Origin of the sequence: Micromonospora sp. NPDC005979 (genome assembly GCF_040614415.1) — a bacterium.
Lineage (GTDB): Bacteria > Actinomycetota > Actinomycetes > Mycobacteriales > Micromonosporaceae > Micromonospora.
In genome coordinates this window covers 1-228,282 of sequence record NZ_JBEXUR010000005.1, presented here as the reverse complement: position 1 = coordinate 228,282, position 228,282 = coordinate 1, and the positions used below count along the sequence as shown (strand labels likewise).

Sequence of the window (228,282 nt, the reverse complement as noted above, 5' to 3'; positions counted from 1 at the left end):
ATTCTCAACTAACGAGCGCGCCGCCCTGTACCTGGCAGCTGACGGACGATGCGTCCGCTGCGGTACGAATCTGCCGGCCGGCTGGCACGCCGATCACACGGATCCGCATTCAAAAGGTGGCGTCACGGACGTCATGAACGGGCAAGCGCTCTGCCCTACCTGCAACCTTAGTAAGGGAGACAGCTTGACCACTCTGCGCACATGGCAACAAGAGGCCCTCCGGGTCATCAGTAACGGTTCCAAGCCCGACCATCTGATCACCGCTACTCCTGGAGCTGGAAAGACTACCTTCGCGTTAGCCCTTGCGGCACGGCTACTTGAGGAAGGCTCGGTACGCCGCGTCGCTGTCGTCGTGCCGACCGACTCGCTTCGAGAGCAGTGGGCCGACGCGGCTGGGCGGCTGGGGCTCAATCTCATGCCGGTGTCAGCACCGGAGGATTATGAAAAGCCGGGCTACCGGGGTTGCGTGGTCACTTACGCACAACTAGCGACTGGTGCTGGCCGCGAGTTGCTGCGCAGGACCACGCGGGTGCCGACGCTGGCCGTGCTCGATGAGATTCACCACGCGGGAGAGTCCCGATCTTGGGGCGACGGCCTTCGCTATGCCGTCGAGAATGCGGTGATGAGGGTCGCTCTTACCGGCACACCGTGGCGGCGCGATAATCAGTCACCGATCCCGTTCGTCATGTACGACTCCGATGGTCAAGTGCTGGTCGACTACGCCTACGAGTATGGGACCGCTGTAGCTGACGGTGTGTGCCGTCGCATCGAGTTTCATGCTTACGACGGCGAGGCAAGGTGGATCGACTGCGGTGTTGTAGGGCAGGCCAGCCTCGGCGCCCAACTGAGAGACGAGGACGTGTCTACCGTCCTGGACGGCGTCTTCCACCCGGAGCATGCATGGATGCCGGTGCTGCTCAGGCAGGCGGATGACGCCCTAACTGAGATCCGGCAAGAGATCCCAGATGCTGGCGGACTGGTTGTTGCCGAACGACAGTGGCATGCACAGCAATACGCGGCATTGTTAAGAGAGATCTCGGGTACAGAGCCGACCGTGGTGGTGTCGGACGACCCAACTGCCAAGGAAGCCATCGATAGGTTCCGGCGCTCCACAAGTAGATGGATCATCGCCGTGAAGATGGTATCCGAGGGCGTTGACATCCCCCGTCTCGCGGTTGGTGTGTACGCGTCCAAGACACGCACTCCACTTTTTTTCCGACAGGTGGTGGGGCGCTTTGTTCGCACCCGACCCAGCGAAGAGTTCAACGCTCGGTTGTATATACCCGCCGTACCCGCGCTGATGGAACACGCGCTGCAGATCGAGCAAGAGTTGCGTCATCAACTTGATGTCGAGACAGGCGGCGATGGCCCCGACGGCGAACGGGGGAGCACCCACGAGCAGCCGCTTCTTCCCACGCGGGAGTTGGTCTCCGCCACTGAAGCGGCGTTCGACCGGGCGATTCTTGCAGGTGAGGAGGTATCTCCGACGGATCTCGTTGCCGCGCAGGCCACGGCCCGGCAACTCGGCATTCCAACTCAATATGCCCTGAACCTGCTTCCGCTGATGCGTCAGCAAGCCCCAGAGGCTGCCCCTGTTCATCCACCCGCAACGGAGGTAGTGACACCTAGGCACCGTCAGGAGAGGATGCTGCGCGCTGAGGTTGAGACGCTCGCGCGGAAATATGCGTTTAAGGCCAAGCTGGAGCCTCGGCAGGTTAATACGGAGTTGCGTCGCGCCGGATTCCCGCCCCGAGCCAAGGCATCGATAAGTGAGCTTAGGGGCATGCTAAATATGCTTGCCCGCTGGCATGGTGGCCAATGACAGACGGGGTTGACCATTTGGTGCGCAACCGCCACCTAGTTGAGGATCTCGGTGGTGCCTTGCGTAGCGGACAGCATGGGCTCGACAACGCGCCTGGCCTCCTGAAGCGGGTCCTGAATGAAGAATCTTGGAGAGAGTTCAGGACTCAGCGAGGCGAACTCGTCCAGCACGATCGCCTTATGGACTTTGTGACCGCTCCACCTCTGAGAGGGCTCGGTGCGAGCCTCGATCTGATTCGGCGCCTCGTTGGCGACGATACCGAAGCCCTGGACCTTCTCAATCAGGCCCTTAACGAGCAGGAGGACGGCCCGGGAGACGGCAACGGCACCGCCAATAGAGCACGAGCGACCGCCAAGGAGTATGCATTACGTAAGCTCCGAAAGGATGCCCCTGCTCTTCACGCCGAGGTGCTGGAGGGTCGCCTCTCCGCTAATGCTGCAATGATCAAAGCGGGCTACCGGCCACCAACGTTCACCGTTCGAGCCGACTCAGCAGACTCGATCGCCTCCGCCCTACGTCGTCGCTTGCCACCGGAGGTTCTTAGCGAGGTGTTGAACAAGTTGAAGGGCTGAAGTCGACGGCAGGATTCGAGCGTCTCGACGCAAGAGAGCCTCGCGCCGTCGTAGCCCTCCTAGCCTGAGGCCAACGTTGCTTCGCCTACCACGTTGCTGCTCGTGCTTCCAGCGGCTACGGGATGGGCTCCTCGCGACGCAAGCGGAACGAACGGAACATCGCACGGACCCGCTTGAGGATCATGAAGATTGTGAGAAGTAGGTGCGCGCAGGCAAACACCACCATCATCGTCGCAAGCCGATTCAGCGGCTTGTCGACGTCGGTGAACATAACGAGGCCCCCGAGCAGGCCGGTCAGGAGGATTCCTACTAGGACGGCGTAGCTGACGTTGGCTCGCAGCTCGTCCGCTAGCTGATCGACGAACTCACGCACGCCCAGCGGCAAGGTGTCGGCCGCGCGGGCGGTGAGGTCGAAGATCAACACGAAGACGTTGAAGATCAGTCCAGTAAGGATGGCGACGGCCGCGAGCACATCGGGAACGTTGCGAGCCCTGCCGTCCAAGTACCACACCAAGCCTGCGAGCAGCGCCGGTAAGCCTAGGTAGATCAAGTAGTCAGCGGGACGGCTTCGCTTGGTGCTGTAGTTGCGCAGAGTGTTGTAGTGGTCCTGCACCAGGACAAGGGCTGAGAATTTACTGCTCTCCGTCCGTCGCATGGGTCAGCTCCTCCTGCGGCAGTGTGAGCCGGGTATCGAGCGCCTCCCCCGACCACTTGCCAGTGTCCCACCCCGGTCTGACATGAACACCGACAGCAGCCGATATATCGTTGATCGTCCTAGTCACCTCGTCATAGAAGCGTGAATCGTCGGGCCTGTCCCGGCCGGGCAGGTCGTAGACGAAAGATGGCACCCTCTCCGCGGTCACTGTCAGCGTCGTCTGCCGTTCACCGACTGCCATGACGACGCTCAGCTCATCGAAGTCGATGCCTGTCACGTGCAGTAGATTCCGCCGGACACGGTCGTCCTCGCCGCGTAGCTTTGCCACCAAGCTCCGCTTGAACTGTCGGATCTTTCCCGGCGTAATCTTCATCTCGAGCCTGCCGAGTTCCGCGTCCTGCGCGGACATCTCGACTGCATCGGCGACGTCTTGGGGCAGGCCGCTCTTGCGCAAGGTGATCTGGTGCGCCTCTGCCTCGGCGAGAAGCTTCGCCAGACCTTCTTCGTCCATGACAGATGAGATGTTGAGGATGTGGCCGGTGTGATAGCTAAAACCCCTCGACAGCGCGGGTCCCAGTAGGCTCTTTGCGCCCACCCGGCCGTGGACCTCCAGCGCGACCAAACCAGTCGTCGAATCAGCAGGAGCCATCAGCAGCCCGCGCAGCGTGGTGTGCTCGATGTGCCGGCCGTCGCGGAGAAAAACTACGGTCTGATCGTCGTCGCGGTCATAGAACTCGGACTGCTGACCGCTGTTACCGACCTTGACAGAGAATCGCACACTGCGTCCGACGGGCTCGACTGTCTTAGCACTCAAGTGTCGCTGGCGCTGTGTCACGGGCTCCGCCGTTAGACCGGAAAGAAGTCCATACAGGATCGGTAGGGAATCGGACTTGCCGTCAAATTTTCCCAATGGCTGAGGGTCGCCTCGATGGGGCCGCACTCGGAAGGCGGACAGGACGTAGCCGTACTTCATGCTGAGATTAATCTCCTCAATCATCGTGAGGTCGACGGCGCGACCCGAGACAAGGTCCCGGGAGTGGCTGAGGCACCACCTGCAGCGGCGACGTCCCATCCGCGCCCACGGCGTAGTGCCCGGTGATCGATAGTCAACGTATGAGCACCCGGTGCCCTACGTCAAGCAACACACTCACGTTCGGCGCGCTGGTGCTCGCCTTGCTGCATCATCTGTCGCGTCCGGTTCCCGCCGCTCCGCTAGAACGGCCCGGGAACTGCCACGGCGAACTGGAAGGTGGAGCTCGAACACGACCCGACAGTAGGAGCTTAAAAGAGATGATCGGCGGTGCAGGGTTCGACAGGAGCCTTCTTCGCGATGTTACCGATTTCTCCTGTACTGAATCACCGCGCTCGGCGCCGTGGGGGGGCCAGCCGGGCCGATGGCTCACCGCCCGGCCGCCTCTGGCGCCAGGTGGGCGAGCCACCGCGACCGCATGGCGTTGGCAGTACTCATGGCTGTTGCCATCGACCCTGATTGGCGCACCATCGGACCGATGGCCTGGGGACGCGACAGGCTCCAGCGCTAGTCATTGGACCCAGTCCTCAGGGCACCTCCGCGGCCTTGGGGGCGTCCTCAGGGCGTCAAACGCCGAGGGATCTTTACCATGAACGACCGCCGAAGCCCCGACCATGCAACCGATCAAAGCCTTGGTCGGGCTTCAGAGTTGGTGGGCGACGAGTAAATCGACCTGTACGGCGGGACCATGAACGCGAGCCTTGGCCCAAAAAGAAGCCTTCGACCCAAGCCGTAGCGACTCGGTGTGTGTTTCCCATGGCTTGGGCGGCGGCGACGGAGGTACTGTCCGAAGTGGCAGTTGCCAGGATCGGCGCTGCCAGGGCAGCTCAGCCGGGAGCAGTGATGTCGGAATCCGCCTCGCCCTTCGCCGATCGACTCCGCGCTCTGATCATGAATCGTGGCGTCAGCTACCGGGCGCTGGCAGGACAGACGTTCTACAGCAAGAGCTACCTGCATGACCTGGCTTGCGGTCGAAAGACGCCGACACTGAACACTGCCGAGCGCTTGGACACTGCCTTGGGGGCGGACGGCGCGCTAGTTGCAATCCTTACGGTCGCTGGTATCGAGGAGCATGCGGCGGGCACGGGTGGGACCGAATGGTCATCATGCGATGCGGAACAGCTCGCCGAACTGCTCGTAGGGCAGACGCCCACGTCTGAGAATGCTGCCGCGCTGGCTCATCAGTGGCTGATCGCCGAGCCGCCACAGCGATATGAGCTGAGTGCGGGCCGGCGGGTCGGGGACGAGACGGTGGCTCGGATTGAAGACCGGGTTCGTCAGCTGCGACGGCTGGACGACCACGTGGGTGGTGCCGAGACCTACGCGATGGTTTCCGCCGAGTTGACCGCCACCGCCGACCTGCTTCGTGAGGGTAGCTATCGAGAAGCTGTGAGCCGGAGGCTGCTCGTCGTCATCGCCGACCTGTGTCAGTTGGCGGGCTTCGTCGCCGAGGACGCTGGTCGGCTCGCCGAGGCACGCCATTACTACTTGACCGGGATGCGGGCTGCACATGCTGGTGGCGACACTGCGAGCGCGGCCAACTGCCTCAGCAGTCTCTCCTACCTTGAGGCGAATCTGGGCGACCGACGTGAGGCGGTAACCCTGGCTCGATCGGCCTACGTGGGAGGCAGGTATGCCGCTGAGGCCACTGGCCAAGCTCTGCTGCTTGAGCGCGTGGCCTGGGCGCACGCACGTATGGGAGATGCGAGTCTCGCCGAGCGAGCCTTGGGCGATGTCGCGGAGATCTATCAGCACGTCGACCTGGGCGATGCGCCTTCTTGGGCGTACTGGCTGACCCAGGACGAGGTCCAGGTCATGGCGGGGCGTGTGTGGACTGAATTGCGGCGACCGCTCAGAGCGGTGCCCATCTTGGAGGACGCCGTCAATCGCTACGGCGACGACTCGCCTCGCGAAACCTCCTTGTACCTCGGTTGGCTCACCCAAGCACTGCTGCAAGCCGGAGAAGTTGAGCAGGCCATCGCCGTGGCGGGACGTTCTGTGGCCTTGGCGCGCTCGGCGCGTTCGCAACGTGCCGTTGACCGTGTCGCCGAGCTGCGTCACATGATCGCCGCCGTCGGCGGCAGGACGAGCGCCGCTGACGAGTTCCTAGAGCTGTCCACTGGCCTGTCCGCCGACCCAGGCGGACACCTCGAAGGACAGTAGCGGACGCGATCCGTCTGGATCGCAAGCAATGATCGTCACAGGCTGTCACCTAGGCATCGCTGAATAGTCGCCCGATGGGGCGCGGCGAGCCGGGCGCGGCGGCCAACTGGTCATGTGCACGTCGCGCCCCGATCCGTGAGGTGAGGGAATGAGCGGCAGGCACCATGGGCGCGGCGACGAGACGGCGAGCAAGGGTGAACAGGCTGAGGCGGCCGAGCGGGAGGCTGCCAAGCAGCGCATTCTGGCTCAGGCCGAGGCGGAGCGCGTACCCGTGGACGACACGACCCGTGCGGTCCCGGACCGGCGGTGGCGGCGTGAGCAGCGATGACCTCCCGATCGGACGTCGGGTGGCCGGCTGGCGGGTGCGGCGGTCGATGACGCAGCAGATGCTGGCGGATCGCCTGCGCAGGTCGAAGAGCTGGGTGGACAAGATCGAGCGCGGCGTCCGCCCCCTGGACCGGTACTCGGTCATCCAGGAACTCTCCCGCGTCCTGCGAGTCGACCCAGAGGTACTGCTCGGCCAGCCGCCCAGCACCCCAGCGAGCACCCCGGCCGGGGTGGACGACATCCGAGCCGCGCTCGCCCGCTACGACACCCCGCCGACTCCGCCCCACCTGCACGAGCTGCGGCGGCAGGTGGGGCACGCCTGGTTGGCCTACCAGCACGCGCACTACCCGCAGTTGGTGCGCGCGGTGCCGAGCCTGCTCGACGCCGCCCAGGGCGCGCGGTCGCCCGAGCTGCTGGCGCAGGCATACCGGATCACCGCGCTGCTGCTGGTCAAGCTCGGCGAGGCCGACCTCGCCTGGCTGGCCGCCGACCGCGCCATGGGCGCTGCCCAGGACGACCCGGTCCTCGCGGCGACAGCGGCAATCGCGGTGGCCCAGGCGCTGCGCGCGTCGGGCCGGGACCGCCTGGCTCTGTCGGCGATCCTCACCGCTGCACACCGTGTCCTCCCACCGTCAGCCGACGACGGTGATCAAGAGGTTTGCGGCGCATTTGGAGATCAAAGCCGACGCAAACCTCTTGATCACCGGGGACAGGGCGAACACGCAGGGCTGGGCGACCGTCGAGCGTGGGCGGTGGGTGGGGCGGTGCTGGTGCAGGGCGCGCTGGCTGCTGCTGGCTGCGGTGAGCACCGCCGCGCCACCGAGCTGATCGACCGGGCCGCGGGCGTCGCCGCGAACCTGCGGGGGTACGACGACCCGCACGGCACCAGCTTCGGAACGGTCACCGTGGAGATGGCGCGGGTGCTCCTCGCGGCGCAGCGGGGTGACGTCGACGGCGCACTGGCGCGGCATGTGGGCGTCGTTCGGCGGGAGGTGTGGCGGCGGTTGCCGGCCGAGTATCGGGGTGCCTACCTGCTCGACGCCGCGCGGATCTACGTGCACGCCGGGGACCTGCGCGGGGCGGCGCGGGCGCTTGTCGACGCGGACAGTGTCGCGCCGGCTGAGGTTCGGGGGCGGCCTCTGGCGCGTACCCTCATCGCTGATGTTGCCCGTGCCAAGCCGGCGCCGGCCGGCGTGGCGCGACTGGCGACGGTGGTCGGGCTTACCCGGTGATGGACTCGCGGCGGCGTACGTCGTCGGCGGGGTTGATGGTGCGGACCGGGTTCGGGACCGGGCCGCGTCGCCGCCACTCGCGGGGGTAGCCGAGCGAGACCTCCTCGAAGCGGACGCCGTCGTAGAAGGTCGTGCGGGGGATGTGCAGGTGCCCGTAGACCATCGTGGACGCGCCGAAGCGCAGGTGCCAGTCGCGGGTGCGGACCGTGCCGCACCACTGGGCGAACTCCGGGAACCAGAGGATGTCAGTGGGCTCGCGCACCAGCGGGTAGTGGTTGACCAGCACGGTCGGCAGGTCCGGGTCGCGTTCGGTGAGTCGGCGCTCGGTCTCGGTGACGCGGGCGTCGCACCAGGCCTCGCGGCTCGGGTACGGGTCGGGGTGCAACAGCGCCTCGTCGGTGCAGACCACGCCGGCCGCGTACGCGATGTCGAGGGACTCCTGTTTGGTGCTCGCCTGGGGCACCCGGAACGTGTAGTCGTAGAGCACGAACAGCGGGGCGATGGTGGCGGGGCCGCCCTCGCCGTCCCAGACCGCGTACGGGTCCTCGGGCGTGACGACGCCCAGGCGGCGGCACATCGCCACCAGCTCGCGGTAGCGGGTCTCGCCGCGCAGGTGCTCCGGGTCGCCCGGCGGGGTCCACAGCTCGTGGTTGCCGGGCGCCCAGACGACCTTGGCGAAGCGGTTGCTCAGCAGCTCAAGCGCCCACTCGATGTCGGCGAGCTTTTCGCCCACGTCGCCGGCCACGAGCAGCCAGTCGCCGGGGTGGTCCGGGCGTAGGTCTTCGACGAACGCCCGGTTCTCGGCGTAGCTGATGTGCAGGTCGCTGACGGCCCGCAGCCGGGGGGAAGCGCTCACGCCTTGAGGCTAGGCGGCGCTGGCCCGATCGGCACACCCCGATCTGGCCGTGTCCTCCTCCGCTCGCCGTGGGCTACCACGGGACGTACTCGCCGGCCGGCATATCCGGTGACCCGGCGGGAAAGCGCGGGGCGTCCGAGAGCCCGAAACCGGAGCAGGAGACGAAACATGCCTTTCATCACCGTGGGGACGGAAAACTCCGCACCCATCGACCTGTACTACGAGGACCACGGTTCCGGTAAGCCCGTGGTGCTTATCCACGGCTTCCCGTTCAACGGGGCAACGTGGGAGAAGGAGACCAGGGCGCTGCTGAACGCCGGATACCGGACGATCACCTATGACCGCCGCGGTTACGGTAACTCGGCGCAGCCGGCGTTCGGGTACGACTACAACACGTTCGCGGCCGACCTGGACGTGCTGATGACCGAGCTGGACCTGAGTGACGTCACCCTGGTGGGTCACTCGATGGGCACCGGCGAGGTCGTCCGCTACCTGGGCAACTACGGCTCGCAACGGGTCAGCAAGGCGGTGCTGCTCAGCCCGCTGCAGCCGATGTTGGCCAAGGCGAACGACAACCCCGAGGGTGTCGACCTGAACCTCTTCAAGGGCTTCCAGGACGCCATCATCAAGGACCGGTTCGCCTACCTGACGTCGTTCTGCGACGCGTTCTTCAATCCGGACCAGAACATGGGTAAGCGGGTGAGCGAAGAGGCGTACCGGGCGCACTGGCAGATCGGTGCGATGGCCTCCGGCAAGGCCACCCACGACAGTGTGGACGCCTGGCAGGAGGACTTCCGGCCGGACCTGCCGAAGATCAACATTCCGGTGTTGATCGTGCAGGGTGACCAGGACCGGGTGCTGCCGTACCCGGTGACCGGCCAGCGGCTCGGCCCGATGATGCCGACCGGCACGCTCGTCACGCTCAAGGGCGCGCCGCACGGTATCCCGTGGACGCACGCCGACGAGGTCAACAAGGCGATCATGGACTTCATGAAGCAGCCTGCGAAGGCGCGCGCCTGACCCGTATCGGTAGCCGATCGGACGCCAGCGCCGTAACGGCGCTGCGGCACCCGGCCCCAGGGTTTCGCACCGGGGCCGGGTGTCGGCGCGCGTCACGCCCGGATCAGCGTCACCAGCCCCGCCGCCACCAGCACGCCGGCCCAGAGTCGGTCGACGTTGAACCACGCCTTGCGCAGCACCCCCACCCCGAGCACCTCGTAGACCAGCACCGCCACGACCAGGGCGGTGCCGAACATCGCCACGGTGTGCACGCCCGCCGCGGCCAACCCGGGCAGCGCGCCCACCGGCGCCGCCGCCAGGTGTCCGGAGTGACCTCCGGACACCGGCTCGGCCACCAGCACCGGCAGCAGCATCAGCCCCGCGCCGTGCGCCGACGACATGAGGAACGACCAGCCGGCGAGCTGTGCCGCCGACAGGCGCATGCCCGCCCAGCGGAAGTGCCGCTCGGAGAGCAGCCGCCACAGTCCGAAGCCGACCAGCAGCAGCCCGCCGACCACCGCCAGGACGGTGCTCGCCGTCACCGATCGGGTCGCCGTGACCAGGGCGGCGACGATCGCCACCGAGGCCAGGTGCCCCGCCGCGATCGGTGGCAGGGCCCGCAGCAGCGCCGAACGGCTGCGCTCCTGAAGGCCCCGGGCCACCGCGAACAGCCAGCCCATCGCCGGGTTCAGGCCGTGGAACGCGCCGAGCGCCGCGAGCGTCGCCAGGGTCCCGAGGGTCACGGGAAGCAGTACGAGTCGGAGGACGCGTCCCCACCCTGGAGGCGCGTCTGGTGCACGCGCAGCCCCCGGAACTCGTCCCCGTGCGGGAAGAACCGCTCGTCCGGGGTGAGCCCGCCGGCCTCGACGTCCACGTCGAGCTTGGCGAGCCACGCGCCCACCCCGTCGGGATAGAACTGGTCGTCCCACGCGCCGTAGAGCGAGTTGCTGACGTAGACCCGCCGGCCGTCCCGGCTCACCTCCACCATCTGCGGGCCGCCCGCCAATGCCTCGTCCGGGGCGGACGGGTGCGCGGTGCGACGGACGATTCCGCCGAGGTGCACCGAGCCGGTCTGCACCGGGTGCAGCGGGTCGCTGACGTCGTACTGGCGCAGCTCCCCGGTGCCCCAGCACGACACGTACAGGAAACGGTCGTCGACGGACAGGTCGATGTCGGTCACCAGTGGCGGCACCGCGCCGAATGGCTTGAGCAGGTCGGGCAGGTGCTCCGGGTCGGCCGGCTCGGCCGGGATGTCGATCACCTTGGTGACCGCCCAGGCGTCGCCGTCGCGGTGCCACAGCCACACCGAGGCGGACAGGTCCTCGACGCTGATCACCACCCCGACGAACCCGTACGACTTCGTCGGATCGTGCGCCGGGCGCAGCTCCAGCGGCATCTGGTACTGATCGCCCAGGTCGACCCGCTGCACGTGCCGGCGCTTCGCGAGATCCCAGAAGTGGATCGCGTGACCGTACCGGCGGCCCAGCAGCAGCTCCCCGATGATGCCGTCCTCGATCATCGACGGGGTGCCCCACTCGCTGGTCACCAGCACGTCCTGGTTGAGGTGCCACCACACGTCGTACGCGAGGAACTGCGGCCCCCGGTCGGCCTCCCACGCCCCGCGTACCTCGAAGGTGGTGTGGTCGAGGATCGCGATACCTCCCGGGCCCTCCTCGCCGTCCGCGCCGCCGAGCGCGGACAGGTAGATGCCGTCCGGGCCACAGTGCACGGTGTGCGGGCGGGAGTAGCCGGCCCGCTTCGCCAGCTCCTCCGGGCCGATCACCTTGACGACCTGCGGCTGGCGCGGATCGGGCTGGGTGTCGACGACGTGGATACGCGAGGAACGCAGGCCCGGCACGATCAGGTAGCGCCGCTCGACGTGCGGGTGCGGGGCGGTCGGGCAGAGCGCGCTGCTGCACGCGTTCCAGCCGAAGTGGTGCAGCTCGTCGCCGAGGTGCGGCAGGTCGGTCCAGCCGACCACCCGGCCGTAGTCTGGGGAGTCCGGGTCGGTGTCGAGCACCACGATGGCGTCCGGGCGGCTGGCCGTACGGTCGAAGGCCGCCACGTAGGCGAGCTTCTCGGCCGGCGCGGTGGCCGCCTCGCGGGGTGACGGGTAGAAGGTGGGGTCGGGTGTCCAGCGGGTCATCGCATCTCCGCTTCGTCAGGTGGTGGTCAGGTGGTGGGCCTCAGGTGGTGGGAACGCCGAGTCGGTCGAGCAGGAGGCGGCGCAACGCGCCGAAGCCCGGCTCGTCGGGCGTGCGGGTGGGTGGCAGGTCGACGGGCAGGTCCGCGGCGATGCGGCCCTCGTCGAGGAGCAGGATCCGGTCGGCGAGCAGCAGCGCCTCCTCCACGTCGTGGGTGACGAGCAGGGCGGCGAAGCCGTGTTCGGCGCGGAGCCGGCGCAGCAGCACCTGCATCCGCAGCCGGGTGAGCGCGTCGAGGGCGCCGAACGGCTCGTCGAGCAGCAGCAGGTCCGGTTCGCGGACCAGCGCCCGGGCGACGGCCACCCGCTGCGCCTGCCCGCCGGACAGCTCGGCCGGCCAGGCCCGGTGCCGCTCGGCCAACCCGACCTCGGTCAACGCCCGCTCGATCCGGCCGGCGGTGTCCGGGCCGGTCAGGCCGAGCCCGACGTTCGCCGCCACCCGCTTCCAGGGCAGGAGCCGGTGCTCCTGGAAGACCACGGCGGCGGTGCCGTGCACGACGGTCTCACCGGTCGCCGCACCGTCCAGGCCGGCGAGGATGCGCAGGAGAGTGCTCTTGCCCGAACCGCTGCCGCCGAGCAGGGCCACGACCTCGCCCCGGGCGATGCTGAGGTCGACCCCGGCCAGCACGGCCGTCGGCCCGAAGGACCGGCGGATCGCGTGGGCGGTCAGCACCGGGGTCGCGCCGATCAGGTGGCTCGCAGTCCGCGTCGCCATGTCAACATCCTCCTCTCCGCCACGCGTAGGGCAAGGTCGGATATCAGCCCGAGCAGCGCGTAGACGAGCAGGCCGAGGACCACCACGTCGGTCTGGCTGAACTCGCGGGCCTCCATCATCAGGAAGCCGATGCCGGTCTGGGCGTTGACCTGTTCGCCGACCACGAGGCTGAGCCAGGCCGCGCCGATCGCGAGGCGCAGACCGAGAAAGAGCGACGGCAGCGCCCCGGGCAGCACCACGTGACGCAGCCGGGCGGCCGGCCCGAGCCCGCAGGCCCGGGCCGCCTCCACCAGCCGCTCGTCGATGTCCCGGATGCCGGCGTAGGTGTTGAAGTAGACCGGGAAGAACGCGCCGAGCGCCACCAGGCTGATCTTCAGCGACTCGCCGATGCCGACCCAGATGATCAGCAGGGGCACCAGGCCCAGGTGCGGCAACATGCGGGCCATCTGCACCGGAGGGTCGACGAGGTCGTCGCCGAGTCGCAACAGCCCGGCCACCGTACCCAGCACGAGCGCCAGCACGCCGCCGATGAGCAGCCCCGCGCCGGCCCGGGTCAGGGAGTCCACCAGGTGCACGGCGAGCGTGCCGTCGCGGGACAGTCGCCAGCCGGTCGCGAGGACGTCGCTGGGCGCGGGTAGCTTCTCCGGCGCCAGCACGCCGGTCCGGGCCGCCAGCTCCCAGCCCAGCACCAGCACGACCGGACTGACGATCCGCCGCCACCGCCGGGTCCGCCGTGGGCGCGCTTGCGGCGTCGCTTCCGCCGCCACCTCCGGCGGCGTGTCGAGCAGCGGGGTACGACTCACTGGAACACCGCGCTGAAACGGTCGTCCACCCGGCTCCTAATGTCGACCGGGCCCGGGATGAGCTCCAGCTTGACGAAGCTGTCGGTGATCGCCTGGAGTTCGTCGCCGATGGCCGGGGTGACCGGGGCGAGCGGCTTGGCGCTGCGGCTCAGGGCGCGGCTGGTGACGTCCTCCGAAATCTTCAACTCCGGCGCGAGGACGCGGGCCCGCTCCTGCGGGTTGGCGATGCCCCAGTCGGTCACCTCGCGGTACTTCTGGAGGAACGCCCGGACGTCGTCCGTGCGCTTGGTGACCGCGTCCGGGGCGGCGAGCACGTACTCGCGGTTGCTGGCCAGGCCGGTCGCGTCGGCGAGCACCCGCACGCCCGGCTGCTCGGCCAGGGCGAAGTACGGATCCCAGATCACCCAGGCGTCGACCTGACCGCTGTCGAAGGCGGGGCGTCCCTCGGCCGGCTTGAGGTACTTGACGTTGATGTCGCGCAGCGTCATCTTGTTTGCCTCCAGCAGCCGCACCAGCAGCCAGTGCACGTTGGAGCCCTTGTTGAGGGCGACCGTCTTACCCTTCAGGTCGGCGAAGCTGCGGTAGCCGCTGGCGGCCTTGACGAGCACGGCCTCACCCTGCGGGATCGGCGCCGAGGTGCCGACGATGGAGAACGGGATCTTGCCGGCGGCGGCGAAGACCGGCGGGGCCTCGCCCACCTGTCCGATGTCGATCGACCCGGCCTTGAGCGCCTCGGTGAGCGCCGGCCCGCTCTCGAACAGCGACCACTCGACGTCCGGGGCCGCGTCGCGCGCCTTGACCAGGCTCAGCCCGCCGAAGCGCTGGTAGCCGATCCGCAACTTGCCCTTGCCACCGCCGCCGCCGGCGTCGGCCGGTCCGCCGCAGGCGCTCACGCCGGCCGCGGCGACGAGGACGAGGGCGGTGATCGCGGCCGTGAAAAGGCGGCGGCGCGGGGGATTACGCATGACGGCTCCTTGGGCGAGCGGGTGGGCCGGGCCGCGTCGACCGGCGTGGGATGGCGTGGGCGGTAGCCTACTAACCCGATAGGTTTTATGGGTAGGCTGTCGGCGGGTTCGTCCCACCCCTCAGGAGCGCCACGCACACACGGAAAGAGTCCCGATGACCCTCACCTTCCACTGGTTCCTGCCCACCAACGGCGACAGCCGGGACGTCGTCGGCGGTGGACACGGCGTACCCACCGGCACGGCCGGGGGCGCCCGCCCGCCGAGCGTGGCCTACCTGGGTCAGATCGCCCGCACCGCCGAGCAACTCGGCTTCGTCGGCGCGCTCACCCCGACCGGCGCGTGGTGCGAGGACGCCTGGCTCAGCACCGCGATGCTCACCGAGGTCACCGAACGTCTCAAGTTCCTGGTGGCGTTCCGGCCCGGCCTGACCTCACCCACCCTCGCCGCGCAGATGGCCTCCACCTTCCAACGGCTGTCCCGGGGCCGACTGCTGCTCAACGTGGTCACCGGCGGCGAGTCGACCGAGCAGCGGGCGTACGGCGACTTCCTGGACAAGGACGCCCGGTACGCGCGCACGGACGAGTTCCTGCACGTCGTCCGCGCGCTGTGGCGGGGGGAGACCGTCGACCACGCGGGCGACCACCTGCGTGTCGAGCAGGCGCGACTGCACCGGCTGCCCGACCCCACGCCGCCGGTCTACTTCGGTGGCTCGTCCGCCGCCGCCCTACCCGTGGCCGTGCGGCACAGCGACGTCTACCTCACCTGGGGCGAGCCACCGGCCCAGGTCGCCGAGAAGATTGACCGGGTACGGGCCCTGGCCGCCGACGCCGGCCGGGAGCTGCGCTTCGGCATCCGGCTGCACGTCATCGCCCGCGACACCGCCGACGAGGCGTGGGCGCAGGCTCGCCGGCTGCTCGACGGCATCGCCGAGGCCGACATCAAGGCGGTGCAGGTGGGGCTGCGCCGCAGCGAGTCGGAGGGGCAGCGCCGGATGCTCGACCTGCACGGCGGCTCCCGCGACAGCCTGGAGGTCGCACCCAACCTGTGGGCCGGCGTCGGCCTGGTCCGGGGTGGGGCGGGCACCGCCCTGGTGGGCAGCCACCGCGAGATCGCCGACCGGATCGCCGAGTACCACGCGCTCGGCATCGACGAGTTCATCCTCTCCGGCTACCCCCACCTGGAGGAGGCGTACTGGTTCGGCGAGGGCGTGCTACCGATCCTGCGCGAGCGCGGCCTGTGGCAACACCCCGACGCCCAGCCCGTGGATCTCCCGGATATCCCCTTCGCCGGCACGACGACACTCCGCCCGACGCCGGAGCCCGCGATCGTTGGTCGTTGAGCGACACGACACGCCGTGCGGTTCGCCGCTCAGCGACCAACGATGATCACGTCATGCGCCCGTGGTCGTCCCACTGACCGGCCCGCGGACGGGTAGGTAGGCGGCGCGCCAGCACCCAGCGACGCGCCGCCGCCTATCTGCCCGTTCCCTCCGTGCCGGTAGTCTCGCCGCGTGAATCCGAAGGTGATCGAGGGCCGGTTGACCGAGACGCAGGCCGGCTCGGGTGTGGAACGGCGCGCTTTCGGCGAGTTCGTCGGGCCCCGTGGTGAGCTCGCGTCGTACGCGTTCGGCTGGACGACCAACTCCGAGCACCACGTCGCCCGGCTCACGGTAGGGATCGGAGCCGGAAACCCCGGCGGCGCCAGCATCCACGCGATCATCTTCAACAGCGAGAACAGCTATGCCTGCTCGCTCGTCGACGAGCCGTTCGAGCGAGTCCCCGAGGGCGGGCCGGACCTCACGGCGACCGAGGCCCGCGCGCACGAGGATCTGCCGTTCATCTGGTGGGTGGTGGACCTCGTCATGGAGCGTGACCGGCGCGCGCGGTGGATGAAACACTGGCTGCTGGGGACCAGCAGCATCCAGACCGGCGAGGTCTTCGACCAGAAAGAGCCGATCCTGTACGTCAGCCACGACGCCGACGACGGACTCTGGCAACTCGTCGGCGCGAGCGATGCCGACCCCGCGACGGGCAAGCTCAGCCACCTCCACCACGCCGTGGAAAACGACCGCACGCTGCTCGACGTTCTCGACCTCGGTCCCGGCGAGAGCGCGTACCGCACCGGTCCGGACGCGCCCTGGACCGCCGGCCCGTCCTGAGACGAGCGGGGGCCTGATTAGCGCCGTGGCATCCCGCCATGAGGACTGTTGACGATGAGCGGCACGCTGTCCGGTGCCAGGAAATAGTGGCCCTCGAAGTACTCGAGGTGAACGTGGCCGCCGTCGTCCATGCTGGCTACCTGCCGTAGCAGGTCGGCGAGGAGCGACCGGCTTTCCGCGCCACCGTGGATGCTGAGATAGTGGCGATCGTCGACACCAATGACGACGGGCCCCTGCGTCACTTCGATGAGAACACCCCGTAGGTGCCGAGAGTGAGCCGACGGCGCAAGGCTCAACTCGCCTCCGCCTGCTACCAGCTCAGCGAGGTGACAAAGCTCAGCACGGGCACCCACGATGTCGACGCCTTCGGCTGCTGAGTAGTAGTCAAGGTTCATCCCGCAACCGTAGGCTCCCGCCTCTGACCAGCAACTTTCAGCTCTGATCGCCGAGGGTCTTGTCGTTCCTCCGGCAGACCGCCAATCCGTGGCGCGATCGGCGATCCCGTCGGCTCACGGCTCAGCGCAATTCGATCTCGACCTGGTGCTCCGTGAGCATGCGCAGCAGATAGTCCAAGGTGGTCGCCGAACGCAGCAAACGCCGGTCGTAGCCGGCGACGAGGTGTTCGCGGGCGATGGCAGAGTTGTGCCACACCAGCCGAAATGGTGTACGCGCGCCGAACCCTCCGGCGAGGCAGTCGTCGAGGGCGTCGAGGTTCCAACCGAAGTATCCGCCCGGGCCGTTGATCGCCTCGCCGATCGCGCAGTAGAACCCTTCAACGTCGGTGACGAACCGGCCGTCGAGTTCGTACGTGCTGCCGGCCGGCCGGTCCGGCGCACCGGATTGGTGGGCGAGTGCTGCTCCTGCCCAACGTTGACGCAGCTCTCGGTCGTAGCCGGCCCACAGGTTCTTCTCGATGGGCCGTCCGGTCCACCAGTGCCTGAGGACGCCGAGGACGCCGGTCGGCATCGGCTCCTGCGGGTCGCTGTCGATGATCACGTCGAGGAGTCCGGGACCGAGCCGCGACGGCTCGCCGGCCTGGACGGTTCCGGACACCACGGCGGCGATGACCGGGCTGATCGAACCGTCGGCGGCGACCATGTAGACCTCGGCGCGGATCCGGCGGTGGCGCAGGCCGCCCTTGGTCGACTGCCCGACCGCGCCCAGCGCATTCAGCAACAGTGGTTCCGGTCGGCAGCCGAGCAACCGGACCTGTGGCACCGGCGGTGCGGTTTGCTCGCGGAATACGCCGATGACGTCCCGACAGGTACCGTAGGGAGCCTCGTCCAGGCCCAGGAGTACGAATTCGGTGACGTCGTCGCTAGGACGTTCGACGGCGTCCGTGCGGTCATAGACGTGGACGAACCCCTTGAGGTCGATGTCCACGGTTTCCGGCATCGTCGCGCTTGGCCGTTGCGCGAGGACGACGACGTCGGCGAGATCCTCGCCCCACCAGGACGGCGGCGTGCCCGGTGGTGGGGGAGGTGCCGTTACGGAGACGTTCCCCAGCCAGGCTCTTTCGGTGCCGAGTGCCTCGGCGGGCAGCCGGTCGAGCAGGTCGGCGAGGGCGCCGGCCGGAGCGCAACCGACGAGCGTGAACCGCTCCCGTGGCCGGGGCGGCAGGTCGACGAACACTCCTTCGATCTCCGCGCACAGCGCCAGCGGGATGTCGATCTCGTAGGAGCACTCGAAGCCGACGTCGCCGAGGAGCAGCCAGCGCGGGCTGACCGGATGCTCCCACGTCCACCGCCGCAGCTCCGGCGGAACGCCAGCATCAAGGCCCGCGCTCGTCGTCACGCCGCGACCCTACCAACTGGAAATGCCACGGCGGAGAGCTCGTTCGCGGACGACGGAGCACGGCATCCGCAACCTCAATGCGTCCGCTCATCCGCAGAATCGGGCTCCGCGACGCAAGGCGGCGCACGTGGCAACCGATGCAGGTTGGGCTGCCTGACGCGCGACCAGCGGCATGAGCGGGGACGTCGCCTGAGGTAGCTTCTGCGGATGCCTCATGATCCGTTGCAGGACATGCCCGCCGAATCTCGCGCGGAGCTGACGGCAACTGTCTGCGCTGCCATCGACACTGATCCGGCTACGGCGGAGGACGTCATCCGCTCGACTGAGCCATTTTGGGATGCGATGGAACGAGCCGGTGGCCTCGTGGACGCGTAAGGTGGCGGCGAGTTCTGTTACGTCCTGCCGAGGGCCTTGTCGTTCATCCGGCCGACCGCCAATCCCTAGCGCAATCGGCGATCCCTCTTGCCCCTGACCGGCGGGACCGGACGGCACCTGACACAAGCGATCGTGACGCTGCGCGGCGCGCGAACAGCGGCAGATCCGGATACCGGATTTGGTCCGGAATGCTGGAGAAGGGCCAATCGGGGTTGTTTAGCTCAACGATGTCAGGCGCGGCTTTATCGATATCGGGTGACCTGGGTGGTGTCAGCTTGGGACGCTGCCTGAGGTGGTGTTTGCGGGTCGGTCAGGGTGGATGCGCAACTAGCCGGCGGTGAGGCGGCTGAGGAACGCAGATGTGTTCAATGGTTGCTCTGGGAGCGACGTCGGCGCGTCCGCACGTAGGCCATCAAGGAGAATCGGGAGAAAGCGGCGCCAGAGCCGTGGGTTCGCGTCGCCGAAGGTCTCGATGAGGTGAGCCATCAGGGACATCAGGACACCGACGTCGGTGGTTGCGACGTCGGCCCGGATCACCCGCTGCTCGCGACCGCGTTGTAACAGTTGGTCGATGCAGCGCTTGACGCGCGCCTGGACGTTACCGGCTCCAGGGTCCTCGGTCGGTGTGCCTCTCAGAAGCTTCCCGAGGGCGCGCTTGTTCGCCTGCGGTTCGAGCACCGCCTCGAAGAAGGCCGCGAGTCCGTCGGCCGCGTCCTCCATCTTTGCCGCGCATTCTGCGGCCTCGAGCATTGTCTCGACTGTCTCGGCGAAGACTGCTTGCGCGAGCGCGTACTTGTTGGGGAAGTGACGATAGGCGGTGCCAACACCGACTCCGGCTCGTCGCGCGACGTCGTCAAGCGTCGGCAGCAGCCCTGCCGCGTCGAACAGCTCGCTTCCGGCGGCGATGAGCGCAGAGCGGTTCCGCTCCGCGTCCTTGCGTCGCGTCCGTCGGTCGGGCTGCGGCTGGGCTGGGCCTGCGCTCTCGTCCATGCGTCCTCTCCTCAAGCGATCACCGGAATCGGAGACGCGTCTCCGTTATGATAGCTTGGCCGTATCGGAGACGTGTCTCCGCTTTGGTGAAGCGGTCGGTCCACGTGATGAGGAGGTCTTCTGTGCCTGTCGAGCGGATCATCTTCGGCACCATGACACTCGGCTACCACGGCAGAGGAGCGCGTGTCCGCGACGTCCCCACAGCGAGGCGGATGCTCGACCAGTTCCGTAGCCGCGGCTACCGCGAGATCGACACCTGCTACGTCTATGGCGCCCCGCTTCCTGCCGAGTTGCTCATCGCGATCGACGAGGCAAGCGAGACCACTCGCCCGGCCTGGCCGTCGACGCGCCGAGCCTGACACCCACGGATAGTGAAAGTGATAAGGAGTTCTTTAGCATGACGACAAACACCCCTAGAGCCTGGTTCATCACGGGAGCATCGCGAGGCCTGGGCGTCCGGTGGGCGGAAGCCGCGCTATCCCGCGGCGACCGTGTCGCTGCGACCGCACGATCTGCCGACGCGTTGCGCCCTCTCGTTGAGAAATACGGCGACCTGGTTCTTCCGCTCGAACTCGATGTCACGAATGAGGCGGCCGTGCATCAGGCGATCGAGACTGCCGAAGATCGACTCGGCGGTATCGACATCCTGGTCAACAACGCGGGGCAGGCGGTGATGGGCGCCATCGAAGAGGTCAGCGCGGCGCAGGCACGAGCGCAGATGGAGGTCAACTACTTCGGCGCTCTGTACGCGACTCAGGCAGTTCTGCCGCACATGAGGGAGCGTCGCAACGGCCGCATCATCCAGATCTCGTCCATGGGCGGGGTCATCGCCACCCCCGTCATGGGGACCTACCATGCAACAAAGTGGGCGCTGGAGGCGTTGAGCCAGGCGCTGGCGGCAGAGGTCTCGGAGTACGGCATTCACGTGACACTCATCGAGCCACTCACGTTCCCGAGCGAACTCGGTACTCCCGCTCCGCAGATGCCCGAGTACGACCATGCCCGCAAGGCGCTGATGGCTGGCTTCGAGGGCACCGGAATCGCTCCGGGTGATCCGGCTGCGGCCGCACAGGCGATCCTCGCCGTCGCTGATGACCCCAGTCCGCCGTTGCGAGTGTTGTTCGGCGCGAATGGCCTGAAACTGCTCCGTCCGGAGTACGCGCGCCGGATTGCCCTGTGGGAGGAGTGGGATCACCTCGCCCGGCTCGCACAAGGCACCTCACCAACATGAGGTTGGACCCCGCCCCGGGTTCGGTTCGACGACGGTGTCGGGCATTCCTCAGGAGGCGCCCGACACCGTCGGACGGGGTCGCCACGGCACGCGAGAGAGCCAGCCACGCCTGGACCTGATCGGCCTGCTCGTCAATCTCGGGCGCGACGACCAGAAAGTGCCACGGCGAGACTGCTTCAACTCGCGAACCTGGTCGGGAGCTTGCGAAGCAGCGTCCGGCAGTGGTGGCGAATCGCGACCAGTCGAACGACACGACGCGACCCGTGGTGGCGGTCAATGCGGCCGCAGTCTCGAACGAGGTCTGCGCGTCCACCTGGTCGAGACCGGCCTCGGCGGACGCGGCGGCGGCGATGCCGGCCTCGCCCAAGGTAGCCAGGGCGGGGTACGGCCGGAACAGGGCGTCGATTTGGTACGGGAGCTTACAGGCGGCAGCAACGGACCCGAGTGATCATGACCGCTGAGGAGCGGACAGCCTGTCGGCGGACATGCCACCTCTCGTCTCTGCCGTGTACTACCACTCCACCGGAGTGTCCCGCCGGGTCGGCGGTGAAACCGGCCTCGCGCGCCGCCTCGAACACCCCGAGCACCGCAGCGGCTGGACGCTGGGCGGCGCGTACATGACGGGGCTCGACCGGCTCTCTGTACGTCCCTCCTGGTCGGCGCCCGTATGTGCGGCGGGCCGGAGTCGACAGGGCCCGCGCCAGGATCCTCACACGATGGTGCGGCCGCCGTTCACGTCCAACACTGTGCCGGTGACGAACCGTGCCTCGTCGCTGACGAGGAACGCGATCGCTGCGGCGATGTCTTCCGGATTGGCGACGAAGCCCAGCGGGGCCTGCGCTGCGAGCAGCTGCAGGTACTCTCCCAAGGCTTCGGATCCCGGAGTACGGGTCGGACCGGGGCTGACGGAGTTCACCCGCACTCCGGCAGGGCCGAACTCGGCTGCCCAGCTCTTGGTCAGCAGGTCCAGGGCGGCCTTGCTCGCCCCATAGACCGACAGACCGGGGAGCGCGACTCCGGCGGCGAGGGTGGACACGTTGACGATCGCTCCACTGCCCCGTGCCGCCATCGTGGGCGCGATAGTCGCGACCAGATAGAACGGGGCCTTCAGGTTGGTGCCGAGCACCGCGTCGAAGGTCGACTCCTCGGTGCCCGCAGTCGGGCCACCGGCCCCGGTCGCCGCATTGTTCACCAGGATGTCGAGGGCTCCGCCGGCGACCTCGGTGGCCTTGGTCGCGAGTTCGACAGCGGACTGTGCGTCACGCAGGTCCGCGCGGACGAAGTGAGCCTCGTTTCCTTCGGAGCGGATCTGCTCCACTACTTCTTGCCCTCGTTGCGTATCGCGGCCGGAGACGACGACACGGATGCTGTTGCGGGCGAGCTTGAGCGCGGTGGCGCGGCCGATTCCGCTCGTCGAACCGGTGATGAGGGCGGTCTTGGTACTCACGGGATCTCCTTGCTGGTGGTTCTGACGGTCAGGGGAGTTGACATGTGGGCCAGCGAGCGGTCGGTGTTAAAGGCCCTGAAGGAAGGCGACACGGTCCGCGAACGTGCTCTGTGCGATGCGGGAGTTGGGCGCGAGCTGGTCGAAACCGTGGAATGCGCCGGGGCGCACCGACAGGTGCACGGGCACACCGTGTTCCATGAGCCGCGTGGCGTAGGCGACCGTCTCCGCGCAGAAGAGATCCAGTTGGCCGACTTCGAGGTATGCCGTCGGCAGATCGTGGAGTGAGTCTGCGCGGGCGGCGGAAGCGGAGGCCGGCACGTCGTCCGTGCCGTACGTGTCGCCCAGGTAGGCCCGCCAACCGGTGATGTTGTCGGCCACCGACCAGGCAAGAAACGGCTCGACCGCCGGGTCGGCGACTGCGGTGCGATCATCGAGCATCGGGTAGATCAGGATTTGCGCGGCCAGGGGCCCGATCTGACGGTCGCGACACACCAGCGCGGTCGCTGCGGCGAGACCGCCTCCGGCGGAGTCGCCCATGAGCGCGACGCGGGCCCCGGGTACCCGCTCCGCGGCGTGCGCGATCGCCCACTGGACCGCGGTGACACAGTCCTCGACCGCGGCTGGGAACGGCGCTTCGGGTGCCAGGCGGTAGTCGACCGCGATCATCGCTACCCCGGCCTCCGAGGCGTAGCGGCGGCAAACGTGGTCGTAGCCGTCGAGGCTACCGGCGATGAGACCGCCTCCATGGGCATAAACAACAAGTGCGTTCGGCGGGTTCTCCGGCTTGTACAGGCGTAGCGGAAGAGCGTGCCCGTCCGAAGACGGCACGGTGAAGTCCACGATCTCAATACTGTCGTCGGGTGTGGCGACGGCAGCCAGTCCGTTGTAGAGGGCGTCGATGTTCGCCCGCCGCGTCTTCCAGTCATCGACGACCGGCGGCGTGGGTGGGGCGGCTGCTGCGATCGCGTTTGCGGCTTCGAAAAGTTCCTTGTCGATACTGAACATGCAGTCCTCTGAAGGAGAGTGAAATTGCCCCGGCCCCGCTGTGCTCTTGAATGGGCCAGCCGGCCGGGATCCGTCTGTCGATTGCGTGGGGCGGCACTTCGTGCGCCCCGAACAAGACACGTACAACGTACGTAAGCCTGTCTCGCGTACGCCGTACGTGTCAAGTGATCTGGGACACCTCGCGCCGAGGGCTGGGCCCGGCGCGAGGCAACTGGGCCACATGAGGCCGGTCCCGTCTCAGAGTCGGCTTGTCAGGGTGGCGACACCGCTGCCGGTCAGGTCGGGGATGGCGTGGTGTCGGCCGGCGAGGACGGAGATGATGTTTTCGGCGGTGCCGAGCACTTCGAGGTCCCGCCCCGACGAACGTGACCAGTTGGTGTCGGTGGCGCGGAACGCGATGCCCCGGGCTCGCGCGGCCGCCGGAATGAACGGGTTGGGCACGCGCGTCTCGACGGCGAGGACCGCGTCGGTCACCTGCGGCGACAGGACGCCGGACCGGCCGAGCGCGAGCGCGATATCGAGGTGGTGGACGGCGTGGTCACCGAGCATCAGCGGCGCCGGCAGTAGGCGTCCGATACCTTTCGGGCGCGCCCGCGCGCGGTCGAACGCGTCAATCAACTCCCGAGCGGTGCACCCGCTGGCGTACTCGCGACTGAGGACGTCGTTTGCCGCGTCGAACGACCAGTGCCGCCGCGCCATCGCGAGCAGCAGTCGGGGCGGCGGTAGGCGCAGGCCGAGCACGAGGTGGGCGAGTACGTCTTTGTTCGTCCAGCCCGCACAGAGGCTGGGTCGCTCCCACTCTTCGTCGGTCAGGGTGCAGGCGAAAGCAACGAACGCGTCGTCCTGGTGTCGAACAAGGTCGCGGAAGTCGGTTCCGCCCCTGTGGCCGGTTTGGGACGGCAGGCCCCTCGTTCTCGTGATGGTCACCGAACTCTCCTCTACTTACGTACGTTGTACGTATAGTAGCCTGAGATACGTACGCCGTACCTAAGCCGGGAGTAGCCAGCATGAGAGCCCGTTTCACCCTCGTGGATATCCAGCAACACGCGCTGGCGATCGTCGACCGGGACGGTCTCGTCGGGCTCACCATGCGCTCTCTCGCGGCGTCCCTGCAGACGGGAGCCATGACCCTCTACAACTACGTCGACAGCCGTGAAGCCCTCGAGGAACTCGTGGTCGACGCCGTCTCCGCCCTCGTCGAGATACCGGAGCCAACCGACGACTGGGTGGCCGACACGCGCGCGGTGGCCACGGCCCTGTGGCGAACGTTCCGCGCGCATCCCGCAGTCATCCCGCTCGTACTCACCCGCCGCACCTCCTCCCGCGCCAGTCTCGCGCCAGCCGAGGCCCTCGCGGCAGCGCTGGCACGCGGAGGCATGGACGGCGTCGACCTGTTCGTCGCATTCCGGACCGTCTCTGCCTTCGTCATGGGCATCGCGCAGAACGAACTAGCTGGCCGGCTATCGCGCGAGAAGGATGCCGGCGACGCCGCCCAACGTGTGGCAGCGCTCGCACCCGACGCACTCCCTACCCTCTCGAAACTGGCCCCAGTCGGCGCCGAGTTCACCGGCCAGGAATTCGAGCGAGGATTGACGGTTGTGCTCAGCGGCCTCGTGCACACGCCCCGTCCGTTCGATTCCAGCGACCAGGCATCTGGTCTTTCGTAATTGATACCTGTAGCTGGCATTGATCACGCGTAACTCCTGCTGAGTCGCAACGAGTCCGGCGACACCTGCTCCCGCGCCGCGCCAGTTCACGATGCTGCTCGGCCGCAGTGTGCAGGCCATCGCGGTGCCGGCCGTACTGCTCGTAGACAGCCTGCGGGTGCAGGCGGAGCAGGTCGCCCAGTCGCACCAATTCACGTCGGCACCAAGCATGCCGCACACCACCGCAGCCTCGAAGCGACGAGGTGTGTTCGTCGGCATGATCAGGGTTTCCTTGTTCGCCTCGCGGGGCGCGTGTCCACACGGGCGCCGACCAACGAGCCGGTGCGAGGTCGTCGGGATGCGTCCTAGGCGGGACGGCCAACCCGGCCACCGGCAACCTGCCGGACGGCGAGGCTCACCGCCGTACTGCCCACCGCCATCCCGACCAGCACCAGGACCGCTCCCACAACCCACAGCCCGCTGTCGTCGCGCGACGCCGCCTGGCGGGACCAGGCAGCGGTGAAGGCGACAGTCATCACGGGCGCCACCAGCCACGGGCTGAGTCGCCACCCGGCCAACGCGGCCAGCAGCACGAGCGTCAGCACGCAGCCGATCACCTGCCACGCTTCGTACGGACCGCTGGTCGTCCCGGTCCGCGCGTCGACCGTGTAACCGGTGTCCCAGCCCAGCCAGAGCAGCCATACCCCGACGGTGGTCACCGCCAGGAGCAGTGCGCCGATCAGTGCGCCCGTACGCCTCGTCGCGGTCATCGAGCGATCATCCCCCGCAGTGACGTCTCGCGGAAACGACTACCCGGCGCAGCGTCAACTGCCCGTGGCGTCCCACACCACGACGTGGACCACGAACGCCTTGTCGGCACGGCTGTCGTTGGTGATGGTGGCGAACCCGAGGTGCCCCTCCGAGGTGCGGAAGCACCAGTCGGCGCCGGGCGTGAACAAGGCCCGCGCCGAGCCGGTGGCGGACGCGACGCAGCCCGCGTACGCCTGGCCGGGGTTGCCGCCGGAGTACTGGTACACGCTCGGCGTGTTGGCGACCTGGATGTTGTCCGAACGGAGATCGCCCCAGTCGTGGTAGAGGTCGAGCCCGTCCGTCGCGCCGTCGGAGTGGTTCGGGACGACCGGCTGATCCGGTTGGTCGACGTCGACGGCGGCCGACCGGGGCAGCACCACGTTCCGGTCGACGAGGGTGCGGGGCGCGTCGGGGTCCGTCGTACCCCCGGGGGTCGGGGTGGTCTGGCCGGTGGGCGGTGCGGCCGGGCTGGCGCTCGGCGTCGCGGCCCCCGTTGGCCCTCCGGCGGCGGGCGGTGACGTCGACGGTGCGCCAGCGGTGGGTGGCGGCGTCGACGGGTGGCGGAGCTGGGTCGCCAGGACACCGCCGAGCAGCAGGCAGCCCAGCGCCAGCAGGGCGATCGCGACGCGGGTCCGCCGACGCCACAGCCAGAACCCGCCGAGGACCAGGACCGCCGTCAGGGTGAGGGCGAACAGCAGCACGTCCCGCTTGAGCCAGCTCTCGACGGCGGTCACCACACCGAGGACGTTGGCCGCCACACCGATCACGGCGAGGGTCCGGAGCCGGCGGTCGTCGCTGTTGCCGGTCGTCGGCGCGGGGGGCGGGGACTCGCCCAACGGTTGCCTCCACTGTGGATAGATGCGCGGCACTGGGCGGGCCGCACCCGTCATGATTCCATCGACGCGCTCGTGGGGGGAGGCACTGCGAAACGTGGGGCGGCGTGCGGGCGAGTCGACTTTCCGACGCCGGGGCCGCCCACGGCGTGATCTCTCATCCCGGGCACACTGTTGCCCCGCCCGACGGCGATCCTCTACGGTCTGCTGAAGCGGTGGGCGGTGCGGTCCGCATCCGACCGACACCGCCGGGTGTCCGTCGTGCGGGCCGGGATGGTGGAGTCCCGGGCCACCCCGTCGACGGTCGTCACGGCGGTCGTGTGATCCCAGCTCGTACCCCGGGTGGTGCTGCCCGGGCGTGGCTCAGCGCGGAGCCGACGGCGAGCCGACCACGCCGATCCCCACCGGAGAATCCCGTGTTTCTCAGCCCGCACGAGCAGGACCGCCTGCTCGTCCACGTCGCGGCCGATGTCGCCCGGCGCCGCCGCGAGCGCGGCCTGCGACTCAACTATCCCGAAGCCGTCGCGATCATCACCGCCTTCCTGCTCGAAGGGGCCCGGGACGGGCGGTCGGTGGTCGACCTCATGTCGGCCGGCCGGACCGTGCTCGGCCGCGACGACGTCCAGGACGGCATCCCCGAGCTGCTGAGGGAGGTGCAGGTGGAGGCCACGTTCCCGGACGGCACCAAGCTCGTGACGGTGCACCACCCGATCCCGTGATCCCCGGGGAGATCCTGCCGGCGGCCAGCCCGGTGGAGATCAACGTGGGCCGACCGGTGACCACCCTGGTCGTGGTCAACACCGCCGACCGTCCGGTGCAGGTCGGCTCGCACTACCACTTCGCCGAGGCCAACCCGGCCCTGGCCTTCGACCGCGACGTCGCCTGGGGGCAGCGTCTCGCCGTCCCGGCGGGTACCTCGGTCCGGTTCGAGCCGGGCGTGAGCCGCAGCGTCGACCTGGTGCCGCTCGGCGGCGCGCGCGTCGTGCCGGGCCTACGGGGCGAGTGCGCCGGCCCACTGGACACCGCGTCACCGGCCGCGAAGACGACCGACGCGCCGACGACCGACGGGTCGGCGCGGTGAGCGCCGTGCGGCGGGACCGCTACATCGATTTGTACGGGCCCACCACCGGCGACCGCATCCGGCTGGCCGACACGAGCCTGCTGATCGAGGTCGAGACGGACCACTGCGTGGGCGGCGACGAGGCGGTCTTCGGCGGCGGCAAGGTGATCCGCGAGTCGATGGGCCAGTCGCGGGCCACCCGCGCCGAGGGCGCCCTCGACACCGTCATCACCGGCGCGGTGGTGCTCGACCACTGGGGGATCGTCAAGGCCGATGTGGGCCTGCGGGACGGGCGGATCGTCGCCCTCGGCCGGGCCGGCAACCCGGACACCATGCCCGGTGTCCACCCCGACCTGGTCATCGGCCCGGCCACCGAGGTGATCGCCGGCAACGGCCGCATCCTCACCGCCGGCGCCGTCGACACCCACGTGCACTTCATCTGCCCGGAGATCGTCACCGAGGCGCTCGCCAGCGGCGTCACCACCCTCGTCGGTGGTGGCACCGGCCCCGCCGAGGGCACCCGGGCCACCACCGTCACCCCGAACGCCTGGCACCTGGCCCGCATGCACGAGGCGCTGGACACGATGCCGGTCAACGTGCTGCTGCTCGGCAAGGGCAACACCGTCTCGGAAGAGGCGCTGTGGGAGCAGTTGCGTGCCGGCGCGGGCGGTTTCAAGCTGCACGAGGACTGGGGCACCACCCCGGCGGCGATCGACGCCTGTCTGCGGGTGGCGGACGCCTCCGGGGTGCAGGTGTCGATCCACACCGACACCCTCAACGAGGCCGGGTTCGTGGCCGACACGCTGCGGGCGATCGGCGGTCGGGCCATCCACTCGTACCACACCGAGGGCGCGGGAGGCGGGCACGCGCCGGACATCATCACGGTGGCCAGCGAGCCCAACGTGCTGCCGTCGTCGACCAACCCGACCCGGCCGTACACCGCCAACACCCTCGCCGAGCACCTGGACATGCTGATGGTCTGCCACCATCTCAACCCGTCCGTGCCGGAGGACCTGGCCTTCGCCGAGAGTCGCATCCGACCGTCCACGATGGCCGCCGAGGACCTGCTGCACGACCTCGGCGCGATCTCCATCATCGGCTCCGACGCGCAGGCGATGGGCCGGGTGGGCGAGGTGATTTTGCGGACCTGGCAGAGCGCGCACGTCATGAAGGAGCGGGTGGGCGCGCTGCCCGGCGACGGGGCGGCCGACAACCACCGGGCCCGGCGGTACGTGGCGAAGTACACCATCTGCGCGGCCATGGCCAATGGGCTGGACGGCGAGATCGGCTCGGTCGAGCCGGGCAAACTCGCCGACCTGGTGCTGTGGGACCCGGCGTTCTTCGGCGTACGACCACACCTGGTGATCAAGGGCGGCATGATCGCGTACGCCCAGATGGGTGACGCCAACGCCTCCATCCCCACGCCGCAGCCGATGCTGCCGCGACCGATGTTCGGGGCCTACGGCGTCGCGGCGGCGGCCACCAGCCTGGCGTTCGTCGCGCCGGCCGCCCTCGACGCCGGGCTGCGCCTGGACGTGCGGCGACGGGTGGTGCCGGTCGCGGACGTGCGCTCGCGGGGCAAGGCCGACCTGCCGGAGAACGACGCGATGCCCCGGATCGAGGTGGACCCGGACACCTTCACCGTGCGGATCGACGGGGAGGTGGTGGAGCCGGATCCGGTGCCCCGCCTGCCGATGGCCCAGCGGTACTTCCTGTTCTGATGCCGACGCCGAGCCTGCTCCTGCTGCTCGCCGACGGTCGCTTCCCGGCCGGCGCGCACGCGCACTCCGGCGGTCTGGAGGCCGCCGTCGCCGCCGGCCGGGTCACCGACCTGGCCTCGTTGGAGGCGTTCCTCGTCGGCCGGCTGGCCACCGCCGGGCTGGTTGGCGCGGCGTTCGCGGCGGCGGCGCACCGGACGGTGACGCCGGCCAGCGTCGGCCCCACCGTGCGCTCGGTCGGCCTCGGCCATCCCGCGCGGCGCGCGACCACGCCGACCGGTCCCGGCGTACGCGGGGCGGTGGCGGCTGATTCCGCCGTACGCGGGGAAGCGCCGGCCGACGACAGCCCGCGCCGGAACGCGCTGGCGCGGCTCGACGCGGAGTTGGACGCCCGGACCGCGTCGCCGGCGCTGCGGGGGGTGTCCCGCCGCCAGGGCCGGGCCCTGCTGCGCGCCGGCCGGGCCATCTGGCCGGATGGCCCGTTCGACGACCTGCCCGCGACACCGCAGGGAGCGCACCAGCCGTTGGTGCTCGGGCTGCTCTGCGCCGCCGCCGGCCTGAGCCGCGCCGAGACCGCCACGGTCGCCGCCTACGGGACGGTGACCGGCGCGGCCAGTGCGGGCGTACGCCTGCTCGGCCTCGACCCGTACCAGGTGCAGGCCCTGCTGGTCGGTCTCACCGACCTCTGCGACGGCACCGCCGCCGACGCGGCGCGGGCCGCCGACGATCCACCCGAGCGGCTGCCCGCGGCGGCCGCGCCCCTTGCCGACATCTACGCCGAAGCTCATGCCACCTGGGAGGTGCGTCTCTTTGCGTCCTGACACCGTTTCGCCGACCGTTGCGCCCACTGCCGATCCGCACGACGAGACCGTTCCGCACACCCACCCCGAGCCGGGGGTGGACCCGCATCCGCCGCTCGCGCGGGCCGGCCGGGCGCTGCGCGTCGGCATCGGCGGGCCGGTCGGGTCCGGCAAGACCGCCCTGGTGGCGGCGCTGTGCCGGGCGTTCGCCGAGGAACTGCGACTCGGCGTGGTCACCAACGACATCTACACGACCGAGGACGCCGACTTCCTCAAGCGGGCCGGCGTGCTGGACCCGATCCGGATCCGCGCGGTGGAGACCGGGTGCTGCCCGCACACCGCCATCCGCGACGACATCGGGGCCAACCTCGACGCCGTGGACGAGCTGGCCGAGGCGGTCGGCCCGTTGGACCTGGTGCTGGTCGAGAGCGGCGGGGACAACCTGACCGCCACGTTCAGCCGGGGCCTGGTGGACCGGCAGATCTTCGTGGTCGACGTGGCCGGCGGGGACAAGGTGCCCCGCAAGGGCGGCCCCGGGGTCACGTCCGCCGACCTTCTCGTGATCAACAAGACCGACCTGGCGCCCATGGTCGGCGCGGACCTGGCCGTGATGGACCGGGACGCGCGGGCCCGGCGCGGCGACCTGCCGACCGTGTTCCTGTCGATCGTCGGGGACCCGACGGCCGGTCGGGTCGCCGACTGGATCCGCCACGAGCTGGCGCACCACGCGGCCCTGCACCCGATCGCCGCGCAGGCCGGCCCGGCCTGATGCGCGCGTTCGCCCGGGTGGTGGCCCGCGCCGACGGTCGGGGCGGGACGACCCTGACCGAGCTGCGCGGCGAGACGCCGCTGCTGCTGCGGCAGACGCCCGGGGACGGTCGCGTGGTGACCGTGTACGTGGTGGGCGGGGCGGCCGGCCCGCTCGCCGGCGACGACCTGCGGCTGGAGATCGACGTGGGGCCGGGGGCGGCGGTGCGGGTGCACAGCGTCGCCGCCTCGGTCGCCCTGCCCGGCCGGCCCGGCGCCGTGTCGCGGATGGCGGTACGCGCCGTGGTGCACGACGGCGGCGCACTGCACTGGCTGCCCGAGCAACTGGTCGCGGCGGCCGGCTGCGCGCACCTCGCCGAGTCCCGCATCGAGCTGGCCCCGGGCGCGCGGCTGAGCTGGCGGGACGAGGTGATCTGCGGCCGGTACGGCGAGACGCCCGGCGCCGCCGTCGTGCACACCCGGGTCGACTACGACGGCCGGCCGTTGCTGCGCCAGTCGCTGGCGGTGGGGCCCGGCGCGCCCGGCTGGGCCGGCCCGGCGGTGCTCGGCGGCGCGGCGGCCACCGGGTCGCTGCTGGTGGTGGACCCGTCGCGCCCCGCCGAGCCCGCGATGGTCGACGGCACGCTCGCGCGGCTGCCCCTGGCCGGTGGTCCGGCGACGCTGTGGAGCGCCACCGCGCCCGACGCGCACACGCTGCGCGCCCACCTCGGCGACGCGGGTGGGCGCGAGCGTCCAGGGCTGATCCCGTTAGGAAGGGCCCCTTCTTATACACCAGGCGTTAGGAAGGGGCCCTTCCTTGCACGCTCTGGTCATGGCCTGAACCCCGACGCCGTTATGCGGCATCTCGGCCCCGCCGGATCGGAATGCTCCTAGTCTTCGAAGGTGCGATCGTCGGTTGCCGGAGGGCTCACAGGAGGCCGTGATGGGTGGCAAGGCTCGACCCGAGGGCATCAGTCCGACAGCCGTGGAGGGCGCTCCCGGGCTGTGGCGCGTCGATCTTCAGCGGCACGATCTCAGCATCGAGGGCCGGGAGGTCGTGCAGAGTCGGGTCGAGTTCACGCCGGACTCGCCGCCGTTCAAGCACTTCCACCCCGGTGAGGAGATCATCTGCGTGCTCCAGGGGTCACTGGAGTACACCCTCGACGGTCAGCCGCCGGTGGTGTGCAACGTCGGTGACGCCCTGACCGTGCCGTACGGGGTCCACCACCAGGCCCGCAACGTCGGCGACGGGGTGGCCGTGGAGTTGGCCACGTACGTCGTCGAGAAGGGCAAGCCGCTGCTCACCAAGGTGGAGTGAGCCCGACGTCAGCGGCGCGGGCCGGCCGCCTCGGCGTGGTCGCGGCGACCGGCCGGGTCGAGGCGGGCGATCAGTTCGGCGAGGTCGTCGAGCAGGGCGGTGTCGGCCGGTACGCCCACCTCGGCGAGGCTGGCCCGGACCCGCTCGTCGATGCGGGCGTGCTCGCGTCGGCCGCGGGCAGTCAGGTAGGCCCGGATCCGTCGGCGGTCCAGCACGTCGATCCGGCGGAACACGAGGTTGCGGTCGACAAGTTGGTCGACCAGCTTGGTGAGGGTGCCCGGTGGCAGCGAGGCCTCGGCGGACACCTCGCTCATCGGGTGGCCCTGACCGTCGGCGAGCAGGCAGAGCACCCGCCACGCCTCGGTGGTCAGCTCGTCGTCGGCCAGGACGGCGGCCAACCGGCGGGAGAGCAGCCGTTCGGCGCGGGTGAGCGAGCGCAGCAGGTCGGCTGGCGCCCCGGGCACGTCTGACATGGAACTCCCTGGGCCGGTGGCCCTGTCATCGTAGCGAGTCGTCCCGGTCCGTGGTGAGGTCTGGTTTTGCGTCGTTGTCCGGGCAATCATGTGCTCATGTCCGCGCCGGCACCGCCGTGGCTCACCGTCGATCGGGCCGTGGTCAGCATCGCGCTGGTGTACCCGATGCGCGGTCCGGCGGGAATGTTCGGCCCGACCTGCGAACTCTGCGCCCAACTCGCGGTCGAGGAGATCAACGCCTGCGGCGGGGTGCTGGGCCGGGAGGTACGGCTGGTGCCGGTCGACGGTGGCGCCCCGCCCGCCGAGGTGGCCGCCGAGGTCGAGGCGCTGGTGTCGGTGGGCGCCGTGCAGGGCGTGACCGGTTGGCACATCTCCTCGGTGCGGCAGGCGCTCGCGCCCCGGGTCGCCCACCGCGTGCCGTACGTCTACACCGCCCTGTACGAGGGCGGTGAGCGTACCGAGGGGGTCTATCTGACCAGCGAGACGCCGGACGCCCAGTTGTGGCCCGCCATGCGGCTGCTCGCGGGCGAGCAGGGCGTCCGCCGTTGGTTCGTGGTCGGCAACGACTACGTGTGGCCCCGGCGCACCGCGCGGGCGGCCCAGCGGTACGCGCTGCGCGGCGGTGGTCGGGTGGTGGGGCAGGCGTTCCTGCCGTTGGAGACGCACGACTTCGACGAGGTGCTGCGCCAGATCGAGCGCAGCGAGGCCGACGCGGTGGTGATGCTGCTCGTCGGCGCGGACGCGGTGCGGTTCAACCGGGCGTTCGGGCGGGCCGGGATGGACCAGCGCTGCCTGCGGCTGAGCACCCTGATGGACGAGAACATGCTGCTGGCCAGCGGTGTGGGCGCGACGCGGCGGCTCTACAGCACGGCGGGCTTCTTCGCTGGTCTGGTGACGCAGGAGAACCTGGACTTCCACGGCGAGTTCGCCCGCCGGTTCGGGGTGGAGGCGCCGCCGCTGGGCAGTCTGGGGGAGTCCTGCTACGAGGGTGTGATGCTGCTCGCCGCCCTGATCGCGCAGGCCCGCACTCTCGACGTACGGGCGATCGAGACGGCTGCCGACTCGGTGGCGTACCACGGGCCGCGCGGTCGGCTGCGGCTGCGTCGGCGGCACGTGCGCCAGCGGATCTACCTCGCCGAGGCCGACGGTCTGGACTTCACCGTGCTCGCCCAGCTCTGACCGCCCGTCCGGACGCTTGACAGGTCCACCCGGCTCGGCCCTAAGATACTTCCTGCGTGAAGTATCTGGCTCGGGGGCCGGATACCGCGATTGTGTCCACCGTCGGCGGAAATCTGTCCGCCGACCATTGTGGTGGCCCTTTCCTCACCCGAATTAATCACTGCCGGCATCGTCGTGCGAACGCGATGTCGGCCATTGTGGCGTGCGCCCTCTCCAGGCGTCGGGGAAACAGTCAATTAAGGACTGGGAAACACTCACGCAATCATGTCGGTCGACGCTTTGCGTGCCCGTACCCGATGCGATGACCACCGGCGACGTCCACCCGTCGACCTCGGCATCGCCAACGTCAGCTCCACCGGACCGCACCGACCGTCCTTTCGCTACTTGAGTGCACCGCAGGGAGATTAGATGTCACTTCTTTGGAGCCGCCGCATCCTGGCGGGTGCCATGACCCTCGTCGCCGCGGCAGCCATGACCGCGTGCGGCAGCAAGACCAATGACGAGGGCGGCACGGCCGGCGTCACCGCCGACGTCTCCGGCGACACCGTCAAGGTGGGCCTGCTCAACTCACTCTCCGGCACCATGGCGATCAGCGAGGTCACCGTCCGCGACTCGATCATGCTCGCCGTCGAGGAGATCAACGCGGCTGGTGGGGTCCTCGGCAAGAAGATCCAGCCGGTCGGCGAGGATGGCGCGTCGGACTGGCCCACCTTCGCCGAGAAGGCCGAGAAGCTCATCTCCGAGGACCGGGTCGCCGCTGTCTTCGGCTGCTGGACGTCGGCCAGCCGCAAGGCGGTCAAGCCGGTGTTCGAGAAGAACAAGGCGCTGCTGTTCTATCCGGTGCAGTACGAGGGCCTGGAACAGTCGCCCTACATCTTCTACACGGGCGCGACGACCAACCAGCAGATCGTCCCCGGGCTCGACTACCTCAAGTCCCAGGGAACGAAGTCGGTCTACCTGGTCGGCAGCGACTACGTGTTCCCCCGAACGGCCAACAAAATCATCAAGGCGTACGCGGCGGCGAACGGGATGACCGTGGTCGGCGAGGATTACGCGCCGCTCGGGTCCACCGAATTCGGCACGATCGTCAACAAGGTCAAGTCGTCCGGCGCGAAGGCGGTCTTCAACACCCTCAACGGTGACAGCAACGTGGCCTTCTTCAAGGAGTACAAGTCGGCCGGGCTGACCGCCGCCGCCATGCCGGTGGTGTCGGTGTCCATCGCCGAGGAGGAGGTCAAGGGCATCGGCACCCAGTACCTGGAGGGTCAGCTCACCGCCTGGAACTACTACCAGACCACGCCCGGCGCGGCGAACAGCAAGTTCGTGGCCGCGTACAAGGCGAAGTACGGCGCGGACAAGCCGACGAGCGACCCGATGGAAGCCGCCTACGTCAGCGTCTACCTGTGGAAGGCGATGGTCGAGAAGGCCGGCGCGTTCGACGTCGAGAAGGTCCGCGGCGCGTCCGACGGGATCACCTTCGACGCGCCGGAGGGCCTGGTCACCGTCGACGGCAAGACCCAGCACATCGCCAAGACCGCCCGCATCGGCAAGATCGGCGCGGACGGTCTGATCACCGAGGTGTGGAACTCCGGCAAGCCGGTCGCGCCGGACCCGTACCTCAAGACCTACCCGTGGGCGAGCGGCCTGAGCTGACGACGCCGGCCCGGGCGGGTGGCGCGACGACGCGCCTCCGCTCGGGCCCCCCGACCAGCAGTACGGAGTACCCACCGTGACAGTCCTCTTCGGTCAACTCTTCACCGGCATCAGCATCGGCGCGGTGCTGCTGCTCATCGCGCTCGGGCTGGCGCTGACCTTCGGCCAGATGAACGTCATCAACATGGCCCACGGCGAGTTCATCATGGCCGGCGCCTACACCACGTACGTGCTGCAACAGAGCATCAGCGGGGCCGGTGTGTCGCTGCTGGTGGCGTTGCCGGTGGCGTTCGTGGTCGCCGGCACGATGGGTGTGCTGCTGGAGATCCTGCTGATCCGTCGGCTCTACGCCCGCCCGCTGGACACCCTGCTGGTCACCTGGGGCGTGTCCCTGATGCTGCAACAGCTCGCCCGGGACGTCTTCGGCAGCCCGAACGTGCAGACCCGCGCGCCGGACCTGCTCACCGGCAACGTGGCGCTGCCCGGCGGGCTGACCGTCGCCAACAACCGGCTGTTCATCCTGGCCCTGGCGCTGGCCGCCGTCGCCGCGCTCACCCTGGCGCTGCGGCTCACCCCGTTGGGACGTCGGGTCCGCGCGGTGGTGCAGAACCGCGACCTCGCCGCGGTGTCCGGTATCCCCACCGCCCGGGTCGACCGGACGACGTTCTTCATCGGCTCCGGCCTGGCCGGGCTCGCCGGGGTGGCGCTCACCCTCCTCGGCCCGATCGGCCCGACCATGGGCACCAACCTGATCATCGACGCCTTCCTGGTCGTCGTCGTCGGCGGGATCGGCCAGCTCAAGGGCAGCGTGATCGTCGCCTTCGCCCTCGGCGTGCTCCAGGCCACCGGGGAGTACCTCACCACCCTCAGCGTCGCCAAGGTGATCGTCTTCGTGGCGATCGTCGCGTTCCTCCAGTGGCGACCACAGGGCCTGTTCACCCTGCGGACCAGGAGCCTCGCATGACCGCCGTGACACCCGCGCCGCCGAGCACCGCCAGCACACCGGCTCCGGCCGACGCCGTGCCACCGAGACGGCCCGGTGGCCGCTCGCGGCTGCGTACGCTGGCCGGGTTCGCGTTCGGCGCGGCGCTGCTGTTCGCCGTCGCGCCGCTGGCGCTGTCGGACTTCCGGCTGGCCCTGCTCGCCAAGTACCTCTGCGTCGCCATGGTGGCCGTCGGCATCGGCATCGCCTGGGGCCGGGGCGGCATGCTCACCCTCGGCCAGGGCGTCTTCTTCGGCCTCGGCGGCTACGCGATGGCCATGCACCTCAAGCTCGCCGACGCGGGTCCCGGTGGGATGCCCGACTTCATGCAGCTGTACGGGCAGCTCGACGAACTGCCCGTGTGGTGGCGGCCGTTCGCCAGCCCGTGGTTCGCGCTGCCCGCCACGGTGCTGCTGCCGATGGCCGTCGCGTTCGGGCTCGGCTCGCTGGTGTTCCGCCGCCGCGTGCGGGGCGCGTACTTCGCCATCCTCAGCCAGGCCCTCGCCGCCGCCATGGTGATCCTGCTGATCGGTCAGCAGGGGACCACGGGCGGCACCAACGGGCTCACCGACATCCAGGGCTTCTTCGGTTACGACCTGGACGACCCGGTCAACCAGCGGATGGTCTACTTCATCATCGCCGGCGTCCTGTTGGCGCTGCTCGCCCTGGCCCGCCAGCTCATGCACAGCCGCTACGGCGAGCTGCTGGTGGCGGTGCGCGACGGCGAGGAGCGGGTCCGTTTCCTCGGCTACGACCCGGCGTCGGTCAAGCTCGTCGCCTACGTGGTGGCGGCGGGTATGGCGGGCCTCGCCGGCGCGCTGTTCGTGCCGGCGGTGGGCATCATCTCGCCCGCCCTGATCGGCATCGTCCCGTCGATCGAGTTCGTCATCGGGGTCGCGGTGGGCGGTCGGGCCACGCTGCTCGGGCCGGTGCTCGGCGCGGTCGCGGTGGCCTGGGCGCGTACCGCCCTCTCCGAACGCTTCCCGGGCACCTGGACGTACCTGCAGGGTCTGCTCTTCGTGGTGGTGGTGGCGTTCCTGCCCGGCGGCCTGGCGTCGCTGTGGGCGCTGGCCCGCCGCCGCGACGCGGACCCCGCGTCGAGCCGGCGCGGGTGGTTCCCGCTGGCCCGGCGACGCGCCGACCGAGCGGAGGTGGAGGTGGCATGAGCGAACGCACCGAGCGCAGCGAGGGCCATGAGCGCATGCCCAGCCAGCCCGGCATGAGCGAACGCACCGAGCGCAGCGAGGGCCATGAGCGCATGCCCAGCCAGCCCGGCATGAGCGAGGAGCGACTGGACGGGTTGTCCGTCCGTGACGTGCGGGTCAGCTTCGACGGTTTCACCGCGGTCGACGGCGTCTCGCTGGAGGTGCCCGCCGGGGACATCCGGTTCCTGATCGGGCCGAACGGCGCGGGCAAGACCACCCTCGTGGACGCGATCACCGGCCTGGTGCGGGCGACCGGCTCGGTCCGCTTCGGCGACCAGGAGCTGCTGGGTCGCCCGGTGCACCGGATCAGCCGCCTCGGGGTCGGACGGACGTTCCAGACGTCGACGATCTTCGAGGAGCTGTCGGTCGTGCAGAACCTCGACATCGCGGCCGGCGCGCGCCGGAGCTGGGTCACCCTGGCCCGGCGACGGCGGGGCATCCCCGACGAGGTGGCCGCCGCGCTGGACACCATCGGGCTGACCGGCCGGGCCGACCAGCTCGCCGGCACGCTCGCGCACGGCCAGAAGCAGTGGTTGGAGATCGGCATGCTGCTGGTGCAGGACGCCCGGCTGCTGCTGCTCGACGAGCCGGTCGCCGGGATGAGCCACGAGGAGCGCGACGCCACCGGCACCCTGTTGGAGACGGTGAGCCGCGACCGCACGGTCGTGGTGATCGAGCACGACATGGACTTCCTGCGTCGCTTCGCGCGCAGCGTCACCGTCCTGCACGCGGGCAAGGTGCTCAGTGAGGGCACGGTGGCGCAGGTCCAGGCGGACCCGCGCGTGCAGGAGGTCTACCTTGGCCACCCGGTCGACGCCGGGTCGGTCCCCAGTCCTCTGGAGGCATGATGCTGACCCTGCGTGGGGTGCACGCCGGTTACGGACGGTCCCGGGTGCTGCACGGGGTGGACCTCGCCGTCCCGCCGGACGGGGTGGCCGCGGTGCTCGGGCACAACGGCGCCGGCAAGAGCACCCTGTTGCGGCTCGCGGCGGGCCTGCTGCGCCCGACCGCCGGCACGGTCGAGCTGGACGGTGAGGACGTCACCCGGCTCGCGCCGCACGAGCGGGTGGCACGCGGGATGGCGTACGTGCCGCAGGGCCAGCAGTGCTTCCCGCACCTCACGGCGGCGGAGAACCTGCGCCTGGTCGCCGACGGCCGGCGGGACGGCGCGGTGGCCACGGCGGAGGTGCTGGACCTGTTTCCGGCGCTGCGCCCGCTGCTGCGGCGGCGGGCGGGGCTGCTCTCCGGCGGTCAACGTCAGCAGCTCGCCATCGCCCGTGCGTTGATCACCCGGCCGCGGCTGCTCATGCTCGACGAGCCGACCGAGGGCATCCAGCCGTCGGTGGTCGCCGAGATCCAGGAGCGGATCGTCGAGCTGACCCGGCAGTCCGGGTTCAGCGTGCTGCTCGTCGAGCAGCACCTCGGGTTCGCGCTGCGGGTGGCGAACCGTTACCACGTCCTCGAATCCGGCCGGGTCACCTCGCACGGCGACGGGGGAGTCACGGCGGAGCGGGACGTACGCGCGGCCCTGGCGGTCTGAGCCGGGTCGGGCCGGAGCGTGCCCCGGCGGCACCTTCCGGTTCGTAGAATCCCTGCCATGGCGCAGATCGTCGAGTTGCTGGCCTCGCCCGTGCACCGCTTCCTGGGCCGGCCCAGCGACGGTCCGGCACCCGCGCCACCCGGCGAGCTGGTCGACGCCGTCCAGATCCGGGCCGGCCTCGGCATCGTCGGCGACCGCTACTTCGCCAAAGCGGCACACCGCGACGCCAGCGTCACGGTGATCGCCCAGGAGTCGTTGCCGGCCGGCATCGGGCTGGCGCAGGTCCGCCGCAACATCCTCACCACCGGCCTCGCCGTGGACGAGCTGATCGGCCGGGTGCTCGTGCTCGACTCCGGCGACGGCCCCGTGGGCCTGCGGGTGAACCGCGCCGCGCGCCCCTGCGCCTGGATGGACGTCACGGTCGGCCCGGGCGCCTGGAAGGCGCTGCGCACCACGGGCGGCGTCCGTTGCACGCCCCTGCACGACGGTGTGCTGCGCGTCGGCCCGGTCACCGCCACCGTGAGCTGACCGGCGCTCAGACCTGGCTGATGTGCGCGGCGAGCACCCGCCACCCGTGGAGGTCGTCGTGCACCCAGGTGCGGGTGTAGCGCAGGCGCGCGCTGAACGGGGCGCCGTCGAACGTCCCGGCGACCCGGGCCAGGCAGAACGTCACACCGGTCGACCCGACGACGAGCAGGTCCAACTCCTCCTCGGTCAGCTCCTCGACGACCGAGGTCCGGTCCCGGTGCGCGGCGAGATCCTCCGCCTTGGTGTGCTTACGGCCGTCGGGACCGATCGCGATCAGTTGGTCGACAAGCAACTGGTCGAGGGCGTCCGCGTCACCGGCCCGCTGCACGGCCTGCAGGGTGCGTTCGGCGTCGAGCAACTCCGCCTCGCGTGCGCTGTCCGGCATGGCGCCGTCCTCCCGGTCTCCCGCTCCCGGCGTCACCGTCCGGACTGACCGCATTGTGGCAGGCCGCACCGCCCGGACGCGGGCGCATCGGCGCGGCGGCGCGCCCGCCCGTCTCAGGAAACCGCCGGCAGGAGTCTGATTGATCCCGAATACTGGCTCTATGCCACGAAAGGTGATGCCGTATGAGTGCCTCTGACGCGTCCGGCCAGCAGGCGGGGCTGCCCACCATCGTGCTCGTGCACGGGGCCTTCGCCGACTCGTCGAGCTGGAACGGGGTGATCGCGAACCTCAAGCGCCGGGGCTATCCGGCCATCGCCGTGGCCAACCCGCTGCGCGATGTGCAGGGGGACGCGGCGTACGCCCGCTCCGTCGTGGACAGCGTCGACGGTCCGGTCGTGATGGTCGCGCACTCGTACGGCGGGCTGGTGATCACCGAGGCCGCGGACGGCGCCGCGAACGTGAAGGCCCTGGTGTACGTCGCCAGCATCAGCCCGGACGTCGGCGAGAGCGTGGTCGACCTGGTCATGAAGTACCCGGGCAGTCAGCTCGTCACGTCCATCGAGATGGTTCCCTTCCCGCTGCCCGACGGCGGGACGGCCATGGACCAGTACATCAAGCAGGACATGTTCCCGGCCGTGTTCGCGGCCGACGTCGACCCCGAGCTCGCCGAGCTGATGGCGGTCACCCAGCGACCGGCCTCCGCGATGGCCCAGACCGGGTCCGTGAAGAAGGCGGCCTGGAAGACCATCCCGTCGTGGACCCTGATCAGCACCCAGGACCAGGGCATCCCGCCGGACCTGCAACGCTTCCTGGCGCAGCGGGCCGGGTCCACCGTGGTCGAGGTCGAGGGGTCGCACGCGGTGGCGGTCTCGCAACCGGGCCCGGTCGCCGACCTCATCGACACCGCTGCCCGCGCCACCATGGGGTAGCTCGGACAGCGGTGCGTACTAGGCTTCGTGCCATGGCGGACCAGGACGGTCCGGGCGCGCCCGCCGGAGCGACGCGGCCGGTCGAGGCGGTCGTCCGGGAGATCCTCGCGGTGGTCCCGGCCGGGTGCACCTGGCTGGTGCCGGTGCCCGACGACCACCGGGCCTTCGCCGACTGGCGGATCGAGGCCACCAGTGGGCAGAGCCCGGACATCTACGGTCGGGGCGTCGACCGCGTCGGCGCCTGCCTCAGCGAGCTGTACCCCAGCATGGTCGACGGGCCGCTCTGGCAGCTCTACGAACGGGTGTTCACCTCCGGGTCGTCCGGCCGCCTGGCCGACTTCCGGTACGTCCAGAGGCGTGCCGGCGTCGTCGCCGACTCGCTGTTCGACATCGAGGTGCACCGCGTCCTCGACGGCCTGCTGGTGTCCTGGCAGCGGCTCGACGAGGACCGCCGTCGCCTGGATCGCACCGAGCTGCTGGGCAGCCTCGGCTGGGCCGAGTACGACCTGGCCAGCGGGGTCAGTCAGTGGTCACCCGGCATGTACCGCATCTTCGAGCGGGATCCCGCCCTCGGGCCGCTGTCGCGCGCCGAGCAGACAGCCGCCCTGCTACCCGACGACTACCTGCTGCGCGAGGCGGCGTGGCAGACGTTGGAGGGTGGGGAGTCCTCCGACGTGACGGTCCGGTTCCGGACGACCGGCGGGGTGCGGCATCTGCGGATCCTCTCCGACGTGTCGCGGGACGCGGACGGCGTACCGCTGAAGATCCACGCCGTGGTGCAGGACGTGACCGCGCGGGTGGACTCGCGTACCGCCATCGAACGGCTCAACGACCAGTTGCGGACGCGGGAGCTGACCGCGCTGGCCGAGCACCGGCTCGCCGGGCAGTTGCAGAACCTCATCCAGCCCGTGCCCCGCGAGACGTTCGCCCTGCCCGGCATCGAGGCGGTGGTCAACTACCTGCCGGCCGAGCACACGGCGCAGGTTGGCGGTGACTGGTACCACGCGCAGGCCCTGCCGGACGGCACGGTCGTGCTCGCCGTCGGCGACGTCGCCGGTCACGGACTGGACGCGGCGAGCGGAATGGCGCACCTGCGCTTCGCCCTGGTGTCCTGGCTGTCGATCGGCATCGGGGACCCGTCGGTGCTGCTCGGGCACCTCAACCGACTCTGCGGTCAGCTCTCGATCACCGGCACGGCGGTGGTCGCCGTGTACGACCCGGCCACCCGGTCGCTCTGCTGGGGCCGGGCCGGGCACATGGCGCCGCTGCTGTCCCGTGCCGGTCGGACCGACCCGCTCGAAAGCCCTCCGGGTCTGCTGCTGGGCGCCATGGTCGACTCGACGTACCCGGTGCTCACCGCGCGACTGCGCCCCGACGACCTCGTGCTGTTCTACACCGACGGCCTGGTCGAGCGCCGGGCGCCCGAGCAGGACCGGTTGCGGCAGGTGAGCGCCACCCTGTCCGCGCTCAGCGCGACGCCGGGGGAGCAGACCCTCGCGCGGCTGCGGAATCTGCTGCACCACCCCAGCCCGGACGACGACACGTGCACCCTGGCCGTCCGCGTGCTGCCCTGATCAGCGCCCGGCTCACCGCGACAGTCGGATCCGGACCACCGTGCCCTCACCGGCGGTGAACACCCGTACCTCGTCGCAGATCTGCTCGACGATGGCCAACCCGCGACCGCGTACCGCGTTGGCGGCGGGCATCTCCCGGCCGAGCGTCCGCGCCGGGCCCTGGTCGACGACGTCGCAGAAGACCTGGTCACCCTCGGCCCAGAGCCGAACCCGGCCGCCGCCGGTGGTGTGCTGCAACGTGTTGGTCGCCAGCTCGCTGACCGCGAGCGCCAGCAACTCCACGCGCTCGGCCGACAGGCCCCGCGCCGTGGCGCCCTGGCAGACGAACGTGCGCAGCGCCCGCAGGTCGGCCGCCACCTCGTACGCCATCGCGTCGGTGCGCGGGGCGGACGGCGGCTCCTCGGCCACGGTGTGCGCGTTGGGTCGGTCGGCCGCCATCAGCCCCCCAGCCGCGGGTCGTCGGTGGGCGGACGCAGCAGGTTGCCCACGCCGGTGATGTCGAGGACCGTCGCGACCGGGCCGGAGGCGTTGACCGCGTACAGGTGCCGGCCGTCGGCGCGCGCCGCCTGGTGGGCGGTCACCAGGCCGTGCAGGCCCGTGGAGTCGAGGAACCGCAGCCCGCCGACGTCGACCACCACCACCGCGGCGGCCCGTACCGCCGCGGACAGCACGGTCGTCAGCTCGGGCTGGGCCGCCAGGTCGCACTCACCGGTCAGCGTGACGACGATCCGCCCGGGTGCCGTGGACGTGCGGGCCTCGAAGTGCGCCATCGGACAGCAGCACCCTTTCTCGTCGCGTCGGCCGTTGTCGGAACATCATGTCATCCGATGGCCGGTCCGCCGTGTCCTCCGTTCGGCGGTTGATCAAGAAGGTGCGGCCACTGTGCGACGGCGGACAGGTCACGACCCCGGGTCGAACGCGACGGACTCGCTCAGCTCGCGCCACCGCGCGTCCGACGCGGCGAGTGCCTGGCCGACCGTCGCGGCGGCCGCCACGGCGTCGGTGCCGAGGAGCAGACGTGCGGGTGGGTCGTCGGCGAGGGTGATCTCGATGATCGCCCGCGCCGCCTTCGCGGGATCGCCCGGCTGGTTCCCGCTGGTGCGGCGCATCCGCTCGACGACCGGCTCGATCACCGGCCGGTACGGCTCGCTGGTCGGCAACATGCTCATCGACGCGCCCGCCCAGTCGGTGCGCAGCGCGCCGGGCTCGACCGTGGTGATCCGAATGCCGAACGGGGCGACCTCGGTGGCGAGCACCGCCGAGAAGCCGGCTACCGCCCACTTGGCGGACTGGTACGCGCCCAGGCCGGTGCTGGCGACCCGGTCGCCGACGCTGGAGATCTGCACGACGTGCCCGCGCCCCTGCTCCCGCAGCACCGGCAGGGCGGCGCGGGTCAGGTTGACCACCCCGAAGAAGTTGGCCTCGATCTGCGCCCGGAAGGCGTCGTCGGACATGTCCTCGATCGCGCCGACGTCGGCGTACCCGGCGTTGTTGACCAGGACGTCCAGCGCGCCGAAAGCGTCCACCGTCGCGCGTACGGCCGCCCGGGCGGCGGCCGGATCGGTGACGTCGAGCGCGATCGCCCGGACCTGGTCGCCGTACCGGGCGGCGAGGTCGGCGAGCTGCGCGGGATTGCGGGCGGTCGCGACGAGCTGGTCCCCGTCGGCCAGCACCGCTTCGGCGAGCGCCCGGCCGAGCCCTCGCGAGCACCCGGTGACGAGCCAGACTCGTGGCACGGCATCTCCTCCTGACAGATGGCGCGCGGTCGCTACGGGCGGATGTCCAGGGCGCCGATCAGGCCGTCGCGCAGCGTGAACCGGTACCGCAGCTCGACCGGGCTGCCCGGGAAGTCGCCCGACACCCGCGTGAGAACGAGGTAGGAGTCGCCGGCCTGGGGCGTGACCCGCACCGGCTCGGCGGTGTACGAGTACTGCGCCATCGATCGCTCCCGCCAGGAGCGGATGGACGGACGGCCGTCGTACAGCCGGTCCTCGTCGGCCACGCTCGCCGTGTCCGCGAAGCAGGCGACGAAGGCGTCCACGTCCCGTTCGCCGACGGCCCGGAAGTACCGGTCGATCACGTCGGGCAGGTCGACCGCCATCTGCTCCTCCTGCGGCCCGGGCCGCCCGTCGGGGCGGCCACCATGGTCCCGGTCCGACCTCACGGTACGAGACGCGGCGGGTGGGGCGCGGCGCAACCGGCAGAACCGCCGGGCCGGCACCTCGCGGGGTTTGCCGCCGGGCCGGCGCCTCCCGGGTTTGTCGCCGTCCGGCCCGGGTAGCCACGCGTTCCGGCGACGGAAGGGGCGGGTCCATGGCCGAACTGGCGTTCGTCGACAAGGTGGCGGCACGGGCGGGTATTCCGCCGGCCGAGGCACGCCCGCTGACCGAGGCCGTGCTGCGGACGCTCACCGAGCGTCTCAGCGGGGGAGAGGCCACCGCCCTCGCCCCGCACGTGGCCGACGAGCTGGGTCCGCTGCTGGTCAAGGCCGCCGAACCGCCCGAGACATTCGGGTACGACGAGTTCCTGCGCCGCGTCGCCGATCGCGCCGGCACGGACCGGGCCGGGGCCGAGCGGGGCGTGCGGGCGGTGCTGGAGACGATGCACCGGGTGGTCGGGCACCGGGAATTCTCCGATGCCCTGGCCCAACTCCCGGCGGATCTGCGGGCACTGGCGCAGCCCCTGCCGCACGGCCCCTGACCGACGCGCGCCTGATGCGTCGGTGACCGTTCGGTCCCTGGCGTGCCGCCACGACACCGGATCTACTGTGCGTAACCGATCGAACGCGCAGTGGCGGTTGTCCCGCGCCCGCCCGCCGGGTCGTCGCCGCTCCGATCCGAGGAGCGTCGCCTTGGCGTCCATGGTGTCCCCGCGTCCCCTGCTGACCGCAGCGACGACCGTCGTCGCGCTGATCACCCTCGCTCCCGCTCCCGCCGTCGCGTCCCCGCACAGCTATCGGGTCGTCGACCTCGGCACCCTGAGCGGAGGTGACGGCGCTGCGACGGCGATGAACGATCGCGGCGACATCGTCGGCTGGAGCACGGTCGCGGGCGGCGCCCGGCACGCCGTGCTCTGGCGACACGGCGTCATCACCGACCTGGGCGTGCTGCCGGGTGACACCGATTCCTCCGCCGTGGACGTCAACGAGTTCGGTGACGTGGCGATCACCTCGTTCGGCTCGGACTACCTGACCCGCGCGGTGCTGTGGCGCGACGGCCACCTCCGTGACCTGGGCACCCTGGGCGGGGAGAACAGTGTGGCGATCGGCGTCAACGACCGGCGGCAGGTGCTCGGCACCAGCGATCCGGCCGACGACATGCGGCACCGTTTCCTGTGGCGCGACGGGGTCTTCACCGACCTGGGTCGGGAGTACTTCTACGAGTTCACCGCCGACTTCAACAACGCGGGCGACGTGGTGGGCGGGTTCAACGTGCCGCCGCAGGACTACCCGTGCACCTGCGTCGGTGGCCGGTTGCGCGACGGCGTCTTGACCCAGATCGGTAGCGAGGCCCTCGGGGTCAACAACCGGGGCCAGGTGGTGGGGGCGGCGAACGGCCGAGCGTTCCGCTGGCAGAACGGGACACTGACCGACCTCGGCACGCTCGGCGGCGAATGGAGCCGCGCCACCGCGATCAACGACCGCGGTGAGGTGGTGGGCCAGAGCGCCACCACCACCGCCGCGTGGCACCCGTTCCGCTGGCGCAACGGTGTGCTGACCGACCTGACCACCCGAGGCGTGGGGGAGACCGACTCGATCGAGGACATCAACATCCGGGGCCACCTCGTGGGCGCCCGGGGGAACCGGCCGGTGCTGTTCCGCTGAGCATCAATCCCCATCCGGCTCACGAGACGGGGCGTGACCTGACCCGCCGGTCAGACCACGCCCCTTCGTCCGAGGTCAGCCGGTTACCCCGCTACTGACCACCCACTTCTGGTGGGCGCTGCCCGCGTACGTGCCGAGCTGGATCTGGGTGCCGTCGCCGGTGTTGCCGCCAGCGGCCTCCATGATCTTGCCGGACTGCGGGTTGCGGATCGACCCGTCGCTCTGCGGCTGCCAGACCTGCGCGCCGGTGCCGTTGCAGGTCCACAGCTGGATCTTCGTGCCGTTCGCGGTGCCCGCGTTGTCCACGTCCAGGCACTTGCCCAGCACCCGGTACGTGTCACCGACCCGGGTCCAGGACTGGGCGGCGGTGCCGTTGCAGGTCCAGAGCTGGATCTTCGTGCCGTCGGCGAAACCGGAGTTGTCGACGTCCAGGCACTTGCCGCCGACGCCGGTGATGGTGCCGCCGATCGGTGGCGGCGGGCTGCCCGGGATGGAGTTGAGCGTGTACCACGCCTCGGTGCTCCACAGTGACTGGCCGCTGGTGGAGGTGAACGGGCGCGGCGAGCGCAGGTACACCACCCGACCGGCCTTACGACCCGCCACCACGAGGCTGACCTTCTTCCCGTCCGCCGACAGGGTGGCCGAGGTGACGGTCAACGTCTCCTCATCGACCTTCGGCCCGCCGTAGGCCGACGTCGCCACGTACCGCCACTGCTTGATCCTGTAGTGGGACGCGAGGTTGGCGGCGGTCTCCGCCGAGACCGGCTGGGTGTACTCCACCTCGAAACCGGTGCTGGTGGCGCGCATGGCCAGCATCTCGAAGGTGCTGGCGCTGTTCGGGGTGAGCTTCTGCAACCCGTACGTCAGCTTGCCGGTCTGCCCCCAGTTGCCGCCCGCGCCGAGCCCGCCGACGTAGATCGCGCCGTCCGGGCCGAGGTTGACCTCGGAGACGCCCGCCTCCAGGCCCTGGGTGAGCCGGAACAGCGCACCCTGGTACTCGCCGTTGACCTTCTCCACGTTCGCGCGCTGGAGACCGCCGTAGGTGACGTCGCCGATGACGAACTGGCCGGCGTACCGCCCGCTGGTGAGGTAGAGCGGTGTGCTGGGCGAGTTGGCGATCTCGTTCTGCGGCATCCACAGCACCGGCGGGGTGACCAGCTTGGCGTCGAACGGGCCGGCCGGGGTCGTGTAGTGGTTGAAGAAACGGCCCTGCTTGATGTGCACCAGCTTCGACGACGGCAGCCAGCCGCCCTGGTTGTCGGTGACGAAGATGCCGCCCTCCGGGCCCCACCCGATGCCGTGCGGGGTGCGCAGGCCGCCCGCGACGTAGCTGACCGCACCGGTGTCCTTGCTGACCTTGATGGTGGTGCCCCGGTTGGCGGCGGGCTGCGGCACGGTGGTCGCGCCGCCGTAGTCGATCGACACCGACAGGTTCACGTAGAAGAACCCGTCCTGGTAGAGCAGACCGAAGGCGAACTCGTGGAACTTGCCGCCGTACGGCCAGGTCGCGACGGTGTCGAGACGGTCGGCCACCTCGTCGCCGGTCGTGTCCACGAGCCGGGTCAACCGCTGCTTCTCCGACACGTACACCACCCCGTCGACGACCTTGAGCCCCATCGGCTCCTTGAGCCCGCCGGCGATCTTCTTGGTGGTCACCGCCCCGGGACTCGTCGCGCCGCCGGTGCCGCCCATGATGTACACCTCGCCGTCCTGGGAGGTGCCGGACTGGTCGCTGCCACCCCAGGTGCTGATGACGAGCCGCCCGTCGGGCAGCCAGTCCATCCCGGTGACCTTCGGCTGGAAGCCGCTGGGCCGCAGGTTCGTGAGCGTGTAACCGGGGTGCACGCCGGTCAGCGGCAGGCCGTCCCCGGGGGTGTCGCTGACACCCTCGCACTCCTTGCGTCCGGGCGCGGTGACCCGGACGACACCGGCGTCGGTGCTCAACGCCGAGTTCGGTACGACCACGAAGGACGACGAGCCGGGCGTCCGCCACTCCAGCGTGATCTGCTGGTCACCACCGCGCTCGAAGTGGTCGATGCGCAGCGGGTGCAGGCCGGCGGCGAGGGTGACCGTGCCCTCCTTGGGCGGGGTGGCGCCGTGCAGGCCGTCGTGGTTGACGACGACCGTGTTGTCGATCGTGAGCCTGGACCCGTCATCGCTGCTGAGCCGGAAGGTGTAGCTACCGGCCTGGGTGACGGTGATGTTGCCGAGCACCTGCGAGACGAAGTTGTCGTCGAAGCCGAAGTCGGCCGCCGACGTCCAGTTGATCGTGGACATGAGCTTGTCCACGTTGGGGGTCTGCGCCGGCTTGAGCGTACAGATCTCCGAGAGCGGCACCTGGACGTCGTAGACGCGCAGGGTGACGCCCGGTTCCTGCTCGGCGGCGGCGTCGGCCGGATCGGCCCAGAAGCCGACGGTGAGGACGAGCGCGAGCGCGCCCAGGACGGGACTGCGGAATCGGCGAGGCAGCCGTGTACCCATCGTTCCTCCAACGAGGATGAGGAGTGACCGACGGCCGGCGTGCAGCGATGGTGAGGCGGTGGCCGCCGGCCCCGGTCCGTAACGTCCTCGACGCCGACGAGTGACGATCCGGAAACACCGGGTTGATGGGTCGAGACATTAAGGGGTTTCGATTGAGGTGTCCATGCCTTTGCATCGATACATCAAAAGTTCTCGATGTCTGTGCGAAAGCTCGCGGCACTGATCCCGGAATGTCCGGGGATGTGACCGGCTAACCGGGCCTCAGCGGCGGCCGCGACGAGCCGGCCGGCGGTTCGTGCCGCTTCGCTGACGCGGGACGCCGCCGCCTTGTGCACGTGAAGCGCCGCCGCGCGGGCGGGCCGCTTTACCGGTCGGCCGGGACGCGGGGCGACGACGGGCCGCCACGACGATGAGCGTGCCCACGACGGCGACGATGACGACGGGGATCACCCAGGACGGGAGCCCGCGTTCCTTCGACGAAGACGGCGGCGCGGCGGCGCCGGTGACGGCCGGGTCGAGTGTCGCGGCCGGCACGGCGGACGCCGATCCGGTGCCCTCGGCCTGGGCCAGCAGGGCGGGATCGGGGCCGTTCGTCGGCGCCGTCCAACCGGCCGGAGCCGCCGTGCTCGGCCCTTGGTAGTCGAAGGTGACGGTGCCCTTCACGGCCTCACCGTCGGACGCGACCGTGAGGTAACTGGCGGTGTAGCGGCCCTTCGCCGGCCAGTGCGCGACGGTCACCATCGCGGGAAAGCCGGTGTGGTACAGCCGCGGCTCGAAGGTGCCGTTGACCATGAAGTACTCCTGGACCGGCTTGTCCAACCGCTTCGGCTCGCCGTACGACCAGCCGCTGTCCACCCGTGACCCGTTCGGGCCGGTGAGGGTGAAGTGCGCGTTGGCGGCCGGCTTCTCCGTGAAGTACAGCCCGACCCTCTCGAGGGGCTGGCGCACCACGGTGCCGGTCAGCGGAGTGGAGGTCGCCAACTGGCCGTGCGCGGACGCCGGGGCGGCGGGCAGCGCCAGCGACGCGACCACGAGCACGGCCAGCACCGCCAGGGCGCGACGTACGACATTACCGACAGTGACCAGCCTCGATCGCATTCGTTCATCATGGTCATTTCGCCGCCGCCGAACAAGACGTAGAGTTCACCCTCCGACGATCACCTCGACACCCCGTCCCCTCGCGTCGTTCGGAGTACACCCGTGCCCGTCCCCGGTTCGCGCCCCACCGCCCGCCCCACCGCCCGCTCCGCCGCCCTGCTGATCACCGGTCTGCTCACCGCCGTGCTCGCCACGGGCTGCGGGCAGGACGACGACCCGTCCGTGGCCGCCCCCTCGGCGGCCCCGACCTCCGCCGCCGTGCCGACGACCTCCGCCGCGCCGAGCCCGACGGGCGGCCCCGCCCCTGCCACCTCGCCCAGCACGGCGGCGGTGGACCGGGAGATCACCGTGACCATCGCCAAGCGAAAGGTCACCCCGCCGACCGGCCGGGTGACCGTGACCAAGGGTCAGTCGGTCCGGATCACGGTCACCTCGGACGTGGCCGACGAACTGCACGTGCACGGCTACGACCTGGGCGCCCGCCTGCCCGCCGGCACACCGGGCTCGGTGGAGTTCCGGGCCGACAAGACCGGGTTGTTCGAGGTGGAGACGCACGAGACCGAGCTGGTGCTGTTCCAGCTCGTCGTCCGCTGATCTCTGATGTCCGCCGCACCCACGCTGCTGGCGCACGGCGTCGGCGGCCGTCAGGACCTCCCGATCACGCTGCCCGAGCTCGTCGTGGCCGCCGCCCTGACTCTCGTCGTCACGTTCGTCGCGCTGGGCGTGCTCTGGCGTGAGCCACGCCTGGACCGGGACGCCTCAGGTGGTCGGCCGGTGCCGGACCGGCTGGCCCGCCTCGTCGACGCCCCCGCGTTCCGGTGGGCGCTGCGCGCACTGGGCCTGCTCGCCGCCGGCTGGTTCTGCGTGGGCCTGCTCGCCGGGCCGGACACCCCGGAGAACCCGACGGCCGGAGTGCTCTACGTGCTCCTCTGGGTCGGCCTGGTGCCCGTCTCGCTGCTGTTCGGCCCGGTGTGGAGGGCGGTCAACCCACTGCGTACCGTGCATCTGCTCGGCGCGCTGGCGGCCCGTCGCGACCCGGCGCGCGGCGTCCGTGAACTGCCGGCCGGTCTGGGCCTCTGGCCCGCCGCGCTCACCCTCTTCGGGTTCGTCTGGCTCGAACTGGTCGCGCCGGACCGGGCCACGCTGCCGGTCATCACCGCGTGGCTGGCCGGGTACGCCGTGGTGATGCTGGCCGGCGCCGTGGTGTTCGGCGCGGCCTGGTTCGACCGGGCCGACCCGTTCGAGGTCTACAGCGCGCTCGTCGGCCAGCTCGCCCCGATCGGCCGGGCCGCCGACGGTGTGCTGGTGTGGCGCAACCCGCTCGACGGGATCGCCGGGCTGCGGCCCCGCCCCGGGCTGGTCGCCGTGGTCGTCGTGCTGCTCGGCTCGACGATGTTCGACAGTCTCTCCAACGCGCCGGTCTGGCTGCGCTTCGCGCAGGAGAACGGGCTGCCCCCGGTGGTCACCGGCAGCGCGGGACTGGTCCTGGTGATCGGGGCGGTCGCCGTGGCGTACCTCGCCGCCACGGGCGTCGCGGCCCGCGTCGGCCGCACCGAGCACACGGACGCCGGCGCGGTCGGGGCGCGGCGCGTGCCGGGCGAGATCGCGCACTCGATCGTGCCCATCGCGGTGGGTTACGTGGTGGCGCACTACTACTCGCTGCTGATCCTGGAGGGTCAACGCACCCTCGCCCTGCTGTCCGACCCCCGCCACACCGGCGCGGACGTCTTCGGCACCGCCGGGTGGGAACCGCACACCGCGCTGGTGACCCCGTCCGGGGTGGCCAACCTCCAGATCACCGTCATCGTCGTCGGGCACCTGCTCGGCACGCTGCTCGCCCACGACCGCGCCCTGTACCTGTTCCCCCGGGCCCGGGCGGTCGCCGGTCAGCTTCCGCTGCTCGCGCTGATGGTCGCCTACACCGTCGCCGGCCTGCTGCTGCTCTACGCCGGTTAGGCCGAGTGTCAAAGCCCCTGGCCGGCCGGCCGAGGGCCCGGACGGCGACCGTCCGCGCCGTCCGCCGCCGGTCTGCCGCCTGGACTCCGCCTCGGCTCGACCGAGGACCTTGACCACCCGGCCTGGGCGCGTCCGCGCCCGCAGACGAGGATGGGCGCGTGGACTCCGCTCTGACGCGCTACCTCGACGATCTCGTGGCCACCGCCCGCGAGGTGCTCGGCGACGACCTCGTGGGCGCGTACGCGGCCGGTTCGGTGGGGCTCGGCGCGTACCAGGCGGGCCGCAGCGACGTGGACGTCGCGCTGGTCTGTGCCGGCCCGCTCACCGGCACCGTCAAGCGGACGCTGGTGGCGCGACTGCGACACGAGGCTCTGCCCTGTCCGGCGCGCGGGCTGGAACTGGTCGTCTACCGGCGGGCCGTGGCGGCGGCCGGCAGCCCCGAACCCGGCTTCGAGGTCGAGCTGAATACCGGGCGCGCCATGCCGTTCCGCCGCACCCTCGACCCGGCCGACCGCCCGAGCGCCGACGGCCGGTTCTGGTACGGGCTGGACCGCAGCATCCTGCGCCAGAGCGGACTGGCGTTGCTCGGTCCGCCGGCGGCCGAGGTCTTCGCCGACCTCGCCCCGGCCGACCTGCGTCGCCTGTTGGTCGACGCGTTGAGCTGGTGGCTGGCCCTGCCGACGCCGCCGGACGACCGACCCGCGCCCGGCACCGAGGACGCCGTGCTCGGCGCCTGCCGCTCGCTCGTGCGGCACCGCGACGGCGTGTGGCTGTCCAAGGTGGACGCCGGCCGGCGGCTCGTCGACACCGACGGGTCCGCCGAGATGATCCGTCGGGCGATCGCCGCCCGGCACGGCGGTCCACCGCCCACCGGCGCCGAGGCCCGCGCCTTCCAGCGACGGGTACGCGCCGAGATCGCCGGCTGACCGGGGCCTCAGCGCACCGGTCGGCTCTGCAACGAGGCGAAGAGCAGGTTGAGGCCCTCGGCCATGGTCGGATGCGTGATGATCGCGTCCCGCAGCGCGGTCCACGGCATCCGCGCGAGCATGGCCAACTGCACCGAGGTGATCACCTCACCCGACTCCGGGCCGAGCAGCGCCGCGCCCAGGATCAGGTCGGTGCGGGTGTCGAGCACCGCCTTCCACATGCCCCGGGTCTCGCGCAGGGTGCGGGCGCGGGGGATCGCGGCGACCGGCAGGTGGGCCACCTCGACGTCGTACCCGGCGCGGCGCGCTTCGCTCTCGCTCAGACCGACCCGCGCCAGCTCCGGAGTGGTGAAGACGGTGTACGGGACGAGCCGCCCGGCCGTACTGCGCCGCTCGCCGGCCAGGTTCGCCCGGATGACCCGGTAGTCGTCGAGCGACACGTGCGTGAACTGCGGACTGCCCGCGACGTCCCCGGCCGCCCAGGTCCGCTCGGCGCTGGTGCGTAGGTACTCGTCGACCAGCACGAAGCCACGCTCGTCGAGCCGGACACCGGCCGCGTCCAGCCCGAGCCCGTCGCTGACCGGCGCCCGTCCGGCCGCCACCAGGACCTCGTCACCGGTCACCACGCTGCCGTCGTCGAGGGCGACCCGGAGCGTCCCGTCGGTGTCCCGGTCCACCCGGGCGACGGCCACGCCGACGCGGACGTCGATGCCGTCGGCGAGGAAGACCCGCATCAGCGCGTCGGCGACATCGGGGTCCTCGCGGCCGAGTAGTTGCGGGCCGCCCTCGATCACCGTCACCGCGCTGCCGAACGAGGCGAACATCTGCGCGAACTCGACCCCGACGGTCCCGCCGCCGAGCACCACCAGCCGTGCCGGCAGCCGATCCAGCCGGAGAAGGTCGTTGCTGGTCAGCACTCCGGCCTCGGCCATCCCGGGCACGGACGGCAGATGCGGGCGGGTGCCCGTGTTGATGACCACGTCGGCGCCCCGCAGCAGTCGTTCACCCCCGTCGGCAAGCTGCACCCGAACGGTCCGCGCGGCGACGAACCGGGCCGCACCGATCACCAGGTGCAGACCCGAGTCGAGGAACTGCTGCCGGTTGGCGGCGACCATCTGCTCGACGACGTCCTGCTTGTGCGCCCGCAGCAGGTCGACGTCGACCCGGCCACCCTCGACGGCGAGGCCGAGCGCGGCGGCGTGCCGTAGCTGGTGGGCCGCCCGCGCGCTCGTCACCAGCGCCTTGGTGGGGATGCACGCGACGTTGATGCAGCTCCCGCCGATCATGCCGCGCTCCACCATCGCCACCCGGCGTCCGGAGCGGGCCAGGTCCATGCTCAGCGTCTTCCCGGCCTTGCCGCCGCCCACGACGAGCAGGTCGAAGTCCTCCGGTTGGTCGGTCACGGGCGCTCCTTCGCGGCCACGAGGCGCTCGTCGCCACCCGGGCCGGCGGTCGTCGGTGCGTGTCGGCCAGCCCAGCCTGCCAGCTCCGACGGGACGTCCGGGGCCGTTCCCGGCGAAAGCCGGCGTGCCAACAGGGCTGCCCGTTGCTCCTCAGGCCTCGGCCGTGACCAGGTAGAGGGTGAAGCTCGCCAGCAGCGGACCGGCGGTGAGACGGCGTAGCCACGGCCGGACCTGCGTGTCGGTCAGCTCGCCGGCCGCCACCGCGCGGGCGGAGTTGCGCCGCAGCCCCAGGATCCGATCGGCCGTGCCGAAGTCCTCGAAGACGACGGGGATCGCCTCGACCGATCGCACCCGCAGACCAACCCGCGCCGACAACCGGACCAGCTCCCGACCGATGGTCGGATTCCGCACCTGCCCCGCCACGGACCGGGCGAAGCGGCGGCTCGTGGCCACGTCCTCGTCGGCGACGGCCAGCGTGTCCCAGTCCGGCTCGGTCACCACGAGCACACCGGTGGGGCGCAGCACCCGGCGAACCTCCGCCAACGCCGACGCCGGATCCTCCACGTGCATCAGGACGCGGTCGATCCGGGCCCGGTCCATGCTGGTGTCGTCCAACGGAAGCGCGTGGACGTCGCCCACGCGCAGGTCGACCCGCGGCCGGTCGGCCAGTCGCCGACCCGCCTCCGCGAGCATCCCCGGGTCACGGTCGACGCCGACCACCAGGCCGTCGGCCCGGACCACGTCGGCCAACCGCCCCAGGTCGGTGCCCGGCCCACAGCCGACGTCCACCACGGTGTGCCCCGGCCGCAGGTCGAGAGCGTCGACGGCACGCCTCTTGTAGTCGCGCCCGACCGGGGTGGCCGCGGCCGTGTCCAGGTACGCGATCCGATCCGCACTCGTGAGCTGGCTCATCCGCCCATCCCACCATCGACTCGTGGGCGTGCGGTGCAGCCGGTGCGTGGGTTCGGTGAAGACCGCCGACCGCGGATCGTGCCGGGCCCGGAGAGCGTACGCGCCCCGGGCCCGGTCCACCGGTCAGTGCCGGGAGGTGCCGTTGTCGTTGACCGGCTGCCCGAAGGCCAGGAAGGGTACGGGCGTCGGGTCGGGGCGGGTGAAGATCGGCTCGGGTTGCGGTGCGGGCGTCCCCGAGGTGGCCGACCGGTCGGCAAGCGCTACCGGGTACCGCACGGGCGTGCCCTCCGGGTGCTCGTCATCGGTCCGGCCACCATCGGTGTGCTCCGCATCGGCGGGGGTCTCGTCGGCTCGGGTCCCGTCGTGAGCGGCCGCCTCGTGCGGACCGACCTCGTCGTCACCGAGCCGGTCCGCGTCGACCCGCTCGTCGCGGGACTGCTCGGCGTCGTTCCCGTCGCCGCCGGCACGCTCGGCGACGTCGGTGCGGTCACTCGCGGGCTGGTCGACGGAGAGCAGCTCCACACTGGCGCGGGACGGTGCCGACCGTGGACCGACCATCGGATACTCGGCCGTCTCCGTACCACCGGCAGCGGCGGCCATCACGGCGGCGGCGGCCAGGTCGGCCACCCGCTTCGCCTCCCGCTGCACCCGGGCGCGCACCTCCTTGGCGTGCCGCTCGGCGGAGTCGCCGGCCCGCCGGGCCTCGTCGAGCCGGGTCGCCTCGGCGGTCAGGTCCCGGCGCACCTCGCTCAGCCGTTGCTGCATCCGGGACAGCTCGTTCTCCAGGGTCTCACCCTCCTGGCGGACCTCGGCGAGCTGCTGCTGGGCGGTCTCCAACTCGGCGTGCAGTTGGGCCGACTCCTCCCGCCGCTCCTCGATCTCCTGCTGGAGCGCGGTCAACTGCTCCTGGTGGCTGGCGGCCTGCTCGTCGGCCCGGTTCCGCAGCTCGGTCACGTGCTGCTGCGCCTCGGCGAGCAGCGCGGCGATCTGCTGCTCGGTGGAGCTGCGCTGCTCGGCCAGCTCCTCCTGCGAGGCCGCCTGCAACTCGGCGATCTCCTGCTCGGCGGCGCTGCGCCGCTCGGCGACCTCGCGCTCCACGCCGGCCTGCCACTGCGCCATCTCCTGCTGGTTCTTGGCGCGGGCGGCCTGGACCTCCTGCTGGATCTGCGTACGCGCCGACTTCATCAGCGCGTCGGCAGCCACCCGGGTCTGGTTGAGCTGCTGCGCGCTCTGCTCGGTGATGCGCTTCGCCTCGTGCTGGGCGCGTTCGTGCGCGGCCTCACCGTCGGCGCGCAACTGCTCGGCGCGTTCCCGGATCGCCGTCAACTCGGCCTCGACCACGGCGCGACGCTCCTCGTACGCCTGCTCCTGCTCGCTGCGCCGCGCGGCCACCTCCTCGGAGAGGTCCTGTCGTGCCTGCGCGGCCCGCTCCCGGGTGTCGGCGAGGATCCGCTCCGCCTCGGTGCGCAGTTCGTTGGCGCGGTCGGCGGCCGACTCGGTGATCAGGGCGGCCTGCTTCTCGGCGAGGGTCAGTATTTCGCCCACCATCGGGCCCAGGTCCTGGAACGAGGCGCGGTCCACCTGGACCGGCTGCTCGTGCATCTCGGCCAGCTCGGCCCGCAGCCGCTGCACCTCGGCGGTCAGCTCGCGCACCCGTACCGCCGACCGCCCGTGCTCGCCGCTGAGCATGGCGATCTGCCCGTCGAGCTGCTCCAGGTGCCGGTCCACCTGGCGTTTGTCGTAGCCGCGCAGGGCGAGCTCGAAGCTCGGCCGCGAGGCCGCATCGTCGCGTGTTGCGAGCGGCTCAGCGCCGATGGACATGCACCATCCTCCGTACGGTCGGGCGCAAGGTCAACCGCCCTGCGGGCCGTGAGTGTGGCGCAACGCTACCGCCGAGCCCACCCCTGTGCGAAGGCACGCACCCCTCATTCGCCGATCACGGAGTCGTGGTGCCCGGAAGGCCCTGATTGGCGGCTCTTGTCAACCACCACGAATCCATGATCGACGGTGTGGGGTCAGCGGCGGCGGGCCAGCAGGACCGCGTCGTGGTGGATTGCGTCGTGGGGGCCGGGGCGGGGGCGGGTCGCGGTGGTTTGGACGTCCCAGTGGGTCGGGTTCAGGTCGGCGGCGACGTCCTCGGCGGTGTACATCATGTCCGGCATGTGCATCCGGTGGCTCGACGTCCACAGGTCCATCGGGTGGTGGCCCACGATCAGCAGCACGCCACCCGGGGCCACCGCGGCGGCGAGGTGGGCGAACAACTCCCGCCGCTGCGTCGGGGGCAGGTGCATGTAGTGCGCCGTCACCAGGTCGTAGGCCTGCTCGGCGGGCGGCTTGTCGCGCAGGTCGGCGTGCGTGAACTCGATCCGGTGACCGACCCCGGCGGCGTCGGCGTGCTCGGCCGCCCGACCCAGGGCGGTGGTCGAGATGTCCACCGCGGTCACCTGCCAGCCCCGCTGGGCCAGCCACACCGCGTCGGCGCCCTCACCGCTGCCCACGTCCAGCGCCCGCCCGGGGCTGAGATCGGCGGTCTCGGCGACCAGCTGCGGGTTCGGGCGGCCACTCCAGACCGCCGGCTTCGACAGGTACCGCTCCTCCCACGCCGGCTCCTCGAAGGTCGTGGCGACCAACTGCCGGTACGCGGTCACCGCGTCCCGGGTCTCCTCGGCGATGAGGTCGGCGTTGATCGCCGCACCGGCCATCAGCCCGGCGGCGGCGGACGTGATGACCTGACCACGCAGGTCGGCCACGTTGCCGGCGACCCAGACGCCCGGCACAGTCGTCGCGCCGGTGGCGTCGGCGGGGATCTGGGTGCCCACGACGTGCCCGCCCATCGTCACCTCCTCCGGGGCGAGACCCAGCCCCACGAGCAGGTCGGCGCGGGGCGACGTGCGGGTGGCGACCACGACGACGTCGAGCGCCACGACGCGGCCGTCGGCGAGCCGGACACCGCTGATCGCGTCCCCGGTCACCTCGAGCGCGGCGATCGGGCCGGGTACCACCGGGATGCTCCGGGCGGCGAGCCGTTCGGCCGTCTCCTCGTCCGGTGTCGGCGCGTCGTGCAGCAGGAGCAGCACGTCGGAGGACCACTGCCGCCACATCTCGGCCTGGTGCACGGCCATCGGCCCGGTCGCCAGGATGCCGATCCGCCGGTCCCGGACCTCCCAGCCGTGGCAGTACGGGCAGTGCAGCACGTCGCGACCCCACCGCTGCGCCACCCCGGGCACGTCGGGCAGCTCGTCGGTGAGCCCGGTCGCCACCAGGAGCCGGCGGGCCCGCACCGCGTCGCCGTCGTCGAGGGCGAGCCGGAAGCCGTCGTCCTCCCGAGTCACGGTACGGACCCGGCCGTCGCGGAACTGCCCGCCGTACCCGGCCACCTCGTCGCGTCCGGCGGCGATCAGCTCGGCCGGCGGCGTCCCCTCCCGGCCCAGGTAGTTGTGCACGTGGTCGGCGGGCGCGTTACGCGGCTCGCCCGAGTCGATCACCAGCACCGACCGTCGTGCACGGCTCAGCGCCAGAGCGCCGCTGAGCCCGGCCGCGCCACCGCCCACCACCACCACGTCGTACGTCTCGTCCACCGGAATGTCTCCCTCTTCGTCGGCTGAGCCCACCATCCGTCGCCGTCGCCGAGATGGCAAGTATCGTTGCCGTTATGGCAAACGACGACAACGCCGCGCTGGCCGCCGTCGGCCCCCGGTTGCGGGCTCTGCGCCACCAGCGCGGCACCACGCTGACCCAGCTCGCCGACCTGACCGGCATCTCGGTGAGCACCCTGTCCCGGCTGGAGTCCGGCAGCCGCAAACCCACCCTGGAGCTACTGCTTCCGTTGGCCCGCGCCTACCAGGTCGCCCTGGACGAGCTGGTGGACGCCCCGGCCACCGGCGACCCCCGCGTACGCCCCAAGCCGATCGTGATCCACGGCGTGACGCACCTGCCGCTGACCCGCCGCCCGGGCGGCCTTCAGGCGTTCAAGCAGATCTTCCCGCCGGATCCGGCCGCCGGGGGACGAACCCCGCAGGTCCACGAGGGGTACGAGTGGCTGTACGTCCTCTCGGGTCGACTGCGCCTGGTGCTCGGTGACCGCGACCTGATCCTGACGCACGGGGAGGTGGCCGAGTTCGACACCCGCATCCCGCACCTGATCATGAACCCCGGTCCGGGCACCGCCGAGGCGCTCAGCCTCTTCGGGCCGCAGGGCGAGCGGCTGCACGTACGCGCCCGCCCCGCTGCCACCGAGCGGGAGTAGCCGGGCGACCTGGCCGGCTGGCTGGTGCTCTCTGACGCGGAACTGCTGCCCCTGGCCGTGGCTCAGGCTCTGCTCAGAGTGCGGCTGGTCCAGGCCGACGGTTTAGCGCTCTGATCTGGCGGGGTGGGCCGGAAAGCGGATACGGTCGTCGGCGGCATACCTCAGAGTCATATTCATACCTCTGAGGTATACCGCTCACCAGCAGATCGGCACGGCGAGCAGCCACAGCGGACGACCAGCGCCCTTCGCCGCAGCCCCAGCCCTGTTCTGAGTCAGGACTTACTCGTCTAGGGTCACCCGGTGACCGAATATGACGGCGCCGGGCGGACGGACATCGCCGCGGTCGGCTACCCGATCGCCGGGGACCGCACGCACGGTGGCACCGCGACGGTCCGGGTCGGACCTGATGGGGCGTTCTCCGTGAACAGCGTGGGAGTGAGCGGAACGCCCTTCCCGTTGAGTTTCAGCGTCCGCGAGATCGACGGCTCCTGGCTGGTAGATGCGACCGCCGCGCAGGCCGTGGAACTGGCCGACGTGCTCATGCCTCCCGCCAACGACACGATCATGGTCGTTGGCCTGGAGACGGTCAGCTTTCTGGACGAGGAGTACCAGCAGTGGCTGCCGTCACGGATCGCTGCGGAGCAGGGCGTCAGCTTCGAGGCACACGATGTGTCGGTGCTGGCGTCCGGTGTCGTCGGCCTCAGCGAAGAGGCCCTACTGATCGACCGCGAGCAGATACCTCGTTTCCTGACCGGTTGGTCACCCTACGAACTGACACTGCTGGACCTTCCGGGTACGCCGACGGCCGAGCGCCTCGACGAGGCGATCATCGCCGTTGGAAGCGCCAGGTTCGACAAGCCGGTTCTGCCTGATCTTCCCGGCTCGCGCCTGTTCTTCTCCGGCCATGACAACTGCTATGTCTTCGTCGAGACGACCGACCGGGCTCTCCCCGCGGTGCTCCTGGGTCGTCTCCTGGCACTGCTGGTCGGCTCGGCGCTGGTCGACGCCTCGGTGGTGGAGGTGACGGCGCCGGAGGTCGAGACAGTCATGGGCCTGATCGAGGAGAGCCGGCACTGGGTCGGCGAGATCGCCGCCGCGACGCAGGACGCCGTGACCGTCGATCTGCACGCCACCTCTGAGCGGTGGCGGCTTGGTCGGTCCGTCCCGGCGCAGGTCGATCGCAGGGCTGTCTACGACGTCGCGACGGGCGCGTGGCGGATGTCCGGCGCGCCCGCGACCCGCACAACCGTGGGGTGATGTGCCGCGAGGGCCGGACCGGTTCCCCTCCGGTCCGACCCCCGCGACGTCCGCGCTAGGCGCGGAGTCGGCGCTGCCGGACGACCAGCAGCAACGCGGCACCGAGCAGTACCGCCAGCACCCCGGCGGTCATCCATCCGCCGATCGAGAACGACGTACCGGTCACCGGCAGCTTGCCCTTCACCGGAATGGTGATAGTGGACTCGGGCGCGACCGGCGCGGGACCGTCCGGCGGGGTGCCCGTCGCCGTCGCGGTGTTACGTACCGACCCGTGGTGGATGTCGGCCTTGCTGACCGCGTACGTCGCCGTGCAGGTCACCGCCGCGCCCGCGGCCAGGGTGACCGCGCCGTTGGGGGTCCGGTCAGGCCCGCAGGTGATCGGACCGAGGTTGGCCGGTGCCGCCGGCGCCGTGAGGGTGTCGGTGATCGTGACGTCGGTCAGCGTCACCTGCCCGGTGTTGGTGACGACGAACTGGAACGGCACCTGCTGACCGGGCCGGTAGATCTTCTCGGTGGTGCTGGACTTCACCACCGTGATGGCCGCGCCCCGGGTGGCGGTGACCTCGGCGGTGACGGGTCCGGAGCGTACCGGGGCGGGCGGCTCCTGGCCCGGGATGGTCGGCGGCGTGCCGGCCGCCACGGCCGTGTTGGTGATCCGGCCGGCCTCGATGTCCGCCGCTGTGACGGTGTAGGTCGAGGTGCAGGTGGTGCTCGCCCCGCCGAGCAGGGTGACGCTACCGTTCGGGACGGGCGGGGTGCCGCAGGTGATCGTCCCGGGCGTGCCGGTTCCGGAGAACTCCGTCTCGTCGACGGTCACCGAGGTGAGCGGAGTGTTGCCGGTGTTGCTCACCACGTACCGGTAGGTGACCACGTCGCCGGCCGCCGACACCACGGTGGGTGTGGCCGACTTGGTGATGGCGATCGCCGGGTGCGGGATCGGGATGTCCAGCGGGGACGGCGGCGAGACCGGCGGCGGCCCGAACGGCGGCGTTCCCGTGGCGGTGGCGACGTTGCGCAGCGACGAGCCGGTGAAGTCCTCCTCGGTCACCGTGTAGGTCGCCCGGCACTGGATCGACGCGCCCGGCTCCAGGGTCACCTCGCCGTTCGGGATGTTCTGCGGACCGCAGGTGATCAGGCCGAGCTCGGCCCGCGGGGACGGCGGCAGCACGGTGTCGTTCACCGTCACGCCGGTGAGGGTGAGGCCGCCGGTGTTGACCACCAGGAAGGTGTACGGCACCTGCTGGCCCGGCGCGGTGATCGCCACCGTGGTCGACGACTTGATCACTTCGATGCCGGGGACGACCCCCGCCTGGGGAATGGTCAGCGTCGAGGGCGGCGAGTCCACCGGCGTGCCCCCGGGTGGGGTGCCGTGTGCGGTGGCGGTGTCGGTGACCCCGTCGTTGTCCAGGTCGGCCTGGGTGACCGTGTAGGTGGCCGTGCAGGTGGTCGTCTCACCCGGCGCGAGGGTGGTCAACGCGCAGGTGATCGGGCCGAGGTTCGCGTTCGACGAGGGCGGCGCCTGGACGTCGGTGACGTTCACGTTGGTCAGGGTGAGTGCGCCGGTGTTGACCACCTGGAACCGGTACGGCACCTGCTGACCGACCATGCCGATCGTGGTGACCTCGGACGTCTTCACCACCGCGATCGCGGCCACCAGCCCGGATTCGGGAATCGTCAGTGTGGAGGGCGGTGAGTCCACCGGCGTCTCGCTGTTGGGCGGCGTGCCGTGCGCGGTGGCGGTGTCGGCGACGGCGTTGTTGTCCAGGTCGGCCTGGGTGACGGTGTAGGTGGCCGTGCAGGCCGTCGCCTCGCCGGGTGCGAGGGTGGTCTGCGGGCAGGTGATCGGGCCGAGGTCCGCGTTCGACGACGGCGGTGTCTGCACGTCGGTCACGTTGACGTTGGTGAGCGTGACGCTACCGGTGTTGGTCACCAGGAACTGATAGGGCACCTGCTGGCCGACCGTGGTGATCGCCACCGTGGTCGACGACTTGATGACCGCGATCGACGGCGTGACATCGGCGGCCGGGATGGTCAGCACGGACTGGTCCGAGTCGACGGGCTGCTCGGTGCCCGTCGGGGTGCCGTGCGCGGTCGCGACGTCGGTGACCTCGTCGTTGTCCAGGTCGGCCTGGGTGACCGTGTAGGTGGCCGTACAGGTGGTGGTCTCGCCGGGTGCGAGGGTGGTCTGCGGGCAGGTGATCGGGCCGAGGTCCGCGTTCGACGACGGCGGTGTCTGCACGTCGGTCACGTTGACGTTGGTGAGCGTGACGCCGCCCGTGTTGGCGACCAGGAAGTGGTAGGGCACCTGCTGGCCGACGGCGCTGATGGTCGCGCTGGTGGACGACTTCACCAGCGAGATGGCCGGGGCGGGCGCGTCGCCAGGGATCGTCAACGTCGACGGCGGGGACTGTACCGGCGGCCGGCCGCCGGGCGGTGTGCCCCGCGCGGTCGCGGTGTCGCGGACGGAGCCGAAGTCCAGGTCGGCCTGGGTGACCGTGTAGGTCGCGGTGCAGTCGGTCTGCGCCCCGGGGGCGAGGGTGGTCTGGGGGCAGGTGATCGGGCCGAGGTTGGCGTTGGAGGACGGCGGTGTCTGCACGTCGGTGACGGTGACGTTGGTCAGGGTGAGTCCGCCGGTGTTGACCACGTGGAACACGTACGGCACCTGTTGCCCGACCGTCTCGATCGAGACAGTGGTGGAGGTCTTCACGACCGCGATCGCGGCGACCAGGCCGGTCTCCGGAATGGTCAGGGTCGAGGGCGGCGAATCGATCGGCGTACCCCCGGGCGGGGTGCCGTGCGCGGTGGCGGTGTCGGTGACGCCGTCGTTGTCGAGGTCGGCCTGGGTCACCGTGTAGGTGGCGGTGCACGTGGTCCGTGCCCCCGGGGCCAGGGTGGTGGCGGCGCAGGTGATCGGGCCGAGGTTGTCGTTGGAGGACGGCGGTGCCTGGACGTCGGTGACGTTCACGTTGGTCAGCGTGAGTCCGCCGGTATTGACGACGTGGAACGCGTACGGCACCTGCTGGCCGACCGTCGTGATCGAGGCGGCGGTGGAGGTCTTCGTGACCGCGATCGACGGGGTCAGCCCGGCCGCCGGGATGGTCAGCGTCGACGGCGGCGAGGTCACCGGCGGGCCGGTGGGTGGCGTACCCCGCGCGGTGGCGGTGTCGCGCACCCCGTCGTTGTCCAGGTCGGCCTGGGTGACCGTGTAGGTGGCGGTGCAGGTGGTGGACTGTCCGGGCGCGAGGGTGGTCTGTGGGCAGGTGATCGGGCCGAGGTTGGCGTTCGACGACGGCGGGGTCTGCACGTCGGTGACGGCGATGCCGGTGAGCGTCAGGCCGCCGGTGTTGGTGACCAGGTACCGGTACGGCACCTGCTGCCCGACCGCGGTGATCGACGCGGTGGTGGACGACTTGATGACGCCGACGGCGGCCGTGAGCACCTGTGCCGGGATGGTCAGGCTGTTCGGGTCGGAGACGACGGGCTGACCGACCGGTGGGGTGCCCCGGGCGGTGGCCGTGTTGGTCACCCCGCCGTTATCGAGGTCGGCCTGGGTGACGGTGTAGGTGGCGGTGCACGCGGTGCGCGCACCGGGCGCGAGCGTGGTGGCGGCGCAGGTGATCGGGCCGAGGTTGTCGTTCGACGACGGCGGCGTCTGGGTGTCGGTCACCGAGATGCCGGTCAGCGGCACGCCACCGGTGTTGACCACGTGGAACGAGTACGGCACCTGCTGCCCCACGGTGGTGATCAACGTCGTCGTCGACGACTTGATCAGCGCGATGTCGGCCGGGGTGGCGCCCTCGCAGGAGAGCGTGGTGCCGAACGGAAAGTAGTGGATCTCGCCGCCGCGGTGATCCAGCGTGCGGGTGATGACGCTGCCCTCGGTGTTGCTGGCCGACAGGTCGGTGAGGCTGGCGTTGGGGGCGTAGATGGTGCCCTCCACCGTGGCCGCCTGCGGGGTGAGGGTGAGCGCGGTCGCGGTCGGGAAGTTGAACAGGACGTATCGCGCCTGCTCGCCGCCGATGCCGGCGAAGTTCGGGGCGGTCCAGTTGAACGTGTTGCCGACGCCGGTGGTGTCCACGTTGACCAGCAGCGGGGTGGACGCGGTGGGCTGGCTCGCGAAGGTCAGGATGGCGATGTTCGCCAGGTCGGTGGCGGTCAGGTTGAGCACGTTCGTCACACCCGGGGTGAGGGTGACCACGGCGTTGCTGCCCGGCGGGATCGGCCGGGGCAGCACGTCGCCGTTCGGCGTCCGGAGCACCACCGTGTTGTCGCAGGTGGCCAGGCCGGCGGTGGTGTCGCGGAAGGCGGCGAACGCGGCACCGAAGTTGATCGGCGAGGTGGGCCCGACGCTGGGTACGGGCTGCCGGGTGACCAGCTCGACCCGAGGGTACGCGTCGTAGTTGTTGGTCGGCAGGATCCGGGTGTTGACCTGGGCGCCGTTGTTGTCGGTGTCGCGTACGACCGTGCCGGTCAGGTTGCCGACCTTCGCGTACCCGTTGGAGAGCACCTGAAGGCGGGTGCCGCCGACACTACCGGCGAAGTTGACGCGTCCGCCGACGACGAGGGCGCTCGGGCGGGCGTCGCCCGGTACGACGAACGAACCGGCCGTCTGCCCGGCGAGCTGGTAGTTGCCGAAGGTGAGGTCACCGCCGACGGCGAGGGTGCCCTCGTTCTCGTCGTTGACTACGTTGGCGTCGCCCTCGGTCATCACCCCGAAGCTCTGCGCCTCGGCGACCGGGTCCACCGGGCCGATGGCCTCGTCGACCGCGGCGAGCACCCGGTTGACCCGGGTGGGCGCGGCGGACGCCGGCAGCAGGCCGGCGACCGCCAGCATTCCGCCGACGGCCAGCAGCGCCGTCGTCCGCGATCCACGGCTACCCCACGCAAAGATCCTCATCACGCCCCCGTTGCTCGATGTGCGAGCGAAGCGTAACGACGCTTATGTGACTATTGTAGGCTTTTGTCCGAATCGCTCAGCGGGGTGCGGCCAGCGGTGGCGTCGATGGTCCGAAGGCGGTCAGGAACCGGTCGCGGAAGGAGTCCATCGGCCACACCGGCGCCTGTGGACCCGGCCGCAGGCCGTCCTGCCAGCCCCACCCGGCGATCTGTTCGAGGACCTTCGGGTCCCGGGCGACGATCGTGATCGGCACGTCCCGGCTCGCGCCCTCGCCGGTTACCACCGGTGCGGGCTGGTGGTCGCCGAGGAAGACCAACACCAGGTCGTCGTCGCCGTAGGTCTGCACGTAGGAGATCAGCGACTGGAGCGAGTAGGCGATCGCCTGCCGGTAGCCGGCCCGTACCCGACCGGTGTCCCGGTCGTCCTTACCGCTCTCCTTCGCCCCGGCGTCGCCGTGGTAGACCGAGCCGTCGCCCACCGTGTCCCAGCCGATCATGCGGGGCACCGCCGTCCACGGCGAGTGGCTGGAGATCAGCGGGATCTCCGCCATGATCGGACGGTCCGCGTCGGCGCGCACCTGCTGCTGGAAGAAGGACAGCGTGTACTGGTCGGGCATCGGCGCGTAGGCGAACTTCGGGCCCCGGTAGCCGAGCGCCTCGGTGTCGTAGTAGCGGTCGTACGAGAAGAAGTCCTTCTCCGGCCAGGGCTGGGTCGCCGCCGGCAGCACCCCGACGGTCTGCCAGCCGGCCCGGCGGAACGCGCCGTTGAGGGTGAGCCGGTCGCTGGCCAGCAGACTGCGGTGCCGCTGCTCGTTGTCCGTCCACAGACCCGACAGCAGGGTGTCGTGCGCCAACCAACTACCGCCGCCGGACGTGGGGGAGGTGAGAAAGCCGCTGCGTGAGCCGTACCCGGCAGCGCGCAGGCTCGCGGTCCCGGCGTCCAGCACCCCGTTGACCTGCGGCGCCAACTCCGGGTCCTCGACGGCGTCGCGCCCGTAGCTCTCCACGAAGGCGAGGACGACGTCCTTGCCGCGCAGCCCGGTCAGCAACTGCTCGCCCGGGGCGTCCTGGAACGGGTCGGCGTCGATCTGGGCGGTGAACCGGCTCCGGTCGTGCAGCCGCGCGTCCACCTGCTCGGCGTGCGCGCCCACCAGCGCGGTGGTCCCGGCGTCGGCCACCGGCACACCCGGGACGATCCGCGCCCCGGCGACGGCGCAGACCACCCAGAGGACCGTCAGCGCGGCCACCGCCCGCGTCGCCGTCCGCTCGTGGTCCACCAGCAGCGACGCCAGCCGCCGCAGTGCCACGGTCACCACGACCAGCAGCGCTCCGATCAGCAGCACGACGCCGACCACCGCGCCGAGCGCGCCGGCCCGCCCCGCCGAGTCCCGGACGAAGCCGAACGCGTCGTCCAGCAACAGCCAGTCCAGCACCAGGTCGAACGGCCGGTCGAGGGCGGTGCGGAACCCCAGGTCGGCGAGTTTCACGATGGCCAGCAGGCCGAGCAGCGGCCCGAGCACGGCCACCACCATCCGTCGTGGTCGCGCCGGCAGCGCCAGCAGCAGCGCGGCCACCAGCAGACCCTCTAGCGGGATCCGCACGAACGCGCCGGGGGTCAGCTCACCGAGGCGGTCCGGTCCGACCAGGACCGCGTACACCAGCAGGACCGCCAGCACCGTGCCGACCCACCGCAGCGCCCGCCGCGCCGGGCCGCCCGATGCGGGCGACACCACGGGAGTACGACCAGCAGCGTCGCCGGTCGACGCGGAGCGCCCGCGCAGCCGGTCGGCGAGCCGGCGTCGCCGGGTGGGAAGGGTCATCGGGGCCTCCAGTCGGAGTGGACCGTACCGCCGGAGCGCGTTGCCAGCGCGGGCCTGGGCACCGGCAGCAGTGGGCGAGCCGGCCGGGACGCCGGGCGGCGACGCCACAGCCAGGCCACGTCCCGGCCGAACGACTCGACCAGCAGCGCCAACGCCACCACCAGGACCAGCGTGGTCCACGGCTCCGGGAGCGCCCGAGCGGCGGCCACCGTCAACAGCACCCCCTGGGCGGCGGCCACCACCTTGCGCCAGAAGCGCGGCGGCAACGTGCCCCGCAGCCAGGGCAGGACCGCGCTCGCCGCGACGAAGGCGTACCGCATCGCGCCGATGGCCAGCACCCAACTTCCGGCCGTCGGGGCGACGTAGACGCTCAGGACCAGGATGAGGAACGCGTCGACCTCCATGTCGAAGCGGGCCCCCAGGGCGCTGGCGGTGCCGGTGCGCCGGGCGACCTGGCCGTCCACGGCGTCCAGCAGCAGGGCCACCGCGCTCAACGCGACCAGCAGCCCCACCGGCGTCGGGCGGTCGAACGAGTCCACGACCAGCGCGGTGACCGCGCCGACCAGGACGCCCCGGGCCAACGTCACCCGGTCGGCGGGGCCGAGGCGGGACGCGCCGGACAGGTGCAGGCCCCGGCTCAACGCGAGGCAGGTGACCGCCGCGTAGCCGACGCCGGCCAGCCAACCCGCCGCGTCCAGACCCACGGTGGCGGCCAGCGTCGCCAGCACGACCAGTTGTGCGGTGAGCCCGATCACCGGACCGCTTCGAACTGTGGGCACCGTACCTCCGTGTTTATGATCGACGACCCCGACAGAGAACACGGAAATCAGGGCCGTTCGGTTCGACCGGGACAAAAGGTGAGGTGTACGAGGGTGAACCGCGAGGCGTACGCCTGCTGGGTGCGCGAGCCCGGCGCGGCGGAGATCCGGCCGGTGTCGCTGCCCACGCCGGGCCCCGACGACGTGCTGGTCCGCGCGCGCTACTCCGGGGTCAGCCGGGGCACCGAGACGCTGGTGTTCGCCGGTCGGGTGCCCGCCGACCAGTACGCGGCGATGCGCGCCCCGTTCCAGGAGGGCGACTTCCCGGGCCCGGTCAAGTACGGCTACCTCAGCGTCGGCGTGGTCGAACAGGGGCCGCCGGAACTGCTCGGGCGTACGGTCTTCTGCCTGCACCCGCACCAGAGCGCGTACGTCGTGCCGGCGACCGCCGTGGTGCCGGTGCCGGACGACGTGCCGCCCGCCCGCGCCGTGCTCGCCGGCACCGTGGAGACCGCCGTGAACGCCCTGTGGGACGCCGCGCCCCTGGTCGGCGACCGGGTCAGCGTGATCGGCGCGGGCATGGTGGGCTGCTGCGTCGCGGCGCTGCTGGCACGTTTCCCCGGTGTGGACGTCGAGCTGGTCGACACCGATGCCCGCCGGGCCGGGGTGGCCGGGGCGCTCGGCGTTCGGTTCGCCCGACCCGTCGACGCGACCGGCGACCGGGACCTGGTCGTGCACGCCAGCGCCACGTCCGCCGGCCTGCAACAGGCGCTGGACCTGCTCGCGCCCGAGGGCACGGTGATCGAGCTGAGCTGGTACGGCGACCGCCAGGTGCAGGTGTCCCTCGGTGGGGCGTTCCACTCCGGACGGCTCACCGTACGCAGCAGCCAGGTCGGCATGGTCGCGCCCGCGCGGCGCGGTCGCCGCAGTTACACCGACCGGTTGGCGCTGGCCCTGGACCTGCTCGACGACCCGGCGTTCGACGCGCTGATCACCGGCGCGTCCCGGTTCACGGAGCTGCCCGACGTACTCGCCCGACTGAGTTCGGGCGACCTGCCCGCGCTCTGCCACCTCATCACCTACGACGACGGGGAGTGACCGTGTTCAGCGTGACCGTTCGGGATCACATGATGATCGCCCACAGTTTCCGGGGCGAGGTGTTCGGCCCGGCCCAGCGCCTGCACGGTGCGACGTTCGTGGTGGACGCGACGTTCCGCCGGCCCGACCTGGACGCCGACGGCATCGTCGTGGACATCGGCCTCGCCACCGAGCAGCTCCGGGCCGTGGTGGGGGAGCTGTCCTACCGCAACCTCGACGACGAGCCCGCGTTCGCCGGCGTGAACACCACCACGGAGGTGCTCGCCCGTACCGTCGCGGACCGACTGGCCGAGCGGGTGCACGCCGGCGACCTGGGGGCCGGTGCCCGGGAGCTGGCCGGCATCACCGTCACCCTGCACGAGTCACACGTCGCCTGGGCCAGCTACGAGCGGTCGCTGTGACCGACGCGGGCCGACCGCCGCCGGCCCACGCCCCCGACGCTCCGCGCCGACGTACGGTGCACGTCGTCCTGCCGGGGGACATCGACGACCCGGGCACGCCCAGCGGTGGCAACACGTACGACCGGAGGGTCTGCGCCGGGCTCGCCGAGCGCGGCTGGACGGTGCACGAGCATCCGGTACCCGGCGCGTGGCCGCACCCCGACCCGGCCGACCGGGCAGCGCTGGCCCGCCTGCTCGCCACCACCCCGGACGATGCCGTGGTGCTCGTCGACGGCCTGATCGCCTCGACGGTGCCGGACCTGCTCGCCCCGCACGCGACACGGCTGCGCCTCGTCCCGCTGGTGCACATGCCGCTCGACGACGAGGCCGAGGGTCGTGCGCTGGCCACCGCCCAAGCCGTCGTCACCACCAGCGCGTGGACCCGCCGCCGGCTGCTGGCCCGCCACGCGTTGCCCGCCGAGCGCGTCCACGTCGCGCCGCCCGGGGTGACGCCCGCGCCGGTGACGAATCCCGGCAGCGCAACCGGTGACCGGTTGCTCTGCGTCGCCGCGGTCAGCCGTCACAAGGGTCACGACCTGCTGGTCGACGCCCTGTGCGTGCTGGCCGAGACGCCGTGGACGCTGGTCTGTGCCGGCACGCTGACCCGGGAACCCGAGCTGGTGTGCCAGCTGCGCGACCGGCTCGCCGGCGCCGGCCTGGCGGAACGGGTCCGACTGGCCGGCCCGCTGACCGGCCCGGCGCTCGACGCCGCGTACGCCGCCGCCGACCTGCTGGTCCTGCCCTCGCGGGGCGAGACGTACGGGATGGTCGTCACCGAGGCCCTCGCGCGGGGCGTGCCGGTGCTGGGCACCGACGTGGGTGGCCTGCCCGAGGCGCTCGGCCGCGCTCCCGACGGTGACGTGCCCGGGCTGCTGGTCCCGCCGGACGATCCGGCCGCCCTGGCCGGCGCGCTGGGCCGGTGGCTGGGCGACGAGGAGCTGCGGTCCCGGCTGCGACGCGCCGCGCTCGCCCGGCGCGACACCCTGACCGACTGGCCGGTGACGACCGCGCGCCTGGCCACCGTGCTGGAGGAGGTGACGGGGTGACCGTCGAGGAGACCCTGCCGTTCGCCGACTGGCTGCGTCTGCGGGAGCCGGCCGACGCGGCGGCCCGCGCCGACGACCTGGTGGACGCCGTCCGACCCCGGCTGGCCGGCTACGACCCGATCGTGATCCACGACCTGGGCAGCGGCACCGGCTCGATGAGCCGCTGGCTCGCCGCCCGGCTGAGCGGACCGCAACGGTGGGTGCTGCACGACCGGGACGCCGACCTGCTGGCCCGGGCCGCCGACGGCATGGCCGGGGTGACCGCCGCCGACGGAGCGCCGGTCACCGTCCACACCCGCTGCGGCGACCTGACCCGGCTCAGCGCCGCCGACCTGTCCGACGGTGCGCTGGTCACCGCGTCCGCGCTGCTGGACATGTTGACCGCCGAGGAGGTCGAGCGGGTGGTCACGGCCTGTGTGGACGCCGGCCGTCCCGCCCTGTTCGCGGTCTCGGTGACCGGACGGGTCCGGCTCACCCCCGAGGACCCGCTCGACGCCGTTGTCGAGGAGGCGTTCAACGCGCACCAGCGGCGTACCGTCGACGGCCGCCGGTTGCTCGGCCCGGACGCCGCCGCCGTCACCGCCGCCGCGTTCGCCCGGCGGGGCGTGCCCGTGGCCGAGCGGCCCAGCCCATGGCGGCTCGGCCCCCAGCAGGCCGACCTGGCCGCCGAGTGGTTCCGGGGCTGGCTGGGCGCAGCCTGCGAGCAGCGGCCCGACCTGGCCGGCCCCGCCGAGGCGTACGCCCGGCGTCGGCTGGCCGAGGCGGCGGCCGGCCGGCTGGGCGTGGTGGTCGAGCACCAGGACCTGCTGGCCGGTGGATGAACCATCCACGCCCTGGGTACGTGCACTAAGAGAGTGGACGATCTTCAGGGAGGACCGGCGTCGATGGTGTGGGCCTGGGCACGAGTGGTCGGCGGGGTGGGCCTGCTCGCCGTCCTGCTGTGGCAGGTGGGCGGCGGCGCGTTCCTCGCCGGCGTACGGCTGATCGACGCCCCGGCGCTGGCGGCGGCCCTGCTCATCGGCGCGCTCACCACGGTCTGCGCCGCGTGGCGGTGGAGTCTCGTCGCCGGTGGTCTGGGCGTGCGGCTGCCGCTGGCGACCGCGGTGGCGCACTGCTACCGGGCCGTGTTCCTCAACGCCACGCTGCCCGGCGGGATGCTCGGGGACGTGCACCGGGCGGTGCGCCACGGCCGCGACGCCGGCGACGTCAGCCGGGGCATCCGCGCGGTGGTCTGGGAACGTACCGCCGGTCAGGTGGTTCTGGTGGGCGTCGCCCTGGTCGTGCTCGCGGCGTTCCCATCCCCGGTGCGTCCGTACCTGCCGGCCACCGCCGCGCTGCTCGTGGCGCTCGGGCTGGCCGTCGTACTCCTGGCTCGGTTGTTGCCCGGGACCGGCCGGTCCCGGTGGGCGCGGGGCGTGCGCACCGCCGTCGCCGACGTGCGGACTGGACTGCTGGGCCGGCGGACCTGGCTCGGCGTGCTGGTCGCCTCCGCCGTGATGGTCGCCGGTCACCTGGCCACCTTCCTGGTGGCGGCCCGGACCGCCGGATCCGACGCGCCGCTGACGAGGTTGCTGCCCCTGACCCTGCTCGCCCTGCTGGCCATGGGCCTGCCGTTGAACGTCGCGGGCTTCGGCCCCCGCGAGGGGGTGGCCGCCTGGGTGTTCGGCGCGGCCGGCCTCAGCGCCTCCGAGGGTGTCGCCACCGCCACCGTCTACGGCGCGCTCGTGCTGGTGGCCAGCCTGCCCGGCGCGGCCGTGCTGCTCGCCCGGCGAGCCCGCGAACCCACCACCGCTCGGGAAGCCGCCTCGCCCGGCGGCTGTTGATTCAGTGGTGAAACGGTACGCGTCGCCGCCGTCCCGCGGCGCCGGACGAAGGAGTCCCATGCCCGAAGCACTGCCGATCGCCACGGTCCGTACGCAGGTCACGGTGCCGTTGGCGTTCCCCGACGGCTACACCACCACCGTTCGGGTGTTCACGTTCAAAGGTCTGGTGGACGGTCGCGAACACCTCGCCCTCGGCCTGGGCGACTGGGCCGGCGCGCTGGACCGGCTCGCCGCCGGTGGGGAGCCGCCGCTGGTCCGCCCGCACAGCGAGTGCCTGACCGGGGACGTGTTCGGCAGCCAGCGCTGCGACTGCGGGCCGCAACTGCGTGAGGCGGTGCAGCGGATCGCCGAGACCGGCGGGTTCCTGCTCTACCTGCGTCAGGAGGGCCGGGGCATCGGTCTGTACGCGAAGCTCGACGCGTACGCCCTCCAGGACGCCGGCCTGGACACCTACCAGGCCAACGTGGCGCTGGGCCGGGGCGAGGACGAGCGCGACTACACCGCCGCCGCGCAGATGCTGGCCACGCTCGACGTGCCGCGCGTACGTCTGCTCAGCAGCAACCCGGACAAGGCCGAACAGTTGACCCGGCTGGGTGTCGACGTCGTGGAACGCGTCCCCACCAGCGTCTTCCTCTCCCCAGCCAACGCCGACTACCTCGCGGCGAAGGCCGCCAAGGCGGCCGAGGCCGAGGCGGAGGTGGCCGAGGCGGAGGTGGCGGAGGCAGATGCGGAGGCGGCCGAGGAGCGGGCGGGCCGCACCCCTGACCGGCCCGTCTACCGGTGAGCTGCCGCCCGGCGTCGCCACGGCCCTACGTGCTGCTGAGCTGCGCCACCTCCATCGACGGGTACATCGACGACGCCTCCGACCAGCGTCTGTTGCTGTCCAACGACGACGACCTCGACCGCGTCGACGCGGTCCGGGCCGGCTGTGACGCGATCCTGGTCGGTGCCGCCACCGTCCGCCGTGACGACCCCCGCCTGCTGGTGCGATCGGCGGCGCGGCGGACCGAACGGGTGGCGTGCGGTCAGCCCGCCTCGCCGGTCAAGGTGACGCTGACCGCGCGCGGGGACCTCGACCCGACCGCCCGGTTCTTCACCGCGGGCGACTCCACCCGGCTGGTCTACTGCGCCAGCGGCGCGCTGGACAAGACCCGGGAGCGGGTCGGCGGGCTGGCCACCATCATCGACGGGGGAGAGCCGGTCGACCTCGGATGGGTCCTGGCCGACCTGGCGGCGCGGGGGGTGCGCCGTCTGATGGTCGAGGGTGGCGGAACGGTCCACGCCCAGTTCCTCACCGCCGGCCTCGCCGACGAGCTGCACCTGGTCGTCGCCCCGTTCTTCGTCGGCGACCGTCGGGCGCCACGCTTCGTCGACGAGGGCCGGTTCCCCTGGCATCCGGGCCGCCGGGCCCGACTGGCCGAGACGCGCCAGATCGGCGACGTGGTGTTGCTGCGCTACGCGCTCTCCGACCGCTGCCCCGACGGCTGAACGCGACGCCGTAGCGCGTACGCGAGCGCGCTGAGCAGGAAGAGCGCCCCGCTGAGCGCCAGCCAGCGCAGCAGGTACGGCCGCTGCGTCTGGCCGGTGGCCGCCTCGTGGGTCGTCTCGCCCCAGCGCAGGATGCCGGGGGAGTAGACCAGGAACAGCAGCGCCGTGCCGAGCGCCGGTACCCGCAGGTGGTTGAGCAGCGCGACGCGACCACGTGTCGCCGCCCGCAGCACGCGGTCGGCGCTCGCGTACACCGGGAACAGCACCAGGTCGTGCGCGACGACCGCGCCGACGAACCAGAGCAACATCCGGCCGAACGTCGCCTCGTCGGCGAGGCGTAGCGCCACCCAGCCGGCGAGCACGATCACCGCCGTCACCAGGGCGAGATGCCAGGGTGCCGCGCCGTAGGCCGCCCGCAGCCGGGCCGTCCGCCCGGCCGATCCCTGCGTCGGCCCGCTCCGCTCAGTCATCGCTCCGCTCCCGGAAGTCGATCTCGGCGACCCACTTGGTGCAGTGCACGCCGGGCAGGGCGGGCACGATGACCCGGGCCGGATAGCCGTGATCGGGGGAGAGGTCGACGTCGTTGACCCGCAACGCCAGCAGCGAGTCGGGGTCGAGGACCTGGTTGGCCGCGAGCACCGCCGTGCGGAACAGACCGGCCTGCTCCAGCGACGACACCCGCGCCGAGGCCGGGTCGGGGACGCCGGCGAGCGCGGCCAGGTCACGAAGGCGTACGCCGGTCCACCTCTGCCGGGTCGACCAGCCCTCGACGCAGGCGATGGGCAGCGCGGCCGTGTGCTGGGTCAGGGCCAGCAGGCCGGGCCGGTCCAGGGTCACCGTCCGCCCACCGCCGCGCAGCGTCAGTCGCCAGCTCGCGTCGGTCTGTTCGGGACGCACGCCGGCGGCGGCGACGGTGCGGTTGACCGGGAAGCCGTTCGGTCCGGTGCCGGGCTGTCGCCCCCGGGGCAGCAGCAGCGCCGTACGCCGCAGCGGACCGTCCAGGCTCTCCCCGATGGTCAGTACGGCCAGCAGCAGCGCGCCGCCGCCCACCACGGCCACCGCCCCACGCCGGCTGACCGTCGCCGGACCCGGTTCGGTCGCGACCAGGCCGTCCGGGTCGGGCGGCTCGGGCCGCGTGTCGGCGCGCGTCGTCCGTAGCTCCATGCCCGGCGAGCGGGACCGCAGCGCGGTCACCAACCGGGGGAACTTGATGATCACGTGGGCCACGAAGGCCACCGTGAAGATCCACGCGCCAAAGTAGTGGGCGGTGTAGAAGTCGAAGCCGAACACGTACGAGTACTGGATGTTGAGCAGGCCGGTGGCGATCTGGAACAGGATCCCGCCGACCAGCAGCAGCAGCGTGAGCCGTTCCAGCACCTGCGCCACCGAGCGGGCCGGCGGCCAGGTGAACAGCTTCGGCAGCACCGACCACAGCTTGCCCAGCACCACCGGGACGAGCACGATCCCGAGCGTCACGTGCAGGCCCTGGGTGACCCGGAACAGCCAGGACGGCCGCGTGGGCCAGTCGAAGACGGGCAGCCGCAGCCAGCCGACGTCCTGCGGGAACGCCTGGTCGAAACGGGGGCCGTAGGCGGCGTAGTCGAGCAGTCCCGTGATGATCACCAGTGGCAGCGCCACCAGCAGCGCCGACCCGTAGACGGCGGTGAGCCAGGGACCGCGCAACGGACTGCGCCAGGCGCGTTCGGTCGCGTCCACACCCGGCGGACGATGCCGGGCCAACCCCCGCCAGAGCCGGCGCGGTGCGCCGTAGCCGTCCGCATCCGACGCCGGGGCCCCGCTGTCGCCCAGGTCGGGCCTGCCTCCTGGCACTCGCTGTTCCCTCCTCGTCGTCACACCCCGCCGTCGTCGGCCCGCCGGGCGCGAGCGCCGGTGGCGGGCACTGCCGGCAGGTTAGACCGCAGGGGTACGGCGCGACGGGGTTTACCGCATTACCGAACGCTTACCGGGCTACCCCGGCCGGCCGAGCTGTTGCGAACTCCTTACGGCTACGCCGAACCGGCCCGTCGGACGCCCGACCGGCCCTACCGTGTCCGACATGCGCGTACTGGTCACCGGCGCGGCCGGGTTCATCGGGTCGCAGGTCGTCGACCTGCTCGTCGAGCAGGGCCACGAGGTGGTGGCGCTGGACGCGCTGCTGCCGCAGGCGCACGGCGGGGAGTTGCCGGCCTGGTCACGTGAGCACCAGGTGGTGCGCGGCGACGTCCGTGACGGCGCCCTGCTGGATCGCCTGCTGCCCGGCGTGGACGCGGTCTGTCACCAGGCGGCGATGGTCGGCCACGGCCTGGACCCGTCGGACGGCCCCGACTACGTCACGCACAACGACTACGGCACGGCCGTGCTGCTGGCCGCCCTGCACCGGGCGGGACTCGGCCGGCTGGTGCTGGCCAGCTCGATGGTGGTGTACGGCGAGGGGCGCTACGCCTGCCCCGAGCACGCCACGGTGCGCCCCGCGCCACGGCGCAACGAGGACGTGGCGGCCGGCCGGTACGACCCGACGTGCCCCCACTGTGATCGGGGACTCGACCCGGTGCTCGTGCCCGAGGACGCGCCGCTGGAGCCGCGCAGCACGTACGCCGCCAGCAAGCTCGCGCAGGAACACCTGGCCGCCGCCTGGGCCCGACAGACCGGCGGGACGGTGTGGGCGCTGCGTTACCACAACGTCTACGGCCCTCGGATGCCCCGCGACACCCCGTACGCCGGCGTGGCGTCCATCTTCCGGTCGGCGCTGGCGGCCGGGATGGCCCCCCGCGTGCTGGAGGACGGCCGGCAACGGCGGGACTTCGTGCACGTCACCGACGTGGCGCGGGCCAACCTACTGGCGCTCACCAGCGACCTGCCACCGGCCACCCTGGTGCCGGTGAACGTGTGCTCGGGCGAGCCGCACACCGTCGGGGAGCTGGCGGTCGCCCTGGCCGAGGCGATGGGCGGACCGGCGCCACAGGTCGTGGGCGGGGCTCGCGCGGCCGACGTGCGGCACGTGGTCGCCGATCCACGCCGTGCCGCGGAACTGCTCGGCTACACCGCCCGGGTCGGCTTCGCCGACGGGGTCGCCGGCTTCGCCACCGACCCACTACGCGAACCAGCCGCCGTGGCAGGCTGACCGCCCCGCCCCGCCCTGCCCTGCTGCGCTGTTGCCGCTCGCCGCTCGCCGCTCGCCCGCTCGACCTCCGACCTCCACTAGCTGCCGCCCCGAAAGTCGCTGCCGTGCCCGGCCGAACGGCGTGCCGGGGTCGGATCGAGTCGGCCAGCGTCAGGTCGCGGCGCTCGCGGTAGCCGCCGGGACGGTACCCCCAATGAGCGTGATGACTGTGAGGCATCAATATGCCTCACAATCATCACGCTCAACGGGGTGATCGGTCCCGCGTTGGCCGTGGCCCGGCGTGCCGAATGATTGCCCGTCAATGCCCGGCGTGGCCATGCGCCCGCGCGGGGTCTGGTGTCCGATCGCACTCCTCCTCGCCGCGCGCGTGGCCGTCGTCCGTGCCGCTCGCGCTGCCGCGTGCCGCTCGCGCTGGGCCGTGCCCCACGGTGCTGCGCCGCTCGCCGTCCGTGCTGCGTGTGGTCACGCGGCAGGGGTGGTCAGGAGACCGTCCAGAGCAGGTGGTTGACGGCCAGGGCGGTGAGCGCCTGCGCGGCCAGCCACCAGCGCCGCGAGGTCGCCGGTAGGTGGGCGGTGGCGACCAGTAGCCAGCCGACGAACGGCAGCCAGATCCGCTCCACCTCGGCCTTGCTCAGCCCGGACAGGTCCGCGCCGAGAACTGCCACCAGGGCCGCCAGCGGTAGCAGCACCGTGGGGCCGGCTGCGCGTACTCCTGCTGCCGTAGGTAGGGCCAACCGCCCGGCGACCCGCCAGCCGGGCGCGGCCGCCAGCGCGCGGCGCAGGGCCGGCCCCAGGACCGGGCCGGCGCTGAGCAGCAGCGCGGCCAGGTTGGCCCACACCCAGTAGGCGTACGGGCGGTCGGCGGCCCAGCCCTGGTAGTACCGCTGGACGACCAGGTGGTACCCGTCCCACCAGTGGAAACCCGCCGTGACGAACACCGCCGTCACGGCCGCGACGCCGACGGCGGCGGCGAGCAGCGCGCCCAGTCGGTGGGTACGGCGCAGCGCGACCACGGCCAGCGCGAGCACACCCACGAGGAGGAACCCGTACGAGAGGTGCAGCGCGAAGCCGAGCACCGCCCCACCGGCCAGGGCGGCCACGCGTCCCCGGACCACCAGCAGCGCCAGACCGGCCGCGACCACGGCGGCGAAGATGCCGTCGGCCGAGGCGCCCACCCAGACGGCCCCGGGCAGCAGCACCAGGAAGGGCACCACCGCGCGCGCCGCGTCGGGCGCGCCGAGCGCGCGCAGCGTCACCGGCACCGACACCGCGATCGTGGCGCCGAGCAGGACGCAGGCCAGCGCGGCGGCCGTGCCTCCGCCGAGGCCGACGCGGTCCAGCCAGACGAAGATGAGCAGCGCGCCCGGCGGATGGCCGGCGGTGTGGGTGGACCAGGAGTCGGGTTGGAAGTCCACGATCCGGCTGGTGAATCCGGCCAGCATCGCCGGGATGTCGGTCACGCCGGGTACCTCGTGCAGGTACTCGGCCTGCGGGGTGAGCCGTCGGGTCAGCCCCGCCGACGCGCCGTCGACCAGGGCCAACGACATCGTCCAGGCCACTGCCGTCAGCCACGCGGCGGCCAGCAGGCGACCCCACCGGGCGGTGCGGGCCCACCGGGTGCCCCAGCCCACCACCGCGACCGCCACCACCAGCGCGGCCGGGCTGCCCCAGCCGACGTGTGGCCGCCACGTCGCGTACAGCGGAGCGGCGTCCGCGTGCAGGCCGCCGCCGCGCGCGTTGAGCAGGGCCCCCACCAGCACGGCGACGCCGAGCAGCGCCGCTTCCAGGCCCAGCACGAGCAGGTCCCCGGCGTGGCGGCGAGGCGGGGTCCGCCCGGGGGCGGCGGCGTGAGCGGTGGTCGAGGCCATGACCACCGGACGGTACGGCGACAGCCCACCCTCGCGCTCGCCAATCGGCGGCCCGTCACCGGACGGTAAGAAATGCCCGGGCGGTAAGGGTTCGGTAAGCACATTCCGACCTCCGCCACGCGGACGTCCCCTTAGCGTCGGCGGTATGGCGACTGAGATCGACGTGGTGCTGCCCTGCCTGGACGAGGCAGCCGCCCTGCCGGGTGTGCTCACCGCGCTGCCGCCCGGCTACCGGGCCATCGTGGTGGACAACGGCTCCCGGGACGGCTCGCCCGAGGTGGCCGTCCGGTACGGCGCCCGGGTGGTGCACGAACCCCGACGCGGCTACGGCGCGGCGGTGCACGCCGGCCTGGAGGCCGCCGACGCCGAGCTGGTGTGCGTCCTCGACGCGGACGGGTCGTTCGACCCCGCCGAGCTGCCGGCCCTGGTGGCACCCGTGTCCGACGGTACGGCCGACCTCAGCGTGGGTCGGCGTCGGCCGGTCGGGGCGGGAGTGTGGCCGTGGCACGCCCGTGCCGGCACGGCGCTGGTCGCCGCGTTGCTGCGCCGTCGGGGCGTACCGCTGCGGGACCTCAGCCCGATCCGGGTGGCCCGCCGCCAGGCGCTGCTCGACCTCGGTGTCACCGACCGGGCCTTCGGCTACCCCCTCGAACTGCTGATCCGGGCCGCCGCCGCCGGGTGGCGCATCCACGAGACGGACGTCACCTACGCGCCCCGCGCCGCCGGCACCCGGTCCAAGGTCTCCGGTTCGGTGCGGGGCACCCTGCGTGCCACCCGCGACTTCGCCGGTGTGTTGCGGACCGTCGACGGCTCCCGGTGACCGTCCTGCTGGTGGTCGCCAAGGCGCCGGTCGTCGGGGCGGTGAAGACACGGCTCTGCCCACCGGTCACGCCGGCCCAGGCGGCCCGGATCGCCGCCGCCGCACTGCGCGACACCCTCGACGCCGTCCGCGCCACCCCCGGTGTCACTCCCGTGCTGGCCTGGTCGGGTCGGCTGGCCGAGGCGGAGGACGCCGACGCGTTGACCGCCGCGCTGGACGGCTGGTCGGTGCTGGAGCAGCGCGGCACCGGGCTCGGCGAGCGGCTCGCCAACGCGTACGCCGAGGTCGCTGCCGCGTACCCCGGGCGGCCGGTGGTGCAGATCGGGATGGACACCCCGCAGGTGACGCCGGGCCGGCTGGCCGCGGCGGTGGCGGGGCTGCGCGCCTCCGACGCGGTGCTCGGTCGGGCGCACGACGGCGGTTGGTGGTCGTTGGGGCTGCGCGACCCACGGCACGCCCGGGTGTTGCGGGATGTGCCCATGTCGATGCCCGACACCGGTCGCGACACCTGGGCGGCCCTGACCGGGCGTGGCCTGCGGACCGCGCCACTGCCGGTCCTGCGGGACGTCGACAAGTGGTCCGACGCCCTCGCGGTGGCCGTCGAGGTTCCCGGTGGACGCTTCGCCCGCCAGGTCGCGGCGGTCCGCCTCACCCTGCTGCCGGAGAGCCGGCGGTGAACCCCGTCGACACCGCCCCGGTCGAGGCCGCGTCACCGGTACGGTCACCGTCCGGGCCGACGTCGCGCCGGGGGTACGACGGATCCGGCGACCCCTTCGCCGCCGCGCTCGCCGCCGACCGCGTGGCCCTGCGGCGGTGGCTGGTGCACGGCGACGGTGTCCGTAGCCGGCTCCCGGTGGACCGCTGGCACGGCACGGCCGAGTCGGCGGTCACCGGCCTCGTCGCCCGCTGCGGTGGCCCGACGCTCGACCTCGGGTGCGGGCCGGGCCGGCTCACCGTGGCGCTGACCCGGGCCGGCCTGAGCGCGGTCGGCGTGGACGTCTCGCCGACGGCGGTGCGGCTCACCCGCGCCCGTGGCGCGGTCGCGGTGCACGGCGACCTGTTCGGGCCGCTGCCCGCCGAGGGCCGGTGGGCGCACGCGGTGCTGATCGACGGGAACATCGGCATCGGCGGCGAGCCGGTGGCGCTGCTGCGCCGCTGCCGGGACCTGCTCGCACCGGGTGGCACCGTCCTGGTCGAGCTGGAGCCGCCCGGCACGGGGTCGTGGCAGGGCCAGGCCCGGGTGGCCGCCGAGCAGCGGGCCGGCCGGGTGCTGCTCGGCCCGGTGTTCCGCTGGGCCCGGGTTGACGCGCGTGCGGTGCCCGCGGTCGCCGACGCCGCCGGCCTGGCGGTCCAGGAGGTGTTCCGGCAGGGGCGGCGCTGGTTCGGTGAGCTGCGGGCGAACCGCTGAGTGGGCGGGCGTCAGGCCGCCGGCAGGCGCACCACGAACCGGCACCCACCGCTGACGTTCTGCACGTCCACCCGACCGCCGTGCGCCTCGACCAGTCCGCGTACGATCGCCAGCCCCAGCCCGCCCGAACCCTCGCCGCCGGGGCGGGGCGTACGGGCCGGCTCGCCCCGGAACGCGACGTCGAACAGTCGGGGCAGGTCATCCTCGGGGATGCCGCCGCAGGTGTCGGCGATCGCCAGCCAGGCGGCGTCGCGTTCGGATCCGGCGTCCACCCGCACCGTGCCGTCGCTCGGCGTGTAGTGCACCGCGTTGAGCAGCAGGTTGCCCACCACCCGGGCCAGCTCGGGTTCGCTGGCCAGCACGGTGGGCCAGCCCGACTCGGCGGCCTCCAGCCGGATGCGCCGGGCCTTGGCCAGGGGCGCGGTGCCGGCGAGGGCGTCGGAGACGACCTCACCCAGCGGTACCGCCGACAGGGTCAGGCGCAGCGCGCCGGCGTTGATCCGGGACAGCTCGAACAGGTCGTCGACGAGTCGGGTCATCCGATCGGTCTGCACGCGGATCCGGCGGTGGTACTCGGCGACCGTCGCCGGGTCGTCGACCACCCGGTCCTCCAGCGCCTCGGCCATCGCCCGCAGGCCGGCCAGCGGCGTCCGCAGGTCGTGCGACACCCAGGCGACCAGGTCCCGACGGCCCTTCTCGACCCGCCGTTCCCGCTCCCGGGCCTGGGCCGCCCAGACCGCCGCCACGGCCAGTCGTCGCCCGAAGTACCAGCCCACGCCGAGGCTCACCACCGCCGCCGCGGCGACCGTGAGCAGGACGACCTGGAGGTCGTGCGGGGACAGGAACATCGCCTGGGCGACCACCACCACCCCGGCCACCACGGCGACCACGGTGACGGTGAGCAGGACGCACACGTGCACAGTGATCGACCGGTGCCGCAGCAGCCGCAGGGTCAGCGCGCCGAGCAGGCCCACACCGAGCGCGGCCGCGAGCGCCGCCCCGAAGATCAGCGCCAGGTCACGCATCGGCCGGCTCGTACCGGTAGCCGACGCCCCAGACCGTGACGATGCGTCGTGGCTCGGCCGGGTCGTCCTCGATCTTCTCCCGCAACCGGCGGACGTGCACGGTGACGGTGGACTGGTCGCCGAAGTTCCACCCCCACACGCGTTCCAGCAGCTCGGTGCGCTTGAACGCCCGGGTCGGGTGCCGCATCAGGTGCGCCAGCAGGTCGAACTCGCGCAACGTCAGGGCCAGCTCGCGGCCGTGCAGGCGGGCGATCCGTGGCCCGGTGGCCACCTCCAGCCCCGCGTCGGACAGCAGTTCGGCCGCCGGCGCGGCCGGCTCACCGGCACGGCGCAGCACCGAACCGACCCGCAGCACCAGCTCCCGCGGCGAGAAGGGCTTACTCAGGTAGTCGTCGGCGCCGAGTTGCAGCCCGAGCACCCGGTCGGCCTCGTCGCCGCGCGCCGTGAGCATGATGATGGGTACGCCGTCCGGCCGCTCCCGCAGTCGCCGGCACACCTGCAACCCGTCCAGTCCGGGGAGCATCAGGTCCAGCACGACCAGGTGCGGCGGCCGGTCCTGGACGGCCTCCAGGGCGGCCAGCCCGTCGGCGACGTGGCTCACCTCGTACCCGGCGTGTTCCAGGTAGCGGCAGACCACGTCGCTGACCGTCCGGTCGTCGTCGACCACGAGCACCCGCTGCGCCACCGGTCACCTCCCCGCGACCAGCCTAGCCAGGCCCGATGCGGCCGGCGATTGCGCAGATCTTGTGGTCTCCTTACGTCCCGTACCCCAATCGCCTGGACGCACCGACTGGCCGGTCCGCCTGGTGACGGCGAGGCCTGTGGGGCGCAGGGGGCTGCGTACGATGCGGGGCTGAGTTCCCTCGTCGCGGCGGAGGTATCGGGCAGATGGCAGGCCAGCACGAGGGTTTCGCCCTCGGCGTCGACCTCGGCACGTCCAACACGGTAGCCGTGCTGCGCTGGCCGGACGGTCGGACCCGTCCGGTGCTGATGGACGGTCAGCCGGTCAGCCCGTCGGCCGTGTACGCCGACCCGGACGGCACGCTGCACGTCGGCTGGGACGCCCGGCGGCTGGCGCAGGCCGATCCGGCCCGGTTCGAGGCGAACCCGAAGCGTCGGGTGGACGAGCCGACCGTGCTGCTCGGTGACCGGTCGTACCCGCCGGCGGAACTGCTCGCCGCGGTGCTGGCGGCGGTCGCCCGGGCCGCGGTGGGTGCGGTCGGCTTCCTGCCTCCGGCCGTGCTCACCTGCCCGGCGGCCTGGGACGAGTCACGGCGGCAGGTGCTCGCCGACGCGCTGTTGCGGGCCGGATGGCCGCAGGCGGCCGAGCACACGCTCGCCGGACCGACGCCACCGGGCACGCGTCTGCTGCGTGAGCCGGTGGCCGCCGCCCGCTACTACACCCAGGTCCTGCACCGGCCGGTGCCGGTCGGTGGCGCGATCGCGGTGTTCGACTTCGGTGGCGGGACGCTCGACGTCGCGGTGTTGCGCAACGAGGGGGCCGACCCGTGGGGTGACTCCGGTTTCCGGGTGGTCGCTGACGGCGGTCTGCCCGACCTGGGCGGCCTCGACCTGGACGCGGCGCTGGTGCAGCGGGTCGGCGAGCTGCTGGGCGAGCGGCACGCCCGGCGGTGGGCGCGCCTGGTCCGCCCGTCAGACCCGGCGCAGCGCCGCGACCAGGTCCGACTGTGGGACGAGGTACGCGGCGCGAAGGAGACGCTGTCCCGATCGACTGTGGCGCCGGTCGCGGTGCCCGGGGTGGCCGAGGCGGTGCGGTTGACGCGTGACGACGTCGAGCGGGTGGCGGCGCCGCTGTTGCGTCGTGCCGTGGAGCGGGCCCGGGAGGTGATCGCCGCGGCCGGCCTGCGCCCCGACCAGCTCGCCGGGCTGTTCCTGGTGGGCGGCTCCTCGCGGATTCCGCTCGTGGCACGAATGCTGCACGCCGAGCTGGGGGTGGCGCCGACGGTGCTGGACCAGCCCGAGCTGCCGGTGGCCGAGGGCGCGCTGACGGACCTGCCGCTGCGCCGAGCCCTGCCGGCGTACGCGGGACCGCAGGCCGGGGTGCAGGCCTCGCCGGCTGGCCCGTCCGCGCCGGCCGGTCCGTCGCCCGTTCCGGCCCCGGCCGGTCCGTCGCCCGTTCCGGCCCCGGCCGGTCCGTCGCCCGTTCCGGCCCCGGTCGGTCCGCCGGCAGTGCCGGCTGCGGCGGAGAACGCGCCGACCGTGCCGTCGCAACCCGGGCCGACGTCGGCCAGGCCGAGCCGGGCGGGCGTCACCCCGACGCCCACCCCGCCCATCCCGAGCGGCGGTACGACCTGGCGGCGGGCCCGGTGGGTGGTGCTCGGGGCGGTACTCGCCCTGGCCGGGGTGGCCACCGCGGCGACGCTCTACCTGCTGCGGGACCGCTATCCGGACCTGGAGTTCGGGCCGTTGCGCGAGCTGTCGAGGCCGTCGGCCGGCGCCGCGCGGCCCACTGGCATGTGGACCGCGGTGCTCGGCGACCGGGCCTATCTCGGGTACCCGCTGCCGGACGACCGGCTGGAAGTCGTCGCCGTGGACACCGGCACCGGCGACGAGCTGTGGCGCAGGCAGACCGGCGTCACCGCCGACGACTGGACCGGCCTCGTCGCCGTACCCGGGGCGGTTGTTGTTCTGGCGGACGCGCCGGGCGACAGCACTCCGCGTGAACTGGCCGTCCTGGACGCCCGTTCTGGCGCCCAGCGCTGGCACCGGGCGGTCCGCGGCGACGACGACGTCTACTTCTCCGACGACACCGCCGTGCTGGTGGACCGGGCCGCCGGACGGCTGGTCGGCCTGAAGCTGGGCGACGGCACCGGCAAGTGGAGCAGGCCCAACCCGCGTGACCAGTACGGCGGGGTGCGTACCGTCGTCCGGCCGGTCGGCACCGACGCGGCGGCTGGCGGGCCGGCCTTCCTCGGCGGCGCTGCCCGCGACCCGTGGACGGGCAAGGGGCGACGACTCGTGCAGATCGGGGCGGACCGCTCGGCGCGATTGCTCGACATGTCCTCCGGCTCGGTGCTGCGCGAGTGGGGCAACGTGGCCGACCTCGACGACCTGGTGGTGGCGCACGAGGACCGCCTCTTCGTGGCCCCCACCGACGGCGGGTACCAGGTGCTGGCGTACGACCTGGGTTCCGACGCGGCGCCGGTGGTCGTCTACCGGGCCGAGAACGCGGAGTACCGGCCGAAGGCGCTGGTGGCCTGCGGCGAGCGGCGGGCCTGTCTGGTGCAGGTACGCAACAGCGACGCCGAGCACACCGAGGTGGTGGCGGCGACCGAGGGGAAGGCGGCGATCTCCTGGTCGGCGCCGGGCGCGACCGACCTGGTGCCGGTCGGCGAGCAGGTGCTCACCCAACGGGAGTACCCGAAGGCGACGGTCACCCTCTTCGACACGGCCGGCAAGGCGGTACTGACCGACCGCCCCGGCGTGGCGGCCCGACTGGACGCCGGCAACCTGCTCGTCTTCGCCGAGCCGACCAGCACGGTGGCGGACAGCCGGAGCGTGGCCGGCGTGTGGGCCGAGTCGGGCGACGTCGACGAGTTGGGCCAACTCGTCGACGTGCGCAGCGCGTCCTGCTCGTGGAACACGCGGGTGATCGCGTGCGGCGCGGACAAGGACTTCGTGCTGTACCGGTTCGCCGACGACTGACCGCCGGCCGGACAGATGCCGGTGGAGTGCGCGACGGATCCGTGGAGGGCGGCCCGTACGATGCTCCGGTGAATCTTCGGGGTGTCGTGCGCGCCGATCGTCCGCTGGTGGTGCTCGCCGTGGGGGAGGAGGCCCGCTACCTGCCGGACGAGCTGCCGGTGCTGCTCACCGGCATGGGCAAGGTCAACGCCGCCAGCGCGGTCGCGGCGGTGCTGGCCGCCGGGCCGCGTCCCCGCCTGCTGCTCAACCTGGGTACGGCCGGCGCGCTGCGCCCCGGCTGGACGGGTATCCACGAGGTCGCCACCGTGCTCCAGCACGACCTGGACACCGCTCTGTTGCGTACCCTCACCGGTCAGACCTACGGCGCGCCGCTCGCGTTGGCCGCCGAGGGCGCGGTGCTGGCCACCGGTGACACCTTCGTGGCGGACGACGACGCGCGGGACCGGCTGGCGCAGCGCGCCGACCTGGTGGACATGGAGGGGTACGCGGTGGCCTGGGCCGCCGCGCAGGCTGGCGTGCCGTGTCGGCTGGTCAAGCAGGTCAGTGACGAGGCGGGGGAGGGCGCGGCCCGGACGTGGCGGGAGTCGGTCGACGACTGTGCCCGCGACCTCGCCGAGTGGGTCGGTCGACACCTCACCTGACCGGTCGAGGGGTCAGCCGCTGAGCCCTCGCGGGCGGAGCCCCCGCGTGGTCTCCCGGCCACCGGCCCTGGGGGCCAGGACGTGCCCGGCGAGCGCGAGGGCCACGATCGCGGTGACCACCACGGGTGGCCAGCCACCGGCCCAGGGCAGGACCAGAAGGGGCAGCAGTTGTGACGCCACTCGTCGCCACGGCACGGGTGCGGACAGCAGGTAGGCGAAGAGTGCCCGGCCGAGCACGAACACCAGCGGCCCGCCGATGATCAGCATCAGCCACCGCGCCGGGGTCGTTCCGGTCGGGTGGTCGACGACCAGGTCGAAGGAGGCCGCCGTGACGGCGACGCCGGCCAGCAGCACCAGATGGGTGTACGGGGCGATCCGGGTGGACCGGCCGGGCACCGACGCCTCCGCCGTCTCGAGCAACTCGCCGGCCCGGAAGACGTACACCTGCCAGAGCAGCAGCATGATGGCGAACGCGCAGAGCAGCGCGATGATCCGGTAGCGGTCGAACTCGCTGCGGCTGAGTTCCAGGGTGGGCACCAGGATGATGTCGCCGAGGGCCAGGATGGTGAACTGCTGGTACCGCTCGCCGAGGTGCGCGGTGGTCCGGTCGTACTGGTCGAGAGGCACCCGGCCGAGCCACGGCGTCGGGTAACGCGCCGCAGCGGAGAGCAGGTCGATGGCGATCGCGGTGGTCCAGATCCACCATCGATCGCCGTCGAAGAGCGTCCCGAGGATCCACAGGACGCCGGACACCAGGAACCAGAACAGGAACCGGGTGGCGCGGGCCATCGCCGCGCGGTGCTGCTGTCGGTACAACGTGCTGACCAGGATGATGCCGCGCGTCACGTGGGTGCCGACGTAGGCGAGTGCGAAGGCCAGCGACTGCCCTGTGGTGATCATCGGCAGCGACGCCGCCATCCCGACCGACCCGACCATGGCGATCATCAGGATGGCCTGGATCGGGCGCTGCTGCGGATCGTAGAACTCGGTCGTGGTGGTGGTGACCGACCACGTCCACCAGATCGCGATCAACATCAGCGCGACCGACGCGCTCTCGGCCCAGGACCGCTGGTCGGCGAGCAGAGTCGAGGTCTGCGCGAGCGCGGCCACGAAGACCACGTCGAAGAGCAGTTCGAGCAGCGTCGCCCGGGTCGACCCGTCCGGCCGGCGTACCAGCGCCGCGGTGCCTCCGGTGGTCATGCCCGGCCTCCCGCCGTGTCTTGGAGGATTATCGGCGGCGGGGGCGCGACGCGTCCGCGGATCGGCGATTCCCGCTGGCCGGGGAAGAGGGCGACCGGAGGTTGCCACGGCGCCGGGTCGGGGCGACGCTTGTCGACATCCATCGATCTCGATCTCCGTCGGAGGTTCGGATGCGCCGTTCCCCGCTCGTCGCCCTCGTCCTGACCGCCCTGCTCCTCGCCGCGCCGGGCGCGGCCCAGGCCGCCCTTCCCGACCGTGCCGCGTCCGACGTGGCCGGCGTCCTGTCCGGGGTACGCACGCCGGGCACCGCCTGGGGGCTCGACCCGGCCACCGGCCGGATGACCGTCACCGTCGACGACACCGTGACGCCCGCCGACCTGGCCAGGCTGCGGAAGGCGGCGGACCGCACCGGTGCGCTGCTGCGCCGGGAGCCCGGCACGCTGCGCACCCTGATCGCCGCCGGTCAGGGCATCTACGGCGGTGGTAGTCGCTGCTCGCTGGGCGCGAACGTACGCAGCGGCAGCACCTACTACGTGGTCACCGCCGGCCACTGCACCGGGACCGTCAGCACCTGGTACGCCGACAGCGCGCAGACCACCGTCCTGGGCACCCGTACCGCCACCAGCTATCCGGGCAACGACTACGGGCTGATCCGCTACACGGGCCGGATCGCGCATCCGAGCGCCGTCTACACCTACCCCGGGCTGCTGACCATCAACGGACCCGGCACCGCGTACGTGGGTCAGGCGGTGTGCCGCAGCGGCGTCACCACCGGCGTGCGCTGCGGCACGGTCACCGGGCTCAACCAGACCGTCAACTACGCCACCGGCGTGGTCTACGGCCTGATCCGCACCAACATCTGCGCCGAGGCGGGGGACAGCGGCGGGCCGCTGTACGTGGCGTCCACCGGCACGATCATCGGCATCCTCTCCGGTGGCAGCGGCAACTGCACGTCCGGCGGCACGACCTACTACCAGCCCATCGCGGAGGTGCTGGCGGCGTACGGACTGACCCTGCCCTGATCGCTGTTGCGCTCAGCGCAACGGGTTGCTCACGTGGCACAACGCGCCTAGGCTCGGCGGGACCCCGGACCCCTCCCCGAGGACGTGCGCCGCCATGCCGAGCGAGCCCCGAGAAGACCGCACGGCCACCTCGGCCGGCCCGCCGCCGGCCGAGGTGGTCACCGTGGGCGAGACCATGGTGATGCTGTGCCCGCCCGCCGGTGAGCCGCTGGAGCACGCCGAACGCGTCACCGTCTCGGTCGGCGGCGCGGAGTCCAACGTGGCCGGTTACCTGGCCCGACTCGGCCACCGGGCGACCTGGGTGGGCCGGGTCGGCGACGATCCCTTCGGCCGGCTCGTCGTACGGCACGTCGCCGACACCGGCGTCGACGTCGACCTGGTGGTGGTGGACCCGGCCGCGCCCACCGGCCTCTACGCCAAGGACCCCGGCCCCACGGCCACCGCCGTGCACTACTACCGGGCCGGCTCGGCCGCGTCCCGAATGGACGGCGACACGCTGGCCGACCCACGGCTGGCCGGCGCACGGGTGCTGCACCTGTCCGGGATCACCCCGGCGCTCTCCGCCTCCTGCCGGGCGCTGGTCGAGCGCGCGGTGACCGACCGGCCACTACCGGGCGCGCTGGTCAGCTTCGACGTCAACCACCGGGCCCGGCTCTGGCCCGCCGAACGGGCCGCGCCCGTGCTGCGCGACCTCGCCGACCGCAGCGACCTGGTCTTCGTCGGGCAGGACGAGGCGTACGCCCTCTGGGGCACGAGCGATCCGGCCGCCGTACGCCGGCTGCTGCCCCGCCCCCAGGCGGTGGTCGTCAAGGACGGCGCGGTCTGTGCCACCGTCCTGTTCCGCGACGCCGAGCCGGTCGTCGTCCCCGCCCCCCGCGTATCGGTGGTGGAACCGGTGGGCGCGGGTGACGCCTTCGCCGCCGGCTACCTGGCCGGACTGCTGCGCGACCTCGACCCGACGCGACGGCTGCGCCTCGGTCACCTCGTCGCCGCGCAGGCGCTGGGCAGCACCGGTGACGACGCTCCGCTGCCGCCGTGGTCGTGGTTCGAGCGGCTGCTCGACGGTCCCTGGTCGCCACCCGACCTGACCGCCGCCCGAGCGGAGGGCTGAGCGGTGTCCGAGGGCGTCGACCGGGCGATGCGCGTGCTCGAACTCCTGGCCCGCGAGCCGGCGCAGCTCGGCGGCGTGGCCACCCACCTGGGCGTGCACAAGTCCACCGCGCTGCGGCTGCTGCAGACGCTCGAGGCGGGTGGCTTCGCGCGCCGCGCCAACGGCGGCTGGACGGTGGGTCTGCGGCTGATCGACCTCGCCCAGCAGGCACTGGACTCGCTGGACGTCCGCGCGGTGGCCCGCCCCCACCTGGCGGCGCTGGGCCGCGACTGCGGGCACACCATCCACCTCGCGCAGGTGGTCGACGACGACCTCGTCTACGTCGACAAGATCGAGGCCCGGGGCCAGGTCCGCATGTACTCCCGGATCGGCCGCACCGCGCCGCTGCACGCCAGCGGGGTGGGCAAGGTGGTGCTGGCGTACGGTCCGGCGTCCCGGGTGTCCCAGCTGGCCGACGGCGGCACGCTGCCGGCGTACACCCCGGTCACCATCTGCGACCCGGCGGCGCTGCGCACGGAGCTGGCGGCCGTCGCCGCGCGGGGCTGGGCCACCGACGACGGCGAGTTCGAGCCGCTGATCAACTGTGTGGCCGCGCCGGTCCGACAGGCCGACGGCGCGGTCACGGCCGCGGTGTCGGTGACCGCGCCGACGGTCGTGGCCACCCTCGCCGACCTGCGCGCCCTACTACCCCGACTGCTGGCCACCACCCAGCAGATCTCCCGCGACCTCGGATGGAGTGGACCATGACCACAGCGGACTTCGCGCACCTCTTCGGCGGCGCCCGGGTGATGGCGATCCTGCGCGGCCTGCCGGTCGCCGAGACGGTCCGGCTCGCCGAACGCGCCTGGGACCTCGGCATCGAGGTGGTGGAGGTGCCGGTCGCCACCGCCGACGCGGTGCCCGCCCTGCGCGCCGCCGTCGAGGCGGGCGCGGCACGGGGCCGGATCGTCGGCGCCGGCACGGTGCTCGACGACGAGACGGTCGCGGCGGCCGCCGCCGCGGGCGCCGCGTTCACCGTCGCGCCCGGTCTGGACCTCGCGGTGGCCGACGCCGCCGCCGCGCGCGGTCTGCCGCACCTGCCCGGCGTCGCCACTCCCACGGAGGCGCAGGCGGCGCTGCGGCACGGCCTCACCTGGCTCAAGGCGTTCCCCGCGATCTCCCTCGGGCCGGCCTGGTTCAAGGCCATCGCTGGCCCCTTCCCGCAGCTCCGCTTCGTCGCGACAGGCGGCTTGGACGCCACGAACGCCGCCGCGTTCCTGGACGCCGGCGTCCGCGTGGTAGCCGTCGGCTCAGCCCTGACCGACCCCACCCAACTAGACCACCTAGCCAAACTGACAACCCCAAACTGACCCCCCGCCCCCCGCCCGCCCCGCCCCCCGGTCTGCGCCGCCGCCCGCCCCGCGCCGTCGATCATGGACTTGTGGTGGGGCGCGAAAGCCGCCTTTCACTCGACATCGGGCACCACAACTCCTTGATCGACGGGAGCGAGGGCGAGGGCGGCGGGTGGGGGAGGGATGGCGGCGCGGGGTGGCGGGTTTGTGCCATGGCATGAACGCGCCGGGGGTCGGCGGGGTGGGACAGCGGGGCGTTGCCTTGATGCTGTGCTGCGTACCGCTCCTCGACACAAAGAGGTCATCGTGGCTCTGTCTCCCAGGCGTCGCCGATCCGGGCTGATCGCCCTCGGTACCGCCCTCGCTCTGACCGCCGGGTTCACCCCACCCGGTACGGGGGCGTCCGCCGCCCCGCCCGGCAATCCCACCCGCCCGACCGGCCAGCCGCCCGCGGCCCCGGGTCGGGCGTCCACCGTCACCCTGATCACCGGGGACCTCGTCACGGTCACCACGGCGGCCGACGGCAGCACCGTCACGGCCGTTCGCCGGCCCGACGGCAGCACGCCGACCTTCCACCGCACCGTGCTCGACGGCGACACCTACGTCTACCCGGACGCCGCGCTGCCGTACGTCACGAGCGGCCTGGTCGACAAGAGGCTGTTCAACGTCACCGACCTGATCGCCGACGGGTACGACGACGTGCACACGAACGCGCTGCCGCTGATCGTCACCCTGACCGACGCCGCGGCCCGCGCCCGTACCCGCCCCACTGTGGACGGCTCCGAGCTGGTGCGGCCCCTGGACAGCGTGCGGGGCGCGGCACTGAACCGCCCGCGCGAGAGCGCCGAGAAGTTCTGGGGTGCGCTGACCGCCGGCACGGCCCGCCGGACCGGCGACACGCCGACGCTCGCGAGCGGTATCGCCAAGGTCTGGCTGGACGGCCGGGTCCGGGCAGACCTCGCCGAGTCGACCGCGCAGATCGGCGCGCCGAAGGTGTGGGACGAGGGCAACACCGCCGCTGGTGTGGACGTCGCCGTCCTCGACACGGGTGCGGACGCCGAGCACCCGGACCTCGCCGGCCAGATCGCCGCGTCCAGCAGCTTCGTGCCGGACGAGCCCGACATCCTCGACTACCAGGGGCACGGCACGCACACCGCCTCGACGATCGCCGGCACCGGCGCCGCGTCCGGGGGCGTCGAGCGGGGTGTCGCCCCCGGCGCGCGGCTGCACGTCGGCAAGGTGCTCAACAGCGAGGGCGGCGGGCAGGACTCGTGGATCATCGCCGGCATGGAGTGGGCGGCCCGGGAGCAGAAGGCCCGGATCATCAGCATGAGCCTGGGTGGTGAGTCCACCGACGGCAGCGACCCGCTGAGCCAGGCCGTCGACCGGCTCAGCGCCGAGACCGGCGCGCTCTTCGTGGTCGCCGCCGGCAACAGCGGCCCGGCGACCATCGGCAGCCCCGGCGCGGCGAACTCCGCGCTCACCGTGGGCGCCGTCGACTCGACCGACCACCTCGCCGACTTCTCCAGCCAGGGCCCGCGCGCGGGCGACGGTGGCCTCAAGCCCGAGATCACCGCACCCGGCGTGGACATCCTGGCCGCGCGTTCGCACCTGGTGCGCGGCGGCTCCGGGGACTACACGCTGATGAGCGGCACCTCGATGGCGACTCCGCACGTGGCCGGCACGGCCGCGCTGGTCGCCGCCGCGCACCCCGACTGGACCGGGCAGCGCATCAAGGAGGCGCTGGTCAGCACCGTCAAGGCCACCCCGGACTACACCCCGTACCAGGCCGGTGCCGGGCGGGTGGACGCGGTCGCCGCCGTGCACGCCACCGTCTTCGCCACCCCGAGCGCCTACTCCGGCTTCCAGGGCTGGCCGCAGCAGCCGGGTACGACGGTCGACCGGACGGTCACCTACACCAACGTCGGCAGCGCGCCGGTCACCCTGAAGCTCGCCCTCGACGCGCCGAGCGCCCCGGCCGGTCTCTTCGCGCTCTCCGCCGACACGGTGACCGTGCCCGCGAACGGCACGGCCACCGTCACCCTGACCGCCGCGTACGACAAGCTTGCGGTCGAGAAGCAGGTCAGCGGCATGATCGTCGCCACCGACGCCGCCGGTACGGTCCGCGGTCGCACCCTGATCGGGGCGAGCCGGGAGGGTCAGCGGCAGAACCTGACACTGGTCGCGAAGGACCGGGACGGCAAGCCGCTCGCCGGCAAGGTCCTGCTCACCACCGACGGCCTGTTCACCGCCGTCGACCTGCCCGAGAGCGGCACCGCGACGCTGCGGCTGCCGGTGGCGAGCTGGTCCGGTTGGATCACCGCCGACGTGCGCGGTGTGCACGGGCCGCGCTCCAAGGGCATGGCGATGCTCAGCTTCGTCGACGTCGACCTGAGCGCCGACCGCACCGTCGTCCTCGACGCGCGCAAGGCCCGGCAGGTGCGGGCGGAGGTGCCGCAGGAGGCCACCGCCACCTCGCTGCGGATGGACATCCACCGCTCCACCGGCAACAGTCTCACGGAGAGTCAGGTGCTGCCCGACGACTCGTACGACAGCATGTGGGCGTTGCCGACGGGCCGTGCGGTCACCGACGGCGAGTTCGAGTTCGGCGCGCGGTGGCGCCTGGAGCAGCCGGCGCTGACCGTGGCGGCCGGCGGCCGGTCGTACGACGATCTGCGGGTGAAGCGCTCGACCCCGGCGTTGCCGGAGGGGCGTCGCCAGCTCGACGCGGTCTACGTCGCCGACGCGTCCGCGAAGGAGCTGGCGAAGCGGCCGGTCCGGGACCGGGCGGTGGTGGTCCGGCGTAGCGACACCGTGGACGTCGCCACCCAGGCGCAGGCCGCCGCGGCGGCCGGGGCGAGGCTGCTGCTGGTGGTCAACGACGGCGTCGGCCGGCTCCAGCCGTGGGACGAGGCGATGTGGGGCCCGGAGAGCCCGGCCCCCCCGCTGACCGTGGCGAGCCTCAGCGCCGACGAGGGTGACCAGCTCGTCGCGGCGCTGGAGCGTGGCCCGGTGCGGCTGACCGTCGAGTCGCACCCGGAGACGAGCTACCTGTACGACGTGGCGCACCACTGGACCGGCGCGGTGCCGGTCGACCCGACCTACCGGTTCACGAAGCGGCAACTGGCCCGGGTGGATGTGGAGTTCCGCAACTACCGGCAGGGCCGGGCGCTGGAGTTCCGCACCGACATCTGGAAGGGCTTCGCGTCCGGCAACCAGGAGATCGCACCGGCACAGGGCCGGCGCACCGACTGGGTGAGCGCCGACCAGCGCTGGCTCGACGACGCGTTCATCCCCGGGGAGACCGGGCAGCACCCGATGGCGGTGGCGACCTACGCGGCGAACAAGCCGAGCACGGTCACCTGGTTCGGGCCCATCCAGCGCCCCCGCATGGGTGGGAGCTACGTTCCCGTGCGCTACCTGGACACCCTCTACCTGCCCGCGCCCGGGTGGGGCGACGGCGGTGGGCACGTCGGTGAGGCGTACGCCAACTTCGACATGGTCAACCGGACCACCCTCTACCAGGGGGACAAGGAGCTGAACTGGGGTAACGCCGAGTACCTCCAGGTGGGCGGCCTGTCCGCGCAGCGGCTGCCGTACCGCCTGGTGGTGGAGAACGACCGGGCGGCCTGGACCAACCCGTACTCCCGGCAGACCCGCACCGAGTGGGGCTTCAGCTCGGCGGCCACCGGCGCGGAGTCGGCCGAGGTGGTGCCGATGATCCAGCTCGACTACGAGGTGGCCATCGACCGCGACGGTACGGCGTCCCGGCGGGCGCCGCTCACCGTGGTCGCCTCCCACCTGGCCGGCGTCTCGGCCACGGTGGGTCCGGTCACCGTCGAGGTGTCCTACGACGACGGCAGGACGTGGCAGAAGCCACGGCTCACCCGGCACGGTGACGGCTGGCGTACGGCGCTGGACGCGCCGGCGAAGGCCAGTTTCGTGAGCCTGCGGACGACGGCGCGCGACTCGGCCGGCAACACCGTGAGCCAGAGCATCACGAGGGCGTTCGGCCTGCGCTAGGAACGACCGGCCGTCGGCCGGGGTGCACGCGCGCCCCGGCCGACGGCTGTCGCGGTCGCGGGAATCAGCCGGCGCTCTGCGGCCGGTCGAGGAAGTACAGCCGTGCGCTCTTCTCCGGCAGCTCGATCTCCGGGCCGGGACGAAAGCCGCTGCGCAGCAGCCGCCGGTGCATCCGGTCGTTGCGCACGTCCGGCTCCATGACGACCCGCAGCCGGCCCGGGTCGGCGAGGACGAACGCCAGGATCGCGTCGAACAGCGCGCCCGTGAAGCCCCGCTCGACGGTCGCCGCGGGACCGACCAGCAGGTGGACGCCGACGTCGCCGGGACGTACCTCGTAGCAGTCGCCGACCGGGTCGGTCCCGGGCTCGTACGTCTGCGCCAGCGCCGCCGGCACACCGTCGCGGTGCACCAGGTACGCGTGGTGGGTGGTCAGCGAATCCAGGTACGCGTAGATCTCGCGCACCCGCTCGCGGCTGGCGTCGCGCATCCCCCAGAACCGGGCCCGGTCGGTCGTGACCCAAGCGTGCAGCAGGTCGGCGTCGTCGTCGGGGCGTACCGGCCGGATGGTGACCACACCGAATCCCGGGACGTCGCGTCGGTAGTGCTGTCGGTCAGTGCTCATCCGGCTCCTCGGTGAGGCGGTCCCAGTCGGTCGTCACCGGCAGCAGCTCACCGGCCAGCCACGCGGACCGCTGGTCGTGGTGGTGCTCGTCGCCCGGCACCCCGCTGGCGCCGGACGGGACCACCCACCGGCTGTCCTCCCGCCGGGCCAGGTCCCAGACGTACCGTGCGGCCGGCCCCCGGAAGCATCCGTGGGTGACCCCGGGGACGCTCGACGTGGCCAGCACGCAGTCGTGGTCGCCGTCGAGGCGGGGGCCGGGGGCGGCGTCCGGGTCGGGCAGCGCCCGCCAGGTCGTCAGCCGGTGCAGGTCACCCCAGCGCACCGTGCCGTCCGTCGCGGCGGCGACCTCCTCGGCCGCCGCGCGCACCACCGCCGCGACGTCCACACCGGGCAGCGGGGCCGCGCCGAGCAGGTGCTCCAGCGCGTAACCGACCCGCGGCGTCAGCGCCAACCAGGGCGCGAACACGTCGGGGTACGCGGGCGGCTCGGCCAGCGCGGCCAGGGCCGGGTGGTCGGCGATCCGGCGTACGACGGCGGCGCGCAGGAGAGCGAAGTCGGCGGCGTCGACGCTGTCGGCGTGCATCCGCCGGTCCCAGCGCAGCAGCCGGTCGCGCAGCGTGGCGGCGGCCGGACCGAGCCCGGTCACCGCGTCGAGGACACCCAGCAGCGCCCCGGCGGAACCGAGGTACGTGTCGGTGTGGATCGCCGTCATGTCTACGGCGGTAAAGTCGCGGCCGACGTCCAGCAGATCGGCGATCCGGCGCGCGCGGTGCGGTGGGGCGAACTCGACGCCGAGCGGCGCGGACAGCCCGCGCTCGTTGGCCATCACCGCCCGGTCGGTCACCTCGGCCCGGGGCATCGGCGCGTACCAGCCCCGCCAGGCGTACGCGGTCTCCCATGCCGGGACCGGCCGCCGGCCGTTGTCCGGGTGCCGCACCGGCACCACACCGGCGACCCGGTGCAGCAGACCCCCGGCGGAGTCCGCGGCCTGCACCACGTTGACGGGCTCCACCCAGTGCCGCAGGGCGTCGTCCACATCGGACACGCTGCGGGCCCGCAGCAGCTCCGGTATCGCCGCGAAGCCCAGCTCGCCGGTGACCCGGGGCGGATAGCGCAGGCTCAGCGCCGTCTCATCGTCCGGCCCGCCGGCGATCACCGGGCCCCGGTCGGTCTCGACGATCTCCACCTCGACCGGGTCCGCGCCGGCCACCTCGATGGTCTCGACGTGCACGGACGCCTGCCGCCAGCCGTCCGGGCCGAGCGCCCGCACCCCGCTGTCGTGCCGGCGCAGCCGCTCGACGTAGACGTCCTGGTAGTCGGCCATCGCGTTGGTGATCGCCCACGCCACCGGGCCGGCGTGGCCGAAGTGCGCGATGCCCGGCACGCCGGGCACGGCCAGGCCGACCACGTCGTACTCCGGGCAGGCCAGCCGGATCTGCTGGTAGACGCCCGGGTCCTCCAGGATCCGGTGCGGGTCGCCGGCGAGCAGCGCCGCGCCGCTGGCCGTGCGGGAACCGGCGAGCAACCACCCGTTGCTGCCGGCGACGGCCGGCCCGTCGGTGGCGAACGCCCCGACCGCCGCCGGGCCGAGACACCGCGCGACGTGCTCGCGCCAGAGCTTGCCCGGGAACCCCGCGAACAGGATGTGATGCCCCAGCCACACCGCGAGCGGCGTCCACGGCTCCCACCGGCCCGGGGCGAGCCCGACGGCGGCGAACTCCGGCGCGCGGGCCGCCCCGGCGGCGAGGCCGGCGTTCACCCCGGTCACGTACGCGCCCACCCACTCGGCGGTCGACGCGTCCAGGTTGGCGTGAGCGCGGCGGGCGGTGTCGTCGATTCGTACCTGCCGGGCGAAACGGTCCCAGCCGAGCGCGTCGACGCCGAGGAAGGCGGCGCTGGTGCCCTGCGACCGGTGCCGCTCGACCTCGATCTGCCACGCCCGGTCGTACGCGGTCACCCGACCCTGCGCCGCCGCGAGGGCGAGCGGGTCGTCGGCGCGGACGTGCGGCACGCCCCACGGGTCGCGGAACAGTCGTGCCGTCATGCCGGTTCGGCCGTGCGTCGGCGGGCGGCCGGTACGACCAGCGGGGTGCCGGTCTCCGGGTCGTCGATCACCCGGCAGGGCAGCCCGAACACCTCGGCCACCAGGTCGGCGGTCACCACCTCGCGCGGGTCGCCGGCGGCCACCACCCGACCGTCACGCATGGCGATGAGGTGGGTGGCGTACCGGGCGGCGTGGTTGAGGTCGTGCAGCACCGCGACCAGCGTACGGCCCTGCTCCTCGTGCAGTCGGGCACACAGGTCCAGGATGTCGATCTGGTGGGCGATGTCGAGGTAGGTCGTCGGCTCGTCGAGCAGCAGCAGCGGCGTCTGCTGCGCCAGCGCCATCGCGATCCACACGCGCTGCCGTTGGCCGCCGGACAGCTCGTCCACCGGCCGGTCGGCGAGGTCGGCGACCCCGGTCGCGGCCATCGACTCGTCGACGATCCGCTCGTCCTCGCGCGACCACTGCCGCAGCAGTCCCTGGTGCGGGTAGCGACCCCGGGCGACCAGCTCGGCGACGCCGATCCCGTCCGGCGCGATCGACGTCTGTGGCAGCAGGCCGAGGGTCCGGGCGACCGTGCGGGCGGGCTGGTCGTGGATGTCCCGACCGTCCAGCAGCACCGTGCCCGCGCTCGGGCGCAGCATCCGCGACAGCGCGCGAAGCAGCGTCGACTTGCCGCACGCGTTCGGTCCGATGATCACCGTGAACGACCCGTCGGGCACCGCCACGGTGAGGTTCTCGGAGATGGTGCGCCGGTCGTAGGCGAGGGTCAGCGCGCTGCCGCCAAGGCGGGACGTCATGGGTGCTCCTTGTCCAGGGGTGGTCACAGCCGGCCCGCCCGGCGTTCGACGGCCAGCAGCCAGACCAGGTAGCCGCCGCCGAGCACGCCGGTGACGACGCCGACCGGAAGCTGATGCCCGGCGAACGCGCGCTGGGCCACCAGGTCGGCGCCGACCAGCAGGGCCGCGCCGACCGCCATCGAGGGCAGCAGGTTCGGCCCGGGCGCGCGGGTCAGCCGCTTGGCGACGTGCGGCGCGACGAGCGCCACGAACGACACCGGGCCGGCCGCCGCCGCCGCGAACGACACGAGCAGCACCGCCGCGGCGAGCAGCACCAGACGCATCCGTCGTACCGGCACGCCGAGCGCGCTGGCCGTGTCGTCGCCCAGTTCCATCATCCGCAGCGCCGGCGCGCAACCGACGAGCACCAGCGGCGTGAGTACGGCGGTGACGGCCAACAGCGGCCCGGCGTTGGCCCAACCCCGTCCGTCCAGGCTGCCGGTGAGCCACAGCACCGCGCGGGCGGCGTCCATCAGCGGGGCCCGGGTCAGCAGGTAGCCGTTCACGCCGGTGAGGATCGCCGCGACGCCGATGCCGACCAGGACGAGGCGGTAGCCGTGCACGCCCCGCCGCCACGCGAGCGCGTAGATCAGCAGGCCGGTGGCGAGCCCACCGACGACCGCCGCGCCGGCCAGGGCCAGGCTCCCGCCGCCCACGACGACCACCACCAGCGCGCCGGTCGACGCGCCCTGGGTGAAGCCCAGGATGTCCGGGCTGCCCAGCGGGTTGCGGACCAGCGACTGGAACAGCGTGCCGCCCAGCGCCAACGCGGCGCCGACCAGCAGGGCCGTGACCAACCGGGGCAGGCGCAGCTCGGTCACGATGAACTGCTCCGCCACGCTGCCGCCGCCGGTCAGGGCGCGCAGCACGTCGGTCGGGCCCATCGGGTAGTCGCCGCTGCCCATCGCGACCAGCGAGAGCCCGGCGGCGAGCAGCGTCGCGCCGAGACCGACGGCCAGGGCCCGGGGGCGGAACCGCACCGACAACCCACCGGGGGTACGGATGACCGCGCTCATTGGGCCATCTCAGTTCGCGACTGCGGGGCTCGCAAAACCGGCTCACTCCTCGCGCTCACGGGGCGGCCACCCGTGATCGGCTGACCAGCCAGAGGAACAGCGGGCCGCCCAGCACGGCGGTGACCATGCCGACCTGGAGTTCGCCCGGGCGGCCGAGCACCCGGCCCAGCACGTCGGCGCCGAGCAGCAGGACCGGCGCGAGCACCGCGCAGTACGGCAGCAGCCAGCGCAGGTCGGGCCCGGTGAGCGCGCGTACCAGGTGCGGCACGAGCAGGCCGACGAAGACGATGGGACCGCAGGCGGCGGTCGCCGCGCCGCAGAGCAGGGTGACCGCGACGATCACGGCGGCCCGGATCACGGCCGGTCGGGCGCCCAACGCCCGGGCCGCGTCGTCGCCGAGCGCGAGGGCGTTCAGCGGACGGGCGGCGCCGAGGGCGACCAGCAGACCGACCAGGATGAACGGCGTCACGCGGGCCACCGTCGCCGCGTCCGCGCTGGCCAGCGAGCCGACTGTCCAGAACCGCAGCCGGTCCAGCGAGGCGGTGTCCAGCAGCATGACCGCGCTCACGAACGAGTACAGGGTGGCGTTGAGCGCCGCGCCGGCCAGCGCGAGCCGGGCCGGGGTGGCGCCGCGCCCACCGCCGACGGCGTAGACCAGCGCGGTGACCAGGGCCGCGCCGAGCAGCGCGAACCAGACGTACCCGCCGATGGCCGTGACGCCCAGGAAGGCGGCGGCGGTGGCCACGGCGGCGGACGCTCCGGCGTTGATGCCGAGGAGCCCGGGGTCGGCGAGGGGGTTGCGGGTGAGCGCCTGCATCACGGCGCCGGCCACGCCGAGCGCCGTACCGGCGAGCAGCCCGAGCAGGGTGCGGGGCAGGCGCATCCGGTGCACCACGGCGTACTCGGTGGCGTCGCGGTGCAGCAGCCCGGACCAGACGTCGGCGAGCGGCAGCGACTTCGCGCCGACCGCGATGCTGAGCACCAGGATCACGCCGAGCAGCGCCACGGCGGCGAGCAGGCCGGCGGCGCGGGTCGCCCGGCGTCGCTTCGGTGCGGGGGCCGTCGACGCGTCCGGCACCGATGGTGTCGGACTGGTGACGGTGGGTGTGGCGTCCAGTGTGGGCTCCGGGGTGTGGCGACACGGCGAACCGCTGTTGACAACGAGCGAGGTTAGGCTAACCTAACCCCGCTGTCCCGGTCGACCCCGGCCATCCTTTGATCGAAAGACGACACCATGCCCGATGCACTGTCCGCCCGTCGCCTCTCCCGTCGTGGCCTGCTGGCCGCTGGCGGCGCCGCCACGCTGGCCGCGCTGCTCGCCGGCTGCGGCAAGGACGACTCCGCCAAACCCACGGGCAGCGACAACACTGCCGGCCCTTGGTCGTTTACCGACGACCGCACCAAGAAGGTCGAGGCGGCGGCTCGCCCGGCGCGCGTGGTGGCGTTCACCGGCGTGGCGGCGGCACTGGTCGATTTCGGTCTCGACAAGCAGCTTGTCGGCGTGTTCGGCGAGACCAAGCGCGCCGATGGCACGAAGGATCCCCAGGCCGGTGATCTGAACGTCGAGGCCGTCGAGATCCTCGGCAACACCTGGGGCGAGTTCAGCGTGGAGAAGTACGCGGCCCTGCGCCCCGAGCTGCTGGTCACCCACATGTACGACCCGGACGCCCTCTGGTACGTGCCGGACGAGAGCAAGGACAAGATCCTGCCGCTCGCGCCGAGCGTCGCGATCACCACCGCGCGGGTGCCGATGACCAAGCCGATCGAGCGGTACGCCGCGCTCGCGCAGTCGCTCGGCGCCGACCTGTCCGCCAAGAAGGTCACCGACGCGAAGGCCCGCTTCGACGCCGCCGCCGACGCCGTCCGGCAGGCGGTCAAGGCCAACCCGGGCATCCGGGTGATGGCCTGCTCGGGCAGCCCCGACCTGTTCTACGTCTCCAACCCCAAGGTCAGCACCGACCTCATGTACTTCGCCGAGCTGGGTGTCGACATCGTGGTGCCGACCAAGCTCGAAGCCGGCGACTACTTCGAGGCGCTGAGCTGGGAAAACGCCGGCAAGTTCCCCGCCGACCTGATCTTGCTCGACAACCGCAGCACCGCGTTGCAGCCCAAGGACCTCGCCGCCAAGCCGACCTGGACGCAGCTCCCCGCCGTGCGGGCCAACCAGGTGACGCCGTGGGACGCGGTGCCCCGCTTCTCGTACGCCGGCGCCGCGCCGCTGCTGGAGAACCTCGCCACCGCCATCCGGAACGCGAAGAAGGTCGGCTGACGCCATGAGTACGAGCACCGTCGCACCCGTCGCCCTGCAGTACCGCTTCTTCGCCGCGCACGTGGTGCGGGCCCGTCAGGTGGGGGCCTCGCTGATCCGGGTCACCTTCGGCGGCGCGGAGCTGGTCGACTTCGCCGGCGGCGGCCGGGACCAGAGCGTCTCGCTGTTCCTGCCGCACCCGGGTCAGGACGCCCCGGTCGTCCCGGTCGAGCGCGGCGAGGACTGGTTCGGCGCCTGGCGGGCCCTCCCGCCGGACGTCCGCGCGGTCATGCGCTCGTACACCATCCGGGAGCACCGCCCGGCGGCCGGCGAGGTGGACATCGACTTCGTCGGCCACGGCGGCACCGGTCCCGCCTCGCGATGGGCCAGCCTGGCGGTGTCCGGTGACCGGGTGCTGCTGCTCGGTCCGGCGGTGTACGACAACCGCAGCGTCTGTTTCCGCCCGCCGGACGACACCGACCTCGTGGTGCTGGCCGCCGACGAGACGGCGCTGCCGGCCACCGCCGGGATCCTGGCCTGGCTGCCCGCCGGCACCCGGGTCCGCGCCTGGATCGAGGTCCCGGACGCCGCCGACATCACCGAGCTGCCCACCGAGGCCGACGCGGAGATCCGCTGGATCGTGCGCGGCAGCACCGCGCCCGGGAGCGACCTGCTGGTCAGCGCGCTGCGCGCCGCCCGACTTCCGGCCGTCGCGCCGTACGCCTGGATCGCCGGCGAGTCAGGCGTGGTACGGGCGCTGCGCCGGCACCTGGTCGGCGAGCGCGGCTTCGACCGTCGACGGGTGACCTTCGCCGGCTACTGGCGGCGCGGGCTCTCCGAGGAGGACCTGCGCGCCGAGGCGCTGGCCGGCGCCACCGCCTGACCCGCAGTCCCACCAGAACGCAGCACGGCCCCCGGCGCGCCCACACGCCGGGGGAGGGTTCCGGCTGCCCATCGTCAGAACGTGGAAGGACATCCCGTGAGCGTGCCGACGTACCCCGACGAGAGCGACCCGCGCAGCGCACCGGCCGCTCTACCACCGGCCACAGCGCCCGCCGGGGCCCGCGCCCACCTGTTGCACGACGGGTCGGTCGAGCAGTACCGGCGCGTGATCGCCGACGGCGTCGACCGGGTCGCCCGGCGGGTCGCCACGGTGGACCGACCCACCACCGGAATCGCTCCGGCCGAGCTGGCCCCCCTCGTCGACGGCGTCGACCTGGACCGGCCCCTGGGCGACGCCGGCGCGGCGTTGGACGAGCTGGAGAGCGTCTACCTGCGCGACGCCGTCTGGTTCCACCACCCCCGCTACCTGGCCCACCTCAACTGCCCCGTGGTCATCCCGGCGCTGCTCGGCGAGGCGGTGCTGAGCGCGGTCAACTCCTCCCTGGACACCTGGGACCAGAGTGCCGGCGCGACGCTCATCGAGCGTCGGTTGATCGACTGGACCGCCGCCCGGATCGGCCTCGGTCCGGACGCCGACGGCGTGTTCACCAGCGGAGGCAGCCAGTCCAATCTCCAGGCGCTGCTGCTGGCCCGGGAGGAGGCGTGCCTCGCCGCGACCACCCCGGCGGCACGCCTGGACCTGCTGCCCCGCCTGCGCGTGCTCACCTCCGTCGCCGGGCACTTCAGCGTCCAGAAGTCCGCCAAGCTCCTCGGCCTCGCCCCGGACGCGGTGATCGCGGTGCCCACCGACGCGCGGCGACGCGTCCAGCCCGCCGCCGTCCGCGAGGAGATCGCCCGGTGCCGGGCGGCCGGACTGGTCCCGATGGCCGTCGTCGGGACCGCCGGCACCACCGACTTCGGCTCCATCGACCCGCTCGCGGACCTGGCCGAGGTCTGCGCGGAGACCGGCGTCTGGCTGCACGTCGACGCCGCGTACGGCTGCGGTCTGCTCGTCTCGCCGACGCGCCGGCACCTGCTCGACGGCATCGAACGCGCCGACTCGGTGACCGTCGACTACCACAAGTCGTTCTTCCAGCCGGTCAGCTCCAGCGCGCTGCTGGTCCAAAACCGGCGGACGCTGGGGCACGCCACCTACCACGCGGACTACCTCAACCCGGCGCGAATGGTGGAGCAGCGGATTCCGAACCAGGTCGACAAGAGCCTGCAGACCACCCGCCGCTTCGACGCGCTGAAGCTGTGGCTGACCCTGCGGGTGATGGGCCCGGACGCGCTCGGCGAACTCTTCGACGAGGTGGTCGACGCCGCGGCCGACGCCTGGCAGCTCGTCAGCGAGGACCCCCGCTTCGAGGTGGTGACCCGCTCGCAGTTGAGCACCGTGGTCTTCCGTTACCTGCCCACCGGTCCGGGCCGTGAGCTGGCCGACGCCGCGAACCTGTACGCCCGGGAGGCGCTGGCCGCCTCCGGCCTCGCCGTGGTCGCCGGCACCCGGGTGGACGGCCGGCACTTCCTCAAGTTCACGCTGCTGAATCCGGCCACCACCGTCGACGACGTCGGCCACGTCCTCGAACTGATCGCCGGCCATGCCGGGCGGTACGTGCGCGACACCGTCGCCGCCGACCTGACCTGCCCCGTCGGCTGACCCCGAACCCCCGCCTGGAGTAGAAGATGTCCACCCACGACTTCGTCGCCATCGGGCTCGGCCCGTACAACCTGGGCCTGGCCTGTCTCACCGCGCCGATCGACGAGCTGGACGGGGTGTTCCTGGAGGCTCGACCCAGCCTCGCCTGGCACCCCGGCATGCTGCTGGAGTCCGCCCGGTTGCAGACCCCGTTCATCGCCGACCTGGTCAGCCTCGCCGATCCGACCTCCCCGTACTCGTTCCTGAACTACCTCAAGGAGATCGGCCGGCTCTACCCGTTCTACATCCGGGAGAGCTTCTACCCGCTGCGCAGCGAGTACGACGCGTACTGCCGGTGGGCGGCGGCGAAGCTGCCGAACCTGCGCTTCGGTCAGACGGTGACCACGGTGGAGTACGACAGCGCCGACGGGCGGTACGTGGTGCGGGCCACGACCGGCGGGTCCGAGAGCGTCGAGTACCGGGCGCGGCACCTGGTGCTCGGCACCGGCACGCCGCCGCACCTGCCGGCCGCCGTCGCCGGGCTCGCCGGGGACGCCGTGCACAACTCGCGCTACCTGGAGCACCGGGACGCGCTGCGGACCAGGCGCAGCATCACCGTGGTGGGCAGCGGGCAGAGCGCCGCCGAGATCTACCACGACCTGCTCGGCGACATCGGCCGGTACGGCTACCAGCTCAACTGGGTCACCCGCTCGTCCCGGTTCTTCCCCCTCGAGTACACCAAGCTGACGCTGGAGATGACCTCACCGGACTACGTGGACTACTTCCACGCGCTGCCCGAGGAGACCCGCTACCGGCTGGAGTCCGAGCAGAAGGGCCTGTTCAAGGGGATCAACGCCGACCTGATCAACGACATCTTCGACCTGCTCTACGCGCACAGCGTCGACGGTCCGGTGAACACCCGGCTGATCACCAACACCGAGCTGGTCGACGCCACCCACCACGACGGGGAGTACACGCTCGGGTTGCGGCAGGTGGAGCAGGAGCGGGACTTCACCCTGCGGACCGAGGGTCTGGTCCTGGCCACCGGCTACCACTACCGGGTGCCGACGTTCCTCGAACCGGTGCGCGAGCGGATCCGCTGGGACGCGCACGGCCGCTTCGACGTGGCCCGCAACTACAGCATCGACCACGACGGGCGGGGCATCTTCCTACAGAACGCGGGCACCCACACGCACAGCATCACCTCACCCGACCTGGGCATGGGCGCGTACCGCAACTCCTGGATCATCCGCGAGCTGCTCGGCCGCGAGCACTACCCGATCGAGAAGAGCATCACCTTCCAGGAGTTCGGGGTGGTGTCGTGAGCGTGGTCTTCACCCGCGCCGACGACCGGCTCGGGGACTTCGCCCTGCGTACCCTCGATCCCGAGGGCGACGCCCTGGTGCTGCACGGCTGGGTGACCCACCCGAAGTCGGCGTTCTGGTTGATGCAGGACACCGACGAGGCCCAGGTCGTTGACGAGTACCGGCGCATCGCCGAGCACCCGCACCACGACGCGTACCTGGGCCTCTGGCGGGGGAGTCCGGCGTTCCTGGCCGAGCGCTACGACCCGGCCCACGTGGAGCTGGTCGGCCTCTACGACCACCAACCCGGCGACGTGGGCATGCACTTCCTGTGCGCGCCCGCCGGCACGCCGGTGCACGGCTTCACCCGCGCGGTGATCCGTACCGTGATGGCCTGGCTCTTCGCCGACCCGGCGACGGCGCGCGTGGTGGTCGAGCCGGACGTGCGCAACACGGCCGTGCATGCGCTGAACGCCGCCGTCGGGTTCGAGGTCGTCGGTCCGATCACCAAACCGGAGAAGGAGGCGCTGCTCAGCGTCTGCACCCGCGCCCAGTTCCAGGCCGCCACCGAGCCGGCCGCCGCCACCGCAGCAGAAGGAGACCCGGCGTGACCACCACCGCCGTCCCCACCTCGCCGACCGTCGCCGGCCCGGCCGCCCCGGGCGACCCGGTCGCGCACCTCACCCCGCAGCGCTGGGCGCGGGCCAACCGGATGCTGGTCCGCAAGGCGCTCGCCGAGTTCACCCACGAGCGGCTGCTCACCCCGGCGCCCGTGCCGGGCCCCGACGACCGGCAGTGGTACGAGGTCCGCAGCGACGACGAATCCGTCACCTACCGGTTCGCCGCCCGGGTGCTCGCCCTGGCCCACTGGCAGATCGACGCCGACAGCATCTCCCGGCACCGCGACGGCGTCGCGCTGCCACCCGACGCGGTGGACCTGATCGTCGAGCTGCGCGGCACCCTCGGGCTCTCCGCTCGGGTGCTGCCCGTCTACCTGGAAGAGATCACCTCCACCCTCGCGGGTACGGCGTACAAGCTGGCCCAGTCCGCGCCGAGCGCCGCCGAGCTGGCCGGCGCGGACTTCCAGACCATCGAGACGTCCATGACCGAGGGCCACCCCTGCTTCGTGGCCAACAACGGCCGCCTCGGCTTCGGCGTCGACGAGTACCACCGCTACGCCCCGGAGGCCGCCACGCCGGTACGCCTGGAGTGGCTGGCCGCGCACCGGGACCACTCGACGTTCAGCAGCGCCGCCGACCTCGACTACGACGCGCTCATCGAAAGCGAGTTGGACGCCTCGACCCGGGCCCGGTTCGCCGCCACGATGGCCGAGAACGGGCTCGACCTCGCCGACTACCACCTCATCCCGGCGCACCCCTGGCAGTGGTGGAACAAGCTGGCCGTGACGTTCGCGGGGGAGCTGGCCGAACGCCGGCTCGTGCACCTCGGCCCCGGCCCCGACTCGTACCTCGCGCAGCAGTCCATCCGTACCTTCTTCAACGTCAGCGAGCCGGGCCGGCACTACGTCAAGACCGCGCTGTCGGTGCTGAACATGGGCTTCATGCGGGGGTTGTCGGCCGCGTACATGGCCGCCACGCCGGCCATCAACGACTGGCTGGCCGACCTGATCGCCAACGACGAGGTGTTGACCGGCACGGGCCTGACGGTCATCCGGGAGCGGGCCGCCGTCGGCTACCGCCACCGGCAGTACGAGGCGGCCACCGAGCGGACCTCCCCGTACCGCAAGATGCTCGCCGCCCTGTGGCGGGAGAGCCCGGTGCCGGGTCTGGCCCCGGGGGAGCGACTGTCCACGATGGCCGCGCTGCTGCACGTCGACGACGACGGCGGCTCGCTGGCGGCGGCGCTGATCGACCGGTCCGGCCTCGCGCCCGAGGTGTGGCTGCGCCGCTACCTGGACGCCTACCTGACCCCGCTGCTGCACAGTTTCTACGCCCACGACCTGGCCTTCATGCCGCACGGCGAGAACGTGATCCTGGTCCTCGACGAGCACGACACCGTCCAGCGGGTGATCTTCAAGGACATCGCCGAGGAGATCGCGGTGTTGAGCGCCGACGTCGAGCTGCCGGCCGAGGTGGAGCGCATCCGGGTCGAGGTGCCCGACGACACCAAGCTGCTGACCATCTTCACCGACGTGGTCGACTGCTTCCTGCGCCACCTCAACGCCGTCCTCGTCGGGGCCGGGGTGCTCGCCGAGGACGCGTTCTGGGGCACGGTCGCGGCCTGCGCCGCCGACTACTTCGCGCGGGTGCCGCACCTGGCCGAGCGCGTACGCCACTACGACCTGTTCGCTCCCGAGTTCGCGCTGTCCTGCCTCAACCGCCTTCAGCTCCGCGACAACCAGCAGATGATCGACCTGGCCGATCCGTCGGCCGCCCTACAGTTCGTCGGCACCCTCACCAATCCGCTGGCCGCCCACGCCCCGGCCCGCTGACGCCCTCCGTCTTCATCGCGATCACTTGATGCTGACCAGTTGTCCGGGCCTTCCTGGAACTGGTCAGCATCAAGTGATCATTCCCCGCCGGGCACGGCAACCACGCGTCGTACGTGACGGTCTCCGGATCGGCTGACCCTTCGCCTACCGGTAGTCGGCGTAGATCCGGCGTTGCGCACCGTCGACGGTGACCGGGCCGCCGTGCGGAAGGATCCACTGCGGTCTGGTGTGGCCGAACGGCACGCCGACGCAGACGGCCGCCTCGGGGTTGTAGCGGTGTATCTGGTCCACGACCGTGTCGCGCTGCTGCTCGCGCAGCCGCGCCCGCTCGGCCGCGTCGGGCCGGCGGTCGAAGTCGGAGACCGGGGGACGGGCGACCAGGACCGCGTCGACGGCGGCCAGGAGACCGCGTTCACCGAGCGCGCGGACGATCCAGCCGACCTCGCGGGCGGGAAGGAGCTCCTCCGACGTCTCGATGATCAGCACGCCGCCGCGCAGCACCTCCGGTCCGAACGGGAAGCGCCCCGCCGTGAGGAGCCACTGGAGGACCTCCAGGCAGCCACCCCAGGTGGGTCCGGTGACCGTGCGGCGCGGCCCGTACCAGCTCCACGGCTCGGTCGGCTCGCGTTCCCCGAACGACTGCAACGCCCGCGGATCGTCCCAGGGAACCCCGATGTCCTCGGACTCGCCCGGGTCGGTGATCTCCAACCGCTCGCCGGTGAGCAGCGCGGCGCGCAGCGAGCGGGCGTGGATGTCGTCCACGGCGGGACCGGGCCCGAGGTGCACCTGGGACGACCCGCCGTAGAAGCTCGAGATGCCGAGCCCCCAGAGCCACTGGTGCAGGTTGGTGTTGTCGCTGGTTCCCAGGAACGGCTTCGGGTCGGCGCGGGCCAGGTCGGCGTCCAGGTGGGGGACGACGGTGATCTGGTCGTCGCCGCCGACGACGGCCAGGATCGCGCGTACCCGGGGATCGGCGAAGGCGGCGTTGATGTCCGCCGCGCGGGCCTGCGCGCTGGCGCCGACCGTGCGGGTGGTGGGGTACTCGACCGGGACGAGGCCGGTCACGTCGGCGAGCCGGCGCATGGCCTGCTCGTGGATCTCGGGAAAGGCGCCGGCGGCGGCGAAGGACGGCGACAGGACCGCGATCCGGTCGCCGGGGCGTGCCTTCGGTGGACGTACAAGATCGTGCTTCATCCCGAGATTCCACCAGCGGCGACGGTCGGCGCGCATCCCGTTTCGGTGCCCGCCGACGGTGGCCGCACCCTGCGGAGATCCACCGGTGTTATCGATAACACGAGGTGGAGACCCCTACCGCACCGGTGTCGCCGCGCCTGATCTGCCAGCTCAGGCATGGTGCACAGGGAGCCGTAATAGTTAGAACCTTGAATCTGTGCGTGGTCCGGCCGTAACATGCCGAACACGGATGTGAACGCTAACGTTCGGACCCCTGCATCCTGCCGAGCCCGTCCCGCCCGGTTGCCGCCCCATCGCCGGTAGCGCTCATTTGGAGGTCCCATGTCGTCCCTGCCCCTCAGCCGACGCCGCGTTCTGCAGGCCGCCGGCGCCACCGCCGTGGTCTCCGCGACCGGCGCCGCGACGCTGGGCGCCGGCCCCGCCGCCGCCGCGGTGGTCCCGCCAGCGCGCGCGGACATCGGCGTCGCGGCCTACGCCTTCGACCCCGGTCAGGTACGACTGACCAGTGGCCGTTGGCTGGACAACCAGAACCGCACCCTGAACTACCTGCGCTTCGTCGACGTCGACCGGATGCTCTACAACTTCCGCGCCAACCACCGGCTGTCCACCAACGGCGCCGCCACCAACGGTGGGTGGGACGCGCCGAACTTCCCGTTCCGTACGCACATGCAGGGGCACTTCCTGACCGCGTGGTCCCATGCCTACGCGGTGCTGGGCGACACCACCTGCCGCGACAAGGCGAACTACATGGTCGCCGAGATGGCCAAGTGCCAGGCGAACAACGGCGCGGCCGGGTTCGGCGCGGGCTACCTCTCCGGCTTCCCGGAGTCGGACTTCTCCGCGCTCGAGGCGCGGACCCTGTCCAACGGCAACGTGCCGTACTACTGCATCCACAAGACGCTCGCCGGCCTGCTCGACGTCTGGCGCTACACCGGCAACACCCAGGCCCGTACGGTGCTGCTGGCCCTCGCCGGCTGGGTCGACACCCGCACGTCCCGGCTCAGCTCCAGCCAGATGCAGTCGATGCTCGGCACCGAGTTCGGCGGCATGAACGACGTGCTGACGGACATCTACCAGATGACCGGTGACAGCCGGTGGCTCACGACCGCCCAGCGGTTCGACCACGCCGCGGTGTTCAACCCCTTGGCCAACAACCAGGACCAGCTCAACGGCCTGCACGCCAACACGCAGGTGCCCAAGTGGATCGGCGCGGCCCGCGAGTTCAAGGCCACCGGGAGCACCCGCTACCGGGACATCGCCAGCAACGCGTGGAACATCACCGTGGGCGCGCACTCCTACGTCATCGGCGGCAACAGCCAGGCCGAGCACTTCCGCGCGCCCAACGCGATCGCCGGTTACCTGAGCAACGACACCTGCGAGCAGTGCAACACCTACAACATGCTCAAGCTGACGCGGGAGCTGTGGCTGCTCGACCCGAACCGGACCGACTACTTCGACTTCTACGAGCGCGCCATGATCAACCACCTGATCGGCGCGCAGAACCCGGCCGACAGCCGTGGTCACATCACCTACTTCACCCCGCTCAAGCCCGGTGGGCGGCGGGGTGTGGGTCCGGCGTGGGGCGGTGGCACCTGGAGCACCGACTACAACTCGTTCTGGTGCTGCCAGGGCACCGGCCTGGAGATCAACACGAAGTTGATGGACTCCGTCTACTTCTACAGTGGCACGACGCTCACGGTGAACCTCTTCGTGCCGTCCGAGCTGAACTGGTCGCAGCGGGGGATCACGGTCACCCAGAACACCACGTACCCGGTGAGCGACACCAGCACGCTCACGCTCTCCGGCACGATGAGCGGCTCGTGGAGCATCCGGGTGCGCATCCCGGCGTGGACGAGCGGCGCGACCATCAGCGTCAACGGTGTGGCCGAGTCGGTCACCACGACGCCGGGCAGCTACGCCACCGTCACCCGCACCTGGGCCGCCGGCGACACCATCACCGTACGACTGCCCATGCGGGTCGTCATGCGCGCGGCCAACGACAATCCCAGCGTCGCCGCTGTCACGTACGGCCCGAGCGTGCTCTGTGGTAACTACGGCAACACCACGCTCAACTCGCTGCCGTCGCTCGTGGTCTCGTCGGTCGCCCGGACCAGCACCAGCTCGCTCGCGTTCACGGCTACCGCAAACGGGTCCACGGTCAACCTCGGGCCGTTCCAGGACGCCCACGGCTTCAACTACACGGTCTACTGGAACGCCAGTGGCAGCAGCGGCGGCGGTAGTTACCGGCTGGTCAACGTGGGCAGCGGGATGGTCCTCGGCATCCAGAACATGTCCACCGCCGACGGTGGGCTGGCCCTACAGTGGGACGACAGCGGCACCGCCGACCACAACTGGGTCATGATCACCGACGGCAACGCCGTCCGGTTCCGCAACGTCAACAGCGGCAAGGTCCTCGGTGTGGAGAACATGTCCACCGCCGACAACGCCCGCGTCCTGCAGTGGTCGGACAACGGCACCGCCGACCACCGGTGGACGCTCGTCGACAACGGCGACGGCACCTACAAGATCCGTAACGTCAACAGCGGCAAGCTGCTCGGCATCCTGAACAACTCCACCGCCCGGGGCGCGCAGGCCGTGCAGGACTCCGACAACGGAACCAACGACAACCGCTGGCGGCTGGTGGCCAACGCCTAGACCGTCGAGGCTCGGCCTGGCCGGGGCGTGTGTCGAAACCCCGAATCGGGGGCTTCGACACACGCCCCTCGTGCTGTCTCGGCCCAGTCCGCGAGATCTTGCCGAACTCTCTTGCGCGGATAGGTCTGCAATGCAAAGCTAACTTCATGACACACGAATCCGCTCCGCAGGCGGACAGCCCTCGCGAGCTGTTGGCGGCCGTGCGCGACCTGACCCGCCAGGTCCAGGTCGCCCAGCGCGGCACCTGGTTTCCGCTGCTGGTCTTCGCCGTGGTCACGCTGGTCGCGATCCCGGTCTACCGGTACGCCCCCTACCTCGATTTGTTCGACACCTGCCGATCCCGCCCGGGGCACACGGTCTGCATGACGCCCAATCCGGCGGAGCTCGGGTACTGGACCGTCGCGCTGGTGCTCGCGTACGTGGCGATCGCCGGCTTCTACGTACGGCAGTCCCGACGCCGTGGCGTGGGCACCCCGATCCGCCCCTACGTCCTCGTCGGCGTCGCGTTGGCCGTGCTGATGGCCGCCGTGTCGATCTGGCTGACGTTCCACCCACTCATCCCCGTCCCCGCCGACCCCTTCTCGACCGACCCGGTCGAGATCGAGGTCGGGCCGGCGGCGTGGCTCGTCAACGGACTGGCCAGTCCCGTCGCGGTCATCGCGCTGGCGCTGCTGGTGCTGGCGTGGGTCGAACGCAACTGGGCGCTGCTGGCGTACAGCCTCGTCTACCTGGTGATCGTGATGGTGCAGGGCGGGCAGGTCATCCACTCGACCTCGCCGTGGTTCTTCATGCCGCACCTGCTCCTCTCGGCGGCGCTGCTGCTGATCGGCAGTGCCGCCTTCGCCCTGTTCCAGTCGCGCGCCGAGGTTCCGGGGCGATGACCGACCATCCCACCAACGGCCTCGACGACGTGGTCCACCAGCGCGTCCGCCTGGGCATCCTGGCCGTCGCGCACCAGGCTCGCCAGGTCGAGTTCGGCTTCCTGCGTACCACCCTGCAACTGACCGCGGGCAATCTCGGGCAGCACCTGACCGTCCTGGAGAAGGCCGAGCTGATCCAGATCGAGAAGGGCTACGAGGGCAAGCGCCCCCGCACCTGGGTGACTCTCACCGCCGCCGGTCAGGCCGCCCTGCGCGACGAGATCGCCCACCTCAAGCAACTCATCCACCAGGTCGAACAGACGGAGCCGGCCCCGACCGCGGACCGGTGACCGGCTAGTCGGCTGCTCCCGCGCGCCGGAACGCGCGGGCCAGCTCGGCCAGGTCCAGACCCTCGAAGTGGCGCAGGAACCGCCGGCGTACGGCTGCCAGATGGCTGGGCCAGGACTCCTCGAGGCGGGCGAAACCGGCATCGGTGAGCACCGCGTTCCAGCCGCGGGCGTCCTCCTCGCACCGTTCCCGTTTGACCAGTCCCTGGCTCTCCAGCCGGATGATCGTCCGGGTCATGCCGCTCAACGAGAGGTAACAGGCGTTAGCGAGTTCGTGCATCCGCATCCGCCGCTCCGGGGCCTCGGAGAGGTTCATCAGGGCGGTGTACTCGGTCAGCGGCAGTTGCCGGTCGCCGACCATGTCGGCGTCGATTGTGCGTGGCACCACGTACATCACCTGGCCCAGGGCGCGGACCAGCGCCTCCTCGTCGGGATCGAGGGGTCGCTGCGCCTCCGGGCGGGGATCGGCCATCTCTCCAGCATAGTTGCTTGATTGAGCAATTGCTTACGGTGGGTGTGAGGGTGCTCATACCACGGTCATTTGCTTGACGAAGCAAGGAGCGGCTAGCGTTCCGGCGGTCAAGTTCGGACTACTGAAAGGCGCAGCCATGACCAGGATCGGGATCATCCTCGGAAGCACCCGCCCGGGGCGCAACGGCGAAGCCGTCGCCCGCTGGGTCCACGAGATCGCCCAGCAGCGCACCGACGCGCAGTTCGAGCTGATCGACCTGCTCGACTACAAGCTGCCGCACCTCGACGAGGCGATGCCGCCGGCGATGGGCCAGTACAGCCAGCCGCACACGCTGCGCTGGGCCGAGACCATCGCGTCGTTCGACGGTTTCGTGATGGTGACGCCCGAGTACAACCACTCGACCTCCGGCGCCCTGAAGAACGCCATCGACTTCCTCTACAACGAGTGGAACAACAAGGCCGTCGGGTTCGTCAGCTACGGCTCCCTCGGCGGCGCCCGGGCCGTGGAGCACCTGCGCCTGATCGCCGGTGAGCTGCAGATGGCCGACGTGCGCTCGCAGGTCGCGCTCTCGCTCTACACCGACTTCGAGAACTTCAGCACCTTCAAGCCCGGCGACCAGCACCTGTCGGCGCTGACCACCACCCTCGACCAGGTCGTGGCCTGGAGCACCGCGCTCGCGCCGCTGCGCCAGGGCTGACCCTTATCGGTACGCCTCGAGACGGCCGCGGGACTCGCTCCTGCGGCCGTCCGCGTACCCACCGCCGTGGTCGCAACCGATAGCCTCGGCCGGATGAGCGAAGCGTCCCCCCGAACCCCACTGTGGCGCGACCGCGCCTTCGGCACGTACTGGATCGCTCAGACGCTCTCCGCGGCCGGCAACGCGTTCGCCTACCTGGCGGTGCCGCTGCTGGTCCTCGAAGCGACCGGGTCGGTGGCGCAGATGGGCCTGCTCACCGCCGTCGCGGGCGCGGCGTCCGTGGCCGCCGGCATCTTCGGCGGGGTGCTGGTCGACAGGTACGACCGGCGTCGGCTGATGATCGTCACGGACCTGATCCGGTTGGTCCTCTTCGGTCTCGTGCCGCTCGTCTGGCTCATCAGCCCACAGGTATGGCTGCTCTTCGTCGTGCTGCCGATCTGCGCGGCGGCCGGCATGCTGTTCCAGGTCGCCGCGGTGACCGCCGTCCGCAACCTCGTCGACGCCGACCGGATCACCGAGGCCAACGGCCGGCTCCAGGCGACGTTCGCGGTGACCGCCGTCCTCGGGCCGCTGCTCGCCGGTGTGGTGTCGGCCCGCTTCGGCCCGACGGTCGCCATCGCCGTCAACGCCGTCAGCTTCGCCCTCTCGGCCGTTGGCCTGCGGCTGATCCGCTTGCGCACCGCCCAGCCCGCCGACACCGCGCCGATGGCCCGGGAACGCCCGCTGGTCGAGTTCCTGGCCGGCGCGCGTTTCCTGTGGCGCCAGCCAGTGCTCCGCGCGCTGACCGCCCTGCTGTCGGTGTTCATCTTCCTGACCTACGGCTTCACCGACGTGCTGATCTACCACGTGACCCACGACCTCGGCGGTACCGAGGGGACGGTCGGGACCGTCCTCGGCCTGGCGGCCCTGGGCACGGTCGCCGGGGCGCTGCTGGTGGCTCCGCTGCGTCGGCGACGCGGCTTCGGCGCCACCTGGATCGGCGCGCACGCGATCTGCGGGTTCGCGGTGGCGGGCGTCGGCGTCGCGACGACCGTGCCGACGGTCACCGCCCTGACCGCCGTCTACCTGTGCTGTCTCAGCGTCGGCGGGATCTGCTCGATGTCACTGCGCCAGGAGATCACCCCTGACCACCTGCTCGGTCGGGTCACCTCGGCGTTCTGGAGCACGCACTACGCCCTCGGCCCGGCCGGCGCGGCCATCCTGACCTGGGCCGCCGGCCGGTACGGCGTACCGACGGTGGCGCTCGTGGCCGGCGCCGGCTGTCTGCTGGTCGCGGTCGGCGGGCTGTTCACCCCGATCCGCCGCGCGGGCGCCGAGCCGACGTCCACCGCACCGGGACTCGGGCCGGCCCCGGCCGTGGGCGCGACCGGCGGCTGAGGCAGCGTACGGCGGGGGAGTCAGAACTCCCGGTACATGACGTGCAGGCCGACCCGCCCGAGGGTCCGGTGGCGGAACGCGCCGGGCACGGTGCCGAACACCTCGAAGCCCTCCCGCCGGTACAGCTCGACGGCCGTCCGGTTCGTCTCCACCACGGCGTTGAACTGCATCCCGGCGTACCCCGCGAGGCGGGCCCAGGCCAGAGCATCGCGGCACAGCGCGGTGCCGACGCCCCGGCCGCGGGCGTCGGCGGCCACCAGGAAGCTGGCGGTGCTGACGTGCGCGCCCGGTCCGGGGCGGTTGGCCCCCATCTTCGCGCTGCCCAGCACCCGATCACCGTCGGTCGCGACGACGGTCCGCCCGGGCGGGGCCTCCACCCAGAGGGCGTACGCCTCCTGCGCGGTCATCGCCGGGTCGTAGGTGAAGGTCTCCTGCGCCCGGACCACGTCCTCGATGATCGGCCACACCTGCGACCAGTCCCGGTCGGTGAACGTACGGATCAACACGGGCGCAGGCTACGCAGGACGCGTTGGCGGGGACAACGGGTTTGCGGGCCGGTCACGAGGCGGCGTTGGCCCGCCGGGCGCGGGGTGTCGTCCTGGCGCGTGGTGGACCCGGCGCCGGCCCGGCGGTGTCCCGGCGGATCAGCTCGGCCGGCAGCACCTCGATCCGGGGGGTCGGCGCCGCCGCGCCGAGCACCAGCGACATGGCCCGGACCCCCATGTCGACGAGGGGGAGCCGCACCGTGGTCAACGCGGGTGTGACGTCGCGGGCGATCGGCATGTCGTCGAAGCCGACGACGGAGATCCGTCCCGGTACGGCGAGCGAGCGGGCCCGCAGGGTGGCGAGTGCGCCGATGGCCATCGAGTCGTTGAGCGCCACGACGGCGGTCAGCTCCGGATCGGAGTCGAGCAGCCGGGCGGTGGCCTCCGCGCCGCCGTCCCGGTCGAACTCGGCGTACCGGATGCGCCGCTCGGGCAGGTCGAGGTCGTGCTCGGCCAGGGCCTGACGGAGCCCCGCCAGCCGGTCGGTGGTGGTGGTGAGGATGCGCGGGCCGGCGACCACGCCGATCGCCCGGTGGCCCAGCGCGCAGAGCTCACGGCCGGCGAGGTGACCGCCGGCCCGGTTGTCCGGCATGATGGCGTCGCCGGAGTGCTCGTGGCGGCCGATGACCGCGACCCGCCCCCCGGTCGCCTCGTACGCGGCGAGCTTCTCGTTGAGCTGCCGGGTGAAGGCCTCGTCGTGGTAGCCGGACCCGGCCAGGATCAGCGCCGCCACCTGGTGGCCGCGCAGCAGCTCCACGTACTCCAGCTCGCGGTCCGGGTCGCGGTAGCTGTTGCAGATCATCAGCAGCCGGCCCTGGTCGGTGGCGACGCGTTGCAGCCCGCGGGTGATCTCGGCGAAGTACGGGTCGGAGACGTCGTGCACGATCACGCCGACCGCGCTGCGGTGCGAGCGGGCCAGCAGTTGGGCGTGCGCGTTCGGCACGTACTGCAACTCGGCGACGGCCGCGAGCACCCGCTCGCGCAGCTCGTCGGTGACCGGTTTGCTGCTGCCGTTGATGACGCGCGAGGCCGTGGCGGGTGAGACGCCCGCGCGCCGCGCCACGTCGGACAGGGTCGCCATGGCCCGCCCCCTCGGTCTGTTGACGGCGTTTCGCCGCGCCGGCTAGCGTCACCGTACCGCAGAGAAAGCCCTTTCCCGCAGGGAGGCCCGGCCATGTCGGAACGCTTCGCGGCACTGCCCGGCGGTATCGGAGTGTCCCGGCTGCGCGTCTACGACACGGCGGCGCCGGACGGCGTGGTCGGTGGCACCCCGCACGTGCACCTGTGCTGCACCGAGGGGTACGTGGTGACCGGCGGCGAGGGCGCGGTGCAGACCCTCGGCGGCGAGGGCTTCCGGGAGACCCCGCTCCGGGCGGGCGCGGTGGTCTGGTTCGAGCCGGGCACCGTGCACCGCCTGGTGAACGGCGGCGGTCTGTCCATCGTGGTGCTCATGCAGAACAGCGGTCTGCCCGAGGCCGGCGACGCGGTGCTGACCTTCCCGCCCGAGGTGCTGGCCGACCCCGAGGCGTACGCCGAGGCCGCGGCGCTGCCGGACGGGGGAGCGCCGGGGGCGGACGTGCGGAGCGCGTACCGTCGACGGGACCTTGCCGTTAGCGGCTTCCAGGCGCTGCGGGCCGGTGGTCCGGCGGCGCTGGCGGCCTTCCACGCGGCGGCGATGGCGCTGCGTCGGCCGCTGCTGACGGCCTGGCGGCGGCGGTGGGCGGACGGCGCGGGTGCGGCCGCCGCCGGGACCGGCACCCAGTTGGACGCCCTGGAGCGGGGCGAGTGGCGGTATCTGGGCGGGGCCGGCGTGTACGCGGTGGACGCGCCGGTCGAGCGCGGCCGACTGGGGATGTGCGGCCTGCTCGACACCTACCCGGCCGCCGGCTGACGCCGCGAGCTCGGCCGGCGCGGTCCAGTTCGGACCGCGAGGTTCTTGATCCACTCGGGTTCAGGGAAGTCGCGGTGTCCGAGGGGCAGGGAAGCCCCGGTTTCCAGTAAGCCGCCTTCACCTGATGGCCCGGGTGGCGTCGAATAGATCGAGGAAAGGCCTTGCCCGCCGTCTGGAGGCCGCATACGCTCCCAGGAAAGCGTTTGCCTGACCCCGCCGACCGGCCCGGCTCCCGGGTGCCGCGCCGGGCCCCGAGGAGGTTCGCGTGACCGAGAACTCTTTGGACACGGCAGGCCGGCACACCGCCGCCGACCAGGCGAGCGGTGAGCGGGAAACGGATTCAGCCACCACGGCCGAGCCGTCACCCCGCTCGACCGAAGCTCCGGTTCGTACCGACCGTGGGCCAGAATCCACGGTGGTCGGTCGACCGTCCGACGGCGGAGGCCGTCCAGCCCGATCCACGCTCGGCCGCCGCGCGGCGGCGGTCGCCGACTCGCTCTGGCGGCCGGCGCTCGTGCTGGCCGCCTTCTTCCTCGCCTGGTGGTTCGTCGCCGCCCGGGAGTACGTGCCGAACTACCTCGTGCCCACCCCCGGTCAGGTCTGGACCACGATGACCGACCAGTGGTCCGAGTTGGCCCGACACACCCTGGTCACCCTCTACGAGACCGTGCTCGGCTTCGTCCTGGCCGCCGCGCTGGGACTGGCCACCGCGGTCGCCATCGCCTACTCGCGCACCCTGGACAAGGCGCTCTACCCGATCGTCCTGTTCGCACAGGTCATCCCGAAGATCGCCATCGCGCCGCTGCTGGTCGTCTGGTTCGGTCTCGGCCTCACCCCGAAGATCATCCTGGCGGTGCTCATCGCGTTCTTCCCGGTGGTCATCTCCGGCGTCGCCGGCCTGCGCTCGACCGACCCGGAACTGCTCGACCTCTCCGCCACGATGGGTGCCGGGCCCTGGCGGACCTTCCGCAAGATCCGCTTCCCGAACGCGTTGCCGCACCTCATGGCCGGCCTGAAGGTGGCGGTCACCCTCGCGGTGGTCGGCGCCGTGGTCGGGGAGTTCGTCGGCGCCAGCGAAGGGCTCGGCTACGTCCTGTTGCTGGCCAACGGCAACCTCGACGCCCCGCTGCTGTTCGCCGACCTGATCCTGATGTCCGCCATCGGCATCGTCCTGTTCGTCCTGGTCGAGATCGCCGAGGCGCTGCTCATCCCGTGGCACGCCAGCCGTCGCGCCGGCGTGTCCCTCACCACCTCCTGACCGACCCCATCACGGAGGCACCGATGAAGCGCACCGCCACCACCATCCTGGCCACCGCCGCCCTGTTGCTCGCCGCCGCCGGCTGCGGTGCGGACGACTCCACGGGCAAGACCGGCGCCGACGGAAAGAAGCAGGTCACCCTCACCCTCAACTGGGTGCCGTACGGCGAGCACGCGCCCTTCTACTACGGGCTGCAGAAGGGCTACTACTCCGCCGAGGGCATCGACCTGAAGATCCTGCCCGGCAACGGCTCCGGCAACACCGTCAAGCAGGTCGCCCAGAAACAGACCGACTTCGGCTGGGCCGACAGTCCCGTCCTGCTCAAGTCGGTGGCCAGCGGGATGCCGGTGCGCAGCCTCGGCGCGTACCTGGAGAAGGGCCCGTCCTCGGTGGAGTTCTTCACCGAGAAGAACATCAGGACACCGGCCGATCTCAAGGGCAAGACCGTCGGCGGCACACCCGGCGACGCCCTCTACGCGACCTTCCCGGCCTGGCTGGAGAAGAACGGCCTCCGCAAGGACGACGTCAAGGTGGTCAACGTGGACGCCGCCGGCAAGATCGCCGCGCTGGCCGAGGGCAAGGTCGACGCCATCATGGGCTTCTTCCACGACCAGGCGCCCACCATCGAGAGCAAGACCGGCAAGAAGGTCGACGTGCTGCTGTTCGCCGACTACGGGATGAACCTGCTCGGCACCGGCCTGATCGCCAACACCCAGACCCTGCAGAAGGACCCGGAGCTGGCCCGCAGGTTCGTCCGGGCCACCCAGAAGTCCTGGGCCGACGCGGCGCGCGACCCGGGCGGCGCGGTGAGCGCCATGGTCGCGCTCGCCGAGAACGAGCCCGCCCCCGAGGTGCTCACCAAGCAGCTCACCCTCAACCTGCCGCTGCTCGGCGGCGACGGTCCGGCCGGGGTGAACACCGAGGCGCAGTGGTCCGAGACGATCGACCTGATGGCCCGCTACGCGGAGCTGAAGGACCCGGGCGCGCCGAACGCGTACTGGGACTCGTCGTACGCGGCCAAGGGGTGACGAGATGAGCGCCGCGCCGGCGACCACCGGCACCGCCATCGGGATGTCCGGGGTGACCGTCCGGTTCACCACCCGACGTTCGCGCACCACCGCCCTCGACGACGTGTCCCTGCACATCGAGCCGGGCGAGTTCGTCACCATCGTCGGCCCGTCCGGCTGCGGCAAGTCCACCCTGCTGAAGATCGTCGCCGGACTGGTGAAGCCCACCAGCGGCGAGGTCTCGCTGCTGCGACAGCCGGTGCGCGGCCCGCAGAAGGAGATCGGCTTCGTCTTCCAGAAGGCCGCGCTGCTCCAGTGGCGTGGCGCGCGGGCCAACATCCTGCTGCAGGCCGAGATGCGCGGCATGGACCGGGCGCGGGCGGCCCGTCGGGCGGACGAGCTGATCGAGATGACCGGGCTGGCCGGCTTCGAGAAGGCGCTGCCGCACGAGCTGTCCGGCGGGATGCAGCAGCGGGTGGCGCTCTGCCGCGCGCTGCTGCACGCCCCACCGGTGCTGCTCATGGACGAACCGTTCGGCGCCCTGGACGCGCTGACCCGCGAGCAGATGAACGCCGAGCTGCACCGCATCTGGCGGGAGACCGGCACCACGGTGGTGCTGGTCACCCACTCCATCGCCGAGGCGGTCTTCCTCGGCACCCGGGTCGTGGTGATGAGCGCCCGGCCCGGCCGGATCATCCGCGCCTTCGACGTCGAGCTGCCGGCGCACCGCGACTACGCGCAGGTGATGTCGGACTCCCGCTTCGACCGGCTCGCCACCGAACTGCGCGGACTGCTCGGCAGCGCGGCCGCCAACCACTGAACGACCAGCACGACGAAGGGGACCACCATGACCCGCAGGTCGATCGGCATCATCGTCAACGGCGTGACCGGACGGATGGGCTACCGCCAGCACCTCGTCCGGTCCCTGCTGGCCATCCGCGAGTCCGGCGGCGTGACGTTGGCCGACGGCACGACCATCTGGCCGGAACCGGTCCTGGTAGGGCGCAACGAGACCAAGCTCCGCGAACTCGCCGGGCGGCACGGCCTCACCGACTGGACCACCGACCTGACCGCCGCGCTGGCCCGCGACGACGTCGAGATCTACTTCGACGCCCTGGTCACCCAGCAGCGGGAGAAGGCGATCCGCCAGGCGATCGAGGCCGGCAAGCACATCTACACGGAGAAGCCGCTCGCCGAGGACACCGCCGCCGCGCTCGACCTGGCCCGCGCCGCCGACGCGGCCGGTGTCCGCACCGGCGTCGTGCAGGACAAGCTGTTCCTGCCCGGGCTGCGCAAACTCAAGCGGCTCGTCGACGGCGGCTTCTTCGGCCGAATCCTCTCGGTGCGCGGCGAGTTCGGCTACTGGGTCTTCGAGGGCGACTGGCAGCCGGCCCAGCGTCCCTCGTGGAACTACCGCGCCGAAGCCGGCGGCGGCATCACCTCCGACATGTTCCCGCACTGGCACTACGTGCTCCAGGAGCTGTTCGGCCGGGTCACCGCGGTCTCCTGCGTGACCCGTACCCACGTGCCCGAGCGGTTCGACGAGGACGGCCGCGCCTACGCTGCCACCGCCGACGACGCCGCGTACGCCATCTTCGAACTCGACGGCGGCGTGGTCGCGCAGATCAACTCGTCGTGGGGTGTGCGGGTGTACCGCGACGAGCTGGTGGAGTTCCAGGTCGACGGCACCGAGGGCAGCGCCGTCGCCGGGCTGCGGCACTGCCGGGCGCAGCACCGGGCGGTCACCCCGAAACCGGTGTGGAACCCGGACCTGCCGGCCACCGAGGACTTCCGCGCCCAGTGGACCGAGGTGCCCGACAACGAGGAGTTCGACAACGGCTTCAAGGTGCAGTGGGAGGCGTTCCTGCGGCACGTCGTGGCCGGCGAGCCGTTCCCGTGGGACTTCCTGGCCGGCGCGCGCGGCGTGCAGCTCGCCGAGCTGGGGCTGCGCGCGGCCCGCGAGGGCGTCCGCGTCGAGGTTCCGGAGCTGCACCCGTGAGTGCCGTCGAAGTGGCGCTGCCGGGCGGGCGACGTCACCGGCTCACCGGGGCCGGCGGATTCGCCCGCCCGGCCGCGCCGGCGACCAGCCGGATCGCGTACGCCGCCGCGCACGTCGTCGCCGACCCGGGCGCGGAGAACGTGCCGGGTGCCCCGGCGGCGGTGGACTGGGACGCCACCCTCGCGTTTCGGCGGCACCTGTGGTCGTACGGGCTGGGTGTCGCCGAGGCGATGGACACCGCCCAGCGGGGGATGGGGCTGGACTACCCGGCGACCCGGGAGCTGGTCCGGCGCAGCGCCGCCGAGGCCCGTGCCGTGGGCGGGCGGATCGTCGCCGGTGTCGGCACCGACCAGCTCCCGGCCGGCCCGGCCAGCCTGGCCGAGGTCACCGCCGCGTACCGCGAACAGCTCGACGACGTCCGCGCCGCCGGCGCACGGCCGGTGCTGATGTGCAGCCGGCACCTGGCCGCCGCCGCCCGCGACGCCGAGGACTACCTACGGGTGTACGACGAGCTGCTGACCGCCGCCGGCGAGCCGGTGGTGCTGCACTGGTTGGGCCCGATGTTCGACCCGGCGCTGACCGGCTACTGGGGGTCCGCCGACCTGGACCTGGCCGCCGACACGGTGGTCGAGCTGATCAAGGCCCACCAGTCGACGGTGGACGGCATCAAGGTGTCGCTGCTCGACGCCGACCGGGAGGTGGCGTTACGGCGTCGACTGCCGGCCGGGGTACGCCTCTACACCGGCGACGACTTCCACTACCCGGAGCTGATCCGGGGCGACGAGGTGGGCCACTCCGACGCGCTGCTCGGCGTGTTCGCGGCCATCGCGCCGGCCGCCGCCGCCGCGCTGGATGCTCTCGACCGGGGCGACCTGACGTCGTACGACGAGATCTTCGTTCCGACCGTGCCGCTGGCCCGGCACCTGTTCGCGGCGCCGACCTGGCACTACAAGACGGGCATCGTGTTCCTGGCGTGGCTGGCCGGGCACCAGGACCACTTCACGATGGTCGGCGGCGCGCAGTCCGGCCGGTCCCCGGCGCACCTGGCGACGCTGCTCACCCTCGCCGACTCCGCCGGGCTGCTGCCCGACGCGGAGCTGGCCGCCGCCCGCGCACGGGCGTTCTTCACCGTGGCGGGAGTGAGGCAATGAGCCTCGCGCGGTTCTCGTTCAACCAGGCCACCGCGCAGCGCTGGGCGCTGCCCGACGTGGTCGCCGGCTGTGTGGTGGCCGGCGTGCCGGGCATCGGGCTGTGGCGGGAGCCGGTGGCCGAGTACGGGTTGGCCCGCTCGGCGAAGCTGGTCCGCGACGCGGGTCTCACCGTCACGTCGCTGTGCCGGGGCGGCTTCTTCACCGCCGACGACTGGCGCGCGGAGAACCTGCGGGCCATCGAGGAGGCGGTCACGCTGGGCGCTCCCGAGCTCGTGCTCGTCTCCGGCGGACTGCCCACGGGCAGTCGCGACGTCGACGGTGCCCGGCGGCGGGTCGCCGACGCGATCGGCGAGCTGGCACCGCACGCGGCGGCGGCCGGCGTACGGCTGGCGATCGAACCGCTGCACCCGATGTTCGCCGCCGACCGCTGCGTGATCGCCACCCTCGGCCAGGCGCTCGACATCGCCGAGCGGTTCGATCCGGCGGTGGTCGGCGTGGTCGTCGACGCGTACCACGTGTGGTGGGACGACACCGTGTACGCGCAGATCGCCCGCGCCGGCACGCGGATCGCCGCGTTCCAGGTCTGCGACTGGGTGACACCGCTGCCGGAGGGGGTGCTGCTCGGCCGGGCGCTGCCCGGCGACGGGTGCATCGAGCTGCGACGCCTGCGCGAGGCGGTGGACGCCGCCGGCTACCGGGGCCCGATCGAGGTGGAGGTCTTCTCCGCCGAGGTGTGGGCGCGGCCGGGCGCGCAGGTGCTGGACGCGGCCATCGCCGGTTACCTGCGCCACGTCGTCTGAGCGGCGCGGGGCGCAGGGGTACGCCGGACGGCGGTAGGGTCGTCGGCGTGGATCTGGAGGAGACCGCAGCCCTGCTCGGGGTGCCCGCCGAGGCCGTGGAACGGGTGCACCGGCTGGCCGGCGACCGGCCCTCGGCCCCGCTGCCCGCCAAGGCCGACGCGCCGGCGATCCTCGACCGGCTCGCGGTCCCGTCGGACGACGCCGCCGAGATCATGGCGGGCTGGCCGGACGACGGGTCACCACTGTGGACGCCGGAGCTGCGCTGGCTGCTCGACCGTTCGATCGCGCTGGTCCGCGCGGATCTCGGCGGGTACGCCTGGCTGCCGCCCGGCCCGGAGCTGCCGCGCGATCGTGGTCTCGCCTGGCGACATCTCTACGTGTACGCGTACCTCGCGCTGGTCGAGGTCGTCCTGGGCTACCACCGCGACCACGGCGTTCCCGACGCCGTTTCCTGGGCGACGCTCGCCGACCTGGGCCGTAACCTCGCCGTCGACCGGCGGATGCGCGGCGAGGGCTGGCCGGTCATGCAGAGCTGGCTGACGCTGCACGTACGCGGCGCCGTCTACGAGTTGGGCCGGTTGCAGCACCACCGCGGCGACGGCGCCATCGGCCTGCACATCCCCGACGCGGGGCCGTTGACGCCGGAGGCGGTCTCGGCGTCGCTCGACGAGGGCCGCGCCTTCTTCCCGCGTCACTTCCCCGACGAGAGCTACGCGGCGTTCTCCTGCGGCTCCTGGCTGCTCGACCCCCAGTTGCGGGAGTACCTGCCCGAGGACTCGAACATCATCCGGTTCCAGCGACGGTTCGAGCTGGAGCCCTACGAGGAGCCGGAGGGGCTGGACGCGGACGTTGAGGTGCTGCGGTTCGTGTTCCGTACGCTGAGCACGCCGCTCGACGAGCTGCCGCGCCGCACCGCCCTGCAACGCGCGATCGTCGACCACCTGTCGGCCGGCCGGCACTGGCAGTGGCGTCAGGGCCGCTTCCCGATCGACGCGACCCACCGGCCGTACCTACCCTGATGCGGTGCTAGCCGCCGAAGCCCCGAAGATCACGGACTGGATGCAGGCGTGGGGGAGCCTGGCCGGGTTGGTCATGTCGACCTTCGCCGTCGTCTTCACCGGTCTGCTGTTCCGGCACGAGACCCGCGTGCGTCGGGAGGAGCAGGAGAGCCGTGAGGCGGCGCAGGCCCGCCTGGTCATCCCCGTCCTGACCCACGACGACGACGACAGCGACGGGGTCGTGGTCCGGAACGACCCGACCGGGGCGACGGTGACCCTCGTCAACCACAGCGCGGCGCCCATCTTCGACGTCCGTGTCGACGTCGCCTGGGAGGAGTCACACCGCTGGCCGGGGCGTCGCCGGGAGATGAAGAGCACCGTGACGGCGCACGGGGGCAGGCGCTTCGCCGTGGTGGAGAAGTCCGAGGCGGTGCGCTTCGAGCTGACCGGCAGCGCCGCGCATGTCGGACAGGCCAGGATCCGTTTCACGGACGCGGCCGGGCTGGTCTGGGTCCGGACGGGCCTTGGGTCCCCGGTCCGCTACACCCCGCCGGAGAGCCCGCTGGCCAGGGCGTTCCGGCTGCTGCCCTGGGTGCTCCTGGTGATCTACGTGGTGCTGCCCGCGATCGTCATCGCCGCCGTCGTCGCCGTGGTGCGGCTCTGGCCGTAGCGCGTGTTCGGGTTGTGGGTCGGCCGGGTGTCTCGCACTGCGGGTCCGATCGAGGGGCGTACATCGGTCGGTAGGCGGGCATGGATCGCATGCGGCGGCTCGCCCGGCACGGGCCGGGCGGCGCGCACGTCATGGGCCCAGTCGGAGGTCTGGCGGCACATCGCCTCGAAGCCGCTGCGACCGCTGTCTCTGACCTCCTACCGCCTCAGGCATCAAGAATCTGCCATTCCTGACTGATCTCGCCGCCGATCGGTTGCTGGACCGCCCTGGCGCCGTCCGCGGTGGAGCCGCCCTCGACCCCGACACACCAGCCGTTGCTCACGTTGACGAACCGGTAGTATCCGCTGGTCGTCGCCGGGACGAGATTCCACCACTGGTTACGTCCGCCGTTGTCGGCCCATTGAACGAGTGCCGCGCCCTGGCCCGAGCCACCCGGACTGTCCAGGACCTTCCCGCTCCTGACACCGGACAGCCGGAATGAGCCATCGCTGTTGGGCAGCAGCCGCCACTGCTGGTTGGTCGCGCCAGTCCATGGCCACTGGATGACGCCTGCCCCGTCCGTGCTGGAGCCGCCGTTGACGTCCAACACCTTTGCGCTACGCCGGTTGACCAGTCGAACGACGCCGCCGCCGACCGCGGCTGGCAGACCTACGACAACCTGTATCTGTTGCCCGGCCGTCAACGAGATCACCCGGGCGTTCGGGCCGAGCGGCGAGGGGCTGACCGCTGCGGAAGTGGTGATGGATGCCATCCCCCGCCGGCTGATGAGGGTGATCGCCTGGGTGATCGTCGAGGTGAGCGCCACGGTTACCGAGCGACCAGGTAGATCCCAGGAGAGGCTGTGGATGCGGACCTGGTTGCGTCCGCGGACCCCGGTGATGGTGCCCCGGGCGAGCTGGCCGGGCAGGGCGGGCAGCAGCTCGAGGACGCCGGGCCTGGTGTACACGAGCGCTTCGCTGAGTACGGCCGGCAGCGTGTTGGCCGCATCGGCGTTGTAGGTCTCCAGATTCGGGTTGTGTGCTGTCATCAGCGACCGGAAGATCATGTTGTTGCCGATGATCTTCCGGAGGTTGTTGTAGACGCCGGTGGCGTCCTTCAGCCGAGCGGAGGCGAGGGCGCGGTGCAGGCTGCCGTGCGCCGAGGTGTTCTCGTCACCGCGCAGCGCCAGGGCCCTGAGCGCGGCGGTGACCAGTCCGGGTGCCTCCTCGGGATTGATCTCGTGCAGGGGCCACGCGCCGTACAGGTGATGGACGTGCCGATGGTTGTAGCGATCCGTCAGTCCCGGCCAGGACCATTCGGCGAGGGCCCCGCTGCCGTTGACCGTGTACGGCGGTAGCTTCGCCAGCAGGGCCGTCCAGCGTGCGACACCTTGACCGGCACCCTGCTCGACACCGAGCGTGTTGGCGGCCTCGACAGCCGCCCGCAGGGCGTGTCTGCCGGCCTGGATGTCGCCGGTGGCGTTGATCGCCAGCAGGACGTTCGTGCTGGCCGGCGAGTTCTCCATCGAGAACGACGGCACGAACACCACACGGCCGCTCGAATCGGTGCGGGTCAGGAAGTCCTCGTAGAACAGTGCCAGCTCCAGCAGTGCCGGGCCCAGCTTCTCAGCCAGAAAGGTCCGGTCCCCGGTGACCTGGTAATACTCCAGCAGCGGATAGAGCAGCCAGTCCGCGCCACCGGTCCAGCACTGACCCGGGAAGCCGGGGTCGAAGTGCAGCATGTACCCGTACTCGCCGTCGGTTCGCGACGGGGCCAGGAAGCCACGGGCGCCGTACAGGTTGCGAGCGTTCGTGCGCCAGTGCGCGAGCTGACCGAGGATCAGGTTGAAGTAGCCCTGCATGGCATCGGTGAGGTCGAGAATGTTGCCGCCGGCGACCTGCAGGTTGATGTTGGCATCGGTGGTGAAATCGTCGGCCCAGGCGCCGTTCCAGGTGCCGGTCCAGATCCCGGTCAACCGCGGCGGCAGCACGCCGCTGGAGCTGATGAACAGGTAACGGCCACTGTCGTAGAGGCGTTCCAGCAGGGCCACATCGATGCTGTTGCGATTGGCGTTCTGCCGGGCGATCAGCTCGGTGGTCGACAGCTGCCGGTCGGCGGCGGAGACGTTCAAGTCCAGGCGGGAGCGGTCGTACATCGCCGCGTGCAGGGTGACGTGCCGGGTCCGCAGCTCGACGTAGTCGGCGCGCACCGCGGCCAGCGCCGCGTGCAACGGCCTGCTGTCCCAGGCATTGGCCGACTCGTAACGGTCGAGTTTGGTCAACAGGAGGAGCCTGGTTGCCGCGGTGACGACGATCGTCGAACCGTTCGTGGCTACCGTGCCACCGCTGGCGACGATCCGGGTGACGCCCTCGTAGCCGAACGCGCCCTGCCCGGACGGGTAGGTGCCGCGCAGGTTCAGGTAGCCGGAGCCGTCCACGACGCTGGCCAGGGTGGTGAAGCGGACCGAGCTGGGGACGCCCGCGAGGGATGTGTTGACGCTCAGCGTCGCATCGATCGATCGGCCGGATGCCGGCGTCAGTTCGTGTACGACCACATTGTCGGCTCGGGAGGCGAAGGCGCGGCGGCTCCACGTGCCGTTGCTGTCGGTCCAGGTGGAGGTGACCTCCCCGGTCCGAAAGTCGGTGATGCGGGCGTATCCGTTGGCCGTGGTCATGCCTGGTGTGCTGATCTGCAACTCGAAGCCGGGGTGGTAGGTCTGGGTCCAACGCAGGCTCCAGCCGGCCGCGAAGTCCGTGTTGGCTCCGCCGTAGTTGCCGGCCAGCGCCTTGTCCCGCACACCGGCCAGCCGTCCGGAGATGACTGGCGGGGTCACGCCCCGGCTGCCGTTGGGCAGCACGAGGCGGTGCTGGTTGAAGATCACCTTCTCGAGGGTTGGTGTTCCGTACAGGACGGCGCCGTGCTCGCCGTTGCCGATGAGGAACCCGTCCGTCCAGGTTGTCGCCGCGGTCGCGTCGTAGATCCCGCGCTCGGGCAGCGTGACCTGAGGCGCAGCGGCGGCGGCCCGTCCGGCGCCCACGGCCGGGATCAGGGCCGCCGAGCCGGCGGTCAGCGCGGCAGTGGCGAGGAGGTGCCTACGGCTCACGGGTAGGTCTGTCATCCGAAGTCCCTTGTCGACGCGGAGGCTGGAGGGTTGTGCGTCTTGTCGTCCGGTGCGTTGGTCAGGCCTGCCCCCGTGCCGGCGCCGACAACTGGCCATCCCAGCGGACGTTCGTACGAAGCACGGCACCCTCCTGCGACTCACCTGACAGCCGTATGGTTCCGAGCCATGGCGTACGTGCGTGCGGTAGTCGAATCGATTCGGCGATACGTCGACGTCGTCGACCACCCCCGGGGGTGAACGTAGCCGACATGTAGATGTCATTAACCGGCAACACGGGTGCGCCGTCAAGGATTCGAATTCATCTATCTCGTGCCGAGGTCTGAAACTCTGGCAATTCCGACAAGAGCCGCAGTAAAGGTAGGACGAAAGACCCGTCGGAGCCACCGTCGATGCACCGGCCTCCGGCCGAGGTGCCGAAAACATGATCTAGGCACGGCTGAAACATCATGATCTTATGTGCGTCATGATCCGTAACACCGATCGAATCCTCGATTAACCGTCGAGGGCTTAGGTGGGGGAGCGCTCCCATGCGGGTCGCGGTTGACGAGGAGCTCCACACAGGGGCATGGAAGGGAGTCTCGTGTCCACACGCACGAGCGGAACAAGTCTGCGAAGACTGGCGATACCGACGCTGGTCGCAGCGATGCTTGCCGGCACGACCGGCGTCGCGGGATCGGCGTCGGCGGCGCCGGGAGACCGGTCGGCCAGCGCCGGCGCCGGCTACTTCACCAAGGGATCGGATCGGCGCACGACGCTGACCGACGGCGCCGATCGTCGCGCCGACGCCGACGGGACCAGCCCGAAGACCGCCGTTGACGCCAGCGGCTCGGGCGTCTACATCGTCGAGCTGGCCGAGGCGCCGCTGACCACGTACGTCGGCGGGACGTCCGGGCTCGCGCGCACCCGCCCCACGCCGGGCGCCCGCCTGGACGTGACGTCGGCGCCGTCGCAGGCGTACCGTCGGCACCTCGACGCGCAGCGATCCGCCGTCGCGGGCGCGGCCGGCGTCCAGGTCAAGGCCGCCTACACCGCCGCCTTCAACGGGTTCTCGGCGACGCTGACCGCCAAGCAGGCGACCGCGCTGCGGGCCGACAAGCGCGTCCGCGCCGTCACCGCCGCGCGGGCGCTGGGCACCCGATCGGCGATGCCGCTCACGACCGCCCCGACCGCCCCCGCCGCCGGTACGCCGACCTCCTCCGCGGCCGCCGCGTCCACGACGGACGCGGCCGCGAAGCCGGCCAAGCCGGTCAAGCCCGGCCCGGCCACCGGAGCGGGCATGGTCGTCGGCGTCCTGGACACCGGCATCTGGCCGGAGAGCGCCTCGTTCGACAAGAAGATGCCGGCGCCCAAGACGTGGCACGGCACCTGCCAGACCGGTGTGGCCTTCGTGGCCGAGCACTGCAATGGCAAGATCGTCGGTGCCCGGTACTTCGCCGACACCTGGCTCGCCGGCGGCGGGTCCGTACCCGAGGGTGAGTTCCTGTCGCCCCGCGACGCGGCCGGGCACGGCACCCACACCGCGTCCACGGCCGCCGGTCTGCCGGTGCGGGACGTCACCATCGACGGCCGCTCGTTCGGTGCCGTCTCCGGCGTCGCGCCGGACGCCCAGATCGCCGTCTACAAGGTGCTCTGGGGTGGGATGGGCTACGACGCCGACATCATCGCCGGCATCGACGCGGCCGTCTCCGACGGCGTGCAGGTCCTGAACTTCTCCATCGGCAGCGACCTCGGCGACTGGGAGGCCAACACCCCCATCGGTGTCGCCTTCCTCAACGCCACGCTGTCCGGCGTCTTCGTGGCGGCGTCGGCGGGCAACACCGGCATCGTGAGCGGGGCCATCAGCAACGCGGCGCCCTGGGTCACCACGGTGGGCGCGGCGGTGACCAACGCCAACGAGGCGACGGTCAAGCTGGGCGATGGCACCAAGCTGGTCGGTGGCTCCCTGGACGCCTTGCTCGGCGACGCCTCGCGGCCGATGGTCTTCGGCGACCAGGCCGGCTCGCTGGAGCAGGGGTCGGCGTACTGCGAACCCGGCAGCCTGGACGCGGCCAAGATCAAGGGCAAGGTGGTCGCCTGCGCGCTGTCGTCCCCCTTCTACTCCGCGCTGGAGGTGAAGGAGAAGGGCGGGGCGGCAATGGTGGTGTTCGACCCGTCCGGCAACTACCGCGTCAACTCCATCTACAACTTCCCGGTGGTCTACCTGAACACCGAGAAGCAGGCCGGCACGCTGTTCAACTACCTGATGCGCCACCCCACCGACGCCAGGGTGTCGCTGCGCACCGGTGGCGACGGCTCCAGCGTCCCGGGGATCCCGAGCGTGGCGGACTTCTCCTCCACCGGCCCGGACAAGGTGACCCTCGGCGTCTTCAAGCCGGACCTGGTAGCACCGGGGACGGACATCATCGCCGCGGTCTCGCCGGCGGGTAACTTCGGGCGGAGCTACGACGCGTACTCCGGAACCTCGATGGCCTCGCCGTACGTGGCCGGCGCGGCGGCGATCCTGCGCGCCACGCACCCGACCTGGTCGCCGGGGACGGTCGCCTCGGCCCTGCGGACCACCGCCACCGACACCCGGGGAACCAGCAACCCGCTGGACCAGGGCAGCGGTTTCATCAACCTGACCGGCGCCAAGGACCCGGGCCTGGTCATTGAGCCGACCGCGGCCGACCTGGTCGAGTTCAGCGAGACGGCCCAGCCCGACGGCAAGGAACTCAACCTGCCGGCCATCTCACTGCGCGAGTACGACGGCACCCACCCGGTGACCATCAAGCGCACCCTGACCAACGTGGGCACGACGCGCGAGACCTACCGGTCGTCGGTGTCCGGCCTGCCCGGCATGACGGTCACGGTGTCGCCCGCGTCGGTGACGCTCGCGCCCGGCAAGTCCGCGACGGTGTCCATCACGCTGCGTCGCGGCAGCGCCCCCTGGGACCGGTACGTCACCGGGTCGATCACCTGGCGCGGCAAGGTCCACAGTGCCCGCATCCCCGTCGCCGCCCGCCCGTGGGGCATCACCCCCCGGCCGTACGCCGACGACGGCGAGGAGTTCGGCCGGATGACCAGCGGCTCGTTCGGCTACGCCCAGCCGGGCTTCACCGGGCCGCTCACCGGTCGCAGCACCGGCTACACGCCGATGCTCCGGGAGTCGTACTCGATGCCGGCCGGCGTGTACGGCGGCGTGTTCGACCCGAGCGCGTCCGGCGTGAAGAAGGTCGACTTCACGGTGCCGGCGAACACCGCCGGCATCATCGTCGAGGCCAACACCGAGGATCCGAACACGAACCTCGACCTGTACCTGTACAAGGGCGACAAGCTCGTCTACAGCAGTGACAGGTACTGGACCAGCGCGGAGCAGGCGTACAAGTTCCTGCCCGAGCCGGGTCGCTACACGGCCTACGTGTTCGCGCAGGTGCCCGGTGGCCCGGTCGTGGACTTCCAGTTGAGCCACGCCATCATCGGCCGCAACGCCACCTACGCGCCGGCGACGCTGACGTTGCCGTCGACGACCGAGCGCGGCATGAGCCTCAACTTCACCTTGAAGCCCAACCGGCCGCTGCCCGAGGGCGACTTCTGGGCGTACACCGAGTACCGCACCAACGGCACGGTCGTCCCCGGCAACCTCGTGAACACCCAGCAGAGTTCCTGGGAGGAGTAGCCGTACGAAACAGTGGGGCGGCGCCGTCGTGCGCCGCCCCACTGCCCTTTCTAGCGCTGCTCTAGCGCTGCCAGGCGTCGATGGCGCGCACACCGTCGCGCATGGTCCGGTCCAGGATGGCGGGATTGCCGCTGCTGCCCTCCCAGCCCTGGTCGTTGAACACAGTCACCACGGTGTCGACCCGGGCCACGGCGATCTGGCTGGAGGTCTCGCCGCCGGTGGGCTCGCCGCCCAAACTGGTGGCGGGCCGCGTATGGGTCACGAGCAACGCCCCGTCACCGACACCGGTCACCGCCTTGCTCTCGACCGTGACCTTGTTGCCGTCCTGGTCGAAGGACGGGCACGCCCCTACCGCGTCGCCGAGGCGGCGCAGGTAGTCCGCGGCGCCGTCACCCTCGAAGGTGAAGATGGTCTGGTGGATCATGCCCTGCGGCGTGTTGGTGTCGGGCTCGCCGGCCTTCTTGTACGTCACCGTCATGGCCGCGCTCGCGGTGACCTGTCGACCCCCGGTGCCGAACTCGTTGGCGCAGAGCTTCGGCAGGGCCTCGGTGACGGGTGTCGTACGGCGGGGAGATTTGCGCAGCTCGGACGGTAGCTCCACGAAGGCAGACGTCGGGATGGTCGTCGGGGCGCTGGCGCTCCCGGACGGCTGGTCGGTCGGACTCGCCGGGGCCGACGTCGTCGACGCGCTTGACGGCGTCGCGTCGGATCCCTCCTCGGCAGCCGTGCAGGCGGTGCTCAGCGCGACGGTGCCCACCAACGGCAGGATCAGCCCGAGCATCCGAGGCGCTCGGACGGTCGGCGGCAGTGCGTATCGGCCCATGGTTCCCCCTCACCTCGACCCGAGCAGTTCCCCGCCAGCGGCGACCGGAAACGATCAATGCCGCCGTGGCGACACGGGTCGGGCGGTCGCGCTGCGGGACCGATGCGTCTACGCGGCGGCCGGGATGACGGCCTCGATGAGGTGCGGGCCGTCGTGGGCCAGCGCCTGGGAAAGCTGTTCCGCGAACTGCTCGTCACCGACGGCGGGACCAACAATTGTTCGATATTAAGCTGGCAATTAGGACTAAAGTTGTGAGGCAGCATAAATGGCTCGCCAAATTCGGGAGGGCGGGATGAGGCAGGGGTACACCGAACGTACCTACCAGGCCCGACGCCTGGAGATCGGCGTCGATCGACCGTTCGAGGAGTTCCGGCGGCAGTACGAGCAGGCAGTCCCGCGCTACGACACCGCGGCGTTCGACGCCCTGGTGGCCCGCGACGCGCCCTGGGACGACGTGCTCGCCCTGATGCGCGAACGCGCGCCCCACGACTTCCTCATCTACTGGAGCAGTGGCGAGCTGCGGCCGATGATGAGCCTCGCGGGTGACGCCGGCAACGCTGTCGAGTACCTGATGGGCAACCACACCATCGCCGAGAAGATGTACCGGCACGATCCGACCGCCATGCTGTACGCGCCGTTGCGCACGGTGATCGGCGATCTGCCCGACGGCGGGGTGCGGTTCGTGATCGAGCAGCCCAGTTGCACGTTCGGGTCGTTCGGCCTGGACGCGATCCACGAGGTCGGCCTACAGCTCGACCGTGAGGTCGCCGCCCTCCTGGCACATCTCGAGCTACCCGTACCGGAGGGCCTGTCGAACTAACGCGCGCCGGGCCATTCAGGCGTGCGTCTCCGACACGAAGATGCCTCTACCGGCCCGACCGATCAGCTCACCACTCTCGATCATGGTGTCGACGGCACGCCGGACGGTCATGTGGGACGTGTCGTACTCGTCAGCCAGCAGGCGGACGGACGGCAGCTTGGATCCCGCCGGGTAGATCCCCGCCGCGATCTTGGCTCGCAGATCATCCCTGATCTGTCGCCACAGCGGCTGCTCGTACGGCACCGGGTCAGCAAAACACCGGGATCGCGCGACCTGCGCTGCCACCCCTTCCTGTCTTTACAGGCGTTATAAGTGTGGTAGCTTGTGCTGGAGCGCCCGGTGGGCTGTCAGGAGGAAGAGATGGGCAGGTCAGAAGGTCGAAGCGGCGGGCGTACCGAGCCTTGCGAGGATGAGATCCCGACTGTCGTGATGGCAGAGGTGCCGCAGGTCTTCGTTCTCATCCGTGACGAAGCGACCGTCGGGTACCTCTTCGACCTTCCGTCCGGGGCGGTAGCCATCCTGGACGGCGCCAGGAAGATCGTCCGATCCGACTCCCTGGCGGACTTCGCCAGATTCTTCGGTCCGAAGCTGAGGTTGGACATCGCGCGGGTCCGGCAACACCTCTAGGTCGTCGTCCGCGCACGACGCCACCGGCCCGAGGCCGCAGATCTTGGACAGTTTCCGTTATGAGCTAACGGAAACTGTCCAAGATCTCGACCGTCACAGGCTCTGCGGTGGCGGGCGGCTCGACCGCCCACCACCGATTCCCATCAGGTGACCGTGACGGTCAGGTTGAGTGAGCGGGTCTCGCCGCCGGTGTAGGTGATCGTCACGCGGGCGGTGAAGGTGCCCTTTCGCGAGTAGCTGTGACTTGTCGACCGCAGCGTCGCGCCGTGCGTACCGGTGGTGTTGTCGCCGAAGTCCCACGCGTAGTCGGTGATGCTCTGCCCGGACGGCGCGGTCGCGGTGGCGGTCAACGTGGTGGTCAACGGCGCGGCGCCGCTGGTCGGGTTCGCGGCGATCGCCAGGCTTCCGCCCGGCTCCTGCTTGACGCCGGCGCCGTTGAACCGCATCCAGTCCAGCGACATCAGGTCCGGGGTGCCGCCGACCTGCGCGGTGTTGACGAACCTCGTGTACAGGGTGGTGGTGCCGGTCGGTTTGTTGGTGAGCGTGACCGTGGGTGACACCAGGTTGTCCCACCCGCCGGTCGAGCCGATGGTGGCCGTACCGATCAGCGTGCCGGTGGGTGAACCGGTTCGCAGCTCGACGGTGCCGCCGAGGCCGCCGTTGGTGACCCCGAGCGTGACCGAGCCGATGTTGCGCAGGTCCACCGGCCCGTACGCCGCCCAGTCGTTGTGGTCGACGTCGCCGAGCCGCTTGCCGGCGCGGGCGGTGGTCCGGTCGTTGACGATCAGGCCGGACTGGGCGCTGAAGTGCTCGGCCTCCTTGCTCTTGGGCTGCAACTGGATCCGGGTCGAGCCGGTCAGCGCCGGTACGCCGCCGGCCGCCCCACCGTCGGTGTATTGCGCGGTGATCAGGGTGTAGAGGTTCTGCCCCGGACCGTGCCCGTCGCCAGCGTCCGCCTCGGTAGCCAGCAACCCGGAGCAGCCGGTGTAGACGTCCAGCGGGTGGGCGTGGGTGTCGTGGCCGAGTTGGGTTTGCACGGTCACCTTCGCGCAGTCGATGGTGGTGTCCTCCGGGTCGGTGACCGTCACCGTGTACGGGATCTTGTCGCCGAAGTCGAAGAAGCCGCCGTCGGGCACGGTGATGGTGACCGTCGGCCGGGTGTTGCCGACCACCACGTCGGTGACGGCTGTGGCGGTCAGACCGTTGCCGCTGTTGCGGACGGTCAGCCGGGCGGTGAACTTGCCGGCGGCCGAGTAGGTGAAGCTCGGGTTGGCGGCGGTGGAGTCGGTGGTGCCGTCGTTGGTGAAGTCCCAGGCGTAGCTGAGGGTGGTGCCGTCGCCGGCCGTCGTGCCGGCCGAGGAGAAGCCGACCGTCAGCGGCGTACGCCCGGTGTCCGGAGTGGCGGTGATCTTCGCGGTCGGTGGTCGGCCGTTCGCCACGTAGTCGATCCGGTAGATGCCGGCACCGGCGTTGCTGCCGCCGCGACCGCTGCCGGTGCCCTCGCCGAAGTCGATGACGTAGAGCGAGCCGTCCGGGCCGAACTCCGCCTCGAAGGGCTGGATCCAGCTCATGTTCTCGAAGATCCCGTTGATCGACTGGAGGTCACCGACGGCGGTGGGGACGAACCGCGAGTTGCTGAAGGTCTGCGCCGTCTGGTGGATCGAGAACGTCTTGAACCACCTGCGGGTGAACTCGTACGTGATCCACTTGCCCTCGAAGTACTCCGGGAACTTGGTGGTACGGGTGTTCGCCGGGTCGAAGTCGTAGACCGGACCGCTCATCGGGCCGCCACCGCCGGTGCCCACCTCGGGGAACTGGGCGGAGGCGGAGTACGCGTACCAGACCAGCGCCGGCTTCGCCGCCGGCAGGGTGGTCAGGCCGGTGTTGTTGGGGGAGTTGTTCACCGGCGTCGCGCAGCTGAACTTCGCCCCGGAGGTGCTGGTCGCGAAGTTGTAGTCGTTGAACGGGATGTTGTTGCCCACGCAGTACGGCCAGCCGAAGTTGCCGGCGGCGGTGATCCGGTTGAACTCGACGGTCCCCTCCGGTCCACGGTTCGCGTCCGCGGCGCGGGCGTCCGGGCCGTAGTCACCGACGAGCACCGCGTTCGTTCCCGGCTCGATGGTGATCCGGAACGGGTTACGCATGCCCATCGCGTAGATCTCCGGTCGGGTCCGCGCCGTGCCGGCGGGGAAGAGGTTGCCGCTGGGCACGGTGTACGTACCGTCGGCCTGCGGGGTGATCCGCAGGATCTTGCCGCGCAGGTCGTTGGTGTTACCGGCGGTGCCCTGGGCGTCCCAGGCGGCCCGCCCAGACTGCTCGTCGATCGGGGTGTAACCGCTGGACGCGAAGGGGTCGGTGTTGTCGCCGATCGCGGCGTACAGGCGACCGGCGGCGTCCATGGCCAGCGATCCGCCCATGTGGGAATTGGCCCGACCCACGCCCCGGTACGTCGGGACGGTCAGCAGCCGCTTCTCCGAGGAGAGCGCGACGCTGTTGTTCGCCACCGTGAACCGGGACAGGTTGAGCTGCTTGAGGGTCTTGTCCGACCAGAGCAGGTAGACCCAGCCGTTGCTGGCGAAGTTGCGGTCCAGCGTCATTCCGAGCAGCCCGTCGGACTGGTCGGTCATCGCCGAGGTGTACGCGAAGTCGAGCAGCGTGGTGACCTGGAGCGTGTCCGAGTCGACCACCTTGAGCGCACCGGTGCGCTGGATGTAGTAGACCTTGCGGTCCGGCGCGACGGCCAGCTCGAACGGGTCGGCCAGGTTCTCGGTGACCAGCCCGACGCGTTCGAACGTGCCGGTCCTGGTGGCCGAGCAGTCGCCGGCGACCGCGCCCGCGGCCCACTCGATGCCGTAGCGCAGGTGCTCCAGGAAGGTGGCGTTGCTGAACTGGGAACTGGCGTGCCCACCGGCGGTGAACCAGGACCGGCCGCCGTCGTAGCGCTGACACCAGGAGTACGCGTGGTCGACGCCCTCGTCCAGGCCGCTGATCCCGTCCCGCACCTTGATCTGGGCGAGGGTGTGGACGTTGCCGGTCGGGTTGGTCCGCCAGTTGTACCACTCCTCGCTCTGCTCCCACAGCTCCGGCAGGTTGCGGGTGGAGGGGTGGGCGCGGTCGAGGACCTTCACCCGCCCGGGGTACGTGCCGCCGGTGGCCGAGAAGTCCGGGTGGTAGTCGAAGATGGTGCCGACCAGGCCCTCGTACCAGGACCAGTCGCGTTCACTGGCCGAGGCGGCGTGCAGGCCGGCCCAGCCGCCGCCGTTGCGGATGAACGTCTGCAACGCCGCGCGCTGGCTGGCGTTGAGCAGGTCGCCCGAGGCCGGGGTGGAGTTGGTGTTGTTGAAGACCAGGGCGTCGAAGGTGGCGAGGTTGGCGTCGGTGAAGGCGCCCGCGTCGGTGGTGGCGACGACCTCGAAGTTGTGGGTGGCCCCGAGCTGCTGGATCGCGGCGACGCCGGCCGGGATCGAGTCGTGGTAGAAGTTGGTGATCTTCGAGAAGACCAGCACCCGGAAGCGCGGGGCGGCCTCGGCGGGCAGGGCGGTGGTGGTGCTCAGGACGGTGGCGACGGTGAGCAGGGCGAGGCAGATCGCGCGCAGGTGTTTGGGCATGGGGGCGCTCCCTGTCGGACGGTGAGGGTCGGAAAGCGCTTTCTCGCTGCCCGCATCACGGTACTGACAGCCAGTTACGAGCGTCAATAGACCAGAGGTAAGCGGTTTCCTGGCGGGCTGTCGCAGCGCGACGCGGGTACGGATAACCGCACCAGGATCGTTCGGGTCGCCCGGATGTCCGGATCGCCGCCGGCGTCGAGGGTGGAACGCATGGACAACGTGGTGGAACTCGACGGGGTGACCCGCACCTACGGCTCGCGCAAACGGCCTATCGCCGCTCTCGGCGGCATCTCGCTCGTGGTGCCGGCGGAGACATTCGTGGCGGTGATGGGAGCTACCGGCTCGGGCAAGAGCACCCTGCTGCAGTGCGCGGCGGGGTTGGACCGGCCGACGTCGGGCCGGGTCCGGCTGGTCGGCCGGGACGTCACCCGAATGCGCGAAGGTGCGCTGACCCGGCTGCGTCGCGACCGGGTGGGTTTCGTTTTCCAGTCGTACAACCTGTTGTCGGAGTTGACGGTGCGGCAGAACGTGCTGCTGCCCCGGCGGCTGGGTGGACCGCGCCCGCGCCCGCTCGACGAGGTGCTGGCCGAGGTGGGCCTGTCCGGGCTGGCGGGCCGGTCGGTCGGTGAGTTGTCCGGAGGTCAGCGCCAACGGGTCGCCATCGCCCGCGCGTTGGCTGGCCGTCCCGCCGTCGTCTTCGCTGACGAGCCGACCGGTGCGTTGGATCCGGCGACCGGTGAGCAGGTGCTGCGCCTGCTGCGCGGCGGGGTGGACCGATCCGGGGTGACGGTGGTGATGGTCACCCACGATCCGCTGGCCGCGGCCTGGAGCGACCGGCTCGTCCTGCTGCGCGACGGGGAGGTGGTGGCGGACGTCCCGACGCCCGATCCGGCGAGCATCGCCCAGCGGTTGCGCGCCACCACGGGTGACCCGGTGGTGGCCGGGTGAGCGCGGGGCTGACCAGGCAGGCGCTGCGCAAGCAGCCGTGGTCCTTCGCCGGCCCGTTCGTCACGCAGTGCCTGGCCGCCGCGCTGGTGTCCGGCGCGTTGGGTGCCAGTTCATCGCTGTCCGGTGCCCGGTTGGACCCGGCCGCCCGGCAGGTGCTGACCGAGAGTTCGATTCCCGAGATGGCCACACTGTTCGTGGTGGTGTCGGTGTACCTGACCGCGTTGGTCGTCTGGCTGACCATGACGTCGTCGATCGCCCGGCAGGCCCCGGACATCGCGCTGGTACGGGCGCTCGGTGCCACTCCCGGCCGGGTGCGCCGCGCGGTGGCGGCCCAGGCCGCCGCGGTGGCGGTGCCGGCGACCGTGCTCGGCGTACCGCTCGGTGCCCTGCTCGCCCGCGCCTGGCTGGCGGGGCTCACCGGACACCAGGCGATCCCGCCCGGCGTGACGTTCCACCCCTCGCGCGCGGCGTTCCCCGCCGCGTTGGGCATCACCGTCGGGGCGTCGATCGTCGGTGCGCTGATCGCCGCGCTGCGCCCGGCACGGGTACGCCCGGCCGCCGCGCTGACCGAGACGGCCGTTCCGCGACGCCGGATCAGTCTGGTGCGTACCGCGATCGGGTTGGTGCTCATGGCCGGCGGCGTGGCGCTGTCGATTCGGATCGCGGGTGGCGACCCCGCGAAGGCCGGCGAGTCGAGCTTCTTCACGATGCTGGCGATGTGCGTGGGGGTCGGCTTCCTCGGTCCGGTCCTGCTGCGGCTGGCAGCTCCACTGACGCGACTGTTCGGGGGTACCGGGGCGCTGGCCGCGGACAACCTCGCGGTGCGTGCCAAGGCGCTGTCCGGCGCTCTCGTACCACTGGTCCTGGCGATCGCGTTCGCCCTGGTGAAGGTGGTCACGCACACCACGTCCGTGCACGTGCGGGGCGTTCCCGAGCCGGCGGCGCGGGTGTGGACGGAGTACTCCGGGACCGCCGTCTACGTCGCCTTCGCCGCCGTCGCCGCGGTGAACACGCTGGCGACCGTACTGCTGGCCCGACGGCGCGAGCTTGCGGTGACCCGGCTGGTCGGCGCGAGCAGGATGCGGGCGCTGGCCGTGGTCGTCTGCGAAGCCCTGCTGGTGACGGTGACCGCCCTGGCGATGGGTACCGTTGTCGCGATGGTCACCATGGTGCCGATGCTGCACGGCATGCTGGGCACGTGGACGCCGTACCTGCCAACCGGGCAGCTGGCCGGTGGCCTGGCCGCGGTGATCGGCCTGGTGCTGCTGGGCACCGTCGTGCCCGCGCTGGTCGCGATGCGCCGCCCGGCGGTGGAATCGTTGGCGGCGGACACGTGAGGCCGGTCGTCAGCGCGGTCCTGCGTGCCCCGACGGCCGCCCGTACCTGGCGTGCGGTCGGCTACACGGTCACCGGCACCGTGCTGGCCGTGCCGACGTTCGCGATAGCACTGCTGGGGGTGGTGTTCTCCGTGCTGTCGCTGCTGACGATCGGGCTGCCACCGCTGACCGGTGTGCTGGTGCTCGGGCGGCTGACCGTGCGGTACTTCCGTGGGCCGGCCCGGCTGTTCCTCGGCTGGAGTTGGCCGAACCCGCCGCCCGTGGGCCGCCGGGGGACAGGCCCGGTGCGCTGGGCACGCGCGGTGTTGACGGACGCCAGCGCCTGGAAAGCCCTCGCGTACTGCTTCGCCCGGCTGCCGCTGATGGCCGCGGGGGCGTACCTCGGCGGGGCCCTCGTCGTCGGAGGGCTGGTGGGCGTCACCTACCCCGTGTGGGTGCACCGCTTTCCGCAAGACCCGCCGTGGGGCGGCACCTGGGGACTGGCCGCGCAGGGGTTGGCCGCGCTGCTGGTGTTTCCGTGGTACTTCCGGCTCATCGTGTCGCTGGACCGGTGGTTGGTGCGGGCCCTGCTCGAGCCGGGCCCCGAGCGGGTCCGGATAGCGGCTCTGGAGGCCAGCCGGGCCGCGCTGCGGGCGGACGCGGCGGCGCTGCTGCGGCGGGTGGAGCGGGATCTGCACGACGGTACGCAGGCCCGGCTGGTCGCGCTCGGCGTGGGTCTGTCGCGCATCGAGCGGCGCGCCGGCGACCCGGAGCTGAAGGCGATGGTGACGCAGGCCCGGGGCGCGGTGGTGGAGGCGCTTGATGAACTGCGGGACATCGTGCGGGGCATCCACCCGCCCGTGCTCGACGCGGGCCTGGGCGCCGCGATCGAGACCCTGGCCGCGCGCAGCGCGGTGCCCGTCGAGGTACACGTGGACCTACCTCAGCGCCCGACGCCCGACCTGGAGTCGGCGCTGTACTTCAGCGCCGCCGAGCTCCTCACCAACGTGACGAAGCACGCCGGGGCCAGCCGGATCCGGCTCGACCTTCGCGCGCAGGATGGCGTCCTGCGCCTGACCGTCACCGACGACGGGCACGGCGGAGCACGATCCGGGAGCAGGGGTACGGGTCTGGCGGGGCTGATCCGGCGAGCCGAATCGCTGGACGGCGCGCTCTGGCTGGACAGCCCCCCCGGTGGACCGACGACCATCACCCTGGAGCTGCCGTGCGAGTAGTGATCGCCGAGGACAACCCGTTGCTGCGCGACGGCATCACGTTGCTGCTGACCGATCACGGGATCACCGTCGTGTCGACCGTGGACAACGGTGACGACCTGCGCGCGGCGGTCGACGACCACCGACCGGACGTGGCGGTCGTCGACGTACGGATGCCACCGACCTTCACCGACGAAGGCCTGCGAGCGGCGTTGGCGATCCGGGTGGCCCACCCGGACACCGGCGTGTTGGTCTTCTCGCAGTGGGTGGAGACCCGGTACGCACGGCAACTGATCGCCGAACACCCGGGTCGGATCGGTTACCTGCTGAAGGACCGGATCGTCAGCACCGAGGACTTCATCGACGCGCTGCGGAGGGTGGCCGCCGGCGGGACCGCTCTGGATCCCGAGGTGGTGCGCCAGTTGTTGGCGGCGCCGTCGGTGGACGCGGGCGTCGCCCGGCTCAGCGAGCGGGAGCGCGAGGTCCTGGGGATGCTGGCCGAGGGCCGGTCCAACCTCGCCATCTGCGAGTCGCTCCACCTCGCCCCGCGCAGCGTGGAGAAACACGTGACGGCCATCTTCACCAAACTCGACCTACCCCAGGCGCGGACCGACCACCGGCGCGTTCTCGCCGTGCTGCGCTATCTGAACGCGGCACGCTGATCTCTCGTGGCAAGGAGCGGCCCGTGCACGTCAGCCTCGCGACGAGCGCCGGTAGGGGCGACCGGCCGAACGAGGACTTCGTCGGGGCGGTCCCCGGCGCTGTCGTCCTGCTGGACGGCGCCGGCATTCCAGGGTCCGAGGCGCTCTGCGCGCACGGGGTCGCCTGGTACACCCACCGCCTGGGCGGCACGCTGCTCGGCGGTCTGTCCCGGGCCGACGGGCGGGACCTCGCGGCCATCCTCGCCGACGCCATCGCTGAAACGGCAGCCGCCCATCGCGCCACCTGCGACATCGCCGAGCCCAGCAGCCCTCAGGCGACCGTCCTGATGGCCCGCGCCCACCGGGGACGGCTCGAGCATCTCCTGCTCGCGGACTCGTACCTCATGCTCGATGAGGTCGGCGGCGGCGTGCGGGTGATCACCGACGAGCGCGAGGCGGTCGCCCGGCGGGAGTGCGCGGCGCCGCTGGCCGGCATCACACCCGGAACCCCGGAGTACGACCACATCCGCGCCTCCTGCGCCCTGGCACTGCGGGCTCGTCGGAACCAGCCGGGCGGCTACTGGATAGCCAAGGACGATCCGCGGGCGGCCTGGGAGGCGGCGACCGGCAGCCACCCCCTCGGCGAGTTGCACGGCATCGCGGTGCTCAGCAACGGCGCCAGCCGGATCGTCAGTCCGTACGGCCTGACCGACTGGCCGGGCGTGCGCGATCTGCTCGCCGCCGAAGGGCCGTCCGGCGTCATCCACCGCGTCCGGGCGTTCGAGGCCGAGTCGGGCGGCGGCCCGGACGCCCGGGTTCCGGACGATGTCACCGTGGCCCACTACCGTGTGATGCCGTGATGGAGTACGAGTTCGAGGGTGCCGTCTGGGAGTGGCGCGGGCCGTCGCCGTACCACTTCGTGACGATCCCGACCGACTGCGTCGACATGGTGCGGCAGGTGGCGTCGGCGGTCACCTACGGCTGGGGCATGATCCCGGTCGAGGTCCGGCTCGGACGAAGCCGGTGGCGCACGTCGCTGTTCCCGAAGGACGGGGGCTATCTCCTCCCGCTGCGGGACTCGGTGCGCAACAGGGAGGGCATCGCCCTCGGCGACGTCGTGCACATCCGCCTCGCCGTCCGGCCGCGTTGACGCGCAGCGCCATTTACGGCCGAGCGGGTGGCAAGAGCAGCGCCTCCGCGCCGACCGGGCGGAACCCGGCCGCCTGGAAGGCGCGTACGCTGCGGGCGTTGCCGGCGGCCTGCTGTGCCCAGAGCGGTTGCCCGTCGGGTACGAGATGCCGGGCGGCCGTGGCCAGCGCCCGCCCCAGGCCGCGGTGGCGGCAGTCCTCGTCGACCTCGATGGCCGTCTCCCAGCGGCCCGCCACGCCTCGGCCGAGCACGACCACCCCGCCGTCGGCGGCCCAGACCCGAACGTCGTCGCGACGGCGACGCGCCCGGCCCGCGCGGGCGTGACCGGCGTCCGGGACCTCGGTCAGCCGCAGCGGGGGCGGGCCGGGTAGCGGATTCGCGACGGTCAGGAGGTCGATGGTGTCGGTGCGGCGCCCGGTGCGCTCCAGCAGCGCGACCAGGAAGCGGGGATTCATCGTGGCCGCCAGGCCGTCGCAGTCGAGAGTGGCCAGCGTCCGGCGTACCCATTCGGGATCCTCGTCGGTGAACACCACGGAGTGCGCGGTGAACGCGATGACGCCGGCGTCGCGGTGGCACGGCTGCGGTACGACGGTGGTTCCACCGTCGGCCGGCGGGAACAGCCCGTTCGCCGCCGCGTGCAGGATGTCGGCCAGCGTACTCTCGGCGATCGTCGTCTCCTCGGGTCGTCGGAACGCGCTCGGCGGCCGGCGCGTGACGCGCCGACCGCCGAGGTGAGTCGGGTTCAGCTTCCGGTGCAGGTGGCGGTGGCGCCGCCGCCGTTTCCGGTGCCCTGGAATCCGAAACTGGTGGTCTGGCCCGCAGCCAGCCGTCCATTGTAGCTCTGGTTGGCGACGGTGACGGTCCCGCTGCTACCGGTCGCGACGCCGTTCCACAGCGAGGTGACCGTGGCGCCACTGGGCAGGTTGAGGGTGACCCGCCAGCCGCTGACGGCGGTGCTTCCGGCGGTGACGGTGACGTTGGCGACGAAGCCGCCGTTCCACTGGTCCTGCACGGCGTAGGTCGCGGTGCAGGCGGCGCCCGTCGGTGGGGGCGTGGTGGGTGGCGGAGTGGTGGGCGGAGGCGTGGTGGGCGGGGGAGTGGTGGGTGGAGGCGTGGTCGGTGGAGGCGTGGTCGGCGGCGTGCCGTCGTCAAGCGTCAGGTTCTTCTGCTGGACCGTCCACTGGGTACGGCACAGGCCGCAGTTGGGCCCGACGAAGTTGGCGCCGGCGGTGGTGTCGCCCTTGAGCCGCCACTTGAGGTAGAGCACCGCGACGCGGCCGAACTCGCCGCCGTTGGTCTGGTCGTACGTGCCGCCGTGCCCGACGTTGAGGTTGCCCATGAAGGCGGGCAGCGTGGACGGCAGCTTGCCCCAGTCGTCGATGGCGTTCGGGTAGGCGATGTCGCTGGGCCCGCCGATGATGTACGCGATCGGCTTGGTGAGCCTGCGGAGCTGGTAGTCGTCGGCGTCGTTGAGCAGGCCGCTGCTGAAGATGCCGGTGGTGGTGACGCGCGGGTCGTTGGAGACCGCGTACGCCTCCAGCCCGCCGCAGGAGAAGCCCGCGACCGCGACCTTCGTCGTGTCGATCTTGTTGAAGTACTTGCTGCCCTGCCGAGAGTTCTCCGCGATGGCCCAGTCGATGGACTGGGTGAGCATCTGGGAGTTCGTCGAGCCGGAGCCGTTCGGGGCGCCGTTGGCGATCGCGAGGAAGCCGTGCGAGGCGATCTCGCGCAGGAAGTTGCCCTGCGAGAGGCCGTTGGCCGAACAGCCGCCGTTGCCCCAGACGAAGATGGGCAGGCGCTCGGACGGAAGCGTCTGTGGCCGGAAGATGGTGTGGTTGGTCAGGGTGGCCGAGGTCTCGTAGTCGGCGGGGTAGGGGCCGGAACCGCCGACGGCGGCATCGGCCGGCGTCGCGCCGAGCGTAATGATCATCGAGGCGATCGGTACGACGGCAACCGCCAACCCCGCGTAGATCTTCGATCTTCTTCTCATGCGCGCCTCCAACGGATGTCACGGTGGGGCTCCCCGCGGCGGCGGTGGCGGCGGTACGTTCGCGCGGCGAGCGCAGGCCACGGGCCAGGTCGATAGGTACGCGTCGACCACCCGGCGGGGTCCCCACAGGCGATCCGATGGGAGCGGTGTGCAGTTACTATCACTGCCGCAACGAAAAGTGTCAATGTCTGCGGTTTCTCAACGCCGTCGTCGGCGTGCCGTCCCGCTGCCACTCGACCCGGCCGTCGGGAGGTCGTCCGACGCCTGGAAGTGGGTGATCCACGTGGCGGCGTCCGGCCAGTGCGGTGTCGCCACCTCGACCAGCCGCGCCTGCGCGAGCGCGCCGAGCGCGGAGTGGATCTCCAGGAAGGTGTCCCTGGCCTCCTGGCGGGGCCACGGCGTCGGCAGCAGGTGGTCGGGCAGGTCCGGGTCGAGGTCGGCGAACCTCCGCCAGGAGTCCATGGCCGAGGTCCGGGCCACCAGCGCCCGCGCCGCGTCCACCTCGTCCTCGCGTACGGCCGCCCGCAGCGGCGCGTACCGCCGGATGAAGGTCGAGTACTCGGACGCGAGCGCGGCCAGGTCGTACGCGCCGGCCGGGCCGTGTGGTCCGGACTCCTCGTCGAACCGGACACGCATCACCGACCACCGGGCGCCCTCGACGTGGCGGAGCAGCTCGTCCAGCACCGCCGTCGCCGGCGCGGCGTCGGTCCCCGGTCGGATCCACATGCTGTCGTAGAGGCTGGCGAAGCGCAGCGCGCCGAGTGCCCGGCGCACGGCGTGCCGCGCCGCCTGGCCCGGGGTCGGGACCGAGAAGGAGGCCAGCACCCAGTCGCCGGTCCACTGCGGCGGGTGGGCGCCGAAGGTCAGGAAGTGCCGCATCCGGGCGCGATGCCGGGCGATCGCTTCGGGCGTCAGGTGGTAGACCGGGGGCCGTCGGCTCGCCCGCATCGCGATGAGGCCGCGCTTGACCAGCCGGGACAGGGCGGCACGGGCACTGGACTCGCTGACCCCGAACTCCGCGAGGATCGCGATGACCGCCGCCGACGGCAGGTCGGCGTCCGCCGAGTCGAGATACTCGCCGAGCACGGTCGCCAGCAGATGCTGCGGGCTGGACCCGGCCTGCGCTCGGGGAACTCGCACGTCGTCACCGTTCACGCCACCACACTGCCGCACCCGGCGGCGTCGACATCCGGCCGTCCTGCCAACGTCCAGGAGGGACGCCAGGTCGTCGGGGGTAGCGGCGTCAGGCCCGCGCAGTGGTCCAGCACCGCCCGTAGCCCCGGGTGCGGGTTCGCGCGGCGCAGCAGGAGCGAGAGCGGATACGCGAGCGTCGGGCGCGCGATCGGGATGCGGCGCAGGTCGTGGCCCGTCGGCCAGAGGTACCGGTCGCGCGCGCCGACGAGGGTCGCCACGTCGGGGGATTCCGCGAGGATGTCGAGCAGCACCTCGTCGCCGAAGTGCGGGCCGGCGGCGTCGATCCGCAGGTCGAACGCGGTGGTGAGCTGGTCGTAGAAGTCCCCCCACTCGCTGCGCGGCGCGATGCCGGGCACCCAGATCCGGTGCCCCCGGAGCTGGGCCGGCGTCAGCGTGCGCGCGGAGGCGAGCGGGTGCCGTGGACCGACGAGCAGTTCCAGCGCCGAGTCGAAGGCGTGGACCATCCGCACCTCGCGCGGCAGCGTCGCCGGGTCGGTGACCGACCGGAACGAGGCGTCGACGTCGCCCGCCTGGACGGCGGCGACCGCCTCACGCGGGTCGTTGACCCGCAGCGTCACGACGTCGAGGGCGAGCTCCGGATGTGCGCGCCAGTAGTCGTGCAGGATCACGGCCTGCGCGGAGCGCAGACCGAGAACGTCGATCCGCAGGGCCCGTGAGCCCGGTCTGATGGCGGCGACCGCGCGGTCCACCCCGGCGACGATGCCCCGGGCGTGCGGGAGGAACGCCTGGCCGTCGAGTGTCAGCTCGACCCCTCGGGGGGTACGCGCGAACAACCGCACGTCGAGCGCGCGTTCGAGGGCGGCGATCCGCTTCGACACGGCCTGCTGCGTCACCCCCAGCTCGTCGGCCGCGTGCTGCAACTGCCCGAACTCGGCCGCCCGCACGAACGACCGCACCGCCTCGGTATCCACCGGCTCATTATGCCCATCCACAACTGCTGGTTGTGGCTCGCTGGATCCCAGTTGTTTGCTTCCGCGCGGGCGCGAGGGGTGTGCTGCCCCCGGGCGTCGGTGGATTCGGGAGGGTCGCATGCGGGGGCGGTTGGGGCGCGATTTCGGTTGGCTCTGGTCGGCGTACGCCGCCAGCACGTATGGCACCTGGCTCGCCTTCGGTGCCTTTCCGCTGATCGCGGTCCGTGTTCTGGACTCCTCGGCGGTCGCCGTGGCGCTGCTGGAGGCGGCCGGTCTCGCGGTCGCGGCGGTTGTGGCCTTCACCCTCGGGCCATGGGTCGAGCACCGTGCGAAGCGACCGGTGATGATCACGATGGACCTCGTCCGCTTCGTCGCGATGGTCAGCGTCCCGGCCGCGTACGGCCTCGGACTTCTGTCGTACGGTCAACTGCTGGTTGTGTCGATCGTCTCGGGGACTGCGGGCATCGCCTTCTCCGCCGCGTCCGGGGCGTACCTGAAACATCTGGTGCGTGGCGCGGACCTGCTGGCGGCCAACGGGCGGTTCGAGGGCACGGCCTGGGTGGCGACCGCGGCCGGGCCGCCCCTGGGCGGCGCGCTCGCCGGGCTGCTCGGTCCGGTCGTGACCGTCCTGGCCGATGCCGTCAGCTACCTGCTGTCCGCCTTCGCGATCCTGCGTGTCCGGGGCGGCGACGTCGCCACACCTCGTGGCCGCGCGACGGGGCTGCGGCCCGCCGACCTGCTGCACGGGGGGAGGCTCATCCTCGGCGACGGCGTCCTGCGCGGGCTGTTCCTCAACTCGATCCTGGTCGGCGGCCTCATCATGGCCACCGCGCCGCTGCTGGCCGTGCTCCTGCTGGGTCAGTACCACCTGCCGGCGTGGCAGTACGGCCTCGCCTTCGGCATCCCGGCGCTCGGTGGGCTGCTGGGCGCCCGCCTCTCCGCGCGCCTCGTGAGCCGCTACGGCCGACACCGGGTCATGATCGTCTTCGGCTGGCTGCGTTCGGTCTTCCCACTCGGACTCGCCCTCGTCCAGCCGGGTGTGCCCGGACTCGTCACCGTGATCATCGTCGAGGGACTGCTGATCACGTGCATGGGAGTCTTCAATCCGATCTACGCGACCGAACGCCTGCGCCGGGTCCCCGCGGGTCACGCCGCGCGGGTGCTCAGCACGTGGAGTGCCGTCGGCAAGCTCCTGCAGGCTGCCCTGATGGTGGGCTGGGGTCTTCTCGCCACACTCACCAGCCCGCTCGCCGCGATCACGCTGTCCGGCGTACTGCTGCTTGCCACCCCGCTGTTGCTGCCCAGGCGGACGCCGTCGGTGGCCCCCGAGGTGAGCACGTCCGGGCGTGACGTCCGGGTCGGGTGACCTTCCGTGAGCATTCGCTTTATATTCCCGAACGTCGATGTTAACGTTCACTTAACGTCGTCGTCTGCCGGTCGACATGGTCGTCGGCAACGGCCCGGGGATCGGAGGACGCTTATGACCACGTCCGGCAGGGTTCTTCGCGTGCGCACGGTGGCGGTGCTAACGGTGTGCGCCCTCGCCACCGCGGTCCCGGTGGCCGCGTCCGCGTCCGCGTCCGCGACGACCATCACCGTCGCCGCTGACGGCAGCGGCGCCTACACGACCGTGCAGGCGGCGATCGACAGTGTCGGGGCGAACAACGGCGTTCCGGTCACCATCACCATCAAACCCGGCACCTACCGGGGCGTGGTCACCATCCCCGCCAACAAGCCCTACCTCACCCTGGTCGGCGCCGGCAGTTCCGCCGCCCAGGTCGTGATCGTCGAAGGGCATGCCTCCGGCCAGACCAAGCCCGGTGGCGGCACGTACGGCACGTCCGGCAGCGCCTCGGTCTTCGTCAACGCCAACGACACCACGATCAGGAATCTGACCATGTCGAACGACTTCGACGAGGCCGCCAACACCCTCGACGCCGAGCAGGCCGTCGCTGTCAACACCTCCGGCGACCGGGCGCAGTTCGACAACGTCCGCGTCCTCGGCAACCAGGACACCCTGCTGGTCAACGCGCCCAGTGTCAGCTCGGTCCGGCGTCTCTACGTCCGCAACTCCTACGTGGAGGGCGACGTCGACTTCATCTTCGGGCGGGGCACCATGGTCTTCCAGAACGGCACCGTGCACTCGCTCACCCGGGGCTCGTCGTCGAACAACGGCTACCTCACCGCCGCGGCCACCGACATCAACAACAGGTTCGGCTTCCTGTTCTGGGGAACCACCCTGACCAGCAACGCTCCCGCCAGGACCGTCTATCTGGGCCGGCCCTGGCACCCCAGCGGCGACGTCAACGCACGGGGACAGGTCCTCTACCGGGGCGTCACGATGGGCGCGCACATCCGCACCGACCCCTGGACCGACATGTCCGGCTTCTCGTGGCGGGACGCCCGGTTCGCCGAGTACGGCAGCACCGGACCGGGCGCCGTCATCAACGCCAACCGGCCGCAGATGAGCGCCTCCACCGCCACCCAGTACACACCGACCGCCTACCTGGCGGGTACCGACGGCTGGAACCCCATCCGATGACGACGATTCGTTCCCTTCGTATCGCGGCCGTCATCGCGGTCGCCGCCGGGGTGCTCGCCGCCGGTCTGCCGGTGCTCAGCGCCGAGGCCGCGGCCGGCGACGGCACCCCGGCCGACTCGAACATCAGCTTCGTCGGCCGGTGGAACAGGACAAACGCCTCGGCCTACGTGCCCTACTGGGCCGGCGCGTACCTGCGCGTCGGATTCACCGGCAGAACGGTGAAGCTCCGGCAGCGCAACACCATCCAATTGTGGGCGAGCATCGACGGTGGGGCGTTCACGTCCTTCACCGGCTCCGGCACGATCAACCTGACGCCGACCGCGCTGGCGGCCGGCAGCCACACGCTGATCGTCAGCTACCGGCAGGTGGCCGGCTCCTACACCGGTGACGCGGTCTTCCAGGGGTTGATCCTCGACTCCGGCGCGGGCACCTTCGCGCCACCGGCCCGCCCCAAGCTGGTCGAGTTCGTCGGCGACTCGATCACCGCAGGGGCCACGAGCAGTCAACTCGCCGTGACGGACTACGCCTTCAAGGTCGGTGAGCGGCTCGGCTACGACCACACCCAGATCGCGATCGGTGGCATGTGTCTGGCCGAGACGACCGACGGATGCTGGGCGCAGTCGACCCGCTACTGGATGTCCTCCGGTGGCCAGGCCGGCACCGACGCGTGGGACTTCTCCCGCTACACCGCCGACGGCGTGGTGATCAACCTGGGGACCAACGACAAGAGCCACGGCGTGAGCGCCGCGGCCTTCCAGGCGACGTACACCACCTTCCTGACGAGGATCCGGGCCAAGTTCCCGAACGCCAAGCTCTTCGCCATGCGGACGTTCATCGGTCGGTACGCGACCGAGACGGAGGCGGCGGTGCGGGCACGCAACGCCGCGGGTGACGCCAACGTGTTCTACGTGGACACCACCGGCTGGCTGCCGTCCGGCGGCCTGAGCGACTCGGTGCACCCGAACGACGCCGGCCACCAGGCCATCACCGACCGGCTGGCCCCGATCCTCAGCGCACGACTGACCACGACGCCGCCCCCGACGACGCCGCCCCCCACGACGCCGCCCCCGACGACGCCGCCCCCCACGACGCCGCCCCCCACGACTCCCGCGCCGACGACTCCTGCGCCGACCACTCCTGGGGGCGGGGCCTGCACGGTCACCTACCTCAAGACCGGTGACTGGGGTACGGGCGCCCAGTTCGACGTGACGCTCAACAACACCTCCACTGTCGGAATCAACGGGTGGAAAGTGACCTGGTCCCTGCCGGGCAGCCAGCGGATCACGCAGTCCTGGAATGCCACGGTCACCCAGTCCGGCGCCGCGGCCACGGCGGTGAACGTCGCCTGGAACACGGTGATCCCGGCCGCCGGTTCGACCAGCTTCGGATTCATCACCGACAGCCCGCTCGGCGGAGCGACCGGCTTCGCCCTCAACGGCTCCCCGTGCGCCGCCGTCACGTGATGGCGAGCGCCTCCGATCGAGGCAGGAGTAACCCGATGACGGTTCGCCGATCGCGTCTCGTGGCTCTGGCGGCAACGGTCCTGACCGTCGTGGCCGGCGGGCTCGGCATCGCCACCGCCCAGGCCGCCACCCCGGCGTGCGCTGTCGACTACCGGGTCACCAGCCAGTGGACCGGCGGGTTCGGCGCCGATGTCGTCGTCACCAACCTCGGTGACGCGGTGACCAGTTGGACCGTGGGTTGGAGTCTCGCCCCCGGGCAGGGCGTGACGCAGGCGTGGAACGCCACCGTCACGGTCACCGGCACGGCGGTCACCGCCACCAACGTGGGCTACAACGGTGCCGTCGGCTCCGGCGCATCGGTCGCCTTCGGCTTCAACGGAACCTGGAGCGGCAGCAACCCGGTGCCGTCGTCGTTCTCGTTCAACGGCGTCACCTGCGCCGGCCCGCCACCAGCGACCCCCACCGCGCCGACGCCGTCGCCCACCGCGCCGACTCCGACATCGACACCATCGCCAGCGCCGACACCCTGCACCGGCCCGAGCACACCACCGGCCAGCCCTACCCCGTCACCGACACCCGCGCCGATCAAGGTGTGGATGGCCGGCGACTCCACGATGATGAACGCCAGCTCCTGTCCGATCGGCTGGGGCAGTCAGTTCGCGTCCTACCTCACGTCGAACGTCACCGTGCAGAACAGCGCCGTCGGCGGTCGCAGCATCCAGACCTGGCTGTACGAGGGCAACGTGACCTCCACCAAGAACTCGGCGGGCGAGTGCGTGCTCAGCTCGACCGCCTACAGCGCGCGATGGTCGGCGATGCTGGACAGCGGCAGTGGCTTCAAGGCCGGCGACTATCTGATCATCCAGTTCGGCATCAACGACGGTGACTCGGCCTGCCCGCGACACGTGGGCACCAATCGCTTCAAGGAACTGCTCGGCGTGATGGCGACGGCCGCCAAGGCCAGAGGCGTGAAGCCGATCTTCGTCACGCCCGTCGCGGCGATCACCTGCAGCGGCAACACCGCCGTCGGCAATCGCGGTTTCGTCACCGAGACGACGGCCGCGGCCGCCGCCAACGGCGTACCGGTCATCGACCTGCACGCGAAGAGCGTGGCGCTCTACAACACGCTCCGGCTGTGTCCGAACAACGGTGACTACTCGACGGGCGCGGTCGGCGCGTTCTTCTGCAACGACCACACCCACTTCGAGGCCGCCGGCGCCAGACAGATCGCCGGCCTGATCGCCACCGCCCTGCGGGCGCAGAACATCCCACTCGCCGCCTACCTGAGGTGACCGCCACTTTTTGACACCGCGGCCGACCCGAGCATGATCACCTCGATCATCAGGACGTCATCGCGGTGCGACGCCCGGGCGTGACCATTGCGCGGTGGGGCGGCCGTTGAGACGCCACGGGTGCCCGGTGACCCGCGGCCAGCCTTCCGGCGAGTTCTCCCAGTTCTCCTGCCGGCCGTACACGGTGAGGTCCAGGGCGTGGTAGGTGGTCATCAAGGCCTCCACGCCCCGCCCGGTGGTCCAGTAGGTCTCGTAGACGTTGTCGCCGTCGCGCAGGTAGCACGCGATGAACCCGAAGTCACGACCGTCGGCCAGAGCCGGGTCGGAGTCTTTCGCCGAATACCAGGGGAACGGGTAGCCCATGAACTCCGCGAACGGGGCACTCTCGTCGTAGGGGCCCTGGCAGAACACGGCGTAGGTGACGTCCCGAGCGTGCAGGTAGTCCAGCGTCTGCATGTGACAGGTCGAGAAGGTGCACCCCTCACACTGGTGCTCGTACGGCTTGTCGTCGTGCCACATGTGGAAGTAGGCGATGAGCATCCGGCGGCCCTCGAACACCTCCACCAGCGGGGTGTCCCCGCCAGGGCCCCGCACCGTCACCGTCGGCATCAAGGTCATCGGCAGCTGACGGCGAGCGGCTGCGATCGCGTCTCCTTCGCGGGTATGGGCCTTCTCCCGTACCAGCAGTTCGTCGCGCTCGCGCAGCCAGGTCTCCCGGTCGACGACCGGGGGCGCGGTGGCGCTGAAGGCGGGGGTTGCCGTCATGGCGTTCTCCTTGGTAGGTGAGGATCGGTCACAGGTACAGACGAGCGAGTCGGCGATCGTCATCGGTGACCGATGACGGATGGGTCCGCAGTCGTCAGTACGGTGGTGAGGACCATTCAGCCCCGGGGAAATCAGATGTCCGACTCGACCGATGAGCAGGCGGTCTGGCTGCAGCGCGCCTTTGGCGAGCACCGGCGCGAGCTACACGTCCACTGCTACCGCCTCGCCGGGAACGTCACCGACGCGGACGACCTGGTGCAGGAGACATTCCTGCGTGCCTGGCGGGCTCGCGACCGCTTCGAGGGTCGGGCGTCGGCGCGTACCTGGTTCTACCGGATCGCCACGAACGTCTTCCTCGACAGCCGCAAGGCGGCCGGTCACCGGACGTTACCGTACGGTGATCCGCTGGAGTGGTCCACCGAGCTCGGTCCCTATCCCGACGCCCTGCTGGCCGACGATCCGCAGACCGGCCTCGCCGCCCGGGAGACCGTCGAGCTGGCCGTGATCGCAGCGCTCATGTACCTACCGCCACGGCAGCGGGCGGCCTTCGTGCTACGCGACGTCCACGGCTGGACGCCGCAGGAGATCGCCGCCGCGCTCGACACCGCCGTGGCGGCCGTCAACAGCCTCCTCCAGCGAGCCCGCCACACCCTCCGCGGGCGCACTCCGTCGGACCCGAAGGACTGGCGCCGCCCACAGCTCACCAGGGAGGACGAAGACATCCTGCGCCGCTACGCCAACGCGAAGGACCCGGAGACGATCCGGGCACTACTCGCCGAGGACGTACGGATCACGATGCCACCCGAGCCGCCGGTCGTCGGGATCGACGCGGCCGCGGAGTTCCTTGCCCGACCGCTCGACTGGCGTACGTTCCCCACCTCGGCCAACGGACGCCCGGCACTGATCAACTATCTCCGCCGGCCCGGCAGCCCGCACTACGAGGCGTTGGTCGTCGACGTACTCCGGATCGAGAACGGAAAGATCGTAGAGAGCAACGCCTTCATCGGCGCCCGTCACGTCGCCGCCTTCAACATGCCCGCCACACTCGAGCCCTAGGTGTTCTGTCCAGGGAGGTCGGGGACGCGGCTGGCGGGTGGGCCGCCCTCAGGAAACAGGCCCTGGACGAGTAGGTCTCAAGCCAGGTGTCCGAGTCTGCGTTCAGTGGCAGGCAGATGATGTGCCACCGTCCACATCGGCTTCAGCGACGGCCCGGCTGCTATCGTCCAGCACCGGAATGACGATCATGGTGGATGTGGGGAGTTGACGGGGATGCGTAGGAAGCCGAGCACGCGGTCGGCGGGTGCCCTGGTCATGGTGCCGACGACAGTGGCCCTCGTTCTGGTCGGCACCGCCTCGGCGGCGTCGGCGGCCACGGGCACGCCGAGCGGTGCGCCGCCGGCGGCCAACGGTGTCGACGTGTGGTGCGTGTCGACGACCGGCGCCAAGGCGTGCTTCGCCGCGTACGGGGACCGGGTCTGGGTGAAGGACACCAAGGCGAATGGCGCGCCCGCCGCCGGCACGATCCAGGGACCGGACTGGAGCCGGCAGTGCATCAACAGCAGCGGCGCGGACGCCGGCTGGGTCATGTGCAACTTCGACGTGCCGGAGTACGACGAGGGTCTGCTGTGGGCGGTCAACAACCCGTTCATCGGCAACGAGAGCAGCACGAAGATCTACACCAGCGGCCCGATCTGACGCCGGCGTTCGCGTAACGAGCCCGTCAGACCAGCGGCGCCTGCGCGGATCGGTCGCCGTCGCCGGCCGCGCGGACGCCTTCGGGAGCGGTGATCGGGGCGGTGACGATCCGGCTCGGCAGCACCGGCGCGTCCCGACCCGTGCCCCGGCGCGCGCCGCCGGTGGTCGCCTGTTCGTGGTAGTCCTGCTCCACGTTGACCGACCAGATGTCGTGGGTGCTGCCGGTGACGATGTTCTCCACGGTCAACATCGCCGTGAGCATCGAGTGGTCCTGGTTGTTGTAGCGGTGCATGCCGTTGCGTCCCACCGGGTGCACGTTCGGCACGGCCTCGGCCAGCCACGCCCGGATCACGTCCACGTTGTGTTGGTAGCGCTCGTCGTACACCGGATAGGCCTTCGGCATGCGCACGACGTAGCCGGCCTCGACGACCCCTGGCCGGACCAGGCCCAACCGCTCCAGCTCCGCGGTCGCGAGGGCCACCAGGTCGGCGTCGGCGCAACGCCACATCTCGTCGTCCTCGAAGACGAAGTACTCCAGGCCCAGGCAGGTGCGGCCGTCCTTGACGAGGTACGGCGACCAGGAGCCGAAGTTCTGGATCCGGCCCACCCGCACCGCCGGATCGTGCACGTAGATCCAGTTGTCGGGGAACGAGAACTCGGCCGGTACCACCAGGGCGACGGTCAGGAAGTCGCGGTAGCGCAGGTCGGCGGCGCAGGCCAGCACGTGCGGGGGCGCCGGCGGGCGGAGCGCGGCGACCAGCTCCGAGATCGGCATCGACGAGATCACGTCGTCGGCCGGCTCGGTACGCTGCCCGCCCGCGCCGTTGACCGTCACGCTGATCGCCCGGCGTCGTTTCGGGTCGCGGTGCACGGCGGTCACCCAGGTGCCGGTCGACACCTCCCCGCCGCGCTGGCGTACCTGGTCGGCGCAGCGTTCCCACATCATCCCCGGCCCGTACTTCGGGTACTGGAACTCCTCGATCAGGCTGGTCACGTCGGTGCGGCGGCGTCCGGGCAGCACCGCGTTGCGGATCGCCGTGGCCAGTGACAGGTTCTTGATCCGCTGCGCGGCCCAGTCGGCCCGCAGCTGGTCCGCGGGCATACCCCAGACTTTCTCGGTGTACGTCTTGAAGAAGATCGAGTACAGCCGCCAGCCGAACCGGGCCGACACCCAGCCTTCGAAGTGCGACTGGTCGCGCGGTGGGCGAACCCGCGCCCGGGCGTACGAGGCGAGGCACCGCACCGCCTCCGGCAGACCCAGGTTGCGCAGGGCGTTAGTCGCGCTCAGCGGGTAGTTGAACAGGGCGCCCCGGTAGAAGATCCGACTCATCCGGGGCCGGGTCAGGAAGTCCTCCTCGGGCAGGATCTCGTGCCAGAACGCCTCCACCCGGGGGACCTTGGTGAAGAACCGGTGTCCGCCGATGTCGAAGCGCCACCCGTCGCGTTCCACGGTCCGGCTGATCCCGCCGACCACCTCGTCGGCCTCGAAGACCCGGACCGGCCGCCCGTGCCGGAGCAACTCGTACGCCGCCGTGAGCCCCGCCGGCCCCGCGCCGATGACCACCGTGCCGTGTTGCTCGCTCATGCCGCCGTACTCCCTGTTACTGGTCGAGGCGGCCCGCGTACCCGTTATGACCGGGATGTCACCTCGGGTCCTGGTGGGTTTCTCCTCCGGCGAGGTCTGTCGGGGCGTACAACGGGGAGGGCAGCGGGCGGTTCGGCGGACCGGGGGAGCGGGGCGGATGCACCGGTGGCGGGGCGGCCGGCGGCGTGCGACGGCGCTGGTCCAGACGGGCGCGCGACTGGTCCGCCGGGTACCGCCGCCCTGGCCGTACCTGATCGGGCTCTTTTTCGGCGCGAAGCTGCTGCTGACCCTGCTCGGCCTCCTGGTCCTGCACGCCTGGGACGGCATTCCAGGCGCGCCACCGCCGGACGAGGCGCTGATGTGGGCGCAGCAGCGGGAGATCTCCGGGCACCGGTGGATCTCCTTCTGGTTCGCCTGGGACGCCCTGCTCTACCTGCGGCTGAGCGAGCTGCCGCTGACCGGGCGACCGTGGGGGGACTTCGGCTTTCCGCTGCTCTACCCCTTCCTCGCCCGGCCGGTCGGCGCGCTGCTGGGCGGCGACAACGCGCTGGCCCTGCTGTTGATCAGCAATCTCGCGTTCCTGGGCGCCCTGGTGTACGGCTACCGGCTGGCCGAGCTGCTGCTCGGCGACGCCGACGCGGCTCGTCGGTTCACCCGCTACCTGGTGCTCCTGCCGACGGCGTTCCTGTTCCAGGCCGCGCTGACCGAGTCGCTGTTCGTCTGCCTCGCGCTGGCCGCCTTCTACTACGCCGAGCGCCGTCGGTGGTTACTGGTCGGCGTGGTCGGCTACTTCCTGGCGATGAGCCGGTCGCTCGGACTGCTCGTCGTCCTGCCATTGGCGCTCGTGCTGCTGCGCCAGCACGACTGGCGGCTCGGTCCGCGTGCCCTGCTCGGATACCTACGGACCGGCTGGCCGTTGCTGCTGCTGCCCGCCGGATGGTTCACCTTCATGGCGTTCTGCAAGTGGCGGGGCGGGGACTGGTTCGCCTACCAGCACGCTCAGAAGGCCGGCTGGGGCATCGAGGCGCAGAACCCCTTTCCGGTGGTCCTGGGCGGGCTCACCGGCGAGCCGCGGGACGCCGCCCGGGTCCTGTTCGCGCTGGTTGTGTTGGCCGTCCTGGCCGCCGGCTTCCGCCATCGGGAGCTGCCCTACCTGGTCTACGGCGTGCTCATGGTGGTGGTGCCGCTGTCGCTGGGTCCGGCGGTCTACAAGAGCCTGCTGCGTTACCTGCTGGCCGCGTTCCCGGTGGCCCTGGTGCTGGCCCGCTGGGCCCGCCGGGCGAGCGTGGACGGGTGGCTCACGGCGGCGCTCGCCCTCGTGCAGGGGGCGCTGTTCGTGCTCTGGCTCACCTACTGGACCCACATGATCATCTAATTGAACGGACGTCGCGGGCGGCCCTGTGCGAGCCTGGTACCCGTCGTCGCCAACTTCGGGGGAGGTCCGGTGTTCGCCCTGGCGCTGAACGAGGGTGTCGAGCTGCGCGCGTTGGACCCCTGGCGGGCCGAGGAGTTCCTCGCCCACCTCGACCGGGCGCGGGACCACATAAGTCCCTGGGTGGCGCCGTCCTTCGTCGCCACCGACCTGCCGTCGGCCCGGGCCGTGCTGCAGCGCTACGCCGACCGCTGGGCGGCCGACGCCGGCGGTATCTGGGGCCTGTGGTGGCGCGGCACCCTGGTCGGCGGGGTGATGTTCGTGTCGTTCGACGTCACGCTGGGCCTGTGCGAGGTCGGCTGCTGGGTGGAGCCGGCGGCGCAGGGCCGGGGCTTCGTCGCCCGCGCGGTACGGCTCATCGTCGACTGGGCGGTGCGGGAGCGCGGCATCCACCGCGTCGAGTGGCGGACGAACGCCGCCAACGTGCGCAGCATCGCCCTCGCCCGCCGGCTGGGCCTGCGCCACGACGGCACCCTGCGCCAGGTCTACCCGGGCCCGCACGGTCGCATCGACCTGGAGATCTGGTCGGTGCTGGCCGACGAGTGGCCGGCCGCGTCCGCACCGTCGCCACCCACCGTCCACTGAAGACGACTGATTTATGTCGTACCCGGGCGGCAGCATGCATGCATGGCCATCCCCGCGCTCACCCCGCATACCGACCCGCCGCGCTCCGTGCCGCTGCGCGAGGCGCGCACCCGGTTCAGCCAGCTCGTCGCGTTGGCCGAGCTGACCGACGCGGTCACCGTCGTCACCCGCGACGGCGATCCCCGACCGGTCGCCGCGATCGTTCCCGCCGCCGCGGCCCGCAGCGCCGCCCAGGCCCGCGCCGACGCCGACCGGCTCGCCGCGGTCACCGCCGGGTGGGCCCGCCGCCTCGACGAGCAGCACCGCCGCAGCAGCCAACGGCACGCCGCCGAGCTGGGCGCGGTCCGCGCGGCGCTGGCCGAGGTGTGGGCCGAGCTGGACCGCCGGGTCGTCCCGGGCAGCGACCCGACGCTGGCCCGGCTGCGCGCCGCGCACGCCGACCTGCTGGCCGACTGACCTCCGCTTACCGGGGCCGGTGGCGACTCGCGCCCGGTTCGGCCTGGCCCTGCCCACCGAGGCCGGCAGAGCGGGCACGGTCCCCTGGTCGTACGGCGGGGTCAGCTCGTCGCCGGGTAGGCGTGTGTCTCGGTCGCCTTGACCGCCACCCAGATCCGTTGGCCCGGGATCAGCCGGAGCTGGGCCGCCGCAGCCGGCGTGACGTCGGCGGCCACGCCGACCGGTCCGTCCACCTGCACCCGCACGTTGTCGCCGTGGCGCTGGACGCCGCTCACCGTGCCCGCCCACGTGTTGCGAGGGCTGCCGTCCGGTCGCGCCGGGTGCAGGGCCACCGCCGCCGGGCGGAACGCCACGAACGCGTCGCCGTCGAGCCGGTTTGCCACGCTCAGGGTCAACTCCGGCGCGACGCGTACGCCGTGGCCCTCGGCCCGACCCCGGTAGAGGTTCAGCCCGACCAGACGCGCCACGTAGTCGGTGCGCGGGCGTGCTGTGACGCTCGGGCCGTCGCCCTCCTGGACGACGCGCCCGCCCTCGACGATGACCAGGCGGTCGGCCAACGCCAACGCGTCCAGCGGATCGTGGGTGACCAGCACCGTCGCCCCGGGGTGCGCGGCCAGGTGGCGGTGCAGCTGCGCGCGGGTCTCCAGGCGCGTACGGGCGTCCAGGGCGGCCAGCGGCTCGTCGAGCAGCAGCAGCGACGGCCCGACGGCCAGCGCACGGGCCAGCGCCACCCGCTGCGCCTGCCCGCCGGAGAGCTGGCGGGGCTTGCGGCGCGTCTGGCCGGCGAGGCCCACCCGTTCGAGCCAGCTCCGCGCGGTGGCCCGTGCCGCCCGCCGGTCGACGCCGTGCCGGCGCGGCCCGAACGCCACGTTGTCCAATGCGTCGAGGTGCGGAAACAGCAGGTAGTCCTGGAAGACCACGCCGATCGGCCGGCGCTCGGTGGGCACCCAGCTCCGGCTCGCCGGGCGGTCCAGGTCGACGCCGTCGAGGGTGACGTGCCCGGCGGTGAGCGGGTGCAGCCCGGCCAGGGCGCGCAGCGCGGTGGTCTTGCCGGCCCCGTTGGGCCCGAGCAGCGCGACGACCTCACCCGGTGCGACCCGCAGCGGTATGTCCAACCGGAAGGCGCCCCGGTCGACGACCAGCCGGGCATCCAACAGCGGGGCGGTCACGGGCCGGTCGTCCGGTGGCGGCGCGGTCCCGGGCCTCTCGCTGGGCGGTCGCGCGGTACCGGGCTGGTCGTTGGGCGGCGGCGTAGTCACGGGCCCGCCATCCACCGGTCGCGCAGCGCGGCCAGGATGCCCACCGAGACGATCAGCAGCACCAGGCTGAGCACGATGGCGGACTCCAGGTCGGTCTCCAGCGCCAGATAGACGGCCAACGGCATCGTCTGCGTACGCCCGGGATAGTTGCCGGCGAAGGTGATGGTGGCACCGAACTCGCCGAGCGCCCGCGCCCAGCACAGCACCGCGCCGGCGGCGATCCCGGGTGCCACCAGCGGTAACGTGACGTGCGTGAAGGTCGTCCACCGGTTGGCCCCCAGTGTCGCGGCGGCCTCCTCGTAGCGGTGGTCGGCCGCGCGGAGCGCGCCCTCGACGGCGATGACGAGGAACGGCATGGCGACGAACGCCTCGGCCAGCACCACGCCCGCGGTCGTGAACGGCAGGGTGACGCCGAACGTGGCGTCGAGCCAGCCGCCGAGCAGCCCGCGCCGGCCGAAGACCAGCAGCAGCGCCACGCCGCCGACCACCGGCGGCAGCACCAGCGGCACGGTGACCAAGGCGCGGGCCAGCCGGCGGCCGGGGAAGTCGACCCGGGCCAGCATCCACGCCAGGGGCACCCCGAGCAGCAGGCAGAGCAGCGTGGCCAGGGTCGCGGTCTGCACCGACAGGCGCAGCGCCGTCAGCGCCCCCGGCGCGGTGAGCCGCTGCGGCAGCGTCGCCCACGGCGCCCGGATCACGAGCCCGGCCAGCGGCAGGACCAGGAAGAGCAGGCCCAGCCCGGCCGGGATCAGCAACGCCGCCGGCACCCGTGCGCGCCGTCGCGACGTGGTGGGCTCGCGGACCACGCTCACGACGCCGCCTGGAACCCCGCCTCGGCGAGGACCGCCTGTGCCGGCGTCGAGCGGACGTACGCGACGAAGGCGCGCGCGCCCGCCCGATTCGGTGCGTTCTTCAGCGCGACGATCGGATAGTCGTTGATCGCCCGGGCCGACTCGGGGAACTCGACACCCGTCACGTCGGCGCTCGCGGCACGGGCGTCCGTGCGGTAGACGAGGGCCGCGTCGACCTCGCCGAGCTTGACCTTGGCCAGTGCACCCTTGACGTCCTGTTCGAGGGTGACCGGCGTCAGCGTGGCCCCGGCCGCGGTCAGGGCGGTACGCGCCGCCGCGCCGCAGGGCACCTGCTCGGCGCAGAGCGCGACCTTCACTCCCGGACGGGCCAGGTCGGCGAGACCGGTCACGCCCTTCGGGTTGCCGCTGGGCACCGCGACCACCAGTTGGTTGCGGGCGAAGACGAACGGAGTGCCGTCGGCGTCGCCGGCCTGAGTCACGGTCTCCATGTTCTTCGGCGCCGCCGAGGCGAAGACGTCTGCCGGAGCGCCCTGGGTGATCTGGTTGGCCAGGGCCGAGCTGCCGGCGAGGTTGAGGGTGACGGTGACGCCTGGGTTGGCGGCCTCGAAATCCTTCGCGATGCGGGTGAACGACTCGGTCAGCGAAGCGGCGGCGAACACGGTCACCGTGCCGCTGACCCGACCGTCCCGGGTGTCACCCCCGTTCGCCGGGTCGCCGGCGCGGTCGCAGCCGGCCGTCGCCAGCATGGCCACCGCCAGCGCCACCGCGACGAATCGGGTTCGAGGCCTCATCCGTTCCCCCTCGCTCCGGCCGGGGCGGTGGGCGCGGCGCGTTCCACCACCACGGTGGTCGACTTGATCACGGCGACGGCGACCGAGCCGACCCGCAGGTCGAGGTCGTCGACCGCCTCCCGGCTCATCAGCGAGACCACCCGGAACGGGCCGGCCTGGATGTCGACCTGGGCCATCACCGTGTCCTTGCGGACGTCGACGACGATGCCGCGCAGCCGGTTGCGCGCCGAGGAGAACTCGGCGCCCGCGTCCGGGTCGGCGGCCTGCGCCCGGGCGAACGCCGCGAGGTCGACGCCGTCGATGATCCGGTGGCCGTGCTCGTCACGCCCGGCGGGTAGCCGCCCGGCGTCCACCCAGCGGCGGATCGTGTCGGCGCTGACGCCGAGCAGGTCGGCCGCCGCGCCGATCCGGAAGGTCGTCACCGGATCACCATAGCTGCCGTATCTGCGAGGAAGAAGTGCCCAGGAAGCCCGATTCTGCGTACGCCAGGGCGGTTTCCCGTCGCAGCTGCGACAGGGATCAGCTGGCCCGGGTGTCGTACGTCACGCGGTTGGCGAACACGTCGTCCATGTGCGTCTCGGCCCAGCCCTTCAGGCCCCGCACCACCTCGTGCAGGGAGAGGCCCAGGTCGGTGAGCTCGTAGGTGACCGTGACGGGCACGGTCGGCTCCACGGTGCGCGTGATCAGGCCGTCCCGTTCCAGCGAGCGCAGTGTCTGCGTGAGCATCTTCTGGCTGACACCGGCGAGCTGGCGCGACAGCTCCGAGTAGCGCATCGGCCGGGGTTCGCCGGCACAGTCGGCACCGGACTGCGGCGAGCCTCCGCCACGGAGCGCGGCCAGCACCAGAGTGACCCACTTGTCCGCGATCCGGTCGAGCAGCTTGCGGCTCGGACACTGCGCCAGGAACGCGTCGTACTCCGACTTGGCCCGCGCCCTCTTCTGGGCCGCTGTCGCCGTCGCCATCGCCTTGCTCCTTCCGGAGGGTGAGCTACGCACCTTGAGGTGCCTACTTCCGATTAGGAAGTTACCCGCTGATAGTTGGTTGCGGTAACAGTCAGGCACCGGCACCACGCGCGGTGCGATGTGAAAGTCAGAGGTACGAAGATGGCTTCCCCCACTCTTCCCGGCGGCACCTGGAGGCTGGGCGACCTGGACGTCACCCGGTTCGGCTACGGCGCCATGCAGCTCGCCGGCCCCTGGGTCATGGGACCGCCGGCCGACCGGGACGGCGCACTCGCCGTCCTTCGCGAGGCCGTCGCGCTCGGCGTCACCCACATCGACACCTCCGAGGCGTACGGGCCGCACGTCACCAACGAGCTGATCCGGGAGGCGCTGCACCCGTACCCCGAGTCGCTGCACATCGTGACCAAGGTCGGCGCGATCCGCGACCAACAGGGCGGATGGCCCCCTGCCCGCGATCCGCATAGCCTGCGCCAAGCTGTCCACGCGAACCTGCGGACGCTCGGCCTCGACGTGCTCGACCTGGTGAACCTTCGGCTCGGCAACGCCGAGGGGCCCCAACCCGGGCCGGTGGCGGAGGCGCTCGACGCGCTCGTGGATCTCCAGCGGCAGGGCCTGATCCGGCACCTCGGGGTGAGCAACGCGACGCCGGAGCAGGTCGCCGAGGCGCAGTCGATCGCGCCGATCGTGTGCGTGCAGAACATGTACAACCTCGCGTACCGCCAGGACGACAAGATGATCGACGCGCTCGCCGACCAGGGCGTCGCCTACGTGCCGTTCTTTCCGTTGGGCGGCTTCAGCCCGTTGCAGTCCGCCGTCCTCTCGGCCGTCGCCACGCGGCGGAGGGCGACACCGATGTCCGTCGCCCTCGCCTGGCTGCTGCGGCGGTCGCCGAACATCCTGCTGATCCCCGGCACGTCGTCCGTGGCACACCTGCGCGAGAACGTCACGGGCGCGGCACTCGTCCTGTCCGACGACGACCTCGTCGAGCTGGACACGATCGGCCGCTGACTCAGGAGTTGCGGCGGGGATGACCCTTGAGGTGTCGGCCCAGCTCCCGGGCGATCTCGCGGTTGGCGTCGCGCTCGGCGAGGGACTGCCGCTTGTCGTACGTGCGCTTGCCCTTGGCCAGGGCCAGTTCGACCTTGGCCCACCCGTTGTCGAAGTACATCGACAGCGGCACCAGGGTCACCCCGCCCTCGCGGACCTTTTCCAGGATCTTGCCGATCTCGGAGCGGTGCAGCAGCAGCTTGCGGTTACGGCGGGGCGCGTGGTTGGTCCACGTGCCGTAGCGGTACTCGGCGATGTGAAGCCCGTACAGCATGATCTCGCCGTCGCGCTCGTGCGCGAACGCGTCCACGAGCGATGCCCTCCCGTCGCGTAGCGACTTCACCTCGGTGCCGACCAGCACGATGCCCGCCTCGTACGTGCGCAGCACGGTGTACTCGTGTCGCGCCTTCTTGTTCGAGGCGATGAGTCGGCGTTCGGGCTTGCGGGACGGGCTCACCCGGCGACGATATCCGGCCGCCGCCTCAGCCCTCCGTCCGGCGCTCGGCACGCAGCCGCGCGGTCAGGTCCCGTACCGCCTGCACGAACTCCTCCTGCGACTCGCACGGCCAGTGGCCGAGGATGGGTGGGGGCACGCTGTCGCTGGGCGGGGGCACGAGCCCCTGCGGGTCGGTCAACCGGCGGTCCACCGCCGCCTCCGGCCCGGTCACCGCCCCGGTGTTCCCGCGCCGGTGCGGGGCGAAGATCCACCCACCGATCGGGTCGGTGTCGCGCCACAGGTTCACCCAGCGCCACCCGACGCGGCCGCCGATCTCCCGGAGCGAGGACTGGTTGACGTAGGTGGGGAACAGCCGTGAGTACAGCCGGCTCAGCGGTGATCCGTAGGTCAGCAGGGCGACCCGGTCGGTGACCCGCCGTGGCAGTTGCAGCAGCGTGGCCGCGAGCAGCACCGACCCGTGACTGTGTCCCGCCAGCAGTACCCCCTCGCTCCGGTCCACGAGGTAGGTGATCCGCTTGGCCAGCTCGGGCACCGCCCGTTCGGCGTAACAGGGCGGCGCGAAGGGATGCGCTCCCCGGGGCCAGAAGGTGCCCAGGTCCCACAGGACGCCCACGTACCGGCGGAACCCGGCCGTGCGATAGGCGAAGATGCCGCCGATCACGAGCCCGACCAGGATCGCGCCGATGACGTAGCTGCCGGCCACGATCAGGAAGTTGACGAGGTTGTCGGGCACGCCGAGGTACTCCTCGGACACGTCGCCGGGATAGATCTGCAGCAGGCCGAACAGGCTCGTGGCCAACCCGAGGGCGGCGAGGCCGGCGTAGACCACGGCGAGCGGTTCCAGTCGTTCGGTGAACCGGGCCCGGGCGACCGCCTGCTGGACCTGCCGCAGCCGCGCCGCCGCCTCCGGTGGCGCGTCCGGGAAGTCGGCGGCCACGATGGTCCGCGCGACCCGCCACCGGCCGTCGCGGGTCACGACCGTCACCAGCACGCCCACCAGTACCGCCGTCAGCACCGCCAGGAAGAACCCGCAGATCGCCCACTTGTACGCCAGCGGCGGGTCGAAGGCCAGTTTCTGCGCCCGCCCACCGTCGCGGTCCAGCACGTCCGCCACCCGGTAGACCAACTCCGCCGAGAACGCCACCGCGAGCCCGGCGGCGACGGTGACGAAGACCGGCGCGCCCAGCGCCCGCAGCCTCGGCAGCCGCTGTCCGTCCGCGCGTCGCCCGCCGCCGCGCGTCCAGATGACCACCGCCGCGAGGGCCACCAGCAGGACGGTCTGGCTGACGAACAACCACGCCACGGTGGCGCTGTACCCGGGAAGCATCCTGCTCTGCGGCCACGGCTCACCGCTGGACATGGTGTACGCGATCACCAGGATCGTGAGACCGAAGGCGATCGTGCGGAGTCCCCGGGTGACGCGCTCCAGCGGCGGCACGGTGCTGGTCCGGTCCATGCCGCTCACCTGGGTCAGCAGGACCAGACAGGCGAGCAGCACGGCGACCGTCGCCACGGCCAGCGCCGCCCGGACCCACGAGGAGTTGTCGCTGTCCCAGGCGGCCAGCAGACTGCCGTCCAGCGTGGCGAACGCGGCCGCGACGTGCACCGAGCGCAGCCGTCCCACGACCGGGCTGCCGTCCCACTGGCCGACCGCGCTCAACTGGTGCACCGAGGTCTCCTGCACCGCGCCGGTACGAAAGGCGTCGAACGAGTGGCTCGGGCGCGCGCCCAGCCACCACACGATCCCGATGGCGGCGACCGGCACCAGGGCCAACACACCCAGGCGTACGCCGGGTGGACGTCCGCCGAGCCAGGACAGCCAGCTCCGGCCGGCCACGCAGGCGGGGTCACCCATGCAGCGCCAGGCGATGAGGTCCACCGCCATCCCGACGATGGAGAGCACGTAGAGCGCCGTGAGGGTCAGTGCGAGCACCCGGCACAGGGCGACGATGGCGTGTTTCGCCGGCTGGCTCCCCGGGCGCATCCAGAGCGCCACGTTGCAGAGCATGAACGGCAACAGGAACACCAGCGACAGCGTCCGTACGGCCGTGCCGGAGGGCAGGTCGTTCCAGCGGTACGCCTCCAGCGTGACCCCGTCCGTGCCGGTCGAGTCCGGGTAGCCGGGGCGGGGGCGGTAGAACCCGCCGCTGCGGTCGCCGGCCACCTGGTGCACGAACGGTCGGTTGAGCACCCGGTCGGCGCCCGCCCCCGAGACGCCGTGCACCCGCAGCTCCACGATCCGACCCGTCTCCGGTCCGGTCGGCGACGCGTCCGCCATGGGCCCCCCGAGGTGTGTGACAGCCGGCGGTCGCGGCGCCGGCCGCCCGCGGCGGTGCCGCTTACCCGCCCCGAGCCGGGTCACGCCTCGCGTCGCTGCCACCGGTGGTGCGGCACGGCCCGGCGAGGTGGTTCTATTGGCGCCATGGCAAACCCGGTGATCCTGACCGTCGACGACGATCCCGCGGTGTCCCGGGCGGTGGCCCGGGACATCCGGCGCCGCTACGGCGACCGCTACCGGGTGCTGCGCGCCGCCTCCGGGCCGGAGGCGCTGGACGCGCTGCGGGAGGTCAAGTTGCGTGGTGAGCAGGTGGCGCTGCTGCTGGCCGACCACCGGATGCCGGAGATGACCGGCGTCGAGTTCCTCGAGGCCGCCATGGACATCTTCCCGGCGGCCCGCCGGGTGCTGCTCACCGCGTACGCGGACACCGACGCGGCGATCGAGGCGATCAACGTGGTGGACCTGGACCACTACCTGCTCAAGCCGTGGCACCCGCCGGAGGAGAAGCTGTACCCGGTCGTCGACGGGCTCCTGGAGGCCTGGTCGGTGACCCCGGACGCCACGAGCGCCGAGATCCGCGTGGTCGGGCACCGCTGGTCGGCGCCGTCGTTCAAGATCCGTGACTTCCTGGCCCGCAACCTCGTGCCGTACCGCTGGTTGCTCTCGGACGACCCGGAGGGCGCCCGGCTGCTCGACGCGGCCGGGGCCACCGAGGCGGACGTACCCCTGGTGGTGACCGCCGAGGGCAAGGCGCTGGTGGCCCCCAGCGAGGCTGAGCTGGCCGCGTTGGCCGGGCTGACCGTGGTGCCGGCGTCCGACTTCTACGACCTCGTGGTGATCGGTGGCGGCCCGGCGGGCCTGGGCTCGGCCGTGTACGGCGCGTCCGAGGGGCTGCGGACCGTGCTCGTCGAGCGGCGGGCGACCGGCGGGCAGGCCGGGCAGAGCAGCCGGATCGAGAACTACCTGGGCTTCCCGGACGGCGTCTCCGGCGCGCAGTTGACCGACCGTGCCCGCCGACAGGCGGTGAAGTTCGGCGCGGAGCTGCTCAGCGCCCGCGAGGTGGTCGGCCTGAGCGAGGCCGGCGGCGCGCGGCTGCTGCGCTTCGGCGACGGCAGCGAGATCGCCGCGCACACGGTGGTGCTGGCGACCGGCGTGTCGTACCGGGTGCTCGACGCCCCCGGACTGGCCGACTTCACCGGTCGGGGGGTCTTCTACGGCGCGGCCGCCACCGAGGCGCCGAGCTGTGTCGACCAGGACGTCTACATCGTGGGCGGGGCCAACTCGGCCGGCCAGGCGGCGGTGCACTTCTCCCGGTACGCCGCGCGCGTCCACCTGCTCATCCGCGGCGCGGACCTGACGGCGTCGATGTCGAGCTACCTCATCGACCAGTTGGCGCGCATCGACCGGATCACCGTGCACCCGCACACGGCCGTGGTCGGCGCGGCCGGCGACGACCACCTGGAAGGGCTCACCCTCTGCGACGCCCGCACCGGGGAGAGTCGCACGGTCGACACGTCCTGGCTGTTCATCTTCATCGGCGCCGAACCCCGCACCGACTGGCTGGACGGGGTACTCGTGCGGGACGGACGCGGCTTCATCGTCACCGGCCCGGATCTGCTCGCCGGTGGGCGACGCCCGGCCGGCTGGTCGTTGTCCCGCGACCCGTACCACCTGGAGACCAGCCTGCCGGGGGTCTTCGCCGCCGGTGACGTCCGCGCCGAGTCGGTCAAACGCGTCGCCTCGGCAGTCGGCGAGGGCGCGATGGCCGTGTCGCTCGTGCACCGCTACCTGGAGGCCCAGTGAGCGCGAGGAGTGAGCCGGTTTTGCGAGCCCCGCAGTCGCGAAAGAAGGAGGACCTGTGACGACCGCGTCCGATCGGCTGACCCCGGCAGAGCTACGTGAGCTGTTCCTGTTCGAGGCCCTCGACGACGCGCAGCTCGACTGGCTGAGCGAGCACGGCCGCGTGGAGCAGCGCGCCGGCGGCACCCTCGTGTACGGCGAGGGCGAGGCCGCCACCTGCTTCTTCGTGCTGCTGCGCGGCGCGGTGGCGCTGAGCCGGCAGGTCCGTGGCGACGACGTCGAGGTCAGCCGCACCGACCAGCGCGGCGTGTACGGCGGGGCCACCCAGGCGTACCTGGGCGACCAGGTCGAGCAGACGTACCGCAACAGCCTGCGCGCGCTCGTCGACGCCGACTTCTTCGTGCTGCCGGCGGAGGACTTCGCGCACGCCCTGCGGTCCTGGTTTCCGATGCCGATGCACCTGTTGGAGGGGCTGTTCTTCGGCATGCGGGACAGCCAGACCATCGTGGGCGAGCGGGAGCGGCTGCTGGCGCTCGGCTCGCTCTCGGCGGGGCTGACCCACGAGCTGAACAATCCGGCCGCCGCTGCGGTGCGGGCCACGTCGGTGTTGCGGGACCGGGTCGCGGGGATGCGGCACAAACTCGCGATGATCGCCGACGGGCGGCTCGACGGGCGGGCGCTGCACGGGCTGGTCGCGTTGCAGGAGGAGGCGGTGGCCCGGGTGGCGACCGCGCCGAAGCTGACCCCGGTCGCCACCGCCGACGCCGAGGACATCCTCACCGACTGGCTGGAGGACCACGGTGTGGGTGGCGCGTGGGACCTGGCGCCCATCCTGGTCGCCGGGGGCCTGGACGCGGCGTGGCTCGCCCAGGTGAAGGCGGCCGTCGGGCCGGCGGACCTGGAGGCCGCGGTGCGGTGGCTGTCGTACACGGTCGACACCGAACTTCTGATGCGCGAGATCGGCGACGCGGTGACCCGGATCTCGGGTCTGGTGGGCGCGGCCAAGCAGTACTCCCAGCTCGATCGCGCGCCGCACCGGGTCGTGGACGTGCACGACCTGCTGGACGCGACGCTCGTCATGTTCAAGGGCAAGATCCCGGCCGAGGTCAAACTCGTCCGCGAGTACGACCGGAGCCTGCCGCCGATCCCGGCGTACGCGGCGGAGCTGAACCAGGTGTGGACCAACCTCGTCGACAACGCGCTGGGCGCGATGGGGGAGAAGGGCGTGCTGACCGTCCGCACCGGACGGGTCGGCGACCTGCTGGCGGTGGAGATCACCGACACCGGTCCCGGTATCCCGCCGGAGGTGCGCCCGCGCATCTTCGAGCCGTTCTTCACCACGAAGCCGGTCGGGGCGGGCACCGGGTTGGGGCTGGACATCTCGTACCGGATCGTGGTCAACAAGCACCACGGCGACATCCGGGTGGAGACCGAGCCGGGGCACACCACCTTCCGGGTCCTGCTGCCGATCACCGAGGACGCGGCCGCGTTGCCCTGACACGCCGACTACCTAGAGACATCGAGTGGTTGCGGGCAGTAGTCTCGGGCGGCGTCCGTGCTTCCCGCCCCCCGAGGAGCTTCCGTGGACTCGATGGCCCGCCCGCGTACCGCGACCCACGACGACCAGCCGAACGATCCCCCCGACGACAGCTCCGTGCTGCCGGAGCTGGAGGACGCCGTCTGGATGCACCACGCGCACACCTTCGCGCACACCAGCTTCTGGGCGGTGGCCCGCCGGCTGCCGAGGCTGGTCCGTGAGGCGGTGGCCCTGGCCTGGGCCACCAACCGCACGGACACGGTCGCCTCCATCGGCCTGAACGTGGCCGCCGGGGTGATGACCACCTTCGGCCTGCTCGCCACGACCGGCGTACTGCGGGAACTCTTCGCCGCCGGTCCCACCCCGGACCGGGTGCGCGCCGCCCTGCCGGCGCTGATCGTGGCCGCGACGGCGATCTCGGCGCGCGGCGGCCTGACGATCGCCGCCGGGTGGGCCCAGGCACGGCTCACCCCACAGATCAACTACCAGGTCGAGCTGCGGCTGTTCGAAGCCACCACGGCGGTCGACCTGGCCGCGTTCGACGACGCCGGGTTCGCCGAGGAGATGGACCGCGTCCGCGATCGGGGGATGGGCGAGGCGGCCTGGATCGTCGACCACACCGTCAACCTGGTCACCGGGGTGGTCGGGATGCTCGCCACCGCCGTCGCGGTGACCGTCATCCAGCCGCTGCTGCTGCCGTGCCTGCTGCTCGCGGCGGTGCCCCAGGCCGTCACGGCCGTGCGGATGGCCCGCCGGGAGTACCTGGCGATGCTGGCCCGGATCACCCGTCGGCGGCGAATGTGGATGCTCGCCCACCTGATGGCCAACCGGCACACCGCCGCCGAGGTGCGCGCCTATCAGATGCGCGAGTTCCTGCTCGCCGAGTACCGGGGTGTGATGGCCGTCGAGACCCGCGCCCAACTGCGGCTGGTCCGCTCGCAGACCGGCACCCGCGTGGCCGGTGCCACCGTGGCGGGCCTGGCCACCTTCGGCGTGTACGCGGTGCTCGGTGGCCTGCTGCTCGCCGGCATGGTCGCCCTCGCCGCCGCGGCCACCGCCCTGCTCGCCCTCCAGTCCGCCCGGACCAGCCTGGGCGTCGCGGTCGTCGCCACCAACTCGCTGTACGAGGACGCCCTCTACTACCAGGACTACCGGGACTTCCTCACCCGGGCGCAGGGCCGGGTGCCCCTCGGCGGCAGCCGGACGGCCGACGGCGTCGAGGCGATCGACCTGCACGAGGTGAGCCTGCGCTACCCCGACACCGACGCGCCCGCCGTGGACCGGGTCAGTCTGACGATCCGGCGCGGCGAGGTGGTGGCGCTGGTCGGTGAGAACGGCTCCGGCAAGACCACCCTCGCCAAGCTGATCGCCGGTCTCTACCAGCCGACCGGCGGCACGATCCGCTGGGACGGCGTCGACGCCGCCGAGCTGGATCCGCGCGCGCTCGGCGCGCAGGTCGCGGTGATGACGCAGGAGTACTGGAAGTTCCCGTTCACCGCCGGTCAGAACATCAGGGTGGGCCGGCACGACCGTACGCCCGACCGGCCCGGCCCCAGCGTGCAGGAAGCGGCCGACGCGGCCGCCGCCCACGACATGATCGTGGGCCTGCCGCACGGCTACGACACCCTGCTCGACCGGGAGTTCAAGAACGGCCACGAGCTGTCCGGCGGACAGTGGCAGCGGCTGGTCGCCGCGCGTGGCCTCTACCGGGACGCCGCCCTGCTGATCTGCGACGAGCCGTCGGCGGCCCTGGACGCCCGCGCCGAACACGCCCTGTTCCAGCACCTGCGTCGCCGGCCCGACCGGGCGGTCGTCCTGATCACCCACCGGCTGGCCAACGTCCGGCACGCCGACCGGATCTTCGTCATGGATCAGGGTCGTCTCGTACAGCAGGGCAGCCACGACGAGCTGATGGCGGCCGGGGGCCTCTACCGCGAGCTGTTCGAGCTACAGGCCAGCGGCTACCGCGCCCACACCAGCGAAGCCCACCACCCCTGACCCCCCGCCCCCGCCCCGCCCGTCGCCCTCGCCCTCGCCCCCGCCCCCGCCCCGCCCGTCGCCCCCGCGATCTTGCACTTTCGGTTGTCGAATTCGGTGGGGATGCGACCTATGTCGCCGCATAAAGTGCAAGATCGCGGTCGGGCGGTCGGGCGGTCGGGCGGGCGGTCGGGCGCGCGGTCGGGCGGTCGGGCGGGCGGTCGGGCGGCGGGACGGGTGGGCTGGGCTGGCGGGTCTGCGGGAGCTGCGGCGCGTCGGGGGTCGGGGGTCGGGGGTCGGGGTGAGCCTCGCCTCGGGCTTGATCCGCTCGGGTTCAAGGAACCCGGGGCGTCTCGCCGCCGAGGACGGCCCGACATCACCGAACCCGAGTGGATCATCGCGCTTGGGTGCGGTGATCCACTTCAGGTCGCTGATGTGGGGGCATCGCGGCGAGGGGATACCCCCACCTCGGTGATCTGGAGTCGATCAGGCGGCGGGGGCCGGGTCGCGGGGGTCGTGGTCAGGCGTGGTGGGGTGCGGCGAGGACGTCGGCCAGGACCTGGGTGTGGTGAGGACGTCGGCCAGGACGCGGGTGTGGGTGGAGAACGCCAACTGCACCGGGTCGGTGAGGACCAACCACTCGGTCGCCTCCTCGGTGGGCCGCGACGGCGGCAGGTCCTCGGCGGCCCGCTCCGGCAGCATCCCGAAGATCATCATGGTGCCGCCCTGTGGTGCGCCCCGTACGGCGAGGAGCCGGGCATCGGCGGCGTCCGCGACCAGCCCGGTCTCCTCCCACAGTTCACGCACCAGCGCGTCGGACCACTCCTCGCCGTACTCGATGAAACCGCCGGGCAGCGCGAGCAGCCCGCGGGCCGGCTCGATGGCCCGGCGGACGACCACCACGCCGAGGCCCTCGGCCGTGCGGACCGGGAGCACCGCCACCGCGACGGGCAACGGGTTGCGCCAGACGGTCTCGCCGCAGGCCGCGCAGACCCGCGGCCAGCCGGCCGCCGCGGGGTAGGCGGCGCCGCAGTAGGAGCAGTGCGAGTACGGCGTACCGGTCATGCCGCAGCACGTTACCCGCCGGCCGCGCTCATTCGATCGGCGTGCCGGTGTAGAAGGCGGTGGTGCGTTCGGCAGCGGCCTTGGCCTCGTCGGGGTCGGTGCCGGCGGCGATGCTTGCCTCGCCCCACAGGTGGCTGCTCAGCTCCATGGTCCGTCGCCCCTCGGCGGAGGCGACCCACTCGGCGCTGTCCTCCGGTCGGACGCCGACGCCGCCGGAGAGGTGCGTGGCGAGGCCGAGCAGGCCCAGGTCCCAGCCGACACCGACAGCCCCCGGTCCGAACTGGGCCCACCGGTCCTGGTCGACGTGCGCGATGTGGTCCAGGTCGAGGCGGGCCTGATCGTCGCCCACCGGCGTGACCCGCACCTCGATCCAGCTCACCTCGCCGCCCATCTCCCAGGTGGCGGTGAAGCGGTGCGGGGGTTCGCAGGTCTCGATGGTGCCGCCCGCGTTGCCCTCGAGCTGGTACGTGCCGTGCAGCCGCAGGTCGCCGCTGATCGGCAGGAACCAGCGGGGGATCCGCTCGGCGTTGGTGCAGGCGTCCCACAGGTCCTCGGCCGTCGCCTGGTAGGTCTGGCTGATCGTGGTCACCCGGGCCTCGCCGGCGTCCAGGGTGCGGCTGCCGACCTGTCGCTGGACGGCGTTGATCTGCTCGGTGGCGTCGAACATCAGGTGTTCCTCTCGTCGGGTGGGTCGGCGGGCCCGCGTAGGCGCCGCTCGCGTCGGCCCCGGGCCAGCTCGGTGGCGAGCGCCGCCAGGGGTGGCGCCCAGAATCGGCGGAAGTGCTCCAGCCAGCCGTCCACCTCGCGCAACGGGCGCGGGTCGACCGCGTAGAGCCGCCGGGCGCCGTCCGGACGCACGGTGGCGAAGCCGTTGTCCCGCAACACCTTGAGGTGCTGGGACACGGCGGGCTGGGAGATGCCGAACTCGTCGCGGATGACCGCGCTCACCGCGCCGGCGCTCTGCTCGCCGTCGGCGAGCAGTTCCAGGATGCGGCGCCGGACCGGATCGCCCAGCACGTCGAAGGCGTGCACGGCGACAGTTGTATCACTCCTGGCTTATTTAAGCCAGCTCCGATACTCCGACGAGCTTGTCGAGCTGGATCGGCAGGTCACGGATGCGCACCCCGGTGGCGTGGTACACCGCGTTGGCGACCGCCGCCGCCGCGCCCACGATCCCGATCTCGCCGATGCCCTTGACCCCGGCGAGGTTCAGCTCGTCGTCGTGCTCGTCCACCCAGTACGCCTCGATCGACTCCACGTCCGGGCAGGCCGTGATGTGGTAAGTGGCCAGGTCGTGGTTGACCCAGTCGCCGTACCGCTCGTCGAGCAGGCCCGCCTCGTGCAGCGCCATCGACAGGCCCATCGTCATGCCCCCGATGAGTTGGCTGCGCGCCGTCGTCGGGTTGACGATCCGGCCGGCCGCGAACACGCCGAGCATCCGGTTGAGCCGGATCTCGCCGGTGGTGGTGTCCACCCGGACCTCGACGAACTGCGCCCCGTACGCGTACCGGGGGAGTGCGGCCTGCTCGCCGATCTCGTCGGTGGTGTCCGCCTCGGCGCTCACCTCGGCGTCCGGCGGTCTGCCGTCGGGCAGCTCGGCGCGCAGCGCCGCACACGCCCGGATCACCGCCCAGCTCCAACTGGAGGTGCCCATCGAGCCGCCGGCCAACGGGGCCGTGGGCAGGTCGCTGTCACCGATCCTGATCTCGATCCGTTCGGGCGGCACCCCCAGTGCGTCGGCGGCGACCAGCCAGAGCGCCGTACGCGCCCCGGTGCCGATGTCGGTGGCGTTGATCTGGACCAGGAAACCGCCGTCCGGGCGGGCGGTGACCCGCGCCGAGGACGGGCGGGACCGCGTCGGGTAGGCCGAGCCGGCCACGCCGGAGCCGACCAGGAAGCGTCCCTCGCGGCGGGACCGGGGCGTCGGATTCCGGTCGGCCCAGCCGAACCGGCGCGCGCCCTCGCGCAGGCAGGCCACCAGGTTGCGACTCGTGAACGGTTTCCCCTGGTCGGGGTCGACCTCGGGGTCGTTGCGGATACGCAGCTCCACCGGGTCGATGCCGACGGCCACGGCCAGCTCGTCCATCGCCGACTCCAGCGCGTACGCGCCGGGGCACTCGCCCGGCGCCCGCATCCAGAACGGGGTGGGCACGTCGAGGCGGGTCAGTCGATGTGTCGTACGGCGGTGCGGCGCGGCGTACATGCTGCGGGTGTAGACGGCGGTCTGCTCGGCGAACTCGCGGATCATGGAGGTCTGGCTGATCGCGTCGTGGCTGATCGCGGTGAGTCGCCCGTCGGTGTCGGCGGCGAGGCGGACCCGCTGGATGGTGGGCGTGCGGTAGCCGATCGGCCCGAAGATCTGCTGGCGGGTCAGCGCCAGTTTCACCGGCCGGTCCACGTGCCGGGCCGCCAGGGCGGTCAACACCACGGCGGCCTTGGCGTACCCCTTGCTGCCGAAGCCTCCGCCGACGTGCTCGGCGATCACCCGGACCGACTCGCGCGGCAGGTCGAACAGCTCGCTGAGGGTGGCCCGCACCGATGACGCCCCCTGGTTGGAGTCGTGCACGAGCAGCCGCCCGTCGGTCCACTGTGCCGTGGTGGCGTGCGGCTCCATGGGGTTGTTGTGGTAGGCCGGGGTCCGGTAGGTGACGTCCACCCGGACCGGCGCCGCCGCGTACCCGGCGTCGAAGTCCCCCTCCGCCGTGTCCGTCGGGTAGTGGGGATTGACCTCGTCCGGCTTGTACAGACCGGGGTGGTCGTCGGTGAGCACCGTGCTGTGCGGGCCCGTGTCGTACTCGACGCGCACCAGCCGGGCGCCCTCGCGGGCCGCCTCCAGGCTCGTCGCCACCACCACCGCGACGTACTGCCCCCGGTAGTGCACGGCCGGGTCCTGAAGCAGCCACAGGTCCGGCTCCACCATGGTCGCCAGCCGGGGCGCGTTGCCGTGGTGCACGACGGCCAGCACGCCGGGCGAGGCCAGCGCCTCGGTGGTGTCGATCCGGGTGATCCGACCGCGCACCACGGTCGCGGGCACCACCCAGCCGTAGGTGACGCCGTCGACCGGGTACTCCACCGCGTACCGTGCCGCGCCGGTGACCTTCTCCCGGCCCTCCAGCCGGGGGTACGCCTGACCGATCGCCCCGGTGCTCACGACGCCGCCAGTTCGCTGAGCACCCGTACGGTGATGGACCGGGTCAGGGGCAGCTTGAAGCCGTTGTCGCTCAGCGGGCGGGCCTCGGCCAGCTCCGCGTCGGCGGCCCGCGCCGCCAGCTCCGGGCTGAACGGGTGGCCGCGCAGCTCCTGTTCGGCCCGGTACGCGCGCCACGGTCGGTGGGCCAACGCCCCGTAGGCCAGGCGCACGTCGCGGACGACGCCGCCGTCGAGGTCCAGCACCGCGGCCACCGATCCGGCCGCGAAGGCGAACGACGCCCGGTCGCGCGCCTTGAGGTACGTCGAGCGGCGCGCGGCCGGCAGCGCCGGCAGCCGGACGGCCGTGATCAGCGCGCCCCGGGCCAGGGTGGTCTCCCGTTCCGGATGGGCGCCGGGCGAGCGGTGCAGGTCGACCATGGGGACGTCCCGGACACCGTCGGTGTCGTGCACCTCCACCACGGCGTCCAGCGCGGCGAGGGCGACGGCCAGGTCCGACGGGTGGGTGGCCACGCACTGCTCGGACCAGTCCAGCACCGCGAGGTCGCGGTTCTCGCCGTGCAGGGCGGCGCATCCGCTGCCCGGGTCGCGCTTGTTGCAGGCCTTGCCGGTGTCCTGGAAGTACGGGCAACGGGTGCGCTGCAACAGGTTGCCGCCCGTGGTGGCCATGTTGCGCAGTTGCCCGGAGGCGGCGGCGAGCAGGGCGCGGGTCAGCACCGGGTAGTCGCGGCGGACCGCCGGGTGCGCGGCCAGGTCGCTGTTGCGCACCGTCGCGCCGATCCGCAAGCCGCCGTCGGGCAGCTCTTCGACGGTGTCCAGGGGCAGCCGGTTCACGTCCACCAGCACGTCGGGGCGCTGCACGCCGAGTTTCATGAGGTCCACCAGGTTGGTGCCGCCGGCGAGGTACGCCGCCTGCGGCTCGGCGGCCAGCACGGCGACGGCGTCGGCCACGTCGGTGGGCCGGTGGTAGCGGAACGGCCTCATCGCGCCGCCGCCGTCTCGCGGACGGCCGCCACGATGTGCGGGTACGCGGCGCAGCGGCACAGGTTGCCGGCCATCCGCTCGCGGATCTCGACGTCGGTGAGGTCGGGAGCGGCGGTGATGTCCTCGGTGACCGCGCTGGGCCAGCCCTGTTCGACCTCGTCGAGCATCCCGCGCGCCGAGCAGAGCTGCCCGGGGGTGCAGTAGCCGCACTGGAAGGCGTCGTGCGCGATGAAGGCCGCCTGCAACGGCGACAGTTCCTCCCCGTCGGCCAACCCCTCCACGGTGACCACCGAGCGGCCGTCCAGGGTGACCGCGAGGAGCAGGCAACTCTTCACCCGGCGACCGTCGAGCAGCACCGTGCAGGAGCCGCACTGGCCGTGGTCGCAGCCCTTCTTGGCCCCGGTGAGGCCGAGATGCTCGCGCAGCGCGTCGAGCAGGGTGGTGCGGTTGTCAAGCGTCACCTCGCGCGGGGTGCCGTTGACGTCGAACGCCACCCGGGACGCGTGCTGCGCGTCGACGACCGTCTGACTCTCTGCTGCTGCGGACACCGCCCCAGATTAGCCAGGCCGGGGACAAATGCGGGCGAATAACGCGAAGAGCCCTTCGCCGTGGGCGTCCGCCCCGCTAACGGCGACGGCCGCCCGGGTACGCGCCGCAGCGCCACCCGGGCGGCCGTCCGCCCGCCCCCGTCTCAGGCCACCGGGGTGGCCCGGGCAAGATTCCGGTGCGCGCGGATCAGCTCCGCATAGCGCAGACCGCTCGCCTTCATCGTCCGCCGCTGGGTGGTGTAGTCGACGTGCACCAGCCCGAAGCGCTTGTCGTAGCCGTACGCCCACTCGAAGTTGTCCAGCAGCGACCACACGAAGTAGCCGTCCAGCGGCACGCCCCGGGCCACCGCCGACGCGCACGCCGCCAGGTGCTGCTCCAGGTGGTCGGTGCGCTCCTTGTCCTCGACCGTGCCCTCGGGGGTGATCTCGTCGTGCCACGCCGAGCCGCTCTCGGTGACGATGATCCGGGCCGGCCCGTACCGCTCGTGCACGTCGACGAGCAGCCGCTCCAGACCCGCCGGGTACATCTCCCAGCCCATTGCGGTCTCCACCGAGCCGGGGACCGGCACCTGCTTCGCGTACGGCGCCGGGCCGGTCGGGTCGTCGACCACCAACTGCCGGAAGTAGTAGTTCACCCCGAGGAAGTCGGTGGGCGTCGCGATCACCGCGAGGTCGTCACCGCGTACCGGCGGCTCGACCCCGTACGTCTCGACCATGTCGGCGGGGTAGCCCCGCCCGTGGATCGGGTCCAGCCACCAGCGGTTGACGTGCCCGTCGGCCCGCCGCGCCGCCGCCACGTCCTCGGGCCGGTCGGTCGCCGGCTCGATCGGGCTGAGGTTGACGACCAGGCCCACCGATGCGGGCCGGGCCGCGTTCGCCCGGATCGCCTGGGTGGCCAGACCGTGTCCGAGCAGCACGTGGTGCGAGGCACGCACCGCGCGGGTCAGGTCCCGCTCGCCGGGGGCCATGTTCCCCTCCAGGTGCCCGATCCAGCACACGCAGAGCGGCTCGTTGACCGTGCACCAGTCCGCCACCCGGTCGCCCAGGCGGCCGGCCACGACCGCCGCGTAGTCGGCGAACGCCTCGGCCGTGGCGCGTTCCGGCCAGCCGCCGGCGTCCTGCAGGGTCTGCGGCAGATCCCAGTGGTAGAGCGTGACGAACGGCCGGATCCCGTCGGCGAGCAGCGTGTCGACGAGCCGGTCGTAGAAGTCCAGCCCGGCGGTATTGACCGTGCCCACGCCCTGGGGCATCACCCGGGGCCAGGCCACCGAGAACCGGTACGCGTCCACGCCGAGGCGGGGCAGCAGCGCCAGGTCCTCCGACCACCGGTGGTAGTGGTCGCAGGCCACCGCCCCGGTGTCGCCGTTGTCGACGTTGCCGGGAGCGGCCGAGAAGGTGTCCCAGATGGACGGCGCCCGGCCGTCGACGTCGACGGCCCCCTCGATCTGGTACGCCGCCGTGGCGACACCCCAGAGGAAGTCGGGTGGCAGCTTGGACAGGTCGGGCACGGGAAGGCTCTCCTCTGGGTTCGGGTGGATCACTTGACGGCGCCGGCGGTGAGGCCGGCGACGAAGTACCGCTGCAGGGCCAGGAACCCGGCGACGACGGGGATGCTGACCACCAGCGACGCGGCCATGATCTGGTTCCAGTAGACGTTGAACTGGGTCGAGTAGCCCTGCAGGCCGACGGCCAGGGTGCGGCTGCCCTCGTCAGTCATCACCGAGGCGAACAGCACCTCACCCCAGGCGGTCATGAACGCGTACACGGTCACCGCGACCACGCCGGGCACGGCGGCCGGCAGGATGACCTGGAACAGGGTGCGCAACGGCCCGGCCCCGTCGACCTGCGCCGCCTCGTCCAGCCCACGCGGGATCGAGTCGAAGTAGCCGACCAGCATCCAGATCGAGAACGGCAGCGAGAAGGTCAGGTACGTGATGACCAGGCCGGTCCGGCTGGCGTACAGCTCGATGCCGGTGGCGTTGCCCAGGTTGACGTAGATGAGGAACAGCGGCAGCAGGAACAGGATGCCGGGGAACATCTGCGTGGACAGCACCGTCACCGTGAAGACGCCCCGGCCACGGAACCGGTACCGGCTGACCGCGAACGCGGCGAAGATGGCGATCGCGACCGAGCAGACCGCCGCGAGACTCGACACCACGAGGCTGTTCACCAGGTAGCGCGCCAGCGGCACGGTGCTCCACATGTCCACGAACGGTTGCAGGGTGGGCCGGCTGGGCCACCAGGTGAACCCGTTCTGCACGTCCCGCAGCGGCTTCGCCGCGGAGGTCACCATCACGTAGAGCGGGATGACGACGAAGAGGGTGAGCAGGGTCAGCACGATGCGCCGGCCCCAGCGCTCACCGACGGTCTCACGCATGGTCGTCCCTCCGGCGGTTGGTGATCAGCAGGTACGCGGCCGAGACGACCAGCAGGAACAGCAGCAGCGCCACCGACATCGCCGAGCCCGATCCGAAGTCCCAGGTCTTGAAGGAGCTGCGGTAGATGTGGATGGAGATCAGGTCGGCCTGCGCGGGCGCGGAGCCGCCGAAGAGCACGAACGGCGTGTTGAAGTCGTTGAACGTCCAGAGGAACAGCACCAGCAGCAGCACCAGGTTCACCGGCCGCAGCATGGGCAGGGTGACCGAGCGCAGCCGACGCCAGAACCCGGCGCCGTCGATCGCGGCGGCCTCGTACAGCTCGCCGGGCACGTTCTGCAGGCCGGCCATCAGGCAGAGGAACGCGAACGGCCAGTTGCGCCACACCGACACCACCAGCAGCGACCAGAAGCTGTTGTCGCCGATCAGCCAGAACGGCCGCTCGTTCAGCAGGCCGAGTTGGTCGACGAGCACGTGGTTGACCAGGCCGGTGTCGCGCTGGAGCAGGAAGCTCCAGGTGATCACGGCGGCGTAGACCGGCAGCGCGTACGGGGTGAGGAACAGCGCCCGCAGGATGGCCCGCCCACGGAACGGCTTCTGCAGCACGACGGCCGCCGCGATGCCGAGCAGCCAGGCGAACCCGACCGAGAGCACGCTGTAGGCCAGCGTGATCCAGAACGAGTGCAGCAGTTCCTTGCCGGCGGCGCTGTTGAAGTCGAGGGTGGCCCGGTAGTTCTCCAGGCCGACGAAGGGTGCGGTGGACCAGTCGCGGATGTGGAACTGGGTCAGCTCCAGCAGGCTCATCCAGACCCCGACCACCATCGGGATCACGTGGATGGCGAGTTCCAGCACGATGGCCGGCGCGAGCAGCAGGTACGGCAGGGGGGAACGGCGGGGGCCGCGCGGCCGGCGGGCGGCCCCCCGGGCGGGTGACCCGGCCCGGGGTGCGCGCCGGTCGGCGTCCGGCGCGGTGGTGCTGGTTGCCATCGGGGTCCTCTCGGAGGCGGTGGCCGTGGTCAGGCGACGAGCCCGACCACGGCCACCGGCGCTGCGTGGGTCAGCGCATCTTCTGCTGCGCGTCGGTCAGCTTCGCCTTCACCGATGCCTCGGTGACCGGCTTGCCGCTCGCCGCGTCGGCGAACAACTCCTTCATCGCGGTGCCCACCAGGGTCTCGAAGGTGCTCTCCTCGGGCACCTGCGGCAGCGGGGCCGCGGTGGTGACGAGGGTCTCCTGGATGCTCTTCTGCTCCGGGGCACTGAACGCCGGGTCGGCGCCGGCGGTCTTCACGGCCGGCAGCGAGCCGTACGTCTTGTTGAGGATCGTCTGCTCTTCGTCGCTGGTCATGAACTTGACGAAGCTCAGCGCGCCGTCCTTGTTCTTGGTGTGCTTGAAGACGGCCATGTTGATGCCGGCCACCATGCTGTTGACCTTCTTGCCGCCGGCCGGCGGGTTGGCCAGGAACGGCACCGGGGCCACGCCGTACGCGTCGGCGGCCATGTTCTGCGTCTTCAGGTTCGAGCCGGCGGACTGCCACAGCAGCATGGCGGCCTTGCCGTTGGCGAAGTCCGAGACCGACTGGTTCTGCGCGTACTCGGCGTTGCTCGGGTTGGTGATCTTGTCAGCGGCCATGAAGTCGATGTAGCGCTTGATGGCCGAGACGTTCTGCGGGGTGTCGAAGGTCGGCTTGCCGGCCGAGTCGAACCACTCGCCGCCGTACTGCTGGCTGAAGGTGAACGCGTGGTGGGCGTTCTCCGACGGGTTGGCGCCCTCGATCGCGAGGCCCCACTTGCCACCGGTGCTGAGCTTCTTGCCGTACTCGACGACCTGCTCCCAGGTCGTCGGCGGGGCGGTGATGCCCGCGTCGGCGAACATCTTCTTGTTGTAGTACAGGCTGTACGCCATGGAGTAGAGCGGCACGGCGGCCGGCGGCTTGCCGGGCGCGCCGGCGGCGGCGAGCGCGGCGGGCACGATCCGGTCCTTGCCGCCCACGGCCTGCAGGGTGGCGTCGTCGAACTCGACGAGCGCGCCGGTGGCCTGCAGCGACGCCGACCAGGTGTTGCCGATGTTCACCACGTCCGGGCCCTTGCCCGAGGTGGCGGCGGCGAGCAGCCGGTTGAGCAGGTCCGACCAGGGGACCACCTCGACGTTGACCTTGATGCCGGTCTGCTTCTCGAACTTGTCCAGCTCGGGCTGGAGGGTGGTCTTGTCGGCCTCCAGGCTGGCGCCCTGGTTGCTGGCCCAGTAGGTGAGGGTCTTGGGCGAGGAGGCGGAGTCGTCGCCGGAGCCGCCGCAGGCGGTCAGCGATGCGGCGGCCAGTACGGCGGCAGCGAATATCCCGAGGTGTCGTCTCGACACGGTCAGCCCTTCCGGTACGTGGTGGGGGTCCGCCGGCCGTCGTCGTCGATAGGGGTGAGGCGACGGCGGTCGGCTGCGGACGGGGTTTCTCCGGACGCGCCGTCGGAGGTCCTTCGGCGTTTCCCGGGAGTTACATCACGGCTTAATGAATGTCGTCATTAAAGTGGTTGGCCGGTGGGTCGTCAAGCACGGTGCGGTTACAGTCGCCACCTACGGCCGACGGGAACGAGGTGACGAGTGGAGCTGGCGCGTGCCACCAACCGGAGCGTCCGGCTGCGCAACCGGTCCGCCCTGCTGACGAAGCTCTTCCTCGATGCCCCGCTCACCCGGCAGGACCTGGTGCGCAGCACCGGGCTGAGCCAGCCGGCGGTGAGCAACGTGGTGACCGACCTGATCGACGAGGGCATCGTCGTCGAGGCCGGGGCCGCCGAGTCCGACGGCGGCCGACCCAGCATGCTGCTGCGGGTCGCCTCCCGGTACGCCTTCGTGATCGGCGTGGACGTCGGCGAGACCCGGGTCCGGGTCGAGCTGTTCGACTTCGCGATGACCTTGCTCGCCAGCGTCGAGTACCCGCTCGACCCGGCGCGTACCGAGCCGGACCTGGTGGCCGGGCACGTGCTGGCCGGCATCGAGATGGTGACCGGCCAGGCCGGCGTGGCCACCGCCGACGTGCTCGGCGTCGGCATCGGCGTCTCCGGCGTGGTCGAGCAGGGCGACGAGGCGGTCGTGCACGCCCAGGCCCTCGGCTGGGACCGGGTGCCGCTGGAACGCCTCATCGGCGGGGGCACCGACCTGCCGCTGCACATCGACAACGGCGCGAAGACCCTCGGGCAGGCCGAGATGTGGTTCGGCGCCGGGCGCGGGGCCCGGCACGCCGTCTTCGCGCTGGTCGGTTCGGGCGTGGGCGCCGCCGTGGTGACCAACGGCGCGACCTATCGGGGCGCGTCCAGCAGCGCGGGGGAGTGGGGTCACACCACCCTGGTGTACGGCGGACGCACGTGTCGGTGCGGCGCACGCGGCTGCCTCGAGGCGTACGTGGGCGCGGAGGCGATCATCGACCGTTACCGGGAGGCCCGTCGGGGACGCGTCGTTCCCGGCGAGGACGAGGAGTCCCAGCTCGCCGCTCTGGTCGCCGCCGCCGACAGCTCGGCCACCGCCCGACGGGTGCTGGACGACACGGCCGGTTACCTCGGCGCGGGAGTGGCCAACCTGATCAACCTCTTCAACCCGGAGCGGGTGGTGCTCGGCGGGTGGGCGGCGATGGCGCTGGGCGACCTGCTGCCGGCCGTCCGCGAGGCCGCCGGCCGGCAGGCGCTGCGTCAGCCGTACGAGCAGGCGTCGATCGAGCTGTGCCGCCTGGGCGTCGACGCGGTGGCCCTCGGCGCGGCGACCCTCCCGATAGCCCGATTCCTCACCGCCGGCGGCGTCCCTCCCTCCTGACCCCCCTTTTTTTGCGCGGTGATCAAGAGGTTCGCGTCATGCCGGGCACGGTTTCTGACGCGAACCTCTTGATCACTGGGAGTCAGCTCGGGTCCGGGACGGGCGGAGCCGGGGCGGAATTACACAAAATCTGATCCTCGGGATAAATAACGAAGTTATAGATCGATGTCTTGACGCCGCCGCAATCTCGCCGCAACACTCCTACGAGAGCGCTCTCCTCTCCCCGCGGCGTCGCATCGGCGGCACCACCCACGGCACCACGGGCGAAGACCGACCCCACCCGCACGGCGTCCGTAACGCCCTATCGACAGGCGATGTCATGACATCTCGTGCTACATCCGTACGCCCGCGTCCCCGGCGGCGGACCGTTCGGCACCTCCTCACCGGAGTCGCGGTGGCCCTGGTGGCAGCCCTGACCCCGGCGGTGGCCACGGTGCCCGCGCAGGCCGCCCCCACCCTGCTCTCGCAGGGCCGACCGGCCACCGCCTCGTCCACCGAGAACGCCGGCACCCCCGCCTCGGCCGCGGTCGACGGCAACACCGGAACCCGCTGGGCCAGCGCCTTCAGCGACCCGCAGTGGCTCCAGGTCGACCTCGGCGCGCGGGCCACCATCAGCCAGGTCAACCTGCTCTGGGAGGGCGCCTACGGCCGCGCCTTCCAGATCCAGACCTCCGACGACGCCGCCACCTGGACGACGATCTACTCGACCACCACCGGCGCGGGCGGCACGCAGAACCTCACCGTGACCGGCGCCGGCCGGTACGTGCGGATGTACGGCACCGCCCGAGGCACCGCCTACGGCTACTCCCTGTGGGAGTTCCAGGTCTACGGCGAGACCGGCGGCGACACGTCCACCTGCGGCAGCGCCAACGTGGCGCAGGGCAGCCCGGTGACCGCCTCGTCCACCGAGAACGCCGGCACCCCCGCGTCGGCCGCCGTCGACGGCAACACCGGCACCCGCTGGGCCAGCGCCGCCAGCGACCCGCAGTGGCTGCGCGTCGACCTGGGCAGCACCCGCACCATCTGCCGGGTCACGTTGACCTGGGAGGCCGCGTACGCCCGGGCCTTCCAGCTCCAGACCTCGGCCGACGGTTCCACCTGGACCACGATCTACTCCACCACCACGGCCACCGGTGGCACGCAGAGCCTCACCGTCACCGGTACCGGACGCTACCTGCGCGTGTACGGCACCGCCCGGGGCACCGCCTACGGTTACTCGCTGTGGGAGGTGGCGGTCAACACGACCGGCGGCGGCACCAGCGAACCTCCGGTCGGCACGACCGACCCGTACAACCCCAACCTCGGCGCGAACACGTACGTCTTCGACCCGAGCACCCCGACCTCGACGATCCAGAGTCGGCTGAACACCATCTTCACGCAGCAGGAGACCAACCAGTTCGGCGCGCAGCGTTACGCCGTGCTGTTCAAGCCGGGCACCTACACCGCCGACGTCAACCTCGGCTTCTTCACCCAGGTAGCCGGCCTCGGCATGAGCCCTGACGACGTCAACCTCAACGGCCACGTCCGGGCCGAGGCGACCTGGTTCGGCGGCAACGCCACCCAGAACTTCTGGCGGTCCGCGGAGAACCTCTCAGTGACCCTGCCGTCCGGCGTGAGCGTGGAGCGGTGGGCGGTGTCGCAGGCCGCGCCGTACCGGCGGATGCACCTGCGCGGCGCGCAGAACCAGATCCAGCTCTGGAACGGCGGTGACGGCTGGTCCAGCGGCGGCCTGCTGGCCGACACCCGCATCGACGGCCTGGTCGTCTCCGGCTCGCAGCAGCAGTGGTACTCGCGCAACAGCGAGTTCGGCAACGGCTGGACCGGCTCGGTGTGGAACATGGTCTTCCAGGGCGTCAACGGGGCTCCGCCGCCGAGCTTCCCCAACCCGTCGCACACCGTCATCGCGCAGACCCCGCAGGTCCGCGAGAAGCCGTTCCTCTACGTGACGGGCAGCGGCGAGTACCGGGTCTTCGTGCCCGCGCTGCGCACCAACTCCACCGGCACGAGCTGGTACAACAAGACCCCGGCCGGCTCGTCGATCTCGCTGTCGCAGTTCTTCGTCGTCCAGCCCGGCACCAGCGCGGCCACCATCAACGCCGCCCTCGCCCAGGGCAAGCACCTGCTCTTCACCCCGGGCGTGCACCACGTCACCGAGCCGATCCAGGTCAACCGGGCCGACACGGTCATCCTCGGCCTCGGCCTGGCCACCATCCAGGCGGACAACGGCAGCGTCGGGATGCGGGTCGCCGACGTGGACGGCGTGAAGGTCGCCGGCATCATGTTCGAGGCGGGCACCACCAACTCGCCGGTGCTCATGGAGGTCGGTCCGTCCGGCTCGTCCGCGAGCCACGCCAGCAACCCGACCTCGCTGCACGACGTGTTCTTCCGCATCGGCGGTCCGCTCGTCGGCAAGGCCACCAACACGCTGACCGTCAACAGCGACAACGTGATCGGTGACCACATGTGGCTGTGGCGGGCCGACCACGCCGCCCAGGGCGTGCCCACCGGGTGGACGCTGAACACCGCTGACACCGGGCTCACCGTCAACGGCGACGACGTCACCATGTACGGCCTCTTCGTCGAGCACTACCAGAAGTACCAGACCATTTGGAACGGCAACGGTGGGCGCACGTACTTCTACCAGAACGAACTGCCGTACGACGTGCCGAACCAGGCGGCCTGGATGAACGGGTCCACCCGGGGCTACGCCGCCTACAAGGTGGCCGACTCGGTGACCAGCCACCAGGCGTTCGGGCTGGGCAGCTACAGCTACTTCAACGTCAACCCCGCCGTGGTCGAGGAGCACTCCTTCGAGGTGCCGGTCAACTCGAACGTGCGCTTCACCAACATGGTCACCGTCTCGCTCGGTGGCGTCGGCACCATCAACCGGGTGATCAACAACGCCGGTGGCACCGCGAACGCGGCCAACCAGACGGTGTACCTGACGAACTACCCCTGACCGGGACGCCCGCGCCGATCCGGTCGACTCATCTGACCGGGCCGGCGCGGGTCGTACCCAGGGCCGAGGCCGGCCCGGTCCCGCCGAAGACCGGGCCGGCCACGGTCGTGTCCCCGTCGGGCATAGGACTCTTCGCGCGGTCGCGCTGATGATCGCGGCCAGAGTGAGCTGGCGTCGACGGTGTGGCTGAACCCGACGAACTGTGCGATCGCCCCCCGGCTGCTGGGCGGCGAGGATGTCGGGGTGGCGTGGTGGCGTGGGCTGTTCCCCTATTCCTCGAGGCTGGTAGTCAGCAGTTCGTCGGCGACGGCGGTCCGCACGTAGAGCACGCTGTGCCCGGTGCGGAACGCCCTCACGAGCCCGGCCTCCCGCAAGGTGGTCAGGTGATGTGAGACGTTGGCGGCGGACATCTTCAGGTGGGAGGCCAACTCCGTGGTGGAGGCCGGCATCCCCAGTTCGGACAGAAGCAGCGCCCGAGAGTTCCCGAGGACCCGCGCCAGCCCTTTCGGCACCGGCCCCAGACCGACCTGCCAGACCGCGCCAACCCCACGCGCCGGATACACGAGGCCGGGCTGTCCCGGCGGGTTGGTCTGGGAGAATACGCCCGGCCAGGCGAAGACACTGGGCACCAGCACCAGCCCGCGGCCATTGGTTAGCTGACGGGTCGCCTCGTACCACGGGTGTGCCACCGTCAGTGTGTCGTCCTGCCAGCTGATCTGCGGGTGCAGGTCAGCGAATAGTCCGGCGGCGCCGTCCTGCACCATCGTGCGCGCCCGGTACAGGATCTCGCCGTCCAGCAGCCGCTGCATGCGTGGCCAGTAGGCGGCCAGCACCCGCTCCCAGTAACTGCGGATCTCGTTGGCCAGCTGGTTCAGGCCGCCCACCGGATCGCTGTACATCGCGCCCAGTTCCGGCGCCAGCGGGCGGTTCATCCGATGCAGGTCAGCGCGCACCTCCTCCGGAGTGGTCGCGACCAGTACGGCCAGCTCGTCCTCGATGGTCGGTGCGGCTGTGGCCGGCACCGGCGTCAGGAAGTCGGGGATGTAGTAGCTGGGCACCGGGACCAGGGCGGACAACAGTTCCATCGAGACCCGCTGCTGGCGCAGCTGCTGCTGGGACCGCTCCACCCAGCGCAGGTGCGGCGCGTGCCGGCGAGGTTCCTTGAGGGTCTGGACACTCGTGACCACTTCCCAGAGTGGCGAGATGGCCAGCCTGGTCCGGGCCACGTCCTGTGCCGAGAACTTCAGTACCAACATCCGTCGATGATTCCATCAGGAACGAATCATTTTGGGCCCCCTTAGCCGTGCGCGAGTCTCGTTGGGTCCTGGACCGACCACAGGGAGGTCGATTCATCGTGACCGCTCGCTCAATTCCTGGCCGCGCCGACCACGATGATGGTCGCTCTGTTCACGCTGCTGTTGACCGAGGCGCCGTGGCTGTTCCTGGTCGGCGTGAGCGCGCTTTCCGCCACCGGTGTCTTGATTCCGGACGGCTCGACATGCGGCGGGGACACCCAGGGCACCTCGGGCGGTAACACTGCCGCGCCGAGCCAGGCGGATCCGGTGCCCGAATCCGCCTGGCACCGCTCCGGTTCCTCACCATGCACGAAGCCGGCGTGCCCCAACCCCTACCCCGAGTTAACTCAGAAAAGGAGGAAAGGTGCTCACGATCAACCTCACCGCAGACGAGATCGCTGATGTAAACAGCCAGCTCGACAGGCTAACCGCCATCTATCCATCGGCGGACGACCCAGGATTCGTGCGCGATGTGGCCCTGCACGCCCAGGCGCTTCCCGAGCGGATGCGGCGCGATTTGCTCACCTTCAAGCTCCTGGAGCGGGAGCCGGTCTGCTTGGTCTCCGGCTACCCGGTGGACGACGCGGCCATCGGAAAGACCCCGAGCCACTGGATGGACTCGGAGATCAACCGGGATGGCCGCCGGGAAAACTTCTATCTGATGCTCTGCTGCCACGTCATCGGCGAGGCGGTTGCCTGGGCCACTGAGCAGGGCGGTCGGCTCATCCACGACGTGCTGCCGATACGGGGCAGCGACGGAGGCCAGCTCGGCACCAGCACCGACCCTCTGGAGTGGCACACCGAAGACGCGTTCCATCCGGAGCGGATGGACTACGTAGCGCTGATGTGCCTCCGCAACCAGGACCATGTGGCCACTACGTACACCTCCGTGGACGACCTCAAGTTGGACGACGCCACCCGGGAAGTGCTGGCCAGGCCCGCCTACCCGTTCCAGCCCGACGAGGGCAACCGCGCCGACCGGGAACTCCCGCCGGACACGACCGGCCTGGTCGCCAGCCTCATCACGACCAGCCACGAGCGCGTCCGGAACATGTACACCGACCCGGAGCGGGTGCCGGCACTGTTCGGCGGCCCCAGCAAGCCGTATCTGCGGGTGCACCCCTACTACATCGACGATTTCCGGGACGACCCCGAGGCGTGCGCGGCGTTCGACGCGCTCAAAGAGTCGATCAACAACTCGCTGCGGGAGGTCGTGCTCCAGCCGGGCGACGTGTTGTTCATCGACAACTTCAAGTCCGTACACGGCCGCCGCAGGATTCCCGGCCACTACGACGGCACCGACCGCTGGCTCAAGCGCGCGTTCGTAGTGCGAGACCTACGAAAGACCCGTCACCTGCGGGTCTCCGCCGAGGACCGGGTTGTGTACTGAACATGACCGGGCCTTTTCCACATGCGGACGCCGGGAGTGCGAAGCATCGCGGCTGGGTCGGCCCGGCTGGTTACTACGACCGGATCGGCGCTCTGCAATTCGCCATCCTCGTCCTGCTAGGGATGCGCGAACATCACTTGCTTCTGGATATCGGCTGTGGCTCGTTACGCGGCGGACGGCTCTCACTGGTATATCTCAACGAGGGCCGGTACCACGGCATCGAGCCGGAGCGGCAGATCCTTGAGGACGGGGTTGCGTACGAGGTAAGCGACGGCCTGGTCGCGCTGAAGAAGCCTAGGTTCAGTACGAACTCCGACTTCTCGGCCAAGCACTTCGGCGTCGACTTCGACTTCGTGCTGGCCAGCGGCATCTTTATGCACGCCGCACCGGCACAGGTCGCTCAATGTTTCGGGGCGGTGGCCGAGACACTGAGCGAGGACGGACTCTTCGTCGGCGCGTTCCTGCCCAGCGAGGCAGACGAGGTAAAGGACTCCTGGACCTATCCCGAGGTGCAGCGGTACACGCCGGCCACTCTGGAGCGGATAGCCGTCGACCATGGACTGCGGCTGCAGGCGATGGAGTGGCCGCACACCTTCAACCACCGGTGGTTCGTGGCGTGCCACCGGCATAGCCGGCGGCCGGTGCCCCAGCACCTGGACCTTTCGGTCTTCAGCTGGTCGCAGTACCTGAGAGACCAGGTTTCGGCACGTGGTGGCGCGGACCTCAGTCACGAGGAGTATCTGAAGGCAGACCTGCGGGACCGGCTGGTACCCGGTGACCGGGACTCGGTACTGCCCCAGGTCTTCCTCTAACAGGTCCCCTTGGGAGCCATCGTCAAGCGAAGTTTCTCGAGGGTCATCTCCAACAGGAGGAGTTGTGGCGTTGACGACGTGGACGGTTGGCGACACGGTCGCGACGTTTGCGGAGCTGGGGCGGCACCACGCGCTCGTGCACGTGGTGCCGTCCCGGGTGCGTGAACACGCGATGACCGCCGGCCCGCCGAACCAGGCTGACCGTTGGCATAACGACGACGGGCTGCGGACCGACGTGGTCCGGCGGGCCAACGCGGCGGGCAACGCCCGTGTCCTCACCAGGGCGGATGGCGTATGAGCCGGCCCATCGCGCTCATCGTCGACCCGGTGGGCAGCGGCGCGCACCTGGCGCCGCTGTTCGCGCAAGAGGGCTGGGACGCCATCTCGGTAATGTCTGGCCACGGCATCAATCCGACGATGATGGCGTCCCATCGGCCCGAGCGGTACCTCGACGACTTCGTGGCGGAGCAGCCTGCCGAGGCGCTGGAGCGGCTTGGTGGCCGTCGGGTGGACGCGGTCCTACCCGGGACCGAGACCGGCGTGGAGTTGGCTGACGCGCTCGCCGAGGCGTATGCGGTCACCGGAAACGGCCGCTCCCTGAGCGCCTGCCGTCGTGACAAGGCGGCCATGGCGGACCGGCTGCGCGTGCTGGGCGTGCCGGCAGCGGACCACGCGGTGGCTGACTCAGCCGGTCCCCTCGTCGAGTGGGCGACCAGGCGGAACACCTGGCCGGTGGTGGTGAAGCCGCTGCGCAGCGCGGGCTCGGACGGAGTGGCTATCTGCTCCACTCCAGCCGAGGTGAGCGGGGCGTTCGACGAGCTGATCGGAAGTACCAACAAGCTCGGTCTGACCAACACCGCCGTACTCTGCCAGGAGTTCCTGGCCGGCCAGCAGTACCTGGTGAACTCCGTCAGCGTGGACGGCCGGCATTACATTGGTGAAATTTGGCAGTTCGACTCCACGTACGACGGTCCGCACCAGCTCTACGACCGACAGAAGCTGTTGTCGCCCTACGGCCCGGTGCAGGACCAAATCGTCGAGTACACGCTTCGGGTGCTGAACGCGCTAGGTATTCGGCACGGTCCGGCGCACACCGAGGTGATGTTTACCGACAGAGGCCCGCTGCTGATCGAGACGGCGGCCCGGATGACCGGGCTGATCCATCAGGAAGCACTGATCGCAGCGGTAGGCCACAATCACATCACATTGACTGTCGACTGCTACACGGCGCCCGAGCGGATCCTCGCCCGGCCTCCGCGATACCGATTAAGAAAGTCGGCCGGCATCGTGGCACTGCGCTCCGCCGTCGATGGTGAGCTGCTGGACGGTCCGGCGCTGGACCGGCTCCGGTCCATGCCGGAACTGGCCGGCGTCATGGGCGGAACACTGGACCCGGGCCGCCCGATCAGCCGCACACGGGACCTCTTCACCTCCCCTGGCCTGGCCTACCTGGTGGCTGACACCGCCGAGGAGGTGGATCGGGCCGCGGAGACCATTCGTGGGATCGAGGCGTCCGGCGAGCTGTACGGTTCGGTGAGTTGAGGTGCCCATGATCACCCCGATCGAGAAGCGACTGCTGCGCGACCGGTACTTCTCCAGGCTGGTCATCGCCCGCACCGCCGTGCTGCTCGGCAACACGATGGGCCCGATCGGTCTGGCCTTCGGCATCCTGCAGCTGCCCGGTGGCGACGGTGGCGAGCTGGCGATCCTGCTGGCCGTCCGCACGGCCGCGCAGGTGGCTCTGCTGCTCGCCGGCGGGGTGCTGGCGGACCGCATGTCCAAAGTCGTCGTGATGGCAGTATCGGACGGGGTGGCGGCGGTCTCGCATACCGCCACCGCCGCCCTGATCCTGATGGGGCGTAACGACGAGACGGCGTTGATCTTGTTGTCCATCGTGGCCGGGGCCGCAACAGGTGCCTTCATGCCCGCGTCGACCGCCGTCCTCCCGGAAATCGTGCCGACGGAGGCTCTGCAACCCGCCAATGGCGTTCTGCGAGTCCTCCAGAACACCGCCACGATCAGTGGGGGCGCCGTCGCCGCCGTAGTGGTCGCGTGGGCCGGCGCGGGCACCGCCGTGGCGGTGAACGCGGCGATGTGCCTCGTCTCCGTGATCTCGCTGCTGGGGCTGCGGCGGATCGCTGTGGTGCGGCGCGGGAACGGCCTCAGCGCGTGGCGTGACCTGGTCAACGGCTGGCACGCCTTCCGAACGCGCTCATGGGTGTGGTCCTTCGTCGCACAGTTCGCGATCGTGAACGCCATCTTCACCGGCAGTATCCGGGTGCTCGGGCCGGTGATCGCGGTGCGCACACCGAACGGGCCAGCCCAGTGGGCGCTGGTGCAGGTGGCGATGTTCGTCGGGTTGTTTGCCGGCAGTGCGGTGGCGTTGCGGGTACGCGCCCGATTCCCATTGCGCGTGGCCGCCTACAGCGTGGCCGGATTTGCGCCGGCCCCGATCTTGTTGGGGTTGAACTATCCGTTTTGGACCGTGGCGGTGGCCCTCTTCGTCACCGGAGTGTGCAGCGACCTGTTCACGGTATTCTGGGAGAGCACTCTCCAGCATCGCATTCCGGCTGAATACCTGTCCCGGGTCAGCTCGTACGACACCCTGGGCTCGTACGCGCTGATGCCCTTGGGCGCCGCGGTAGCCGCACCGCTCGCCGGCACATCGGCGCAGGAGCCGGCACTTATCATTGGCGGCATGATAATTGTGCTCCTCAGCGGTGCGGTCCTGCTGTTCCCTTCAGTGCGCGCGATGCCGTCCGTAAGTCCACCGAAGGTCGAACCGGAGCCCGCCGGTGTTTCCCCGTGACAATTCGGCATCCAACCTGGACAAGCCGCCAAAGGTTTGCATAAGCATCAGGACATAAAGGATGCCGACCCGGGCTCGGTGTCGACCTCCTCCAGTAGTCCGTGCGTCGCGATCAGATAGCCGAGCTGCGCCCGACTCCGGCTTCCAAGGTGTCGAGCGAGCCTGCTGGCGTACTCCGCGACGGTGCGTCGGCCGATGCCCAGGTTGCGAGCGATCTTGTCCTCGGTGCTCCCCGAGACGATCATGCGGGCGACGCTGAGTTCAATGTCGGTCAGCACGTCCTCGGGGCGGAAGCCGTAGGACGCGTTCACTGCGATGGCCCGGTCCCAGGTGTGTTCGAACGCCTTCACGAGAAAACCTACAACTCCGGGATTTCGTATTTCCAGAGCCGCCGCTTCCTCGGCGTTGTCATCGGCCGATATGAAAGAAACCCGGCGGTCGCAGATGATGAGGCGATCGATAACTCTGTCCACGGTGCGAATTTCGGCGCCCGCAGCCATCACGCGCATCGCGTATTCGAGGGTGGGCCGGTGTGATCGCACGGCGTGTTGGTAGATGGTCCGTTGCCGGACCCCCCGGCGGATGGTCTCCAGGCTGCGCGACATCAGCGCGTCCAAGATTTCGGGCGGCCGGCTCCCACCGGGTTGTATGGTCATCAGTTCGGTGGCGCAGCCGGCCACCGCGGCATCGATCACCCGGTTGATCGTGGCCAGTCCGTGCAGGTTGACCACGTCCGGCACCCGGTCCTGGTGGGCGGCGTTGTACACGTCCTCGACCCGCCGAAACGTCTCGTTGAGCGTGTTCATCTGGGCCGTCGCCTCGCTCGCCGCCCGTTGGTGGGGCCGCAGCGCCACCGCGGCGGCCGTGGACGGTGGGACGACGCTGAGCTGGTCGGGGTTGGTAGCGAGCGGCTGCAGCAGCCCGAGCGCCAGCAGGCACCGCGGGGCGTCGACGGCGGCGACGTGGCCCTCTCTCGCGGCCCTGGGCAGAAACGCCAGACCCGCCTCGCAGATATCGCCGGCTGGGCACGCCACATTGACACAGCTCACGTCCGTCTCCCCCGTCGCGTGATTGTGCAGTGCGCAAACATGCTAGATCATGGCGACGATTCTCGCCAATGGGACCAGTAACCTCGGTCACCGGAGCCGGCTTTCGCTGATGGATTCCGACAAATCGGATCAGCGTCGCTGACGTTTGGCCTTTGACGACGATCACGGGGGATCATGTCAATGCGTTTATCAATTGCCTGTCCTGAATTTGCCGCCTTCACCCGTAGTGACCACGGGTGGGGGAAGGGTGCCCGCCGGCACTGACACAACGAGCTGCCTGGCCGAGGCGCGTCGCCACCTCGACGCGTCTCGGCGGACGGGGCCGTGCCCGCCTGCTGCCGACCCGGTCGTCCAGGCGCCGGCTGTCGCACATGTGCCTGCGTAGTCCGCAGGACAGGTCGCCGCTTCCGCATCTGGCGCGGCGACCTCGCCACCGGACAACCGTAGATCTGCCCGCAACGACGGAAGTGGAAGCCTGTGGAGACGATCCTGATTGTCGGTGGCCGGGTGGAGACCCTGGTCAAGGCCCGAGAGCTCGGCCTGCGGGTGCTGTTCATGCAGCACCGCGACCGGATGCTGCCGGGGCATGTGGAGGCCGCGGACGCGTTGTTCATGGTGGACTACACCGACTGGAACCTGATCCGACCCATCGTGCTCGCGGCGCACGCCTCCTACGGGTTCACCGCGGTCGTCTCGCTCGGTGAACAGGTCATGGAGACCGTGGGCCGGATCAACGACCTGCTGGGACTCGGCGGCACCTCGTACGAGGTGGCCGCGCGGTTCAAGGACAAGTTGGCTATGCGCGCACACCTCGCCGAGAGCTCGGTGGCGACGGTGGCGGCCGAGCAGGTCGACGCCCCGGAGCAGGTGCGCGATTTCGGCCGTCGGCACGGATTTCCGATCGTGCTCAAACCGATCGACAACACCGCCAGCCGGGGCGTCCAGATCATCGAACAGGAGGAGGGCGTGCTGGCGGCCTGGCAGGCGGTCACCGCTCTGCGGACCCGCGACGACCTCATCCTCGGCCAGTTCTTCCCGGTGGGCCGGATGTTGGTCGAGCAATACATCGCCGGACCCGAGTACAGCGTCGAGACCTTCTCCTTCGGCGGCCGGCACTCGGTCGTCGCGATCACCGAAAAGTACACCGACGGTGTGGTCGAGGCCGCGCACGCTCTGCCGGCCCGGCTCACCGACGCCGACGAGACCGCGGTGGTGGCCTACGTCCGTTCCTTCCTCAGCGCCATGGGGCTGCGCGACGGCGTCGCGCACACCGAGATCAAGCTGTCCCCGGGCGGCCCGGTGGTGATCGAGTCGCATGACCGCATCGCCGGCGAACGCATTCCGGACCTGGTTCGGGACGCCTACGAGATCGACCTGGAGCAGTACGCCGTGGCGTCTCCGTTCGGCCTGCTGCCGGAGCTGCCCGACCGGCCAGAACCGCTGCGCGCCGCCGCGACCCGGTTCATCAACGCCGAGCCCGGCATCGTGACCGGCATCGCCGGGACCGAGGACGTCCTCAGCCACCCCGCGCTCATCGAGTTGGACATGTTCGTCAAGGAGGGCGACCGGAGGGTGCCGGTCACCGACAACTTCGAGCGCAGCGGTCAGGTGTTGGCGACCGGCGTGGACACCGCGGCCGCCCTGGAGACCTGCGACCTGCTCGCCGGGAAGATCGCCGTGCTCACCACGCCGGGCGCGTCGGACTGACCCCAACGCATCCGACAGTCCACGTCTAACGAGGAGTACACGCATTGCAGCAGCTGCGCATCGCCTTCGTGGAGAGCAACCTCAGCGGAACCGGCTACGAGGCCATCGAGACCGTCAGACGCCTGGGGCATCACGTCACCTTCGTCACCCGTGACCTCGACTACTACCGACGGGCCGGCGGCGGATTCGACGACTCCCTCATCGACCAGGTCATAACCTGCGACACCGAGAACGCCCGGACGGTCGCCTCGATGGTGGCGCGGTGCGGTGGCGCCCAAGCCCTGCTCACCGTCAGCGAGTGGCACGTGGTGGTGGCAGCCGAGGCGGCCGCGCTACTCGGCCTTGCCGGTGCTGACCCGGACGCGGTACGCGCAGCCCGCGACAAGTCGCGCACCCGCGAGCACTGTGCGGCAGCCGGCGTGCCGATCCCGGCCTACCACCGACTGACACTTCCCGCCGCCTCGGCCGTCGGGTTCCCCCCACCCTGGGTGGTCAAGCCGGTCGACGGGGTGTTGAGCAGCGGGGTCAAGCTGTGCCTGACCGAGGGCGAGGCGCGCAACCACGCGCAGGCGCTCTTCGAGCGGTGCGTACGGCCCAACGAGCGTGGTCAGCGACGTACACCGGTGGTGCTTGTCGAGGAGTATCTCGACGGCCCCGAATTCAGTGTCGAGACGCTGACCTACGGGGGGCGCACCGAGATCGTGGCAATCACCCGGAAGTTGCTCTCACCGCCGCCGTTGTTTCTCGAGGCGGGCCACGTGGTTCCCGCGAACCTGCCCGCATCGACCGCGCGGAGCTGCGCCGACCTGGTGCGGCGGGCACTGGCGGCGATCGGGTACGAGTTCGGCGCGGCACACGTGGAGGTGCGGGTCACCGTTGACGGCCCCAAGCTCATCGAGATCAATTGCCGGCCCGCCGGCGACCGGATCACCCGCCTCGCAGCCCTGGCGACCGGCGTCGATCTGCTGGCCGCGCTGATCGGTATGCACCTCGGACAGGCGCCGAAACTCGATCCAGACCGTGAGTGCGCCGCCGCGATCGTCTTCCTGCCCAGCGGGGAGGGCGTGGTGCAGCAGATCGACGGCGTCACCGCCGCCCGGGCGATGCCCGGGGTGCAGGACGTGGGGCTCTACATCGACCCGGGTGCGGAGCTCGTCGCGGCGGAAAGCAACACCGATCGGATCGGACACGTGATCGCGGTCGCCCCGGAGCCGGACATGGCGCTCGCCCGGGCCCAGGCAGCGGCTGGGAAGGTCCGGGCCACGTTGCGGGCCGACCCTGTGTCGGCGCTGGCCTGAGTGCTCTCGCAATCCCGTACCCACCACCCAATCGATCGTAGGACCGCCATGACCCAGTCGTTCGTGCTGTTGGAAATGATGAACCCGATGCTCCTGGTCGCGCAGGAGGCCAAGCGGCGCGGTATGCGGATCGTGGTGCTCAACCGCGAACCGCTACGCGCCACCGGGCCGTACGCCGTACCCGAGGGCTTTGTCGACGAGCTGATCAGCATGCCGCCCTGGTCGGACACCGCGGCGGTGGAGGCGCACATCCGCGACGTGCACGAGCGGCACGACGTCGGCGGCACGTACGCCGGCTTCGAGCCGACGCTGCCGTACGACGCGATGCTTCGCGAACTCGCCGGCCTGCCACACAACGACCCGGACGAGGTCCGGGGGATGCTGGACAAGCAGGCCGTACGCCAGCGCCTCTACGACGACGGTCTCAGCGGCCTCCGGTCGGCCTCGCTGGCAGAGGCGCTCACCTGGGACGACTGGCGCTTTCCCGGTCGGGCGGTGGTGAAGCCGGCCAACGGCACCGGCAGCGCCCTCTGCTTCGTCGTCTCGTCGGTCGCCGAGCTGCGCGAGGCCGCGGCGACGGCTGGCCGGGTGGCGGTGGCCAACGGGTTGATGCGCGACTACATCGAGGCCAACGGAAGCTTCGTGGTGGAGGGGGAGGCGTGCGGCGAGTTGCTGTCCGTCGAGTCGGTGGTCCACGACGGGCAGGTCCGGTCGATTGGACTGATGGGTCGGTACGTCCTCCGTGACGACCCGGTCGTCGAGATGGGCTTCCAGTTCCCGTACCCGCATCCACGGCTGCCCGACATCTTCGCCAAGGCGGACGAGGTTCACCGCAGCCTGGGCTTCCGGCACGGCGCCACCCAGATGGAGATGATGGTGCCCGACGAGGGGCCGATCGAGCTGATCGACTTCAACCCGCGGTTGGCCGGCACGGCGTCGATCGTTCTGTTCAGCGAGGCGTACGGGACACGGTTCGAGGAGGTGCTCACCGATCTGGGGTGCGGGCGGCATCCGGATCTGTCCTTCCTGAGCGCCTCACCACGGAGCGCGGCGGAGATGATTCTGCTGCCGCCGCCCGACGCGACCCGGTTTGACAGCATCGACTTCGCCCCGGGGACGTTCTGTCACCGGTTGCCCAAGCCCTCCGGCACGCCGCTGTCCGGGCGTGCCGACCAGCTCGACAGTGTCGGCATGTTCGTGATCACCGCGAACACGCCGGTCGAGCTGCACGAGGCCGCGCTGCGCGCGCGTCGGGACACCAAGGTCAACGGCCGGCCCTTGGGCGACAACCAGAACAACGTGCTCGCCTGGTCGCCGTACATCGGCCGGAACCTTCCGGACCGGCGCCCTGAGGCGCTTCAGCCGGCCGGCTGGTGGGAGGCGGCCCGATGAAGACAGCCGTCGTGCTCTCCTTCCGCGCCATGGGCGCGTTCCGCCACGACCTGCTCCGCGATCCGCGCGGCATCCGGATCGTCCTGATCGTCTCCGACCTCGAGTGGGCGACGGTGGACGCCGACCGGCACGCCTACTTCCACCAGGTGCACGTGGTGCCCTGTGCGGCGCCCGACGGTGGATCGTTGCTCAGCTCGGCGGTCGACCCGCAGGCGGCCCGGGCCGCGCTGCGTGAGGTGCTCGCCGAGGCACCCGGCCCGGTCACCCTGCACTGCTTCGACGAACTCAGCATGATCTTTGCCGCCGAGCTACGCGCCGAGTTCGGACTCGGAGGCCCGCTTCCGGCGGACATCGTGCCGTTCCGTGACAAGTGCGTCATGAAGGAACGGCTGATCGCCGCGAATGTTCGGGTGCCGCGCTTCGGGCGCTACCGGGCGGTGGACAGCGATGACCTGGCACGGTACTTCGACCACATCATCGCGCATGTCGGACTGCCCTTCATCCTCAAGCCGATCGACTCCGCCGGCAGCCACGGCGTGTACGTGATATCGACCCTGGCCGAGCTGCGGGCGGCGGATGCGCGTATCGACGCCGACTACGAGTTCGAGGAGCTGATCACCGGCACGATGTACAGCGTCAACCTGGTCTCGCAGGACCGGCGGGTGCTGTTCGGCGGGGTTACCGAATATCTCGTGAACACCCTCGACGTCCGCCGTGGCCAGGTCAACGCGGACATCAACCTCGCCGACGACGATCCACGGGTGGCGCGGATGGTCCGGTTCGCCACCCAGGCCATGGCCGCTCTCGGCTGGCCCGACGGCGCCTCCCACCTGGAGCTCTTTCACACCGAGGCAGACGAACTCATCTTTCTCGAGGTGGGTGCCCGGTTCAAGGGTCTCGCCGGGCTCGCCGCCATGCAGCGCAACTACGGCATCGCCCTCGTCAACCTCGCCCTGCAGGTGGAGGCCGGCGTGGCCAGCGAGCCGTACCCCGACGAGCAGATCTACTGCTTCGACGCGGTGATCCCCAAGCGGTCCGGGGTGGTTGACCAACTGCACGGGCCGCCGCTGGTCAGCAACATCGAGATCACCTGGAAGGTCAAGCCCGGGGACCTCGTCGACGAGACGGACTCCCTCTTCGCGGCCGGCGGAACGATCCTCGTGTCCAACAAGGACTATGACGTGCTCTACCAGGACTTCTATCGGCTCGCCGGATACCAACCCATCACCTATCGATCGGAGCGCAGCCGATGACGACTTCGGTCCTGGCCAGTGACTCGCCCGCGCCCCCACGGGTGCGCCTGCGCTCCCCGCAGCTGCGCGCGACCCTGCGCATCCAGCAGCGGATCCTCATGGCGGTGCGGGAGCTGCTAGCCGCCGACGGATTCGTCGAGCTGATGCCGCCCACCATCGGGCCGGTGACCGACCCGGGGGCGCGCGGCGCGAAGCAGGTCGACATCGACTACTACGGTCACCGCTACAAGCTGATGACCAGCGGGATCCTGTACAAGCAGGCTTCTCTTCTGGCCTTCGACAAGATCTTCAACATCGCGCCGAACGTCCGGCTCGAACCGCTGGAGACCGCCACCACCCATCGGCATCTGGCGGAGTTCCACCAGATCGACATCGAAATGGCCGGAGCGAGCCGGACCGAGGCCATGCGCGTGGCCGAGCGGCTGATCCAGGCGGCGGTCGCCGCGGTCATCGAGCATCACGGTAACGACCTCGAAACCCTGGACCGCGATCCGGCGGCCCTGGGGCCGATCGTGGCTGGACCGTTCGAGCTGCTGACGCACCGCGCCGCGGTGACCTCCCTACACCAGTTGGGGCACGAGCAGCAGGGCGGCAGTGAGCTCGACTGGGTCGGCGAGGAACTGCTGTCGCGCGAGTACCGGCAGGCGTTCTTCGTGGTGGACTACCCGAAGGGTTCCCGCGGGTTCTACGACCGGGAGAGCCGTACCGAACCGGGGGTGCTACGCAACTTCGACCTCATCCTGCCGGACGGGTACGGCGAGGTGGCGAGTGGCGGTGAGCGCGAGTTCGATTACGCCCGGCTGGTCATGCGGATGCGGGAGACGGCCGAGAACCCCGCCAAGTACCGCTGGTACCTCGACGTCGCCCGGGAAGGGCTGCCGCCGAGCGCCGGCTTTGGTATCGGCCTGGAGCGGCTCACCCGGTTCGTGGCGGGACTTCCGGCCGTCTGGCAGGCGAGTGCCTTCCCGAAGATTCCCGGGGTGGTCTCGCCGTGACCAGGCTGGAGGCGCCCGGATTCGCCGATGCGCAGGCTCGGGACCGCGCACGGCGGGGCGCCGCCGCGGTCTTCCCCGACCCGGGAGCCTACGGCAGGACGGTGTTCGGCGAGGACCGCGCCGCGCCGGTCGGCGACGGTATCGACCAACTGCGGCTGGTGCCGCCGGTGTTCGTGCCCCAACGGCTGGAGCGGCTGCTGGAGTTGGGCGAGGAGCCCAGGCCCGAGGATGTCCTGCTGAGCACGGTGGTAGGCGGGCTGGTCGCCCCGTATCCGTTGTACGTCAGCGCGTTCGGCTCCACCGACGTGTCCGCCACCGGAGCGGGCGTGAGCCTCAGCCGGCAGGCCGGTGAACTCGGTATTCCTCTGGTCATCGGGGAGAACGTCGTACCGGTCAGCGGGTATGGCCGGCTCGGCCAACAGGAGCGGGGTGCGCTCCTGGGCCGGATCGAGGCGTACCTGAAGACAGGCGAGAGCGGCGGCGGCGTGGTGGTCCAGCAGTCCACTCAGGACGCCGATGCGGAGGTGTGGAACACCGTCTACAGCGACCCGACGGCGAGCAGGCTGCTTGAGCAGGGCCGGCTGGCGTTCGAGCTCAAGGTCGGGCAGGGGGCGAAGCCCGGCCTGGGCGGGCAGACTCTGCTCCGTCGCGATCAGGCCGCGGCGATGGCCGACCGTTTCACCATCGCCGACCTGTACGACCGACAGACCGACGCGGTGCTGCGCAGCGGCACCCCCGGCACGTTCACCCGTGAAATCCTCGGTCAGCAGGTACGCCTGATGCGCAACAACTACCCACGCTGCCGAGTCTGGGTGAAGCTGCCGCCGGCGCGTGACGTCGGTGAAGCGGCGGAGACATGCTGGGCGGCCGGGGCGGACGCGGTGACCGTCGACGGTGCCGAGGGCGGCACAGGCTGGGCACCGACCGTCTTCCTCCAGCACGTGGGCCTGTCACTGGCGGACTGCCTGGGCCAGGTCGACGCCCGGGGACGGAGTCTGCTCGCGTCCGGCCGGATCACCGACGGGGCTCGTGCCGCCAAATGCCTGGCGCTGGGGGCCCGGGCGGTGGGCCTGGGTCGCGCTGCGTTGATCGCGGTCGACGAGGACCCCGACCACGGGCTGATCCGGCTGGTCGAGGCGCTGGCGCTGGAGCTGCGGTTGATCGCGAGCGCGCTCGGCAGGTACGACATCTCCCACCTCGACCGGACGGACCTGTGGCCGCAGCCCGCGCACGCTCCGGCGGACCGTGCCCCGGCCGCGCCGGAACACAAAGGCGCATCAATGGAAAGTGCGGAGGTCGGCCAATGACCGCAGCAGGGCGGAAGACCCGTGTTCTCGTCGTGGACGGCACCGGGCGCGGACACGCCATCTGTGACCTGTTCACCCGAACCGATCCCGACGTGATCGTGTACTACGGACCCGGATGCGACGTGATCAAGCACGACCGGATCCGCCCGGCGGCTGGCGTGACGCTCGACAACCCCCGCACGGCGCTGGAGTTCCTCCGGGCCAACCCGATGGACCTCGTCTTCGTGTCGAACATCGACGCCCTTTCGCGCGGATACGTCGACGTGCTGCGCTGCTTCGGTTATCCGGTGATCGGCCCGACCCAGGCCGCCGCCGCCCTGGAGTCGAGCAAGGCCACGGGCAAGCGGTTCTGCGCCCAACACGGCATCCCGACCGCCAGATTCCGTACCTTCAGCGACCCGGCCGCCTCGCTGGCCTACATCCGGTCCCAGCCGTACTCCTGCGTCGTGAAGGCCGATGGGCTGACGCTCAACGGCGACGGCGCCGTCGTCTGCGAGACCACCGCCGAGGCGGAGGCCGCCGTCCGGCGCTTCGCCGAGGAACTGGGGGATGCCTTCCGGGTGGTGGTGGAAGAGCGCTTGTACGGCCAGGAGATCTCCGTGTTCGCGCTGCTCGATGGCAGCTCCTACGTCCTGCTCCCGACCGCTCTGGACTACAAGCGGACCTTCGATGGCGATCGGGGCGGCAACTGCGACGGGATGGGGTCGATCGCGCCGCACCCGGAGGAGGACGAGACGCTCCGGGCGGCCGTTCGCCACCAGTTGCTCGACCCGCTGATGCGGGGCCTGAGTGCGGAGGGCCTGGACTTCACGGGCTTCGTGTATCTCGGGGCCATGATCACCCCAGCCGGACTGCGGCTCATCGAGATCAATGCCCGGTTCGGCGACTCCGAGGCCGAGGTCGTGCTGCCCGGAATCACCACCTCGTTCGTCGAGCTGTGCCGGGCGGTCCTGGACCGGCGGCTCGGCCAGCACCGGGTCGATGTCGACAGGCTGCACCGATGCTCCGTCGCGCTCACTCAGGGCGGCCTTGATCCGGCCGACCCGGCCGCGCCGCCCGGCTGGCCAATCGGGGAATTCGTCACCGGGCAACCGGTGACCGGCCTCGCTGCCGCTGAGGCCTCGCCGCAGGCCCAACTGTTCTACGGCCACCTCGCGCTCGGCGCGGACCGTGATCCGGTCACCGCGGGTGGCCGGGTTCTGCATGTCGTCGGTAGCGGGGAGACCTTGAACGAGGCGCGCGACGCCGCCTACCGCGCGGCCGAACACGTGCAATTTCCCGGCTGCCGGTACCGCCGCGACATCGGTGCCGTCCGGTCACTCACGGCGGCCGACCACTGATCCGACCGTTACGAGCGGAGCCTTCCAGATGAGCTTCACCAATGACCAGGGGGCCGGCGAGTCACAGGTCCGGAGTTACTCCCGGTCCTTCCCCACCGTCTTCACCACGTCGAAGGGCGACCTCCTTCGGGATCACGACGGCGTCTCGTACATCGACTTCCTGTCCGGAGCCGGCAGCCTCAACTACGGGCACAACCCGGAACCGGTCAAGCGACAGCTGATCGAGTACCTCGAACGCGACGGGCTTACCCACGGACTCGACCTGACCACCTCAGCCAAGCTCGACTTCCTCCACGCGTTCCAAAGCCACGTGCTGCGCCCCCGAGGGCTGGACTATCGGGTGCAGTTCTGCAGCCCGTCCGGTACCAACGCGGTCGAGGCCGCCCTCAAGCTGGCCCGCCTGGTGACCGGTCGCACCAACGTGATCGCGTTCAGCGGCGCCTTCCACGGTGTCAGCGCCGGCTCGCTCGCGGCCACCGCCTCGGACTACTACCGCGCGGGGTTGCACGGCACGCTCACTGGAACGACGCACCTGCCGTACCCGGACTCGCCGCTCGGCGGCTACGACACCCTGGACCTGCTGCGCCGGATGGTCGAGGACCCGAACGCCGGTACGCCGAAGCCGGCTGCGGTGCTGCTCGAGACGGTTCAGGGCGAGGGCGGCGTCTACCTCGCCCCGCCCGAGTTTCTCCGCGGGCTGCGAGAACTCTGCGACCGGCACCAGATCCTTCTGATCGTCGACGACATCCAGGCCGGTTGCGGCCGGACCGGCCGGTTCTTCTCCTTCGAGCGAGCCGGCATCGTGCCGGACCTGGTCACGCTCTCGAAGTCGATCAGCGGCTACGGCCTTCCGATGGCGATAGTGCTGATCAAGCCAGAGTACGACGTGTGGCGTCCCGGTCAGCACAACGGAACCTTTCGCGGTCACCAACTCGCGTTCGTCGCCGCCGCCGCGGTGCTCGACGAGTTCTGGGCGGATGGGCCGGACGGCGTGTTCGCCGCCGCCGTCCGTGCGAAGGGACGTGAGCTCGCCCGCCGGATCGGCTGCTCACCGGCGATGGACGCCGGTGCGCGACTGCGCGGGGTTGGCCTGATCTGGGGACTCGACCTGTCCGCGGTACGGGACGTATCCGCCGGCAAGATCTCGAACATGTGCTTCGACCGAGGCCTCATCGTCGAGACCTGCGGCCGCAACGGTGAGGTGATCAAGATTCTGCCCCCGCTGACCATCTCCGAAGAACACCTTGCCCAAGGGTTGGACGTCCTTCTCACCGTGCTGCGCCTGGCGATTGAGGACGCACCCACCCCCTGAGCCCGGCGTTCGCGGAAACCCAATCAGCAGAAGGGGCAAAATCATGATCGACGAGGCAACACCGGTCGCGTCGCCTCAGCACGCGTCCCGCGTCCTTGGGGTCCCGCCCGCCCGGCACGCCGAAGCGCGGGATTACTTCCAACACCGGCTGCAGTGCGAGACCGATCCGTACGACGTGTACCACGACCTCGAGGCCGGAGTCGCCAGCCTGGTCGTGCTGGACGTCCGGCGACCCGCGGCGTACGCCGCCGGGCACGTCCCGGGCGCCCGCAATATTCCGCATCAGGACATGACGCCCGAGACGCTGGACCTGCTGGACCCGGCGGCGGTGTACGTCACCTACGGCTGGGGACCCGGCTGCAACGGCGGGGTCCGCGCCGGTGCGCACCTGGCCGCGCACGGCCTACTGGTCAAGGAGATGATGGGTGGACTGGAGTATTGGGAGCGCCAGGGTTACCCGGTCGAGCGGAGCGCGGCATGATGCCGCGGCGGTCGTCCGGTCACTGCCGGGTCCTGTTGTCTAGTGTGTCGTCGGACTCGCACACCTGGAATCTCGTCTACCTGCAGTTGCTGCTGGAAGAGGCGGGACACCAGGTGACCAACCTCGGTGCCTGCGTGCCGGACGACCTGCTGGTCGAGACAGCCGCCCGGTGGCGGCCGAGCGTGATCGTCATCAGCTCGGTCAATGGTCACGGTCACCTCGATGGCGCCCGCCTGATCGGCCGGGTTCGCGCCGACGCCCGCATCCGGCACATCCCGGCGGTGATCGGCGGCAAGCTGGGCATCGCGGGGGACGACCGGCCCTACGTCGAGCGGCTCGCGGCAGCCGGCTTCGACCTGGTCTTTCCACAGGGATCGGACGTGACGGAGCTGCCCGGCCTGGTGGAGGCATTGTCGGTCCAGACCGGCGACCGCGAGTCCGCGAGGGCGGCGTGACCACTTCGGCCGCTGCGACCGGAGACCTGGCGGCCCACGTGCGTGCGGCAGGACGGCTCGTGGTGCAGCCCCGCATGGGCATGAGCGATCCGGCGGACATGTCGGCCGGGCTGCGGGCGGTTGCGGCCACCGGTCTCAGCGCGGTGGCCACCATCACGGTGGACAGCTACACCCGTGTGGGCGACGAGCGGGCGGCCCGGGCCGCGCTACGCGGCGGAGCCCCCTTGAACGGCTTCCCGTTGGTCGCCCACGGGCCCGCGGTCACCGCGCGGGTCGCGGCGTCGGCCGGTGCGCTACCCGTGCAGGTCCGGCACGGATCGGCCGCACCGGAGCGGATCTTCCACACCCTGGTGGAGGCGGGTCTGTCGGCCAGCGAAGGCGGGCCGGTGTCCTACTGTCTGCCGTACGGGCGCACCCCGCTGGCCGAGTCCGTCGCCAGGTGGCGCGACGCGTCGCGGCAGCTGCACGAGGAATGTGCCGCCCGGGGCCGACGCGCCCACCTGGAGACTTTCGGCGGCTGCCTGCTGGGCCAGCTCTGTCCTCCGTCACTGCTGGTGGCGATGAGCGTGCTCGAAGGCATCTTCTTCGTGCAGCAGGGCATCCGGAGCATCTCACTGAGCTATACCCAGCAGACCAATCCGGTGCAGGATATCGAGGCGCTGGCCGCACTGCGCACCCTCGCCGGTGACCTGCTGCCCGCCGATGTGGACTGGCACGTGGTGCTCTACGCGTACATGGGCGTCTTCCCCGCCACCGAGGCCGGCGCCGCGCTCCTCACCGGCCGAGGCGCGGAGATCGCGGTGCTCGGCGGAGCCGAGCGGCTCATCGTCAAGACCACCGTGGAAGCGCACCGGCTTCCCACCGTGGCCGAGAACGTGTCTGCCCTGCGCGCTGCCGCGCGGACGGCGGCGGCCGGCCGCGACCGTGGGCTGCCGGACCCCGGCCAGGTGGGGTATGGCGAGGTGCTCGCCGAGGCGTCCGCGCTGGTACACGCCGTGCTGCAAATCTCCGACGATGTTGGTTCGGCCCTGCGGGCCGCGTTCGCCGCCGGCCTGCTCGACGTGCCGTACTGCCTGCACCAGGACAACGCCGGCCGCACCCAGGCGGCGATCGGCCCGGACGGCCGGCTCGGCTGGTCCGACCGGGGCAAACTGCCGTTGCCACCGTCGACCCGGGTCGTGCCGGGCCGGGTCACCGCCCACCAACTTCTGACGATGCTGCGGTACACCGCCGAGAAGAGCGACCGACTCGCCGCCACCCGTCCGGCCAGTACAGAAGCAAGGAGTCTCGCCATGCCCGAACCGGTCCAGCCCGACTACGTCCTGACGCTTGCCTGCGACGACCGGCGCGGGATCGTCAGGGAGGTCACCGGGTTTCTGGCCGACCAGCGGCTGAGCATCTCGGAGAGTCAGCAGTTCGCCGACGCCGCGGCGAACCGATTCTTCATGCGGGTGCAGGCGCGGGGTGAGCCCGGGCCGCCTGATGTCGAGCGGATCCGTAAGGAGTTCGAGCCGGTCGCCGAGAGCTTCCGCATGCAGTGGCAGCTACACGACCTCTCCGTCCCACACCGGGTGCTCGTGATGGTCTCCAGGTACGGTCACTGCTTGAACGACCTGCTGTTCCGGGCTCACACCGGCGCCCTGCCGGTGGAGGTGTCCGCGGTGGTATCCAACCACGTCGACTTGGCGGACATCGCCCGGTGGCACGGCGTGCCCTTCCACCACGTGCCGGTCACCGCCGAGGGCAGGACGGACGCCGAGGCGGAATTGGTCAGGCTGATCGACACGTACTCGGCGGACACCCTCGTGCTCGCCCGCTACATGCAGATTCTCTCGCCCCAGTTGTGCCGTCGGTTGGCGGGGCGGGTGATTAACATTCATCACAGCCTGTTGCCGAGCTTCAAGGGCGCGAGCCCCTACCGCAGAGCACACGAGCGCGGAGTCAAGGTCATCGGTGCGACGGCTCACTACGTCACGGCCGATCTCGACGAGGGACCGATCATCGAGCAGGACTTCGCCCGGGCCGACCACCGGTTCACGCCGGAAAAACTGGCCGCGCTGAACCACGATCTGGAGGCCAGGGCACTGGCGCGGGCGGTCAAGTGGCACGCCGAGCGCCGGGTCATCCTCTGCGGGCAGCGCACAGTCGTGTTCTCGTGAGCTCAGCCCGGCTCGCAGGCGGCGATCAGCGTCTGGGCCGCCGCCGTCCGCAGGTAGAGGACGCTGTGCCCGGCGCGGTGGGCGGCGACGAGGCCTGCCTTGCGAAGCGTGGTGAGGTGGTGCGAGACGTTGGGCGCCGACATCTTCAGCCGGGACGACAGCTCCGCCGTCGAGGTGGACACCTCCAGCTCGATCAGGATCCGGGCGCGGGACGGCCCGATCAGCCCCGCGAGAGCGCGTGGCGCCGGCCGGGCCCCGGACCCCCACAACTGCCCGATGCCGTGCGGGGGATACACCAGGCCGGGCTGGCCCGGAGGGTTGCTCTGGGAGAACACCCCCGGCCACACGAACACGCTGGGCACCAGCACCAGGCCAAGGCCAGCGTCCAGTGCCCGGGTCGCCTCGTAGGCGGGGTGTGCCACCCGCAGACTTGCCTCGTGCCAGCTGACCTGGGGATGGAGTCCCTGGAACAGTGCGGCCGCGCCGCCGTGGGCGAGTGCCCGGGCGCGGTGCAGTACCTCACCGTCGAGCAGGCGCTTGATGCGCGGCCAGTGCGGCGCCAACGCGACCGCCCAATAGGCGCGTATCTCGTCGATCAGTCGGGCCAGGCCGGTGGCGGGGTCGCGATGCAACGCGCTGACCAGGGCAGGCCACGGCTTCGGCATCCGCTCCAGGTCGGTGCGCACCAGGCCCGGCGGCGTGGCGGCGACACCGGCCAGCTCCTCGTCCAGGGTGGGCGCTGCGGTGTCCGGTACCGGAGTGAGGAAATCCGGCACGTAGTAGCTCGGGACCGGGACCAGCGCGCTGAGCAGCGGGAAGTCGACGCCCTCGCGGCTCAGCCGGCGCCGGGTCACATCGTGCCAGCTCAGGTGCAGGACGTGCCGGCCTGGATCCTTGAGCGCCTGAACGCTGGTTACCACCTCCCACAGCGGAGAGCTGGCGAACCGGGTCCGGGCGATGTCCTCGACCGAGAATTCCAGCCTCAGCATGCGTCCCTCATCCTTCACCCGCGATCGGACCCGCGCTCATTCTCGCAGTTGCCCGCCGGGCGGGGAAACCGCCTGACCATCGTTCCGACAAGGCAGAACCGGAGGAGAAGATGACCCTCGCGGCACTTCCGCGCCCCGCCAACGACCAGCTCGCGGACGCCCTACAACTGGTGATCCTGTTGCGGGCGGGTCTGCGCGAGGACCACCGTCTGCTGGACCTGGCGTCGGAGCCGGTCGGCGGAAATCCGTTCACCCTCGCCTATCTGGCTGCCGGAAACTATTACCGTCTCGGGCGGGTGCCCGAGGGTCGGTCACGGCACGGTGGCCGCCGCCCGGGAGGAGTCCGCCGTCCCGTCAGCCTGACGGCGACGGATCTGCGGTCGGAGCGTTTCGCGGGCCGGCTGGACTTCGTCGTCGACGGCTCCGTCATCGCGCGCCCCGACTTGGCCGACCTGGCCGCCCTGGTGGCTGGGGCGCTGGCCCCCGAAGGGGTCTGGCTGGGGGCTGTCGCGCGCGGCGAACCCCAGCGGCATGCGCTGACCTGGGCCGCCGGGGAGCACGGGCTGCGGATCACGTTCGTGGCAGGGCCGTCCACCGCCGCCCAGCGATGGTTCCTGGCCTCTCGGCTGCCGGCCCCGGCTCGGGGCGTGTGCGACCTCGGGCTTTCGTCGTGGATGAGCCTCCTCGCCGAGCAGGCATTGCCCGCCGACAACATCCTCGGGACCCGCTGCGGAATGATCTGAGCAGGAAACGACGAAGCGCAGGCGGGATTTCCCGCCCGCGCTTCGATCGCGCCAGACCGGTCTCAGCCGAGCTCGAGCGAGGTTCGCACCCCGACCACGTCCGCCAGGACCCGGAACGCCTGGCGCATGTCGGCGGGGCAGGTTTCCAGGCCGACGGCGCTCGCCTCGCAGCAGACCCGTGCCGCACGGACCAGGTGTCGCTCCAGCCGCGGCGTGAGGTAGAACTGGAACTGCAACATCTCCAGCGGAGCCGCGAGCCGCACCAGCATCTCGTCCGGCATCTCCATGAGCCAGGCGTCGTACCGTGGAGCCTCGACGATGTCGCGTACGGCGGCCCGCACCGCCGCCGGGTCCAGCGACTCGGACTGCCGCCTCATGCGGCCACCGCCTCCTTGACCGCCGGACGGCGCGACGGCGCGGAGGGTTCCGCCGTGATCCAGTCGGAGACGCTGTTCCCGACGTAGACGTGGCTGAGCAGGCCGCCCCACACCTCGAAGTACCGGCCCGCCTGATTGGTGCCGAGGTCGGCGTTGCGTACCCAGGACGAGTTCGCCCAGTCGCACTTGGGGCGCACATGGTGAAGATCATGCTGGACGGTGTCGCCGACCAGGATGCACAAGCGGTACGGGGCGTACAGCAGCAGCATCCGTGCCCACCAGCCGGTCCAGGCGAGGCCGGCGCGGAGCGGACCGACGTCCCCGGTCTGCGGCACCGCCGTACCGCAGAACCGCCCGAAGGTCAGCTGGTCACGCTGGGGCTTGGTGAGCCGCTCGGCGTTCTGGAAGAGCCACCACCGGTGCTCGCTCAGCGTGTACAGCAGCGTGTGGTTGTGGAAGAAGAAGGTTGCCGGCAGGAACCACAGCAGCAGCCACTGCAGCCACCAGCCGGTCAGCCCGAGGAAGACCACGGTCGCGGCGAGGTAGCTCAGGCTCATCGCCAGCCGGTAGGCCGGCGGCCGGGAGAAGAAGTTGCCACGCATCCGTCCGGCGAAGAATGACCAGTGGTGCCGCGGCGAGATCAGCGCCCGCCACAGGTAGCCGCGGAATTCTCGCCTCGTCATGCCCGGACGCGCCCCGGTTGAAGCCAGGTAGAGGATGTCGCCGTCGCGCAGGGAACACGGGTGGGCGTGGTGCACAAGGTGTTCCTTGCGGTTCTCGTCGTACGGCGGGCGCCACGTCAGGGTGGTGACAATCTCGCTGACGATGCGATTCCCTCGGGTCGAAGGGGTGTACATCTGGTGCAGCGTCTGGTGCACCACCACCACGTCCAGCCGGCGTATTCCGCCGGCGGTGATCGGCCAGGACAGCAGCACCAACGGAATCCCGAGATACCAACGCGCCTGCAGGCCCGCGACACCGATGGTCACGCCCACCACGGTCTGCACGAAGCCTGCGATCAGCGCGAGCACCGGCCGCCACAGCACCCGGGGCTTGGCGCCGGTCAGCGGCATGCCGGTGACCCAGGTCAGGAACGGCTGGACGAGACGCGGCAGGCCGCGCATGGATTCGCGAGGTTGCATCGGTTCTCCCTCCATCGCGTCGCCGGTCAACTGCCGATCCGAGGGTCGCGTACGCCACCGAAGAGCGCGTCGTTGGTCTCGTGAGTCATCGGTCGGTCGAGGTCGGCGGTGCTGGCCAGCGTCATGTTGACAATCGTGCGGCGGCCCTCGCCGCGGATCGGGTGGACGCGGTGCATGGTGGTGTTGGTCTTCACGACGTACGCGTCACCCGGCTCCAGGGCGTAGGAGCGAACCTGGCTCGACAGCAGGGCCCCGTACACGTCGGGGTTGCCCTTGTCCCAGCGCGTGTTCGGGACCGCCTGGACGAAACCACCCTCGGTGTAATGCGGAGCCTCCAGCACCAGGATGATGCCGTAGGTGTAGTCGTCCCAGTGCCAGCCGTGGGTGTCACCGTTGGCGTCGAGCCGGCTGATCACGTAGTGCTCGCCCGCGTACGGGCAGGTGTGCACCGGCTCACCCACCACGTCGGCGACGAAGTCCAGCAGCACCGGGGCGAAGTAGAAGTTGTGCACCAGCGGACCCTCGTCGCGGATCACCGGCTGGCCCACCGTACGCATCCGACGGGGTGTGTTGTCGGTGATCTCGAAGGTCAGGTCGTGATAGGTGCCGTGCCGAGCCATGATGCCGACCGCCTCGTCGCGGACGGCGGCGAGGAGCGGAGGCGGGCAGAAGCCCGGCAGCGTCACAATGTGCTCATCCGCGAACCGGGCGGCCAGTTCGGCGCGGCTCGCCGCCGGGAACTTCTCGGCCAGGTGGGTGGCCATCAGTTCGGCCACCGAGCTGGGCTGCACCTCGGCGGTTGCGACGGACGGAAGGATGGGGGCTTCCATGAATGTCCTTTCCGGATGTCGGAATGAGTACGCGTGAGGCCACGTGGGCGACCCGGAGGCCTCCGGGCATGGCGCGGCTGGGACCGTGGCGATCCCAGGCGGGCAAGCGACTCGGTCGTGACGACTGATCAACCACATGCAGCGATAACGCCGGATTCATGTACGTTGCAGGTCGACTCTCGCACCCGGACGGGTCGATCCAAAGCGCTTCGTCGATGCATAAACTCGCATCGCACGATGACGCACCAGGTCCGGAGCGGGTCCGATCGGGTCAGGGGCGAACTTCCGGTGACGCGCCGAGGCCGGCCCAGGAGCGCAGCAACCAGCCACCGATCGAGTCGGCGGGTCCCGCTCCGGGACCGTCGACGATCCGCTCGACCACTTCACCGCGGGTGAACCACCGTGCCTCGAGCAGTTCCGCGCCGTCCACGTCGATCCGGTCGTCGAGCGCCTGGCCGACGAAGCCGATCATCATGCCGGACGGGAACGGCCACCCCTGGGAGCCCTGGTAGGTGACGGTGCCGACCGTGACGCCCGCCTCCTCGGCGGCTTCGCGGCGTACCGTGCCCTCCAGGCTCTCGCCGATCTCGACGAAGCCGGCCAGCAACGAGAAACTGTCCGGGTCCGCGCCGTGGTGACGGGCCAGCAGGCAGCGCGGCTCCGCGCCGGGACTCTCGATCAGCACGATCACAGCCGGCTCGATACGGGGGAACAACACCCGGGCGCAGTCCAGGGCGGTGCACACCCGGACGTGGCCGGCCTGGGCGCTGCGCGCGGGTGACCCGCAGACGCCGCAGAAGCGGGTGTGGCGGTTCCAGTGGAGCAGGCCGCGCGCGTACGCCAGGGTCGCGGCCTGCGGATGCGACAGCCTGGCCGCCAGCCTCCGCAGGTCGGTGCTTTCCTGTGCGGCGGACAGCCGCAGGGCGGTGGGCTCGTCGACGGCGCTCAGGTCGGCGGCGAAGACGGGGGTGCCGTCCTCCAGGCCGAGAAGCACAGACTCGCCGGCGGCGGCCGCGATCTGCCGACTCCGGTGTCCGGTCGCGACGATCGGGACGCCGGCGGCCAGCAGGCAGCGGTCCCTCCACATCGGTACGAGCTGGACGTCGGGGCGGGCGAACTGGTCGGCCACCCACTCGGGGTCGGCACGCCGGGCCGGGACGCGATCGTGCGGTGTCCCGGTGTAGGCCAGATCATCGAACGCCATGCGGGATCTCTACCACGGCCCGTCGTTGCCGAGGGCCAAGATTCCATCCAGATCTAATCTCTCTGTCGATCTGGTACGGCCTTCGATGCTGGAGTGGTCCGCAGCCCTTGAAGGAGACCCGACGTGGCAGCTCCACGATCCGAACAGCAAGGCTTCCTCACCGACCGACTCGGGTTGCCCCGCATGGCGCAGCACCGCAATCTCGCGTCCGCCGCGGTCATCGACAGTCTCGGCAGCGGCATGCTGTTGGCGTTCATCGTTGTCTACTTCGCGCAGACGACGTCACTGTCGCTTCCCGCCATCGGCGCAGCCATCACGATCGCCCGCCTCATCGCCGTGCCCACGGCTGTCCTGGTTGGGCCCTTGTCCGACCGAATCGGTCCACGCCGGACGGCGCTCACCGGGAACATGATCTCCGCGGTCGGCTACGCCGGCTTCCTGGTCGCCGACAGCGCCTGGAAGATCGTCGTGGTCACCCTGCTGACCCAGGTTGGCGCGGTGACCTACTGGACCACCAGCAACGGCCTGGTGGCGCTGGCCGCGCAGGGAACGCAGCGGACCCGATGGTTCGCCATGCTGCACATGTTGCGCAACGTCGGTCTCGGGCTGGGTGGCGCGCTCGGCGCACTGCTGGTGGGCTTCGACGGATCCACCGGCCTGCGCATCCTCGTCGCCGCGAACGTCTTGAGCTACCTGGTGGCCGCGCTGCTGCTCGCGCGCTGGAAGCCCGACGAGCGGAAGCCGGAGCCCTCCTCCGCCGAGACGCCCGACCTGCCTGCCGTGGGATACCGCACAGTGTTGCGCGACCGACGGTACATGCTGCTGGTAGCGATCAACGTGTCGTTCGTGTTCGCGGCTCTGGTGCTGAGTCTGCTACTGGGCGTGTACATCATCGAGGGCCTGGGTGAGGGCGCCTGGATCGCGGGCGCGCTGCTGGTGCTCAACAGTGTGCAGGTTGCGCTGACCCAGACGGCGGTCAGCCGGGCCATGGAGCGATTCCGGGCGACCCGGGTCATCGCAATCTCCTGCTTGATCAATGCAGTGGCGTTCGGTCTCTTCGCGGTGCTCGTCGCGGCACCGCCATGGGCGGTGATCGCCGGCCTGTTCGCCGCCACGGTCCTTTACACGACCGCCGAGACGACCGCGACCCCACTGTACGAAAACCTGAGCGTCACCCTCGCTCCGGACCACATGCGCGGCCGCTACCTCGCGGTCTACCAGTTGTCCTGGACGCTAGGGCAGACCACCGCCCCGGCGCTGCTGACCTTCCTACTGGCCGCCCAGCCGTGGTGGCCCTGGCTTTTCCTCGGCGTGCTCAGCGTCGCCGCGGCCCCGGCCGTCCTGGTGCTCGAGAAGATGGTGCACGGTCGGCAGACCGATCGGCCGGTGGTCACCCAGGAGCCGGTAGCTCAGAACACCTGAACCACCACGCTGCCCGCGTGAGCGAGGGCGGACACCGGTGCGGAGCCCCCCGCGCTGGTGTCTCGCCATGCCTGGGTCGGCCACCGGGGCGACGGTGGTCGGCGTGGCGGTAGACCCTTCGGCGTCGGCGGGCCGACCTGCGTTCCGGTCGACCTGTCGATGTGGGCGGTCGCCGTTCGTGTGGAGGATGAGGGGTCGACGTGCGGTCGACCCGCCGCCCGCGAGGAGGAACGATGACAATCTATCTGCTCAGCATGCACCAGCCCGACGGCGGGACACCGGAGCCGGAGTTCCTGGCCCAGGTCATGCGTGAGGTCGGTGAGCTGCGGGACGAGCTCGTCGCGGACGGGTCGTGGGTGTTCGGTCAGGGCCTGCACGGGCCGGAGACCGCCACCGTGCTGCGCCCGGGCGACGGCGACGTCCTGGTCACCGACGGGCCGTTCGTGGAGGGCAAGGAACACCTGGGCGGGGTCACCATCATCGACGTTCCAGACCTGGACGCCGCCCTGCGCTGGGGGCGCCGTTACGCGCTGGCCACCACCCTGCCGATCGAGGTCCGCCCCTTCCGGTCCGCCGCCGGAGGTTGACAGTGCCCGACGTGGAGGCGGTGTTCCGCGCCGAGTACGGGCGCGCGGTCGCCGTCCTGGTACGCCTCCTCGGCGACATCGACCTCGCCGAGGAGGCCGTGCAGGACGCCTTCACGATCGCGCTGCGGCGGTGGCCGACCACCGGCCCACCGCCCAGCCCGGCCGGTTGGATCATCACCACCGCCCGCAACCAGGCCATCGACCGGCTGCGTCGGGAGGCGACCCGCGCCGACCGGCACGCCCAGGCGGCCCTGCTGTACGCCACCGACCCACCCGCCGAGGAGGGGCCCGTGCGCGATGACCGGCTCCGTCTGATCTTCACCTGCTGTCATCCGGCGCTCGCGCCGGCCACCCGGATCGCGCTCACCCTGCGTCTGCTCGGTGGCCTGCGGACCGCCGAGATCGCCCGCGCGTTCCTGGTGCCGGAGGCGACGATGGCGCAGCGGTTGGTCCGCGCCAAGTCGAAGATCCGCCACGCGCGCATCCCGTACCGGGTGCCGAGCGACGCCGACCTGCCCGACCGGCTGCACGCCGTCCTCGCGGTGCTGTACCTGATCTTCAATGAGGGTTACACGGCCAGCAGCGGCCCGCACCTGGTCCGCGCCGACCTGTGCGCCGAGGCGATCCGGCTGGCCCGGCTGCTCGTCGAGCTGATGCCGGACGAGCCGGAGGCGCTCGGACTGCTCGCGCTGATGCTGCTCACCGAATCCCGTCGGGGGGCCCGCACCACCGCCGACGGGGACCTCGTGCCGCTGCCCGAGCAGGACCGGAGCCGGTGGAACGCCGTGTTCGTCGCCGAGGGGCAGGCGCTGGTCCGCCGGTGCCTGCGCCGCGGCCGGCCCGGGCCGTACCAGATCCAGGCCGCGATCGCCGCCGTGCACAGCGTCGCGCCCCGCGCCGCCGACACCGACTGGGGACAGATCCTCACGCTGTACGACCAGCTCACGGTCGTCGCCCCGGGCCCGGTGGTGGCGCTGAACCGGGCCGTCGCGCTCGCCGAGGTCGCCGGCGCGGCCGTGGCGCTGGCCGAGGTGGACCGCCTCGACCTGCCCGGGTACCACGTGCGGCACGTGGTCCGCGCCGACCTGCTGGCCCGGCTCGGCCGCGACGCCGAGGCCGTCGAGGCGTACCGGACGGCCGTGGCGTTGACGGACAACGCGGCCGAGCGGGCCTTCCTCACCGCACGGGCGGCGGCGCTGGCCCCGGGCTGACCGCGCGTTTGCCGGTGGCCCGACCGGGAAACCGAGCCGCCCGTCGGCCCGGCTGCCCGCCCGGGGCCGCAGCAGCGGATGGAGGCGGAGATGGCGTACCGTCCGGTGACCGTCGACGCCGTTGCCGACCTCGACACGCTCACCCTCGGCGTCGAGGAGGAGTTCCTGCTGCTCGACCCGTCCAGCGGAGGCAACCTGCCGGTCGCCGACGAGGTGCGGGCTGCGCTGCGCGGCCCCGCCCGCGACCAGAGCCGCCAGGAGTTCCGGCACAGCATGGTCGAGATGGTCACCCCGGTCTGCGCCGACCTCGACGAACTCCGTACCCACCTGGTGGCGCTGCGGCGATCGGCCGTCCAGGCCGCCGCCCGGGCCGGGGCCCGGCTCGTCGCCGTCGGCGCGACGCCGGTGGGCGAGCCGCACCGGACGGTGCCCGACGAGCCGCGCTACCACGCCATGTCGCGCCGGTACGGGCCGGTGGCACACGATCCGGCCGTCTGCGGCTGTCACGTGCACGTCGGGCTCCCGGACCGGGAACTGGCCGTGCAGGTCTGCAACCACCTGCGGGTGTGGCTGCCGGTGGTGCAGGCCCTCACCACCAACTCGCCGCTGCACGACGGGTACGACACCGGCCACGCCAGTTGGCGGTCGATGCAGTTGGAACGCTGGCCCAGCATCGGGCCCACCCCGTACTTCGACTCGGTCACCGACTACGACCGCACGGTCGACGAGCTGATCGCCGCCGGCGTCATGCTGGACGCCGCGATGGTCTACTGGTACGCCCGGCCGTCGTCGGCGTACCCGACGGTCGAGGTGCGCGTCGGCGACGTCTGCCCGACCGTGGACGACGCGGTGCTGGTCGCCGCCCTGGTCCGCAGCCTGGTCGCGACGCTCGCCGACGACGTACGCGCCGGTGTGCCCGCCCCGGCAGTGCGCGACTGTCTCGTCGCCGCGGCGCACTGGCGGGCCGCCCACGACGGCCTCGACGGCGAGCTGATCGACCTGCGGGCCGGTGGCGCCCGCCCGGCCTGGGACCTGGTCGACGACCTGATGGCGACGATCGCCCCGGCGCTGCTGCGGCACGGCGACCTCGGCTACGTCCTGTCCCAATTGGCCCGGCTGCGCCGCGACGGCACCGGCGCGACCCGACAGCGCCGGGTGCTCGACGACACCGGCGACCTGCGTGCCGTCATCGACGACCTCGCCGCCCAGACCGCCGCCGCCTGACGGGCCGGGCCGCTCTCAGTGGATGCCGTGGGTCTGTAGCCACAGCTCCAGCAGGCCGAGCTGCCACAGCTTGTTGCTGCCGGCGGCCGCCTCGGCCCGGTCCGGCTCGGCGAGCAGCCGCGAGACGTACTCGGGACGGAACAGCCCGCGCTCGCGGGCCGCCGGGGCCTGCAACGCCTCGGCGACCAGCTCGCGCACCGGTCCGTCCACGTTGCGCAGCGCCGGCACCGGGAAGTAGCCCTTCGGCCGGTCGATCACCTCGGCCGGCAGCACCTCCCGGGCCACCTCCTTGAGCACGCCCTTGCCGCCCTGGGCCACCTTGTGCTCCGGCGGGCAGTGCGCCGCCAGGGCCACCAGGTCCTGGTCGAGGAACGGCGTGCGCACCTCCAACCCCCACGCCATGCTCATGCTGTCCACCCGCTTGACCGGATCGTCGGGCAGCATCAGGTGGGTGTCCAGGCGCAGCACCGCGTCCAGCGCGGTCTGCGCCCCGGGCGCGTCGAGGTGCCCGGCGAGCAGGTCCCGGCTGGCGTCGTGGTCCAGCGTGTACTCCGGGCCGACGATGGTGCGCAGCTCGTCGTGGTCCCGGTCGAAGAACGCCGCCGCGAACGTCTCGGCGGCGCCGTGTCGGGGCGCGTCGACAAGCGGCTGGTGGTAGCCGTAGCCGGCGAACACCTCGTCCGCGCCCTGCCCGGACTGGGCCACCTTCACGTGCTTCGCCACCTGTTCCGACAGCAGGTGGAAGGCGACGACGTCGTGGCTGCCCATCGGCTCGGCCATGGCCCGCACGGCGTTGCGGACGGCGGGCGCCAGGTCGTCGTCGGCGAGCCGGATCCGCTGGTGGTCGGTGTCGTACGCGCGAGCCACCAGGTCGGAGTAGTGGAACTCGTCGCCGGACTCGTCGCCCCGACTGTCGAAGCCGATGCTGAACGTACGCAGGTGCTCCTGACCGGCCTCGGCGAGCAGCGCCACGATGAGGCTGGAGTCCAGACCGCCGGAGAGCAGCACACCGACCGGGACGTCGGCCACGAGCCGGCGGCGTACGGCCGTGCGCAGCGCGTCCCCGACGGTGGCCCGCCAGTCGGCGGCGCCCATCCCGGCGTCGGCGGGTTCCCGCACGTAGTCGGGCTGCCAGTACACCTGCTCCCGGCTGCGCCCGTCGGCCTCGACGATCCGCAGGGTGGCCGGTGGCAGCTTGCGGACGCCGCGCAGCACGGTCCGTGGCGCGGGCACGATGGAGTGCCAGGACAGGTAGTGGTGCAGCGCCACCGGATCGATGCCGGTGTCGACGTCCCCGGCGCGCAGCAGCGCGGGCAGGGTGGAGGCGAACCGGAGCCGCCCCGCAGTCTCGGCGAGGTAGAGCGGTTTGATGCCGAGCCGGTCGCGGGCCAGGACGAGGCGTCGCCGGACCCGGTCGACCAGGCCGATCGCGAACATGCCCACCAGGTGGTCGACGAAGCGTTCGCCCCAGTGCGCGTACGCCACCAGGATCACCTCGGTGTCGCTGGTGGATCGGAAGGCGTACCCGGCGTTCTGTAGCTCCTCGCGCAGCTCCGGGTAGTTGTAGACGCAGCCGTTGAAGACCAGCGCCAGACCCAGGTCGTCGCGCGCCATCGGCTGGGCGCCGGCGTCGGACAGGTCGATGATGGTCAACCGGCGGTGCCCGAGGGTCACCCAGTCGTCGGTCAGCAGGCCCTCGGCGTCCGGTCCGCGGGAGCGCATCGCCTCGGTCATCCGGGTGACCGCCGCCGCGTCGGGCGGTTGGCCGTCGAAGCGTGCCTCCCCGCTGATCCCACACATCGGGTGTCTCCTGTCACGCTCCCCGGCGCGGTGGTGGCCGGCCCCGCCGGTCGAACGGGGCGGCTGGCTACCCGCCCCCCAGCCCGGTAAACCAGCCTCACTGATGTGAGGAAGGGCCCCTTCCTATACGCCAGGCGTTAACAAGGTGCCCTTCCTTGCATCAGCGGAGGGTGCGCAGGATGCGGGCCAGCTCGGCCCGGTCGGCGTCGGGGAGGTGGCCGAAGAAGCGGTCCGCCTCGGCGCGGCGGGCGGCCCGGATGGCGGCGCTGACCCGGGTGCCCTCGGCGGTCGGCGCGACCAGGGTGGCCCGCCGGTCGGCCGGGTCGGGTCGCCGCTCGACGAGACCCCGGGCCTGGAGGTCGTCGATGACCTCGGTGGCCGAGCGGGGCGCGATGCGCAGGTGCTCGGCGAGGGTGCCGGGGCGTACCTCGCCGTGGCGGCCGAGCACGCCCAGCGCCCGGGCCTGGCTGGGGGTGACGTCCCACGGGGCCAGTGACTCGCGGGTCTGCCGGCGCAGGCGGGACGCGACCGCCCAGAACGTCTCGGCCAGGCTCTCGTCGCCGCTGTCGGTGGTGTCCTCGGTCACCGGAATACGGTAGCAGCCGATGCTGTTGTTCCCTCATGTTGAGGTAACCTCAGCATATCCTTCCGGAAGGAGTTCCCCTTGGAACCCACCCCGATGGGCCGCGACCGCGGCCACCGCACCGTCAGCGCCGAGGAGAAGGAGCAGGCCCGCCAGGTGTCCCTGCGCCGCATCGGCCGCCTCTTCACCCCCCACCGACCCGCGCTGGTCATCGTCACCGCGATCATCGTGCTCTCCTCGATCGTCGCGATGGCGAGCCCGTTCCTGCTCCGTACCGTGATCGACCGCGCCCTACCGCAGGGTGACGTGACTCTGCTGGTCTGGCTGGTCCTCGGCATGGTCGCGGTCGCCGCCGTGACCGCCGCGCTCGGCGTCGTCCAGACCTGGATCTCCACCCAGGTCGGCCAGTGGGTCATGCACCGGCTGCGCACCGACGTCTTCCGCCACCTTCAGCGTCAGTCACTGGGCTTCTTCACCCGCACCCGCACCGGCGAGGTGCAGTCGCGCATCACCAACGACATCGGCGGCATGCAGTCGGTGGTCACGTCCACCGCCACCGCCGTCGCGGCCAACCTCACCACCGTGGTCACCACCGCCGTCGCGATGGTCGCGCTCTCCTGGCAGCTCTCCCTGGTCTCGCTCGTGGTGCTGCCACCGGCCATCTGGCTGACCCGCCGGGTCGCCCGGATGCGCCGCGAGATCACCGCCCAGCGCCAACACGAACTCGCCGACCTGAACGTCACCGTCGAGGAGGGGCTGTCGGTCAGCGGCGTCCAGCTCGCCAAGACCCTGGGCACCGGGCCCGCCCTCATCGAACGGTTCACCGCCTCCTCGGCCCGCCTCGTCGACCTGGAGCTGCGCAGCGAGCTGGCCGGACGCTGGCGGATGGCCTCGATGAGCATCATCTTCGCCGCCGTACCGGCCGTCATCTACCTCGCCGCCGGCCTGCCCGGCGCCGCCGGGACACTGAGCATCGGCACCCTGGTCGCCTTCACCGCCCTGCAGGGCGGCCTGTTCCGGCCGCTGATGGGCCTGCTCAACGTGGGCGTGTCGCTGACCGCGTCGCTGGCCCTGTTCGCCCGCATCTTCGAATACCTCGACCTGCCGGTCGACGTGGACGACCCCGCCGAACCGGTCCGCCTCGACCCGGCCCGGGTCCAGGGTCACCTGCGCCTGGAAGACGTCACCTTCGGCTACCCGGGCAGCGACACCGCCGCCCTCGCCGGCATCACCCTCGACGTGCCCGCCGGCACCAGCCTCGCCCTGGTCGGCGAGACCGGATCGGGCAAGAGCACCCTCGCGGGCCTGGTCAGCCGCCTGCACGATCCGACCGCCGGCCGGATCACCGTCGACGGCGTCGACCTGCGCGACCTGCGCCTGGCCGACCTGGCCGCGATCGTCGGCGTGGTCAGCCAGGAGACGTACCTGCTGCACACCACCGTCCGGGAGAACCTGCGCTATGCCCGGCCGGACGCCACCGACGCCGAGATCGAGGCCGCCGCCCGCGCCGCCCAGATCCACGACCTCATCGTCGCGCTCCCCGACGGGTACGACACCGAGGTCGGCTCGCGTGGGCACCGGTTCTCCGGCGGCGAGAAGCAACGGCTCGCCATCGCCCGTACGCTGCTGCGCGACCCGCGCATCCTGGTCCTCGACGAGGCCACCAGCGCCCTGGACACCGAGACCGAACGCGCCGTTCAGCGGGCGTTCGACGTGCTCGCCCAGGGTCGTACCACCATCACCATCGCCCACCGCCTCTCCACGGTCCGCGACGCCGACCAGATCGCCGTCCTCGACCACGGCCGCATCGTGGAAACCGGCAACCACGACACCCTGCTCAACCGCAACGGCCGCTACGCCACACTCGCGGCGTGAGCTCTTGTTTTCTTGATCAATGGTTGCTGGGCAACACGACACGCCGAGCGAGGTGCTGCTGAGCAGCCACCGATCGAGGGCTAGCAGAACTCGGCCGCGCGTGGGGGTTTTCCACAGTAGGTGCCCCGTCCACAGTGGCTGGGGTGACTGCTTGCGGAGCCTCGGACGCGGGCAGCACGGTTCGGGGCGTGAACTCGGTGCTGCGGGACCTCGTGAAGCGTTCGGGAGGGCTGGTCACCCGTACGGCGGTGACGCAGGTGGTGCCGGAGTGGGCGCTGGAGCACGCCTGCCGCACCGGCGACCTGGTACGGGTGCTGCCCGAGGTCTTCGTGGCGGCGCACCTGCTGGACGACAGGCCGGGCGCCCCGGTCCTGAGCCGCCTCGACCCGGGCGTCGCCGCCCTCGCGGCTCTCGCCTGGGCGCGGGGACGCGCCACACTCAGCCATCTCAGTGCGCTAGCCGCGTGGAGCCTGCGCCCGCAGACGGCAGGAGAGCCCCTGCACCTCACCGCCCCGATCAACGTGGGCCTACGGGCCCGCCCCGGAGTGGTCGTCCATCGGCGAAACGATCTCGTCGTCGCGCCGCCGCACGTGGTCGTCCGCCGTGGACTGACGGTCACTCGCCTGGAGCAGACCATCGTCGACTCGTGGCCGATCCTGCCGTCCGCCGAGCGGCGGGCACCGGTGATCCGGGCCGTCAACGACTGGCTGACCACCCCCGAGCGGCTGACCCTCGCCGTGGCGACCGTGCCGAGGCTGACCGACCGGGCAGCGCTGCGGACCCTGCTGACCCGGCTCGCCCAGGGCTGCCGTAGCCCATTGGAGATCTGGGGCCACGACCACGTCTTCACCGGCCCGACCATGCCGGTGTTCCGCCGGCAGGTGCCGATGCGTCTGGGACGGCGCACCGTCTACCTCGACATGTTCGCCGAGCGGGAACGGGTCAACATCGAACTCGACGGCGCCACCACCCATGGCGACCCCCGACAGCGGGAGATCGACCTGCGGCGGGACGCCCTGCTGGCGACCGTCGGGATCCTGGTGGTCCGCTTCGCCCATCGCCGCCTCGTTGACGAGGCCGACGACGTACGCCGGGAGACCCTGGCGATCCTCGCGACCCGCACGGCGGTCTGAGTAGATTCTCAGGCGGGTAGCACCGGTAGCCCTGGGTCGTGCATGCGTCGGTGGGTCGGGCACACCCACAGGAACTCCCCGGTGGGTGTGAGCACCCGGCCCAGCCCCCCGAAGGCGCGGACGGCGTCCAGCTGCATGAGCAGCACCTTGAACGAGCGCAGCGCGGCGCCCTCGGCCACGGACAGGGTGTGCCGTGACTCGGGCGGCGCGGCCAGCGCGTCTTCGACGAGCGCCGTGGGCAACGAGTCGATGAGGCTCTTCATCAGGTCCAGTTCCCGCTGCGCCTGATCCAGGTTCGGCGCGACGTAGCCGGCCACCGCGGCCGCCACCGGATACACGAGGCGCAGAGTCTTGAACACCAGGTTCAGGTACGGCCCGACCTTCCGCAGCCAGTCGCGCGGCTCGGTCACCTCGTAACTCGCCCCGTCCCAGGTGTGCCACTCGCCGGGCTGTTCGCACCAGAGGGTGATCCGGATCGGCTGCTGCCCGAACGAGAGACGGCGCCAGCCGACGGGCGGGATCGTGGCGACGGTGAACAACCGTGGGCAGTCGTTCACCTCCGTGCCGACGGCCCGCACCAACCGACGGAGCTGGTGTGCCGTGTCTGCGGCGAACGACGCGGTCTCCGCCACGTGGTCCCCGATGACGCCGACATCCTTGCTGAGGGCGCCGAGACGCCGCTCCAACTGCTGCAGCTCAGCGCCGAAGGGCTGCGGCGCCACGAAGCCGGTCAGCAGGCCGGCGACGTCGTGGTCCTGGTGGCACGTCAGGCAGGGGAGTACGACCTGCGGCCGGTCCGCCCCGGCCCCCAGGGTGGCTTCGAACAGCCCGACGGGTCGGACCGACCCAGGACGAGTCGAACGCTCCCGGAACTTGATCAGCCCGTCGAGCGGGAAGCGCCCGGTGCAGGCGACACCGTCGTTGCCACGGGTCGGGCACGGTACGAACAGCGCGAAGGGCAGGCCCGGCCAGCGCGTCGTCAGAAGACGCTCCAGGCTGTCCCGCAGCACGTTGAAGAAGAGGTCGGGTGACGGCGCACGGACCTCGATCGTCAAGCGGTGGTCAGCCTGCAACTCCACCAGCGCCTCGGACCGGTACGCCGCGATCGGATGGCGCAGGAACACTCCTCGCCGCCAGTGCTGGCCCGTCGACGCGTCGTGATGGCGCACGGTGATCCACGAGATCAGGCCCGGCGGCGCGCTCTCACCGAGTTCACAGGTGAGCCTCAGCACCCGAATGCCGTCCGGCAGCGGCCGTGTCGCCTCCCACGGCGGCTGTGCGCGTTCGTACGGGACCAACTGGGCGATCAGGCTCCGGTCCCGGTCGCTCAGCCGGTAGGAGACGTCGAACTTCTCCATCAGTCGCAGGAAGAACGGGTGGTGGACGGGGTTGTACGACAGCCCGTCGTCCCGCTGACGCCAGATGCGCCGCAGCTCGTGGTGGTCGAGGATCCCGCTGCTGGCCCGGACGCCGTGGTCCTCCAGCACGTGACTGATCGCCTTGGTCAACCACTCGGGGTTGAGGATGACGATGTCGCGCAGGCCGTCATCGTCACCGTAGTAGATGACCTGGCCCAGGTCGTGGAGCAACTCCGCCAGGTGGACGACCTCGTCGTCGCGGACCTGGTGCCGACGGCAGATCGCGGCGAAGTCCTCGAAGGGCATCTGTGGCTGAGCGCCCGCCTGCGCCAGGATCTCGTCCCGCGCGCTGGCCCATCGTCGGCTGAACAACTGCCCCATCTGCGGCAGCCGTGCCGCCTCGCCGCCGATGGCCTCCCGCAGGGCTCCCACGCCCTTGTTCGTTTCGCTGTCCACCGCGTACTGCCCCGCGATCATCCCCGGGAAGGCTTCGCTCAGGCGCGGGAAGTCCAACTCCGGCCGCCGCTCGTCCGCGTGGGTCGCCACGATCATCACCCTGGCCGCCGTTCCCACCCGCAGCCGGATGCGGCGCAGCCAACCCTCGACCTCGCCCTGCTCCTGCCCCTCCCGGGGGTGCCAGACGAGCAGGTAGATGGCGCGCCGGCTGAAGAAGAACTGGTGGGTCACGCGGTAGATCTCCTGGCCACCGAAGTCCCAGGTCCGCAGTGTCAGCATCTCGTTCAGGAACGGGTGCCGCAGGGTCAACTCCCGGATCTGGATGCCGTGCGTCGTCGGACGACCCGGCACGAACTGCTCGCCGTTGAGCGCCCCGACCAGCGACGTCTTGCCGACGTTCCCCTCGCCCACCAGCAGGATCTTGGCCTCGTACTGCGGAACGCCGTCAGCGAGGCTCTGCAGGTACGTCCCCAGCGCGGCGTCGCCACGGCGCAGCGTCTCGACCAGCGCCTGGTCCAGTGGGTTGTCGTCGAGTCGGATCGTCAGCTGACCCCGGATCAGCAGCGGCGCGAGACTTGCCGGGAGGGTCTTGAGCAGGTTGCCCCGCAGGTCCAGCAGTTGTAGATCGGGCAGCGCGCCCAGCTCCTCGGGCAGGACGGTGAGCCGATTCCCGCCGAGGTCCAGCTCGCGGAGGTGCTTCAGCTCACCGATCTCGCGCGGGAGATCGCTCAGCCTGTTCCCGGCGAGGTCCAGCTTTCTGAGCTGTCCGAGGGCGCCGATCTCCGGCGGCAGTCTGCGGATCTCGTTGCCGTACAGCGACAGCACCTCAAGCTCGGTCTGCTCCAGCAGGTCGGGCGGGACCGAGGAGATGCCCGACCGGCCCAGGTTGGCTACCGTTTTGATCATCGGTTGTCCGTCCTGTGTGACATCGCGACCGTCCACCACTATGGACGCCGGGTGCCACCGGGGCGTCCGTCAATCAGGTCACGTTTCCGATCGAAGCAGGGGGTGGCAGGGCCCGCCCCGGTACGGCAGCCTCGGCAGCGTGGGCACATTGTTGACGCAACTTCCGGCGCTTCTCGGCGTGCTGGTCGGGACCCTGGGCACGATCCTCGCCACCTCGCTCGCCGACCGCGCACGTTGGCGGCGTACCCAGAACGTGCGCTGGGACGAGCGACGCCTCGACGCGTACGTCGACTACGCACACGCACTCAAGGAGAGCTACGCGGTGGCGCTGCGGATGACGGCCCACCTGCGGCCCGGGTCCCACAGCCACCCGATCGACCGGGACGAAGGTCTCGTGCGGCTGGCCGAGTCTGACGCGCGGCGCACCGTCGTCTGGGAGAACCTGCTGCTCCTCGGCGACGAGCCGACGGTGGTGGCCGCCGCGACGTGGCGCGACGCTGTCTGGCAGGTGGAGCGGCTCGCCCGAGGGATCGTCGGAGCACCGACGGGCATCTCGGAGCAACTGGCACGGGTCAACGAGGCCCGAGACGGCTACTACCGGGCGGCCCGACAGAGCCTTGGGGTCCGGGGTGGCTCGGTGGAGCAGTCCGCGGCGCTGCGTCAGGCGCTCACCGACCGGACGATGGTGGCAGCCGACAGCGCCGTGCGTGCCAACGACGGTTGACGAACCGTGGAGCGGATTCTCCCGGTGCCGGTCGGAGGTCGGAGACCGGCGAGCTGTACGAAGATCTCGCGTTTGACGGTCGCGTCGCCCCGACGGTCGAGGACGTAGCCCGTCAACCAGACCCAGCCGTCGTAGGTCGGCTGGGTCGACACCGACACGACGCGGAAGGTCAGGGCGCGGTCCCCGGCGAACTGCACCGAGGCTCGGCCGTCGACGACGAGCAGATCGCCGGGGCAGGGGCGCGCGGTCACCAGTGGCCGGAGTTGGGTTGATCATGCGGCGGTCGGCACTCCCGAGCATGCATGGTCTGCCAGTCGCGCAGCGCCCGTCCGAGCCGGCCGTTCTCCTGACTGAGCAGCCGTACCGTCTCGTTCAGCGTGCTCAGCTCGTCGGCCACGCGGGCCTGGAACTCGCGTACCTCATCGGGGTCGACACCGCGCCGACGGGCGGCGAACTCGCGGGTCCGCACCTCGAACGGCGTCAGCCGGGCGGGGTAGCCGGCCGGCTCGGGTTGGCTTCCTCGATACACCTGCGCCACGACGATCCTCTCTGAGGCAGCGGGGATTGCGGGGCAGCGGCTCGTCGTGCACCACGTACGGACGGCCGGACAGGTCCACCGCGGCCCGGACCAGCACCTCGTC

The 228,282-nt window shown here is 71.3% G+C and carries 205 protein-coding genes and 4 pseudogenes (1 of these 209 only partly in view); 121 read left to right on the top strand and 88 right to left on the bottom strand.

From position 1 onward, the window contains the following. The 3 genes and pseudogenes from ABZ272_RS11490 to ABZ272_RS11480 form a co-directional block, all read left to right on the top strand. Positions 1 to 169, top strand: a pseudogene (locus tag ABZ272_RS11490) (HNH endonuclease signature motif containing protein) (its annotated part extends 44 nt beyond the left edge of the window); the annotation flags it as partial. Positions 170 to 184: 15 nt separating this feature from the next. Further along, a complete protein-coding gene (locus ABZ272_RS11485; RefSeq protein ID WP_355049913.1) occupies positions 185 to 1,822 on the top strand; it encodes a DEAD/DEAH box helicase family protein in 1,638 nt (545 codons plus the stop codon). Positions 1,823 to 2,001: 179 nt separating this feature from the next. Beyond that, positions 2,002 to 2,394 (top strand): hypothetical protein, encoded by a 393-nt coding sequence (locus tag ABZ272_RS11480; protein ID WP_355049820.1) that lies wholly within the window; start codon positions 2,002 to 2,004, stop codon positions 2,392 to 2,394. 115 nt (positions 2,395 to 2,509) lie between these two features. Here the strand turns inward: ABZ272_RS11480 and ABZ272_RS11475 are convergent, their stop codons facing one another. Beyond that, entirely contained in the window at positions 2,510 to 3,049 is a 540-nt protein-coding gene (locus ABZ272_RS11475) for a hypothetical protein (RefSeq protein WP_355049819.1), read from the bottom strand. Next, positions 3,027 to 4,046, bottom strand: a complete 1,020-nt coding sequence (locus ABZ272_RS11470) for a hypothetical protein (RefSeq protein WP_355049818.1) — start codon at positions 4,044 to 4,046, stop codon at positions 3,027 to 3,029. Before ABZ272_RS11470 ends, ABZ272_RS11475 begins: the two co-directional genes overlap by 23 nt. 876 nt (positions 4,047 to 4,922) lie before the next feature. Here ABZ272_RS11470 and ABZ272_RS11465 point away from each other — a divergent pair. The 3 genes from ABZ272_RS11465 to ABZ272_RS11455 all read left to right on the top strand — a co-directional run bounded on the left by ABZ272_RS11465 (position 4,923) and on the right by ABZ272_RS11455 (position 7,801). After that, the gene (locus ABZ272_RS11465; protein WP_355049817.1) at positions 4,923 to 6,242 is read left to right on the top strand and encodes a helix-turn-helix transcriptional regulator; all 1,320 of its coding nucleotides are present in this window, start codon (positions 4,923 to 4,925) and stop codon (positions 6,240 to 6,242) included. Between the two features lie 148 nt (positions 6,243 to 6,390). After that, a complete protein-coding gene (locus tag ABZ272_RS11460; RefSeq protein WP_355049816.1) occupies positions 6,391 to 6,570 on the top strand; it encodes a hypothetical protein in 180 nt (59 codons plus the stop codon). Then, entirely contained in the window at positions 6,557 to 7,801 is a 1,245-nt protein-coding gene (locus ABZ272_RS11455; RefSeq protein WP_355049815.1) for a helix-turn-helix transcriptional regulator, read from the top strand. Before ABZ272_RS11460 ends, ABZ272_RS11455 begins: the two co-directional genes overlap by 14 nt. Here ABZ272_RS11455 and ABZ272_RS11450 read toward each other — a convergent pair. Then, positions 7,791 to 8,657: a metallophosphoesterase gene (locus ABZ272_RS11450; protein WP_355049814.1), complete on the bottom strand. Its 867-nt coding sequence runs from the start codon at positions 8,655 to 8,657 to the stop codon at positions 7,791 to 7,793. The two genes, ABZ272_RS11455 and ABZ272_RS11450, sit on opposite strands and share 11 nt — an antisense overlap. Positions 8,658 to 8,825: 168 nt before the next feature. On the opposite strand from ABZ272_RS11450, the gene ABZ272_RS11445 reads away from it, so the two are divergent. Then, positions 8,826 to 9,677, top strand: coding sequence for an alpha/beta hydrolase (locus ABZ272_RS11445; RefSeq protein WP_355049813.1), 852 nt, complete (start codon positions 8,826 to 8,828; stop codon positions 9,675 to 9,677). A gap of 92 nt (positions 9,678 to 9,769) precedes the next feature. Here ABZ272_RS11445 and ABZ272_RS11440 read toward each other — a convergent pair whose 3' ends face one another. From ABZ272_RS11440 to ABZ272_RS11420, 5 genes are read right to left on the bottom strand one after another with little or no spacing between them, the layout of a single operon-like run. Continuing rightward, positions 9,770 to 10,399 (bottom strand): hypothetical protein, encoded by a 630-nt coding sequence (locus ABZ272_RS11440; protein WP_355049812.1) that lies wholly within the window; start codon positions 10,397 to 10,399, stop codon positions 9,770 to 9,772. Next, positions 10,396 to 11,802: a selenium-binding family protein gene (locus ABZ272_RS11435; RefSeq protein WP_355049811.1), complete on the bottom strand. Its 1,407-nt coding sequence runs from the start codon at positions 11,800 to 11,802 to the stop codon at positions 10,396 to 10,398. Before ABZ272_RS11435 ends, ABZ272_RS11440 begins: the two co-directional genes overlap by 4 nt. Positions 11,803 to 11,842: 40 nt before the next feature. Continuing rightward, a complete protein-coding gene (locus ABZ272_RS11430) occupies positions 11,843 to 12,574 on the bottom strand; it encodes an ABC transporter ATP-binding protein (protein WP_355049810.1) in 732 nt (243 codons plus the stop codon). Next, on the bottom strand, positions 12,547 to 13,377 hold the full coding sequence (locus ABZ272_RS11425) for an ABC transporter permease subunit (protein ID WP_355049809.1): 831 nt from the start codon (positions 13,375 to 13,377) through the stop codon (positions 12,547 to 12,549). The genes ABZ272_RS11430 and ABZ272_RS11425 overlap by 28 nt, the downstream gene beginning before the upstream one ends. Beyond that, positions 13,374 to 14,342 carry an aliphatic sulfonate ABC transporter substrate-binding protein gene (locus ABZ272_RS11420; protein WP_355049808.1) on the bottom strand — a complete coding sequence of 323 codons (969 nt, stop codon included), beginning with the start codon at positions 14,340 to 14,342 and terminating at the stop codon, positions 13,374 to 13,376. Before ABZ272_RS11420 ends, ABZ272_RS11425 begins: the two co-directional genes overlap by 4 nt. A gap of 154 nt (positions 14,343 to 14,496) precedes the next feature. Between ABZ272_RS11420 and ABZ272_RS11415 the strand changes: the two genes are divergently transcribed. Together ABZ272_RS11415 and ABZ272_RS11410 are read left to right on the top strand one after the other, a co-directional pair. Beyond that, positions 14,497 to 15,681 (top strand): LLM class flavin-dependent oxidoreductase, encoded by a 1,185-nt coding sequence (locus ABZ272_RS11415; protein WP_355049807.1) that lies wholly within the window; start codon positions 14,497 to 14,499, stop codon positions 15,679 to 15,681. Between the two features lie 171 nt (positions 15,682 to 15,852). Beyond that, a complete protein-coding gene (locus tag ABZ272_RS11410; protein ID WP_355049806.1) occupies positions 15,853 to 16,500 on the top strand; it encodes a hypothetical protein in 648 nt (215 codons plus the stop codon). 17 nt (positions 16,501 to 16,517) lie between these two features. Here ABZ272_RS11410 and ABZ272_RS11405 read toward each other — a convergent pair whose 3' ends face one another. The 3 genes from ABZ272_RS11405 to ABZ272_RS11395 all read right to left on the bottom strand — a co-directional run bounded on the left by ABZ272_RS11405 (position 16,518) and on the right by ABZ272_RS11395 (position 19,659). Then, entirely contained in the window at positions 16,518 to 16,895 is a 378-nt protein-coding gene (locus ABZ272_RS11405; RefSeq protein ID WP_355049805.1) for a hypothetical protein, read from the bottom strand. Positions 16,896 to 17,016: 121 nt separating this feature from the next. After that, the gene (locus ABZ272_RS11400) at positions 17,017 to 18,294 is read right to left on the bottom strand and encodes a barstar family protein (protein WP_355049804.1); all 1,278 of its coding nucleotides are present in this window, start codon (positions 18,292 to 18,294) and stop codon (positions 17,017 to 17,019) included. Between the two features lie 702 nt (positions 18,295 to 18,996). After that, the gene (locus ABZ272_RS11395; protein WP_355049803.1) at positions 18,997 to 19,659 is read right to left on the bottom strand and encodes a TetR/AcrR family transcriptional regulator; all 663 of its coding nucleotides are present in this window, start codon (positions 19,657 to 19,659) and stop codon (positions 18,997 to 18,999) included. A gap of 122 nt (positions 19,660 to 19,781) precedes the next feature. Here ABZ272_RS11395 and ABZ272_RS11390 point away from each other — a divergent pair, with 122 nt between their 5' ends. After that, on the top strand, positions 19,782 to 20,018 hold the full coding sequence (locus ABZ272_RS11390) for an aldo/keto reductase (RefSeq protein WP_355049802.1): 237 nt from the start codon (positions 19,782 to 19,784) through the stop codon (positions 20,016 to 20,018). Positions 20,019 to 20,056: 38 nt separating this feature from the next. After that, entirely contained in the window at positions 20,057 to 20,890 is an 834-nt protein-coding gene (locus tag ABZ272_RS11385; protein WP_355049801.1) for an SDR family NAD(P)-dependent oxidoreductase, read from the top strand. A 709-nt stretch (positions 20,891 to 21,599) separates the two neighbouring features. Here the strand turns inward: ABZ272_RS11385 and ABZ272_RS11380 are convergent. From ABZ272_RS11380 to ABZ272_RS11370, 3 genes are all read right to left on the bottom strand, one after another. Further along, on the bottom strand, positions 21,600 to 22,337 hold the full coding sequence (locus tag ABZ272_RS11380) for an SDR family oxidoreductase (protein WP_355049800.1): 738 nt from the start codon (positions 22,335 to 22,337) through the stop codon (positions 21,600 to 21,602). A gap of 66 nt (positions 22,338 to 22,403) precedes the next feature. Further along, on the bottom strand, positions 22,404 to 23,342 hold the full coding sequence (locus ABZ272_RS11375) for an alpha/beta hydrolase (RefSeq protein ID WP_355049799.1): 939 nt from the start codon (positions 23,340 to 23,342) through the stop codon (positions 22,404 to 22,406). A gap of 237 nt (positions 23,343 to 23,579) precedes the next feature. Next, positions 23,580 to 24,269, bottom strand: a complete 690-nt coding sequence (locus tag ABZ272_RS11370) for a maleylpyruvate isomerase family mycothiol-dependent enzyme (protein WP_355049798.1) — start codon at positions 24,267 to 24,269, stop codon at positions 23,580 to 23,582. An 80-nt stretch (positions 24,270 to 24,349) separates the two neighbouring features. Here ABZ272_RS11370 and ABZ272_RS11365 point away from each other — a divergent pair, with 80 nt between their 5' ends. Then, on the top strand, positions 24,350 to 25,009 hold the full coding sequence (locus tag ABZ272_RS11365; protein WP_355049797.1) for a TetR/AcrR family transcriptional regulator C-terminal domain-containing protein: 660 nt from the start codon (positions 24,350 to 24,352) through the stop codon (positions 25,007 to 25,009). A 344-nt stretch (positions 25,010 to 25,353) separates the two neighbouring features. On the opposite strand, the gene ABZ272_RS11360 is transcribed toward ABZ272_RS11365, so the two are convergent. Further along, the gene (locus tag ABZ272_RS11360; RefSeq protein WP_355049796.1) at positions 25,354 to 25,758 is read right to left on the bottom strand and encodes a hypothetical protein; all 405 of its coding nucleotides are present in this window, start codon (positions 25,756 to 25,758) and stop codon (positions 25,354 to 25,356) included. A gap of 54 nt (positions 25,759 to 25,812) precedes the next feature. Next, on the bottom strand, positions 25,813 to 26,634 hold the full coding sequence (locus ABZ272_RS11355; protein WP_355049795.1) for a hypothetical protein: 822 nt from the start codon (positions 26,632 to 26,634) through the stop codon (positions 25,813 to 25,815). A gap of 413 nt (positions 26,635 to 27,047) precedes the next feature. Here ABZ272_RS11355 and ABZ272_RS11350 point away from each other — a divergent pair, with 413 nt between their 5' ends. The 7 genes from ABZ272_RS11350 to ABZ272_RS11320 are packed head-to-tail and all read left to right on the top strand — an operon-like array spanning position 27,048 to position 32,274. Then, a complete protein-coding gene (locus tag ABZ272_RS11350; protein ID WP_222957358.1) occupies positions 27,048 to 27,350 on the top strand; it encodes an urease subunit gamma in 303 nt (100 codons plus the stop codon). Beyond that, positions 27,347 to 27,712, top strand: a complete 366-nt coding sequence (locus ABZ272_RS11345; RefSeq protein WP_355049794.1) for an urease subunit beta — start codon at positions 27,347 to 27,349, stop codon at positions 27,710 to 27,712. Before ABZ272_RS11350 ends, ABZ272_RS11345 begins: the two co-directional genes overlap by 4 nt. Further along, complete coding sequence (locus tag ABZ272_RS11340) at positions 27,709 to 29,412, top strand: urease subunit alpha (protein WP_355049793.1); 1,704 nt, start codon at positions 27,709 to 27,711, stop codon at positions 29,410 to 29,412. The genes ABZ272_RS11345 and ABZ272_RS11340 overlap by 4 nt, the downstream gene beginning before the upstream one ends. Then, positions 29,412 to 30,230 carry an urease accessory UreF family protein gene (locus tag ABZ272_RS11335; RefSeq protein ID WP_355049792.1) on the top strand — a complete coding sequence of 273 codons (819 nt, stop codon included), beginning with the start codon at positions 29,412 to 29,414 and terminating at the stop codon, positions 30,228 to 30,230. Before ABZ272_RS11340 ends, ABZ272_RS11335 begins: the two co-directional genes overlap by 1 nt. Further along, positions 30,220 to 30,978 carry an urease accessory protein UreG gene (gene ureG, locus ABZ272_RS11330; RefSeq protein ID WP_355049791.1) on the top strand — a complete coding sequence of 253 codons (759 nt, stop codon included), beginning with the start codon at positions 30,220 to 30,222 and terminating at the stop codon, positions 30,976 to 30,978. Before ABZ272_RS11335 ends, ureG begins: the two co-directional genes overlap by 11 nt. Then, positions 30,978 to 31,850: an urease accessory protein UreD gene (locus tag ABZ272_RS11325; RefSeq protein WP_355049790.1), complete on the top strand. Its 873-nt coding sequence runs from the start codon at positions 30,978 to 30,980 to the stop codon at positions 31,848 to 31,850. Before ureG ends, ABZ272_RS11325 begins: the two co-directional genes overlap by 1 nt. Before the next feature lie 49 nt (positions 31,851 to 31,899). Next, entirely contained in the window at positions 31,900 to 32,274 is a 375-nt protein-coding gene (locus ABZ272_RS11320) for a cupin domain-containing protein (RefSeq protein ID WP_355049789.1), read from the top strand. A gap of 8 nt (positions 32,275 to 32,282) precedes the next feature. On the opposite strand, the gene ABZ272_RS11315 is transcribed toward ABZ272_RS11320, so the two are convergent. Beyond that, positions 32,283 to 32,747, bottom strand: a complete 465-nt coding sequence (locus ABZ272_RS11315; RefSeq protein WP_355049788.1) for a MarR family transcriptional regulator — start codon at positions 32,745 to 32,747, stop codon at positions 32,283 to 32,285. A 96-nt stretch (positions 32,748 to 32,843) separates the two neighbouring features. Between ABZ272_RS11315 and ABZ272_RS11310 the strand changes: the two genes are divergently transcribed. The 7 genes from ABZ272_RS11310 to ABZ272_RS11280 all read left to right on the top strand — a co-directional run bounded on the left by ABZ272_RS11310 (position 32,844) and on the right by ABZ272_RS11280 (position 39,834). Further along, positions 32,844 to 33,926: a substrate-binding domain-containing protein gene (locus tag ABZ272_RS11310; protein WP_355049787.1), complete on the top strand. Its 1,083-nt coding sequence runs from the start codon at positions 32,844 to 32,846 to the stop codon at positions 33,924 to 33,926. A gap of 408 nt (positions 33,927 to 34,334) precedes the next feature. Beyond that, a complete protein-coding gene (urtA, locus tag ABZ272_RS11305) occupies positions 34,335 to 35,579 on the top strand; it encodes an urea ABC transporter substrate-binding protein (protein ID WP_355049786.1) in 1,245 nt (414 codons plus the stop codon). 76 nt (positions 35,580 to 35,655) lie between these two features. Further along, entirely contained in the window at positions 35,656 to 36,543 is an 888-nt protein-coding gene (urtB, locus tag ABZ272_RS11300) for an urea ABC transporter permease subunit UrtB (protein WP_355049785.1), read from the top strand. Further along, on the top strand, positions 36,540 to 37,727 hold the full coding sequence (urtC, locus tag ABZ272_RS11295; protein WP_355049784.1) for an urea ABC transporter permease subunit UrtC: 1,188 nt from the start codon (positions 36,540 to 36,542) through the stop codon (positions 37,725 to 37,727). Before urtB ends, urtC begins: the two co-directional genes overlap by 4 nt. After that, positions 37,724 to 38,614 (top strand): urea ABC transporter ATP-binding protein UrtD, encoded by an 891-nt coding sequence (gene urtD / locus ABZ272_RS11290; protein WP_355049783.1) that lies wholly within the window; start codon positions 37,724 to 37,726, stop codon positions 38,612 to 38,614. The genes urtC and urtD overlap by 4 nt, the downstream gene beginning before the upstream one ends. Beyond that, positions 38,611 to 39,306 carry an urea ABC transporter ATP-binding subunit UrtE gene (gene urtE, locus ABZ272_RS11285; RefSeq protein ID WP_355049782.1) on the top strand — a complete coding sequence of 232 codons (696 nt, stop codon included), beginning with the start codon at positions 38,611 to 38,613 and terminating at the stop codon, positions 39,304 to 39,306. The genes urtD and urtE overlap by 4 nt, the downstream gene beginning before the upstream one ends. A 57-nt stretch (positions 39,307 to 39,363) precedes the next feature. Continuing rightward, positions 39,364 to 39,834: a molybdenum cofactor biosysynthesis protein gene (locus ABZ272_RS11280; protein ID WP_355049781.1), complete on the top strand. Its 471-nt coding sequence runs from the start codon at positions 39,364 to 39,366 to the stop codon at positions 39,832 to 39,834. A gap of 7 nt (positions 39,835 to 39,841) precedes the next feature. Here the strand turns inward: ABZ272_RS11280 and ABZ272_RS11275 are convergent, their stop codons facing one another. Beyond that, positions 39,842 to 40,219 carry a nuclear transport factor 2 family protein gene (locus ABZ272_RS11275; RefSeq protein WP_355049780.1) on the bottom strand — a complete coding sequence of 126 codons (378 nt, stop codon included), beginning with the start codon at positions 40,217 to 40,219 and terminating at the stop codon, positions 39,842 to 39,844. A 182-nt stretch (positions 40,220 to 40,401) separates the two neighbouring features. Between ABZ272_RS11275 and ABZ272_RS11270 the strand changes: the two genes are divergently transcribed. Further along, positions 40,402 to 41,148 carry an alpha/beta hydrolase gene (locus ABZ272_RS11270; protein ID WP_355049779.1) on the top strand — a complete coding sequence of 249 codons (747 nt, stop codon included), beginning with the start codon at positions 40,402 to 40,404 and terminating at the stop codon, positions 41,146 to 41,148. A 32-nt stretch (positions 41,149 to 41,180) separates the two neighbouring features. Then, positions 41,181 to 42,722 (top strand): SpoIIE family protein phosphatase, encoded by a 1,542-nt coding sequence (locus ABZ272_RS11265; RefSeq protein ID WP_355049778.1) that lies wholly within the window; start codon positions 41,181 to 41,183, stop codon positions 42,720 to 42,722. Between the two features lie 12 nt (positions 42,723 to 42,734). Here the strand turns inward: ABZ272_RS11265 and ABZ272_RS11260 are convergent, their stop codons facing one another. The 4 genes from ABZ272_RS11260 to ABZ272_RS11245 all read right to left on the bottom strand — a co-directional run bounded on the left by ABZ272_RS11260 (position 42,735) and on the right by ABZ272_RS11245 (position 44,823). Further along, the gene (locus tag ABZ272_RS11260) at positions 42,735 to 43,160 is read right to left on the bottom strand and encodes an ATP-binding protein (RefSeq protein WP_355049777.1); all 426 of its coding nucleotides are present in this window, start codon (positions 43,158 to 43,160) and stop codon (positions 42,735 to 42,737) included. Continuing rightward, positions 43,160 to 43,492, bottom strand: coding sequence for an STAS domain-containing protein (locus tag ABZ272_RS11255; RefSeq protein WP_355049776.1), 333 nt, complete (start codon positions 43,490 to 43,492; stop codon positions 43,160 to 43,162). Before ABZ272_RS11255 ends, ABZ272_RS11260 begins: the two co-directional genes overlap by 1 nt. 129 nt (positions 43,493 to 43,621) lie before the next feature. Beyond that, on the bottom strand, positions 43,622 to 44,458 hold the full coding sequence (locus tag ABZ272_RS11250; protein WP_355049775.1) for an oxidoreductase: 837 nt from the start codon (positions 44,456 to 44,458) through the stop codon (positions 43,622 to 43,624). A gap of 32 nt (positions 44,459 to 44,490) precedes the next feature. Beyond that, complete coding sequence (locus ABZ272_RS11245; RefSeq protein WP_355049774.1) at positions 44,491 to 44,823, bottom strand: nuclear transport factor 2 family protein; 333 nt, start codon at positions 44,821 to 44,823, stop codon at positions 44,491 to 44,493. Between the two features lie 212 nt (positions 44,824 to 45,035). On the opposite strand from ABZ272_RS11245, the gene ABZ272_RS11240 reads away from it, so the two are divergent. Next, on the top strand, positions 45,036 to 45,422 hold the full coding sequence (locus ABZ272_RS11240; RefSeq protein WP_355049773.1) for a DUF2267 domain-containing protein: 387 nt from the start codon (positions 45,036 to 45,038) through the stop codon (positions 45,420 to 45,422). A gap of 160 nt (positions 45,423 to 45,582) precedes the next feature. Further along, complete coding sequence (locus ABZ272_RS11235; protein WP_355049912.1) at positions 45,583 to 46,545, top strand: hypothetical protein; 963 nt, start codon at positions 45,583 to 45,585, stop codon at positions 46,543 to 46,545. A 75-nt stretch (positions 46,546 to 46,620) separates the two neighbouring features. Here the strand turns inward: ABZ272_RS11235 and ABZ272_RS11230 are convergent, their stop codons facing one another. Further along, the gene (locus ABZ272_RS11230; protein ID WP_355049772.1) at positions 46,621 to 49,026 is read right to left on the bottom strand and encodes a ricin-type beta-trefoil lectin domain protein; all 2,406 of its coding nucleotides are present in this window, start codon (positions 49,024 to 49,026) and stop codon (positions 46,621 to 46,623) included. Positions 49,027 to 49,287: 261 nt separating this feature from the next. Continuing rightward, the gene (locus ABZ272_RS11225) at positions 49,288 to 50,124 is read right to left on the bottom strand and encodes a copper resistance protein CopC (protein WP_355049771.1); all 837 of its coding nucleotides are present in this window, start codon (positions 50,122 to 50,124) and stop codon (positions 49,288 to 49,290) included. Positions 50,125 to 50,226: 102 nt separating this feature from the next. On the opposite strand from ABZ272_RS11225, the gene ABZ272_RS11220 reads away from it, so the two are divergent. From ABZ272_RS11220 to ABZ272_RS11210, 3 genes are all read left to right on the top strand, one after another. Then, entirely contained in the window at positions 50,227 to 50,718 is a 492-nt protein-coding gene (locus ABZ272_RS11220; protein ID WP_355049770.1) for a hypothetical protein, read from the top strand. A 6-nt stretch (positions 50,719 to 50,724) separates the two neighbouring features. Continuing rightward, positions 50,725 to 52,080: a hypothetical protein gene (locus ABZ272_RS11215; protein ID WP_355049769.1), complete on the top strand. Its 1,356-nt coding sequence runs from the start codon at positions 50,725 to 50,727 to the stop codon at positions 52,078 to 52,080. A 158-nt stretch (positions 52,081 to 52,238) separates the two neighbouring features. Further along, the gene (locus ABZ272_RS11210; protein WP_355049768.1) at positions 52,239 to 53,006 is read left to right on the top strand and encodes a nucleotidyltransferase domain-containing protein; all 768 of its coding nucleotides are present in this window, start codon (positions 52,239 to 52,241) and stop codon (positions 53,004 to 53,006) included. 8 nt (positions 53,007 to 53,014) lie between these two features. Here the strand turns inward: ABZ272_RS11210 and ABZ272_RS11205 are convergent, their stop codons facing one another. The 4 genes from ABZ272_RS11205 to ABZ272_RS11190 all read right to left on the bottom strand — a co-directional run bounded on the left by ABZ272_RS11205 (position 53,015) and on the right by ABZ272_RS11190 (position 58,899). Continuing rightward, positions 53,015 to 54,409, bottom strand: coding sequence for an FAD-dependent oxidoreductase (locus ABZ272_RS11205; RefSeq protein WP_355049767.1), 1,395 nt, complete (start codon positions 54,407 to 54,409; stop codon positions 53,015 to 53,017). A gap of 150 nt (positions 54,410 to 54,559) precedes the next feature. Continuing rightward, positions 54,560 to 55,321 carry a methyltransferase domain-containing protein gene (locus ABZ272_RS11200; protein WP_355049766.1) on the bottom strand — a complete coding sequence of 254 codons (762 nt, stop codon included), beginning with the start codon at positions 55,319 to 55,321 and terminating at the stop codon, positions 54,560 to 54,562. Between the two features lie 123 nt (positions 55,322 to 55,444). Next, positions 55,445 to 57,142 (bottom strand): hypothetical protein, encoded by a 1,698-nt coding sequence (locus ABZ272_RS11195; RefSeq protein ID WP_355049765.1) that lies wholly within the window; start codon positions 57,140 to 57,142, stop codon positions 55,445 to 55,447. Positions 57,143 to 57,336: 194 nt separating this feature from the next. Beyond that, on the bottom strand, positions 57,337 to 58,899 hold the full coding sequence (locus ABZ272_RS11190) for a bifunctional NAD(P)/FAD-dependent oxidoreductase/class I SAM-dependent methyltransferase (RefSeq protein WP_355049764.1): 1,563 nt from the start codon (positions 58,897 to 58,899) through the stop codon (positions 57,337 to 57,339). 74 nt (positions 58,900 to 58,973) lie between these two features. Between ABZ272_RS11190 and ABZ272_RS11185 the strand changes: the two genes are divergently transcribed. After that, positions 58,974 to 59,567 carry an XRE family transcriptional regulator gene (locus tag ABZ272_RS11185; protein WP_355049763.1) on the top strand — a complete coding sequence of 198 codons (594 nt, stop codon included), beginning with the start codon at positions 58,974 to 58,976 and terminating at the stop codon, positions 59,565 to 59,567. A gap of 435 nt (positions 59,568 to 60,002) precedes the next feature. Further along, complete coding sequence (locus tag ABZ272_RS11180) at positions 60,003 to 60,824, top strand: hypothetical protein (RefSeq protein WP_355049762.1); 822 nt, start codon at positions 60,003 to 60,005, stop codon at positions 60,822 to 60,824. A gap of 55 nt (positions 60,825 to 60,879) precedes the next feature. Here the strand turns inward: ABZ272_RS11180 and ABZ272_RS11175 are convergent, their stop codons facing one another. The 4 genes and pseudogenes from ABZ272_RS11175 to ABZ272_RS11160 all read right to left on the bottom strand — a co-directional run. Further along, positions 60,880 to 63,420, bottom strand: coding sequence for a hypothetical protein (locus tag ABZ272_RS11175; RefSeq protein WP_355049911.1), 2,541 nt, complete (start codon positions 63,418 to 63,420; stop codon positions 60,880 to 60,882). Positions 63,421 to 64,437: 1,017 nt separating this feature from the next. Then, positions 64,438 to 65,577: pseudogene (locus ABZ272_RS11170) on the bottom strand (choice-of-anchor A family protein); the annotation flags it as partial. A 220-nt stretch (positions 65,578 to 65,797) separates the two neighbouring features. Beyond that, positions 65,798 to 67,540, bottom strand: coding sequence for a sulfatase-like hydrolase/transferase (locus tag ABZ272_RS11165; RefSeq protein ID WP_355049761.1), 1,743 nt, complete (start codon positions 67,538 to 67,540; stop codon positions 65,798 to 65,800). An 80-nt stretch (positions 67,541 to 67,620) separates the two neighbouring features. Beyond that, positions 67,621 to 68,319 (bottom strand): annotated as a pseudogene (locus ABZ272_RS11160) (CDP-alcohol phosphatidyltransferase family protein); the annotation flags it as partial. A 93-nt stretch (positions 68,320 to 68,412) separates the two neighbouring features. Between ABZ272_RS11160 and ABZ272_RS11155 the strand changes: the two are divergent. The 7 genes from ABZ272_RS11155 to ABZ272_RS11125 all read left to right on the top strand — a co-directional run bounded on the left by ABZ272_RS11155 (position 68,413) and on the right by ABZ272_RS11125 (position 74,193). Next, positions 68,413 to 69,396 (top strand): zinc-binding alcohol dehydrogenase, encoded by a 984-nt coding sequence (locus tag ABZ272_RS11155; RefSeq protein ID WP_355049760.1) that lies wholly within the window; start codon positions 68,413 to 68,415, stop codon positions 69,394 to 69,396. 2 nt (positions 69,397 to 69,398) lie between these two features. Then, the gene (locus tag ABZ272_RS11150) at positions 69,399 to 69,797 is read left to right on the top strand and encodes a 6-carboxytetrahydropterin synthase (RefSeq protein ID WP_355049759.1); all 399 of its coding nucleotides are present in this window, start codon (positions 69,399 to 69,401) and stop codon (positions 69,795 to 69,797) included. After that, the gene (locus tag ABZ272_RS11145; protein ID WP_355049758.1) at positions 69,794 to 70,882 is read left to right on the top strand and encodes a glycosyltransferase family 4 protein; all 1,089 of its coding nucleotides are present in this window, start codon (positions 69,794 to 69,796) and stop codon (positions 70,880 to 70,882) included. The genes ABZ272_RS11150 and ABZ272_RS11145 overlap by 4 nt, the downstream gene beginning before the upstream one ends. Continuing rightward, complete coding sequence (locus ABZ272_RS11140; RefSeq protein ID WP_355049757.1) at positions 70,879 to 71,703, top strand: class I SAM-dependent methyltransferase; 825 nt, start codon at positions 70,879 to 70,881, stop codon at positions 71,701 to 71,703. The genes ABZ272_RS11145 and ABZ272_RS11140 overlap by 4 nt, the downstream gene beginning before the upstream one ends. A gap of 63 nt (positions 71,704 to 71,766) precedes the next feature. After that, a complete protein-coding gene (locus ABZ272_RS11135; RefSeq protein ID WP_355049910.1) occupies positions 71,767 to 72,705 on the top strand; it encodes a lysylphosphatidylglycerol synthase domain-containing protein in 939 nt (312 codons plus the stop codon). A gap of 58 nt (positions 72,706 to 72,763) precedes the next feature. After that, positions 72,764 to 73,489: a GTP cyclohydrolase II gene (ribA, locus tag ABZ272_RS11130; protein ID WP_355049756.1), complete on the top strand. Its 726-nt coding sequence runs from the start codon at positions 72,764 to 72,766 to the stop codon at positions 73,487 to 73,489. Further along, entirely contained in the window at positions 73,486 to 74,193 is a 708-nt protein-coding gene (locus ABZ272_RS11125) for a dihydrofolate reductase family protein (RefSeq protein ID WP_355049755.1), read from the top strand. The genes ribA and ABZ272_RS11125 overlap by 4 nt, the downstream gene beginning before the upstream one ends. On the opposite strand, the gene ABZ272_RS11120 is transcribed toward ABZ272_RS11125, so the two are convergent. Continuing rightward, a complete protein-coding gene (locus ABZ272_RS11120; RefSeq protein ID WP_355049754.1) occupies positions 74,160 to 74,663 on the bottom strand; it encodes a hypothetical protein in 504 nt (167 codons plus the stop codon). The genes ABZ272_RS11125 and ABZ272_RS11120 overlap by 34 nt on opposite strands. After that, complete coding sequence (locus tag ABZ272_RS11115) at positions 74,656 to 76,002, bottom strand: molybdopterin-dependent oxidoreductase (protein WP_355049909.1); 1,347 nt, start codon at positions 76,000 to 76,002, stop codon at positions 74,656 to 74,658. Before ABZ272_RS11115 ends, ABZ272_RS11120 begins: the two co-directional genes overlap by 8 nt. 247 nt (positions 76,003 to 76,249) lie before the next feature. On the opposite strand from ABZ272_RS11115, the gene ABZ272_RS11110 reads away from it, so the two are divergent. Further along, positions 76,250 to 77,314 carry an NAD-dependent epimerase/dehydratase family protein gene (locus ABZ272_RS11110; protein WP_355049753.1) on the top strand — a complete coding sequence of 355 codons (1,065 nt, stop codon included), beginning with the start codon at positions 76,250 to 76,252 and terminating at the stop codon, positions 77,312 to 77,314. 479 nt (positions 77,315 to 77,793) lie between these two features. Here the strand turns inward: ABZ272_RS11110 and ABZ272_RS11105 are convergent, their stop codons facing one another. Further along, a complete protein-coding gene (locus tag ABZ272_RS11105) occupies positions 77,794 to 79,182 on the bottom strand; it encodes a hypothetical protein (RefSeq protein WP_355049752.1) in 1,389 nt (462 codons plus the stop codon). 145 nt (positions 79,183 to 79,327) lie between these two features. Between ABZ272_RS11105 and ABZ272_RS11100 the strand changes: the two genes are divergently transcribed. The 3 genes from ABZ272_RS11100 (at position 79,328) to ABZ272_RS11090 (ending at position 81,410) form a co-directional block, all read left to right on the top strand. Next, positions 79,328 to 80,002: a glycosyltransferase family 2 protein gene (locus ABZ272_RS11100; protein WP_355049751.1), complete on the top strand. Its 675-nt coding sequence runs from the start codon at positions 79,328 to 79,330 to the stop codon at positions 80,000 to 80,002. Continuing rightward, positions 79,999 to 80,679, top strand: a complete 681-nt coding sequence (locus tag ABZ272_RS11095) for a DUF2064 domain-containing protein (protein ID WP_355049750.1) — start codon at positions 79,999 to 80,001, stop codon at positions 80,677 to 80,679. The genes ABZ272_RS11100 and ABZ272_RS11095 overlap by 4 nt, the downstream gene beginning before the upstream one ends. 122 nt (positions 80,680 to 80,801) lie before the next feature. Continuing rightward, positions 80,802 to 81,410 (top strand): class I SAM-dependent methyltransferase, encoded by a 609-nt coding sequence (locus ABZ272_RS11090; RefSeq protein ID WP_355049908.1) that lies wholly within the window; start codon positions 80,802 to 80,804, stop codon positions 81,408 to 81,410. Between the two features lie 11 nt (positions 81,411 to 81,421). Here the strand turns inward: ABZ272_RS11090 and ABZ272_RS11085 are convergent, their stop codons facing one another. Together ABZ272_RS11085 and ABZ272_RS11080 are read right to left on the bottom strand one after the other, a co-directional pair. After that, positions 81,422 to 82,435 carry a HAMP domain-containing sensor histidine kinase gene (locus ABZ272_RS11085; RefSeq protein ID WP_355049749.1) on the bottom strand — a complete coding sequence of 338 codons (1,014 nt, stop codon included), beginning with the start codon at positions 82,433 to 82,435 and terminating at the stop codon, positions 81,422 to 81,424. Next, positions 82,428 to 83,120, bottom strand: a complete 693-nt coding sequence (locus ABZ272_RS11080) for a response regulator transcription factor (RefSeq protein WP_355049748.1) — start codon at positions 83,118 to 83,120, stop codon at positions 82,428 to 82,430. Before ABZ272_RS11080 ends, ABZ272_RS11085 begins: the two co-directional genes overlap by 8 nt. Before the next feature lie 203 nt (positions 83,121 to 83,323). On the opposite strand from ABZ272_RS11080, the gene ABZ272_RS11075 reads away from it, so the two are divergent. Further along, entirely contained in the window at positions 83,324 to 86,101 is a 2,778-nt protein-coding gene (locus ABZ272_RS11075; protein WP_355049747.1) for an Hsp70 family protein, read from the top strand. A gap of 68 nt (positions 86,102 to 86,169) precedes the next feature. Next, positions 86,170 to 86,742 carry a nucleosidase gene (locus ABZ272_RS11070; protein ID WP_355049746.1) on the top strand — a complete coding sequence of 191 codons (573 nt, stop codon included), beginning with the start codon at positions 86,170 to 86,172 and terminating at the stop codon, positions 86,740 to 86,742. Positions 86,743 to 86,754: 12 nt separating this feature from the next. Here the strand turns inward: ABZ272_RS11070 and ABZ272_RS11065 are convergent, their stop codons facing one another. Further along, positions 86,755 to 87,942, bottom strand: coding sequence for a low temperature requirement protein A (locus tag ABZ272_RS11065; protein ID WP_355049745.1), 1,188 nt, complete (start codon positions 87,940 to 87,942; stop codon positions 86,755 to 86,757). A gap of 170 nt (positions 87,943 to 88,112) precedes the next feature. Between ABZ272_RS11065 and ABZ272_RS11060 the strand changes: the two genes are divergently transcribed. The 5 genes from ABZ272_RS11060 to ABZ272_RS11040 all read left to right on the top strand — a co-directional run bounded on the left by ABZ272_RS11060 (position 88,113) and on the right by ABZ272_RS11040 (position 95,429). After that, positions 88,113 to 88,964 carry a S1 family peptidase gene (locus tag ABZ272_RS11060; RefSeq protein ID WP_355049744.1) on the top strand — a complete coding sequence of 284 codons (852 nt, stop codon included), beginning with the start codon at positions 88,113 to 88,115 and terminating at the stop codon, positions 88,962 to 88,964. 94 nt (positions 88,965 to 89,058) lie between these two features. Next, on the top strand, positions 89,059 to 90,075 hold the full coding sequence (locus tag ABZ272_RS11055) for a sugar kinase (protein ID WP_355049743.1): 1,017 nt from the start codon (positions 89,059 to 89,061) through the stop codon (positions 90,073 to 90,075). Positions 90,076 to 90,078: 3 nt separating this feature from the next. Next, entirely contained in the window at positions 90,079 to 90,822 is a 744-nt protein-coding gene (locus tag ABZ272_RS11050; RefSeq protein WP_355049742.1) for an IclR family transcriptional regulator, read from the top strand. Then, positions 90,819 to 91,424 carry a bifunctional 4-hydroxy-2-oxoglutarate aldolase/2-dehydro-3-deoxy-phosphogluconate aldolase gene (locus tag ABZ272_RS11045; protein WP_355049741.1) on the top strand — a complete coding sequence of 202 codons (606 nt, stop codon included), beginning with the start codon at positions 90,819 to 90,821 and terminating at the stop codon, positions 91,422 to 91,424. Before ABZ272_RS11050 ends, ABZ272_RS11045 begins: the two co-directional genes overlap by 4 nt. A gap of 288 nt (positions 91,425 to 91,712) precedes the next feature. Continuing rightward, positions 91,713 to 95,429: a S8 family serine peptidase gene (locus ABZ272_RS11040; RefSeq protein WP_355049740.1), complete on the top strand. Its 3,717-nt coding sequence runs from the start codon at positions 91,713 to 91,715 to the stop codon at positions 95,427 to 95,429. A 64-nt stretch (positions 95,430 to 95,493) separates the two neighbouring features. Here the strand turns inward: ABZ272_RS11040 and ABZ272_RS11035 are convergent, their stop codons facing one another. The 5 genes from ABZ272_RS11035 to ABZ272_RS11015 are packed head-to-tail and all read right to left on the bottom strand — an operon-like array spanning position 95,494 to position 100,956. Continuing rightward, positions 95,494 to 96,051 carry a GNAT family N-acetyltransferase gene (locus tag ABZ272_RS11035; protein ID WP_355049739.1) on the bottom strand — a complete coding sequence of 186 codons (558 nt, stop codon included), beginning with the start codon at positions 96,049 to 96,051 and terminating at the stop codon, positions 95,494 to 95,496. Next, positions 96,041 to 98,095 carry a penicillin acylase family protein gene (locus ABZ272_RS11030; RefSeq protein WP_355049738.1) on the bottom strand — a complete coding sequence of 685 codons (2,055 nt, stop codon included), beginning with the start codon at positions 98,093 to 98,095 and terminating at the stop codon, positions 96,041 to 96,043. The genes ABZ272_RS11035 and ABZ272_RS11030 overlap by 11 nt, the downstream gene beginning before the upstream one ends. Then, positions 98,092 to 98,895 carry an ABC transporter ATP-binding protein gene (locus ABZ272_RS11025; RefSeq protein ID WP_355049737.1) on the bottom strand — a complete coding sequence of 268 codons (804 nt, stop codon included), beginning with the start codon at positions 98,893 to 98,895 and terminating at the stop codon, positions 98,092 to 98,094. Before ABZ272_RS11025 ends, ABZ272_RS11030 begins: the two co-directional genes overlap by 4 nt. Before the next feature lie 23 nt (positions 98,896 to 98,918). Beyond that, a complete protein-coding gene (locus ABZ272_RS11020; protein ID WP_355049736.1) occupies positions 98,919 to 99,950 on the bottom strand; it encodes an iron chelate uptake ABC transporter family permease subunit in 1,032 nt (343 codons plus the stop codon). Between the two features lie 55 nt (positions 99,951 to 100,005). Then, positions 100,006 to 100,956, bottom strand: a complete 951-nt coding sequence (locus ABZ272_RS11015; protein WP_355049907.1) for an iron chelate uptake ABC transporter family permease subunit — start codon at positions 100,954 to 100,956, stop codon at positions 100,006 to 100,008. Positions 100,957 to 101,184: 228 nt separating this feature from the next. On the opposite strand from ABZ272_RS11015, the gene ABZ272_RS11010 reads away from it, so the two are divergent. From ABZ272_RS11010 to ABZ272_RS10985, 6 genes are all read left to right on the top strand, one after another. Continuing rightward, positions 101,185 to 102,219 carry an ABC transporter substrate-binding protein gene (locus tag ABZ272_RS11010; RefSeq protein WP_355049735.1) on the top strand — a complete coding sequence of 345 codons (1,035 nt, stop codon included), beginning with the start codon at positions 101,185 to 101,187 and terminating at the stop codon, positions 102,217 to 102,219. A gap of 4 nt (positions 102,220 to 102,223) precedes the next feature. After that, positions 102,224 to 103,081, top strand: coding sequence for a siderophore-interacting protein (locus tag ABZ272_RS11005; RefSeq protein ID WP_355049734.1), 858 nt, complete (start codon positions 102,224 to 102,226; stop codon positions 103,079 to 103,081). 189 nt (positions 103,082 to 103,270) lie between these two features. Next, positions 103,271 to 104,740 carry an aspartate aminotransferase family protein gene (locus tag ABZ272_RS11000; protein WP_355049906.1) on the top strand — a complete coding sequence of 490 codons (1,470 nt, stop codon included), beginning with the start codon at positions 103,271 to 103,273 and terminating at the stop codon, positions 104,738 to 104,740. A 26-nt stretch (positions 104,741 to 104,766) separates the two neighbouring features. After that, positions 104,767 to 106,044: a SidA/IucD/PvdA family monooxygenase gene (locus tag ABZ272_RS10995; protein WP_355049733.1), complete on the top strand. Its 1,278-nt coding sequence runs from the start codon at positions 104,767 to 104,769 to the stop codon at positions 106,042 to 106,044. Then, entirely contained in the window at positions 106,041 to 106,634 is a 594-nt protein-coding gene (locus tag ABZ272_RS10990; protein ID WP_355049732.1) for a GNAT family N-acetyltransferase, read from the top strand. The genes ABZ272_RS10995 and ABZ272_RS10990 overlap by 4 nt, the downstream gene beginning before the upstream one ends. Before the next feature lie 101 nt (positions 106,635 to 106,735). Beyond that, a complete protein-coding gene (locus ABZ272_RS10985; RefSeq protein ID WP_355049905.1) occupies positions 106,736 to 108,475 on the top strand; it encodes an IucA/IucC family siderophore biosynthesis protein in 1,740 nt (579 codons plus the stop codon). 144 nt (positions 108,476 to 108,619) lie between these two features. Here ABZ272_RS10985 and ABZ272_RS10980 read toward each other — a convergent pair whose 3' ends face one another. Next, positions 108,620 to 109,669 carry a S66 peptidase family protein gene (locus ABZ272_RS10980; RefSeq protein ID WP_355049731.1) on the bottom strand — a complete coding sequence of 350 codons (1,050 nt, stop codon included), beginning with the start codon at positions 109,667 to 109,669 and terminating at the stop codon, positions 108,620 to 108,622. 321 nt (positions 109,670 to 109,990) lie between these two features. On the opposite strand from ABZ272_RS10980, the gene ABZ272_RS10975 reads away from it, so the two are divergent. The 3 genes from ABZ272_RS10975 (at position 109,991) to ABZ272_RS10965 (ending at position 113,534) form a co-directional block, all read left to right on the top strand. Continuing rightward, on the top strand, positions 109,991 to 112,324 hold the full coding sequence (locus ABZ272_RS10975; RefSeq protein WP_355049730.1) for a beta-L-arabinofuranosidase domain-containing protein: 2,334 nt from the start codon (positions 109,991 to 109,993) through the stop codon (positions 112,322 to 112,324). A 146-nt stretch (positions 112,325 to 112,470) separates the two neighbouring features. Next, positions 112,471 to 113,205, top strand: a complete 735-nt coding sequence (locus ABZ272_RS10970) for a hypothetical protein (RefSeq protein ID WP_355049729.1) — start codon at positions 112,471 to 112,473, stop codon at positions 113,203 to 113,205. Then, positions 113,202 to 113,534 (top strand): transcriptional regulator, encoded by a 333-nt coding sequence (locus tag ABZ272_RS10965; RefSeq protein ID WP_355049728.1) that lies wholly within the window; start codon positions 113,202 to 113,204, stop codon positions 113,532 to 113,534. Before ABZ272_RS10970 ends, ABZ272_RS10965 begins: the two co-directional genes overlap by 4 nt. Before the next feature lie 4 nt (positions 113,535 to 113,538). On the opposite strand, the gene ABZ272_RS10960 is transcribed toward ABZ272_RS10965, so the two are convergent. Further along, positions 113,539 to 114,003, bottom strand: a complete 465-nt coding sequence (locus tag ABZ272_RS10960; protein WP_355049727.1) for a MarR family transcriptional regulator — start codon at positions 114,001 to 114,003, stop codon at positions 113,539 to 113,541. 136 nt (positions 114,004 to 114,139) lie between these two features. On the opposite strand from ABZ272_RS10960, the gene ABZ272_RS10955 reads away from it, so the two are divergent. Beyond that, positions 114,140 to 114,700, top strand: a complete 561-nt coding sequence (locus ABZ272_RS10955; RefSeq protein WP_355049726.1) for an NAD(P)H-dependent oxidoreductase — start codon at positions 114,140 to 114,142, stop codon at positions 114,698 to 114,700. Between the two features lie 93 nt (positions 114,701 to 114,793). Then, a complete protein-coding gene (locus tag ABZ272_RS10950) occupies positions 114,794 to 116,077 on the top strand; it encodes an MFS transporter (protein ID WP_355049725.1) in 1,284 nt (427 codons plus the stop codon). A gap of 20 nt (positions 116,078 to 116,097) precedes the next feature. On the opposite strand, the gene ABZ272_RS10945 is transcribed toward ABZ272_RS10950, so the two are convergent. Next, entirely contained in the window at positions 116,098 to 116,583 is a 486-nt protein-coding gene (locus ABZ272_RS10945) for a GNAT family N-acetyltransferase (protein ID WP_355049724.1), read from the bottom strand. Positions 116,584 to 116,635: 52 nt separating this feature from the next. Continuing rightward, positions 116,636 to 117,703 carry a LacI family DNA-binding transcriptional regulator gene (locus ABZ272_RS10940; protein WP_355049723.1) on the bottom strand — a complete coding sequence of 356 codons (1,068 nt, stop codon included), beginning with the start codon at positions 117,701 to 117,703 and terminating at the stop codon, positions 116,636 to 116,638. A 93-nt stretch (positions 117,704 to 117,796) separates the two neighbouring features. Here ABZ272_RS10940 and ABZ272_RS10935 point away from each other — a divergent pair, with 93 nt between their 5' ends. The 9 genes from ABZ272_RS10935 to ABZ272_RS10895 all read left to right on the top strand — a co-directional run bounded on the left by ABZ272_RS10935 (position 117,797) and on the right by ABZ272_RS10895 (position 126,396). After that, on the top strand, positions 117,797 to 118,513 hold the full coding sequence (locus ABZ272_RS10935; RefSeq protein ID WP_355049722.1) for a cupin domain-containing protein: 717 nt from the start codon (positions 117,797 to 117,799) through the stop codon (positions 118,511 to 118,513). A 265-nt stretch (positions 118,514 to 118,778) separates the two neighbouring features. Beyond that, the gene (locus ABZ272_RS10930) at positions 118,779 to 119,771 is read left to right on the top strand and encodes an ABC transporter permease (protein ID WP_355049721.1); all 993 of its coding nucleotides are present in this window, start codon (positions 118,779 to 118,781) and stop codon (positions 119,769 to 119,771) included. A gap of 23 nt (positions 119,772 to 119,794) precedes the next feature. Then, a complete protein-coding gene (locus tag ABZ272_RS10925) occupies positions 119,795 to 120,799 on the top strand; it encodes an ABC transporter substrate-binding protein (protein ID WP_355049720.1) in 1,005 nt (334 codons plus the stop codon). Positions 120,800 to 120,803: 4 nt separating this feature from the next. Then, entirely contained in the window at positions 120,804 to 121,598 is a 795-nt protein-coding gene (locus ABZ272_RS10920) for an ABC transporter ATP-binding protein (RefSeq protein WP_355049719.1), read from the top strand. Positions 121,599 to 121,625: 27 nt separating this feature from the next. After that, positions 121,626 to 122,777: a Gfo/Idh/MocA family oxidoreductase gene (locus tag ABZ272_RS10915; protein WP_355049718.1), complete on the top strand. Its 1,152-nt coding sequence runs from the start codon at positions 121,626 to 121,628 to the stop codon at positions 122,775 to 122,777. Further along, positions 122,774 to 123,928, top strand: coding sequence for a dihydrodipicolinate synthase family protein (locus tag ABZ272_RS10910; RefSeq protein ID WP_355049717.1), 1,155 nt, complete (start codon positions 122,774 to 122,776; stop codon positions 123,926 to 123,928). Before ABZ272_RS10915 ends, ABZ272_RS10910 begins: the two co-directional genes overlap by 4 nt. Next, a complete protein-coding gene (locus ABZ272_RS10905) occupies positions 123,925 to 124,728 on the top strand; it encodes a sugar phosphate isomerase/epimerase family protein (RefSeq protein WP_355049716.1) in 804 nt (267 codons plus the stop codon). The genes ABZ272_RS10910 and ABZ272_RS10905 overlap by 4 nt, the downstream gene beginning before the upstream one ends. A gap of 47 nt (positions 124,729 to 124,775) precedes the next feature. Next, on the top strand, positions 124,776 to 125,747 hold the full coding sequence (locus ABZ272_RS10900; RefSeq protein WP_355049715.1) for an acyltransferase domain-containing protein: 972 nt from the start codon (positions 124,776 to 124,778) through the stop codon (positions 125,745 to 125,747). Between the two features lie 4 nt (positions 125,748 to 125,751). Further along, the gene (locus ABZ272_RS10895) at positions 125,752 to 126,396 is read left to right on the top strand and encodes a hypothetical protein (RefSeq protein WP_355049714.1); all 645 of its coding nucleotides are present in this window, start codon (positions 125,752 to 125,754) and stop codon (positions 126,394 to 126,396) included. A gap of 205 nt (positions 126,397 to 126,601) precedes the next feature. Here the strand turns inward: ABZ272_RS10895 and ABZ272_RS10890 are convergent, their stop codons facing one another. Beyond that, positions 126,602 to 129,493: a glycoside hydrolase N-terminal domain-containing protein gene (locus ABZ272_RS10890; RefSeq protein ID WP_355049713.1), complete on the bottom strand. Its 2,892-nt coding sequence runs from the start codon at positions 129,491 to 129,493 to the stop codon at positions 126,602 to 126,604. A 646-nt stretch (positions 129,494 to 130,139) separates the two neighbouring features. Here ABZ272_RS10890 and ABZ272_RS10885 point away from each other — a divergent pair. Continuing rightward, positions 130,140 to 133,151, top strand: coding sequence for a S8 family serine peptidase (locus ABZ272_RS10885; protein WP_355049712.1), 3,012 nt, complete (start codon positions 130,140 to 130,142; stop codon positions 133,149 to 133,151). Between the two features lie 61 nt (positions 133,152 to 133,212). Here the strand turns inward: ABZ272_RS10885 and ABZ272_RS10880 are convergent, their stop codons facing one another. Then, positions 133,213 to 133,974 (bottom strand): hypothetical protein, encoded by a 762-nt coding sequence (locus ABZ272_RS10880; RefSeq protein WP_355049711.1) that lies wholly within the window; start codon positions 133,972 to 133,974, stop codon positions 133,213 to 133,215. A gap of 292 nt (positions 133,975 to 134,266) precedes the next feature. Here ABZ272_RS10880 and ABZ272_RS10875 point away from each other — a divergent pair, with 292 nt between their 5' ends. After that, positions 134,267 to 134,794 (top strand): hypothetical protein, encoded by a 528-nt coding sequence (locus ABZ272_RS10875; protein WP_355049710.1) that lies wholly within the window; start codon positions 134,267 to 134,269, stop codon positions 134,792 to 134,794. Between the two features lie 15 nt (positions 134,795 to 134,809). On the opposite strand, the gene ABZ272_RS10870 is transcribed toward ABZ272_RS10875, so the two are convergent. Continuing rightward, a complete protein-coding gene (locus ABZ272_RS10870) occupies positions 134,810 to 135,037 on the bottom strand; it encodes a GntR family transcriptional regulator (RefSeq protein WP_355049709.1) in 228 nt (75 codons plus the stop codon). A gap of 186 nt (positions 135,038 to 135,223) precedes the next feature. On the opposite strand from ABZ272_RS10870, the gene ABZ272_RS10865 reads away from it, so the two are divergent. Continuing rightward, a complete protein-coding gene (locus ABZ272_RS10865) occupies positions 135,224 to 135,421 on the top strand; it encodes a hypothetical protein (protein WP_355049708.1) in 198 nt (65 codons plus the stop codon). Between the two features lie 143 nt (positions 135,422 to 135,564). Here ABZ272_RS10865 and ABZ272_RS10860 read toward each other — a convergent pair whose 3' ends face one another. Next, the gene (locus tag ABZ272_RS10860) at positions 135,565 to 139,029 is read right to left on the bottom strand and encodes a ThuA domain-containing protein (RefSeq protein WP_355049707.1); all 3,465 of its coding nucleotides are present in this window, start codon (positions 139,027 to 139,029) and stop codon (positions 135,565 to 135,567) included. Positions 139,030 to 139,239: 210 nt separating this feature from the next. Between ABZ272_RS10860 and ABZ272_RS10855 the strand changes: the two genes are divergently transcribed. The 6 genes from ABZ272_RS10855 to ABZ272_RS10830 are packed head-to-tail and all read left to right on the top strand — an operon-like array spanning position 139,240 to position 144,298. After that, the gene (locus ABZ272_RS10855; protein ID WP_355049706.1) at positions 139,240 to 139,977 is read left to right on the top strand and encodes an ABC transporter ATP-binding protein; all 738 of its coding nucleotides are present in this window, start codon (positions 139,240 to 139,242) and stop codon (positions 139,975 to 139,977) included. Beyond that, positions 139,974 to 141,314, top strand: a complete 1,341-nt coding sequence (locus ABZ272_RS10850; protein WP_355049705.1) for an ABC transporter permease — start codon at positions 139,974 to 139,976, stop codon at positions 141,312 to 141,314. The genes ABZ272_RS10855 and ABZ272_RS10850 overlap by 4 nt, the downstream gene beginning before the upstream one ends. Beyond that, positions 141,311 to 142,528 (top strand): sensor domain-containing protein, encoded by a 1,218-nt coding sequence (locus ABZ272_RS10845; RefSeq protein ID WP_355049704.1) that lies wholly within the window; start codon positions 141,311 to 141,313, stop codon positions 142,526 to 142,528. Before ABZ272_RS10850 ends, ABZ272_RS10845 begins: the two co-directional genes overlap by 4 nt. After that, positions 142,519 to 143,169 carry a response regulator transcription factor gene (locus tag ABZ272_RS10840; protein ID WP_355049703.1) on the top strand — a complete coding sequence of 217 codons (651 nt, stop codon included), beginning with the start codon at positions 142,519 to 142,521 and terminating at the stop codon, positions 143,167 to 143,169. Before ABZ272_RS10845 ends, ABZ272_RS10840 begins: the two co-directional genes overlap by 10 nt. Before the next feature lie 23 nt (positions 143,170 to 143,192). Beyond that, the gene (locus ABZ272_RS10835; RefSeq protein ID WP_355049702.1) at positions 143,193 to 144,008 is read left to right on the top strand and encodes a hypothetical protein; all 816 of its coding nucleotides are present in this window, start codon (positions 143,193 to 143,195) and stop codon (positions 144,006 to 144,008) included. Then, positions 144,008 to 144,298, top strand: a complete 291-nt coding sequence (locus ABZ272_RS10830; protein ID WP_355049904.1) for a DUF1905 domain-containing protein — start codon at positions 144,008 to 144,010, stop codon at positions 144,296 to 144,298. Before ABZ272_RS10835 ends, ABZ272_RS10830 begins: the two co-directional genes overlap by 1 nt. A gap of 13 nt (positions 144,299 to 144,311) precedes the next feature. On the opposite strand, the gene ABZ272_RS10825 is transcribed toward ABZ272_RS10830, so the two are convergent. The 4 genes from ABZ272_RS10825 to ABZ272_RS10810 form a co-directional block, all read right to left on the bottom strand. Continuing rightward, the gene (locus tag ABZ272_RS10825) at positions 144,312 to 144,965 is read right to left on the bottom strand and encodes a GNAT family N-acetyltransferase (RefSeq protein WP_355049903.1); all 654 of its coding nucleotides are present in this window, start codon (positions 144,963 to 144,965) and stop codon (positions 144,312 to 144,314) included. Positions 144,966 to 145,039: 74 nt separating this feature from the next. Further along, entirely contained in the window at positions 145,040 to 146,287 is a 1,248-nt protein-coding gene (locus tag ABZ272_RS10820; RefSeq protein WP_355049701.1) for a cellulose binding domain-containing protein, read from the bottom strand. A 198-nt stretch (positions 146,288 to 146,485) separates the two neighbouring features. Then, positions 146,486 to 147,427: a PaaX family transcriptional regulator C-terminal domain-containing protein gene (locus ABZ272_RS10815; protein WP_355049700.1), complete on the bottom strand. Its 942-nt coding sequence runs from the start codon at positions 147,425 to 147,427 to the stop codon at positions 146,486 to 146,488. Positions 147,428 to 147,438: 11 nt separating this feature from the next. After that, a complete protein-coding gene (locus ABZ272_RS10810) occupies positions 147,439 to 148,413 on the bottom strand; it encodes a LysR family transcriptional regulator (protein WP_355049699.1) in 975 nt (324 codons plus the stop codon). A gap of 118 nt (positions 148,414 to 148,531) precedes the next feature. Here ABZ272_RS10810 and ABZ272_RS10805 point away from each other — a divergent pair, with 118 nt between their 5' ends. The 4 genes from ABZ272_RS10805 to ABZ272_RS10790 all read left to right on the top strand — a co-directional run bounded on the left by ABZ272_RS10805 (position 148,532) and on the right by ABZ272_RS10790 (position 153,710). Beyond that, the gene (locus ABZ272_RS10805; RefSeq protein WP_355049698.1) at positions 148,532 to 149,779 is read left to right on the top strand and encodes an MFS transporter; all 1,248 of its coding nucleotides are present in this window, start codon (positions 148,532 to 148,534) and stop codon (positions 149,777 to 149,779) included. Between the two features lie 141 nt (positions 149,780 to 149,920). After that, a complete protein-coding gene (locus tag ABZ272_RS10800) occupies positions 149,921 to 150,955 on the top strand; it encodes a pectinesterase family protein (protein WP_355049697.1) in 1,035 nt (344 codons plus the stop codon). Further along, a complete protein-coding gene (locus ABZ272_RS10795) occupies positions 150,952 to 152,418 on the top strand; it encodes a cellulose binding domain-containing protein (RefSeq protein ID WP_355049696.1) in 1,467 nt (488 codons plus the stop codon). The genes ABZ272_RS10800 and ABZ272_RS10795 overlap by 4 nt, the downstream gene beginning before the upstream one ends. A gap of 35 nt (positions 152,419 to 152,453) precedes the next feature. Beyond that, positions 152,454 to 153,710 (top strand): cellulose binding domain-containing protein, encoded by a 1,257-nt coding sequence (locus ABZ272_RS10790; RefSeq protein ID WP_355049695.1) that lies wholly within the window; start codon positions 152,454 to 152,456, stop codon positions 153,708 to 153,710. 57 nt (positions 153,711 to 153,767) lie between these two features. Here the strand turns inward: ABZ272_RS10790 and ABZ272_RS10785 are convergent, their stop codons facing one another. After that, positions 153,768 to 154,475 carry a DUF899 family protein gene (locus ABZ272_RS10785; RefSeq protein ID WP_355049694.1) on the bottom strand — a complete coding sequence of 236 codons (708 nt, stop codon included), beginning with the start codon at positions 154,473 to 154,475 and terminating at the stop codon, positions 153,768 to 153,770. A gap of 135 nt (positions 154,476 to 154,610) precedes the next feature. Here ABZ272_RS10785 and ABZ272_RS10780 point away from each other — a divergent pair, with 135 nt between their 5' ends. Together ABZ272_RS10780 and ABZ272_RS10775 are read left to right on the top strand one after the other, a co-directional pair. Further along, a complete protein-coding gene (locus tag ABZ272_RS10780; protein WP_355049693.1) occupies positions 154,611 to 155,531 on the top strand; it encodes an RNA polymerase subunit sigma-70 in 921 nt (306 codons plus the stop codon). A 213-nt stretch (positions 155,532 to 155,744) separates the two neighbouring features. Next, positions 155,745 to 156,170 (top strand): hypothetical protein, encoded by a 426-nt coding sequence (locus tag ABZ272_RS10775; protein ID WP_355049692.1) that lies wholly within the window; start codon positions 155,745 to 155,747, stop codon positions 156,168 to 156,170. 25 nt (positions 156,171 to 156,195) lie between these two features. On the opposite strand, the gene ABZ272_RS10770 is transcribed toward ABZ272_RS10775, so the two are convergent. Continuing rightward, the gene (locus tag ABZ272_RS10770) at positions 156,196 to 157,755 is read right to left on the bottom strand and encodes an NAD(P)/FAD-dependent oxidoreductase (RefSeq protein WP_355049691.1); all 1,560 of its coding nucleotides are present in this window, start codon (positions 157,753 to 157,755) and stop codon (positions 156,196 to 156,198) included. Between the two features lie 157 nt (positions 157,756 to 157,912). Here ABZ272_RS10770 and ABZ272_RS10765 point away from each other — a divergent pair, with 157 nt between their 5' ends. From ABZ272_RS10765 to ABZ272_RS10755, 3 genes are all read left to right on the top strand, one after another. Further along, positions 157,913 to 159,130 (top strand): hypothetical protein, encoded by a 1,218-nt coding sequence (locus ABZ272_RS10765; protein WP_355049690.1) that lies wholly within the window; start codon positions 157,913 to 157,915, stop codon positions 159,128 to 159,130. Between the two features lie 69 nt (positions 159,131 to 159,199). After that, positions 159,200 to 159,772, top strand: a complete 573-nt coding sequence (locus ABZ272_RS10760; protein WP_355049689.1) for a GNAT family protein — start codon at positions 159,200 to 159,202, stop codon at positions 159,770 to 159,772. Between the two features lie 42 nt (positions 159,773 to 159,814). Continuing rightward, positions 159,815 to 160,228, top strand: a complete 414-nt coding sequence (locus ABZ272_RS10755) for a type II toxin-antitoxin system prevent-host-death family antitoxin (protein WP_355049688.1) — start codon at positions 159,815 to 159,817, stop codon at positions 160,226 to 160,228. Between the two features lie 101 nt (positions 160,229 to 160,329). On the opposite strand, the gene ABZ272_RS10750 is transcribed toward ABZ272_RS10755, so the two are convergent. The 5 genes from ABZ272_RS10750 to ABZ272_RS10730 form a co-directional block, all read right to left on the bottom strand. Further along, on the bottom strand, positions 160,330 to 161,397 hold the full coding sequence (locus ABZ272_RS10750) for an ABC transporter ATP-binding protein (protein ID WP_355049687.1): 1,068 nt from the start codon (positions 161,395 to 161,397) through the stop codon (positions 160,330 to 160,332). Between the two features lie 86 nt (positions 161,398 to 161,483). Beyond that, entirely contained in the window at positions 161,484 to 162,299 is an 816-nt protein-coding gene (locus ABZ272_RS10745; RefSeq protein ID WP_355049686.1) for an ABC transporter permease, read from the bottom strand. Then, positions 162,296 to 163,090 carry a molybdate ABC transporter substrate-binding protein gene (gene modA / locus ABZ272_RS10740; RefSeq protein ID WP_355049685.1) on the bottom strand — a complete coding sequence of 265 codons (795 nt, stop codon included), beginning with the start codon at positions 163,088 to 163,090 and terminating at the stop codon, positions 162,296 to 162,298. The genes ABZ272_RS10745 and modA overlap by 4 nt, the downstream gene beginning before the upstream one ends. Further along, positions 163,087 to 163,512: a TOBE domain-containing protein gene (locus ABZ272_RS10735; RefSeq protein WP_355049684.1), complete on the bottom strand. Its 426-nt coding sequence runs from the start codon at positions 163,510 to 163,512 to the stop codon at positions 163,087 to 163,089. The genes modA and ABZ272_RS10735 overlap by 4 nt, the downstream gene beginning before the upstream one ends. 97 nt (positions 163,513 to 163,609) lie before the next feature. Then, positions 163,610 to 164,053, bottom strand: a complete 444-nt coding sequence (locus ABZ272_RS10730) for a helix-turn-helix domain-containing protein (protein WP_355049683.1) — start codon at positions 164,051 to 164,053, stop codon at positions 163,610 to 163,612. 141 nt (positions 164,054 to 164,194) lie between these two features. Here ABZ272_RS10730 and ABZ272_RS10725 point away from each other — a divergent pair, with 141 nt between their 5' ends. Next, positions 164,195 to 165,061, top strand: a complete 867-nt coding sequence (locus tag ABZ272_RS10725) for an aldo/keto reductase family oxidoreductase (RefSeq protein WP_355049682.1) — start codon at positions 164,195 to 164,197, stop codon at positions 165,059 to 165,061. Position 165,062: 1 nt separating this feature from the next. Here the strand turns inward: ABZ272_RS10725 and smpB are convergent, their stop codons facing one another. Both smpB and ABZ272_RS10715 read right to left on the bottom strand, forming a co-directional pair. Then, positions 165,063 to 165,557: an SsrA-binding protein SmpB gene (gene smpB, locus ABZ272_RS10720; protein WP_355049681.1), complete on the bottom strand. Its 495-nt coding sequence runs from the start codon at positions 165,555 to 165,557 to the stop codon at positions 165,063 to 165,065. A gap of 25 nt (positions 165,558 to 165,582) precedes the next feature. Then, positions 165,583 to 167,835, bottom strand: coding sequence for a hypothetical protein (locus ABZ272_RS10715; protein WP_355049680.1), 2,253 nt, complete (start codon positions 167,833 to 167,835; stop codon positions 165,583 to 165,585). Positions 167,836 to 167,979: 144 nt separating this feature from the next. Between ABZ272_RS10715 and ABZ272_RS10710 the strand changes: the two genes are divergently transcribed. The 3 genes from ABZ272_RS10710 (at position 167,980) to ABZ272_RS10700 (ending at position 173,170) form a co-directional block, all read left to right on the top strand. Beyond that, a complete protein-coding gene (locus ABZ272_RS10710; RefSeq protein ID WP_355049679.1) occupies positions 167,980 to 169,638 on the top strand; it encodes an FAD-dependent oxidoreductase in 1,659 nt (552 codons plus the stop codon). Positions 169,639 to 169,693: 55 nt separating this feature from the next. Then, a complete protein-coding gene (locus ABZ272_RS10705) occupies positions 169,694 to 171,133 on the top strand; it encodes an ATP-binding protein (protein ID WP_355049678.1) in 1,440 nt (479 codons plus the stop codon). A gap of 93 nt (positions 171,134 to 171,226) precedes the next feature. Then, on the top strand, positions 171,227 to 173,170 hold the full coding sequence (locus ABZ272_RS10700) for an ABC transporter ATP-binding protein (protein WP_355049902.1): 1,944 nt from the start codon (positions 171,227 to 171,229) through the stop codon (positions 173,168 to 173,170). A 465-nt stretch (positions 173,171 to 173,635) separates the two neighbouring features. Here the strand turns inward: ABZ272_RS10700 and ABZ272_RS10695 are convergent, their stop codons facing one another. From ABZ272_RS10695 to ABZ272_RS10650, 10 genes are all read right to left on the bottom strand, one after another. After that, complete coding sequence (locus tag ABZ272_RS10695; protein ID WP_355049677.1) at positions 173,636 to 174,214, bottom strand: NUDIX domain-containing protein; 579 nt, start codon at positions 174,212 to 174,214, stop codon at positions 173,636 to 173,638. 28 nt (positions 174,215 to 174,242) lie between these two features. Continuing rightward, positions 174,243 to 174,881, bottom strand: a complete 639-nt coding sequence (locus tag ABZ272_RS10690; RefSeq protein ID WP_355049676.1) for an SRPBCC family protein — start codon at positions 174,879 to 174,881, stop codon at positions 174,243 to 174,245. Next, positions 174,881 to 175,246, bottom strand: coding sequence for a metalloregulator ArsR/SmtB family transcription factor (locus ABZ272_RS10685; protein ID WP_355049675.1), 366 nt, complete (start codon positions 175,244 to 175,246; stop codon positions 174,881 to 174,883). The genes ABZ272_RS10690 and ABZ272_RS10685 overlap by 1 nt, the downstream gene beginning before the upstream one ends. Positions 175,247 to 175,274: 28 nt before the next feature. Next, a complete protein-coding gene (locus ABZ272_RS10680; RefSeq protein WP_355049674.1) occupies positions 175,275 to 177,365 on the bottom strand; it encodes a xanthine dehydrogenase family protein molybdopterin-binding subunit in 2,091 nt (696 codons plus the stop codon). After that, positions 177,362 to 178,345 carry a xanthine dehydrogenase family protein subunit M gene (locus tag ABZ272_RS10675; RefSeq protein ID WP_355049673.1) on the bottom strand — a complete coding sequence of 328 codons (984 nt, stop codon included), beginning with the start codon at positions 178,343 to 178,345 and terminating at the stop codon, positions 177,362 to 177,364. The genes ABZ272_RS10680 and ABZ272_RS10675 overlap by 4 nt, the downstream gene beginning before the upstream one ends. Next, positions 178,342 to 178,839, bottom strand: coding sequence for a 2Fe-2S iron-sulfur cluster-binding protein (locus ABZ272_RS10670; RefSeq protein WP_355049901.1), 498 nt, complete (start codon positions 178,837 to 178,839; stop codon positions 178,342 to 178,344). Before ABZ272_RS10670 ends, ABZ272_RS10675 begins: the two co-directional genes overlap by 4 nt. Positions 178,840 to 179,036: 197 nt before the next feature. After that, entirely contained in the window at positions 179,037 to 180,401 is a 1,365-nt protein-coding gene (locus tag ABZ272_RS10665; RefSeq protein ID WP_355049672.1) for a GH1 family beta-glucosidase, read from the bottom strand. Positions 180,402 to 180,430: 29 nt separating this feature from the next. After that, a complete protein-coding gene (locus tag ABZ272_RS10660) occupies positions 180,431 to 181,270 on the bottom strand; it encodes a carbohydrate ABC transporter permease (RefSeq protein ID WP_355049671.1) in 840 nt (279 codons plus the stop codon). Beyond that, on the bottom strand, positions 181,263 to 182,255 hold the full coding sequence (locus ABZ272_RS10655) for a sugar ABC transporter permease (RefSeq protein ID WP_355049670.1): 993 nt from the start codon (positions 182,253 to 182,255) through the stop codon (positions 181,263 to 181,265). Before ABZ272_RS10655 ends, ABZ272_RS10660 begins: the two co-directional genes overlap by 8 nt. A 70-nt stretch (positions 182,256 to 182,325) precedes the next feature. Then, a complete protein-coding gene (locus ABZ272_RS10650) occupies positions 182,326 to 183,624 on the bottom strand; it encodes a sugar ABC transporter substrate-binding protein (RefSeq protein WP_355049669.1) in 1,299 nt (432 codons plus the stop codon). Between the two features lie 237 nt (positions 183,625 to 183,861). Here ABZ272_RS10650 and ABZ272_RS10645 point away from each other — a divergent pair, with 237 nt between their 5' ends. Next, positions 183,862 to 185,064 carry an ROK family transcriptional regulator gene (locus ABZ272_RS10645; protein ID WP_355049668.1) on the top strand — a complete coding sequence of 401 codons (1,203 nt, stop codon included), beginning with the start codon at positions 183,862 to 183,864 and terminating at the stop codon, positions 185,062 to 185,064. A gap of 319 nt (positions 185,065 to 185,383) precedes the next feature. Beyond that, positions 185,384 to 188,023, top strand: coding sequence for a discoidin domain-containing protein (locus ABZ272_RS10640; RefSeq protein WP_355049667.1), 2,640 nt, complete (start codon positions 185,384 to 185,386; stop codon positions 188,021 to 188,023). A 269-nt stretch (positions 188,024 to 188,292) separates the two neighbouring features. Here the strand turns inward: ABZ272_RS10640 and ABZ272_RS10635 are convergent, their stop codons facing one another. After that, positions 188,293 to 189,279, bottom strand: a complete 987-nt coding sequence (locus tag ABZ272_RS10635; protein WP_355049666.1) for a helix-turn-helix domain-containing protein — start codon at positions 189,277 to 189,279, stop codon at positions 188,293 to 188,295. Between the two features lie 110 nt (positions 189,280 to 189,389). After that, the gene (locus tag ABZ272_RS10630; RefSeq protein WP_355049665.1) at positions 189,390 to 189,536 is read right to left on the bottom strand and encodes a hypothetical protein; all 147 of its coding nucleotides are present in this window, start codon (positions 189,534 to 189,536) and stop codon (positions 189,390 to 189,392) included. A gap of 146 nt (positions 189,537 to 189,682) precedes the next feature. Between ABZ272_RS10630 and gntD the strand changes: the two genes are divergently transcribed. From gntD to ABZ272_RS10605, 5 genes are all read left to right on the top strand, one after another. Further along, complete coding sequence (gntD, locus tag ABZ272_RS10625) at positions 189,683 to 190,708, top strand: guanitoxin biosynthesis L-enduracididine beta-hydroxylase GntD (RefSeq protein ID WP_355049664.1); 1,026 nt, start codon at positions 189,683 to 189,685, stop codon at positions 190,706 to 190,708. 122 nt (positions 190,709 to 190,830) lie between these two features. Continuing rightward, the gene (locus ABZ272_RS10620; RefSeq protein ID WP_355049663.1) at positions 190,831 to 191,520 is read left to right on the top strand and encodes a class I SAM-dependent methyltransferase; all 690 of its coding nucleotides are present in this window, start codon (positions 190,831 to 190,833) and stop codon (positions 191,518 to 191,520) included. 64 nt (positions 191,521 to 191,584) lie between these two features. Further along, on the top strand, positions 191,585 to 191,818 hold the full coding sequence (locus tag ABZ272_RS10615; RefSeq protein WP_355049662.1) for a hypothetical protein: 234 nt from the start codon (positions 191,585 to 191,587) through the stop codon (positions 191,816 to 191,818). Beyond that, a complete protein-coding gene (locus ABZ272_RS10610) occupies positions 191,815 to 193,062 on the top strand; it encodes an ATP-grasp domain-containing protein (protein WP_355049661.1) in 1,248 nt (415 codons plus the stop codon). Before ABZ272_RS10615 ends, ABZ272_RS10610 begins: the two co-directional genes overlap by 4 nt. Positions 193,063 to 193,069: 7 nt before the next feature. Beyond that, on the top strand, positions 193,070 to 194,329 hold the full coding sequence (locus ABZ272_RS10605) for an MFS transporter (RefSeq protein ID WP_355049660.1): 1,260 nt from the start codon (positions 193,070 to 193,072) through the stop codon (positions 194,327 to 194,329). A 47-nt stretch (positions 194,330 to 194,376) separates the two neighbouring features. Here ABZ272_RS10605 and ABZ272_RS10600 read toward each other — a convergent pair whose 3' ends face one another. After that, entirely contained in the window at positions 194,377 to 195,378 is a 1,002-nt protein-coding gene (locus tag ABZ272_RS10600; protein ID WP_355049659.1) for a helix-turn-helix transcriptional regulator, read from the bottom strand. A 477-nt stretch (positions 195,379 to 195,855) separates the two neighbouring features. Between ABZ272_RS10600 and ABZ272_RS10595 the strand changes: the two genes are divergently transcribed. Genes ABZ272_RS10595 through purU form a run of 11 tightly spaced genes read left to right on the top strand, consistent with a single transcriptional unit; the run spans position 195,856 to position 209,077 of the window. Further along, positions 195,856 to 197,085: an ATP-grasp domain-containing protein gene (locus ABZ272_RS10595; RefSeq protein WP_355049658.1), complete on the top strand. Its 1,230-nt coding sequence runs from the start codon at positions 195,856 to 195,858 to the stop codon at positions 197,083 to 197,085. A gap of 44 nt (positions 197,086 to 197,129) precedes the next feature. Further along, positions 197,130 to 198,383, top strand: a complete 1,254-nt coding sequence (locus ABZ272_RS10590; protein ID WP_355049657.1) for an ATP-grasp domain-containing protein — start codon at positions 197,130 to 197,132, stop codon at positions 198,381 to 198,383. Positions 198,384 to 198,431: 48 nt separating this feature from the next. Continuing rightward, complete coding sequence (locus tag ABZ272_RS10585) at positions 198,432 to 199,775, top strand: ATP-grasp domain-containing protein (protein WP_355049656.1); 1,344 nt, start codon at positions 198,432 to 198,434, stop codon at positions 199,773 to 199,775. Then, positions 199,772 to 201,028 (top strand): ATP-grasp domain-containing protein, encoded by a 1,257-nt coding sequence (locus tag ABZ272_RS10580; protein WP_355049655.1) that lies wholly within the window; start codon positions 199,772 to 199,774, stop codon positions 201,026 to 201,028. The genes ABZ272_RS10585 and ABZ272_RS10580 overlap by 4 nt, the downstream gene beginning before the upstream one ends. Further along, entirely contained in the window at positions 201,025 to 202,023 is a 999-nt protein-coding gene (locus tag ABZ272_RS10575) for an asparagine synthetase A (protein ID WP_355049654.1), read from the top strand. Before ABZ272_RS10580 ends, ABZ272_RS10575 begins: the two co-directional genes overlap by 4 nt. Beyond that, a complete protein-coding gene (locus ABZ272_RS10570) occupies positions 202,020 to 203,330 on the top strand; it encodes a glutamate synthase-related protein (RefSeq protein WP_355049653.1) in 1,311 nt (436 codons plus the stop codon). The genes ABZ272_RS10575 and ABZ272_RS10570 overlap by 4 nt, the downstream gene beginning before the upstream one ends. Then, complete coding sequence (gene purD, locus ABZ272_RS10565) at positions 203,327 to 204,670, top strand: phosphoribosylamine--glycine ligase (protein ID WP_355049652.1); 1,344 nt, start codon at positions 203,327 to 203,329, stop codon at positions 204,668 to 204,670. Before ABZ272_RS10570 ends, purD begins: the two co-directional genes overlap by 4 nt. A 28-nt stretch (positions 204,671 to 204,698) precedes the next feature. Further along, on the top strand, positions 204,699 to 205,982 hold the full coding sequence (locus ABZ272_RS10560; protein WP_355049651.1) for a diaminobutyrate--2-oxoglutarate transaminase: 1,284 nt from the start codon (positions 204,699 to 204,701) through the stop codon (positions 205,980 to 205,982). 43 nt (positions 205,983 to 206,025) lie between these two features. Next, the gene (locus ABZ272_RS10555; protein WP_355049650.1) at positions 206,026 to 206,463 is read left to right on the top strand and encodes a rhodanese-like domain-containing protein; all 438 of its coding nucleotides are present in this window, start codon (positions 206,026 to 206,028) and stop codon (positions 206,461 to 206,463) included. Beyond that, positions 206,460 to 206,918 carry a cobalamin-dependent protein gene (locus ABZ272_RS10550; protein ID WP_355049649.1) on the top strand — a complete coding sequence of 153 codons (459 nt, stop codon included), beginning with the start codon at positions 206,460 to 206,462 and terminating at the stop codon, positions 206,916 to 206,918. Before ABZ272_RS10555 ends, ABZ272_RS10550 begins: the two co-directional genes overlap by 4 nt. Beyond that, on the top strand, positions 206,915 to 209,077 hold the full coding sequence (purU, locus tag ABZ272_RS10545) for a formyltetrahydrofolate deformylase (protein WP_355049648.1): 2,163 nt from the start codon (positions 206,915 to 206,917) through the stop codon (positions 209,075 to 209,077). Before ABZ272_RS10550 ends, purU begins: the two co-directional genes overlap by 4 nt. A gap of 2 nt (positions 209,078 to 209,079) precedes the next feature. Here purU and ABZ272_RS10540 read toward each other — a convergent pair whose 3' ends face one another. Continuing rightward, the gene (locus tag ABZ272_RS10540; protein WP_355049647.1) at positions 209,080 to 210,066 is read right to left on the bottom strand and encodes a winged helix-turn-helix domain-containing protein; all 987 of its coding nucleotides are present in this window, start codon (positions 210,064 to 210,066) and stop codon (positions 209,080 to 209,082) included. A gap of 110 nt (positions 210,067 to 210,176) precedes the next feature. Between ABZ272_RS10540 and ABZ272_RS10535 the strand changes: the two genes are divergently transcribed. Continuing rightward, entirely contained in the window at positions 210,177 to 210,809 is a 633-nt protein-coding gene (locus ABZ272_RS10535; protein WP_355049646.1) for a hypothetical protein, read from the top strand. A gap of 62 nt (positions 210,810 to 210,871) precedes the next feature. On the opposite strand, the gene ABZ272_RS10530 is transcribed toward ABZ272_RS10535, so the two are convergent. The 4 genes from ABZ272_RS10530 to nudC form a co-directional block, all read right to left on the bottom strand. After that, the gene (locus ABZ272_RS10530) at positions 210,872 to 211,186 is read right to left on the bottom strand and encodes a hypothetical protein (RefSeq protein ID WP_355049645.1); all 315 of its coding nucleotides are present in this window, start codon (positions 211,184 to 211,186) and stop codon (positions 210,872 to 210,874) included. Then, entirely contained in the window at positions 211,183 to 212,328 is a 1,146-nt protein-coding gene (locus ABZ272_RS10525; protein WP_355049644.1) for a fatty acid desaturase, read from the bottom strand. Before ABZ272_RS10525 ends, ABZ272_RS10530 begins: the two co-directional genes overlap by 4 nt. A 26-nt stretch (positions 212,329 to 212,354) precedes the next feature. After that, positions 212,355 to 213,158 carry a hypothetical protein gene (locus ABZ272_RS10520; protein WP_355049643.1) on the bottom strand — a complete coding sequence of 268 codons (804 nt, stop codon included), beginning with the start codon at positions 213,156 to 213,158 and terminating at the stop codon, positions 212,355 to 212,357. Between the two features lie 271 nt (positions 213,159 to 213,429). Further along, entirely contained in the window at positions 213,430 to 214,362 is a 933-nt protein-coding gene (gene nudC, locus ABZ272_RS10515; protein WP_355049642.1) for an NAD(+) diphosphatase, read from the bottom strand. A 123-nt stretch (positions 214,363 to 214,485) separates the two neighbouring features. Between nudC and ABZ272_RS10510 the strand changes: the two genes are divergently transcribed. From ABZ272_RS10510 to ABZ272_RS10495, 4 genes are all read left to right on the top strand, one after another. Beyond that, positions 214,486 to 215,784: an MFS transporter gene (locus ABZ272_RS10510; protein ID WP_355049641.1), complete on the top strand. Its 1,299-nt coding sequence runs from the start codon at positions 214,486 to 214,488 to the stop codon at positions 215,782 to 215,784. A 233-nt stretch (positions 215,785 to 216,017) separates the two neighbouring features. Further along, positions 216,018 to 216,371 (top strand): YciI family protein, encoded by a 354-nt coding sequence (locus ABZ272_RS10505; RefSeq protein ID WP_355049640.1) that lies wholly within the window; start codon positions 216,018 to 216,020, stop codon positions 216,369 to 216,371. A gap of 2 nt (positions 216,372 to 216,373) precedes the next feature. Beyond that, the gene (locus ABZ272_RS10500; protein WP_355049639.1) at positions 216,374 to 217,582 is read left to right on the top strand and encodes an RNA polymerase sigma factor; all 1,209 of its coding nucleotides are present in this window, start codon (positions 216,374 to 216,376) and stop codon (positions 217,580 to 217,582) included. A gap of 90 nt (positions 217,583 to 217,672) precedes the next feature. Beyond that, the gene (locus ABZ272_RS10495; protein WP_355049638.1) at positions 217,673 to 218,806 is read left to right on the top strand and encodes a glutamate--cysteine ligase; all 1,134 of its coding nucleotides are present in this window, start codon (positions 217,673 to 217,675) and stop codon (positions 218,804 to 218,806) included. A gap of 15 nt (positions 218,807 to 218,821) precedes the next feature. On the opposite strand, the gene ABZ272_RS10490 is transcribed toward ABZ272_RS10495, so the two are convergent. Beyond that, positions 218,822 to 220,606, bottom strand: coding sequence for an N-acetylglutaminylglutamine amidotransferase (locus ABZ272_RS10490; RefSeq protein ID WP_355049637.1), 1,785 nt, complete (start codon positions 220,604 to 220,606; stop codon positions 218,822 to 218,824). Between the two features lie 160 nt (positions 220,607 to 220,766). After that, on the bottom strand, positions 220,767 to 221,192 hold the full coding sequence (locus ABZ272_RS10485) for a MarR family winged helix-turn-helix transcriptional regulator (protein WP_355049636.1): 426 nt from the start codon (positions 221,190 to 221,192) through the stop codon (positions 220,767 to 220,769). Between the two features lie 93 nt (positions 221,193 to 221,285). On the opposite strand from ABZ272_RS10485, the gene ABZ272_RS10480 reads away from it, so the two are divergent. Next, complete coding sequence (locus ABZ272_RS10480; RefSeq protein WP_355049900.1) at positions 221,286 to 223,064, top strand: ABC transporter ATP-binding protein; 1,779 nt, start codon at positions 221,286 to 221,288, stop codon at positions 223,062 to 223,064. Positions 223,065 to 223,252: 188 nt separating this feature from the next. Further along, a complete protein-coding gene (locus tag ABZ272_RS10475) occupies positions 223,253 to 224,197 on the top strand; it encodes a DUF559 domain-containing protein (RefSeq protein WP_355049635.1) in 945 nt (314 codons plus the stop codon). Between the two features lie 8 nt (positions 224,198 to 224,205). Here the strand turns inward: ABZ272_RS10475 and ABZ272_RS10470 are convergent, their stop codons facing one another. Continuing rightward, on the bottom strand, positions 224,206 to 226,917 hold the full coding sequence (locus tag ABZ272_RS10470; RefSeq protein WP_355049634.1) for a COR domain-containing protein: 2,712 nt from the start codon (positions 226,915 to 226,917) through the stop codon (positions 224,206 to 224,208). A 139-nt stretch (positions 226,918 to 227,056) separates the two neighbouring features. Between ABZ272_RS10470 and ABZ272_RS10465 the strand changes: the two genes are divergently transcribed. Then, positions 227,057 to 227,641, top strand: coding sequence for a hypothetical protein (locus ABZ272_RS10465; protein WP_355049633.1), 585 nt, complete (start codon positions 227,057 to 227,059; stop codon positions 227,639 to 227,641). Here the strand turns inward: ABZ272_RS10465 and ABZ272_RS10460 are convergent. The 3 genes and pseudogenes from ABZ272_RS10460 to ABZ272_RS10450 all read right to left on the bottom strand — a co-directional run. Next, complete coding sequence (locus ABZ272_RS10460; protein ID WP_355049632.1) at positions 227,578 to 227,892, bottom strand: hypothetical protein; 315 nt, start codon at positions 227,890 to 227,892, stop codon at positions 227,578 to 227,580. The two genes, ABZ272_RS10465 and ABZ272_RS10460, sit on opposite strands and share 64 nt — an antisense overlap. Continuing rightward, positions 227,889 to 228,179 (bottom strand): DivIVA domain-containing protein, encoded by a 291-nt coding sequence (locus tag ABZ272_RS10455; protein WP_355049631.1) that lies wholly within the window; start codon positions 228,177 to 228,179, stop codon positions 227,889 to 227,891. Before ABZ272_RS10455 ends, ABZ272_RS10460 begins: the two co-directional genes overlap by 4 nt. A gap of 37 nt (positions 228,180 to 228,216) precedes the next feature. Beyond that, positions 228,217 to 228,282 (bottom strand): annotated as a pseudogene (locus tag ABZ272_RS10450) (imidazoleglycerol-phosphate dehydratase); the annotation flags it as partial.

What these genes read in the sequence shown, in the direction of transcription:
- ABZ272_RS11480 (WP_355049820.1), top strand. Translation starts at nt 2,002, where the DNA reads ATGGACTTTGTGACCGCTCCACCTCTGAGAGGGCTCGGTGCGAGCCTC.
- ABZ272_RS11475 (WP_355049819.1), bottom strand. Translation starts at nt 3,049, where the DNA reads ATGCGACGGACGGAGAGCAGTAAATTCTCAGCCCTTGTCCTGGTGCAG.
- ABZ272_RS11470 (WP_355049818.1), bottom strand. Translation starts at nt 4,046, where the DNA reads ATGATTGAGGAGATTAATCTCAGCATGAAGTACGGCTACGTCCTGTCC.
- ABZ272_RS11465 (WP_355049817.1), top strand. Translation starts at nt 4,923, where the DNA reads ATGTCGGAATCCGCCTCGCCCTTCGCCGATCGACTCCGCGCTCTGATC.
- ABZ272_RS11460 (WP_355049816.1), top strand. Translation starts at nt 6,391, where the DNA reads ATGAGCGGCAGGCACCATGGGCGCGGCGACGAGACGGCGAGCAAGGGT.
- ABZ272_RS11445 (WP_355049813.1), top strand. Translation starts at nt 8,826, where the DNA reads ATGCCTTTCATCACCGTGGGGACGGAAAACTCCGCACCCATCGACCTG.
- ABZ272_RS11435 (WP_355049811.1), bottom strand. Translation starts at nt 11,802, where the DNA reads ATGACCCGCTGGACACCCGACCCCACCTTCTACCCGTCACCCCGCGAG.
- ABZ272_RS11430 (WP_355049810.1), bottom strand. Translation starts at nt 12,574, where the DNA reads ATGGCGACGCGGACTGCGAGCCACCTGATCGGCGCGACCCCGGTGCTG.
- ABZ272_RS11420 (WP_355049808.1), bottom strand. Translation starts at nt 14,342, where the DNA reads ATGCGTAATCCCCCGCGCCGCCGCCTTTTCACGGCCGCGATCACCGCC.
- ABZ272_RS11415 (WP_355049807.1), top strand. Translation starts at nt 14,497, where the DNA reads ATGACCCTCACCTTCCACTGGTTCCTGCCCACCAACGGCGACAGCCGG.
- ABZ272_RS11405 (WP_355049805.1), bottom strand. Translation starts at nt 16,895, where the DNA reads ATGAACCTTGACTACTACTCAGCAGCCGAAGGCGTCGACATCGTGGGT.
- ABZ272_RS11395 (WP_355049803.1), bottom strand. Translation starts at nt 19,659, where the DNA reads ATGGACGAGAGCGCAGGCCCAGCCCAGCCGCAGCCCGACCGACGGACG.
- ABZ272_RS11385 (WP_355049801.1), top strand. Translation starts at nt 20,057, where the DNA reads ATGACGACAAACACCCCTAGAGCCTGGTTCATCACGGGAGCATCGCGA.
- ABZ272_RS11375 (WP_355049799.1), bottom strand. Translation starts at nt 23,342, where the DNA reads ATGTTCAGTATCGACAAGGAACTTTTCGAAGCCGCAAACGCGATCGCA.
- ABZ272_RS11365 (WP_355049797.1), top strand. Translation starts at nt 24,350, where the DNA reads ATGAGAGCCCGTTTCACCCTCGTGGATATCCAGCAACACGCGCTGGCG.
- ABZ272_RS11360 (WP_355049796.1), bottom strand. Translation starts at nt 25,758, where the DNA reads ATGACCGCGACGAGGCGTACGGGCGCACTGATCGGCGCACTGCTCCTG.
- ABZ272_RS11335 (WP_355049792.1), top strand. Translation starts at nt 29,412, where the DNA reads ATGCCGACGCCGAGCCTGCTCCTGCTGCTCGCCGACGGTCGCTTCCCG.
- ABZ272_RS11325 (WP_355049790.1), top strand. Translation starts at nt 30,978, where the DNA reads ATGCGCGCGTTCGCCCGGGTGGTGGCCCGCGCCGACGGTCGGGGCGGG.
- ABZ272_RS11320 (WP_355049789.1), top strand. Translation starts at nt 31,900, where the DNA reads ATGGGTGGCAAGGCTCGACCCGAGGGCATCAGTCCGACAGCCGTGGAG.
- ABZ272_RS11315 (WP_355049788.1), bottom strand. Translation starts at nt 32,747, where the DNA reads ATGTCAGACGTGCCCGGGGCGCCAGCCGACCTGCTGCGCTCGCTCACC.
- ABZ272_RS11310 (WP_355049787.1), top strand. Translation starts at nt 32,844, where the DNA reads ATGTCCGCGCCGGCACCGCCGTGGCTCACCGTCGATCGGGCCGTGGTC.
- urtA (WP_355049786.1), top strand. Translation starts at nt 34,335, where the DNA reads ATGTCACTTCTTTGGAGCCGCCGCATCCTGGCGGGTGCCATGACCCTC.
- urtC (WP_355049784.1), top strand. Translation starts at nt 36,540, where the DNA reads ATGACCGCCGTGACACCCGCGCCGCCGAGCACCGCCAGCACACCGGCT.
- urtD (WP_355049783.1), top strand. Translation starts at nt 37,724, where the DNA reads ATGAGCGAACGCACCGAGCGCAGCGAGGGCCATGAGCGCATGCCCAGC.
- urtE (WP_355049782.1), top strand. Translation starts at nt 38,611, where the DNA reads ATGATGCTGACCCTGCGTGGGGTGCACGCCGGTTACGGACGGTCCCGG.
- ABZ272_RS11280 (WP_355049781.1), top strand. Translation starts at nt 39,364, where the DNA reads ATGGCGCAGATCGTCGAGTTGCTGGCCTCGCCCGTGCACCGCTTCCTG.
- ABZ272_RS11275 (WP_355049780.1), bottom strand. Translation starts at nt 40,219, where the DNA reads ATGCCGGACAGCGCACGCGAGGCGGAGTTGCTCGACGCCGAACGCACC.
- ABZ272_RS11270 (WP_355049779.1), top strand. Translation starts at nt 40,402, where the DNA reads ATGAGTGCCTCTGACGCGTCCGGCCAGCAGGCGGGGCTGCCCACCATC.
- ABZ272_RS11265 (WP_355049778.1), top strand. Translation starts at nt 41,181, where the DNA reads ATGGCGGACCAGGACGGTCCGGGCGCGCCCGCCGGAGCGACGCGGCCG.
- ABZ272_RS11260 (WP_355049777.1), bottom strand. Translation starts at nt 43,160, where the DNA reads ATGGCGGCCGACCGACCCAACGCGCACACCGTGGCCGAGGAGCCGCCG.
- ABZ272_RS11255 (WP_355049776.1), bottom strand. Translation starts at nt 43,492, where the DNA reads ATGGCGCACTTCGAGGCCCGCACGTCCACGGCACCCGGGCGGATCGTC.
- ABZ272_RS11245 (WP_355049774.1), bottom strand. Translation starts at nt 44,823, where the DNA reads ATGGCGGTCGACCTGCCCGACGTGATCGACCGGTACTTCCGGGCCGTC.
- ABZ272_RS11240 (WP_355049773.1), top strand. Translation starts at nt 45,036, where the DNA reads ATGGCCGAACTGGCGTTCGTCGACAAGGTGGCGGCACGGGCGGGTATT.
- ABZ272_RS11235 (WP_355049912.1), top strand. Translation starts at nt 45,583, where the DNA reads ATGGTGTCCCCGCGTCCCCTGCTGACCGCAGCGACGACCGTCGTCGCG.
- ABZ272_RS11230 (WP_355049772.1), bottom strand. Translation starts at nt 49,026, where the DNA reads ATGGGTACACGGCTGCCTCGCCGATTCCGCAGTCCCGTCCTGGGCGCG.
- ABZ272_RS11225 (WP_355049771.1), bottom strand. Translation starts at nt 50,124, where the DNA reads ATGCGATCGAGGCTGGTCACTGTCGGTAATGTCGTACGTCGCGCCCTG.
- ABZ272_RS11215 (WP_355049769.1), top strand. Translation starts at nt 50,725, where the DNA reads ATGTCCGCCGCACCCACGCTGCTGGCGCACGGCGTCGGCGGCCGTCAG.
- ABZ272_RS11200 (WP_355049766.1), bottom strand. Translation starts at nt 55,321, where the DNA reads ATGAGCCAGCTCACGAGTGCGGATCGGATCGCGTACCTGGACACGGCC.
- ABZ272_RS11195 (WP_355049765.1), bottom strand. Translation starts at nt 57,142, where the DNA reads ATGTCCATCGGCGCTGAGCCGCTCGCAACACGCGACGATGCGGCCTCG.
- ABZ272_RS11185 (WP_355049763.1), top strand. Translation starts at nt 58,974, where the DNA reads ATGGCAAACGACGACAACGCCGCGCTGGCCGCCGTCGGCCCCCGGTTG.
- ABZ272_RS11165 (WP_355049761.1), bottom strand. Translation starts at nt 67,540, where the DNA reads ATGACCCTTCCCACCCGGCGACGCCGGCTCGCCGACCGGCTGCGCGGG.
- ABZ272_RS11135 (WP_355049910.1), top strand. Translation starts at nt 71,767, where the DNA reads ATGGTGTGGGCCTGGGCACGAGTGGTCGGCGGGGTGGGCCTGCTCGCC.
- ribA (WP_355049756.1), top strand. Translation starts at nt 72,764, where the DNA reads ATGCCCGAAGCACTGCCGATCGCCACGGTCCGTACGCAGGTCACGGTG.
- ABZ272_RS11120 (WP_355049754.1), bottom strand. Translation starts at nt 74,663, where the DNA reads ATGACTGAGCGGAGCGGGCCGACGCAGGGATCGGCCGGGCGGACGGCC.
- ABZ272_RS11110 (WP_355049753.1), top strand. Translation starts at nt 76,250, where the DNA reads ATGCGCGTACTGGTCACCGGCGCGGCCGGGTTCATCGGGTCGCAGGTC.
- ABZ272_RS11105 (WP_355049752.1), bottom strand. Translation starts at nt 79,182, where the DNA reads ATGGCCTCGACCACCGCTCACGCCGCCGCCCCCGGGCGGACCCCGCCT.
- ABZ272_RS11100 (WP_355049751.1), top strand. Translation starts at nt 79,328, where the DNA reads ATGGCGACTGAGATCGACGTGGTGCTGCCCTGCCTGGACGAGGCAGCC.
- ABZ272_RS11085 (WP_355049749.1), bottom strand. Translation starts at nt 82,435, where the DNA reads ATGCGTGACCTGGCGCTGATCTTCGGGGCGGCGCTCGCGGCCGCGCTC.
- ABZ272_RS11075 (WP_355049747.1), top strand. Translation starts at nt 83,324, where the DNA reads ATGGCAGGCCAGCACGAGGGTTTCGCCCTCGGCGTCGACCTCGGCACG.
- ABZ272_RS11065 (WP_355049745.1), bottom strand. Translation starts at nt 87,942, where the DNA reads ATGACCACCGGAGGCACCGCGGCGCTGGTACGCCGGCCGGACGGGTCG.
- ABZ272_RS11060 (WP_355049744.1), top strand. Translation starts at nt 88,113, where the DNA reads ATGCGCCGTTCCCCGCTCGTCGCCCTCGTCCTGACCGCCCTGCTCCTC.
- ABZ272_RS11055 (WP_355049743.1), top strand. Translation starts at nt 89,059, where the DNA reads ATGCCGAGCGAGCCCCGAGAAGACCGCACGGCCACCTCGGCCGGCCCG.
- ABZ272_RS11045 (WP_355049741.1), top strand. Translation starts at nt 90,819, where the DNA reads ATGACCACAGCGGACTTCGCGCACCTCTTCGGCGGCGCCCGGGTGATG.
- ABZ272_RS11035 (WP_355049739.1), bottom strand. Translation starts at nt 96,051, where the DNA reads ATGAGCACTGACCGACAGCACTACCGACGCGACGTCCCGGGATTCGGT.
- ABZ272_RS11030 (WP_355049738.1), bottom strand. Translation starts at nt 98,095, where the DNA reads ATGACGGCACGACTGTTCCGCGACCCGTGGGGCGTGCCGCACGTCCGC.
- ABZ272_RS11025 (WP_355049737.1), bottom strand. Translation starts at nt 98,895, where the DNA reads ATGACGTCCCGCCTTGGCGGCAGCGCGCTGACCCTCGCCTACGACCGG.
- ABZ272_RS11020 (WP_355049736.1), bottom strand. Translation starts at nt 99,950, where the DNA reads ATGAGCGCGGTCATCCGTACCCCCGGTGGGTTGTCGGTGCGGTTCCGC.
- ABZ272_RS11010 (WP_355049735.1), top strand. Translation starts at nt 101,185, where the DNA reads ATGCCCGATGCACTGTCCGCCCGTCGCCTCTCCCGTCGTGGCCTGCTG.
- ABZ272_RS11005 (WP_355049734.1), top strand. Translation starts at nt 102,224, where the DNA reads ATGAGTACGAGCACCGTCGCACCCGTCGCCCTGCAGTACCGCTTCTTC.
- ABZ272_RS10995 (WP_355049733.1), top strand. Translation starts at nt 104,767, where the DNA reads ATGTCCACCCACGACTTCGTCGCCATCGGGCTCGGCCCGTACAACCTG.
- ABZ272_RS10985 (WP_355049905.1), top strand. Translation starts at nt 106,736, where the DNA reads ATGCTGGTCCGCAAGGCGCTCGCCGAGTTCACCCACGAGCGGCTGCTC.
- ABZ272_RS10980 (WP_355049731.1), bottom strand. Translation starts at nt 109,669, where the DNA reads ATGAAGCACGATCTTGTACGTCCACCGAAGGCACGCCCCGGCGACCGG.
- ABZ272_RS10975 (WP_355049730.1), top strand. Translation starts at nt 109,991, where the DNA reads ATGTCGTCCCTGCCCCTCAGCCGACGCCGCGTTCTGCAGGCCGCCGGC.
- ABZ272_RS10970 (WP_355049729.1), top strand. Translation starts at nt 112,471, where the DNA reads ATGACACACGAATCCGCTCCGCAGGCGGACAGCCCTCGCGAGCTGTTG.
- ABZ272_RS10965 (WP_355049728.1), top strand. Translation starts at nt 113,202, where the DNA reads ATGACCGACCATCCCACCAACGGCCTCGACGACGTGGTCCACCAGCGC.
- ABZ272_RS10960 (WP_355049727.1), bottom strand. Translation starts at nt 114,003, where the DNA reads ATGGCCGATCCCCGCCCGGAGGCGCAGCGACCCCTCGATCCCGACGAG.
- ABZ272_RS10955 (WP_355049726.1), top strand. Translation starts at nt 114,140, where the DNA reads ATGACCAGGATCGGGATCATCCTCGGAAGCACCCGCCCGGGGCGCAAC.
- ABZ272_RS10950 (WP_355049725.1), top strand. Translation starts at nt 114,794, where the DNA reads ATGAGCGAAGCGTCCCCCCGAACCCCACTGTGGCGCGACCGCGCCTTC.
- ABZ272_RS10940 (WP_355049723.1), bottom strand. Translation starts at nt 117,703, where the DNA reads ATGGCGACCCTGTCCGACGTGGCGCGGCGCGCGGGCGTCTCACCCGCC.
- ABZ272_RS10935 (WP_355049722.1), top strand. Translation starts at nt 117,797, where the DNA reads ATGTCGGAACGCTTCGCGGCACTGCCCGGCGGTATCGGAGTGTCCCGG.
- ABZ272_RS10925 (WP_355049720.1), top strand. Translation starts at nt 119,795, where the DNA reads ATGAAGCGCACCGCCACCACCATCCTGGCCACCGCCGCCCTGTTGCTC.
- ABZ272_RS10920 (WP_355049719.1), top strand. Translation starts at nt 120,804, where the DNA reads ATGAGCGCCGCGCCGGCGACCACCGGCACCGCCATCGGGATGTCCGGG.
- ABZ272_RS10915 (WP_355049718.1), top strand. Translation starts at nt 121,626, where the DNA reads ATGACCCGCAGGTCGATCGGCATCATCGTCAACGGCGTGACCGGACGG.
- ABZ272_RS10905 (WP_355049716.1), top strand. Translation starts at nt 123,925, where the DNA reads ATGAGCCTCGCGCGGTTCTCGTTCAACCAGGCCACCGCGCAGCGCTGG.
- ABZ272_RS10890 (WP_355049713.1), bottom strand. Translation starts at nt 129,493, where the DNA reads ATGACAGACCTACCCGTGAGCCGTAGGCACCTCCTCGCCACTGCCGCG.
- ABZ272_RS10885 (WP_355049712.1), top strand. Translation starts at nt 130,140, where the DNA reads ATGCTTGCCGGCACGACCGGCGTCGCGGGATCGGCGTCGGCGGCGCCG.
- ABZ272_RS10880 (WP_355049711.1), bottom strand. Translation starts at nt 133,974, where the DNA reads ATGGGCCGATACGCACTGCCGCCGACCGTCCGAGCGCCTCGGATGCTC.
- ABZ272_RS10875 (WP_355049710.1), top strand. Translation starts at nt 134,267, where the DNA reads ATGAGGCAGGGGTACACCGAACGTACCTACCAGGCCCGACGCCTGGAG.
- ABZ272_RS10865 (WP_355049708.1), top strand. Translation starts at nt 135,224, where the DNA reads ATGGCAGAGGTGCCGCAGGTCTTCGTTCTCATCCGTGACGAAGCGACC.
- ABZ272_RS10860 (WP_355049707.1), bottom strand. Translation starts at nt 139,029, where the DNA reads ATGCCCAAACACCTGCGCGCGATCTGCCTCGCCCTGCTCACCGTCGCC.
- ABZ272_RS10855 (WP_355049706.1), top strand. Translation starts at nt 139,240, where the DNA reads ATGGACAACGTGGTGGAACTCGACGGGGTGACCCGCACCTACGGCTCG.
- ABZ272_RS10830 (WP_355049904.1), top strand. Translation starts at nt 144,008, where the DNA reads ATGGAGTACGAGTTCGAGGGTGCCGTCTGGGAGTGGCGCGGGCCGTCG.
- ABZ272_RS10820 (WP_355049701.1), bottom strand. Translation starts at nt 146,287, where the DNA reads ATGAGAAGAAGATCGAAGATCTACGCGGGGTTGGCGGTTGCCGTCGTA.
- ABZ272_RS10805 (WP_355049698.1), top strand. Translation starts at nt 148,532, where the DNA reads ATGCGGGGGCGGTTGGGGCGCGATTTCGGTTGGCTCTGGTCGGCGTAC.
- ABZ272_RS10795 (WP_355049696.1), top strand. Translation starts at nt 150,952, where the DNA reads ATGACGACGATTCGTTCCCTTCGTATCGCGGCCGTCATCGCGGTCGCC.
- ABZ272_RS10790 (WP_355049695.1), top strand. Translation starts at nt 152,454, where the DNA reads ATGACGGTTCGCCGATCGCGTCTCGTGGCTCTGGCGGCAACGGTCCTG.
- ABZ272_RS10785 (WP_355049694.1), bottom strand. Translation starts at nt 154,475, where the DNA reads ATGACGGCAACCCCCGCCTTCAGCGCCACCGCGCCCCCGGTCGTCGAC.
- ABZ272_RS10780 (WP_355049693.1), top strand. Translation starts at nt 154,611, where the DNA reads ATGTCCGACTCGACCGATGAGCAGGCGGTCTGGCTGCAGCGCGCCTTT.
- ABZ272_RS10775 (WP_355049692.1), top strand. Translation starts at nt 155,745, where the DNA reads ATGCGTAGGAAGCCGAGCACGCGGTCGGCGGGTGCCCTGGTCATGGTG.
- ABZ272_RS10770 (WP_355049691.1), bottom strand. Translation starts at nt 157,755, where the DNA reads ATGAGCGAGCAACACGGCACGGTGGTCATCGGCGCGGGGCCGGCGGGG.
- ABZ272_RS10765 (WP_355049690.1), top strand. Translation starts at nt 157,913, where the DNA reads ATGCACCGGTGGCGGGGCGGCCGGCGGCGTGCGACGGCGCTGGTCCAG.
- ABZ272_RS10755 (WP_355049688.1), top strand. Translation starts at nt 159,815, where the DNA reads ATGGCCATCCCCGCGCTCACCCCGCATACCGACCCGCCGCGCTCCGTG.
- modA (WP_355049685.1), bottom strand. Translation starts at nt 163,090, where the DNA reads ATGAGGCCTCGAACCCGATTCGTCGCGGTGGCGCTGGCGGTGGCCATG.
- ABZ272_RS10730 (WP_355049683.1), bottom strand. Translation starts at nt 164,053, where the DNA reads ATGGCGACGGCGACAGCGGCCCAGAAGAGGGCGCGGGCCAAGTCGGAG.
- ABZ272_RS10725 (WP_355049682.1), top strand. Translation starts at nt 164,195, where the DNA reads ATGGCTTCCCCCACTCTTCCCGGCGGCACCTGGAGGCTGGGCGACCTG.
- ABZ272_RS10715 (WP_355049680.1), bottom strand. Translation starts at nt 167,835, where the DNA reads ATGGCGGACGCGTCGCCGACCGGACCGGAGACGGGTCGGATCGTGGAG.
- ABZ272_RS10710 (WP_355049679.1), top strand. Translation starts at nt 167,980, where the DNA reads ATGGCAAACCCGGTGATCCTGACCGTCGACGACGATCCCGCGGTGTCC.
- ABZ272_RS10700 (WP_355049902.1), top strand. Translation starts at nt 171,227, where the DNA reads ATGGCCCGCCCGCGTACCGCGACCCACGACGACCAGCCGAACGATCCC.
- ABZ272_RS10695 (WP_355049677.1), bottom strand. Translation starts at nt 174,214, where the DNA reads ATGACCGGTACGCCGTACTCGCACTGCTCCTACTGCGGCGCCGCCTAC.
- ABZ272_RS10690 (WP_355049676.1), bottom strand. Translation starts at nt 174,881, where the DNA reads ATGTTCGACGCCACCGAGCAGATCAACGCCGTCCAGCGACAGGTCGGC.
- ABZ272_RS10675 (WP_355049673.1), bottom strand. Translation starts at nt 178,345, where the DNA reads ATGAGGCCGTTCCGCTACCACCGGCCCACCGACGTGGCCGACGCCGTC.
- ABZ272_RS10660 (WP_355049671.1), bottom strand. Translation starts at nt 181,270, where the DNA reads ATGCGTGAGACCGTCGGTGAGCGCTGGGGCCGGCGCATCGTGCTGACC.
- ABZ272_RS10655 (WP_355049670.1), bottom strand. Translation starts at nt 182,255, where the DNA reads ATGGCAACCAGCACCACCGCGCCGGACGCCGACCGGCGCGCACCCCGG.
- ABZ272_RS10640 (WP_355049667.1), top strand. Translation starts at nt 185,384, where the DNA reads ATGACATCTCGTGCTACATCCGTACGCCCGCGTCCCCGGCGGCGGACC.
- ABZ272_RS10635 (WP_355049666.1), bottom strand. Translation starts at nt 189,279, where the DNA reads ATGTTGGTACTGAAGTTCTCGGCACAGGACGTGGCCCGGACCAGGCTG.
- ABZ272_RS10620 (WP_355049663.1), top strand. Translation starts at nt 190,831, where the DNA reads ATGCGCGAACATCACTTGCTTCTGGATATCGGCTGTGGCTCGTTACGC.
- ABZ272_RS10610 (WP_355049661.1), top strand. Translation starts at nt 191,815, where the DNA reads ATGAGCCGGCCCATCGCGCTCATCGTCGACCCGGTGGGCAGCGGCGCG.
- ABZ272_RS10605 (WP_355049660.1), top strand. Translation starts at nt 193,070, where the DNA reads ATGATCACCCCGATCGAGAAGCGACTGCTGCGCGACCGGTACTTCTCC.
- ABZ272_RS10585 (WP_355049656.1), top strand. Translation starts at nt 198,432, where the DNA reads ATGACCCAGTCGTTCGTGCTGTTGGAAATGATGAACCCGATGCTCCTG.
- ABZ272_RS10580 (WP_355049655.1), top strand. Translation starts at nt 199,772, where the DNA reads ATGAAGACAGCCGTCGTGCTCTCCTTCCGCGCCATGGGCGCGTTCCGC.
- ABZ272_RS10575 (WP_355049654.1), top strand. Translation starts at nt 201,025, where the DNA reads ATGACGACTTCGGTCCTGGCCAGTGACTCGCCCGCGCCCCCACGGGTG.
- purD (WP_355049652.1), top strand. Translation starts at nt 203,327, where the DNA reads ATGACCGCAGCAGGGCGGAAGACCCGTGTTCTCGTCGTGGACGGCACC.
- ABZ272_RS10560 (WP_355049651.1), top strand. Translation starts at nt 204,699, where the DNA reads ATGAGCTTCACCAATGACCAGGGGGCCGGCGAGTCACAGGTCCGGAGT.
- ABZ272_RS10555 (WP_355049650.1), top strand. Translation starts at nt 206,026, where the DNA reads ATGATCGACGAGGCAACACCGGTCGCGTCGCCTCAGCACGCGTCCCGC.
- ABZ272_RS10550 (WP_355049649.1), top strand. Translation starts at nt 206,460, where the DNA reads ATGATGCCGCGGCGGTCGTCCGGTCACTGCCGGGTCCTGTTGTCTAGT.
- ABZ272_RS10540 (WP_355049647.1), bottom strand. Translation starts at nt 210,066, where the DNA reads ATGCTGAGGCTGGAATTCTCGGTCGAGGACATCGCCCGGACCCGGTTC.
- ABZ272_RS10535 (WP_355049646.1), top strand. Translation starts at nt 210,177, where the DNA reads ATGACCCTCGCGGCACTTCCGCGCCCCGCCAACGACCAGCTCGCGGAC.
- ABZ272_RS10530 (WP_355049645.1), bottom strand. Translation starts at nt 211,186, where the DNA reads ATGAGGCGGCAGTCCGAGTCGCTGGACCCGGCGGCGGTGCGGGCCGCC.
- ABZ272_RS10525 (WP_355049644.1), bottom strand. Translation starts at nt 212,328, where the DNA reads ATGCAACCTCGCGAATCCATGCGCGGCCTGCCGCGTCTCGTCCAGCCG.
- ABZ272_RS10520 (WP_355049643.1), bottom strand. Translation starts at nt 213,158, where the DNA reads ATGGAAGCCCCCATCCTTCCGTCCGTCGCAACCGCCGAGGTGCAGCCC.
- nudC (WP_355049642.1), bottom strand. Translation starts at nt 214,362, where the DNA reads ATGGCGTTCGATGATCTGGCCTACACCGGGACACCGCACGATCGCGTC.
- ABZ272_RS10505 (WP_355049640.1), top strand. Translation starts at nt 216,018, where the DNA reads ATGACAATCTATCTGCTCAGCATGCACCAGCCCGACGGCGGGACACCG.
- ABZ272_RS10495 (WP_355049638.1), top strand. Translation starts at nt 217,673, where the DNA reads ATGGCGTACCGTCCGGTGACCGTCGACGCCGTTGCCGACCTCGACACG.
- ABZ272_RS10490 (WP_355049637.1), bottom strand. Translation starts at nt 220,606, where the DNA reads ATGTGTGGGATCAGCGGGGAGGCACGCTTCGACGGCCAACCGCCCGAC.
- ABZ272_RS10480 (WP_355049900.1), top strand. Translation starts at nt 221,286, where the DNA reads ATGGGCCGCGACCGCGGCCACCGCACCGTCAGCGCCGAGGAGAAGGAG.
- ABZ272_RS10470 (WP_355049634.1), bottom strand. Translation starts at nt 226,917, where the DNA reads ATGATCAAAACGGTAGCCAACCTGGGCCGGTCGGGCATCTCCTCGGTC.